Below are 229,155 nucleotides of genomic sequence, written 5' to 3' on the forward strand. Positions count from 1 at the left end.
GGCCGCTGAGGGGGCGGCTCCGGCCAGACGGGCAAGTGATCTGAACGTCTTCGATGTGCCTGCCACCAGTTGCGGTTCTCCGAGGGACTTGAATTCGGCCGCGGCGTCCTTCATGGTTGCGCGGATGTAGCGGCGGAGGTTCTTCACGCTCTTGGCTGTCGGGGGGTCATCGTTGAGCCAGTCGCGGGTGAGCCGGCCAGCTCCCAGGGGCACGGAAATCGCCACCTCGGGCAGTTCGTCCTCGCCCATCGCCATCTCGAATGAGCCGCCGCCGATGTCCAGGTTGAGGATGGACCCGGGGCTCCAGCCATACCAGCGGCGAACCGCCTGAAAGGTCATTGCCGCTTCCTGATCGCCGGAGAGTTCCTGGAGTACCACAGCGGTTTCCGCTTTGACCCGCTGCAGCAGGGCCTCACCGTTTGCCGACTCGCGGATTGCTGAGGTGCAGAACGCGAGGAAGTCCTCAGCACCATGCCGGCTCGCGAACTTTCGTGCATCCTTGACGAAATTGATCAACTCACGCTGACCGCGATCGCTAATGGCGCCTTCGCTGTCGAGGTGAGCGACAAGCTGGAGCGGCCGCTTGTGGGACGCAAAAGGCACCGGGCGTGCCCCGGCGTGGGCATCCACCAGGAGCAGATGCACAGTATTTGATCCGATATCCAAGACGCCTAGACGCATGATTCCATTATTCTCGTCGATACTTTCGTTGACGACGCGCCCCACGGCGTCCTATTACTGGTGGCGGACCCCGAAGGGCCCGCCATCAGGTCCTACTTCCGTGCAGCGACCTTGCGTTTGGCGGGCGCGCGGCTGGCAGTCTTCTTCGGAGCCGGCCCCTTGGCCCGCTTGTCCGCCAACAGCTCGAGTGCCAGTTCGCGGGTCAGTTCCTCAATGGCCATTGACCGCGGAACGGTGATGTTCGTGACCCCGTCGGTGATGTACGGGCCGAACCGGCCGTCTTTGACCACTACCGGCTTCTCGGACACCGGATCATCGCCGAACTCGGCCAGCGGCGGCGCGGCCGTCCTCCCGCCGCGCTGCTTGGGCTGCGAGTAGATCTCCAGCGCCTGTTCCAGCGTGATGGTGAAAATCTCCTCCTCCGACCCGATGGATCGCGAATCGGTCCCCTTCTTCAGGTACGGACCGAACCGGCCGTTCTGCACGGTAATCTCCTTGCCCTCGGCGTCAACGCCAAGAACCCGCGGAAGATTCATGAGTTTCAGGGCGTCCTCGAGAGTCACCGTGTCCAGCGACATTGAAGCGAACAGGGACCCAGTGCGGGGTTTCTCTTTGGTCGGCTTTTTCGGCGGCTTCGGTTTCCCGTTCTTGTAATACTCGACCGGCTGCTTGGCGAGCTCCTCTTCGGTGACCTCCGGGATGAGCTCAATCACGTAGGGACCATACCGGCCGTCCCGTGCCGCGATGGAGCGCCCCGTGTCCGGATCCTCGCCGAGGATCCGTTCCTCAGTGCCGGAGGTGTTCATCAGCTCGATGGCCTTCTCGACAGTCAGCTCATCGGGGGCCAGGTCCTCAGGAACGTTGGCGCGCTGCGGTTCGGTTCCCTCTTCAGCATCAGCGGGGAGCGGCTTCTCCAGGTAGGGCCCGAACTTGCCGACGCGCAGTGTGATGCCTTCGGCGATCTCAATGGAGTTGATTTTGCGCGCGTCAATCTCGCCGAGGTCGTTCACGATGGTGTGGAGCCCGGTGACCTTGCGGTCCCCGTAATAGAAGTGGTTCAGCCAGTCGACCCGGCCAGCCTCACCGCGGGCGATGCGGTCCAGGTCCTCTTCCAGCTCCGCAGTGAAGTCGTAGTCGACGTAGTCGTGGAAGTGCTCTTCCAGAAGCCGGACCACCGAAAAAGCGATCCAGCTGGGGACCAGCGCCTGCCCGCGGGTCCGCACATACCCACGATCCATGATGGTGGAGATGGTTGCGGCGTAGGTTGAGGGCCGGCCAATACCCAGCTCCTCCAGGACTTTCACCAGCGAAGCTTCAGTGAAACGAGGCGGCGGTGAGGTTTCATGCCCGACGGCGTTGACCTCCTCCGCCCCCAACTTGTCACCCGCGGCGAGGTTGGGAAGCCTTGCTTCCTGCCCGCCATCGGCCGAGGCATCCTGCTCATTGCGCCCGGCATCCTTACCTTCCTCATAGGCAGCCATGAAGCCGCGGAAGGTGATGACGGTGCCGGAGGCCGAGAATTCAGCGTCACGCGTCTTTCCGTCCGGGCCGGCCGCGAGGGCTCCCAACCGGAGGGTCGCCGTCGAACCCTTTGCATCAGCCATCTGGGAAGCGACCGTGCGCTTCCAGATGAGTTCATACAGCCGGAATTCTTCGCCGCGAAGTTGTCCAGCGACCTGCGCTGGGGTGCGGAAGGAGTCACCGGCGGGGCGGATCGCTTCGTGGGCTTCCTGGGCGTTCTTGGACTTGCCCTTGTACACGCGGCGGGCGTCCGGGACATATTCAGCACCGTACAGTTCGGATGCCTGGCGGCGGGCAGCGTTGACGGCCTGGTCCGAGAGGGCTGGCGAGTCGGTTCGCATGTACGTGATGTAGCCGTTTTCGTACAGGCGCTGGGCAACCTGCATGGTGACCCGGGAGGAGAACCGCAGCTTGCGGGCTGCTTCCTGCTGCAGGGTCGAGGTGGTGAACGGCGCTGCCGGCCGGCGGGTGTAGGGCTTGGTGTCGACCGAGCGGACCGCAAACTCTGCGTCCTGCAGTTCGGCCGCCAACGATTCAGCGGTTTCGGCGTCGAGCCGCGCCACCGTCGATGACTTCAGCTCTCCGAGGTCGGTGAAATCCTTGCCTGTCGCCACCCGAGAACCGTCGAGGCTGACGAGTTTGGCCGCGAAGGACTGACGCTCGTCACCGCTCTGCGGTGAGAAGGTGCCGGTAAGGTCCCAGTAGGACGCTGCACGGAAGGCCATCCGTTCGCGCTCGCGTTCGACGACGAGCCGGGTGGCGACCGACTGTACCCGGCCGGCTGAGAGACCGCGAGCCACTTTGCGCCACAGTACTGGTGAGATTTCGTAGCCGTACAGCCGGTCCAGGATCCGCCGGGTCTCCTGGGCGTCGACCATCGGAATGTCGAGTTCGCGCATTTCCAGGAGCGCCCGCTGAATGGCTTCCTTGGTGATTTCGGGGAAGGTCAGCCGGTAGACCGGGACCTTGGGTTTGAGCACCTCAAGCAGGTGCCAGGCGATTGCCTCACCCTCGCGGTCACCGTCAGTTGCGAGGTAGAGGGCTTCGGCGCCCTTGAGCGCCGCCTTCAGCTCGGCGACTGTCTTCTTCTTGTTGGCCGAGACCACATAGTAGGGCTCGAAGTCATTGTCGAGGTCCACCGCGAACTTGCCGACACCGGTCTTTTTCAGCTCGGCGGGCAGGTCTGAGGGCTGGGGAAGATCCCGGATGTGCCCCATGGACGCCGTGACCTCGAAGCCCTCGCCGAGATAACCAGCAATGGTCTTGCTTTTTGCGGGTGACTCAACAATGACGAGCTTGCGGCCGGGCTTCTTGTCCGTTGCCTTAGTGGGCACTTCTCTCCTATATATAGGTCCGCTGAGCTGATGGCGTTTCAGCGGTCTTCGTAACGGGGCGGCTCAGGCTATGAGCCCCCATACCCTTCACAGTATGCGGCATGCCTTCCTGCAATAGGGTAACGGCTTCGGTGTACCGGTGGTCACAAAAGGGGGATAACTGTGCACAACCTCTCCTCGCCGGGGCTGCCCGGCACCCGGGCTGGCGGCCGGGATCGGTGGCCTTCCGGCGTTAGTTGGCTGCTGCCGGAATCAGGAATCCGTCCAGGACAAGCTCTCTCACGTCGGACAGCAGCGCGGCCCGGAAGGCGTCGTCGTCCTGGCCAAGGAGGGCGCTGAGAGCCATCACGATCTGACCGGCCGAGAGGTCACCGTCGCAGGCGGAAACGAAGCCCGCCAACTCGGTGCTCAGCAGGTTGGTGCGCCGGAAGCCAGCACCTTGCCGGAGCAGGATCACTCCGGGATGTTCGGCGCCCGGGCGCTGGTGGCGTTCCTCGGTGACGTCGTCGGCCACCAGCAAATGTTGCTCGGGTAGGTCACCGGCGTGCTCGACGGCCCAGTCGTACCTGCCCATGCCGGCGGCGAAGTGCGGGGCAATCGGTTGCTCCAGCGCGTGCGTGATTTCCTCGAACCGACGGAGCGGCACCTCCGGTGCTGAGGCAGCCTGGTGGATGGCGGGCTGGCCGGTGCGCGGCACTCCTTGCGTACGAAGCAGCACCGCGCCGAAGCCGACTGATTCAACGTTGCGGGACCGGAAGTCGTCGACGTAGGCCGCGTAGCGGTCAACGAACGCGTCCGGATCACGGGTTTCGGCGGCGTCCCGCAGCCAGGTCAGCGCGTAGCCCGACGGCGTCAGCTGTTCCCGCTGCAGAACCCAGCAGTCCACGCTGGCGGGAAGCCAGGACTCGATCCGATCGTGCCATCTCGCCCCGGAGGTAATTTCCCAGTTGCCCAACAGCTGGGCCGTGCCACCCGGGGTGAGGACGGAAGGTAGTTCCCTGAACAGTGTCGAGACAATATCGTCGCCGGGCAGCCCGCCATCACGGTAGGTGAACTGGCTATCAGCGGTTTCCCCCGGGCGACGGGGCGTGATGACGAACGGAGGGTTGGAAACTGCCAGGTCGAACGTTTCGCCGGTTACCGGATCGAGGAGGCTGCCTTGCCGGAGGGTGACCCGGTTTCCGAGGTCATCGGGGTCCAGCCCCAACGCTTCAGAATTCAGGAGCAGGTTGAAACGGGTAAACGCAAGCGCTCGAGCCGAAATATCGGTGGCAGTGACATGCCGAACATGGCCAAGGAGGTGGAAGGTCTGGATGCCGCACCCGGTGCCGAGATCCAGGGCACGGTCCACGACAGGCCGGACCGTCAGTTGGGCCAGGGTGCGAGAAGCCTGGCCGATACCGAGGACGTGATCGCGGCGGAGCACCCCGGGCCGCTGATGTTGGCCCAGGTCGCTGGCCACCCACAGATCGCCCCCGGCGTCGGAGGTGTAGGGGCGGAGGTCGACAACCGCCCGCCAGCCGTCCGCACCATCCCGTTCAGCCAGCCCCAGCTGGCCCAGCCCGACTGGTGTGGTTCGGGTAAAGGCTTCGCTGAGTTGGGCTTCGGGTACCGTTTCGCCGAGCAGCCACAGCAGCACCGCAGCAGTGGGTTCATCCCCGGCTGCGGTGTCCGCTTGCCGACAGACGAGGAGCGCGGGGATCAGCTGATCCTTCTCGAGCGACTCCCAGGCTTCGACTCCGATGAGCCCGGCGACGCCGTCGGGCGTGTAATTGAGTGACTGAAGGTCGGCGGTGAGGGCCGCCAGGAGCGCCTTGTCACTGCTGAGCGGTGCATCAGGGACATCGCTGGTGAACTCGGCATGCCTCACGCAGCACCCGCGGCGGTTGCCTCGGCCTCATCGGATTCGCAGCCCTGAGGGCAGCGCAGCGTCGATGGGGAAGCGGCGCAGTCCGCACAGTACAGGGTCAGATTGCGGCAGGCGAGGTTGGAACAGTTCTCGAACTTGTTCGTCGGTGTCTCACAGCGAACACACTTGCCGATGGTTTTTGCATCCTGTGAAAACTCGATGTGCATGCGCTTGTCGAAAACATACAGGGACCCCTCCCAGAGGCCCGAGTCACCGTACTCCTCCCCGTACCGCACGATTCCGCCATCCAACTGGTACACCTCGGTGAAGCCGCGATTGATCATCAGGCTGGACAGAACTTCGCAGCGGATCCCCCCAGTGCAGTAGGTGACCACCGGTTTGTCTTTCAGGTCGTCATACCGACCAGAGTCGAGTTCATTGACGAAGTCCTGGGTGGTCGCGACATTCGGGACGATCGCGTTTTTGAACCGGCCGATCTGCGCCTCCAGCGCGTTGCGACCGTCGAAAAAGACCACTTCCTCACCACTGGCCTTTTTGGCATCCACCAGGCGGTGCAGTTCCGCGGGTTTCAGGTGCGTGCCGCCACCCAGAACGCCGTCCTCGTTGACTTTGAGCTCCGCGGGGGCGCCGAAAGACACGATTTCGTCTCGTACCTTGACGCTGAGCCGGGGAAAGTCAGCTGCCCCGCCCTCGGACCACTTTATGTCCATCTTTTTGAAGGCCGGATACTCGCGGGTTGCCTTCACATACTGCTTCATGGCGTTCAATTCGCCGCCGACGGTTCCATTGATCCCGTCTTTCGATAGCAGGATTCGGCCCCGGAGCCCGAGCTTCTCGCAGAGTGCCCGCTGCCAGAGTCGGACGGCCTCCGGATCGGGTAGCGGGGTGAAAGCGTAATACAGCACAATGCGGTTCATGGACACGCAGTCAAGCATAACGGTCCGCCCTCGGTGAGGTCTCGAATCGACTACGGCTTCGGTGTCCTATGTTCAATACCAGCCACAAAGCCTAAGGTCATTTCATGAGTGCACATCTCTCCGAAAAATTGCTGAAGACGTGGATCTCCGGTTGGTCCTCCTGCCGGAGCTATCAGCCGCACGACGACGGCCGCACGGTGTCCGTATCCCTCACGGATCACGGCAATCAGCAGGAGCACTTCTTGTATGAACCCACCGACGAATTGGCACTCTCGCTCGCAGCTGAAACCAGAGCCGACCCGAATCGTCTCCTCACCGTGGTGACCACCCGGATGGACGAACTACTCGGCCTACTCAGCCCGTTGGGCCTGAGGGTGATTGACAACCATCAGGCACTGATGACCGTGAACATGGACGGTCAGGACGTCGAGGACCCTCGCCCGCCTGATGAGGTGTTCTCCATTACCCACCTTCGTGAGCCAACCTGTCGCCGGGTCATCGTGACCGCCGACGGTGAGGAGGCGGCCCGCGGATCAGTCGCAGTGGAACAGGGCTTCGCCGTCTATGACCGCATCCTGACGAGTGAACAGTTCCGTCGTCGCGGGCTCGGCAGCTACGTGATGCGTGCGCTTACCTCGGCGGTGCTGGAAGACGATGTGGAACACGGGCTGCTCATGGCGTCGGCTGACGGCCAGCAGTTGTATCAGTACCTGGGCTGGCAGCATCTCGCCGACGTCTTCGTGGTTCGCGCCTAACCTACCTTTTCTGGTTTTCCGCACCCGCCGGAGTGACACAATGGCAAGGTGGCCCTTCATGACTCCCTGATTCCCCTACTTGGTGGGGGCGCCGAACCGGAGCAGCTGGTTCACGTTCGGGAGATTCCCGCCCGGCAGGCCGTCACCGAGCCGTGGCCGGACTGGGCCCACCCCGATATTGTCGCTGCCTATGCGTCGTTGGGCGTGTCTACCCCCTGGCGGCATCAGGTGATCGCAGCAAACGCTGCGCATAGCGGTCGGCACACCATTGTGGCCACCGGCACGGCATCCGGGAAATCGCTTGCCTACCAGCTGCCGGTGCTCGACGAGATTCACCGGACCGCGTTAGGGGACCGGACCTCGCTGGAGCCCACCGGTTCGGTGGCTCTCTATCTCGCACCAACCAAGGCACTCGCCGCAGATCAGTTGGCGGCAGTGAAGGCCATGAACATTCCGACGGTCCGGGCGGAAACGTACGACGGCGACACCGATCCGACAGCCCGCCGGTGGATCCGAGACCACGCAAACCTGGTGCTGGCGAACCCAGACATGCTGCATTACGGGATCCTGCCCAACCATTCCTGGTGGGCCAGGTTTTTTCGTCGGCTGAAGTATGTGATCGTCGATGAAGCCCACAGCTACCGTGGGGTTTTCGGCTCCCACGTGGCGAATCTGCTGCGTCGTCTGCGGCGCGTCTGTGAGTACTACGGCGTCTCCCCCGTTTTCATTGGCGCTTCCGCCACGTCGGCCGATCCTGGTGCCTCCTTCGGGAAACTGATTGGCAGTGAGGCGACGCCGGTAGTGGAGGACAGTTCCCCACATGGGTCAACGACCGTAGCATTTTGGGAACCAGAACTCACTGATCTGCGGGGAGAGAACGGTGCCCCCAAACGCCGGACCGTCATCGCTGAGACGTCTGACCTGTTGACCAATTTGGTCTCCGCACAGGTCCGGACGATCGCATTCATCAAGTCGCGGCGGGGAGCGGAGAGCATCGCCGCGATGTCAAAGCGGCTGCTCCATGAGGTTCATCCCAGCCTGCCCGGCAGGGTTGCTGCGTACCGGTCGGGTTACCTTCCCGAGGAGCGCAGGGAACTGGAGTCAGCGCTGCGCAGCGGGCAGCTGCTCGGTATTGCCAGCACGCCCGCGCTTGAACTTGGTATCGATATCTCCGGGCTGGACGCCGTTCTGGTAGCAGGGTGGCCCGGCACCCGGGCCTCGCTCCTGCAGCAGATCGGCAGGGCCGGACGGTCGGGGCAGGACGCGCTCGCAGCCTTCATCGCGAGCGATGACCCACTCGACACGTATCTGGTGCATCATCCGGAGGCAGTGTTCGACGTCGGGGTGGAAGCTACCGTTTTTGACCCCACCAATCCCTATGTGCTCGGCCCACACCTTTGCGCAGCCGCCGCCGAGTTGCCGCTGACATCGGCTGATCTCGCGCTCTTCGGTTCCGGGGTTGAGGACCTGCTCGCGAAATTGGTCAGCCAGGGGTTCCTCCGCCAGCGGCCCGCCGGATGGTTTTGGACGCACCCGCAAAGCGCTGCCGGGATGGTCAGCCTGCGCGCCGACGGTGGCGGCCCGATCAGCATTGTCGAGACCGGGACCGGGACCATGCTCGGCACCATGGATTCGCCGCAGAGCCACTATCAGGCGCATGCCGGTGCGATCTATGTGCATCAAGGGCAGACCTACGTGGTCGACGAGCTCAACGAACAGGATCATTGCGCCATGGTGACCCGGTCCAACCCGGATTACTACACCCAGGCCAGGGATATCACCGAGATTGAAGTGATCAGCACCAGCCGGACACAGGACTGGGGCGGGTTACAGATCCGGTTCGGCGAGGTAATGGTGACCACGCAGGTGGTGTCGTTTCAACGGAAGGCCTTCGTCTCCAACGAAATCCTTGGTGAAGAGCCGCTCGAACTCGGGGCCCGGGATCTTCACACGAAGGGTGTCTGGTTCGAGTTCGACCAGAAGCTACTGGAAGGCAGCGGCCTGACCGCGGCCGATCTGCCGGGCGCCCTCCACGCCGCGGAACATGCCGCCATCGGTCTGCTACCCCTCGTGGCGTCCAGCGACAGATGGGATATTGGTGGAGTTTCAACCGCACTGCACGCCGACACGATGCTCCCTACCATCTTCGTTTATGACGGCCATCCCGGCGGGGCGGGGTTTGCCGAGCGGGGCTACGAAGCCGTCCGGATCTGGGTCAAGGCGACCCTCGACGCCATTGATGCGTGCGAGTGCGACACGGGCTGCCCCTCGTGCGTGCAGTCGCCCAAGTGCGGCAACCGCAACAACCCGCTGAGTAAGTCCGGCGCCGCAACACTATTGGCATTGATCCTGGCGCAGGACCCCAACCCGTCGCACCGCTAGGACCGCTGGCCAGGTGCGGCGACCGGCGCTTCCCTGTCCTTGTCCAGGTTCCTGTTTCCGTTCCGGATTCGGATTCGGATGCGGATTCGGATCTAGGGCGGCGGTCCGGCGCGTGCCCGACCCATTGCATCCGGCAGCAACGGGTACCCGGCAATCACCACCTTCACCGTGAACGAAGTGCGCACCTCCACGATGGTGCCCCCGGGACCCTCCCGGGCACAGGCCTGCACGGAGGCGCCATGGGCCGCAGCGGTTTCCATCGCGACAGTGCAGGGATCTCCCGCGGTCAATCCACGCGACGCGTCGGCGGCGGCCAGGGCCGCGAGATCAGCGGCGGTAGCTGCCCGTGCCGCTGCCGTACCGACCTGGGCCAACAAGATTACTGCCGTAATCAGGGTGAGAACCACCAGCGCGAACCCACAGATCAGTGCGGTCCCGGCCCCTGTTTCAGCGCCGGTTTGAGCGCCAGTTTCAGCGTGGGGACTCCTGGCGACGGTTTCAGCGTGCGCCCCGGCGCCGGTTTCAGCGTGGGGGCTCCTGGCGACGCACAGACTCCTCATGTCCTACCTGCCGTCGCTACGGGGCCTACCGGGCCTATCCGCGGCGCGTCTGGTCCGATCGGGGCCTCGGGTTGTAGGTGATAACGCCCGGCTGTCCCGGTCTGAGTGGGTGCGGACTCCTCGCTCTGCAGCTCGGAGCGCGCCGTTGCTGACGCTGACAGCTCCCACCCCAACTGGTCCAGCAACGGGACGGCCAGACGTGAGCTGACTGTCACCGTTGACCAGCCACCGTCGCTCACTAGATCAAGTTGCACATTCCCACCTGCAAGGCGCCGCACCGTCGTTTGCACCTGACCCGTTGACTCGCCGCGCACGACCTCCCGGGCACCTGCGCGGGCCGCCTCCTCCAACCGCAGCTGCGTCAGTCCCGCGGTTGCGGCACCCAGGAGGAGCGCGAGGAGCAAAACCAGCGACGGCAGCGCAATCGCGACTTCTGCCGTCACCGCACCGCGCTGCCGTATCACCACCGGCCTGATCCCTGGCATCAGCCAGCTACCCGAAACTCAGGGCCGAGCTGATGAGGGACATCAGCATTCCCCTGACCTCCCCACTCGACAGGACCGCCACGAGGAGGGCAGCAAATCCCACCGCGGCGAGCGTGGCAATCGCGTACTCGGCGGTGGCCATCCCGGCCTCCGAATTGGCTAGGCGGTGCCACCGGTCGGCAACCCGACGTCTCCATTGCGAACCTGACCCTCTTACTGACGACATATCTCTCTCCTTAGTATTCGTATGCTGCAGCACCGGCGAACTGCGCCGTCCTCTCCGACTGTGGGTATCTGGGAGGTTGTTGGTGGGCGCCAGGACGCCCTCTTCACACTCTGCCCGGCAGTGCCCGGCCGTTGGGCGCCGCAACCGGGTTATGTGGACAAGTCTCAGTAGATCGGTATTCACTGGCGTCACCACTCCGGAACCAGGGCGAAGACCACCGGAAGCACCCCGAAGCAGATGAACGCCGGGAGATAACAAAGACCCAGAGGCACCACGAGCCGGACGCCGAGCGTGGCCGCTCGTTGCTCTGCTTCGCTATTTCTGCGGCGCCGGAGCTGCGATGCATGGGTGTGGACAATTCCGGCTGACGAGGCACCGGTGAGTGCAGCGAACCGCAAAGCGCTGCTGAGCACCACGAGGATTTCCCCCGTCCGGACATCTGAGCGGGCGACGGCTGAGTTCCACGCCACGTCCCAATCAGCGCCTAGTGACAGGGCACTCGCCACGGCTCGCAGGCCACGTGCCAACGACGGTGGACAGGAGCCAGCGAGTGATGTGAGAGCAACTCCGATTGGCGCCCCGGCGGTCAGAATTGCGGCGAGAAGATCAATCATCAATGCGGTGTCGAGGACGTCTGCGTCCTGATTCTTCGCGTGCGGCGCACCGCCGCGGCGCCACCGCCACGGCGGTGCACCTGTCCGGTGCCCGGGAACCTCCCTGTCACCCCACCTCACACCAACCAGCCCCTGGGACGCTGTCAGCAGGAGGAAAGCCGCGCCCGTCAGGCTAAAGACCAGCAGCCCGGTCACCTCAGCCGTCCCGGGCCGCAGCGGCAACAAGCCGATTGGACCAGACTCGTCCGCCCACCATCAGAAGGCTCCCTGTACACAGCAACACCAGCCCGGGAAGCGACCCGAACAGGATAGCGAGGGGTTGAGCGCCGGTCAGGTAGCCCAGCCCAAGTCCGAAGATCGGGAGCCAGCCGAGGAGACGCGCGGTGGCGGCTGGCCCGGCCAGCGCCGTTGCCCGTGACGCAGCGGCGCTGAGTGATTGCTCCAACTGGGCGGCATACCGGCCCAGGACTTCGACCAGTGGCGCGCCGCTTCGCTCGGATACTTCCAGGCATACCGCCAGGTCCCGCCACATGCCTGAACAGTCCGCTGGTGGGGTCCTGACTCGGCTAAGGCGCCAGCGTTCGCGTCCGTGCGGATCAGCTGCTGCGCGCCGGAGGACCTCCGGGATCCCAGCCCCGATTGCTGCTGCCTGCTGGGCGGCGCGAACAACTGGCAGCGCAACCTGTTCGAACCCAGGACCGGAACCCGGGATCCGTTCCCTGCCGGCCGCCGAATACACCACGGTCATGTCCTGCCATAGCTGGTGCGGCGCCCTTCCCGCCTGCAGCAGCGCTGTCAGCTGGTACACGAACAGGGGCAGCTCCGACGGGGCTACTTGGGCGGGTCGGGTCAGGTTGCGCGTCGCTGCGATCCGGTTCCCGACCCCGGTTGGCTCCCCAGCGTTGTTCTGGCCCTCCCTCCGGACCTCCGTTACGGCGAGGATGAGAAAGGCCACAAGCATCAACCCGCCGACGGCGAATCCCGTCATGACTGTGGTCCAATCCTGAGCAGATCCTGCAACCGCGCCCAGCCCGGCGCCGCCTCACATCCACCGCCGCACCGGACAAGGGCGGGGCGAACTCTTAGCGCGCCGGCGTCGTCAAGTTCCACCAGGCCGATCACCGCAACCTGCCGTCCCCCCGGGCTGCGTACCAGGTGCACCACGACGTCCAGCGCACTGGCGGCTTGCAGGGTGATTGCTTCACGGTTCAGGCCGGCCAGGGATCCCAGGGCCATCAACCGTGCGGGGACGGTTTCAGCTGAGTTGGAGTGGATCGTGCCGCCGGCACCGGAGTGACCAGTGTTCATCGCCGCGAGGAGTTCCCGGACTTCCGCGCCACGGCACTCCCCGACGATCAGCCGGTCGGGACGCATCCGCATCGCTTGTCGGACCAGTTCCGCCAGGTCGATTGCACCGGAGCTCTCCGCATTATTGTGGCGGCATTGCAAAGATACTGCGTGGGGATGACGCGGGTTCAACTCAGCCGCATCCTCAACCGTCACCAGGCGCTCAGAGGAAGCGCTCAGGGCCAGCAGCGTCGACAGGAGCGTGGTCTTGCCGGTGCCAGTTGCACCGCTGACCAGGAAGTTCAGCCGCCGCACCACTACCGCGTGCAACACCTCGGCCATCAGCGGATCAAGGGTTCCCGACTGGATCAGCTCGTCCATGGTGAACTCACGATGGCGTTGAACGCGGATAGACAGCAGGGTGCCCCGGTTGGACACCGGTGGCAGGACAGCATGGACGCGAAATGCAGCCAGGCGGACGTCGACGCACGGGTTGCCGTCGTCGAGACGTCTACCAGCGGCTGAAATGAGCCGGGTTGCCAAGGTACGCACTTCAGCATCGGTACGGAAACGGAGGGAGGTTCGCCGCAGTCCGGCGCCCCCGTCGACCCACACCTCATCGGGCCCGTTGACCAGGATGTCTGTCACGGAGAGGTCCTCGAGAAGGTGTTGCAGCGGCCCCAACCCCTGCAGCTCCGCCTGCACCTGGTCAACGGTCCGGAGCATTCCGGTGGCCCCCAGCAGCTTGCCCGTCGATTGGACGGCGGCAGCCAGACGAGCCCCGGTGAGCGGTAGCTGGTCGGCAAGGACCGCCTGGCGCACTTCGCTCACCATCGCCGCGGCTGCACCACGGTTCCCATCATCACGGCCCGCGCTGTCAGGGCCCGCGCTGTCTCGGCGCGTATTGTCACGGTGCGTATTGTCACGGTGTCGGCTGCGTGTCAGATCGCTCACGGCCTGGCTCCCCTCGCATGGAAAGGCACCGTGGCCAACGCCTGCGCGGTGAGGGCCTGCACCCGGCGGTGCTTGCCAATTGTTAGGAGTCGTCCCTGCCGTTCAGCCGTGGGGACGCCGCGTAGCTGCGGAAGATGCCCAATTAGGGGCCCACCCGCCAGCTCGGCCACCCGGTGCGGATCCAGGCCCTGAGCGAATGGGCCGCGGGCCACGAGACCGACGGGGAGAAACTGGGTTTGTTGCACGATCGAATGAGCCACAGCGAGGGGGCGACGGCGCCCCGGGACGAGCAGCACCAGTTCGTCGCAGAAGGGAAGCAGCGGTCCGCCCCAGGGCCACCCGGACGGAAGGTCAGCGATCGTCAGGTCAAAACCGCTTCGAACCGCGTCCAGCACTGACTTAACAGCTGAAGAGCCGAGTATCCCTGCCTCAATCGCCGGCGAACCTCCCATGGCCAGGACTGATACACCCCTGACCACGGGGAGCGCATCCACTAGTTGATCTGGGTTGAGCGTGCCGCTGACCTCACCGAGATCTTCCCACCGGATACCGGAGAGCGATTCAGATACGGCGAGATCCAGTCCCCCGCCCGCACAATCACCGTCGAGGAGCAGACACGACCGACCGGACCGGGCCGCGGCGAGTGCGAGCCAGCAGCTCAGCGAACTGGCTCCGACTCCGCCCGTGCAGCCCATCACGCCGAGGACGTGACCGCGCGGGCCGCTTGCCCGAAGGCCAGCGAAGCGTTCCACCAGCCAGCCGGCAGCAGCGGGTAGCAGGGCAACCTGGGAGGCGTTGAGGCGGGTTGCTGTCTGCCACACTGCACCGTCTTCCCCAGATAGGCCCACCAGGATCAGCTCACCGTCAGTTGCTGATCCTGTTTCGGCGCTGTCGCTGCCCACGAGCAGCACGGCGGGGTGCAGTTGGCGGGCTTCGGGGAGCGTGGTCGTCACAGTCAGCTCCAGCCCTGCCGCGGCCGCGACCCTCGCGGTTTCATCCCGGATGCGTTGCGAGCTGGTCACCAACGCTACGCCTGCCCGCCCGGAAGCCGGGAGCCAGGGACGTCCTTCTGTCATGGGTCAAGCGTGGGGCCCCGGAGCTGATGCCCGGGCAGTCTAGCGGGCGTATGTGGACAGGCGTCCGACAATTGCTCCTGTGGAGGACGGGTGCCTCCACAGGAGCGGTTTGCGGGGTGTCGAGCCCGACCAGGATTGTCTGTGGGGCGGGAGACAATAGAGCCATGTATGTTGTCGTGTCCTCACCGCCCGCTCCAGGCAGCCCTGCCTGGCCGGCTGGGGGGTCGACAGACGACGCCGTCGCCGTGCTGCAGCCCGCGGATGCGTCGGGATCGGCCACTGGTGCGGCCGTCGTCGTCGGGCACGACGAACTTGCCGCGGCCGTCCGCCACTTTGAGGCGCAGAAGGTGCGCTGGGTGTGGGATGCCACCCGCAACTGGTACCCGCAGCTCCTGCACCAAAAGATCAGCGTCGAGCGGTGCCATGACCTGAGCCTGTGCCGGGACATCCTGCGGCACTCTCGCTTCGCAGCTGACCTGCCCTACATCACCAAGCTGCAGGACAGCGCCGACGCACAGGATCAGGCCCCCGCGCGGCAACTTCCCCCGGTTGCCGCATCGATAGGGCAGTTCAGCCTCTTCGAGACCCCCTCCGCCCCCGGCGGACCCGGGCCGGACGAGGTTCTCACCGAGTTCCGCGACCAGCAGCAGGCTGTTGCGGAAGGGCGGTTTCCCCAACGGCTGTCGCTGCTGCTAGCGGCTGAATCGGCTGGCGCCCTCCTGGCCGCCGAGATGGAGAACGCAGGAATACCGTGGCGTCGTGATCTCCATGAGGAGCTGCTGGAATCGCAGCTGGGTCCCCGCCCCCGTGAAGGCGTGCGGCCTGCTGAGCTGGAGCGGATAGCCGGTGAGCTACGGGTGCACCTGAACAACCCCGGTTTTAACCCTGACTCACCGCAGGAGCTGCTGCGAGCGCTCCACCGGGCAGGCATCGAGGTAACCAGCACGCGGTCCTGGGAGCTGGAACAGCACAAGCACCCGGGGATTGAACCCCTGCTGCGCTACAAGAAGCTCTCCCGGTTGCTGACCGCCAATGGGTGGACCTGGTTGGATGCCTGGGTGCAGGGCGGCCGCTTCAGACCCGAGTATGTGGTGGGTGGAGTGGTATCGGGGCGGTGGGCCTCGAGGGGTGGCGGCGCCCTCCAGATTCCTCGACAGATCCGTGACGCGGTGCGACCCGATCCGGGCTATCGGTTTGTGGTGGCTGACGCAGCGCAGCTGGAACCCCGGGTGCTGGCAGCGCTCGGCCGTGATTCGGCGCTGGCAACTGCGGCCCGGGGGAAAGACCTGTATCAGGGGATTGCCGAGCAGGGCTTTGGCGACCGGGCCAAGGCCAAACTTGCGATGTTGGGCGCGATGTACGGCGCCACTACCGGCGAATCTGGCCGGTTGATGCCCCAACTGGCCCGCACCTATCCGCAGGCTATCGGGGTCGTGGAGAGTGCTGCCCGCACGGGCGAGGCCGGTGGTGTGGTGAGCAGCTACCTGGGACGCGGTTGCCCCCCGGCAACTGACGCGTGGCTGGCGTCGCAGCAAAGCTCCACCGCTGATGAGCAGCGTCGTGCGGAAGGTCTTGCCCGATCGCGTGGCCGGTTCACCCGCAACTTTGTGGTCCAGTCGACCGCCGCCGAATGGGCGCTCTGCTGGCTCGCGGAACTGCGGCGTCAATTGCGCGCGAAGGCAGTTCCAGCCCCCGTTGACCTACTGGTGTTCTTTCTGCACGACGAGGTGATGCTGCATGTCCCCGAATCCCAGGTCGACGAGGTCTGCCGGGTGGTCACCGACGCGGCACAGTCGGCGACCCGGCTGATGTTCGGGGACATACCCATCGACTTTGCGGTCAATGTGGTGGTGGTGGATTCCTACGCGGACGCCAAATAGGGTGCCTTGGTCGGTCAGAGCGGTGGTGGGATCTGATCTGATTTGTCCCACGGCAGGGTCCACCCCAGGTCATCAAACAAGGCGTCCAGAAGTAGCGCAGTGAATCCCCACACCGTGACGTCCCTGACCAGGAAAGCCGGGGTGGTCCAGGTGACGCCGTTGCGGTGCCCAATCACGGAACGTCGGCCCGCCGGGTTGAGCAGGTCCGCCACGGGTACCCGGAAGACGTGTTCGGACTCCGCCTCGTCGACCACCGTGACCGGTGACTGGTCGGCCCACCAGGCGAGCACTGGTGTGACCAGGAAGTTACTGACCGGAAGCCCAGACTCGGGGAGCGGTCCCAGCACCTCGATCCCGGCGGTGTCGACGCCGGTTTCCTCCCACGCCTCCCGAAGCGCCGCCGCCACCGGGCCGTCGTCGCCGTCGTCGATCCGGCCCCCTGGGAACGCCACCTGACCTGGATGGTCCGTCAGCGACCCTGAACGTAGCACCAGCAGGACGTCCAGGTCATCGGGCACGGCGCCCGCATGGAACTCAGCTGGCCGGTCATCGAGGATACCGAAGAGGATCAGGACCGCTGCGTGGCGCGCCTCTGCCGGGTCGATGCCGCGCAGCGTCCCCGGCTGCGACACCGACCGCTTCGCCAGATCCAGCAACTGTTGACGGGCACTCATGCTCCGAGGCTGTATCCGGCGGCCTGCAGTTCGCGCCGTGTGGCGCCCCCGCGCATCAGCTGCAGCAACTCTTCCCGCCCCGGCGCCAACTCGTACTTCAGCAGCTTCGCGGCTTTGACCGGGTCCACCTCGCCGTCACCATAGGCGGGGCAGAGGGCGGCCAGGGGGCATGCGCCGCAGGCTGGTTTGCGTGCATGGCAGACCCGGCGACCGTGGAACACCACATGATGGGAGAGCATGGTCCAGTCCGGCGGGTCGAACAAGCGGGCGACGTCGGCCTCCACCTTGACCGCGTCGTCGGACTCGGTCCAACGGAAGCGCCGCGCGAGCCGGCCGAAGTGGGTGTCGACAGTGATCCCGGGGATGCCAAACGCATTACCGAGCACCACGTTGGCGGTTTTACGACCCACTCCGGGGAGGGTGACAAGGTCTTCCAGGCGTGGTGGGACCACCCCATCGAACTCATCGACGAGGCGGTTGGACAAGGCCAGCAGGCTCTTCGACTTGGCGCGGAAAAATCCGGTGGGCCGGATCAGATCCTGCAGGTCCATTTCGTCGGCTTCAGCAAGACGGCGGGCGTCTGGGTACCTGGCGAACAGGGCCGGGGTGGTGAGGTTGACCCGGACATCGGTGGTCTGGGCCGACAGGACTGTCGCTACGAGAAGCTCAAAGGGATTGGTGAAGTCGAGTTCAGCAACGGCGTAGGGGTATTCCTCGGCCAGCCTGCGATGAATCCTGCGGGCCCGCCGCTTGATGGCGAGCGGCGACGGATCATGGGAACCCGCGGAGACCGTACCGACCACTGTCGGTGCCTAGCCGTCGCTCGGTGCGCGCTCGATGTTGGTGAGATCCCGCATGACACCGATCCGGCCCGTGCGCTTGTCCTGCACCAGAAATTCCTCGCCACGGTCCTCGATGCCCACCTCCCAGTCACCTGGAAGCAGGACGAAGAGTTCGACACCCGAGGCCTCGTCGACCACCGGGCGGGGTGAACCGACGGCGAACCAGAAGGCTTCCACCACCGGGGCGTCGTCGTCCGCGTCCTTGGTCGCTGAGATAGAGTCCTGGGACTCGCTGGGCTGGCGTTCCACGACCGGCTGCGCAGTTGTCGCGGCGGCGGTTGCAGCAGTTGTTGCGGAGGATGTTTCGGGGGTAGCGGCTTTCCGGGTTGCAGTTGCCTGCTGGCCGGTATCCACCGGAGCCTGATCCGCGGTCGGTGAGCTGACACCAGCGTCGGAGTTGCCGTCGGGCGACTGGGCGGAGTCGGGCGACGGTGCCGCGTCAGGGGACTGAGCCGGGTCAGGGGACTGTGCAGAGTCTGGCGACTGTGCCGAGTCGGGGGACGTGCCATACGGGGCGAAATCCTCATCAGCGAACCGCGGGTAGCCGGATGAATCGGCGTCAGCCAGTTCCTTGTCCTGGACCCCCGCTGCTGCCCCCACCCCGCTGTTCAGATGCGCCTCGGGCCTGCTCGGGCCCTGGTCGCCCGAAGAGGACTTCGCTGCGGCGCCGAATCCGAACTTGCCGGCAATGCCTGGGCTCTTCTTCTGCGCGGCAGGTTGCGATGTGGTCCCGGCGTGACCTGCGCCGAAGCCCGCTGCTGCTGCGCTGGCACCTGCCGCCGCCGTCGAGCCTGGCTGGGGAGTGAACTCGGTAACCTGCTCGGCCGCAACTGGCTCGGAGGCTTTGGGCTTTTTCGGTGCGGCTGGCAGGATGCTACGGGCCATCAGGTGGGCGTTTGAGCTGGGACGGCCTGCAAAATCTCGGGCGAACATCGGCAGATGCGGGCCTCCGACGGTGGCGGCCAGCATGCCAATCCCGCCGATGAGGCAGATGAGCGGCCCAATGTGGAAGGAGGTGACCGTCTGCAGGAAGAAGAAGGTCGTCGCAAGCGCGGCCACCACCGACGCGAACTGGTCGACCGAAAGCGAACCGATCCGCAGGTCGGTCCCGAGCCGCCGGGCGGCAATCAAGCCCGCAGTTGCTACCGGGAGGATGATACCGATTCCGAGGAAGAAGAGGGAGGACGCGTTCCACAGGTTGCCGAACCAGTCATTGGCCTCGAAGAAGGGAAGCAGCGAGCCGATGAAGATCAGCAACACCGAACCGCCGATCACCGCCTCGCGGAGAGTGAATGGGCCCAGAACCGCCTCGCTGGCGCGGTGTGAACTGTCGCTGCTGCTGCCAGCGAACCGATCGGTGTGCGGATGTGTCATTTCGGGATTCCATTCGTCGCAGCGGCCGGGCGGGCCGCAGTGGCCAGCCTTGCTTCCTGTCACCAGAGTAGTCAACCCGCCCCTCCTCCACTAGCCATCCGGGTCCACTCGCGCCCTTCTCACCGCCGCTCACCGCAGAAATTCGACCATTCACATTTGCGGATGTGAGCGCGCCCACACAAAGTCGGTGCGCGCGGTTAGTCTGGTCAGCAGTATCGCGGTGCTGCGTGCCGGTTTCGAACCGGGTGGCTCGCCGCCTAACGCTATCCGGCACGATGAAGGGTTGAACATGACTGAGAACACCCAGACCACGCAAGGCGACGCATTTGAGAATCTGCTTCTGGAGGAGCGTAGCTTTCCTCCCACCGAGGAGTTCGCGGCGAATGCCGTAGCTCAGCCCTCCCTCTATGAGGAAGGCAAGGCCGGGCCGGAGTTCTGGGCCGCTCAGGCACGCGACCTGCTCACCTGGGACGAAGATTTCACCCAGGCTCTCGACTTCTCCGACGCTCCCTTCGCGAAATGGTTTGTCGGAGGCCGGGTGAACGCCGCCTACAACGCGCTTGACCGCCACGTTGAGGCCGGCCGAGGGGATCGTGTAGCCATCCATTTTGAAGGCGAGCCCGGCGACACCCGCTCCTACACCTATGCGGAACTCACGGAAGAGGTCAAGAAAGCATCAAACGCGTTCCTCTCGCTCGGAGTCGAGAAGGGTGACCGGGTGGCGGTATACCTGCCGATGATCCCCGAGGCAGTCATCACCATGCTCGCCTGTGCCCGGATTGGTGCTGTGCACTCGGTGGTCTTCGGCGGCTTCTCCGCCGAGGCTCTGCGCAACCGGATCGATGACGCTGAAGCCAAGCTCGTCGTCACGGCGGACGGCACCTACCGTCGCGGCAAGCCCAGCGCGTTGAAGCCAGCCGTCGACGGCGCCCTGGAACGCGAGGGGCACACCGTCACTAACGTCGTGGTGGTTAAGCGCAACGGCGAGCCGGTGGAGTGGACCGAAGGTCGGGACGTCTGGTGGAGTGACGCCGTCGGCGGTGCATCAGCCGATCACACCGCCGTCGGACACGACTCGGAGCACCCGCTGTTCATCCTGTACACCTCGGGCACCACCGGGAAGCCTAAGGGCATCCTCCACACCACCGGCGGGTATCTGACACAGACGGCCTTCACCCACAAGAACACGTTCGACCTGCGCCCGGAGACCGACGTGTTCTGGTGCACGGCCGACGTCGGCTGGGTCACCGGGCACAGCTACGTCGCCTATGCGCCGCTCGTCAACGGCGCCACCCAGCTCATGTACGAGGGCACCCCCGACACCCCGCATCAGGGCCGGTGGTGGGAACTGGTGGAAAAGTACAAGGTGTCCATCCTGTACACGGCTCCGACGGCGATCCGGACGTTCATGAAATGGGGCCGCGACATCCCCAAGAAATACGACCTCACCTCGATCCGCGTGCTGGGCTCCGTGGGTGAGCCCATCAACCCTGAGGCGTGGATGTGGTACCGGGAAATGATCGGTGGGGGCAGTGCACCGATCGTGGATACCTGGTGGCAGACCGAAACCGGTGCGCACATGATCGCCCCGATGCCGGGCGTCACGCACGCCAAGCCGGGCTCCGCGCAGGTGGCAGTGCCGGGGATCTCGGTGGATGTCGTGGATGAGATGGGCGAATCGGTGCCCAACGGTTCGGGCGGGTATCTGGTGGTCCGCGAACCGTGGCCGTCCATGCTCCGCGGCATCTGGGGCGACCCGCAGCGGTTCAAGGACACCTACTGGTCCCGCTTCGACAACATGTACTTTGCTGGGGACGGCGCCAAGCGCGATAAGGACGGCGACATCTGGCTGCTGGGCCGCGTGGACGACGTGATGAACATCTCCGGTCACCGGCTGTCGACCACCGAGATCGAGTCGGCGCTGGTCAGCCACCCGTCGGTGGCTGAGGCCGCCGTCGTCGGTGCCTCCGATGAGACGACAGGCGAGGCAGTGGTCGCGTTTGTGATCCTGCGTGGCTCGGCCGTCGACGACGACGACATCGTCACCACCCTGCGCAACCACGTGGGCAAGGAGATCGGGCCGATCGCCAAGCCGCGCAACATCCTGGTGGTGCCCGAGCTCCCGAAGACCCGCTCCGGCAAGATCATGCGCCGCCTACTCAAGGACGTTGCCGAGGGCCGGGAAGTCGGCGACTCGTCAACCCTGTCCGACCCGACGATCATGGCTCAGATCGCTCAGTCCCTGAGGAAGTAACTCCCCGCCTGGGTCCCGGAGGAACCATCCCGGGTCCCAGGCGGCCCCGGGATGGCTCCTCCGGGCGGTGTGATGTGCATCCCGGGGGGTTGTGATCTTGCCCGGCAGGGGTGGCGCCTCGGCCTGCGGCACGAGGACAATTTCGAAACGTGTCTACTACCACTGCCCCCGCGACCGCTGGCCCGTCCCCGGCCGCCAACCGCAAGATGGCCCGTAAGTCCGCGGCCGCCTCGTTTGTAGGCACCACCCTCGAGTCCTACGACTTTTACGTCTTCGGAACCGCTGCTGCGTTGGTCTTCAACCAGGTGTTCTTCGCCGCCCAGGATCCCCTCGCGGGCACCCTCTCGGCTTTCCTGATCTTCGCGATGGGCTTCGTCGCCCGCCCCCTGGGTGCCATCCTGTTTGGTCATCTCGGCGACCGGATCGGCCGCAAAAAGACCCTCATCTGGACCATCGTGCTGATGGGCCTGGCCACCGGGTCCGTCGGCCTGCTCCCGGACTACAGCGTGATCGGCGTCTGGGCGCCCATCCTGCTGACCGTGCTCCGTCTTCTCCAGGGGTTGTCCCTCGGTGGCGAGTGGGGCGGGTCCATCCTGATCGCCACCGAGCACGCCGAACCGCGTAAACGCGCGCTGTACGCCTCGATTCCCCAGCTCGGTTCCCCCGTCGGCACCATGCTCATCTCCCTGGTGTTCCTGATCCTCGCTGTCGTGGCGCCCGACGTCATGACCACCTGGGGATGGCGTATCCCCTTCCTGCTCGCGTTCCCGTTCCTGGGCATCGCCCTGTACCTGCGGCTCGCCATTGACGAGACGCCGGTGTTCAAAGAGACCGTGCAGACACAGTCGCGCGCCAGCATTCCGTTCTTCGAAGTCATCCGGCGGCAGCCTGCGGCAATCGCCGTCGCGGCCGCAGCGGCAGTGCTCGGTATCGGTTCCTACTTCCTCATGGTTTCCTACACTCAGGCCTACGGCACCCAACGGCTGGGACTCAGCCAGGAGACCGTGCTCAACGCGGCCCTGATCGGATCGCTCCTGCAACTGCTGACCATTCCCGCGTTCGGCTATCTGGCCATGAAGATCGGCTCGGCCAAGGTGGTCGCCGGCGGGGCTATCGGCACCGCCCTCATCGCTTTCCCGCTGTATTGGGTGATCAGCATCGCCGATGCGCCCACCTATGTGGCCGCCATCCTGTTGGGCGGCATCCTGCCGACCGCCAGCTGGGCCGCGCTTGGCGGATTGATGGCTGACATTTTCGAGCCCCGCACCGGGTTCACCGCTCTGTCCTTCGCCTATAGCCTGGCGGCGATTGTCGCCGGATTCGCTCCTTCCATTACCCAGGTCCTCGGTACAGCTACCGACGGCGCCTGGTGGCACCCCGGAATTGTTCTTGCGGTGATGAGCCTGGTGACCGTTGCTGGGGCGCTGGCCGCCGTCCGCCTCCGCCTCCGCCGGACAGCCAACCTCACCCGGCCAGCCGACGTCGCACCGATGTCAGCCTGAGCACCGCCACACATCGAGGTTCCTCTTGTGAGGGGCTTTTACCGCGCGCCAGCTTGTTGACGAATCGTTGAGTTGTCAATACGTTGGAACCATGGATGATGAACGAGGCACCGGCGTTCCCTCGGCTGTAACCAGGCCTGCCACCAGAAAACGCCATGTTTCCAGTGGGCCGGAGGCAGTGGTCCTCGCCGTGTGGGCGGTGTTCGGCGGGCTGTTTATGGCCATGTTTTTTCACACCGGCGCCGACCTGGTGAACGGGACAAGTGCCGTTGTGGTCTATGGCGGTTTGGTCCTGCTGGCCATTCTGTTTGTTTTCGTCCGCTCCCGGACCCGTACCGTTCGGCCCAGACATTTCACCTTGATCGAAGGACTCTCGGCCCTCTGGTTGGGAGTAGGCGGCGGAATCACCTATCAGGTTCTGAGCCCGGTCGGCTCCGAAACCGGCGGAGTACCCCTGAGTACGGCGGTCCTCGCGTCGATCGTGCTGGCACTTCCCCTACTTGGTTGCTCACTATGGTTGGCGGTACGCGGCAGGTGAGCCTTGGAGATGCCATGAACCGCCTCGACGAGGTCGTTCACTCACCGGTGAGATTCGCGATCATGGCAGCACTAGCCTCCGTGGACAACGCGACCTACCAGGCCCTGAAAGACGAACTCGGGACCAGCTACGCGCTGCTGTCCAAACACGCCACGATCCTCGAAGACAAGGGCTACCTGGAAATCAACAAGTCCTTCCTCGGCAAAAAACCCCACACCGTCTTCCGACTCACCAAAGCCGGCCGAAAAGCCTACCGCGATCACACCACCGCCCTAAAAGACCTACAACGCGGCCTCCGCTAACTGAGCAGCCTAGGGATTTCGGACAGTGGGACCTCTCAAACTGAGGTTTCTACTGAAAGTGAGATCTGCAGTATGTCTGCATCGCGTCGCCGGTTTAGCCAGAAGTTCAAGGACGAGCTGGCCCGGGAAGTTATCGATACATCCAAGCCCGTGGTGGATGTCAGCTAGTCCCAGACCAGCCGCTGCAAGACTCACAGCTGCTTTTTGGTGCGCCCGGGTGTGGGGCATAGTTAAGCCATGCCGAAGACCAACACGCTCCTGATCATCAACGGACCGAATCTCAACCTCCTGGGCACCCGCGAACCGGCCACCTACGGCACAGGAACCCTCGCCGACGTCGAGGCTCTCGCCGCAGACGCCGCGGGGCGTCACGGTTGGGCCGTCACGTGCCTGCAGTCCAACCATGAAGGCGAACTGGTCGACGCCATCCAGGCTGCGGCAGGGGCAGCCGACGGTATCGTCATCAACGCCGGCGCCTACACCCACACCTCCGTCGCCCTCCGCGACGCAATTGCCGCCGTCGGCCTTCCCACGGTAGAGGTGCATATCAGCAACGTGCACCGGCGGGAAGAATTCCGGCACCAGTCCTACCTGTCGGCTGTTGCGGAAGCCGTGATCGTGGGCGCCGGAATCAGTGGCTACCGGTACGCCGTCGATTTCCTGATCGAAAAACTCTCCTCCGGATCCGTGGGTTACGCCCCCTCATGAGGGACGATAGAGGCATGATCGACATCACACCCGTTGACGGTGTCCCCAGCGATGCCCCGCTCCTTGAGGTCAAGGACCTCGCCGTAACGTTCAGCACTTCGTACGGCGATGTGATCGCCGTCGAAAATGCGAGCTTTACCCTGCGACGCGGGAAAACCCTCGCGATTGTTGGCGAGTCCGGTTCGGGAAAGTCGACGACGGCGATGTCCTGCATCGGCCTGCTGCCGTCCAATGGCAGGATTACCAGCGGCAGCATCCTGTTCGAAGGCCAGGACCTCGCCACCATTTCTGAAACGAAGATGCGCGCCATCCGCGGGCGGGCCATCGGGCTGGTCCCGCAGGACCCGATGTCGAACCTCAATCCGGTTACCAAGATCGGCACCCAGGTGGCCGAAACCCTGCTGGTCCACGGGATGGCGACCAAGAAGAACGTCAAGGAACGCGTCATCGAGGTCCTCACCGCCGCTGGACTGCCCGACGCCGGTGAACGGGCCAAACAGTATCCTCACGAGTTTTCGGGTGGCATGCGGCAGCGTGCCCTGATCGCGATCGGGATGGCCTGCCAGCCGCGGCTGCTCATCGCTGACGAACCGACCAGCGCACTGGATGTGACGGTGCAGCGGACCATTCTGGACCAGATCGATCTGATGACCGAACAGCTCGGAACATCGGTGCTGCTGATCACACACGACCTGGGGCTGGCCGCCGAACGCGCTTCGGATCTCGTGGTGATGCACCGCGGCCGGGTAGTTGAGGCCGGGCCGGCGCAGCAGCTTCTCAATGACCCCCAGCACCCGTACACCCAATCCCTCGTCCGCGCTGCGCCCAGCGTGGCAGCAGTCCGCCTCCAGCCGGGGACGTACCACGCCGACGCGGGGAAGCGGGCCCAGGCAGCAGAAGCGGTCTTCCTGGAACACCAGGCCCACGCCCCAGCGGCGCCGGCTGCCACTGATCCGGGCAAGAACATTGTCGAGATCAGGGACCTGACCAAGATCTACAAGCGTCGGGGCAGCTCGGACGACTTCTACGCGGCGAAGAACGTGACCCTTGATGTGCCACGGGGACAGACCGTCGCCATTGTGGGTGAGTCCGGTTCAGGGAAGACCACCACCGCGCGGATGCTCCTGAAGCTCATTGAGCCGACGTCGGGCACGATGACTTTCGACGGCATGGATGTTGGAACACTGAACAAAGCACAGCTGGCTGACTTCCGGCAGCGGGTTCAACCTGTGTTCCAGGACCCGTACTCGTCGCTGAATCCCATGTTCACGATTGAACGGATCATTGAGGAACCACTCAACGCCTACAAGCGGGGCTCCAAGAGTGAACGGCGGGCCAGGGTTCGCGAGCTGATGGACCAGGTGTCCCTGCCGCAGACCGCCCTGCGCCGGTACCCGTCGGAGCTTTCGGGCGGGCAACGCCAGCGGGTGGCTATCGCCCGGGCTTTGGCGCTGAAGCCCGAACTGATCATCTGCGACGAGCCGGTGTCCGCGCTGGACGTTCTGGTTCAGGCCCAGATCCTGAAGCTGCTCGGGGACCTACAGTCGGAGCTCGGTCTGAGCTACCTGTTCATCTCCCATGATCTCGCCGTGGTCCGTCTCATTTCCGACTACGTCTGCGTGATGAAGGACGGTGAGCTGGTCGAAGCCGCTAGTTCCGAGGAAGTTTTCCAGAATCCGCGCCACCCCTACACCCGGCAATTGCTTTCGGCGATCCCTGGCAACGAATTGAACATCGCCTAGAACCGCAGGCAGACAAGAAGATCCCGGCACCATCGGTGCCGGGATCTTCTTTACTCCAGTCGAAGCTGGCTACTTCTTGCGGGTCTTGGGATCGAGCGACTCCCGCAACGACTCGCCCAGCAGGGTGAAGCCCAGCGCCGTCACAGCGATACAGATACCCGGCAGGAACGCCAGCTGCGGCGAGTTGGCGAGCTCGGCCTGCGCATAGGTGAGCATCCGCCCCCACTCCGCGGTCTGCGGGCGCCCACCGCCCAGTCCAAGGAAGGACAGAGCAGCCGCGTCAATGACTGCTGTGGCAAGGGTCAGGGTCGCCTGGACGATAACCGGCCCAACACTGTTGGGCAGCAGGTGGCTCATGGTGATGGTGGACCGACTCAGACCCAACGTCTGGGCGGCAAGAATGTAGTCCGAGCCGCGTTGGGACAACATCGATGCTCGCAATAGGCGGGCGAAAATCGGCACCTGCGAGACACCGATCGCGATCATGACCGCGTAGGGCCCCTGACCCAGGATCGCTGCAATACTGACTGCCAGCAACAGGTTCGGCACCGAAAGAAGAATGTCGACGAACCGCATGATGAGGCTGTCCACCCAGCCGCCCAGTCCACCGGCGAGCAGGCCGAGGATCATGCCGCCGACCAGCCCTAGGGTGGTGGACACGACGCCGATCAACAGGGACGCCTGAGCACCCCAGATGAGCTTACTCAGTAGGTCCCCACCGAATCGGTCGAGACCGAGTGGGTAAGCGTCCAACTCCCCCGGCCCCGGGATGTTGGTGGGCGTGATCTCGGTACGTCCCGGTAGTTCATCGCCGCCGTAGGGAGCAAGGACCGGCGCCAGAATGGCCACCAGCAGGAACAAGCCCACAATGACGGCTCCGGCGATGGCCTGCGGGTTCTTCTTGAGCCGTCGGAAGGCGTCTTTCCAGAGTCCGGTTCCGGCTCCGTCGGGGATGCTCGGTTCGGTGGGCGCCGGCTCGTCACCGGCAGTTGGCGGCAATGTCGTACTCAACTCACACGCACCCTTGGGTCGATGATGCTGTAGGAAATGTCAACGATCAGGTTGATCACTGCGTACAGGATGGCAATGATGATGATGAACCCCTGGAGGACGGGGTAGTCGAGTCCGAAGATCGCATCACGCAAAAATCTGCCGATCCCGTTGAAAGCGAAGACCGTTTCGGTCAACACTGCCCCGGAAATCAGCAAGCCCACCTGCAGACCGATGGTGGTCACAACGGGAAGCATCGCGTTGCGGAGGATGAAGCGGTTCCGGATGGTCTTCTCAAGTAGGCCCTTGGCTCGGGCGGTGCGGACGTAGTCGGCATTCTGGACCTCAAGAACCGAAGCCCTGGTGATCCGTACGATGATGGCCAAGGGGATGGTGCCGAGCGCAATACCCGGCAGGATCAGGTGCTGGAACGCGTCCCAGGCTGCGTCCCACTCACCGGTGAGCATTCCGTCCAACACGTAGAAGTCTGTCACGTGGGTGGCGTCCATTCGCGGATCCTGGCGACCGTCCGGAGGAAGAATGGGCCATTGGATGGCAAACAGATACTTGAGGATGAACGCCAGGAAGAAGACGGGCACCGTGATACCGAGCAGGCTCAGCACTACCGAACCGTGGTCCACAAACCGCCCGTAGTAGCGGGCGGCCAGATAACCGAGGGGAATGCCGATGCCGATGGCGAAGATCAGAGCGACGACAGTGAGTTCGACGGTGCCGGGGAACCGGGTGGCGAACTCCTCCAGCACCGGACGGCCGGTGTTGATCGAGGTGCCGAAGTCACCCTGCAGGAGCTTGCCCATATAGGTGAAGTATTGAGAGACAATCGGCTCGTTGAAGCCGTAGAGCTCGTTCACCCGTTCCACCGCTTCAGGGGTGGCCCGCTCGCCCAGCAGGGCAGTGGCAGGGCCGCCGGGTAGATTGCGCACCCACAGGAACAACAGGATCGACAAGCCGATCAACGTGGGTACCAGCAGCGCGAGGCGCTTACCAATGACGCGTAGCACGGGGTCCTTTCAGGAACGGATCAAACACACAGGAATCAAACACTGTCCAACGAACAACAGGAGAGCCGGGCCGCGCAGGCCAGGCTCTCCTGTCATCTGATGTTGTTACTCGTTGAGTTCGATCATGTTGAAGACCTCGTCATTGACGGGGCTTGCCGGGTAGGACGTGACACGCTCGGCGAAGGCCAGTGACGGCGCGGGGTGAGCCAACGGGATCGCCGGGTTGAACTCGGCGATCTGCTCGTTGATTTCCTCGTACGCCGCTGTCTGCTCTTCACGGTCGGTCATGCCACGGGCTTCGTCCAACGCCGCGAACAGTTCGGGGTTGTCGAAGCCGAATTCGAGCTTCTCCTGGCCGAAGAAAACACCGATGAAGTTGTCAGTGTCGTTGTAGTCACCGGTCCAGCCGAGCAGGTGGATGCCATGGTCAGTTGTTCCCTGGATCTTGTCCAGGTAGTCAGGCGTCCAGACGTCAGGCGCTGGCGTTGCGGTGATACCCACGGCGGCCAACTGGTCGGTCAGGTTGGTGAAGACCTGCTCGGGGGTTGGCATGTACGGCCGGGATACGTTCGTCGGATAGTTGAATTGGACCTCGAAGCCGTCAGGGTAACCGGCTTCTTCCAACAGTTCCATGGCCCGTTCAGGATCATAGTCATAGGTGGTGACGTCTTCGTTGTAACCGTCAACGACGTCGGGGATGAACTGGGTGGCCAGCTGCGTTCCTTCAGGAAGCGTCTGGTCGATCAGTGCCTGCTTGTCGATGGCGTGGTGGATTGCTTCGCGTACCAGTGGATCGCTGAGCTCCTCCACCTCGTGGTTCAGACCCAGGTAGAGGATCGTGAAGGGATCGCGAGGCACAATCATGAAGCCTTCGCCCTCGAGGGTGGGGATATCGGCGGGCGAGACCAGGTCAAACCCGTCGACCGTGCCGGCCTGCAGGGCCTGCGTGCGCGCCTGTGGGTCGTCGATGACGCGGAAGATGATGGTTTCCACATCGCCCTGCTCACCCCAATAGTCCTCGTAGGTGGACAGCTGCAACTGCTCGCCCACCGACCAGGAATCGAACTTGAACGGCCCGGTACCCACGGGGTTACCCTCGGCGTAAGCGCTCAACGCTGGCGCTTCAGCTGAACCGCCAATGTCATCGGCGGCGAACTCCTCGAGCGCCGTCGGGCTCTGCATGGCGAACGCCGGCAGCGACAGTGCGGGGACGAAACCGGCGAACGGCTGCGCGAGCGTCACGGTCGCCTCAAGGTCACCGTTCACCTCACAGGATTCGTAGACCGCTGCGTCGGGCGAGTCAGCGAAGCCGCGGAACAGGTTGTTGTAGTAGTAGGACACCGAAGGCGCCTGGGCGACACCGGTCCAGTTGTACCAGCGGTCGAAGTTGAAGCAGACGGCTTCCGCGTTGAACTCGGTGCCATCGTGGAACGTGACGCCCTCCTTCAGCGCGAAGGTGGTGGAAAGGCCGTCTTCGGAGGTTTCCCAGGATTCGGCGAGCAGCGGAGCTGGATCGGCCGTGCCGGCCTCTACCCCGACGAGACCCTCAAACAATTGACGGCTGACCCGGAAGGTCTCGCCGTCACTGGCAAAGGCGGGGTCAAGGGACGCAGGATCCGACGACGCAGCAAAGACGAACGTCGAGTCGACGGTCGCTTCACCACCGTCGGCAGTGCCTTCATCCCGCTGGCTTTCGACGCAACCGGAAAGCAACAGCGCACCGATTGCCAATCCGGCCGTCACCACAGCTGCCCGCTTCTTTGCGGGGCGTGAGCTGCGCGGCGGTGTGGCGCTTTCTTGCATGTTGTGCTCCTCATGTACGAGTGGGGAGGCAGCGCACGTAACGTGATGCCCTGACGGCTTCGCCGGAGCGGAGCAATCTGTGGAACGAGCCTAACCCCGGGGATGTCCTCAGATGGGATTTACCTCACAGATGTGGTCACGATTTGGTCACGCGTTGTCGACTGGCCGTCCCCCTAAGAGCACGCTAGGGTGACGGTTGACCCATTGGTGTGGAGGGATTGGCATGGCTGAGCAACTCGACACGGCCGCGTGGTACCGGCGGTTCGCGCTCGTCGAAACCCGCGGATATTCCCCCACCTATGATGAGTGGTGCCCGGCGCCCTGGTGATGGACTGCGCTACCACCGGCCACCCGCCGCTGCCGACGTCGTTACCTCTCATCAGCTTCCGCGCCGTACTCGACCTGAATCCGTTCGACGTCGCAAAGGACGACGACGTCGCCTGGCTGGAAGCACTGATCTGGCCGGAACATGTGCGACGGCGGGACCGGCTCCGCGCCGCCGTCGCAGTAGCCCGCCGAGATCCGAAGGGTACGGGGTGTTGCCAGGAGTGGAGGGTGCGATGGCTAAGGCCGAGGTGGAGGTGGACCGGCTGTTTGTCCTCGCCCACAATGGGAGCCCGGCAGCACGCACTGGCGGACACGGGCAGACGCTCGACTGGCTTGGCTAAGGCCTAGCGGTTGTTGCATTGACCGGCTGACACCGTGTCAGTGAAGACGCTGGCCTGCTCGGCAATGGGCTGCAATTCTGCCAGGGTCAGCGCGTATCCCACCGGCGCATCCTGAGTGGACTTTGCGAAGATCACGCCGGTCACCCGCCCTTGCATGTCCAGCAGCGGCCCGCCCGAGTTACCCTGCTGAACATTCGCTGCCAGGCTGTACACGTTGACTGACGCCGGATCCGCGCCGTAAATGTTGGCGACCAGGACATCGCTGCGATTCTGGATGCTGGCGGGCTGGATTTGGAAGGGGCCACCGGCGGGGTAGCCAGCGAAAGCCGCAGTGTCCCCCGTGGCGAGATCCTCACCGAGGGGCAGGGGCGCACGGTCCAGACCGTCGACGGCGAGGACCGCGATGTCCCGAACGGCGTCGAAGTGGACGATACGGCCGGGCAGCGCTCCCCCACCGGGAATCTCCACCACCGGTTCGTTGACCCCCGCAACCACGTGGGCGTTGGTCACCACCCGCCCTGGAGCAATAATGAAGCCCGACCCGGTTTGGTTTTGGCCGCACTGGAACGCGGTACCAGCAATACGCAACACCGATTGGGAAGCCGACGCGAGCTCGGGGGTGTCGACGGCCGCCTCGGGGACTGGCAGGGGGGCAGCCGGTGCAACGCTTTCCAGAATAGTGGGGATCCCGTCGTCGACGGCGATGGTGCGCAACTGCGCCATCCACGTGCGAACCGGCGACGGCGTAAGGTTGTCGATTCCCCTGATCACCTGTGACGAGGCAATGGATTGGGACAGGAAGGGCATGCCGAGCGTGCCAATACTGAAGGCCAGCATGGACATCACCAGTGCAGCAACCACCACATTCACGACGCCGCCGAGCAGCCGGTCGACCATCCGGATCGGACGGAAATCGAGGGCACGGCGAATGGCTCCACCGAGCCGGGAGCCGAGGGCCTGGCCAAGGACCACCAGGACGAATGCTGTGAGGATGATGGCGGGAAGGCGCCAGGCGTCGTCCGGCACCCATTCGCTGACGAGAGGAATAGCGAAAAACGCAGCTATCGCTCCGGCAACGAAGCCCGCGATCCCGCCGAGGGTCACCAGGAACCCGTTGCGGAGACCGGCAACGAGATACCCGACCAGTGCCAGCACCAGCAGGATGTCCAAGATGGTGAAGTCCGGCACGTGCGCTCTCCCTGATCATCGGGAGGCGCGACGCCTCCGTTACCCGACTGAGTCTATCCGGCGGTACTGACAATCTCCTGAGCGCATGTTGAACCCCTTTTTTCAGGCCGTTGGGCGGGAAATCTGGGCGTTTCCGCCCAAATGGGAGGCAAATAGGCTATTCCGACGGCGAACACGCGTGTAGCAGGTGTCACAAGTTCGTTATGTACGGCAAGATGGAATGAGCCGACAATTTATCAGGAGATTTCATGGACATCGAGGTACTGCGCCGCGCGCCACTCTTCGCTTCGTTGGGCGACGACGTTTTCGCCGCACTCACCGACGAGCTGACCGAAGTGGATCTCTCCCGCGGGGCATCTGTCTTCCGCGAAGGAGATCAGGGCGACCAGCTGTATTTCATTGTGTCCGGCAAGATCAAGCTCGGTCGCACCGCGCAGGACGGCCGCGAGAACCTGCTGGCAATTCTTGGCCCGGGCGAGCTGTTCGGTGAGATGGCATTGTTCGATCCCAGCCCTCGAACGGCCACGGCCACCGCCGTTTCCGAGACGCGCCTCGCCGGATTGAAGAATGAGAACCTGCGGACCCTCCTGGAAACGCGTCCCGAGGTTTCGGCCCAGCTGCTGCAGGCCTTGGCCCGCCGGCTGCGCCGTACCAACGAGTCGCTGGCTGACCTGGTGTTCTCCGATGTCCCGGGCCGCGTTGCGAAGGCCCTGCTGGATCTGGCGGACCGGTTTGGCCGTCCGGCCACCGACGGCATCCTCGTTGCGCACGAGCTGACTCAGGAAGAGCTTGCCCAATTGGTCGGCGCTTCCCGTGAAACCGTCAATAAGGCTCTCGCGGAGTTCGTGCAGCGCGGGTGGCTGCGCCTTGAGGCGCGCGCCGTCGTCATCCTCGACATCCAGCGGTTGCGTCAGCGCAGCCGCTAGCATCACACCCTCATAAGTCCACGAAAAGACCGGGAGCACCACGCTCCCGGTCTTTTCTGTGTGGCCTTTTATTAGGTCGCGATGTGGACGCTCCCTTTTGCTGGAACAAAAGCCTTGGCTAGGGTTTCTACACAGCGTAGAATTCTTTCACGCATCGTGCGGAACGGGATGAATTCCATCATCTGCCGCCATGCAGGGGTTCACCTTCTGTGCAAAGGAGCACAACCATGATTCCTGATGACCTGACCCAGAGCCAGTTCGACACTGTCTACAACTTGCTCTCGCTGGTTATTGCTTCACAGCTATTCACGGCCGTTTTCCTCATCCTCGTTCTTCCCCGCGTCCTTCCCCGGTACCGGCAGGCACTTGTCATCGCAGCAATAGTCTGCGGCATTGCTGCCTACCACTACTTCCGGATCTTTGACTCGTTCAAGGAGGCATTCGTCACGGATGCTGTCGGCGGACGCGGGACGTACGCGCAAGCTGAGGGCGCGTCGTTCAACGAGGGGTACCGGTATGTGGACTGGCTACTGACGGTGCCACTGCTGCTGGTGGAACTCATCGCAGTTCTGGCCCTCGCCCGAAAAGTGCAAACCAGCCTGCTATGGAAACTGGTACCCGCTGCGACCCTGATGATCGTGCTCGGATACCCCGGAGAGATCAGTAGCTCAGACAGCGTAAGAGTCCTGTGGGGGATCCTCTCCACAATTCCCTTTATCTTCATCCTGTACGTATTGTTCGTCGAACTGACGAAATCGCTTGATCGCCAGCCTCCGCAGGTCCGGAAGCTCATCAGTCGCCTTCGGATCCTGCTTCTCGCGAGTTGGATCGTCTACCCGCTCGCATATGCGCTGCCGCTACTTGGCATCTCAGGCGCCGACGCATGGGTCCTGAAGCAAGGCGGGTACTCCATCGCTGATATTGCGGCTAAAGCAGTCTACGCACTGATTATTTATCGCATCGCGAGACTGAAGTCCTATGCTGACGACCCCGCCTTCGCGCGGATCGAGGAAGGACATGAGCCCTTTGAGGAATCGAAGGTATCCCGGAAGCCGCGCTAGGGCAGTTCGGCCCTGAGCCGACCAGGGGAGGGCGGTGATGGCCACGCTAACGACCGCGTTGGCCGGATCCGCCCTCGGTGGCCACCGAACAAGCGACCTCAAGCATTGGATCCGCCTCCTCGGAGGGTGTCATCAGATGCGGGTAATAAACCTTCATGGGCCGTTTGTGACTCAAATAAGCCACGCAACCCTTCGAAGACCCAATCTTCTCCAGGATCAGACGGACCGCTGGTACGGTCAGCTCATCCAGCGCACGGCCCACCGTGTTGGGCTGGCCCACTTCATCGCCCAATGTGGTGGCTTCGGCCTTCGCGACTTCCCTGGATGCGCAGCGCCATTCACCCCACAAACCCTTACTCGCGAGCGCCGTAGCTTCCTGGCCAGTCGGCTGGGCCGCCGCAAAATAGTGGGTGTCGAACCGGCGGTGAGCGTAATCGGGGCTGAGCCAGTGCGCAAGCGGTTTCAGCAAGTCGGTGCGGAGCCCCAGTCCCCGGCGGGCCAGGATGTCCGAGAATGACCGTTCCTGGGTGGCAATGTCTTCACGGGCCTTCATCCACTCAGGGTTCCTACTGCCGTCGACGAGGGACACGGCATCCGGTCCAGCCAGCAGCACACCGGTCTCCTCGAACAGTTCGCGGATGGCTCCGACCACGTGGCGCCGCGCCACAAACAGGTCATCGATCCCCATCGCCTTTGCCCACTGGGCAGGGGTGGGCCCAAACCAGACGACGTCGTCGTCGTCGGACTCCTCGATGCTGCCGCCGGGAAACGCGACGATCCCCAGTGGGGATTCGCCACGCCGGTATGAAAGGTAAGTTTCAGTCCCCGGAGGGGCATCGCGGATCAAGACCACCGACGACGCCAGGCGGGGTTTGACCGGCGTCCGCTCGCCGTGTTCGACCCAGCTTCGCGCTGCGCCCAACTGGTCTTCGGGAACTGGAAAAAGGCGGTTACTAATGTGGCCCACAGGAATCAGACAAACTCCGCGATAATCTCGACTTCCACCGGCGCATCGCGGGGAAGCACTGCGACGCCGACGGCGGAGCGAGCATGAGCACCGGCGTCGCCGAGCACCTGCCCCAGCAGATCGGACGCACCGTTAATAACCTGAGGCTGGCCCGTGAAGCTGGGATCGGAGGCGACAAACCCGACCACCTTCACGATCCGGCTAATCCGGTCCAGATCCCCGATCTGGGACTTGATCGCGGCCAAGGCGTTCACCGCGCAGGTCGCTGCGTACTCTTTCGCAGCCTCCGGCGTCACCTCGGCACCAACCTTGCCCAAAGCTGGGAGTTCACCGTTAATAAGCGGTAGCTGCCCGGCGGTGAAAACATAGTTGCCCGTCACCACTGCCGGGACGTACGAAGCCAGTGGCTGCACGACGTCCGGGAGAGTGATTCCGAGATCCAGCAGCCGCTGTTCGACAGCTGATGTTGGGTTGTCGGTGCTGGTCACGACTGGTTCTTCTCTCGTTTCAGATAGGCGACGAGGCCTTTGCCGTCCGGTCCGGGAACTACCTGCACCAGTTCCCAGCCGTCCTCTCCCCACTGGTCCAGAATCTGCTTCGTGGCGTGGATGATGAGCGGAATTGTGGAGTACTCCCATTTGGTCATGGTTCACAGACTAGCGCGTGCTTGTAAACTGGAGTAATGGCTGCTCGTAAATCACCGATCTTTGACACAGCAACCACCCTGGGGAAGATGATTGCGTTTCTCGGAATCAGTGCTTTGAGCGGGGTGCTTGCTGCGGGTCTACTGGTCCCAGTTGCTGCGGCAGCGGGTACCGGTGCTTCCGCCTCGATTCAGTTCTTCGAAGAGCTGCCGGCGGAACTCGAGCGTGGGGCGCTGGCCCAGCCATCGAGGATTCTCGCTTCGGACGGGACGCTGATCGCCACCCTGTATGAGGAGAACCGGCAGCCAGTCACCCTCGACCAGGTTTCCCCCAACATGGTGAACGCCCTCCTCGCCATCGAAGACGCCCGGTTCTACGAGCACGGCGGCGTGGACCTGCAGGGCATCATGAGCGCCGTCGTGAGCAACGTCAGCAGCGACACCACCCGCGGCGCCTCCACCATCACCCAGCAGTACGTCAACAACGTCCTGATTGATGCCAGCCTGCAGAGCGGTGACGGATCGGTCACTTTCAGCGGCGGCAAGACTCTTGGCGACAAGCTCCGCGAAGCAAAACTGGCCATCGCCGTCGAAAAGGAGCTCAGCAAGGACGAAATCCTTGAGGGCTACATGAACATTGTGCCGTTCACCGGCACCACCTATGGCGTGCAGGCAGCATCGAGATACTTCTTCAACGTCGAGGCAGCTGATTTGAACATCCAGCAGGCGGCCCTCCTCGCAGGCGTGGTCAATGGACCCACCTTCTACAGTCCGGAACTCAACCCGGAGCGCTCCCTGGAGCGCCGCAACTTGGTGCTTGGCGCCATGCTGTCGAACAGCCACATCACCCAGGAAGAGTACGACGCCGCCGTCGCCACCGACCTCGGGTTGGACATCACCCCCACGCTGAGCGGCTGTGTCGGCGCGGAGCAGGCACCGTACTTCTGCGACTACGTCACGCATCTGATCCTGAACGATCCCGCCTACGGCGAATCCCTTGAAGCACGCCAGGACACCCTGTACCGCGCGGGGCTGACGATCACGACGACGCTCGATCCGGCGGCGCAGACTGCTGCCCAGACAGCCATCAATGAAACCGCTGGCCGCGAGACCACCGACCCCTCGGTAGGACACTCGATGGTCAGCATGGAACCCGGAACCGGCGACATCCTGGTGATGGCACAGAACACCAGGTACATGCCTGGCACCGAGCCGGGCGATTCGGTGCTGAACTTCAATGTTGATCAGTACAGCGGCGGAGACCCCAACCAGCCCTTGGGCGGTGTGGGAGGATTCCAGCCCGGATCGACCTTCAAGCCCTTCACTGTCGCTGCCTGGCTCGAAGACGGCCGGGCGTTGAACACCACCATCGACGGCCGCAAGAGGATCTACCCCCAGTTCGATGAGTGGGAGGCAAGCTGCTATCCCGACGGAAAGTACGTCCTGCCTGATGAGGACGGGTACGAACCGCAGAACTACGGGGACATCAACTACGGCAGCTACACCGTCCTTGAAGGACTGGCCCAGTCGTACAACACCATCACCATGGAGACGGCACGTCAGATCGATCTCTGCATGCCGTTCCAGATTGCCGCGGATCTAGGTATCCACGATGGAAAGAGCGCCGACGGGGATTACACACCGTTGACAGTGTCACCTTCAGCCCTTATTGGCGGCGGAACTGAGGTTTCACCGCTCTCGATGGCCACCGCGTACGCGGCATTGGGGGCCGAGGGGATGACCTGTGAGCCGCGGGCGCTCACTGAAGTGGTAGCCGTTGACGGCACCAGCTTCCCCGTTCCTGAAGCGGCCTGCGAACAGGCGATTCCCGAGGAATTGGCTCGCGGAGTGAACTACGCCACCGAGGCTGTCATGGAGCGAGGCTCGGGTCAGCTCCTGGAGTTCGGGGACATTCCCATGGCCGGCAAGACAGGAACCAACGATGCCCGGTCCCAGACCTGGTTCATGGGGTACAACTCGGGCATGGCAACTGCCACCTGGCTGGGTAACTGGAAGGCGAACAGCGTCAGCTTGGGCGAATTGCAGATCGGCGGCCAGATTTACCCCGAAATTGATGGTTCGTTCATTGCGGCTCCGTCCTGGGAGCGGTTTATGCAGCAGATACCTGGGCTGCACTCGGGAGAACCCTTCACCGACCCCCCGCAGCGGATGCTCAACGCGCAGCGTCCCACCATTCAGACCCAGCCAGGCAACGGCAACCAGACCGGGAGGCCCGGGGATAACCAGGGCAGTCCAGGGAACAGCGGCCCTCCTGCTGATCCCCCACCGGGAAACAGCCCAGAGGACCCAGACAACAACGAAGACGAAGGCTAACCCTTGGGTTCATCGAAGCTGCTCGACGCCACTACTATCGCGTTGGGAGGAACCGCAGCGGTCGCCGTAGCTGGCCTCGGGTACGCCTCCCTAGTGGAACGGAACCTGTTCCAGCTGCGGGAGGAGACCCTGCCGATCCTTCCGCCGGGCAGCCGCCCGCTGAGGGTCCTGCACCTTTCCGACATTCACATGGCGCCCCGGCAGGCCGCCAAGACCTGGTGGCTGCAGGGACTGGCCCGGCTGGAACCGGACCTGGTGGTGAACACCGGCGACAACCTCAGCCACCACAAGGGTGTCGAGCCGCTGCTTGAGGCGCTCGGCCCGCTAATGCAGTTTCCCGGCGTGTTTGTGCCCGGGTCCAACGACTATTTTGCGCCAGTGTTGAACAACCCGCTGCGGTATTTCTCTGGCCCGTCGAAGCACCGCACCGGGCGGGAGCCGAAGGCACTCCCCTGGGCGGAGCTGTTCAGGAGCTTCGGGAACGCAGGCTGGATCGACCTGTCCAACCGGTCGCAGTCGGTGGCCATGGGCAACCTCCGGCTCGACTTCACCGGGGTCGACGACCCACACATCGATCGCGACTCCTACGCCGGCTACCCGGCGGGCAGCAGCACTTCTTCCGACGCGCGGCACCTGAAGATCGCCGTCGCGCACGCCCCCTATCAGCGGGTGCTGGACTACTTCACCGACGGCGGCGCGCACCTGATTCTCGCCGGCCATACCCATGGCGGGCAGGTCTGCATTCCGGGCTACGGCGCCCTGATCACCAACTGCGACCTCCCCACCTGGCGAGCCCGCGGCCTGACTGACTGGGAGCACAAGGGACGCAGCATACCGCTGAACGTGTCAGCGGGAATCGGGACGTCGCGGTTCGCGCCGGTCCGCTTTGCCTGCCGACCCGAAGCAGTGCTGCTGACCCTCACCGAACGGTAGTTTGGGGCCGCTGACGCAGCGGCAAAGCTCTGACATAGGATAGTTGCTACGGGACACGAAATGTCCCTTCCGGGTAGATCCGCCTCTGAAATGTCAAAGACAGAAGTATGCCGACTCAAACCACCCTGTGGGAATCGCTCAGCCGACTCTACCCACACATCAAGCCCATCCTGCCGCGGCTGATCCTGGGCCTCGTCTGCGCGCTCGGCGCGAGTCTGATGGCCCTTGCCATCCCCCAGGTCTTCCGCGTGCTGATCAACGATGCCCTCGCCGTCGGAGGCGCGACGTCGACCGTCTGGATTGCCGCTGGCGTGGTCCTGCTACTGGGCATCCTCGAAGCAACCTTCGTTGCACTGCGGCGCCAGTTCGTCATCGCCCCGGCGACGACCGTTGAAACCAACATGCGGACGTCGTTCTATCGCCATTTGCAGGATCTCACCGTCGCCTTCCATGACCGTTGGGGTAGCGGCCAGCTCCTCTCACGCGCCATGACGGACCTGAACCTGATGCGCCGGTGGATGGCGTTCGGGCTGATCATGCTGGTGGTGACGTCGCTGACCGTGGTCATCGGCGTCGTCATCATGTTCCTCACCTCGTGGGTGCTGGCCCTGATCTTCCTGGCCGCGGCGCTGCCGATCATGATCTACGGCTTCCGGTTCCGCACCTCCTACAGCAAGGTTTCGCGGAAAAGCCAGGACCAGGCCGGCGACCTTGCCACCACCGTCGAGGAATCCGTCCACGGCATCCGGGTGCTGAAAGCCTTTGGCCGGAGCCGTGAGGCCCTCGAAGGATTCAACCTGCAGGCCGAGGAACTCCGGCAGACCGAGATCTACAAGGCACGCTCGCTGGCCAACTTTTCGTTGATCGTCACCCTGCTGCCCGAGCTGGCGTTGGGCGCCTCACTGGTGGTCGGCGTGCTGTTCGCCGCCAACGGTGACCTCTCGATCGGCGCCCTGGTGGCCTTCTTCGCGACGGCCGCCGTGGTCGCTACCCCGGTTGAGTTCATCGGCCCGCTGCTCGCCATGACCTTCACCGCCAAAACGGCCATCGACCGCCACTACGAGGTCATGGAGTCCGTCAACACCATCACCGATCCCACGGAGCCGGTCCGGCTGATCGATCCCCGCGGCGAAGTGACCTTCACCGATGTGCACTTCCGCTACCCCGACGCTGAGGAGGGCACCGCCGATGTGCTCAACGGCATCAACCTCACCATGCGTGCCGGGGAGACGATGGCGCTGGTAGGCGTAACCGGGTGCGGCAAGAGCACCCTGCTGCAGCTAGTCCCCCGCCTCTATGAGGTGACCGGTGGGTCCATCGCCATCGACGGCACTGACCTGCGGAGCATCTCCATCGCCGATCTGCGCACCCATGTGTCGGTCGCCTTCGAGGACACCACGCTGTTCTCCAACTCGGTCCGAGAGAACGTCCTGATGGGCGCGGAGCCGCGGGATGGAAAACACGCCGAGGAGATCCTGGCTGAGGCGCTCGAGGTCGCACAGGCGCACTTCGCATATTCGCTGCCCGACGGCGTCGACACCCTGATCGGGGAGGAGGGCTTGAGCCTTTCCGGCGGCCAGCGGCAGCGGATTGCCCTGGCCCGGTCCATTGCTTCGAAACCTCGGGTGCTGGTGCTCGACGACCCGCTCTCGGCCCTGGATGTCCGCACCGAGGAACTGGTGGAGGAAGGCCTGCGCAAGGTTCTCCTTCACACCACCACCCTGATTGTCGCCCACCGGCCGTCGACGGTTGCCCTCGCCGACCGGGTGGCCCTGCTCGAGGACGGCCGGGTGACCGACGTCGGCACCCACACCGAGCTGCTGGCACGCAACACGCATTACCGATACGTGATCGCGAGCCTCCCTGATGGCCCGACCGATCTGGACACGGAGCTTGAAGACTTCGAGAACGACGACGAGGGGGCGCTCACGTGAGCACATCACCACAGCCGAATAACGGATCGGCACCCACCGGGGGGACGTCGTCGGGCGTGACCAACGAGGACGACGTCCTCCTGTCCAAGGCCCAGAACAGGTCGGTCCGCTCGCGGTCCTTCCGCCTGCTGGGGTCTCTCATCAAACCCAACCGGCGCCAGTTCATCTGGACCATTTCCCTGGTGGTCGGGTCGCAGGCAGCCCGGGTCGCCGGCCCGGCAATCATCGCGTTCGGCATCGACAACGCCCTGCCATCGCTGCTCGACGGTGACCCGATCTACCTCTGGCTCGCCGGCCTTACCTACCTGATCGCGGCAGTCCTGACCGCCTTTTTGACGGCCGGGTATGTCCGGGCGACGGCGCTGCTCAGCCAGGCGATGCTGCTGGATTTGCGGTTGCGTGTCTTCAGGCACACCCAGCGGCTCAGCCTAGAATTCCACGAGAAGTACACCTCGGGTCGCATCATCTCCCGGCAAACCTCGGACCTTGAGGCGCTGCGCGAACTTCTCGACTCGGGCGTGAGCTCCCTCGCCTCCGGCGTCATGTACATGCTCTTCACCGCGATCACCATCTTCGTCCTGGACTGGCGGACGGGTCTGCTGATCCTCGTCGCCGCCGTGCCAATGTTCTTCCTGGCGCGCTGGTACCAGAAGCACTCCCAGATCGCGTTCCGTGCCTCCCGGGTGGTGTCTGCACGGCTGATCGTCCACTTCATCGAAACCATGACCGGGATCCGTGCCGTCAAGGCTTTCCGCCGTGAGGAAGTCAACGCCGCGAAGTACGACGAGCTGGCCGAGGACTACCGCAAGGTCACCGTCCGGTCCATCAACCTCAACGGCGTCTTCCAGCCGGGTCTGGTGCTGATCGGCAACGTCACCGTTGCGGTGGTCCTGCTGGTCGGCGGGTTCCGGGTCCTTGACGGCACTCTGGCGGTCGGCGCCCTGCTCGCCCTCCTGCTGTACAGCAAGCGGTTCTTCCAGCCCGTCGATCAGATGGCCATGTTCTACAACTCGTTCCAGTCCGCGTCGGCGGCGCTGGAGAAAGTGTCGGGGCTACTCGAGGAGGTGCCGACGGTGCGCCCACCGAAAAACCCGGTGCCGCTGAAAGACCCTCGGGGAGCAATTGAGTTCGACGGCGTGGAGTTCCGGTACGGCGACGGCCCGGTCATCCTGCCGACCATGGACCTGAAGATTCCGGCCGGGCAGACCATCGCTCTGGTGGGTCAGACCGGTGCCGGGAAGTCCACCCTGGCGAAAGTGATCGCCCGGTTCTACGACGTGTCCTCCGGCAGCATCGCTCTCGACGGCGTCGACATCAGGGAGGTCGATCCCCTTGACCTGCGGCGCGCCGTCGTCATGGTGACGCAGGAAGCGTTCCTGTTCAGCGGCAGCGTGGCGGACAACATCGCCCTGGGCAAGCCGGAGGCAAGCCGCGAGGAGATCGAGGAGGCTGCCCGCTCGGTGGGCGCCGACACGTTCATCAGGTCCCTGCCCGAGGGTTATGACACCGACGTCAACAAACGTGGCGGTCGGGTGTCCTCGGGGCAGCGGCAGCTGATCAGCTTCGCCCGCGCGTTCCTGGCGAACCCTGCAGTGCTGATCCTGGATGAGGCCACCTCGTCCCTGGATATTCCCAGTGAGCGGCTGGTGCAGGAGGGTCTGCAGAAGCTGCTGGGCAACCGCACCGCGTTGATCATTGCGCACCGACTGTCAACCGTGTCGATTGCCGACCGGGTGCTCGTGGTCCACGACGGCAAGGTGGTGGAGGATGGCACCCCTGCAGAGCTCATTGGCGGCGACGGGCGCTTCGCGACCCTGCATGCGGCCTGGCAGGAAACGCTCGTCTAGTTTTGCATCTTCGTGTGCTCGGGTACGCTTTAGAGGTTGCTCTGCTAGCCGTTTCTGACGTTCGCTGAGCAGCATCGGGGTGTGGCGCAGCTTGGTAGCGCGCGTCGTTCGGGACGACGAGGTCGCAGGTTCAATTCCTGTCACCCCGACCAGAGTCGCTTTATTCGAACCATGGTTCGAGTAAACCGACTTTAGTTTGAACAACAGAGATGGCGTCGAGAAATCGGCGCCATTTTTGGTATCCGGGAACTGCCCGGCAAGTCCGCCTGAAACGTCCAAAACCGGCCCGATTTGGGACGATTGGGTCGATCCTGGCACCGATACCGCCCGGAGAGATTTGACCGATCGGTAGGCCGTCTGGGCGGCGAAGATGTCGTCAAAGGGTTCGTTGAGATCCGCGCCAACCGCGCCGTCTTGATAGACAAAGAATCGCAAGAAGAAGGATTCGTTGAGGAGCCTCCGAACCTTGTCCGTCGCCTTCTCGTAGTACGCCTTCGGGTCCGCAATCTGATCGAGCGCCTTGGCAAGCAGCTGGCCACCTACGGCAATCTCTTCACCGATATTGGCGAGACTATCTTCAATACGGGAACGCTGCACACGCAGCTCGTGCATCTTCTCGCGAACCTTCGAAGCAGGCAGGATGCCGTCAGCGGCAACGTCGACGAGGCGACTCTCTTTGGCTTCGACTTCCTTCAGTTGATTGGTGTACCTCGCATACATCTCCTTGATGTCCTTCTGTTCACCCAGGAGGGCATCTTCTAGTCGCCTGCGCACATCCTGTTTGAAGTCCTCGTCGAGAACGAGTCGGCTGTAAGAGTCCGACACACTGTCCTCGACGAGATAGGCCGGCAGGTACGGAAGGTCGCACTTGCCCTCCTGACGAGCACGGCAAAAGAAGTATTCGTGAATGGTGCCGCCTCTCCCCTTCGCCTCTGTGTAGATGACGCGGCTCTGTCGGCCGAGCTTGAGACACTTGCCGCAGTAGAGCATGCCCTTGAGGAAGTGGGTGTGGATACGGTCACGCGAGCCCGCACCACTCCGGGAGCTCAAAATCTCTTGCACTTGATCGAATAGGTCTTGGCCGATGATCGGCTCATGCCGTCCTGGATACGCATCGCCCTTGTAGATCACATACCCGACGTAGTACGGGTCTTTCAGCATCTGGTGTAGCTTGCTGGCCGAGACGGGCCCCTCGGGGAATCGTGCGGTCCGGCGATTAGTCAGGCCGAGATCCTCCATCGTCGCTTCCAACTGTTCGATCGAATATCGCCCGGTGGCATACAGTTCAAAGGCTTTGAGGACGAGCGGGGCCCTGACCTCGTCGAGCCCAACACTGTTGATCATGCGCCCGTCGATGTCTTTGCGGATGTTGAGATACCCGAGCCGGGCCTTGCCCAACGTGCCGCCGTTGACGGCTTTGTTTCGCATCTTGATGCGAATGTCCTCACCGCTCAGTTGGTTCTGCACCTGGTTCATAATGTCGGTGACAGCCTCCATGGCTTCGGCGTAAGTACCTTCACCAAAGTCCTCGCGAGCAGACAGTAAGCGCACGCCGAGCTTATCGAGATGTCGCCGCGTGATAGCCGCATCCGTGAAGTTACGGAAGGCGCGCGAGCGGGCGTAGACGATCACGTAATCCACGTCGCGGTTGTCCTGGAGGAACTTGAGGAGGGCTTGAAACACCGGGCGCTTCTCGATTGTCTGAGCTGATACGCCGGGCTCCACAAACTCCTCGATAATGTCAGCATTGACGGCCTCAGCCTTCTGTTTACAGATGTCACGCTGTGTAGCGATGGAGTTGCCATCCTTATCGATGTCTATGGCAGTTTCAGTCTGCTTCTTACTTGAGACGCGCAGGTACAACACTGCTTTGCGCGGTTTCAGCGCTTCGACTTCTTCGATAGTCATCGTCAAACTCCTTGTATCTGGGTGCGGCGGCTCATGCGGTACTGCCACGAACGGGAGAAGGGAGTGCTCTGGGGTGTGCAGCGTGGGGCGGGCTCGGCGATGCCTGTTTGGCGCAGGCGCACGGTCATCGCCGCTTCGGAGACTTGGAAGTGCGCGGCGAGATCTGTTGTCTTCTGCATACCGCCGTAGTAGGCACGCTTGAGCAGCTTTTTGGGAACCAGCAGGCAACCGGCGAAGTAGTCGGCGGCTTGCTCTGCCTGCTCAGCAGGCGTTGCGTCGCGAGTTCCAACGTACAAGGTGTCGGCGCGGTTGTGGTCGATGATGTGCTTGTACTCATGCGCTAAAGTGAACCGCTGCCGGTAATAGTTTTCGTGCTTGTTCAGCTGAATAATCCAGCTGTTACCGTTCCAGAAGCTGGCGCCTGATACCGGCGCGTCGACCAGCTCGATTTCAATCTTGGGCAAATCGGCAATGAACTCAACCGGCACTGGACCGGTCTCGATCCCGTGGAGCTCCAAGAGGCGGGTGGCCTGGTGTTCGGCGACTTGCTTAGCCTCCGCCTGGGATCGGACTTCCCGGTTAGGAATGAGGCCTCGGAGAGTAGCCAGGACGCTCCGTTCAATATATCTGTGAATATGTTCGTTAGTCATGGCTTTCTCCTTTCTGAGAAGTCGTTTGGTTATTCGTCCTCACCAGGGGCTGGACCGTTATTTATTTCGATACCATGCCGGGCGGCGACATCGCGGAAGTGTTCTTCAATTTCGCGAACTGCGATGTCTGGCATGTCTTTGAACTTTGTCCGGAGGTACGGACTGAGGGTCGGTAGGTCGGAGCTCCGCAGCAGGCTCGACTCAGCTAGGATGTCGGTCAGTGGAAGCTGGAGAACGTCGGCAATGGCGCGCAGGTTATCCATACGAGGACTGGCAATCTGTCCCAGTTCCAGCCGCGTGATGGTCCCCTTCGCTACACCTGCTTGGCGAGCAACCTCACTGGCCGAAAGACCCAGCTTCTTACGCTGGTTCCTAATAGTTTCAGCCAAGCCTTGAATATCTTTTTCGTGCATTTCTTCTATCTCCAATTTCTGTTTATATTATGAATCGCCCGTTCAATTCCTTCAACGATTTAAGCGAATTCCACAACAGAAATTTCGTCAAGAAAGGAAGGACTTCCTTGCCCTTTCCAGGGTCATATTGTGTTGTCCGGCAGGGACAGCGGAGGCGCTCTTACGAGTGCTGCTCACGCTGCCCCTGCCGACGGTCCCGAACTACCGTCCGCGAGCCGGGCGAGTTTTGGTCGCCTCCGGATCGCTGCCAAACAACTGCGCAATCGCCTCACGACGGGCGGCAGCTTCGCGATCGATCTCCGCCAAGGCGGATTCCGCCTGCGAGCTGAGATCGGCGTTTCCCTTGATACCAGCAATGTGCGCCATCAAGGCCTTTCTGATCTCGTCAGTGATCGTGCTGTTCCGCAGCTGGGCAATCAGCGTCAGTTGGGTATGGACGTCCGGTTCGAGCCGGATGGCAAGAGTTTTGATTCCTGCCGGGTTCTGGCGATCCCCGCCAGCAATGGGTGTTGTCATGACAACTCCTCGGTGTGTGCGACTGGCGAGACTCCGGGTTGGAATCCTCGTCACCAGCCGCGGTGCACCGATGAGGTGTCGACCGAACTACACCCGAGGCGGTGATCGTGGGCGCGCTGCGGCAATGCGTGCCCGAGCTTCTTGGGCAAAGGTTGGGTTGAGCTCAATGCCCACCCAGTGCCGCCCCAAAGCTTCGGCGACGACCGCCGTCGAGCCACTCCCCATGAATGGGTCAAGGACGATGCCGGGCTCAGGATTGCCAGCATGCCCACATGTTGCCTGAAGAGCTAACCGTGTGGCTGTTGCACCGAGCCGCAGAATCGGACGCCGCCAGGGTGCGCGGCAGATTGCGCAGCGAGCCTCAGGAGTGCCGGCTCGGATGCACTGCTTAGCGAGTGACTCAGGAAACGCGGCGTGATGGCTTCCCCTGCCTGCGGACGTGGCGATTGTCCACACGTCGCCGGGATTCTTGCCGAGGGGATGCCCGACACTGCCTAGTGCCTTCATGGCTGCGAGGCCGGTTGTCGAGTCAGCATTCGGCCCGCGCCACCGCTCTCTACTCGGGCGACGAGTTGCAGGATGGGGTGGCTTACCGGGACGCGAACGGTGCGGTCTCCGAATGGCGTCCAGATCGAAGTGGTAGCGCCCCTGCTTGGCAAACAAGTAGATGACCTCATGAGTGGCGGTCAGCCGGTCCCCCACGCTGCTCGGCATCGGGTTGGGCTTGGCCCAGATGATCTTATTCCGCACTATCCAGCCGTCTTGCTGCAGGAGTTGGGCAACCCGTTCCGGCGCCAGCAGCAGACTTTTCGACGGCGCCCCCTGGCGCGGGTGATTGGCGTAGGTATCACCGAGGTTGAGCCAGAACGTGCCCGTCGGCACCAGCACACGGCGAATCTCACCAGCAATCACCCGGATGGTCGCGGCCCAGAAATCGACGCTGGCCTCCAGCCCAAGCTGCCCGTTTGCGCCATAATCACGCAGTCGAAAGTACGGCGGACTCGTCAGACACATATCCACCGAATCTGACGGAAGCTTGCGCAGTTCATCCAGGGCATCGCCGACATACAAAACATTGACCAACTCACCCATGGCGAACCTCCTGGACCAGCTGCGCCGCCACCTCCTCCGCTGCAGTCACGCGGTAGAGCTCCGGCGTTAGCCTGACGCCTCGCGCCAGTGCGGCCTGCAGGGTTTGCCGACGTCGCTCGGCGATGTCGGGACGATAGGCACCCATTACCCAGACCACGCGGGGAAACCCACCGAAATCACGCTGCTCGATACCGGCCTGGTAATAGGCCTCGTACTGCTGACACTTCCGCAGCACCGTCGGCAGGCTTTCATGACCGAGGTCGATTTCAACGAAGAAGGCTTGGACGTCCTCATCTCCAGGGCGGGCAGCGAGTTCAATGTACAGGTCAGGCCGCAGCACCTGAGTGCCGCCGAGACGATCTACGAATGGGCGGCGAGCCTCCTTCTCCGGCGCCACCTGCACTGCCTCCGCACCTAGCGCATCAGCCGCAGCTTTGATGCCGACAGCCACGTCAGCAATTGTCATCGTGTGATCCAAGAAGCGCGCGGATGGTTCTGGGAAGCGTCGGCCCCGGCGGCTGGAATCCCCTTGCCGCTGGATACGCTGCCCGGCTGTGTCGACGAAGTACACCAGTCCCTGGGAGCCAGCCCGAACCCCACCGACTCGACGATCGAGGACACCCAAAACATGTTCTCGTCGCAGTCGAACCAGGACGCGGCGACACGTTCGCCCACCTGATTCTGCCGACGCATGGTCGTTGAAGTGCAAAGCTTCAATGTGTTCGGCCGTCAGGAACCGGAAGCGCTCGACAGACGCCAGAACAGCAAGGTCGCGGTCACTGAGCCGAGCTTCGATGGCCCGCAGACGACGCTGCGTGACACGCGGGCCTGCGTGGGGCTTGGTGCTAGCGGAAGCACCATTATTCGGCGCCACTAACGGCAGCGATTCGCCGTCGACCTGCGACGATCCCTCTTCCGGATCTGACGCGAACGGGTAGCCGACCGGTAGTGCATCTTTTGACGTCATGCCTGACTCCTTCTGCGCCGCCCACCGGTCGCCTCGTTCTCCACTGATGAATCAAGGACACTACGTAGCCCCTGCTCGATAGCTTCTGTTGACCGACCGAACTGCTTGCGACTGCGCGCCCTGATCGTGCCGGGAGACGACGTTGGTTTCGGCACGTTGAGCGTGGCACCGGACGCCCAGTCAGTCACCGCGCCACCACGAACGAGCTGGGCGTAAATGTGACGTGCCGGCAGCGCCATGAAGTCTTCGGGTTCAAGTCCGGGAGCCATTGCAGCGGCAGCCTTGGCGTCACGTGCGGCAAGTTGGAAGAAAACGCGAGAGCGGCAATTGGCTTCAAATGCTGTGCGCATGCTTGACGGCAGCTGATCTAAATACTGGTGCGCCACGTGGAAGGCAGCGCCCAAGCCCCGCGAGGTGGCCAGCGCATCACCGATATCAGTCGGCAGACGCAGGTACTCCTGGACCTCATCGAGGTAGACCATGACCGGGCGGCGATCGTTCGTCGGAAGGCTGGCGCGTTCTTGTATGGCCTGCCACAGTTCAGCAACAACCATGGCACCCAGTAGCTGGGCAGCTTCGGGCCCCAGAACCCCCTTTTGAAGCGGTACGAGCAGAATCTTCCGTTCAGTCAGCACCTGACGGACGTTGAAGCGTGGCGTCGGCTGTGCGAGGACATGGCGTAGGTGCGGGTCTAACAGCGGACGCAGCTTGTTCATGAGCGGCGCACTGACTTGGCCAGTTGCCTCCGGGGACAGCTGCTCATACCAGTGCCAAAACGGCCCAGCCGAGAAAGGATCGCCGTCGGCGATGTGGTGAGTGACTGACTGCCGGAACTTCTTGTTATTGAGCAAAATCGGGAGCATAGCCAAGCTCGCGTCCTTGCGCTGAGCCAGTGCTAGGAGCGAGTGCCGCAGTATGTCAGAGCTGCGCGGACCGAGCTGGTCACCGTAGAGCGCATGAAAGGTGCCGAAGAGTTGATCGGCGACAAGTGCGGGGCTGCGCCCGTGACCATCAAGCGGGTTAATACCGGCTGGCTCGCTGTCGAGCGGATCGAGCACGACAACGTCGTCTTGACGCTCTCTGGGCACGCGCTTGAGGACGTCACGAATTAAGTCCTTAGGTTCGATCACGACGCAACTTCGCCCCGCCGCCATGTCATTGATGATCAGGGACAGGAGCATGGAGCTCTTGCCCACGCCGGTCGGCCCCATGGCCCAGACATGATGGCAGCTATCGGCTGGCGATAAACCTAACCGGACATCTTTTGCGCCGGGTGCCGTCGACAAGGCGACGATGCGATCCGTTGAGGCCGCCGCGAAGGAAGGTCGGATCTGCCTCGGATGTGCAGGTGGCTGGCCAGGATAGGCCACAGACCCCTTACCGATTGGCCATGCGCTGAGCATGCCGACTTCAACGGCAGAAAGGCGCTGCCCGAAGGCGAAGCGCGGCCACTCAGAACTTGGGTGGTTGAGCTTCTGGATGTGGTCAAAGTCCACCTGAAAACGGAGCCCAGGTGCCACCATGGAGCGAAAAGCGCTAACGACGCCAACAATAAGCGTTCGGCGACGGTCCTCCTCTTTGGCGCTCACGCCAATGCGGACATAGCTCGCAAAGCCGTGCTCACCTTGCTTGTTTTCAATGCCACTGGAAACACCACGGCGCTGCTCCGGCTGGATGCCATGAAGCACCATGGAAGCGATGCCCTGGTCGACCTGCGGGATAGTCCGAGGCGTTAGCTGCGGCGCATACCTCGGCCCGAGGATAATCTGGATCACCAACCTCTCGTCGCCTTGAATGGCCGCCAGACTCGCCAGGAGAGAGCGAGTCGAGCCCTCCGGAGATCGAGGTTCTAGTGATTGGGCAGGCGTTTTGACGCGCACTCGACGAACAGCTTGCGCCGGTAACCGTTCGCCGTCATCAGCAACCACGATTGTTCCGGCGACCAGACGTTCGATGTCGCGACGAATAGCCGAGGTATGTCGCCGCTGAGAACCAACAAGGTAATGGATGCCAAGGCGAGTAGCCCGGGCCTCCAAGATAATTTGCGGGGCGTGACTTTGCGCGCTCCATAAGCGCAGCAGGTTGATAGCTTGCTCATCATCAAGCGGACGCGGCCAGTGGATCTCCTGCCACACCAGCTGCCGAAGGACGGATTCAGGACTACTCATCGACGGTGTCCTCCGGGCGATGCTCGGCGCTTTTCTGCTTGTGCTGGATCTGAGCTTCCCGCTCAGCTTCGGCCTGAGTCATCGCAATGACAGCGCGGCTGAGTTTCCGGAGGTCAGGACGATCGCGCTGCACGCCTCGGACGACGATCTTGCCGTCACGGTGTGACGTAGTCGTGCGCCTCCGATTTGGCTTACTTTTCATGGACATAGTTGTTTCCCTCCTTCCTGCAGTGTTGTGGTTTGCCGCCACCGTTCAACAAATTGAACGATGTCTGAGGTCTAGTATGCGTTCAATAAGTTGAACGTTCAAGCATTTTAGCGCAAACCACAACACCGACTGGAAGAGCTCTTTTACTGTGTAGTGCCGATGGAATTAGTACCTGTTGCGCCGGTACTGGATGACTGCCCACACGGCCCAAATGATCGACGCCACACCCACGCAGACGATCAGGAACGGCAGAATCGACTGCAGTACCTGCGTTGCACAGTAAAGGGCAATCACGGCCAACAGCACGGACATACACGCTCCGATTGCTCGGTCAAACCATGACCGAGGGGTCGGATCAACGCTCACCGCTGCCGCTCCATTTCAAGGTAAATGCCAGTGTTCAGACCATGCCGTACACAGTCCAGCGCAAACTGCAGCTGGTCCCCCACGTACTGCTTGGTCACGGCGTAGAACACAACCTGGCCGACAGCATCCGCTTCAAAGAGATGCCATTCCAGATCATCGCGACTAAACCCGGCGCGCTCGAAGCGTCGCATTAGCCAACGGGCAAGCGTGAACTCATCCGGCGACGAGAAACTGAGTCCCTGTTCAACATGGGCGACGTCATGGACGTAGCGGTACGCCATGTTGACGTCCGGTGATCCAAACACGACGCTACTGCTGTTCTCATTGGAAACGGGCAGCGGACGGCCTTCCCGATGAGAAACGGCGAACGCCTCACACAGCTCCTTATACTTCTCGGGAGCGTCGCTGGCTGGCTCCCAGCCAAAGAATAGACGCCGTTCGATCTGATGAGCCTGATGAAGGACGTAGTCACTAAGGCGCCTCTGCGCATCGACGAGTTCTGTCGGAGTAAAGGTTTCGGGCATGACAAATAACCCCTTTCTGGAGGCATGTTTGAAATGGAGGTTAGGACGAGCCACTAACGTTAGTGGCGGCGCATATCCTTGAGCGCTTGGTGATACAGCGCTGCGAGTCGCCGGGTGACATCGTGGGCTTCCCTCGTGATGTCGGCAACGCGATCGCGCGAAGATGGAGACCGATCACGCCAGAAATCCACTGCGACGAGGTATGCCACAGCAATGGAGGCAGCGCACGTGATCAGGATGGCAATCCAAAGGATCGCAGTCATGGCCGCTCTGGTTCCTTGGGCCAGGTTTCGAGTGCTGTCAGTGCCATTGCCGAGATCTGCTGTGCTATCAGGCGAAGATGCCGGGCTGTTGCTGGTGAATCGACCACAATTACTTTCGCAGCGTTATCGAGTTCATCCACCAGTGCTGCCGCCCGCCCGATGAAGAGACGGACAGCAGCCTCATGCTGCAGCACCTGAGGCTCGGTGCGATGAGCAGGGCTCAGCAGGTTTGCAAATTCATGCTTCACGGTCCGCCTCCCTACCGCTGGAACCGGCGCACTTCCCACGCCGCATACTCAGCGAAGGAATCGGCAATGTAGTTGAGCCGCTCGGCCGCCCGCGGGTCGCCGTTCGCCTGGAACTCTGCCTCGCGGCTGAGCATGCTAGTCAGATGCATGCCTGTGGCGGCGACAAAGCCTGCGGCCTGGACACGCGCCGCTGTGACAAGCCCGTTAGCGACCTCGGTATTCTGACGGCGCTGCAGCGACTTGCCCTCCGAACGGGAGAATCCTTCGGGAGCGTTGAAGGGCGTGATTTTGCCACTTGGGCGAGGAATAAGTTCAGACATCGGTATACCTTCCTGCTTAGATATTCGGTTCGCCCTCTTGAGCGAAAGCCGTACCTCCAGCATGGCGGGGCATAGAGGCGGCGTCACTGACACTAAACTGACACCCTATTGGGGCTGTCCACAAACAGCCGGCAAAGACGACTGCAGGAAATGACTGATGCCAGATGACCCGATACGAGAGGATCTGCACAAGGAGCTGCGGACGTTTCGGCGCGGCCTCGGTCCGCTCACACGGCAGCGAGTGTCGGGACTTTATCAACTGACAGACTTCGTTGGGCACGGCAGCGAGGAGCAGGCGTTCGATGTTCTACTGCACCTTGCAGCCGTCCACGACGATGGCGAAGACGGTACGATCCGCGCGTTCTTCGAGACGAGTGGACTCAATACCGCAGGAGACAACCTTGACCAGCGACTTAAGGATTGCGCCCGCAAGCACTTCGTGAATGAGCGGACAATTCTTCGTCGCAGTGACAGAGGTGCCACTCAGCTCAGCGAAATCATTCGCGACGGGTATTTATATGACCGTCCGCTCGGTAACATATATGCAGCTCAAGTCCAGAACCAGAGCGAGAGCCTATTTTCGGTTAGCTTCAGCATCGATGTGCCGGAAGGCATGGCATATCGCCGGCCGAAGGTTTTTATCGACGGCGCAGAGCAGGATCTTCCTTTCACTCTCCATGATTCACATTTATCCAACATGGTGCGAGCGATAGAGTCGTTTAGCGTACCTCTCGATCTTTCCAAGCCGGAAGACGATGAGCCTGTCGCTACTATTGAGATTCATTGGATTATGCCCGTTTGGGTGAGCTGGATGCTAGGTGCTCACTTCATGAATCCTGGCCTATTTGCGACCATAAGTGTCGAGCGCAAGAGCTCGGCGCGAATAGAGGTTCGCCGCGTGGATCTACCGACGACTGACACCGACTGAGGGTCCGAAGGCTGAGCAGGACAGATGATCCAGCAGCCCACGCCGGACAACCTGCCGATGCAACTCTCGGACCAGAACATTGTGTCCAGCGCTGTGTGGCACCTTTATGAAACACCTTGCCTGTGTTATAAGTAGGAGCAGAATCCGCCTACAGATTGACCCGCGCAGCGGCTCTGGACGCGGATGTATTCATTATTTCGGCGGCTGGGGGCCGCGTCTCATGCATCAATCACCTGTTCATCTACGCTCATCAACTTCTTCGTCCGTCGACCCGGGTAGGGTCATTGATGGATACATTTCAGCTGCCTCACGACAGCTGAAAGAGATAGGAGCACGAGGAAGATTGAACACCATAATGACGGCTGACGCGCCAAGGAGCGGGAAATAATCATGGCCAAGCTCACCCTCCCGAAACTCGAACGACACCTGTTCGCCGCAGCAGACGTCCTGCGTGGATCTATGGAGGCCTCGGCCTACAAGGAATACATCTTCGGCATGCTGTTCCTGAAGTACGCTTCCGACCAGTTTGAAGCTGAGCGTGAGAAGGTCATCGGTGACCAGCTAAGCAAGGGGCGCGACCAGGACGAGGCGGAGAAGCGCGCCGAAAATTCCGCTTTCTATCAGACCTTTTATGTGCCAGAGCGCTCGCGATGGCCGTACTTGCGCGACCATGCCCACAAGCAGGTTGGTGACGAGCTCAACAAGGCCCTCCAAGCTTTGGAGGAACGCAACTCTGCTCTGGACGGGGTGCTGCAGCATATCGACTTCAACCGCAAGGTTGGCCAGTCGTCGATGTCGGACAAGAAGCTGCGCGAGCTAATCAATCACTTTAATAAGGTGCGCCTCCGTCAAAGCGACTTCGAGTTCCCGGATCTCCTGGGAGCGGCGTACGAGTATCTCATCAGTGACTTCGCCGATTCAGCCGGCAAAAAGGGCGGCGAGTTCTATACGCCCCGTTCAGTTGTGCGGCTCATGGTCCAGATCGCCAATCCCCGCGAAGGCATGAGTGTCTATGACCCGTGTACCGGCTCAGGCGGCATGTTGATCCTCTCCAAGGACTACGTTGAAGAAAATGGTGGAGACGGCCGGAACCTTGCCCTAGCGGGTCAGGAAAAGGACGGCAGTGTATGGGCGATCTCAAAGATGAACATGCTGCTGCACGGCATCCCAGATGCCGATCTCCGAAACAACGACGATGGAACACTTGAGGACCCTGCTCACATCCAGTCCGGCGAGCTGATGCGATTTGATCGCGTAATCACCAACCCGCCGTTTTCGCTCAACTACAACAAGGAAGCCATCCCGTTTCCTGAACGTTTCCCCTACGGCTACACGCCTGAGACTGGCAAGAAGGCCGACCTCATGTTTGTCCAGCACATGCTGGCGGTCACGCGCATCGATGGCATGGTTGCGACAGTCATGCCTCATGGCGTGCTATTCCGAGGCGGCGACGAAGGAAAAATCCGAACCGGACTGCTAAATGATGACATCATTGAGGCTGTCATTGGACTTGGCCCTCAGCTGTTCTATGGCACCGGCATCCCCGCGTGCATCCTCATCCTTCGCCATAAGGGTTCCAAGCCGGTAGAGCGTCAGGGCAAAGTGTTGTTTATCAACGCTGATCGCGACTACCGCGAAGGCCGCGCTCAAAATTATTTAGAGCCCGAACATATCGAAAAGATCGTCTCGGCCTACCGCGAATTTGGTGACATACCAGCGTTTGCAATGGTTGCTAGCCGTGAAGAATTGGCGGCTAACGACGACAACCTCAATATCCGCCGCTATGTGGATACAACACCTTCAGCCGAGCCTCAGGATGTTCGTGCCCACTTGCATGGCGGTATCCCTCAGGCTGAGGTGGATGCAAAGTCGCGTCTTTTTGCAAGTCACGGACTCGATGTCGCTGACTTCCTTGTTGAGCAAAGTGCTGCAGGCTACCTTCAGTTCGCCCCGAATATCCACTCCAAGGATCAGCTAAAAGGGCTCTTAGAGACAGCCCCGGGCGTTGTCCGGGCAGAATCAGATGTCACCGCGGCGATTGAGAGTTGGTGGCATACAGAGCAGGTTAGGTTTACACAGCTGCAGACCACTGCAGACCTCATCGACCTCCGCAAGCACCTGGTGACAACCTTTGGCACAGCATTGTCACCGGCTGGCATGCTTGACCGCTTCCAGATTAGCGGCATCATCGCGAGCTGGTGGGGTGATAATCAACCCGACCTCAAGACTTTGGCAAATCTGGGATTCACAGGTCTGGTGGATGCGTGGGTCAGTACGGTTACGGATGCACTGCAAGAAGAGAAGTCCAAGGTCAATCCTCTGGATCACAAGGTGGCCAGGGCTCTACTACCTGAATACCTCAGCGGACTTGCATCGCTTGAGGCTAAATCCGCCGATCTTGACTCCACTATCAAGTCGAGTACAAAGTCAGCCGATGACGAGGCTGATGGAGTGGAAGATCTGCTGACACCTATCGAACTCAAGAAATTGAAGTCGGAACTCAGCGCAACCAAGAAGCAACTCAAGGCGGACAAAGCAGCATTCTCCGAAAAACTGAACGCTGCGAGCCAATCCCTCGGTGATACGGCGGCGCGCGGCTTGGTGTTAGAACTGTTCCAAGCCGATCTCGTCAGCGTTGCCGACCAGCGCGTAGCGCGGCACCGGAGAGCCGTGCTGGATACGTTCGAAACTTGGTGGGACAAATACCGAGTGACCCTCGCTGACCTTGAAACTGAACGTGAGACGGCAAACCATCGACTTGCCTCTTTTCTCAAGGAGCTCGGCTATGAATGAAAGTTGGGTGACAACGCCGATTGCGCAGGTTGCTCGTATCGCAATTGGCGGTACTCCTTCGCGCGTAGTGCCGACATTTTGGTCCGATGCTGAATCAGGTTACCCCTGGGTCTCGATCGCCGATATTAAGACCGAATCTGTAACGGAGACGAAGGAATATATATCTCGACTTGGCATCGAATCGAGTAACGTCAAGCCTGTACCCAAAGGCACGCCCATTATGAGCTTTAAGCTGTCGATTGGTCGAACCTCTATTGCTGGACGTGACCTCTATACGAACGAAGCAATCGCGGCGTTCTATCCGAAAGAAGATCGGCTTGACGGACGATTCCTTTTTCATGTGCTTCCAAGCGCAGCTCAATCTGTAATTACAGACGTAGCGGTAAAAGGTGCCACTCTCAACAAGAAATCACTTGCAGGCATATCTCTCAACCTCCCACCGATTCACGAGCAGCGCCGAATAGCAGAGATCCTGGACGCTGCTAGTGATCAGATTCGCGTGGCCGAAAAAATCATTACAAAGCTCATTCTCGCAAAGCAGGGGTTAGTGAGTGACGTACTTCCTTTGAACGGCGACGTCGAAATGCGTCCACTCAAGGAGCTTGCAGATATTTCCGGCGGAGTGACACTAGGGTCGGAGCCGAGCGGCCCGGGCACAATTCGACGTCCTTACTTGCGCGTAGCTAACGTTCAAGATGGGCACCTAGATCTCAAGGACATCAAATTTCTTCGTATCCGATCGGCTGATCTCGACCGATTTTCGCTAGTGCGTGGTGATGTCCTAATGAACGAAGGTGGTGATGCGGACAAGTTGGGCCGAGGTTCTGTATGGGAAGAACAGATTGAAGGATGCCTTCACCAGAATCACGTCTTTCGCGTGCGAACGAATCGACGCATTCTCGACCCTTGGTTTCTTGCGCATATATCGGCATCTGCGTATGGAAAGAAATATTTTCTCGGAGCGTCGAAACAAACTACTAACCTGGCAACGATAAATTCGACCCAAATCGGTGCCTTTCCTATACCGTTGCCTGACTTGAGCGAACAACGTCGGATTGTAGACGTGATCTCTGCACATGACATCCTGTTGGCCCGCGAACAGTCGACGCTGGCAAAGCTCAAGAGCCTAAAGGCGGGACTTGCATCAGATCTACTCAGCGGGCGTGTTCGAACTGTCACGGGAGTTTCCCGATGAGTGCCGGAGCTGAATATCTGGAATCAGAGAAACCGATGTTGGACCAGCTAACTAATCTCGGTTGGTCGCACATCGAGGGTTCCAAGTTCGATCCGGCTCTTACAGAACGAGAATCGTTCCGCGAATCCATCTTGGAGCGGAGCTTGCGCAGGGCTCTTTACGAAATAAATCTCAATGAAGAGGGGCTTCCATGGCTTGATGAATCTCGAATTTCTGAGGCTGTATCGGCGTTAAACCGGACGGAACCTGGCAAGCTCATCGAAATCAGTGAGCGGATGACCGAGCGCGTTCTCGAAGGTGTCTCCGTTAGTGGCTTGCCAAATTGGGACCAGGGACGTACTCAGCGAATAAATTTCATCGATTTCGATCACCCTGAACGTAATGATTTCGTGGCGATCAGCCAATTTCGTGTGGATGAGCCTGGCGGACAATCCAAGAAATTTGTGGTCCCGGACGTCGTGCTTTTCGTCAATGGCATTCCGCTCGTTGTGATTGAGTGCAAGAGTCCCTACATCACTGACCCGATGGCCGAGGGAATCAACCAGTTGCGTCGCTACGCCAACCGACGGGATCTTGGCGCGCCTGAAGGCAACGAGCGCCTGTTCTGGACCAATCAGTTTGTTGTCTCAACCTACGGTGATCGTGCCCGAGTGGGGACCTTCACGTCAGAGGCTGAGCACTTTCTGGAATGGAAGGACGCCGCCCCGGCGTCTCGCGAAGACTTGGCCGAATCATTGGGGAAACCGGTGGCCGACCTAACCGGACAAGAGCTTCTTGTTGCCGGTATGCTGACGCCTGCCAATCTCCTGGACATCATTCGCCACTTCACGTTGTTCAACGAGGAGAACGGGAAACGGTTCAAGATCGTTGCTCGCTACCAGCAGTACCGGGCCGTCCATAAAGCCATGGCGCGGTTGCGCTCCGGGCAAACCCGGCTTGAGGACGGTGAGCATGATCGTCGTGGTGGCTTAATCTGGCACACGCAGGGCTCCGGCAAGAGCCTGACGATGGTCTTCTTAGTGCGTGCTATGCGGTCCGATCCGGAACTTCGCGCCTTCAAGATCGTCGTCGTCACTGATCGCACCGACCTAGAAAAGCAACTATCCGCAACCGCTAAGTTGTCCGGCGAGACAGTTGAGCGGGCGCGCAAGGCCAGCAAGCTGCGCGGGATGCTAGCAGTTCATGGCCCCGCGTTGCTGTTTGCAATGATTCACAAATACCGCGACACTGACAGCTCAGTGGCGAAGGTCGAGGGCCTCGTCGGCGATGAAAGTGTCGAGACCTTCGGCGTGATCAATGAAGACGACACGATTTTGATAATGGTTGACGAGGCCCACCGCTCGCAGACATCGTCGCTTCATGCCAATCTCATGGAAGCCTTGCCGAACGCGGCGAAGATCGGCTTCACCGGAACGCCAATCATGCGTGAAGGTAAGAAACGAACTGAATCTATATTTGGGACGTACATCGACAAGTACACAATCCGCGAAGCTGAAGCTGACGGCGCAACTGTGCCAATCCTTTATGAGGGGCGGACGGCAAAGGGAGCCGTCAAGGGTGCTAGCGACCTTGACGCACTATTTGAAGACATGTTCGACCTCACCGACGAGGAACGCGAGAAACTTAAGCAGCGTTACGCCACAACTAGTGACGTGCTGGAGGCGCCAGACCTCATCGCTGCCAAAGCGCGAAGCATGCTGCTTCACTACGTCTCGACGGTGATGCCTGGTGGATTCAAGGCTCAGGTGGCGGCCAGTAGCCGGCGTGCAACGATTCGCTACCGCAATGCTTTTCTGGTCGCGCGCGACGCCCTTGTCGCCGAGATCGAAGCTCTGCCAGATTCACTGCTCGATGGCGTCGCTGCGGGCACTATCGAAGTCGAGGGTCTAGGCCGGGCACAGCAGCTGCTCGTACGCGCCCATCAACGACTGGAATTGCTGCGAGTCATAGACTTCGTGCCGATAATTTCCGGAAATCATAACGATGATCCCACATGGGCTACTTGGACTGACAAAGCGCAGCAAGACACTGCTATCGAAGATTTCAAAAAGCCTCTGGGAACCGCCACCGCCAAGACCAGTCCTGTGGCCTTCCTGATCGTGAAGTCAATGCTTCTCACGGGCTTTGACGCGCCAATTGATCAAGTTCTGTATCTCGACAGGCTCATCCAAGACGCCGAGCTGCTCCAGGCTATCGCCCGAGTCAACCGCACGGCTAAGGGTAAGAACGTCGGTCTCCTCGTGGACTACTACGGCGTAGGCGCCCACCTGCAGAAGGCATTGGCTGCGTATGCACCTGAAGACGCTGCGGATGCAGTCGGCGCTTTGGCGAGCATCAAGGACGAGCTACCGAAACTCCGAGACCGGCACGCCCGCGTTGTGGCCATGTTCGCCCAAGCCGGGATTGATCGCTTTGGCGATGAACAGGATGTCGAAGCCTGCGTCCAGGTTCTATCCGATGAGGCCCTACGTGCACGGTTCGGCGCTGCGCTTAAACAGTTCTTGAGTACCCTCGATACGGTCATGCCACGGCCGGAGGGGCTACCGTTCGTTCGAGACGCCAAGCAATTTGGGCTGATCCAGATGAAGGCAAAGCGTCGCTACCGCGATGATGGTATGGGCGATTTCGATCCATCGTTGTATGGCGAAAAAGTCCGCGAGCTCATCGACGAGTACATAACTGCTCTGGATATTGCGACGAAAATTCCTCCCGTTTCTATTACAGCTCCAGACTTCTTGGCCAAGGTCAAATCTCTGTCGTCCGCTAAGGCGAAGGCCTCGGAAATGGAGCATGCGCTTCGCTTCCATATTCGGAAGAATTTTGATTCCGATCCAGCGCGGTATTCGAAACTATCCGAGCGACTCGATGAAATCCTGAAGAACTTGACCGGACAGTGGGAACAGCTGTCCCTTGCGATAGAGGGATTGATCGACGAGACCAACCAGGATCATAGCGACGACAGGCCTCACGCGGATGAACTCGTTAGCCGGTTCTATGGACTCTTGGAGTCGGAGTTTTCGACCGGAGCTAATCTGCCGGACGAAGTGCGGGCGGACTTGCTACATCTCTCTGAAGAAGTCGTCTACGAAGTCGCTAATCACGCCCACCGGGTGCGCTTCTGGCAGAACCCACACGCCCAAGAAGACTTGCGCAAACGGCTCATTTCGGTTCTTGACGACCGTGATCTCTTCCCGTTTGAGGAAGAAGTATCAATTGCTGATCGGCTGATGGAGCTTGCACGAGCCAATCAGACACTCTTGTCGCAGAGGCAGTCATGACCGTAATGATGCTGACATTGGACGGGATGCAGGTTCCCGTTGAACAGACAGCACCGGGCCGGAGGGCAAAGCTAACTATTGAGCGTGACGGCAGCCTGTGCCTCCAGGCGGCCGCAGATGTAGCTGTTGAGGAGCTGCAAAAATTCTTGGTGGAAAAAAGAGACTGGATTTACCGGAAGCTTGCGGAAAAGGAATTGCTGACACACGATCCGGTGAATAAAGAACTGGTAGACGGTGAGGGCTTCCTATACCTAGGTCGAAGCTATCGACTACAGATCCAAGACGATGCCACAGGCAAAGTGTCACTACAGAGAGGGCGGCTCGTATTACCGAGCAGACTCAAGTCGGGCGGCGAAGTTCAACTGATCAACTGGTACATCGAGCGTGGGACGCGATGGCTGAAGCCGCGCGCCAAGGAATGGGCCGAACGGCTCAGAGTTGACCCGTCCGCCATCGAAGTTGCCGATCTGGGATACAAGTGGGGAGCTGCCACTCCCGGTGGCCGCGTGCGAGTCCACTGGGCAACAATGCAGCTCCGTCCTGCACTCGTTGAGTATGTCCTGGCTCATGAGCTGGCACACCTACGTGAGCCTCACCATGGTCCAGCTTTTTGGGAACTGCTAACAAGAGTGATGCCCGATCAGGAGGCGCGCAGGAAAGAGCTAGCCGTGATTGGCGCTACGGCATGGCTGAACAACGTGTGCGATCGGAAGGATGCCGATGTACTGACCCAGGGCTCTCTCAAAGAGGAGAAATGGTAGTCATGGACGAATCGCAACTTGCAACTCCGGTAATCGAGACACCGGAATCGATACCCCTTCAGCTCAGCCTACGATCATCCGACATTGATCGCTTCACAAAGCTGTTTTACGAGCCGGAAGCTCTCAGCGTTGGCAAGAAGGCAGGTATTCAACTTCACGTCCTACGGATTGATAGCGGAGAGTTCGCGCTTGCCGAGCTCTACGAGTCATTGGCGGATGCATCGATTACCTACGCCCTGTCCAGGACCAACGCCGCCAAATATTTTGCCGATCCGCGAGTCACCATCGTCAACAAGGTAAAAGAAAAGTTCCGCCTTCCAGAGCTCAAGAGCGGCGAAGGCGGCGAAGTGCTGCTGTACACCTTTCTTGAAAGTCATCTTGACGCCCCTAAGCTGCTATCCAAACTGGAGCTCAAGACTGCCAATGATGATTATGTGAAAGGTGCCGACGGGATACACCTGCGTCAATCAAGCACAGAACTGGAACTCATTTTTGGTGAGTCGAAGATGCATTCGGACGGTAAGGACAAGCCGGGATCTAGCCTTCAGACCGCGATTGCGGACGCCTTCAAGTCTATGGCGACGCTTCGAGACGGCCAGTTCAGCACAGATAAGTGGCTTGTCGAAAATAACTTACTCAAGGAAGCGTTTGATGAGCAGACGGTAGATGCCCTGGCAGCGGTATTACTTCCAGACGCTTCATCGACCCTGAAGGCCAGGAAGTCCTTTGGCGTATTTCTAGGATACGAGATCGATATCTGCGAGTGGCCGCTGATCGATCTTGATCACGAGGAGATAGAAAGCCGGATTCGGACAAAGGCGCGAGAACTAGTCAGCGAGCGCATTGAGTATATCCGGCAGCAGATCACCAACAACGGTCTGGGCGGTTACGAATTCCACTTCTACATGGTGCCGTTCTTGAAGCAAAAGACGAAAGAGGGTGTACGCGGGATTAAGGATGTTAGGTTCACTCTCGCGAAGGAGCTTTCCGGGAAAGAGCCAAAGCCCCCAAAAAAGACACCCTCGACTAAGCCCGCTGAACACAAGGATGATGCCTGATGGCGAAGACAATTGGAACCGGCCTTAGCGAACGCATCGTCGCATCCGACAGTTTCGTTGGTAGTTTCCGTCAGCTTGAACGGCTTTGCGCAGAGACCTTTCTCCTCGGCTCCGGAGGCAACTCTTCAGTTGACGTATCCGAAGAACTCGACGTCCCACGGCTGCTGCGATTCGCCGACATCCTCTCCCACTCCGAACTTCCTCTACACAGGGAGCTCTCGTATACGGTCGTCGCTCTCCTGCACGAGCTCCTTGCTACTGACACTTTGGGCCCCGGCATGGAAGCGACAGTGAGCGGCTTTACAGAAGCCATCATGATTGAGCTTGGCAACTTTCCGGCGATAAAGACTCTCAGGCGGCGGAGCGAGCTCGAGTTAGTACCTCCACAATCCAAGGAGGTGACTAGAGCACTCAAGCATGCACTCCAAGAGACAAGTCAGGGTGACGCGGTATTTACAGACGCGCAAGCGACCATAGTTCGCAGCCTGGAAGGAGCCAGCTTCTTCAGCTTTTCCGGGCCAACGTCGCTTGGCAAATCCTTCATCATCAAGGACACACTGTATGGCCTCGTTCAAAAGCCCGAACTCGCAAATCGTTCCATCGTGGTGCTCGTACCGACAAAAGCGCTCATCACGCAAACGGTGGCTGACCTTCGGGATGTTCTGGCCGACCTACCGGACGTGCATGTCTCTCCCCACCCTCAATTGTCCTATTTCCTTAGGAAGCAGTTTTCCCGCACGGTCTTCGTCTTCACGCCGGAACGGCTGCTCAGCTATCTTCCTGAGGCCCCGAGAGAGATCGACTATCTGTTCGTTGACGAAGCCCAGAAGGTAATCTCAGAACACGACACGAGAAGTCCGCTCTACTATCACGCAATTAATGAAACGCTTCGAAAGTTCGCGACGAAGCTTATCTTCGCTTCCCCAAACATCGATAATCCTGAAATCTTCCTACAGTTGTTTCAGAAGTCCTCGGAGGGTTCTATAGCGGTCCCCGAACGCACTGTGAGCCAGAGGCGTTATCTTGTGGACTTTGTTGATCGGAAAGTGAGCCACTTCGAGCAGCACTTTGGTACCGCGGACAACGAGTACCCCGTTCCTCCTCAGTGGTCTAACAAGTTCGACGTGGTACGCGAGCTGTCTCGCTCCAATCAGAGCATCGTGTATATCAACAGTGCCCGAGGTACTGTTACGGGCGCTTGTGAGTTTGCCGAGAGTCTTCCGGACAAAACCGACCCGCGACTCGATGCTCTCGCTACCTTCGCTGCGGAAAATGTACATGAGGACTACTACCTCATCCGATGCTTGAAGAAGGGCGTGGCATTCCATCACGGCAGGATGCCCCAGGATTTGCGAGACAAAATTGAAGAACTGTTTTCTCTCGCCAACTCACCACTGAAGTTTGTGTTCTGCACGTCGACGCTACTGGAAGGGGTCAACCTCCCCGCGAAGAATATTTTCGTGCTGAGTGATCGACACGGCTTGAAGATGCTAACGCGGCTCGATTTCGAGAACCTGATTGGACGCGCAGGTCGGCTGACTTACGACTTCTCGGGCAACGTTATTTGCATACGCGATAAGGCATCGGCGTGGCATGGAACGACTCGGGAGCTAATCCGGGGGTCGGGAACCCATAGGGCTGAGAGTTTCCTAGTAAACCCACGTAAAGGTCGGAAGAAGGAGTTCACCGACATCGAGCGAGTCTTGACCGGCAAACCCTTACCCAAAGGACGGTCAGAGGAAGCCCGCAAGGCGACGCAACAGTACGCTTCTATCCTCACGTTGCACGAGCTCGACGGACAGTCCTCTCCACTGAAGGACTACTTCATCGATCGGATCCCCAACGCGAAAGACATCCTGAAGAAGGTGTCACTTTCGGTGGCAGTACCTCCGGACGTTCTTCGGAGTACGCCCGACATCCCGTCTGTTTCACAGGATGGTGTGTGGAATCGTATGAAGGCGGACCCAGCTTCCGCTCGGCTAGTACCTTCCGACGCAGACCTAACCCAAACCTCCACCTATCTCAGTGTTCTGTTGCGCCTCTATTCCGAGTATGACTGGAACGGGCAAGAGTCAGTTGGCTCAGACTCCCTGGTTCCTAAGTGGAAAACTTCACAGGATCCAATCACAGCCAGGTTGCGATACTGGGCCAACCTCACGCGGAACTGGACTAGCGGAAAGCCCCTCAATCAAATCATCAAGGGCTCAATCCGCTACTACGAGAGGAACGGCGAGATAACCTTCCGCGATTTCGAATCCGAGACGACCTATACGACTGAGACCTTCGTCAAGTCCGACCCTCGACACATCAACCTGGTGATCGAGGAGACTCTTCTCGACATCGAAGTCGGACTTCGCTTCAAAATCATGCGCTACCTACAGAATCACTATGAGTTAGCTCGGCTGGCGGTCGGCGAGGAAGATGCGGGCATCAACCTAGCTAGTCTCGTGGAGTATGGAACTTCCAATACCGTCGCCATCGCTTTGCAGGATGCTGGGCTGTCCCGAGCCGCTGCCCTCAAAGTCGCGACCGAGTTCGGAGGATTTGTTGATGTATCAGACGAGGGCGACCTGATTGATCTGAAGATAGACGAGCTCATCAATGCTGCCGCGTCCGAACCGGAAGTGCTGGATGAGTTGATCGAGCTTTTTCCTCGTCACCCCATGTCCGAAGAAGTGGCCGAGTAAGCCACCATGGGAAGAGACTTGAGGTTATACCCTAAGAATGCACGCAAAGCCGAATTAGTATCTTTCATTAAGTCCTTCGATAAGATACAAACCAGCAGTCATCTGTGGGACTGGCCAAAAGGCACAAAGCATTATTTCTGGTTTGACGATACCGACTACAGGTCCACTGCTGGCGTAGAGATAACAATCTACCCAGTTCGCGACAACGAAAGAAGCTTAAGCAGTAGCGATTGGGCAATACACGTACGGAACACGTACTCGGCCACTTGGCATGACGTGGAAATGTTGAACACGATTCTTCGCACTGGACGTAAGAAGTTTGGCGGCGACATATTCGGAGATTATGGCAAAAATAGATATGCGCCGCTTTGGGAGGATACTTCAACTCCAATAAGCAGAGGTTTTGCTTGGGTATATAGGATGACTCATGACAACATCGGTTCAGTTTCATATGCGCTACCTAAGGAGCTGGATCTTGGAAAAGGCGATACAGAACTGGGCAACGTACTTAGTTCCCTTGATCCGACTCGAGTTATCTACAATGCACTTGTGCCCTTCCTTATATCCATGCTCGAGTTCTATCTCAAAAATACATTTATCATTGCACTTAAGTACGATTCAACCGCACAGGACAAGGTGAGGAATTTTCGGCGAGAAGCAATCACTGTAGGCACATCAAGTGAGAACATCACCGAAGAATCAATTGCGGACAGCATTTCATTTCAGGATCTGCGCAATGTCAGAAAAGCCTTTAGGAAGTGGCTCGCGGTAGATATCAAACAACCACTGACCCTATCGCCAACCACACCCGAGGAGTCTTTATGGCGGCGTTTAGATGATCTCATTAAGTACCGTCACGATATTATTCACCGAATGGGCGTAGATAAAAACTTGAGCCGCAGCGACTTTCTAAGGCAGGCCCAACTCATAGAAGAGTCCCTCGACTTACTGCTAAAAACTTTTGCTGAAAAGTATCAGATCGATATTGAGCAGATCAAAGATTAGTGCGGATCGAAAAGAGCCGAGCCTTCACGGTTGAGAGCTGTTCGTCCGCTAGAGGTGCGGGCTCTTTTCCTGCCCACGTCGTCCAGGATGCCGATCCAGTCACTTCTTGTGGCTCAACAAGAAGATCCTTGCCGTGTCGTAGCTACAGCCGACTCGCTTGGCGATCTCACGAATAATCACGCCTTGTCTCCGGAGTCGGAGGATCTCTTTCTCCTTGGCCGGTGTCAGGCCGCGAGGTCTGGTGCCGACGCCATGCTCCGTGAGCAGTCGCAAGAAGGTCGACTTAGCAATACCCTGCTCTCGAGCCAGAGCCGCGCTCATCTCGCCAGCTTGGTAGCGAGCGACGAGCTGATTGAGTTCGTCAGGCGTGAAGCGATCGGTCAGGCGGTAACGCTGTGTGGGGCGAGGAGTCTTGGCAGGAGGACGGCGGAGCTTACCTGCATCGATCCGATCCAGGGCGTCGCGAATGACATCGAACCTGTCGATGGTCCATCTGGCCCGGTTCGAGTAACATCCTAGGACCTCGACCAGCAGAAAAGGCCTCGCGGCCGGTTGAAGACCAACCGCGGGGCCTTTTTTATGGCTGGTCCGGCACAGTCTCCCACCCACCACGCGCCGACCAGTGGAGATCAAGCGGCGGCCGGAGCCAGTCTGGTGAACAGTAGTGCAAAGGCTAGGCGAAGGTGAGGCCCGTCAGCCGCTCATAGGCCTCAATGTAACGGCCGCGGGTCTTCTCGATAATCTCGGCGGGGAGTTCCGGCGGGGTGGAGGACTTATCCCACCCGGATGCCTCCGAGGTGAGCCAATCCCTGACGAATTGCTTGTCGAAGGACGGCTGCGCCTGTCCGGGGGCATACAGGGCAGCATCCCAGAAACGTGACGAGTCGGGTGTCAGGACCTCATCGCCGAGGGTGATCTGCCCGTCGGTAGAGAGCCCGAACTCCACCTTCGTATCCGCCAGGATGATCCCCCGGGACCGGGCAATTTCCTCGGCCCGGCCGTAGATGGCCAGGGTCAGCCGACGCAGTTCCTCCGCCACGGGCGCGCCCACGGTGGCGACGACGTCGTCGTACGCAATGTTCTCGTCGTGATCCCCCACCGCGGCCTTCGCCGAGGGCGTGAACACCGCCGGCTCGAGCCGCGACCCATCCACCAGCCCGGACGGCAGCGGAAGCGAGCACACGGTGCCCGACGAGCGGTATTCCAGCAGCCCGGACCCGGTGAGATACCCGCGGGCGATGCACTCCACCGGGAACATCTCCAGCTTCCGGCAGATCATCGCCCGACCCGCAACCTCGGCCGGCACATCGGTCGACAGCACATGGTTGGGTACCTCGGCCAGCTGTTCAAACCACCACAGACTCAGCTGGGTCAGGACCCGGCCCTTGTCAGGGATCTCGGAGGACAGCACGAAGTCGTAGGCACTGATCCGGTCGCTCGCGACCACCAGCACCCGGTCATCGGGTCCGGTCAGGGGCGAGTACAGGTCACGCACTTTTCCCGAATAGATGTGCGTCCACCCGGGTACGTCAATGAACGACGGCGCGAACGTCACGCTCAGGCCCCCGCGGGCGTGGCCGCCGACGCGGCAGTGACAGGCGACAACGGGGAGGCCACAGCGGGCGCCACCACCTCACCCTGCGCGGCCTTCAACGCAATGTCCCGCCGGAACTGACCGCCCTTGAGGCTCAGCTCGGCGATCCCACGGTAGGCCCTGTCGCGGGCGGCCGTCAGGTCATCTCCGAGCCCGACGACGGCGAGTACCCGGCCACCGGCCGATACCACCTTGCCGTGCTTGAGGGCGGTTCCGGCGTGCAGCACCTGGACGCCGTCGATCGCCTCGGCCCGCTTCAGGCCGCGGACGCGGTCGCCCGTGCGGGGAGCGTCGGGGTAGTGCTCCGACGCGAGGACCACGGCCACTGCCGACTGGGGAGACCAGTTGAGACTTTCAACCTGGTCCAGCCCACCCTTGGCGGCAGCCATGAGCACTCCGCCTAGCGGAGTCTTCAGCCGGGCAAGGACGGCCTGCGTCTCGGGATCACCGAAGCGGGCGTTGAATTCGATGACACGAAGGCCGCGGGTGGTGAGGGCCAACCCAACGTAGAGGACTCCAACGAACGGTGTCCCGCGGTGGGCCATCTCGTCGATGGTGGGCTGGGCCACCCGGTCGATGACCTCGTCAACCAGCCTCGCTGGCGCCCAGTCCAGGGGAGAATAGGCTCCCATGCCGCCGGTGTTCGGCCCCTGATCGCCGTCGTAAATGCGTTTGAAATCCTGGGCCGGGGCGAGCGGAAGCACGTTGCGGCCGTCGGAGAGCACAAAGAGGGACACCTCGGGGCCGTCAAGGAACTCCTCGATGACCACCGTGCCGCCAGCGTCGAAGCAGGCCTGCGCGTGGTCCAGCGCCTCGGTCCGGTCAGTGGTGACGACGACGCCCTTGCCGGCGGCCAGACCGTCATCCTTGACCACGTAGGGTGCGCCGAAGATGTCCAGCGCCTCGGCTGCCTGCTCGGCGTTCGAAGCAACCCGGGCCATGCCGGTGGGGACGTTGGCTGCGGCCATGATCTGTTTGGCGAAGGCTTTGGACGCCTCAAGCTGGGCGGCCTCCCGGGACGGACCGAAGACGGGGATTCCCGCGTCCTGCAGTGCGTCAGCTACTCCAGCAGCGAGCGGCGCCTCCGGGCCGATCACCACGAGGTCCGAGTCCAGGGACTGGGCCAGGGCTGTCACAGCGGCCGGGTCAGCGGCGTCGACTTCGTGGGTGGGGACGATGCTGCCCATCCCCGCGTTGCCGGGGGCTGCATGCACCTCGTGGACGAACGGGTCGGATAGCAGTGCTCGGACAAGGGCGTGTTCGCGGCCGCCGGGGCCAATCACTAGAACCTTCACAGTAGTTCAGCGTACTGTCTCGGCTGGATCCTCGCGAAGCTGTGACGGGGTAATCGGCCCTGTGACAACCCATACGCACGGCGCACCACTCCGAATAAGGTGCATGAACGCTTTACGACGCCCCGGGCGCAAGGAATCCATGCTGGCAGCACTAGCTGGGATAGTCAGTGCCGGCCTGGTGCTGGGCGTGGCAGAACTGCTTGGCTCCTTCCTGACCGCCCGTGCCGCGCCCCTGATCGCCCTCGGCTCCACCTTCATCGACTTCACCCCGCCGTGGTTGAAGGACTTCGCGATCGCCACGTTCGGCACCAACGACAAGGTGGCACTTTTCGTTGGCATGGGCGTCACCATCGTCTTCCTCGCCGCCATCCTCGGTGTGGTCGCCTACCGGAAGTGGGTGCTCGGTGTAGCCGGCGTGGTCCTGATGGGCGCCGTCATTGTTGCGGCGGTGATTTCCCGGGCCGGCGCCACCGTGCTGGACGCTGTCCCCACGGTGATCGGGACCGCCGTCGGCCTCCTGGCCCTGCGCTACCTGATCCGTGCGCTGCATAAAACCCGCGACGACGCCGACGCCACCCAGGAAGCGACCAGCACCAACACCCCAGCCACCGGCACCAGCCGCCGCACCTTTTTTGCCGCCGCCGGCATCACCGCAGTCATCGCGGGTGCCGCGGCGGCCGGCGGCCGTGCCATTTCCAGCGCCCGGAATACCGTCAATATGGCCCGGGAGGCCCTCACGTTTCCCACCCCGGCCAGCGCCGCGCCGGCTATCCCTGCCGGTGTGGAGTCCGGCGTCGACGGCGTCGTCCCCTGGGTCACCCCGAACCCGGACTTCTACCGCATCGACACCGCGCTGAGCGTGCCGCAGATCGACCTGGAAACCTGGGAGCTGCGGGTGCACGGCATGGTCGAGGAAGAATTCACCATCACGTTCCGGGACCTGCTCGATGCCGACCTGATCGAACGCCACATCACCCTCACCTGTGTGTCCAACCCGGTCGGCGGAAATCTGGCGGGCAACGCCAAATGGCTCGGCTACCCGCTCCGCGACCTGCTGGCCCGCGCCAGGCCCACGGCCGGCGCCGACATGGTCCTTTCCACCAGCACCGACGGTTTCAGCGCCTCCACTCCCCTGCCGATCCTGCAGGATGACCGCGATGCGATGCTCGCCATTTCAATGAACGGCGAGCCCCTGCCGCTGGAGCATGGCTTCCCCGTCCGCATGGTGGTGCCCGGCCTGTACGGCTACGTGTCAGCCACCAAATGGGTGGTGGACCTTGAGGTCACCCGATTCGCCGACAAGACCGCCTACTGGACCGACCGCGGTTGGTCCGAGCAGGGGCCGATCAAGACCATGGCCCGCGTCGAGGTGCCCCGTTCCTTCGCCCAGGTGTCGGCCGGGACGTCGACCATCGGCGGCTCCGCCTGGGCCCAGCACCGCGGCATCACCAAGGTGGAGGTCCAGGTCGATGACGGCGACTGGGAGGAAGCCACTCTCGCCGCCGAAGCCTCGGTGGACACCTGGCGCCAGTGGTCCCATGAGATCAACGTCGAAGCGGGCTCCCACTCCGTCCGCGCCCGCGCCTACGACCCCGACGGCGTACAGACCGAGGAACGCGCGGACACGGTGCCCAACGGCGCCTCCGGCTGGCAGTCAGTGCAGTTCACCGCCGAATAGCACTCCCCAAACCTTGTACCCACCGGATGTCCGTTCCTCCGGTGGGTACAAGCTCCACCTCGACAGCCGATAAGCGATACTTGTCTCATGCCTCAGACTTTCTCCTCCGCCGACGCCGTCGAACTTGCCGTCCTGGAACGCAACGGCTTCATCGAATCGCGCCATCTGGGATCTGCAGTGATCCTCGCCGCCGATGGCACTGTGGTCACTGAACTCGGCGACATCCACGCCCCCATCTTTCCCCGCTCCACCCTGAAGCCCTTTCAGGCGCTCGCCGCGATGCAGTCTGGCGTGCCGTTGCGGGGGCCTCAGGTCGCTCTGGCCGCGGCCAGCCACGTGGGATCGCATGAGCACATGGACGTGGTGCGCACCATGCTCAGCGCGGCAGGAGTCTCGGAGGAGCACCTCCAATGCCCCGCCGACTGGCCCCAGGACGAGGAAGCCCGCAACTGGCTGATCCGCACGGAGAAGGGCAAGCAGCGCATCGCGTTCAACTGCTCCGGCAAACACGCCGCTTTCCTGTGGGCCTGCACCGAGAACAACTGGGACCACTCCACGTATCTTGACCCCTCCCACCCGTTGCAGGAGCGCATCGCCGCGGTCATTGAGGAGTACACCGAAGAGAAGATTTCCCACTGGGGTGTCGACGGCTGCGGGGCTCCCCTCGCCGCCGTCTCGCTGACGGGCCTCGCCCGCGGCATCGGCAAGTTCTCCAAGGCACCCTCGGACAAGAACGCTGACGCCCGCGCCGCGACCATTGCCACCGCGATGCTCGACTACCCCTGGGCCGTACACGGCCGGGGCCGCGAAAACTCGGTAGTGATGGAGGATCTGGGCATCATCTCCAAGAACGGCGCCGAAGGCGTCCTCGTCATGGGCACCGATACCGGAGTCTCCCTCGCCCTCAAAATCCTCGACGGCAACATCCGCGCCACCACGCTGGTGGGCCTGACCCTCCTGGCTGCCACCGGCGCCGTCGACGCCGACAAAGTGAGCGCAGTCCTCGCCAAGGTGGTCCCTCCGGTGATGGGCGGCAGCGCAGCGGTCGGCAAGCTTCGGCTCGCCGCACCGGTCATGGCTCTCCTGGACTAGGCCCCATGGCACGACGACGGATCCCCGCCCCGGCGGGCAAGCCAGCCATCGACGCTGTCCGGTCCGGCTCGGCCACCCGCCCCGAGACGGCCACCGCCGTGCGGTACGCACTCGAGGAATTGGCTGACCGGGCGCCGGGCAACAGCGTAGAGGTGCGGGTGCCGCCGTTTGGTGTGGCGCAGTGCATTGCCGGACCACGCCACACCCGGGGCACCCCGCCGAATGTGGTGGAGACCGACGCCGCCACCTGGCTGGCACTGGTGACTGGAAGTCTCGCCTGGGCCGACGCCGTCGGCGCCGGAAAGGTTGCCGCCTCGGGGCAACGAGCCGACCTGAGCGATTGGCTTCCCCTGTTCCCCACCGGCACTCCGCCGACACCGTGACAGCTCAACATTCACTTCGCCGAACCACCTTCATCACTGAAGGTGTGCGGTCGTCGGTGGCGGCCGTCCGGCGGCAGCCACCCGCCGCGGTGATCATCGCCCTGCTGATCACCGCCACTTACACGGTTTACTCAGTGGCGCAGTGGAACCGGCTCGCTACCCCGTCCTGGGACCTCGGCATCTTCACCCAGCTGGCCAAGGCCTACGCCGGCTTCGACGCGCCGATTGTGTCGATCAAGGGTGACGGCTTCAACCTCCTGGGTGACCACTTCCATCCGCTGCTGGTAATTCTTGGTCCCGCCTACGCGTTTTTCCCCTCCGGCCTGACCCTGCTGATTCTGCAAAACATTCTGATCGGACTGTCGGTCCTCGTGATCGCTCGGCTGGGCATCCGGCGGCTCAGCACGGTGGCCGGCAGCTGCCTCGGCGTAGCCTACGGATTGTCGTGGGGTCTTCAGACAGCGGTGGCCGCGCAGTTCCACGAGATCGCGCTCGCCATCCTGCTTCTTGCGCTCGCTCTTGAGTCGATGATCATCGGGCGGCTGCGCACCGCCGTCGTCTGGGCTGGACTGCTGGTTTTCGTGAAAGAGGACCTCGGCCTGACGGTTGCCGCGATCGGGTTGGTCATCGCGTGGCGGTATCGGGACCGGATCGGGCTGTGGCTGGCGGCGTGGGGCGTCGGCTGGCTGCTGCTCTCCGTGGCGGTGATCCTGCCGCTCCTGAACACTGGCGGCCAGTACGACTATTCAGACCGGATCGACGTTCGCGGGATGATCGCTGACCCGGTTGGCGCGCTGGTCACCATTTTCTCGGCCAGCGCGAAATACGAAACGGTGTGGCTGCTGCTGCTGGCGGGAGGCTTCCTGTTCCTGAGGTCACCGCTGGCGCTGATCATGGTGCCCACCCTGGCCTGGCGTTTCGTCTCGGGCAACGATGTGTACTGGGGCCCGGAGTGGCATTACAGCGCCGTCCTGATGCCAGTCCTGTTCGCCGCACTGATCGACGCAATCGATACCTCCCGCAGGTCGGGGCGGCGGTGGCTGCGCTCGGCTGACGCCGTCGTCGTCCCCGCGGTGACCGTCGCTGCCCTGTTGTTGCTGCCGAGCCAGCCCCTGGGCGAGCTGGCCGATCCGGCCACCTTCCGCCAGTCCGAACGGTGGGCGACAGCGCACCAGGTGATGGCTCAGATTCCCGCTGGTTCGACCGTGGAGACGGGGGTGGTGCTGATGCCGTACCTGGTCCCCGACACCGAGGTGTTCTGGCTGGGCAACGATAATCCGGCGCCGGAATACCTGATTGTCGACGACCAGGACTGGAGTTGGGGCCCCACCCACCCGGCCGACGGGGTGGCGCATGCCGAGGAAACCTACCCCGGGGAATCCTACGAACTCGTCTTCCAGGAGAACGGGTACCAATTGGTCAGACGGATCGGCTAAACGCCGGTAGCCTTAAAGCATGAGTTCAGAGCTACCCTCGCCTCGCGACGACAACGACCCTTCGGTTACTGCCCGCCCCGCGGCCGCAGGGCCCGGCGCGACCCCGGGGCAGGGACCAGCCCGTCGGGAAGTCACGGTGCGCCGTGCTCCGCGCTTTGCGCCCTTCATGGGCCTTGGCGTGCTGGTGGGTGTTGTTATCGCAGCGATCGTTGCCTACGCGGGCCCCGGCGACCCCACCCTGACCCGCGAATCCATCTTCGGATTCTTCATCATGGTGTTTGCGATCCCCGGCCTGCTGCTCGGCGCGCTGCTGGTGCTGGTGCTGGATCAGATCAGCGTCCGACGCTCCAAGCGGGCAGTCGCCCAGCGCACATACGACGACGACCAGTTCCCCGAGTAACCGGTGGAGCCGCAGACCCCAACGCGTGAGAGAATGATGCAATGGTTCGCGGTGACGGAAATCTTTCCCATGACCTTCTTCCAGGCGAGAAGGGGCCCCAGGATGCCTGCGGCGTATTCGGTGTCTGGGCTCCCGGCGAGGAGGTAGCCAAGCTCGCCTACTACGGTCTGTACGCCCTGCAGCACCGCGGCCAGGAGTCTGCGGGCATCGCCACCAGCAACGGTGAGCGGATCAGCGTCTACAAAGACATGGGCCTGGTCTCCCAGGTCTTCGACGAAACCACCCTCAACACCCTTGAAGGCCATATCGCTGTGGGCCACTGCCGGTATTCGACCACCGGCTCCTCCAACTGGGCCAACGCGCAGCCGACCCTCGGTGCCACCGCCGTCGGCACCGTCGCCCTCGCCCACAACGGCAACCTGACCAACTCGGCCGACCTCTACCAGATGGTCCTCGCCCGCCACGGCAAGCCCCGCAGCGGCGAAATGGCCCAGGGAAACACCTCGGACACCGCACTGGTGACCACCCTCCTGGCCGGCGACGACGGCCGCTCCCTCGAGGAAACAGCACTCGAACTACTCCCCAAAATCAGCGGCGCATTCTGCTTCGTCTTCATGGACGAAGGCACGCTCTACGCGGCCCGGGACCCCCACGGCGTCCGCCCCCTGGTCCTCGGTCGGCTGGAACGCGGCTGGGTGGTCGCCTCCGAGCAGGCCGCCCTCGCCACCGTGGGCGCCAGCTTCATCCGGGAAATCGAGCCCGGTGAATTCATTGCCATCGACGAGGACGGCGTCCGGACCCGCAAGTTCGCCACGCCCACCAAGGCCGGCTGCGTCTTCGAGTACGTTTACCTGGCCCGTCCCGACGCTGCGATCGCTGGCCGCTCGGTGTACGAGGCCCGCGTGGAAATGGGCCGGCAACTCGCCCGCGAGAACTCAGCCGACGCCGACGTCGTCATCCCCGTCCCCGAATCGGGCACCCCTGCCGCGGTGGGATTCGCCGAGCAGTCGGGTATTCCGTTCGCCCACGGGTTCGTGAAGAACTCCTACGTGGGCCGCACTTTCATCCAGCCCAGCCAGACCCTCCGCCAGCTCGGCATCCGCCTGAAGCTCAACGCGCTGGAGTCAGTCATCCGGGGCAAACGGATCATCGTGGTGGACGATTCAATTGTGCGCGGCAACACCCAGCGGGCAGTGGTGCGAATGCTCCGTGAAGCTGGCGCAGCGTCGGTGCACGTCAAGATTTCCTCCCCACCGGTCCGCTGGCCGTGCTTCTACGGCATCGACTTCGCGTCGCGGGCCGAGCTCATCGCCAACGGTGCGGCAGTGGAGCAGATCAGTAACTCGATCGGCGCTGACAGCCTGGCCTACATTTCCGAAGACGGAATGATCGCCGCCACCGAGCAGCCCCGCGAACGCCTGTGTACCGCCTGCTTCACCGGCGACTATCCAATCGCACTCCCGGCTGAGGAACGCCGCGGCAAGAATCTCCTGGAACGGGTTGATCCCGCCGACAATCCTGGCTCCAACGGCTGCGATCCCGGGCCTGACAGTGAGTTCGAGGCAGTGCTGACCGACGAAGACAAGAAAGAACGGGTATGACCTCCAACTCCCCCATCACCTATGCCAGCGCCGGAGTTGACGTCGAAGCCGGCGACCGCGCCGTTGAACTGATGAAGGACGCCGTCCGGGCTACCCACGGCCCCCAGGTCATTGGTGGGGTGGGCGGATTCGCCGGACTCTACGACGTGTCCCGGCTCCTGACCTACCGCAAGCCTCTGCTGGCGACGTCGACCGACGGCGTCGGCACCAAGGTGGCCATCGCGCAGGCCATGGATATCCACGACACCATCGGGTTTGACCTGGTGGGCATGGTGGTCGACGACATTGTGGTGGTTGGCGCCGAGCCGCTCTTCATGACCGACTACATCGCGTGCGGCAAGGTTGTCCCCGAACGCATCGCTGACATCGTGCGGGGCATCGCCGCCGCATGCTCGGTGGCTGGCACCGCCCTGGTGGGTGGCGAGACCGCTGAACATCCTGGGCTGCTTGGAGAACATGAATACGACGTCGCCGGCGCCGCGACCGGCGTGGTCGAAGCGGATTCACTGCTCGGTCCCAACCGGGTGCGTGCGGGCGATGTCGTCATCGGGATGGCGTCCTCCGGCCTGCACTCCAACGGCTACTCGCTGGTCCGCCGGATCATCAACCAGGCTGGCTGGGCGTTGGACCGCCAGGTCAGCGAGCTCGGGCGGACCCTCGGCGAGGAACTTCTTGAGCCCACCCGCGTCTACGCCGCGGACTGTCTGGATCTGGCCCGCTTCCTGCCCGTTGCCAACGACGCCGGTGTGCACGGCTTCAGCCACGTCACCGGTGGCGGTCTGGCCGCCAACCTGGCCCGGGTGCTGCCGCACGGCCTGGAAGCAACGGTGGACCGCTCCACCTGGGAACTGCCTGCCATCTTCAAGCTGGTCGCCGAACTCGGTGCCGTACCGCTGCCGGACCTCGAACGCACCCTGAACCTTGGTGTGGGAATGGTTGCGGTGGTGTCGGCGCCGGCAGCAGACGCCGCCATTGCCCGGTTGACCGAGCGTGGCGTCCCCGCCTGGGTAATGGGCCAGATTGCAGCAGCCTCAAACGAGTCAACTGACGGACCGGATTATGTGCAGGGCGCCAAGGGTGTCGACGGTGGATCGGTGCGCCTCGTGGGCCAGTACGCCTAAGCCCCGCCCGCTTTCGAGCACAAAAAAGTGGGGTACCCGCAGAATCGCCGTTGCGCAACGGCTATTTTGCGGGTACCCCACTTTTTTTGGTGCAGTGACTCAACCAGTGCAGTGACTCAACCAGTGCAGTGACTCAACCAGTGCGGCGTGATCCGCCGTCGTCCTCGTCGTCGTCCACATCTGCGTACTTGTCTTCGTAAGCCGAGTAGTCCGGTTCAACCGGCTCCATCGGATCCGTAGAACGTTTGGAGGCTCGCTCGCCCGGGCCTGTGAGCTCTCGCTGCAGTGCCGTGTAATCAGTCGCGGGGCTGAAGTACTTAATGTCCCGAGCCTGCTTGGTAGCTTTTGCCTTTTGACGGCCGCGCCCCATGGCGTGACCCCCTTTTGCGTCGATCCGGAGGTGGTCACTGGGGCCTTATCGGCCCAAGGCTGCAGCGAGGCCCCGGAGTATTTGGTCAGTTTGTCGTACCTATAGATTACATGCTTTCCCAGACTCCGCGTGCGCCCTCCCTGCCGCCCGAAAATCGCCGATCTTCGTCAGTACACTTGGTGCTACCGGCTCCCGCCTACTGCATCCGAAACTTGGCTAAAGTCGTAGCAGAGGAGCCTGCAGTGAGGGCGGACGCACAAGAACGTAGAAGGCAGGGCGGAACATCATGAGCGATCAGGAGCGCACCCCGCGGGACTCCGAATCCGATCCGGCACAGAGCGGCGCTGAAGAGCACCAATCCGAGACCATTCACGTCGCTGAACCGCAACTGGTTGACCCGGACACTGTGCAGCTCAGCGACGCCGAGGTATCCCCCGAGACGGTCGAGCCGGAATTGTCGGTCTCCGCCGACGACGTCCAGCTGGTTGAGCCTTCCCTCAACCCGGCACGGATCAGCGAGGACACCGCACGCGCTGCATCGCTTGAGGAAATCGCCGCCGAAGCCCGCCGTGTCGAGCAGGAGGCCCTGGATGCTGGTTTGCTCGTCGCCGGCGCGGTCCCGACGGCAGACCCGACAACGAAGGCCGCTCCCGCCGGGACAGCACCAGCCGGCGGAGCAGCGGGCGATACGACCGACGGGGACCCGGAGGCCGCAGCCGACAGCACTGATGGCAATCCTGACGCCGTCGACGAGCCACATGACGCGGAACCAGCCGACGCCCCCGGGGACGCCGGGGGCTCCGGGGACACAGCCATCCCAGACACCGAGGACGGCGGAGACACCGGCATCCCCGAAGACACCGGATACACCGACGCCCCTGACGCCCCCAAGGACACGAAAGACACCGCTTCCACAGACTCCACAGACTCCACAGGCGAAGCGGCCGCACTGGCCAGCACAGACACCACCCGCGCCCTCCCCAACTTCGCCGCCGACGGAGACGCCCCGGAGTGGACTCCCGCAGCCACTGATGAGCAGCGGTGGGACCGCCTCTTCGAAACCACGGGCCCCGCTTCTGATGCCAGTCCAGCAGTTGGGATTGATTCCGACACTGATCTGGAAGCGGACGCCGACATTCCCAGCCCGGTCCCAGCAGCGGCAACCGCCAGCACGGACCCGGCAGCCCTCCCCGCGGGAATGGGTGCGGCGCCGCCAACCAGCCCCGGCACACCAGCAGCTCAGACCGGCCCGCAGGGCAGCTACCCCGAGCAGCCGTCCGAGTCCCCTACCGAACCCACCGGAGGCCCCTACGGGCTACCCCCGGCCGGTACCCGGCGTCGCGACGGTCGTCAGGCGGCCAGCAACGGCAAAAACAAGCGGGGTCTCCTGATCGGCGGCGCACTCCTGGGGCTGCTGGCCCTGGGTCTCCTGATCTGGGGCCTGGTCGCCCTCATCACCGGCCTGACGGCGTCGCCGGAGCGGGAGCCCATTAGCAACGGCACGCCAGGCGCTGACGGGATCATCGCCGAGAACGTCCTGCCCCTGGACCTTGAAGAGGGCCAGTGCCTGCGGGACTTCGTGGACATCAACAGCACCTCAACGGTGGTGACCTGCTCAACACCCCACAACGCGCAGCTATTGGCCAGCGATTTCTACGCGGACGACGCCGAGTTCCCCGGTGACGACGCGCTGGCTCTCCGCGCGCAGCAGGTGTGCGACGGCGTCGACCTCGATGAAACCGCCGCAGCCCGCTACGAGAACCTCGAGCTCCTGCGCGTCACCCCACGCGAGGGCGCCTGGTCCGACGGCGACCGCCGGGTGGACTGCCTCGTGACCAGCGATGAGGGCAACGTCATCAGCGACACCCTGATCAACAACTAGCTCGTCTCGAGTACCTCGGCAGCAACGCTGAGGCCATCAGCATCAACCACCCGGTCCACCAGCACCGTATCCCCGTCGTTGATGGTTCCGGCCAGGATGCCCCGCGCCAGGCGGTCACCGATCTCACGCTGCACCAGCCGGCGGAGTGGCCGGGCGCCATACGCGGGGTCAAACCCGGTGAGGGCCAGCCATTCGCGGGCTGCGTCGGTGACGGTCAGGTTCAGCCGCCGCTCGTGAAGCCGGGAAGCGAGTGACTGCACCTGCAGGTCGACGATCCGGGACAGCTCCTCGAGAGTGAGTGCGTCGAAGAGAACCACATCGTCCAGCCGGTTCAGGAACTCCGGCTTGAAACTTGCGTTCACCACCGACATCACCGCGTCGCGCTTCGCGGAGTCCGTCATCGACGGGTCCACCAGAAACTGGGAGCCCAGATTGGACGTCAGCACCAGGATAACGTTGCGGAAATCGACGGTGCGGCCCTGCCCATCGGTGAGGCGGCCGTCGTCGAGCACCTGCAGCAGAATGTCGAAGACCTCGGGGTGCGCTTTTTCCACCTCGTCGAGCAGCAGCACGCTGTAGGGGCGACGGCGGACGGCTTCCGTGAGCTGACCGCCCTCCTCATAGCCGACATAGCCTGGAGGGGCGCCGACCAGACGGGAGACCGAGTGCTTCTCGGAGTACTCGGACATGTCGATCCGCACCATGGCGTGCTCGTCGTCGAACAGGAAGTCGGCGAGGGCTTTCGCCAGCTCGGTCTTCCCCACCCCGGTAGGCCCCAGGAAGAGGAAGGATCCGGTGGGCCGGTCGGGATCTGAAATCCCGGCGCGGGCGCGGCGGACCGCATCCGACACCGTCGTCACTGCCTTTGACTGCCCGATCAGCCGGGAGCCAATGACCTGCTCCATGTGCAGAAGTTTCTGGCTTTCGCCCTGGAGCATGCGCCCGGCGGGGATGCCTGTCCAGGCGGAAATCACCTCGGCGATGTCGGTGGCTGTGACGTCCTCCGCGACCATCGGCAGCGGAGTGTCCTCGGGTTCGGCGTCCTGCGCGGCGTCGAGCTCGCGCTGCAGGGTGGGAATTTCGCCGTACAGCAACCGGGAGGCCTGCTCAAGGTCGCCGTCGCGCTGGGCCCGCTCTGCCTGCGAGCGCAGGTCCTCGAGGGCAGCCTTCAGGTCACCCATCCGGTTGAGCCCCGCCTTTTCGGCTTCCCACCGAGCGTTGAGTGCTGCGAGCTTTTCCTTCTGATCGGCCATGTCGGCGCGTAGGGCGTGGAGCCGGTCCTGGGAGGCGTCGTCACTCTCGCCCGTCAGCGCCAGCTCCTCCATCGTCAGCCGGTCGACTGAGCGGCGCAGCTGATCGATTTCCTCGGGGGCCGAGTCAATTTCCATGCGCAGCCGTGACGCCGCCTCGTCCACCAGGTCGATCGCCTTGTCCGGGAGCCGTCGACCTGAGATGTAGCGGTTGGACAGGGTGGCAGCGGCCACGAGCGCCGAATCGGCGATGGTCACCTTGTGGTGCGCCTCGTAGCGTTCCTTGAGGCCGCGAAGAATACCGATAGTGTCCTCGACGCTTGGTTCACCCACATAGACCTGCTGGAACCGCCGTTCCAGGGCTGCATCCTTTTCGACGTTCTTGCGGTACTCATCGAGCGTGGTGGCACCGATGAGGCGCAGCTCCCCGCGAGCCAGCATCGGCTTCAGCATGTTCCCGGCATCCATTGACCCTTCGGAGGCCCCAGCACCGACCACCGTGTGAAGTTCATCGATGAACGTGACTACCTGGCCGTTGGCGGACTTGATTTCTTCGAGGACTGCTTTCAGCCGCTCCTCGAACTCGCCCCGGTATTTGGCCCCCGCGATCATCGAGCCAAGGTCGAGGCTGATCAGGGTCTTGTCTCGCAAGGATTCAGGGACGTCGCCGGCAACGATGCGCTGGGCGAGGCCTTCGACGACGGCCGTCTTCCCCACCCCCGGCTCACCGATCAGCACCGGGTTGTTCTTGGTGCGGCGGGACAGCACCTGGATGACGCGGCGGATTTCGCTATCCCGGCCGATCACCGGATCGAGTTTCCCCGACCGGGCGATCTCGGTCAGATCGACGCCGAATTTCTCCAGCGCCTGGAAGGTGTTCTCCGGCTCCGGCGTGGTCACCCGCCGGTCGCCGCGAATGCCCGGCAGGGCAGCCGCAAGGGCCGCGCGTGAAGCGCCGGCGTTGTTCAGGATGGCGGCGGTTGAGCCGACCCCGGATGCAATCCCCAGCAGCAGGTGTTCGGTGGAGATGAAGCTGTCGCCGAGCGTCTCGGCCTCCTGCTGGGCGGCCTTGATGGCTTGCAGGGTGTCGCGGGAGAACTGCGGCTGCGCCGTTGACGTGCCCGACGACGACGGGAGCGCCTTGATTGCGGAGCTCGCCCGGGTGCTCACGGCGTCGGGGTCGGACCCGGCGGCTTTGAGCAAAGCAACAGCGACGCCGTCACGCTGGTCCATCAACGCTTTCAGGAGGTGTGCGGGTTCGACCTGAGGATTACTTGCGGTCGAAGCATTCGTGGCTGCGGCGGACAGTGCTTCCTGGCTTTTGGTGGTGAACTTGGCGTCCATGTCTCAACCTTTCAAACAGCAATAACCTTAGAGTTGAGTGTACCCCGCTCAACTTGGCACAGGTGCGTGTCCGCTGCTGGTTCGCTGACAGCAGACAGGTCCTGCACTGGCCCCCAGTAGAGCACCGCCAGGCGTTGACTGGTAGGGCCCTAAGCCTCTCTTCCCTGAGAGACCCAGGACCGGTCGGCGCTGCGGTCACCCACCACCAGCGCAGCCGCGCCGTCCAGCACATCAAGGTGCGCGGCGGACAGCACCATGGCGGTGGCGCCGGCATTTTCCTCGACACGTTCCGGCTTCCGGGTGCCGGGGATAGGAACTACTGGCAGCCCGAACCGGCGGCCCTGAGCGGCAAGCCAGGCGAGGGCAACCTGTGCAGCAGTGGCACCCGTGTCCGCGGCAACCGCTTGGACCGCCTCCACCACGGCTGCATTGGCGGTCAGTGCGTCGGTAGCGAACCGTGGCACCCGATGGCGGAAGTCGCCGTCGCCAAGCGTTGCTGCCTGGACTGTGCCGGTCAAAAAGCCGCGCCCCAGCGGAGAGTAGGGGACAAATCCCACCCCCAGCTGCGCAGCCATCGGAACCACGAACGTCTCGACGTCGCGGCTCCAGATTGACCATTCGCTTTGGACTGCTGAAATAGGGTGAACGGCGTGGGCTGCCTGCAGTTCGTCTGCGGTGACCTCTGACAGGCCGAGGTGGCGCACTTTGCCAGCGGTGACCAGCTCGGCCATTGCACCCACCGTTTCCTCGATCGGGACGCGGGTGTCCCGCCGGTGCATGTAGTACAGATCAATGGCGTCGGTGCCGAGCCGACTCAGGCTCGCGTCCGCTGCGTCCCTCACATACCGGGCGTCACCACGAATCCCCGAGTACCCCTGTGAGGGGCTGCCGATCAGCCCGAACTTGGTAGCCACTTCGACCTCGTCGCGTCGATGGCGCAGCAACTGTGAGATCAGCGCCTCGTTGCTTCCTGCACCGTAGATATCCGCGGTGTCAATGAACGTGACCCCGATATCCACCGCATGATTCAACGTCGCCAATGCCTGACTCTCATCCAGGCCCCCGTAAACCTCGGTCAATGCCATGCCACCAAAACCCTGGGCACTGACAGTAAAACCGCTGGCAAGTTCAATCCGCGAAACTGTCATAGTCATAACCCTTAGCCCTATGCGCTCCTGAATCAAGAGTTCGGTTGCAGATCGGTCACGAACCACTGATTCGCTGGTAATTTTGATGCTACGACTTGGGGGGAGCAGACCAGGTTGGTAGCGTTGACAGGCCCGTCGCACCCTTACCCTCGCATAACCTGCACAGTTCAGTTGTAGTCCGACGCGGCGTCGATCAACGATTAGGCAGATGATGAGTCAAGAGATCAAAGCACGGCCGGACTCCCCCGGCGAGCCGAATTCAGAACCCAAAACCAGAGTCAACAAGACGGTCTTTATCGGCTCGGCCGTCGGCATTCTGGCAATCACCGTCTGGGCCATCGTCGCCCCGGTAAACGCCGCAGCAGTCATTGGCACCCTGGTCACCTGGGTGTCAGTCAACATGGGCTGGTATTACTTCCTGATCGTCACCCTCGTGGTCATTTTCGTCCTGGTCGCGGCGCTTTCCAGAGTCGGGAAGGTCAGGCTCGGGCCGGACCACTCCAAACCACAGTTCAGCATGTTCACCTGGGCTTCGATGCTGTTCGCCGCCGGCATTGGCATCGACCTGATGTTTTTCTCGGTGGCTGAGCCAATCACCCAGTACCTTGCACCGCCCCAGGGCTCGGGTGAAACAGTTGAAGCCGCGCGACAGGCTATGGTCTGGACCCTCTTCCACTACGGGATTACCGGCTGGGCACTGTATGCCCTGATGGGTCTGGCTCTTGGCTTTTTTGCCTACCGCCACAATCTGCCCCTCAGCATCCGTTCGGCGCTGTACCCCATCTTCGGGAAGAAGGTGGAAGGCCCAATCGGACACACCGTGGATATTGCAGCGCTGCTCGGCACCATTTTCGGCATCGCCACGTCCCTGGGCATCGGCGTCGTGCAGCTCAATTACGGGCTGACCCTCATGTTCGGGCTGCCGGAAAACCTCGCAGTCCAGATCGGTCTCATCGCCGTCGCCGTCGTGATGGCAGTGGTTTCAACGGTGTCGGGGGTCGAAAAGGGCATCAGACGCCTGTCCGAGCTGAACGTGCTGCTGGCCGCCGCCCTCATGCTGTTCATCCTCGTCGCCGGCAAGACCAGTTTCCTGCTGGACGGGATCATCCAGAACACCGGCGACGTCCTCAGCCAGTTCCCCGGCATGACCATGGATACGTTCGCCTATGACCGTCCCGACGAGTGGTTGAGCTGGTGGACGCTGTTCTTCTGGGCCTGGTGGATCGCCTGGGCACCCTTCGTCGGACTCTTCCTGGCACGCATTTCCCGAGGCCGCACCATCAGGCAGTTCGTCCTGGGCGTGATGATCGTGCCGTTCACGTTCATCCTGCTGTGGATCTCGATCTTCGGTAACAGCGCACTGGACATTGTGATGGGCGGCAACGCCGAGTTCGGCGAAGTGGGGATGAACAATCCGGAGCGGGCCTTCTACGGACTGCTGGAACAGTATCCAATGGCTCCGCTGATCATCGCGATTGCTACCTTCACGGGTCTGCTCTTCTACGTCACCAGCGCCGATTCCGGTGCGCTGGTGATGGCCAACTTCACCTCCCACCTCAAGGACGCCAACTCCGACGGCCCGAAGTGGCTCCGGGTGTTCTGGGCGCTGGTGACCGGTGCACTCACCCTCGCCATGCTGTCCGTCGGCGGGGTCCTGACCCTCCAAAACGCGACGGTGGTAATGGGGCTGCCGCTTTCCATCCTGCTGCTGTTCATCATGTACGGGCTTTACAAAGCTCTGAAAGTGGAAAGCTCACGGATGGATAGTTACCGGACTTCCCTACCGGGGATCATCTCCAGCAGATCCGGTAGCGAAGCCCGCGGTGGCCGCAGTTGGCGCCAACGACTCGCCCATGTCCTGACCTATCCGGGACGCAAACAGGCCCAACGGTTCATCGACGAGGTGGCCCTTCCCGCACTCCAGGAGGTTCACGATGAACTCGCCGCGCAGGGCGCCGACGTCACCCTGACCGCCGGCAACGCTGGTCCGGGTGGGGTTGGACAGGTAGACCTGTCGGTCAGCCTGGGCAGCGAACGGGCGTTCAAGTACCAGGTCTACCCCGTGCAGTACGACACTCCGTCCTATGCGCTGAGGAGCGCCTCGACGGCGGACAAGTACTACCGCATGGAAGTTTTCTCCCTCGAGGGAAGCAACGGGTACGACCTCCTGGGCTACACCAAGGAGCAGGTCATCACCGATGTACTGGATCACTACGAGACACATCTGGAATTCCTGCACAGCAACCGCGCCTCGCCCGGCAACACCGCAATCACCGAGGATCATTTGGCCTCGGACAACTGGGAATCCGATTTCACCAACCCCGAGGAGCGTTCATGAGTACCGCAACACTGTTTATTGATGGCACCTGGGTACCCGCTTCGGACGGTGGTACCCGGGAGATCCACTGCCCGGCTGACGGCGCACTGGTGGGCACGGTATCCGAAGGGACCGCCGACGACGCCGCTGCAGCCATCGCTGCCGCACGCTCGGCGTTCGACCGTGGCGAGTGGGCCGCCGTTCCCGCACCCGAGCGCGGTGACTTCCTGTTGAAGGTTGCTGCCCGCCTGCGGGAGCGCAAGGCCGAGTTTGCGCGCGCCGAAACCATGGATACGGGGAAGCGTCTGGTCGAGAGTGAGATCGACATGGATGACATCATTGGCTGCTTCACCTACTTCGGGAAGCTCGCCGGTCAGAACCAGGGCCGGCTGGTGGACCCCGGAAACGCCGCAGTGGTCAGCCGGATCGAGTACGAGCCGGTCGGCGTCTGCGCCCTGATCTCGCCCTGGAACTATCCGCTGCTGCAGTCCGCCTGGAAGATTGCCCCCGCGCTGGCGGCCGGCTGTACTTTCGTTCTCAAGCCCAGCGAGCTCACCCCCCACACCTGCATGCTCATGATGGACGTGCTGGACGAGCTCGGACTGCCCAAGGGGGTGGCAAACCTGGTGCTCGGCGCCGGGGCCACCGTCGGGGCGCCGCTCTCGGAGCACGCCGACGTCGACCTGGTCTCCTTCACCGGGGGGCTTGAAACCGGCAAACGGATTGCCGCAGCTGCATCGGCAACCGTCAAGAAGGTGGCACTGGAACTCGGGGGCAAGAATCCCAACATCATCTTCGCCGACGCCGACTTTGACGCTGCCCTGGACAACGCGCTGAACGCTGCGTTTGTGCACTCGGGACAGGTGTGCTCGGCCGGTGCCCGGCTGATCGTCGAAGAACCAATCGCTGAACGCTTCGTCGATGAACTGGTGCGGCGCGCACAGTTGATCAAGCTCGGCGGTCCCTTCGATGAGAACGCAGAAACCGGTCCGTTGATCTCCGCGGCTCACCGTGACAAGGTCACCAGCTACGTCGACAAGGGCGTCACTGAGGGGGCGCGGCTGCGCTGCGGCGGCACCTGGGGCACCGGGGACCTGGAAAAGGGCTTCTACTACACCCCGACGGTGCTCGACCAGGTCAAGCGGGGCATGTCGGTGGTAGTCGATGAGGCCTTCGGCCCGGTGGTGACTGTCGAGACGTTCAACGGTGAGGAGGAGGCCGTGGCGATCGGCAATGACACCCATTACGGTCTCGCCGGAGCGGTCTGGAGCCAGGACGCAGGGAAGTCCCAGCGGATCGCCAGGCGCCTGCGCCACGGCACCATTTGGATCAACGACTTCCACCCCTACCTGCCGCAGGCCGAGTGGGGCGGGTTCGGGCAGTCAGGTGTCGGACGTGAACTCGGGCCGACCGGCCTGTCCGAATACCAGGAGGCCAAGCACATTTACCACAACATCGATCCGCAGGTCACCGGCTGGTTTGCGGACCGTAAAGAGGAGCAGTAACCGTGTCTGATCAAATAGCAGCGACTGGCCACTTCGAGAAGACAGCATTCGATTACATCGTCGTGGGTGGCGGTTCGGCTGGCGCCGCCGTCGCGGCCCGCCTGAGCGAGGACCCGACCGTACAGGTAGCGCTGGTCGAGGCGGGCCCCGACGACCGGGGTGTTGACCAGATCCTCCGCCTTGACCGGTGGATGGAACTGCTGGAATCCGGATACGACTGGGACTACCCCATCGAGCCGCAGGAAAACGGCAACTCCTTCATGCGGCATGCCCGCGCCAAGGTGATGGGCGGCTGCTCCAGCCACAACTCCTGTATCGCCTTCTGGGCGCCCCGGGAGGACATCGATGAGTGGGAAACGAAGTTCGGGGCGGAGGGTTGGAACTCCGATACCGCCTATGCCCTCTACCAGCGGCTGGAAACCAACGAGGACGCCGGTCCGGACGCTCCGCACCACGGTGATGCGGGACCCGTGCACCTGATGAACATTCCGGCGTCGGACCCTTCGGGCAAGGCACTGCTTGACGCCTGTGAACAGGCTGGTATCCCACGGGTCCACTTCAACACGGGTGCGACGGTGATCAATGGTGCCAGTTTCTTCCAGATCAACCGGCAGGCCGACGGCACCCGCGCTTCGTCCTCGGTGTCGTATATCCACCCGATCATGGAACGGCCCAACTTCACCTTGCTTACCGGCCTGCGGGCGCGGGAACTGAGGTTCGACGCGGACAACCGGTGCACCGGCGTCGACGTCGTTGACTCCTCCTTCGGGCGGACCCACGCGCTCACCGCACGGTCAGAAGTGATCCTGTCGGCTGGAGCCATCGATTCTCCGAAAGTGCTCATGCTGTCGGGCATCGGCCCGGCGGAGCACCTCGCAGCGCACGGCATCGACGTCCGGGTGGACTCCCCCGGGGTGGGCGAACACCTCCAGGACCACCCTGAGGGTGTCATCCAGTGGGAAGCCAAGCAGCCGATGCCTGAAACGTCCACCCAGTGGTGGGAAATTGGTATCTTCACCACCACTGAAGACGGACTGGACCGGCCCGACCTGATGTTCCACTACGGTTCTGTACCCTTCGACATGCACACCCTGCGGCACGGGTACCCCACCACCGACAACGGGTTCTGCCTGACCCCGAATGTCACGCATGCCCGGTCACGCGGAACGGTCCGGTTGCGCAGCCGTGACTACCGGGACAAACCAATGGTGGATCCTCGCTATTTCACCGATCCCCACGACATGCGGGTGATGATCGCCGGTATCCGGAAGGCTCGGGACATTGTCGCCCAGCCGGCCATGGCGGAGTGGGCAGGACGTGAACTGTACCCGGGCGGGGACGTGCAGACTGATGACGAAATTGCCGACTATATCCGGAAAACCCACAACACTGTCTACCACCCCGCCGGTACGGTGCGGATGGGAGCCGTGGCCGATGAGCTGTCACCCCTTGACCCTCAGCTGCGGGTGAAAGGCGTGACCGGGCTGCGCGTCGCAGACGCATCGGTGATGCCGGAACTCACCACCGTGAACCCGAACATCACCACCATGATGATCGGCGAACGGTGCGCGGATCTGATCAGGCAGGCCCGGGCGGAGTAGGGCCACGCACGCTCCGGGCCGGGCTTCCCTCTAGCCGGTCCGGAGCGAGCTGGCGACCCGATTCCGGCCGGCCGCCTTCGCCGAGTACAGGGCGTCGTCGGCTTCCTTCAAAAGTTGTCCGCTGCTCACCGCATGGTCAGCGGTAAAGGTTGAGATCCCGGCGCTGATTGTCAGCACCCGCAACGGGTTGCCGGTATGCGCAATGGCCAGTGACTCAATCCCCGAGCGGATCCGCTCAACCGCAACCTCGGCATCGTGCGCGCCCTGATCGGGCAGGATCAGCAGGAATTCCTCGCCGCCGTACCGGTACACACCGTCGGTGTCCCGTGACAGCCGGGTGAGAGTCCTGGCTACCGCCTTCAGCGCTTCATCACCCGCCGGATGCCCCTGCAGATCATTGAAGCTCTTGAAGTAGTCGACGTCGCACAGCGCCAGGGAATACTGTCCGCCGTAGCGTTGGCTCCGGTTATGCAGGAGTTCGAGGTCTTCGGTGAGTTTCAACCGGTTGTCGACCCTGGTGAGCGGATCCGTTCTCGCCTGCCGGGTGAGTTCCTGCCGGTACTTTCCAAGCTGAGAATGCAGCGCGGTCACGCGGAGCGCCACCAGCAGTCGGGTGCGAAGCGTGAAGGAATCCAGCGGTTTGGTGACATAGTCGTCGGCGCCGGCTTCCATCCCCGCCAGCACGGCGTCCTGGGAGCCGAAAGACGTGAGCAAGACCAAGTAGGTGTAGGTGTCCTCCTCGGCGCTGCGAATTGCCTTACACAGTTCCAGCCCGTTCATGCCGGGCATCATCCAGTCGGTGACGACCACCTGGGGCTGATACCGCTGGAACAGGTCCCAGGCGGCGTCCCCGTTGGTTGCCGACAGGCACTCGTAGCCAGCCTGTTCCACCACGGCCTTGGCGACCATCAATGATCCCGGGTCGTCGTCGACCACCATCACCTTCACGGGGCTCCTCTCACGGAGTCGGCCAGGGCCAGGGAGACCAACTCCAGTTCTGCCGCCAGTTCTTCAATCCTTGCAGAGTGTGTCTCCGCGTCGGCAACCGCATCATTTTCGAGTTCGCCGCAGAGGGCCGCGACGCCGTCGGCGCCAATGTTGGCGGCAGCGCCCCTGAGCTTGTGCGCCGCGTCCCGCAGCCCTGTCCCCTGTTCGATTGCCCGTCTAAGCGCGGCCAGATCGGCTGGGACCCCTTCAAGGAAGGCGGCTGCTGCAGCGGGCAGCACTCCCCATCCGTCGGCTGCGCCGAGCCCGCGGAGTAGCTCCAGCCGGGCTGGATCCACCACCTGCCGCGGTGTGGCAGCGGGACCGGGTTCTGCTGCTGCTGCCGCGGGCGGCGACACTGGAAGGGTTGGCGCGCTGACCGCCGGCGCTGGCACGCCGGGGGTGTGCACCCAGCGCAGCAGAGTGGTCTGCAGCAGCGCCAGATCAACCGGTTTGGCGAGGTAGCCATCCATTCCCGCGGCGCGGCACCGTTCACGATCCTCGCTAAGCGCGCCAGCGGTCATGGCGATGATCGGCAGGTGCGCACCCTCACGGCTGCGGATGGCACGGGTAGCTTCGAACCCATCCATCACCGGCATGTGGCAGTCCATCAGGACCGCCGCGTAGGTTTCGTGGGAGGTAGCCTTCACCGCTTCGGCGCCGTCGCCCACCAGGTCCACCCGGTACCCCAGCTTCAGGAGCATCGATTCCGCGACCAGCTGGTTCACCGCATTGTCCTCAACCACCAGGATGCGTACATTCGGACCATCCTGGGCATCCTGTAGCTGGACGGTGCGGGAGTGGATGGCTTCCGCTACCGGTTCAGCGTCGGTGTGGGTCATCAAATGCATCAGCCGGTCGTAGAGCGCCGAGCTGCGAACCGGTTTAGTCAACCATTCAGACACTCCGGCAGCGGCGAGCCGGTCGCGGTCGATATGCCCGATGGAGGTGAGCAGGATCAACCGGGTGGCGGCCAGCTCGGGGTGGCTGCTGATTGCCTCAGCCAGGTCGATCCCGTTGATATCCGGCATACGCATGTCCAGCACCGCGATGTCGAAAGGCTCTCCGGCGTGGGCTGCTGCGGATAGCCGTTCCAGCGCCGCCTCACCGCTGTCGACGGCAGTTGCCTTCATCCGCCAGGACCCGAGCTGCGATTCGAGGACCAGCCGGTTGGTTGCGTTATCGTCGACCACCAGCACTTTCAGCTCGTCGAGCAGACTGGATTCGGGTGCTGCGGGGACCAGGGATCCTTCCAGCGGCAGCGTGAACCAGAAGGTGCTGCCAGCCCCCAGGGTGCTGTCGACCCCAATGGTCCCGCCCATCGCCTCAGTCAGCCGACGCGAAATGGCGAGGCCCAACCCCGCCCCCCCATACCTGCGGGTTGTTGAAGCATCGGCCTGCGCGAAGGATTCGAACAATCTCTCGTGGTCGGCGGCCTCCACCCCGATGCCCGTGTCCTGCACCTCAAACCGGATCCTTGGCCGTCCGTCACCGGATGCGTCGGCTGGGTCCTCGCGATACACCCGGATGGCGATCTCTCCGGCCGCGGTGAACTTCACCGCGTTCGAGAGCTGATTGAGCAACACCTGCCGGATCCGGCCGGCGTCGCCAATCAGCTGCGCTGGCACCTCGGGGAGGCAGTATGCAATCAGTTCCAGGTTCTTCTGCCGCGCACCCTCCGCGAGGAGGCCAGCGACCTCGTCGATGAGGGTGCGTGGGTCAAAGGATTCCATCTCCAGGTTGATCCGGCCGGCTTCGAGTTTCGAGAAGTCGAGGATGTCGTTGATCAGCAGCAGCAGGGACTCGCCGGCACCCTTGACACCCTGGGCATACTGCCGCTGGGTCGAATCCAGTGGCGTATCCAGCAACAACCCGGTCAGTCCGATCACCCCGTTCATGGGGGTCCGGATTTCGTGGCTCATGGTCGCCAGAAATTCGGATTTCAGCCGGGTCGCCTCGAGCGCGGCTTCCCGGGCATTGAGCAACTCGGTCTCCGCCGCGCGTCGTTCGCTGATGTCCTGAGCAATTGTCGCCAGCCCACGCATCACCCCATCCGTGAACACCGGGGATATGGTCATTGCGACCTGCACTACTGAGCCGTCGCTGCGTAAACGCTCCGTTTCGAAACTATGGCCCTCACCGCTGGCTGCCACGAGTGCCTGCGCGGCGTCATTCGCTGCATGTGCCGACGCCGGGACGAAGAAACCCTTGTCCCGGCCTATAGCGTCCGCCGCTGGATACCCGAAAACTCTTTCCGCACCGGGATTCCAGCTGACGATCTTGCCGTCGGGAGTGCAGCCGAAGATGGCGTCCGACGACGACGTCACGATCGCGCCGAGACCCTCCAGTTCCGCTGTGCGCGCGGCCACCTGATCCGCCAATCCGCGGGTCAGCGTGACGTTCTCAACGACGATCAGGACCTGGCGGATCACCAACAAGACAAGGGCGACGACGCCGATCCCCAGCTGGACCGGATACGTACCGTCGACTGCCGTATATCCGGCGACGACGATCGCAACCACCACTGGAGCGTAGGGGACCAGCTCCAGGGCGACGGCGTAGCGGTGCCGGTCGGCGCCAGTTCTTGGCCGGCGCGGCACCAGGGGTGCGACGGCGATCAGCGTGAAGGCCAGCATCCAGCCGATCGTGAGCGGCGATCCGGTGACGCCGGTGACGCCCTCGAACGTGAGCCGTACGTACACGCTGTCGGTGATGGCCAGCACCAGCAGGCCGCCGCCCATGCAGAACCACCGGAGCCGGTCGCCGACCGGCAGCCGAATCCCCAGCACGAGCACCAGGGAAATGATGATGACGTCCACCACCGGGTAGGAGGTAGCGGTGAGCTGGCCTTCGACCCCCTGGCTGGATGACCGGTGGGCGGGGCCGAGGACCGTCGCCCAGCTGATGAACAGGACGGTTGCTGCGATCACCCCACCGTCCAGCAGCGTATGGAGGCCGGACACCAGCGTTGCTGGCGGCCGGGGGAAGAAGAAGAGGGCGGCTGTTGCCGGTATGGCGTAGCCAATGAACCCAATGTCGGCTATCGAAGGAAAGGGATACAGGTGGTCGCGGGTCACCCCGAAATAGGTCCAGGCCGCCATGCCGCCGAACCAGACGAGCGTCGCCGTCGCCAGCAACCACCAGGCTTTGGCGGATTCCTTGTCGCGGCATGCGGCGACGGCGCAACTGACGGCGGCCGCCAGGCTGAAGAGGAGGAGGCTGATGTTCCCGACATGCTGGGCCAGATCTTCGCCGCTATTGGCGACCAGGTAGCTCCCAACGGCTGCTGCCACGGCCAGCCCAGCACCTGCCAGCCACCACAATCCCGCGCCCGCTTCCGTCGGCGAATACTGCTGGTCGTCAACGACGGAAGTGCCCACGGGGATCCTTTCAGAGCGGCTCGGCAGCTCCGTGCTTCGATAACTTCTAGTTACTCTAACCTCTGGTCGGGTGCTCCCCGGCACTTCGACCGCAGTGTCATTCGAATGTGACTGCCGGTGGGACCTCGACGACTCCGCGGGTACGTAATAATGACTCAATGGGGAACTTCACACGTCACACAGCTGTCCTGGCCGTTGCAGCGCTTGCCCTCGGTCTCACCGCCTGCACCGATGACCGTCCGACAGCGAACGACGCCGCCGCCGCCTTCGCCGAAGGCCTCAGCACCCTCGATGTCGCCGGCTCCGCGTTCACGACCGGGTCGGTGGAGACGGTCAATGCGGACCTTGCCGCCATCACCGCCGCCCTCGACCCGCTGACGCCGTCGGTCTCCGTCGGCGAGGTGGAGTCCGCTTCCGAAGACCAGGCCACCGCGCAGTTAAACCACGTGTGGGATGTGGATGAAAGCGATGAGGACTGGACCTACTCCACCACCGTCGAGCTGTCGCGAACCGACGACGTGTGGCAGGTGGTCTGGGATCCGGCTGTCGCAGTTGAGGGGTTGGCTGCCGGCGAAGTATTGGCGACCTCGTCGGTCCCGGCGGCCCGCGGTGACATCCTCGGCGCCGACGGTGAGGTGCTCGTGACTGACCGTCCGGTCCTCCGCATCGGTCTCGACAAAACCCAGCTCGAGGAAGAGCAGCTCGCAGGATCCGCGCAGGACCTCGCCGACCTTGTCGGAGTGGACCCATCGGCCTTCACCAGCCAGGTGGAGGGGGCGGGCCCGGAGGCTTTCGTGGAGGCGATTGTCCTGCGCGATGACGCCTCACGCACCATAACGGATGACGAGCTCGACGCCGTTCCCGGCGTCCTGGCCCTCCCTGACGAACTTGCCCTCGCCCCCACCCGTACCTTCGCCAGGGAGCTGCTGGGGTCGGTGGGCCAGGCCAGCGCGGAGCTGATTGAGCAGTCCGGCGCCGAGCTGGAAGCCGGGGACGTCACCGGGTTGTCCGGCCTGCAGCTGCAGCACAATGACCAGCTGGCCGGCACCCCCGGCCTGACCATCACGGCGACCCCCGCTGAGCCGGCCGACGGCGTCGAAGCCCGGCCCCTCTTCGAGAAGGATCCGGTGGCTGGTGAGCCCCTGAACATTACCGTTGATCAGTCGCTGCAGGCCCTTGCCGAAGAGGTGCTTGAGGAGGAACCGTCGGCGTCGGCAATCGTTGCAATGCGTCCCTCCACCGGTGAGATCCTCACGGTCGCCAATGGCCCCGGCAGTGCCGGTTTGCAGACCGCACTGTTGGGTCAGTACGCCCCCGGGTCGACGTTCAAGGTTGCCACCTCGCTGGCCTTGCTCCGCGAAGGGTTTACCCCGGAATCTTCCACCCAGTGCACCGAGGAACTGGTGGTCGATGGCCGGTCCTTCAACAACGCCAGCACTTACCCTGCAGCGTTCCTTGGCGATATCCCGCTGTTGCAGACCTTCGCCCAGTCCTGTAACACCGGTTTCATTGCCACCCGCGACGTTGTTTCGCAGGAAAAACTGGCGGCCGCCGCTGCAGATCTCGGCGTGGGGGTCGAAGCGTCGATCGGTATTCCAGCGTTCTTCGGTTCGGTGCCCGAAACTGCAGAAGGCACCGCCCACGCTGCGTCGATGATCGGCCAGGGGGAGGTCCTCGTTTCGCCCCTGGCCCTCGCCGTCATGACCGCGAGCGTGGGGGCAGGTGAGCGTGTTACCCCGACCCTGCTCGCCGCCGATCCGGCCGGGGATATCACCGGGGCCAACTCGTCGCCGTCGCCGGCGGGGACGCCCGGTGCACTCACCGTCGAGGAGGCGGGAACGCTGCAAACCCTGATGGCCGCCGTCGTGGCCGAAGGCGGCGCCACGGTGCTGGCCGATGTGCCGGGCGATCCGGTGCTCGCCAAGACCGGTACCGCCGAGTTTGGTAACGAGGACCCACCGCGGACCCACGCGTGGATCGTTGCGTTGCAGGGTGACCTCGCGGTCGCGGTGTTCGTGGAGGAAGGCGACCTGGGCTCTACATCCGGCGGGCCGCTGATGGCTGCTTTCCTGCGCGGCGCCGCGGAGTAGCTAGCGGAGCTGCGGGACCCTGGTACCGCGCGTCTCGACGATTTCCTTGCCAAGCGGTGTCAGCGAAACCGGGATCATCTTCAGGTTCGCGATGCCGAGCGGGATCCCAATGATGCTCATAAACATGGGAATGGCGGTCAGGACGTGCCCGATGGCCAGCCAGATGCCAGCGACAACAATCCAGATGACGTTGCCGAGCGTCGACAGGGTTGATGCTCGGCCGCCCCGGTCCACTATCGTGCGGCCGAAGGGCCAGATGGCGTAGGCGGCGATCCTGAAGGATGCAATGCCGAAGGGGATGGTCACGATCAGCAGGCAGCAAATCACACCGGCGAGGACGTATCCCAGGGCTAGCCAGATGCCGCCGAAAATCAGCCAGATGACGTTCAGTATTGCGTTCATGGTTTCAATCTTCCTTCATTGCGCACGTTGGGTCCATGGGCGGCCCTCCCGACAAACGAACAGTGCCCCTCCTGCATGGGGAAGGGCACTGTTTGTTTGTCGACGGTTCAGCGTCTACCAGCTAGGGCTGCCAGCTAGTTGCTGCGGCGATCGTTTGATGCAGGTGCAGTGGCACGGCGCGGCCCTGACGGGCGACGTCCGGCACCGGTCGACGGGGTGTGGTTGCGCTGGTTGCCTGGCTCCTGCTTGGCCCCTGATGTGCTGGAGCGGTGAGCGGACTTGCCCTGCGGAGCGACGTCGGCTGCCCGGGCGCCACTGGCGGGACGACGGGTGCGGTTACCGCCACCGTTGCCTGAACCGGCTGGACGGTCGTCGTCGCGACGGCGTGCGCCGCCGGTGGTTGCGCCAGCCGAAGCGCCGGTCTGGCCGCCGAAGCGGGCTCCGCGGGGCTGATCCTGCCGGCGGTCTGACCGGTTACCTGGCTCGGCTGCAACGCGTCCGCGTCCACCACGTCCACCGCGGCCACCCGTTGACGGTGCTGCCGTGCCGCGGCGCTTGCGCTGGGCATTGGCTCCAGTGGAGGCACCGCCCCCACGCTGTGCCTCGCGGGATGCGACCAACGACGCCCGGGTGCGGGGGTCAATCTTCTCCGCGACATCACCGATCAGCTTGCCGACCAGCGGTGAGGTGGCTTTCACGTTCTCGAAGGCGACGTCAACGCCTGCGGCGCGCATCAGCTTCTGCACCTCGGACTTCTGCTCCGGCAGGGTGATCGTGACGACGGTCCCTGACGAACCGGCGCGGGCGGTACGGCCCGAGCGGTGCAGGTATGCCTTGTGTTCGGTGGGTGGGTCCACGTGGACCACCAGTTCGACGTCGTCCACGTGCACACCGCGGGCGGCGACGTCGGTGGCGACCAGAACGCGCACGTCGCCGGAGGAGAACTCGGCGAGGTTCCGGTCACGGGCGTTCTGCGACAGGTTGCCGTGCAGATCGACGGCCGGGATGCCGGCATCGGTCAGGGTCTTGGCCAGTTTACGGGCGTGGTGCTTGGTACGCATGAAGAGCAGACGACGTCCGCTCCCTGAGGCGAGCTGAACGATCAGCTGCTTCTTCTGGGTCTGGTCGCCGACCAGCAGCACGTGGTGCTCCATGGTGGTCACCGAGGCCTGGGGGTCATCGACCGAGTGGGTCAAGGGGTTGGTCAGGTACCGCTGCACGAGCTTGTCCACGCCGTTGTCCAGGGTGGCCGAGAACAGCAGGCGCTGCCCTTCCTTGGGCGTGGTGTCCAGGAGCTTCTTCACGACGGGAAGGAAGCCCAGGTCAGCCATGTGGTCGGCCTCATCCAGGACGGTGATTTCCACGGCGTCGAGGGTGATGAGCTTCTGGCGCATCAGGTCCTCAAGACGGCCGGGGCAGGCGATGACGATGTCGACGCCGGCGCGGAGCGCCTTCTCCTGGCGGGCCTGGGAGACACCGCCGTAGATGACCGTGGTGTTCAGCCCGAGCACTGTGGCCAGCGGCTCAATGGTGGCGTTGATCTGGGTGGCGAGCTCGCGGGTCGGGGCGAGGACCAGGGCCAGGGGGCGACCGGGCTTCCGGCGGTAGGCGGCTTCCTGCTCGGCGAGCCGGGCCACCATGGGCAGCGCGAAGGCGAGGGTCTTACCGGAGCCGGTGCGGCCACGGCCAAGCACGTCGCGGCCAGCCAGGGTGTCCGGCAGGGTTTTGACCTGGATGGGGAACGGTTCGGTGATTCCCTGGGCAGTAAGGGTTTGGACCAGAGCCTTGGGCACACCGAGTGCAGCAAAAGTAGTCATGTAGGTACACGAACTTTCTTCTCATCTTCCCCACGAATCGGTTGACGCGAGGGGTTCGCCGAAGAAAAGTCAGACAGTGTCAACCGCGCTCACAATGTTGGGAGCTCAAATGCGGGACAAAAGAATGCGTTCATCGACGCAAGCTGCGATCGTTTTCCAGCACAGTTGAAGTGATCCCAACCGAGCCGACACGCAGACAAGTACCCCAACTCTATCAGCGAAAGCTGTCCTGAATTTGCCTTGGGGGCGGTTTGGCCGTGGACTGTGGGTGGAAGTGACTGACACCACAGCTATCGGGGGACCCATGACACACTCCGCTGAGACGGTACTCGCCGAAGCTCACGGCATCCAGGACGACCTGGTGCGCCTGCGCCACCGTCTGCACCAGGAGCCGGAGATCGGCCTGCAGCTGCCCCGCACCCAGGAGAAGGTGCTCGAGGCTCTTGACGGCCTGCCCTACGAAATCACCCTGGGCCGGGACACCACCTCGGTGACCGCTGTGCTCCGTGGCCAGGGCGCCTACTCGTCAGCCGACAAGCCGGTGGTCCTCCTGCGCGGAGACATGGATGCCCTGCCCGTCCAGGAGCAGACGGGAGTGGGGTACACCTCGACTATTGACGGGGCCATGCATGCGTGCGGCCACGACCTGCACACCTCGATGCTCGCCGGTGCCGCCACCCTCCTGGCCGAGCGTCGGGCTCAACTCGCCGGCGACGTCGTCCTCATGTTCCAGCCGGGAGAGGAAGGGTTCGACGGCGCAGGGGTGATGATCCGCGAGGGAGTGCTCGAGGTGGCCGGGCGGCTGCCCGACGCCGCATATGGGCTGCACGTCATGTCGGCGCTGGAATCCAATGGCCGGTTGGCGACGCGCCCCGGCACGCTGATGTCGGCGTCGGATGGGCTCTCGGTGACCGTGCATGGAGCCGGCGGGCACGGCTCCGCCCCGCATCTGGCGAAGGATCCCATCACCGCCGCAGCGGAGATGGTGACCGCCCTGCAGGTGATGATTACCCGGCAGTTCAACATGTTCGATCCGGTGGTGGTGACCGTTGGGGTGCTCAGGGCCGGCACCAAACGCAATGTGATCCCCGAGTCGGCCATGTTTGAGGCGACGGTCAGGACGTTCTCGGAGGCAAACCGGGAAAAGCTGCAGCACGTGATCCCGCGGCTTCTGGCGGGCATTGCCGCCGCCCACGGGGTTGAGGTGACCGTTGACTACTCGACCGAATATCCGTTGACCGTCACCGACGACGACGAGACGGTGCGGGCGGAATCGGTCGTCGCCGACCTGTTTGGCTCGGAACGGTACAGCAGAATGGCCCAGCCGCTGAGCGGATCGGAGGACTTCTCGCGGATCCTGGCAGCGGTACCGGGCAGTTTCGTCTTCCTGTCCGCGGCGACGCCCGGCTCCGATCCGCTGAAGAGTGCTTTCAACCATTCTCCGTATGCGACGTTCGACGACAATGTGCTGGGCGACGGTGCAGCCCTGTACACGCAGCTGGCGCTGGCGCGGATCGCCGAACTGGCCGCCGTCGTGAGCTGACTGAGGCCTCCGCTGCAGATACCGGCAGCCGCGCCCAATATGACTACCGCGGCTGCCGGAATCTGCGGCGCTGGCCGGTTCCTGCAGCGCTGGCCGGCCGGGTGCACCGCCCGGCGCGAGGTGCGCTGCCAGTGCTCCTCGCCTAGGGTGGAAATAACGACTAGAGGAGCACTCAATGAAAAAAGTCCTACTTGTACTGACCAGCGTTTCCGAACTCGGCGACACCGGCGAGAAGACCGGCTACAACGTGGCCGAGGCTGCTCACCCATGGAAGGTTTTCAAGGATTCGGGTCACTTCGTTGACTTCGCTTCCATCAAGGGTGGCGTCCCGCCCCGCGACGAGGTCGACACATCCGACCCGATCCAGGTGGCCTTCACCGAGGACGAGACCACCAAGGCCGGCCTGTACAACACGGCACGGGTCGACGTCGTTGATCCTTCGCAGTACGACGCCGTTTACCTGGTCGGCGGGCACGGCACCATGTGGGACTTCCCGGACAGCGAGGGTCTGCAGAAGCTTGTTGCCAGCGTGTACAACGCTGGCGGAGTGGTCGGAGCCGTTTGCCACGGCCCCGCCGGCCTGCTGAACGTAGAGCTGGAGAATGGCCTGCGCCTGATCGAAGGCAAGCGCGTTGCGGCGTTCACCAACGATGAGGAAGTCGCCGCCGACAAGGACAAGATCATTCCGTTCTTCCTTGCTGACCGCCTTGAGGAGCAGGGTGCCACCCATGTTTCGGCTGGTGTCTTCGAGGAGAAGGTCATTGTCGACGAGCGTCTGGTGACCGGCCAGAACCCGGCCTCCGCCGGTGGGGTTGCCAAGGAGATGGAGAAGCTCCTCGCGGAGGTCATCCACCAGGAGAAGGCCGAAGAGCAGGACGAGTCCGAGGCTCTGCGGGCCGAGAAGGACGCCGAGAAGGCGGCAGCGGCCGCGGCAGCCGAGTCGGACCACTAGGCTCCCTCATTTGGGGCCCCGCTTTCCTGGGGCCGCGTTTTCTAGGACGCGCCTGCTGAGAGTGTTGGATTGACCCGCTTGTGCGGGGTCGTTCTGACACTCACTGCGGGCGCGTTTCGTTCGCTTGGATACGCTTAGAACAATGAGCACTAACCCAGCAGCCCCCACTCCACCAGCCGAGCAGCACCTGTCCCAGCCGGTTTCCTTCGTCCGGAGGGGATCGCGCCTCCAAGGCCGGCGCCGCCAGGCGTGGGCGGAACTCGACGGCTTCGTGGTCGACGTCCCACGCAGCACCATGGCCGACACTTCAGTGGATCCCGAGTACCGGTTCGACGCCGCAGCCGAGTTCGACCGTGACGCACCCCTCGTCGTCGAAGTCGGTTCGGGCCTCGGCGAAGCGATCACCCACGCCGCCGAGCTGCAGCCGGACTTCAACTTCCTGGCGCTGGAAGTCTACAAACCGGGCCTCGCCCAGACCCTGCTGCGGATCGAGCAGAAGGGGCTCACCAACGTTCGGATCGCGCAGGCCAACGCTGCCGAGGCCCTCGCCACCATGCTGCCGGAAGGATCCGTCAGCGAACTCTGGGTATTCTTTCCCGACCCCTGGCACAAAACCCGCCACCGGAAGCGCCGCCTGGTCAAAGCGGACTTCGCCGACGTCGCGGCACGAGTGCTCGCACCGGGCGGCCTCTGGCGGCTGGCAACCGACTGGTCCGACTACGCCGTGCAGATGCGCGACGTCCTGGACGCGTCAGATGATTTCACCAACGCGCACGACGGCGAACGCACCGGCGCGGACAGCCCCCTCACCCAGGTGTGGGAAAGCGGGGTGGAACTGGTGGTCGGCGGAGCCCCGGTCAGGGAAGGGAAAGACCCCGTCAGCACCGGAAACACCGGAGTCAATGAGGGAATCGACACCCGCGGCGGGTGGGCCCCCCGCTTTGACGGCCGAATCCTCACCAGCTTCGAGAACAAGGCCCACGAGGCCGGCCGGATGATCTTTGACCTGACCTACCGTCGGGTTTAGGCGAGCGATGACCCCGCCCGCGACGTGGGACGGTCATGCAAAAGGGAGCCGAGCGTATAACCGGATGCTCTGGGCCCTGTTCTTCGCCGGAGTGGCTACCTTTTCCCAGCTGTACTCGGTGCAGAGCGTGCTCACGAGCATCGCCGACGGCTTCTCCATCTCGGCGGCGCAGGCAGCTCTCACCGTGTCTGCCGCCACCATCGGCCTCGCACTGGCGGTCATCCCCTGGTCCTGGGTAGCCGACCGGGCAGGCCGCAAACGCACCATGACCTGGGCCATCAGCGCCGCCGTCGCCTTCGGGCTGCTGGTTCCCCTGGCACCCACCTTTGAGCTGATGCTGGCGCTGCGGTTCCTGGAGGGCACAGCGCTCGGCGGCATCCCCGCCATCGCCCTGGTGTACCTCAACGAGGAGGTGCAGCGGTTACACGCCGCCGTCGCCGCGGGGACGTATGTTGCGGGGACCACCATCGGTGGGCTGTCCGGGCGGCTGGTGGCGGGCCCGGTGGCGGACCTGTTCGATTGGCGCGCCGGTGTACTGGCCGCAAGCCTCATGGCAGCGCTGGCGGCCGTGGCCTTCGTGTGGCTGGCCCCCGCGCCGCGGCGATTCACCCCCGTGGTCAGGGGGATCGGACCGAAGCTGTCTGAACGGATCGTCCACAACCTCAGGTCGCCGAGGCAGCTCGGCCTCTATGCCCAGGGATTTTTGCTGATGGGCGGGTTCGTCGCGGTGTACAACTACCTCGGCTTCCGGCTTGAGCTCCCGCCGTTCGGCCTCCCCGTCGCGGTGATCAGCCTGCTGTTCCTCGCCTACCTGGCCGGAACCGTCACCTCCCGGGTGGCCGGAACCCTGGCCGTCCGGTTTGGCCGGCTTCGGGTGATGCTGGCCGGGATCCCGGTGATAGTCATCGGCCTGCTGATCACGCTCACCGATTCGCTGCCCCTGATTGTCGTAGGTCTGGTGATTTTCACGGGCGGGTTCTTCACCGTTCACGCGGTGGCTGCCGGGTGGACGCCACGACTTGCTGCGCTGGGCAGCGCCCAGGCGTCGAGCCTCTACAACTTCTTCTACTACGCCGGTTCCAGCCTGATTGGCTGGATCGGGGGATTCTTCTTCGGCGGTTTTGGCTGGGCTGGCGTTGTTCTCTTTGCCAGCGCGCTGGCGGTCGTTGCCGGCCTGCTCGCGGCGTCGACCCTCCGCGGCGCGCCAAACCACTAGCCCACCAGATCATCCCGCCCCCCCTCTTGCGCACAGACTGGTTTGCGTGACAACCTAGTTTGCATAATCGGTTAGCGCGTAGTCCAGACCAAGGGGAACCAAATGATTACTCAAGCACCCGACGGCGATCAGCCGCTCGATCTCCACAACGCTCTTCGCGTGGTGAAGAGCGCCGAAGACACTGCTCGTCGTGAGCTCCGCGGCAATGAAGCCCTGCTGTATCTGGTCTGGGGGCTTTCCTGGCTGCTGGGTTTCGGCACCCTGCATGGCTCCCGCTTCGGCTGGCTACCGCTCAGTCATGAGCCCGCGCTAGCCATCTTCTGCGTCTTCCTGGCGGGCGCCGCGGTGGAAACTGTCCGCTGTCGTCAGCAAAGGCAGCAGACCCATGCCTGAGCTGGACCCCATCATCCATGCCGAGGCCCGCCTGCGAGCCATCACCACTCTCAACGAAGTCGGCGAGCGGGACCGCATTGCCTTCACCAAGCTGCGCAAGATCCTGGACATGACAGCGGGCAATCTGTCGACCCACCTGCGCAAGCTCGAGGAGGCGGGGTATGTGGAGATCACCAAGACCATTGAGGGGCGCACTCCCGCCACCTATGTCGCTATCACCGTCAAGGGTAAGGCGGCTTTTGCCGACTACCGGAAGGCCCTGCAGGACCTCCTCGCAGGACTCTCCTGATCATTCGACAGGAGTCACAGTGACCCGCTTTTCCTGACGCGCGGGTGGAATACCAGCGGCAATACCGGTTGGGAATTGCCGGCTGGCGTGTGGCACAGGTCTCACGGTAAACGTTTTGGTCTACAGTGATCTGTACGAAGCGCATTGAGGGGAGCAACCGTGGCGTCTAGTGATGCTTTCGTCAAGCCTGTCGGAATCGAGGATGTTGCTCGAGCGGCCTCCGTGTCGATCACGACCGTCTCTCACGCCTTGAGCGGCAGGGGCAAGGTTGCTGAATCCACCCGGAAGCGCGTGCTGGAGGTCTCCCGCGAACTGGGCTATGCCCCGAACCGGATGGCCAGCGGGTTGAGGAGCAGGCGTTCACAAATCGTCGGCCTGGTATCCGACGACATTGCTACTACACCGTTTGCCACCGGTGTTGTCCTTGGCGCCCAGGATGCCGCGTCAGAGCGCGGCCAGCTTCTGGTGGTCGTGAACTCAAATCGCGATAGTGACATTGAATCAAAACAACTTGCCGCGCTCCTGGCCGCCCAGATTGACGCTGTCGTCTATGCACGAATGTTCCATGAGGATTCCAGCGAATTACCTCCGGAGCTTGATCGAATCCCGTCGGTGCTGGTGGACACTACCGACAGCCGCGGGGAGCTTCGCTCAGTGGTTCCCGATGAGGAGCAGATCGGTCGGCTGGCTACCGAAACCCTCCTGTCCGCTGGCCACACTGCCATCGCTCACCTCACGGTCACCGGGGCCGGGCGCGGCAAAACCGGGCGGGCAACGGGGTACGAGGCGGCGATGCGCGACGCCGGCCTGCAGCCCAGGGTCTTTACCGGCCAGGATACCGGCACCTCGGAATCAGGCCGTGTCGCCTTCACGCACATGATCGAGTCGGCTTCCCAAGATGTCACCGCTGTGTTCTGTTTCAACGATCCGATGGCGATGGGCGTGTATCAGGCGGCCATGAGAATGGGTGTGAGTATCCCCGCGGATCTTTCCTTCATCTCCGTGGACAATTTCGAGCCGGTCGCCGCGGCGCTACAGCCGGGCCTGACAACTGTCGAGTTACCCCATTACGGCATGGGGAGGTGGGCAGTTGATGCGGCGCTGGCGGAGATGACATCGGAGCGACCCGCTGCCCCGTTGGAGACCCGGCTGCCGGGCAAGCTGGTGACCCGAGAGTCGATTTCAGCGCCTCGCGTCGGGGACCTATTCCCGCGCTAGCCGATACACCGTCACGTCTGCACCCACAATGGTCCATGACTTCTCCAGCGCCGCCATCGGTGCGGCGAACACGCCGGCCCGCGAACAAACTTCGACCACGGGCCCGTCGACGATGATGCGAATGTCGCCCGCCCACGGGAAGCTGTATTTCTCATTCTGCAAACAGACCGCGAGATGAGTTGAACCGCGCTCGAAGGAGAGCACCGCGGCATGGTCCTGCCTGATTTCGAAATGGTTCTCAGCCGATGCAGGCCAGAGGATGTCGTACGCCGAACCAGGTAATATCTCCGATCGACGTCTGTCGGGGATTTGATAGTTATCAAGATCGGGATGGGGTGTGAGCATCAACGAATCATCCTCGATCGAAATGCGATACGGAATCGAGTGAGCACCCATCCACTCCGTGCCGGCAATCTCACGGAGCCAGAACATCATGCAGGGCTTGCCCTCGGCGTCCTGGAACGTTGTTGCCGCGTACGGCGAGGGCCCGTAGCTGAGTCGCCGCCAGGTGCGCACGGTGAAGGCGCCGTCGGCGAAGTTACCGAGGGCGTAGACGACGTCGACGAGGACGTCGTCATCCCACACGGAGACGATGAGCGCATGCTGCCCATCAATTTCCACGATCTGGGGGCACTCCCACATGGCTCCGCTCCATAGCGGACGGTTTTCATTCGTCGAACGGCTGAGTACAGGGCCATCCTCGCGCCAGGTGACACCGTCAGTGGACGAATATCCCAGGGCGCCAGCCCGGCCATCCGCGAAGGCGGCACCAACAATCATGTGCCAGCCGTCAGCTGAGCGGATGAAGGACGGATCCCGGAAAGCACTCAGACTCTCCACCACCGGCGGGGACAGCACGATAGGACCCTTTTGCCACTCAATCCAGTCATCGTCAAGGGGGGTCGCCGTCCGCACCGCACCCAGCGCCGGATGGTCACTGGTCACTGACGTATAGAAAATTGTCGGGGTTCCTGCTGCGTCGATGATGAGCGAGCCGGACCAGACACCGTCGTCTCCTTCCCCGGGCACCAGGGCAGGCTTCAGTTCCTCGAGGGAGAACAGGTCCGGGCCGCTGGCGTGGCCCCAGGAACACCCCAGCCCCCAGGCCGTTTGCCCAGGAACATACTGGAAGAAATGGTGGTACCGGCCGTTGGCGAAGGTGATCGCATGGGGATCGTTGATCCACCCCTGCGAGGTGAAATGAAACTGTGGACGCGGCGGCGCAGGGGCAGGTTCCATGGTTCTCCAATCGTTATGTTCCTGAGACCTAAAACGTTTTGTCTTCCAGTGTGATTTTGGTTACAGTCGTTCAACACCAAACGTTTTGGTTATAGTACTCGTCATTGAAAGGACGAAGCGATGAAGCTTCCTAATAAGATCGCCGGCTCACTGACTGTCGCAATAGCGCTCGCCCTCACCGGTTGCTCCGGCGGCGGCGGCGAGGATGGCGGTGGCGACGCCAAAGAAATCACGATTCTGGGCGCGTTCACCGATGTGCAGGCCGCAGCGTTCCAGGCGGATCTCGACAAATGGTCGGAAACGTCTGGCGTCAAGGTCACCTACGACGGCAACACCGACTTCCAGACGGCCGTCGTCTCGCGTGCCAGTGCCGGAAACCCACCCGATATCGCGATCTACCCCCAGCCCGGCGTCCTCAAGAGCCAGACCAACACCCTGTACGCGCTTGAGGACCTTGGCATAGACGTCGCCGCGATTACGGCCGACCAGGCAAACGGACTGGGCACTATCGCCCAGGTTGACGGGAAGACCTACGCGCTGCCCTACTCCATCAACGTCAAGTCACTTGTCTGGTACAACCCGAGTGCCTTCGAAGCAGCAGGCCTCAGCATCCCCAGCACGGATGCGGAATTGACCGAACTGCAGTCCACCATCATCGATGAGGATCTCGGTTCGCCCTGGTGCGTGGGGATGGAATCGGGTGCTGCCACCGGCTGGGTTGCAACAGACTGGCTAGAAGAATACGTGCTGCGCTACGGCGGCCTCGAGCAGTACAACGCCTGGATTGCAGGCGACGTGACCTTCGACAGCGATCTCGTGAAGCAGGCCGGCGAAAAGGTGGCCAGCCAACTGCTGGAAGAGGGAAAGATCAACGGCGGCGGTCCCGCTGCTGCGACGACATCCTTCCAAACCGCCGGCAACCAGCTCTTCGCTGATGGCAAGGACAACGGCCAGTGCTTCATGATGCGTCAGGGTTCATTTATTTCTGACTTCTTCCCCGATGAAATCAAATCCCAGATCGAAGCGGGCGACCTGTCCAACATCGACTTCTTCCAGCTCCCCTCCCCCGAAGGCACCGATGCAGCGATGCTTGGTGGTGGAGACCTCGTCGGAGCGTTCACCGACTCAGATGAAACCAAGCAGGTCATCGAGTACCTCGTGGGCAAAGATTTCGGCACCAATGGATACGCCAGCCAGGCAATCTTCCTTTCCCCGCACAGTGACTTCGATGCCTCGAACTACACCTCGGAATTCCAGAAGAAGGCACAAGACCTCCTCGCCGAGTCGTCAGTCTTCGGCTTCGACGCCTCCGACCAGATGCCCGGAGAAGTTGGCGCAGGAACCGAATGGACCCAGCTGACCAACTGGTTCTCAGGCCAATCCTCCATGGAGGAAGCCTTCACCGCCATCGATGCCTCCTGGCCAGACCGATAACCACCTCCCAAGCGGCCGGGGGCCGATATCTGGTCCCCGGCCGCCTCGGCTCATCCTCGTAGAAACGTCAGGTGGTCCAAGCGATGCCCATCTTCAGCGCACTCATCTCCGTGGTCCTCGGACTCGGCATATCACTACTGATCTTCTGGAGCCTGAACTGGCTCGTCGAGCAGTCAAACAACAAGTGGAAGTCCCGGCTCCTGCCGTACGTCTTCCTAGCCCCGGTCTTCGTGCTGGTGGCAATATTTCTCCTCTACCCGGCTCTGCGCACCATCGTGCAGAGCTTCACCCAAACCAGCCTGAGGCGTGGTGAGGGCGACACTTTCGTAGGTTTCCAGAACTACCAGGAGCTGCTGACCGACCCAGGGTTTCTCGGTGTTCTGCTCAACAACCTGCTGTGGGTCCTCGTTGTCCCTGCAGCTACGGTTGTGATCGGTCTTGCCGTTGCGATCCTCACGGACAAGTTGGGGAAACGCCGGGAGACCACCTTCAAGGCAATGATCTTTGTGCCCATGGCCATCAGCGGCGTCGCAGCCGCGGTCACCTGGAGGTTCATCTACTTCTACGCCCCTCCCGGCAATCCGCAAATCTATCTGCTTAACTCGATCTGGACGGGCCTCACCAATCAGGATCCGGTGCCTTGGCTGACCCTGGACGCGGGTCGTCTCAACAGTTTCCTGATCATGTGCATCGCTATCTGGCTTTATGCCGGCTTTGCCATGGTGCTTCTCTCAGCTGCCATCAAGGCCGTTCCTGAAGAAACCATCGAAGCAGCCCGGTTGGACGGGGCCAGCGAACGACGCGCCTTTTTCCTCGTCATTGTCCCGCAGATTCGCGGCACGATCCTGGCGGTCTTCGTCACCGTTGTCATCTTCGTCATGAAGATCTTCGACATCATCTATGCAATGACCGGAGGCCAGTACAACACCAGCGTGCTTGCCGTGGACTTCTACTCGCAGCTCTTCAGCTTCCAGAATCCCGGCAAGGCTGCCGCTGTGGTCATCCTCCTGATGATCGCTGTGGTCCCCCTCATCGTTTATCAGATCCGCAGCTATAAGGCGCAGGAGGAACTCCGATGACTCTCATCCCTACCCCGGTCGTCGACGAAACCAAAGGCCGAACAACCGTCAATGTCCACCGGAAGAAGCGGCGCCTCAATGCAGCAGGCGAAGCGCAGAAGCCCCACATCATCACCACCCTGATCATGGGGGCCATCGCCCTGATCTGGCTTTTCCCCTTGCTCGGACTGCTCATCACGAGTTTCCGCACCAAAGCCGGGGTCGACGCGACCGGATGGTGGACTGTCTTCGTCGATCCTTTCGGCCAGGGGTGGACGGGACAGAACTTCGTTGATGCGTGGGCCGCTCTCGATGTTGGAACCACGTTCTGGAACTCAGTGGCCGTTACCGTTCCTGCCACCGTGCTACCGGTCATGATCGCGGCGATGGCGGCCTACGCCTTCACCTTCTTTCAGTTCCGCGGTAAGGAAATCTACTTCGGCATCGTGCTGGGGCTGATGGTCGTTCCGGTTCAGCTGGCCATCATCCCCGTCCTCCAGCTGTTCGTCCGGTTCGGCGAAATTACCGGGATCCAGATCATCGGTCAGTACCCGGCAGCGTGGATCGTGCACGCAACGTTCGCGATGCCGCTGGCGATCTACATGCTCCGAAACTACATGCAGACCCTGCCCAACTCACTCATCGAAGCAGCCAAAATCGATGGGGCCAGTCACTTCCAGATTTTTTGGAAACTGGTCGTCCCGATGTCCGTTCCAGCCCTGGCATCATTCGCAATCTTCCAGTTCCTCTGGGTGTGGAACGACTTCCTCGTCGCCTACATCTTCATCCAAAGCGGAGATAACGCCGTGATGACACAGGGGCTGTACACACTCCTGGGTCAATACGGGCAGGGCTGGCAGCGCGTCGCGGCAGGTTCCTTCATCACTCTCGTCGTGCCTCTGCTCATCTTCTTCGGACTGCAACGGTTCTTCGTCCGCGGACTGACGGCCGGGTCCGTGAAGTAAATCCTCGCGGGTGCAGCGCGTGGGCTAGGTTTGACCAGCCGCAGGCACTCAACGCAGCAACCGCAGCGCAGTTGACGCAGAAAAGTCTGGCCGCATCGAGGAGTGTGCGGCCAGACTTTCGTCATCCGATGACCTACCCCGGGCGAGTCGCTGTATTATTTTCTGGCCGCCTGTACATCCGCGCGCATCCTCATCAGGTGCCACCGAGTAATAAGGAGAACTGTGCCGACCACCGCTTCAGGGCTGCCTGATGACCATTTCCAAAAACAGTTGCTGTCCGCGCGGCGGCCTGCGACGTCGGATGCCGACTGGCAGTCCTTTGAGGCGCGGTTCGACCGGGAATTCTCCCGATTGCGATCGCTGTTTCACCGCATCTACGGGCCGGCGGCGGACGCCGAACTGCTGCAGGTGGTACTCGACGCCGCCGCGTCGTGGCAGGACCGCCCAGCGGATCTGAAGGGCATCGACGCCTCCCGCGCCATGACCCCGGACTGGTTCCAGTCCCACCGGATGCTCGGTGGTGTTTGTTACGTGGACCTCTACGCGGGGAACCTCGCCGGCCTGCGCGAGCGGATCCCCTACTTCCGCGAACTCGGCTTGACCTACCTGCACCTGATGCCACTGTTCGCGGCACCGGCAGAGAACTCCGACGGAGGATATGCGGTCTCCAGCTACCGCGACGTCGATCCGGCGCTGGGCACCATGGACGATCTGGCGGCCCTCGCCCGGGAACTGCGCGACAGCGGCATCGCCCTCGTGGTCGACTTCATCTTCAACCACACCTCGAGCGAGCACACCTGGGCCCGCAAAGCCATCGCCGGGGACCCGGAGTACAGAGACTTCTATCTGATCTACCCTGACCGGGAGATGCCCGACGCCTATGAGCGGACCGTCCGCGAGATCTTTCCCGATGACCACCCAGGGTCGTTCGTCCAACTCGAGGACGGACGATGGATTTGGGCTTCCTTTCACTCCTTCCAATGGGACCTCAACTACCGCAACCCACGCGTCTTCCGGGCGATGGCCGGGGAGATGCTGTACCTCGCCAATCAGGGCGTGGACATCATCCGGATGGACGCCGTTGCCTTCATCTGGAAGCAGCTTGGCACCACCTGCGAGAGCCTGCCCGAGGCGCACCTGCTGCTGCAGGCCTTCAACGCGGTTTGCCGACTCGGCGCGCCATCCCTCCTGTTCAAATCCGAGGCGATAGTGCACCCCGACGAGGTGGTGCAGTACATCGACCCGGGCGAGTGCCAGCTCAGCTATAACCCGTTGCAGATGGCCCTCATTTGGAACTCGCTCGCCACCCGGGAGGTCTCCCTGCTCGCCCAGGCCCTCGAACGCCGGCACAGCATCCCGGCGGGCACAGTGTGGGTCAACTATGTGCGCAGCCACGACGACATCGGCTGGACCTTCTCCGACGAAGAGGCCGCCGAGCTCGGCGTCAATGGGCATGACCACCGCCGGTTCCTCAACGCGTTCTACGTCAACCGGTTCCCCGATAGCTTCGCCCGCGGAGTCCCTTTCCAAGACAACCCGCGTACCGGGGACTGCCGCATCTCCGGCACCGCGGCATCCCTCGCCGGGTTGGAAGCAGACGACGACGCCGCCGCTGTTGCACGTATCCTGCTCATCCACTCGATCATCCTCAGCACCGGCGGTATCCCGCTGCTCTATCTGGGCGACGAAGTCGGTCAACTCAACGACTACTCCTACCTCGCGGATCCGGCCAAGGCCGGCGACAGCCGCTGGGTGGGCCGACCCGCCTACCCCGCAGACCGCTACGCGACCCGAACAGACCCCGGCACGGACGCCGGGGCGATTTACACGCGGCTGAGACACCTCATCAAGGTGCGGAAGCAGACACCAGAATTCGGCGGCGGACAACTCGTCCCGTTCAACACCAATAACCCGCATGTCCTCGGCTACCAGCGCCCCGGCCTGCTCGACGGTGAACCCTCGACCGTCGTCGTCTTCGGTAACTTCGCCGACACCCCGCAAAAGATCACCGCTGACACCCTCTCGGGTCTCCCCGACACCGCGCTGGAACTCATCACCGGCGAACGCTGCCGCTTGCACGCACCCCTGACCCTGGAACCCCACGACGTGCGCTGGTATCGAACCCCATGATCCCTTTTCTGAAAGAATGTGCAATGCCTATCCACTTATCAGCGGCGGACACCAGCGTAGTAATCGACGCCTCCGGACCCGGCGTCCCGACCATCCTGCACTGGGGGCCGTCCCTGGGAGCCTTGAACGAGCAGCGGCTCTCAGCACTTGCGGCATCTCTGGTGCCGCAACGCGTCTCCGGGGGCCTCGATGTCCCAGCCCAGCTGTCGATCATTCCGCAGGAAGCGTTTGGCTGGCAAGGCACGCCAGGTTTCACCGGCCACCGGCAGGGGGCGAATATCTTTCCCGCGTTCCGCCACGCTTCGCTCGAGCAGACAGAGGTTGCTGGCGGGCAGGAGGTGGTGTTCACCGCTGACGATGAGGTTGCCCGTCTTCGCGCTACCGGGTCGATCAGCCTCACCGCCGGCGGTGTTCTGCGTCAACAGCTGTCGGTGACGAACACTGGTGACTCCGACTACGAGGTACGGTCGCTGCTGGCATCCGTGCCGTTGCCCGATTCAGCGGTCGAGGTGCTGGATACGACGGGGCGGCATCTGCGCGAACGGAGCCCCCAGCGCCACCTGCTTACCCAGGGAAGCTATCGCAGGGAAAGCCGGCGCGGTCGACCCGGCGCTGACGCCAGCCTCGTGCTGGTCGCTGGCACCCAGTCCTTCGGATTCGAGACAGGTCTGGTGCACGCCATACATCTGGCCTGGAGCGGGAATCATCAACTCAGCGCCGAGAAGACTCCGACGGGCCAGGCATTCCTCAGCGCCGGGGAACTGCTGCTCCCGGAAGAGATCGTCCTCGCGCCAGGCGAGACGTACACAGCCCCGCTGATGATGGCGTCCTGGGGGCACGGCCTCAACCAACTGTCCGCCCGCTTCCATGACGAGGTCCGTTCCCGCCCCGCTCACCCCTCCTCCCGCCGCCCCGTCACGCTCAACACCTGGGAGGCCGTGTACTTCAACCACGACCTCAACCGCCTTACCCGCCTTGCCGACAAGGCAGCCGCCCTGGGCGTGGAACGGTTCGTCCTGGATGACGGCTGGTTCGATGGCCGCCGCGATGACACCTCCAGCCTGGGCGACTGGTTTGTTGACCCCGAGGTCTGGCCCGACGGTCTCACCCCGCTCATCGATCACGTCCGGGGCCTCGGCATGGAATTCGGGCTTTGGTTCGAACCAGAGATGATCAACCTCGACTCCAAGCTCGCTGTGAACCACCCCGACTGGATCATCCAGGCCGAGGGGAGGCTTCCGATCCCGGGCCGCCAGCAGCAGGTCCTGAACCTCGCGAACCCGGCCGCCTACGACTACATCCTGGAATGCATTGACGCGATCCTGAGTTCCCACGACATTTCCTACCTCAAGTGGGACCACAACCGGGACCTGCTCGACGCCGCAGATGCTTCCACCGGTCACGCGGTCGTCCATCAGAACGTCGCTGCCGTGTACCGGTTGATGCGCACGCTCAAGGACCGCCACCCTGGGCTGGAGATCGAGAGCTGTGCCTCCGGCGGAGCCCGCGTGGACCTCGGAGTTCTCGACCAAACCGACCGGATCTGGACCAGCGACTGCATCGATCCCCTTGAGCGGCTGACCATCCAGAAGTACACCGGACTTCTGGTACCTCCCGAACTCATGGGAATGCACATCAGCGGTCCGACCTCCCACTCCACCGGTCGAACCCATACCCTGCCCTTCCGGGCAGCGACAGCGATCTTCGGTCATTACGGCATCGAATGGGATATCTCCACACTCAGCGCGACGGAGACAGCACACCTCAAGGGGTGGATCGACCTCCACGTCCGGTGGCGGGACATCCTCCACACCGGCATCGTCGTTCACTCGGACCTGCCGGATCCGGCGATGGACCTGCGCGGAACGGTCGCCTCCGACCAGTCCGCGGCCCTGTTCGCCTACTCGCTCACCGCCTCCAGCGCGTCCTACCCGCCGGGGAAAATCACCTTCCCCGGCCTTGACCCGGACCGCTCCTACACGCTGCAGCTCGCCAGCCCTTACACGTCCCTTCCGGGCAACGGCCAGTCACCCCTGGCCTGGGCCGAAGCAGCTCTGACCGGCACGCCACTGGAGTTGACCGGGGCCAGCCTCGCCCATGTCGGTATCCAGGCACCCGTCCTGTTCCCCGAGCAGTCCATCCTGATCGAACTTCATGCGACCGGAAGCCTTGGCGCAGCTGACTGAACCAGGCGGGCGCTTCACCCCAGGCTTCACCCCAGGCTTCGCCCCAAGGAAAGCCTGGGGTGACAGTCAAGCGATGCGGGCGGCTCCTGCGCCGGGCAGGACGCTGAAGATGACCGGCGCCCGGAAACGGGCAGCGGAGAAGGCATCCTCGACGGCCGCCCGGATGGTGGGTACATCGTCGACGGCTACAAGCGCGATGGCCGCGCCGCCGAAGCCGCCGCCGGTCATGCGGGCGCCCAGTGCGCCGGCGTCGAGGGCCGCGTCAACGGCCGTGTCCAGTTCGGCACAGGAAATCTCGAAGTCGTCCCGCATCGATGCGTGACTGGCCACCAGCAGCGGGCCGAGCGCAGCGGGTCCCTCGCGGGTGAGGAGCCGGACGGCTTCCTGAACCCGCGCGTTTTCCGTCACGACGTGGCGCACCCGGCGGAACGTCTCCTCGTCGAGGACACCGGCAGCTTCGGCCAGGTCTTTGACTGATAGATCCCGGAGAGCGGGAACGCCCATCAGCTTGGCACCGAGTTCGCAGGAGCGGCGACGCGCCGCGTACCCGCCGGTGGAATGCGAGTGGCTGACGCGGGTGTCGATCACCAGCAGTTCCAGCCCGGCGGCCTCGAGGTCGAGGGGGACGAGCTGGGACTCGCCGGAGCGGCAATCAAGGAAGACGGCGTACCCGGCCTCGCCCAGCAGTGACGCCGACTGGTCCATGATGCCGGTCGGCGCTCCCACCATCCGGTTCTCCGCCAGTTGCCCAATAGCAGCAAGCTCCTGGTGGGATGCCCCCGCCTGAGCGAGCTCGTTTGCCGCGACGGCGACGGAACACTCCAGTGCGGCGGAGGAGGAGAGCCCGGCTCCCACGGGGACGGAGGAGTCGACCAGGAGGTCCATGCCGGGGCAGCGGTAGCCCGACTGTTCGAAGGCCCACAGGACACCGAGCGGATACGCAGCCCAGCCCTCGACACCGCCTTCGGCCAAGTCGTCGAGGTCGGCCGTGACGGCGTCGTCGTCGGGGGCGAAGGTGGACGCGACCCGCACCCACCGGTCCCCGCGGACAGCGGCCGCCACCGTCGTCGAGTGCCGGATGGCGAAGGGCAGGACGAAACCCTCGTTGTAGTCGGTGTGTTCACCGATGACGTTGACGCGTCCCGGCGCTGCCCACAGACCATCGGGTTCAGTGCCGAACCGGTCGGTAAAGGCCGCCGCGAGGTCGTGCGGGGTGGAGGTCATGCGTGGTCCTTCCGGGCTGAAACGGCAGCAGCGTTAGTGGCGGGCGTGGCGCGGCGGAGTGCCTCCGCGACGGTTTCCGGGGTGGTGTCATTGATGAAGGCGCCCATCGCGGCCTCGGAGCCAGCGAGGAACTTCAACTTGTCGGCGGCCCGCCGGGGCGAGGTCAGCTGGAGGTGCAGGTAGCTCGCGGGCCGTAGCCCGTCATCGATCGGTGCCTGCTGCCATGCCGCGATGTACGGCGTGGGGGTGGGGTAGAGGGCGTCGAGCCTGCCAAGGAGCTCCAGGTAGACGGTGGTGAGTTCGTTCCGCTCCTCATCGGTCAGTCCCGCCAGATCGGCGACCTGCCGGTGGGGTACCAGGTGTACCTCGAGGGGCCACCGTGCCGCGAAGGGTACGAAGGCGCTGAAGTGTTTTCCCTCGAGGACCATGCGGTCCCCGGCGCTCCGCTCGGCGGCCAGGGCATGGCCCATGAGGGTCTGCCGCCCGCCCGAGGCTTCGAAGAACGCCGCTGCCCGCGCCGCGAGGGTCGCGGCCCGGGGCGGAATGAACGGGTAGGCGTAGATCTGGCCGTGCGGATGCAACAGTGTCACGCCGATATCGGCGCCACGGTTCTCGAAGCAGAAGACCTGTTTGATTCCGGGCATCGCGGACAGCGCCTCGGTGCGGTGCGCCCAGGCGTCGATGACCGTCCTGGCGCGCTCGGGGCTGAGTGAGCCGAAGGATCCTTCGTGCGCGGAGTCAAACGCCACGACCTCGCACCGTCCTGACGCTGTCGCCGTCGTGCCCCAGCCCGGCGTCTCCGGAAGCCCGCCGAGATCGGGGCCAAACGAGGAAAAGCGGTTCTCGAACACGACGACCTCGTAATCAGAGGCTGGGATCTCCGAGCGGTTCGCCGGCGTCGTCGGGCACAGCGGGCACTGATCCGCGGGCGGCAGATGCGTGCGCGACTGGCGGTGGGCGGCGACGGCGACCCACTCGCCCGACAGTGCGTCGAAGCGCGCGGTACCGGCGGCTCCGCGGGGTGGCAGCCCACGCGTGTCGCGGGTAGCTGCTGCGTCACGGTGTCGCGCAGCGCTGTCCTCGTGCGCGTCGAAGTAGATCAGTTCGCGCCCGTCGGACAGGCGGGTAGGGGTGATGGAGGTCATGGGCGCTCTTCCAGATGAGGATCGAACAGGTGGGGGTCGGGAACGGGTTCGCGGAGGATGCGGGTGAGGGCCCCGTACTCGCTGTCGGGTTGCCGGTCCGTGACCAGGGCCGAAGCCGTGTCCAGCGGAGCGACTCCGGCGAGGCTCACGACGCCGATTTTCGTGGCGTCGGCGAGCACGACGAGTCTGCCGCAGGTGCGCGCGAACGCCTTGTTCGTGTCCGCCTCGGCGAGGTTCGGGGTGGTGATACCTGCGGCTGCGTCCACACCGTGCGCTCCCATGAAGCACAGGTCTGCGCGCAGGGAGGCGATCGTGTTCGTGGCGAGGGGTCCCACGAGCGCCTTCGACGGAGTGAGCTGACCCCCCGAAAGCAGGACCCGCGGTGCACCGTCGCCAGAGGTTGCGCCATGCAAGCGGTGCAGTTCGTCCGCCAGGGGAAGGGAGTTCGTGATGACGGTAAGTCCAGGCACGCGGAACAGGAGTGGGGCCAGAGCGAAGGTCGTGGTGCCGCCCGTGATGGAGACGGTCATGCCGGGTGCAAGGAGGGAAACCGCAATGGCCGCGATCTGCTGCTTCGCTTCCTTCCCACGCATCCTGTTGGCGTCGAACCCCGGCTCCACCGCACTGATCGTGCCGGGACGCACGGCACCGCCATGCACGCGCACGAGCGCCCCGCGCGTTTCGAGGACATCGATGTCCCGGCGGATTGTCATCTCCGAAACGCCGAGGGCCAGCGCGAGTTTGCTGACCCGCACCGCAGGCCGGCGGGTGAGCCTGTCGAGGATGGCGGCATGGCGCTCGGCTGCAAACATGATCCTCCTACCGGCTGTGTGGGCGCGTTGGCACTGCGTATCAGCGGATCACGACACTGCGAGAAGCGAACGGGTTCGCGCGGAAACGAACAAAATCTATCATGATGAACACGGGAAGGGAATAGGCGCTTCCCACTATCCGCTGGTGAGAGTCTCTGTGCCTCTCGGTCCCGACCTCGCTTGACCCCGGGATCGGCGGCGATGCCTTCCCGTGGAACGGTTAGCTGAAGGCGGCCGCTGGCAGGTCCTTCTCGCCGTTCACGATGGCCGACACGATCCGTTCCGCGACGGCTTCCGGGTCCTTCCCCTGCGGAAGGCGAGGCGCGGATCCTGCTATCGCGCGGTTCACCAAGCCCGTCTCGGTGTGCGGCGGCCGAACATCGATTACCCGGATGCCCTGCCGCCGGGTTTCCAGCGTCAACGCTTTACCGAACGCGCTGAGCGCAGCCTTGCTGGCTGAATAGGCTGCCATGCCGGCGGTGGGGCTCTCGGCCACGACGGCGCTGACCTGAATCACCACTGAGTCCTTGTGCAGCTGCGGCAACACCGCCCGGATGAGCCGGATGTACGCCATCAGGTTCACCAGAAGGAGCTCGTCCAGGGTTTCATCGTCGAGCTCCGCGGCTGGGCCGAAAGCCACCACACCGGCGGCGTAGACCAAACCGTCAAGATCCTCGCAAGCGTCCGCGATTTCAGCTGGCGCGCCGGGATGCGTGAGATCGGCTGGGATGGTTCCGGCTACCGAGGTCCCGAGTTCTTCGGCCAGGCTGTCGAGCTTCTCAGTGGACCGTCCGGAAAGGGTCACCCGCGCCCCGGCTGCTACGAGTTGCCGCGCCACGGCGGCGCCGAGCACCCCAGTTGCGCCGATGACCAGGAAATGGTTGCCACTGATTGTTGTCATGCCGCCGAGTCTACCCACGCCGCCCGGGTTGGGCCCTAGTCGCGGGGGTGGTGGTTCTTCAGACGGTCCAGTTCCCGTTCGGTGGCCGAGCTGCCTTCGAGTTCCTCGAAGGCTTCTTCCACCCGCCGCGAGTTGGGGTCCGTCCAGGACAGCTCGTCGTGGGCGGCGGCCCGCGCCTGGACGCGTCGCGCTTCCAGCTCGGCCTGTCGAGCTGCGGCTTCGGCTCCCGCCGCTGCCTGCCCGGACCCGGTAAGTGCGTCCTGCATGCCAAGTTCGGCCTGGGCGGCACCGTGGCGGGCCTTCAGCGTCTGGTAGCGGATGCCATTGTCTTCCACCCGGGTTTCGAGCCGCTGGAGGTTGGAGTCGAGCTGGCGCACCTGGGTGTCGAGATCATCCCGCTGACGGGTGAGGGTTTCGAGGCGCTTGGTGACGGCGAGACTTCGCCGCAGTGCCGCCCGGGCGGCGTCGTCGTCGCCCGCGTTGACCGCGCTGGACGCGCGGCGCTCAAGCTGGTCGAGCTCCGCCCGCGCTTCGCCCGCGAGCAGTTCAAGGCGGTGACGGTTGGCGGCCAGATCAGCAACACTGCGGCGGGCCTGATCCACCAGGTCGAGCTGCTGCCGGTGCGCTTGTTCAACGGTCTGGATGGGGTCTGCGGGCTTCTCCTTGGCAGCGGTCCGGTTGGCCCGGACGATGCGGGAAATGCGGCGGCCAATTGACATGGTGGTGGTTCCCTCAGCCTCTACTGGATTTGGTCGGGGGTGCCGTAGGACTTGCTCCACGCCTGCAGCACATTGATTTCGCGTGTGAGGTGGGTGCTGGCCCGCTGGATTTCGTTGGCACCGCTGGGCTGGCCCGCCTGCATCAACGACCGGCGGAGGTCAGCGGAGAGAGTGCCGTAGGACTGGACCTGCTCCCCAATCCGGCCGGCCAGATCCCGTTTGAGCTGCCGGTCGGGTTCGCGCTCGGCCATTCGCAGCTGGTTCTCGAGTGCCCGCTCCGCACGGAATAGGTCCTCGGCAACGATGGGAAGTTCACCGATCGGGCCGCCGCTCCCGGCTGCAGCATCGAGGGCCCGGCGGGTCGCCTGACCGGAGCGCCGCAGGTCCAGACGCAGCCGCGCGATGCGGCGGACGCCGTCGTCGACCGCGTAGGAACGGGCGGTGAGCACCCCGTTCGAGAAGCCGCGCTGCACCACACCGGAGCGACGGAGCCGCCGGACAATGATCCAGGTGGCGAGGGCCATGCCGAGGCCGATGACCAGCAGCGTCGCCCCACCGATCAGGAGCAGCTGCACGAGCGTTTCACCGAAGTCACCGGCGTCGGAGAACTGTTGAGGCATACCCCCAGTCTGCACCGTAACGGCAAGGGTTTCCAGCGGGGCGCCAGATGTACGGATGTTTATCACGGGCGCCACACGACCATCGCCTGACTCCGCGGCCGGGGGCGCTGACCACGGGAGAGGGTAACGACGTCGCCTGCGAGTCCGGCGGCAAACACCCTGCTTGAGTCAGGCTGACGACGGCGGGACGCCAGCTCGTCGGTCAGCTCCTGAACCCGGTATTGCAGGGCGGCGACCTGATTTTCGAGCTGCAGGATCCGTCGGATACCCTCCAGCGACACCCCCTCCTGGGAAAGCCGCTGTACCTCGCGGAGAGTGGTCACGTCCCGCTGCGAGTAGCGGCGGGCGCGGCCAGGAGCCCGGCTGGGTGTCACCAGCCCGAGCCGGTCATACTGCCGGAGGGTTTGCGGGTGCATGTCCGCCAGTTCGGCGGCGACGGAGATCACGTAGATGGGCAGGCTTGCGTCGATTGCCATCGTGACCTCCTTTCAATGCTGCGTGGGCTTTAGAGTTTCGCTTTGGCGGCGAGGCCCGCTCGCGGGTCGGCGTCGACGGTCGCGGCGGCAAACGCCTCGACAGCAGCCTCTGCGTCCTTGTTCAGTTTCTGCGGGACGACAACGTCGATGGTTACCAGCAAGTCACCGGTCGCCTTTGCTGTGGACACCCCACGCCCCTTTACGCGCAGGGTCCGTCCGGACGGGGTACCGGCGGGGACTTTGACCTTGACCGTGTCACCGGTCAGCGTGGGGACATCGATGTGCGCACCCATTGCAGCCTCCGGGAAGGACACCGGCACGTGGACGCGGATGTTGTCGCCGTCGCGCTGGAAGAATGGATGCGGTTTCACGCTTACGCTGACCATCAGGTCGCCATTACCTGCGGCGCCGGCCTGGCCCTTGCCCCGGACGCGGACCTTTTGTCCGTCCTTGATGCCGGCGGGCACCCGAACATCGATGACTTCACCGGAGGGCTCACGCAGTCCGATGGTGGTGCCGTTAATGGAACCGGCGAAAGAAATGCTGGTGGTCGCCGTACGGTCGGCGCCTTTACGCGGGGTCGGCTGGTAGCCTCCGGGGAACCCACCGCCGCCCTGGCCGAAGCCGCCTCCCCCGCCCTGGCCGAACAGGTCGGCGAACTCGGGTGGAAGGTTGCCGTAGCTGGCGCCTCCGCTACCGCCCGGGCGTTGGCGTCCGGGCCTGGGCTGTCCGGCACCCTGACCGAAGAGGTTGCCGAAGATATCTTCGAAGCCAGCGCCGCCGGCTCCCCCACCGGGACCACCGGCGGTAAAGCGTGCGCCGCCGCCCATGGCACGGATGGCGTCATACTGCTGACGATCCTCAGGATCGGACAACACCGAGTAGGCCTCGGAAATGTCCTTGAACATCTTGTCCGACCCGCCGGTTGCCTGATTCTGGTCCGGATGGTGCTTGCGCGCCAACTTCCGGTACGACTTCTTGATGTCGGCAGCTGTTGCATCTTTGGGGACACCGAGAATTTTATAGAAATCCTTGTCGACCCAATCCTGACTAGCCAATTGGCGTCCCCTTTCGTATATGAATTCAAAGCATAGGTGAGTAGCGGTGGAGCCGGAGCAGTGTCCGACCCGGCGGCTTTAATATTTCAAACGAGCTCTGCGAGCGAAGAAATTTCGTTGCCGCCGGTCGGGCACTGCTCCGGCTTCCCAGGCGCTACTCGGGCACTGCGACGATAACTTGGGCTGCCCGCAGGACGCGGTCGCCCTTCTTGTAACCGGCCCGCAGGATCTGGCTGACGCTGTCGAACTGTACATCGGCACTGGGCTGCTGGATCAGAGCCTCGTGGATGTTCGGGTCGAACTCCACTCCGGTCTCGTCGATCCGGCTTAGGCCGTAGGTCTTCAGCGCGTTTTCCAATTTGGTGGAGATCGCAGCGAAAGGTCCGTCGGCCAGGTCGCCGTGCTGGCGAGCGGCGTCGATGTCGTCCAGGACGGGCATCAGCGAGTTCAACACTCCGATGACTGCCATGTCCCGGGCCACATCCCGGTCGCGCTCGACGCGCTTCCGGTAGTTGACGTACTCGGCCGAGAGGCGTTGCAGGTCGGTACGCAGCTCGGCTTCCACAGCTGAGGCCGATCCGGCGGCGGGTTCGGTGAACCCCTCGCCGTCGATCCCGTTGAGGATTGCCTCGGCCTGGGCCAGCGCATCGCTACCATCGGCGGGCTGCTCCCCGGCGTCGGCTTCCTCAACGGGATCCTGAACGGAGTCCGGGGTCACAGGCTGGTCGGTGTGACCAGCCTGTGCGCCGTCGTCGTCCTGCTGCTGCCCACGGACCTTACCTGTCTCGGGGTCGATCTTCCGGTTATCGCGGAAGCTGACCGGTTCGGACTGGTGCTCTTCTTCGTTTCCGTGGTGCGGCATGACTACTTCTTTTCGGTGTTGTCGTCTTCGTCGACTACCTCGGCGTCGACGATGTCCTCGTCGTTCGAGGACGAGCCAGCGTCAGGCGCCGTTCCATCCTGAGGTGCGTCGGCGCCTGGCGCGGCGGCGTCCTGCTGTGCCGCTGCGTAGATTGCCTCGCCGAGCTTGGTCTGTGACGCCTGAAGCTTCTCAAACGCTGCCTTGACCGTGTCAGCCGATCCGGCTTCCTCAGGGTTGGCTTCGAGTGCCTTCTTCAGTTCGTCGACGTCGGCCTGAACCTCGGTCTTGACGTCCTCGGGCAGCTTGTCCGAGTTGTCGGCGATCAGCTTGTCGACCGAGTAGGCCAACTGCTCGGCACCGTTGCGGGTGTCGGCTGCTTCGCGGCGTTCCTTGTCCTCGGCTGCGTGCTCCTCGGCTTCGCGGACCATACGGTCGATGTCTTCCTTCGACAGCGCGGTGCCGCCGGTGATGGTCATCGACTGCTCGGCGCCGGTGCCCTTGTCCTTGGCGGACACGTGGACGATACCGTTGGCGTCGAGGTCGAAGGTGACCTCAACCTGTGGCACGCCGCGGGGGGCGGGAGCGATTCCGGTCAGTTCGAAGGTACCCAGTGGCTTGTTGTCCCGGGTGAACTCGCGCTCGCCCTGGAAGACCTGGATAGCAACCGATGGCTGGTTGTCGTCGGCGGTGGTGAAGGTTTCGCTGCGCTTGGTGGGGATGGCCGTGTTGCGCTCGATCAGCTTGGTCATCATGCCGCCCTTGGTCTCGATCCCGAGGGACAGAGGGGTGACGTCGATGAGCAGCACGTCCTTACGCTCACCCTTCAGCACGCCTGCCTGGAGTGCGGCGCCGACGGCGACGACCTCATCAGGGTTGACGCCCTTGTTGGGCTCCTTGCCACCGGCGAGTGACTTCACCAGTTCGACGACGGCTGGCATGCGGGTTGAGCCACCGACGAGCACGATGTGGTCGATGTCGGCAACCTTGATGCCTGCTTCAGCGATGACGTCGTTGAATGGCTTCTTGGTGCGATCCAGCAGGTCCTTGGTGAGGTCCTGGAACTTGGCACGGGAGAGGTGCTCGTCCAGGTGGACGGGGCCGTCTGGGGTGACCGAAAGGTACTGGAGGGAGATGTTGGTGGAGCTTGCCGAGGAGAGTTCCTTCTTGGCCTGCTCTGCCGCTTCCTTCAGGCGCTGCAAGGCGATTTTGTCCTTGGACAGGTCAACACCCTTGGCTTTGGCCTGCGACAGCAGGTAGTCAACCACGCGCTGATCCCAGTCGTCGCCGCCGAGGCGGTTGTCACCGGAGGTGGAGCGTACCTGAATGGTGGAGAAGTCGTCTTCATCCTTGCCGACCTCGAGCAGGGAGACGTCAAATGTGCCGCCACCCAGGTCGAAGACCAGGATGAGCTCGTCTTCCTTGCCCTTGTCCAGGCCGTACGCCAGTGCTGCAGCGGTTGGCTCGTTGACAATACGCAGGACGTTCAGGCCTGCGATTTCGCCTGCTTCCTTGGTGGCCTGGCGCTCGGCGTCGTTGAAGTAGGCGGGAACGGTGACGACAGCGTCGGTCACCTTTTCACCCAGGTAGCTTTCGGCGTCGGTCTTCAGCTTCTGAAGGATGCGCGCGGAAATTTCCTGAGCCGTGTAGTTCTTATCGTCGACCTTGACGTTCCAGTCGGTGCCCATGTGGCGCTTGACGGAAGCAATGGTGCGGTCGATGTTGTTGACGGCCTGGCGCTTGGCGATTTCGCCAACCAACACTTCCCCGCCCTTGGAGAACGCAACGATCGAGGGCGTAGTCCGTGCGCCTTCAGCGTTGGCGATAACGGTGGGCTCGCCACCTTCGAGTACGGAAACCACTGAGTTGGTGGTTCCGAGGTCAATACCTACTGCACGTGACATGCGTATTTCCTTTCAACAGCCCGTAATGAGGGGAATCGCTCAGCCCGTAGCCTGGCGAGTATTCGCCTGAAAGCCGGATCTTGAGCGTTCTTCACTCAACTGTACTCCGAGGCCGCAGAGAGTCAAATCTAAGTTGAGTGGGATAGGCTCAACCTTGCGTGCGGAGGCGCATTGAGTCGCCGAACTCCGCGGCGGTGGAGGGCATCAGTGGTTGTTCAGCCGTGAGAGAACGGGCCTTGGTCTGGTGCCGCGCCCCCAAACGGAGCCACCGTCTTTAGGGGCGTCGGGTGGCTCCGTTCAGGATGCCGTCACATGCCCGGCGTCCGAGGTGTGGGTGGCGGTCTCGGTACCATCGACTCCTCTTGAACGAGTTTCCACTCGGGGCCTTGGGAAATCCCTAGGTCAGAACGGAGGCGCCCCGCCGACCGCTTCCATCGCAGCGGCAAACACCGGAAGACTCCGCTGGAGCATGTCTTCATTGGCAGTCAGGGAAATCCTAAAGAAGCCGGGTGTCTCGAAATGCACGCCTGGCATCACAAAGACCCCCTGGGCCGCTAGGGTCGCCACGAATGCCTCGTCGTCGGGGTCCGGCGAGCGCACAAACAGGTAAAACGTTCCTTCCGGGCGGTTGACCCGATAACCCATCTCCTGCAACGCATCAACCATCCGGTCGCGTTTGCGTTGGAGTGCCGGGATATCGATCGAAAACTGTTCGAGTCTGGGCAATGCGTGCTGGAGCACGGCGTTTGGGTAAATCCATCCCATCGCCAGTTGCAGGGCGTCAAGTGCGCTGGCAACCACATCACGATCAGGCAGGTTCGGATGCAACGCCAGATAGCCGATCCGTTCACCCGGCGAAAGATGAGTCTTCCCGTACGAGTAGGCCAGCAGGGTATAGCGGTAAAACTCGATCGGACTATGGAATCGAGCACCGTCAAACACGATGCGGTTATAGGGCTCATCGGAAATGAGATAAATCCGGCGACCAATCGCGGCCGAGCCGCTCTCAAGCACTGCCGCGAGACGTTCGAGCACAGCTGGCGGATAAATCCGGCCGCTGGGGTTGTTGGGAGTGTTGACAATCACCGCACACGTGCGGCTGGTGATCGCCGCTGCAATCTGGTCCACGTCGAGGTCAAAGGTCTCCAAATCCACAGTGACCTTTACGGGGACGAGCCCGGCCTCGATGATGATCGGCTCGTAGAAGAACCACGGTGGAAGGCTGTAGATCACCTCGTCGCCGGGGTCTCCCACTGCCTTGAGCGCGAGGGCGATCGCCGTGAAACCGCCGGTAGTCAGGTGGATGTCCTCGGGACGAAATGGCACCCCAATGAGGCGCTGGAGGGAGGCCGCGGCCGCCTCCTGCGCCTCAGGGGTGTTTTGTTTGTAGGCAAACCATTGGTCGTGGCGTGGAATTGTGGCTTCCTGGAGCGCCGCAACATAGGCCTCTTGCGGCATCTCGTGTGGGTTACCGAAAGTCAGGTCGCAGATGCCTGGCTCGTTCCGGCGCGCAGCATACGTCGAGGACGTGAGGAAAGCATTGAGGAGCCGGTAAGGCTCGGCTGCTGCCACGTTCCCAGCCCGCTGCGATATCGGCGAACTGGCAAGCCCCGGTGTCATCGAACTGGAGCGGTCAGGATCAGGTATTCCCAGCTGCTGGCTGGTCTTTGGCGCCGGACCCTTAGCCAGTGCATCGTTGGCTGGTACGTCATGGTCGGGTGGGTTGGTTTGATCACTCATGATCGCTCCTCAGCTGTCGAATAATCAGCGCGCTGAATCAGTGGAGGCTGTGATGCGACCGATTATTGCCTCCACTGATTCAGCTGTAAAGAGCGCTTCCAGACCAGGCCTTCCCCTCCGCGGAACGGGTTGGAGGGGGCCGCGGACTGCTGCGGTGTTATCTACCCAGAGTGTTATCTACCCACGGTGAGCCGGTTCAGCGCGGTGGCCCTGCTCGTCCCGCCTGCCCGCCGAGCCTGGACCCGACAACCCGGATGACCCGCCGCGGTGCACCGGTCCGGATTCGCGTCCTAGCCGGGATGGCCACCAGATCCGCCGACCCAGGTCGTAGGACAGGGCCGGCACCAGCAGTGAGCGCACGATCAGCGTATCCAACAGCACACCGAAGGCCACGATGAACGCAATTTGGGCAAGGAACAGAATCGGGATGACCCCCAGGGCTGCGAAGGTGGCCGCCAGCACCACACCCGCAGAGGTGATGACTCCGCCGGTGACACCCAGACCCCTCAGAATTCCGGGGCGGGTTCCGATGCGTAGCGATTCCTCCCGGACTCGTGTCATCAGGAAAATGTTGTAATCCACCCCCAATGCCACGAGGAACACGAAGCCAAACAGCGGAACCGACGCATCTGCACCCTCAAAACCGAGCAGGTTGTTGAACACCAGGGCCGACACGCCCAGCGCCGTCGCGAAGGAGAGCACCACGCTGAGGATCAGTAGGACCGGCGCCACGATGGAACGGAGCAGGAGCATCAAGATCACCAGAATCACCGCCAACACGATCGGAATGATCTTCACCAGGTCAGCCTGGGCCGTGTCGTTGGTGTCAATCGCGATCGCGGTTACGCCACCAACCAGTGCCTCTGGGCTGGCGTCGTCCAGTGCGGTCCGCAACTCACGCACCACGTCTTCGGCCTCATCGGAGTCTGCCGGTGACTGCAGTGTGCCGGTAATCAGCACGTTGCCGCCACGGACGACGACGTCGCTGCCGGGTTCGGGAGACTCGGAACTGAGCGCGGCGTCAGTGATGCCGGCCTGGCTCTGCACCACTTCCAGGACAGCATCCTGATCCTGCTCTGGGGCGATCACCGAGACTGGGCTCCCCGAACCGGCGTCGAAGTGGCGCGCCAGGGCTTCCTGCCCGTCCACCGCATTCGATTCCGTGAGGATCAGTGCGGACTGTGGTACTCCGTTAGCCTGCAGTTGGAACAAGCCCAGGGAACCGGCGGCCAGGACGAGGAATGAAGCGATCCAGACGGGTCGGGCGTGCCGGGAGATCAGTGTCGCCACCTTCTTCCAGATGCCACGCAGTCCCTCCAGCCCGGTGGCGTTCACTCCTTCGGGCTGAACGTGGCTGGACCCCAGTTTGGGGCGCAGCGGCCAAAACGCCGACCTGCCGAAGAGCAGGAGAAGAGAGGGCAGCAGTGTCAGGGCAGCCGCCAAGGAGAAGAGGATTCCAATCGCCGCGATCGGACCGAGGCTCCGGTTGGAGTTGAGGTCGGAAAACAATAGACAGAGCAGCGCAACAATAACCGTGGCCCCGGAGGCAAGAATCGGTTCGAACGAGCCGCGGTACGCCACCCGCATCGCGTCCCATTTTGCGGCGTGTTCGCCAAGTGCTTCCCTGAACCGTGCAACAAGCAGCAGCGCGTAATCGGTCGCCGCGCCGATGACCAGGATAAACAGGATTCCCTGGCTCTGACCACTGAGCTGAATCCATCCCCAGTCGGCCAGGGCATAGACCAGAACGATCGATGTGGCCAGCGCAAACACTGAGGTCAGCAGCACCAGGAACGGAAGGATCACAGACCGGTAGACGGACAACAGGATCAGAAAGACCGCTCCCAGCGCCACACTGAGCAACAACCCATCAATGCCGCTGAAGGCGCTTGAGAGGTCGGTGGCAAAACCGGCCGGCCCCGTGACGTACCCGGTGGTACCGTCGGGGATCTCGGCGGTCAGCACCTCCCGAAGCGCCTCTACCACCTCCCCGATCTCGGCGTCGTCCGCTACAAACGCGATGTACTGAATAGCGAATGAATCTTCGGCTGGCACGGGCCCGATGACAGTTGGCGCTCCGGCTTCAGCAGGCTCCAGTCCCTCAACCGCCGCGAGGGAGGTAGCAAGCTCCTCGTACCCACCGAGGTCGGCTGGTGGAATCTCCGTCTCCGATTCGACGACGATCACCGCAGGCAGGGAGTCCGAATCAGTGAATTGGTTCTGCAGTTCACCTGCTTCGGTGGATTCGGCGTTGGCCGGGAGGAACGACGCCTGGTCATTGCTCGAGACTTCCTCCAACTTGCCGAAGGTGGGACCCCCGAACGCGGCGCCCACCAGCCAGATCAGGACGACGACGGCGGGCAACAGGACCCGTAACCACTTGCTGTGCATGATGAACGCCTCTCAACGAAATTATCTCTAAAACAAACTATATCCATCATGGAGATATAATTGGTAGACGGACTAGAGTTGTTTCTTGAGGTAACTGTTGAAACGACGAGGTGAGAGTGAGCATGGCAGAGAACCCCCGGCCCGAACTGATGGCGTTGCTCCAACAGTTCACCGTGGAAACGGATCGGTACGTGGATACTGTCAGCGCGCGGGATTCTCTCTACCGGACAGATCTGAATGCCCTCGGCGTCATGATGGGCGCCGCCCGGGCCGGTGCCGTCGTGACTCCCGGGATGCTGCGCTCCGAACTGCACCTGAGTTCCCCTGCGACTACCGCACTGGTGGACCGCCTGGATAATGCGGGCCATGTGAAACGCTCCAGGAGCGACGTCGACCGGCGGCAGGTCCACCTCGAAATGACCGAGAAGGCAATGGCCACCGGCGGCAAACTTTTCGCCCCACTGGCCCAGCACATCGGTGGCGCGCTGGCACAGTTCTCCACCGAGGAGCAGGAACTGCTGGCCGAGATGATGCGTCAGATCACGAGCGCAACCATCGCCGCGCGAGAGGAAGTAGCGCAGCAACCGGCCGGGTAGTGCTGGTTGCTAGGCTGAGCCAATGGATCGATCACGCGCCAGACAGGACCATTTCGACGCCGTAGTGGTGGGCGGAGGCCATAACGGGCTCGTTGCAGCCACGTACCTGGCCAAGGCGGGCCGGTCGGTGGTGGTCCTCGAGCGCCAGGACCAAGTGGGTGGCGCCGCCGTATCCGCAGAGGCCTTTCCCGGCACGGGAGCGCGACTGTCGCGGTATTCCTACCTGGTGAGCCTCCTCCCCCAGCAGATTATCGACGATTTGGGGTTGGATCTGGAGCTGGTCCGTCGACGATATTCCTCCTACACGCCGGTGGCCGGCGGCACTTCCGGCCTGCTGGTCGACAACGAGGACCGCAAAGCGACCCGAAAGAGTTTCCGCAGGATCGATGCGGGCGACGATGCTGGGGCCTTTGGCGAGTTCTACGGTCGCACCGCGACCCTCGCCGAGCGACTATGGCCCACGTTCACCAAGCCGCTGCTCAGGCGCGCTGAGGCGAGGGAACTGGTCGGCGACGACGAGATTTGGGCCGACTTCATTGAACAGCCGCTCGGTGGGGTAATCGAGCGCTCGGTGGAGTCAGATCTGGTACGTGGGGTACTCCTCACCGACGGCTTGATCAGCACTTTCGCGCGGGCCCACGACGAGGACCTGCAGCAAAACAAGTGCTTCCTCTATCACGTGGTTGGCGGGGGAACCGGGGACTGGGATGTCCCGGTCGGCGGCATGGGAGCAGTCAGCGGTGCCCTGGAACGGGCCGCGCTGGCCGCGGGAGTGGAGATCCGCACGGGGGCCGAGGTGACAGCGGTGGCGCCCAACGGCGTCGTCCATTACCAACCAGCGGAGGAGAACAGCCGCATGCGGAGCGTGACCGGCGAATACGTGCTGGCCAACGTCACGCCCGCTGTGCTGGGTCGGCTGATGGGCGGTCCGGGCGCCGACGGTTTCGCAACCTCCGCAGGTGCGGCCGAGGGCGCCCAGGTCAAAGTCAACCTGCTCCTCTCGCGGCTTCCGAAACTCAAGGACCCCGAGATCAGCCCCGAGCAGGCCTTCGGCGGAACCTTCCACATCAACGAGTTGTACTCGCAGTTGGACACCGCGTACACCGCCGCGGAGAACGGCAGGATCCCATCCCCCTTGCCGATCGAAATCTACTGCCATTCCCTGGCCGATCCGTCGATCCTGTCGGAGTCACTGCGGGAGTCCGGCGCCCACACCCTGACCGTTTTTTCGTTGCAGACCCCGCATCGATTAAGCCATGACGCCGATCACGACGTGCTGCGCGCAGAGCTGCAGGCTGCAGTGCTTGAATCGCTGAACAGCGTGCTGGCCGAGCCCATCGAGGATTGCATCCTGCGCGACGGCGACGGCAAGCCTTGCATTGAAACGAAAACCACCCTCGATCTGGAGGAGACGCTGGGCCTGACCGGCGGGAACATCTTCCACGGTCCGTTGTCGTGGCCGTTCGCCGAGGACGATGCACCCCTGGACACCCCCGCCCAGCGCTGGGGTGTCGCCACCGACCACCAGCGCGTGCTGCTCTGCGGGGCGGGATCCCAACGAGGCGGTGGCGTCAGCGGGCTGGGTGGCCACAGCGCCGCCATGGCCCTCCTCGAGGAGCATTAGAGGTTCAGAAGAAAACGCCGAGTGGAACGCTTAACCGGTCATGTGACTGGTCCCGCCAGTAGAGTGAAAGCCTATTGACCCTGGACCTACCGCGAGTGTCCGCACCGGTGCGGAGCATCGGACGGCCGCTCATCATACCTTGAGGCGAGTTTGAAAAAGACACCAACCGAGGGACCGCGGGCCCTCGTCATCAGTACCAGCCGGGACAGGGGTGCGCTTGCTGCCGTCCGCTCGCTGCGCCAGTCCGGCTGGGTGGTTGGTGTCGGAACTCCCGACGGCGGCGGGATGCTCGGCGCGTCAGTCGCCTGCTCTGCCCGGCATGTGGTGCCACGACCGCGGCTGGATGGCGCCGCATTCATCGAAGGAGTCCGCCGGGCAGTAGCCCTAGGATCCTACGACATCGTGTTCGGCGGCGGCGACGACTGGATGGCGGCACTCGCCACCTATCGGGACGACATTCCCACCCGGGTGGCCCACCCGCCAGCCGACGTCGTGAACGCTGCACTCAACAAGGTTGAACTTTCGGCGCTCGCCCATCAAATCGGCCTGTCGGCGCCCCGCACTGTCCAGGCATCCGATGAGGCGATCGAACAATGGCAAGGGCCGGTGGTAGTCAAGTGCCTGACGCACTGGGCGCACGGCCAGACCAGGCCACACCGGATCGAAGCGAAGCTCTTCCCCGACATCATTTCTGCCGGTCCACAGATCGAGCGGGTCAGGAAGGCCGGCGCCGAACCGATCCTTCAGGAACCGATCAAGGGGCACCTCGGTGCCCTCATCGGGATTTTCCACGACGGCCACCTGGATGGCCGGGTGCAACAAGTCACCTCACGCCTCTGGCCCACTCCAAACGGTGTGTCCACCCGTGCCGAGACGGTCCGGGTGGACGAGGATCTCGCAGCCAGGGTCGAAGCGCTGCTCCGCGAGCTCGGATGGTGGGGGTTGGTGGAGCTGCAGTTCCTGATTGACGACGACGGCGTCCATCACCTGATCGACCTCAACGGCCGCTTCTTCGGTTCGATGGCACTCACCAACGCCGCCCGGCCGGGTCTGACTGATCTGTGGGGGCGTCTGGTGCTCGGCGAGAAGATGCAGACATTGCCCGACGCCGCCCCTGGCATGCGCTACGCGTGGACGGCCGGGGATCTGCGACGGGCCAGCGTCGAACAGCGCGGCGGGCGGGTCGCCGACGTGGTGGATACCCTGCGGTGGGCTGGTCAGGCCCGCCACAGCGTGTGGGATCTGAAAGACCCGGGCCCCACCCTTCACCTTGCCTCGGCCCGGTTACGGCGGATCGATCGAAAGCCAAAATCAGTGGCAGCAGTCACCGGGTAGCTACTCGGCTAACCCCGCCCGCTCCTCCGCGCGACGCCCTTGACCATGTCGAGGGCCAGCAGTCGTTCTGGTGCCCGCAGCAGAATCAGCCCCAACAGGTACACGCCGAGGACCACCATGGCGACTGCCCCGCCGACCACAATGGCCGGCTGCCCAGCCACGATCACCAGGGCGCCGACGCCGGCCGCCCCGGCTACCGCGGCCAGCCCCAACGCGCGCGCTATCAACGCCACGGTGGGCCGCAGCTCCAACCCCCGGTGGCGTCGATGCAGCAGCCAACCGTTCGCCAGGGCCGCGAAGCCCAGTGACGCGGTGGTCGCCAGCGCAATGCCTGCTATCCCCATGATGGGAGCGAGCATGATGTCTCCAACCACATTGATCACCATCGCAATTACCGACACCACCACCGGGGCCCGCGCATCACCCAGCGCATAGGAAGTACTCACCACCACCTGGCGGCACCCGAGGGCCAGCAAGGCGGGCGCGTACCAGGCCAGGGCGGTAGCCGTTGAGGTGATGTCGTCGCCGGTGAAGGCGCCGCGACCAAAGGCCACCTCTGCCAGCGGTTCGGCTGCGATGATCATCACCACGCAGATCGGGGTCAGCACGCTGACCGCGACCGCCAGCCCGCGGCCCACCAGCCGGCGCACCTCGGCGATGTTCTTCGATGAAGCGCTCAACGCCGGGTAGAGAGGTACCAGCAGCGAAGCGATAATCAGGGTCTCCGGCAGGTTGACCAGCCGCCACCCATAGGACAGGGCTGTAATGGCCCCCTCCTCGAGGGTGGAGCCCACCGCACGGTCCACCAGGGTGTTGATATTGGCGATTGCACTGCCCACAAGCATCGGGGGCATCAGCCGCGCCATTTCACGGAATCCCGGGTCCCCAAGGTTCAACCGCGGGCGCACCCGCGTTCCCAACGAAAACAGCGGCGGCAGCTGCAACAGCAGGCGTGCGGCCGACCCGACGACGAACCCGACCGCGAGCGCGGCGATGCCATAGGTGGGCCCAAAGAGTCCGGCGGCGCCGATCATGATGATGTTGAACGGCACGCCCTGCAACGCTGACCAGACCACCCGACCATGTGACTGCGACAGTGAGGCCAATAGGTCCGTCCCAGCGATCAGCACCGTGGCGATCAGGACAATACGGGTCAGCGCCTCGGTTGTCTCGGCCTGTGCGCCATCAAAGCCCGGGGCGATCACCGCGGTGACTGGGCCGACGAAGATACTCATCACCACCCCGCCCACGCCGAGCACGATCATGGTGACGGTGAGCGCGGTGTCGAACCCCGGATGGCCCCGGCAACCGTCCTTCTCCTGGGCAGCCTCGCGGGAGGTGACGGGGATCGCCGACCGGGCCATGGCGTAGGCGATCAGGCCCAGCACAATGTTCATCAGCCCCTGCGCCACGAGGTAGGCGTCGAGCTCGGCACCGGCACCGAAGACGGCAGCAATCACGACGTCACGGACGAACCCGAACAGGGTGGACACGGCGGTTAGGCCGGTCACCAGTAGGGCTGCCCTCCGTATACCTGGCCTAGTCACCCTATGACGATACATTTTGTCGCCGGGATCGCCCGCACTGCGGCGTCAACGGCCCGTTAGGATTGGCTGGTGACTTTTTCTGTCTGGCTGGCTCTGCTCGGAGCGCAGGCCCTCATCAGCTTCAGCCCCGGAGCCGGGGCCGTCAACACCATGAGCAATTCGCTCACGGTGGGCTTCCGCCGGTCCATGTGGGGCATCCTCGGGCAGCAGGTGGCACTCCTCGTTCACATTGCGGTGGTTGCGGCGGGAGTTGGGCTCCTGGTGGCGAGCTCCCCGGTGGCGTTCAATGTCATCCGGTTCGGTGGCGCCGCCTACCTGGTCTATCTGGGTATCAGGAAACTCCTGCAGTCCCCCGATCTCGAGGAGCAGGCCGAGGTCCGCCGGGCCGAGGGCGCCTTTTCCCTGTTCCGCCGGGGCCTGTGGGTGAACCTCCTCAATCCCAAGGCAATCGTGTTCTTCCTTGCTTTCATTCCACAGTTCATCAGGCCGTCCGAGCCGCTGCTGGGTCAGTACGGCATCCTGGCCGGCACGGTCGTGGCGATCGATGTCCTGGTCATGTGGTTCTTCTACGCTGCAACCGCCAAATCGTTCAGACGGTTCACCCAGAATCCTCGTGGGCAGATCGTCCTCAACCGGATCTTTGGCCTACTGTTTGTAGCCGTGGGTATCCTGCTCGCCGTCGCCTAACATCACCCGAGGATCAACAGCCCATGGCACCAAAAGGCGGGACCACCGTCGCACCGTTGATCGTTGCTATCGACGGTCGCTCAGGGGCCGGCAAGACCACCCTCGCCGTCGAGTTGGCGGCACTGCTCCGCGAGCATCACACGGTCAGCCTGTTTCACCTCGAAGACATATACCCGGGCTGGGACGGGTTGGAAACGGGTATGAACCGCTATGTTTCGGCGGTGCTGGAACCCCTTGCCGCCGGGCACACCGCCGAGTGGCGGGCGTGGGACTGGGAGGCCAACGACGACGGGCCAGCACAGCACACGGAACCGGCCGACGTCGTCATCGTTGAGGGTGTTGGAGCGGCCTGCCGGGCCGCACTCGAATTTTTGGACGTCAGCATCTGGGTGGAAGCAACCGAGGATATCCGGCGCACCACGGCTCTGAGCCGTGACGGGGACGCCTACGCGCCGTTTTGGGAGCGGTGGGCAGCGCAGGAGCAAACGTGGCTCAGCCGGGATCAACCTCAGCTCACCGCCGACCTCAGCGTCACCGGGCATCAGGACGTCTCGGCGCCCGAACGGGTCAGGTTGGCCCTCACTGGCCTGCCTCAGTGCGGTTCGCTGCTCGCGGCTGAGCGCGCACAGCGCCGGGCCGTCACCCTGCAGGTGGAGCGTCACGACGGCTGCCCGGATGGCGCCGCCCTGTTCGCCACTCTCTACGGTTCCTCGGAACATGCCGTCTGGCTGGACAGTTCAGCCTCGGCTGCAGGGGTCGGAGGGCGCAGCCGGTTCAGCATCCTGGCCGACGACGGCGGCCAGTTCGGTCAGCTTGCCCGGCACTCCAGCGGGGCAACCGAGATCATTTCGGGGCAGGTCACGGCCCGCATCCCGGGCCCGTTCTTCCGTTGGCTCGATTCGGTCTGGGGCCGCAGGGCGGTGCCCACACCCAGCGACTATCGGTGCGGTTTCACACTGGGCTGGTTGGGTTATCTCGGGTATGAGCTCAAGCGGGAAACCGGTGGCAGTTCCGCGGCTCCTGGCACACTCCCGGACGCAGCCCTGATCTTCGCTGGCCGTGCGGTGGTCCTCGATCACGAGCAGCAGGCAACCTATCTCCTCACCCTGACCGCGCCCGGACATGACCAGGAGGTGCAGCACTGGCTGTCCGCAGCGCGGTTGGCCGTTCGGGAGGCGGACGCGCTCAAGCCGCCGGGCGCCACAGCTTCTCCGAGCGACACAGTTTTTCCAGGCGACACCGTTTCCCCGGGCGCAGACCCGCCGCCGGCCTTCACCTCCCGCGACACCCGCGCCAGCTACCTGGACAAGGTACGCCGCGCCCAGGCCGAGATTAGGGAAGGCAACACCTACGAGGTCTGTCTCACCACCTCTCTCCACGCGCACACGACAGGGTCCCTGAACCCGTTCGATGTGTACCGCGCCCTGCGCCGGGCCAGTCCTGCGCCCTTCGGCCATTTCCTCAGGTTCCCCGGCTTCGCCGTAGCCAGCACATCCCCGGAGCGGTTCCTGCAACTCAGCGCCGGCGGCGCCCTGCGCGCCGAACCGATCAAGGGCACCCGCCGTCGTTCGTCGGACCCGGCAGCGGACCTGGCCCTCCGAACGGACCTTCAGACCTCCCTGAAGGATCGCGCGGAAAACATCATGATCGTTGACCTGTTACGTAACGACCTCTCGCACGTTGCAGTCCCCGGCAGCGTGATCGTCAGCCGGTTGTGTGAGATTGAAAGCTACGCCACCGTGCACCAGATGGTCAGCACCATCGACGCCCAGTTGCGGCCGGGCGTCTCCCGGACCGAGGCCGTCTCCGCGGCGTTCCCGGCCGGCTCGATGACCGGGGCACCGAAAATCAGCACCATGGCCATCCTTGACCGGCTGGAGGCTGCCCCGCGCGGGGTGTATTCGGGCGCCGTCGGCTACTTCTCCCTGACCGGTGCAGCGGACCTCGCCGTCGTCATCCGCACCCTGGTGCTTGAGGACGACGGCGGCGGCACCCGGCTCAGCCTGGGCGTCGGAGGAGCGATCACTGCCGATTCGGATCCGGACGATGAGTGGGAAGAGGTGCGCACCAAAGCGTTCGGCGTGCTGTCAGGCCTCGGGTCCGCGTTCCCGGATAGCTAAGGCTGATGAATGGGGCCGCTGCGCGTCGTTTCACCGCAGGAACGGCCCCCAGGCCAAGGTCCGCCGCTTGCAACCGGCAAGGCTGGCACTGGGGGCCGTTTCTGGTGAGATCCGGCCCCCAGGCTACCCTAGCGGCGGACTTTGCGACGGCCGCTAACGCCCTCGGCGACGCCGATCAGCAGTACTGAGGCGATGACCGCTACGACGAATCCGAGAACATTCAGCTCGAAGATGTCCCCGGTGCCGAGAAGGTTCGCGATGACGCCGCCGATCACTGAACCGGCAAGTCCCAGCAGGAGCGTGGCCAGCAGCCCAAGGTTCTGCTTCCCGGGCTTGATCAGCCGTGCCAGCGCGCCGATGATGAGTCCTGCAACGATAAATCCGATCACAATAACTGTCCGTTCTTTGGGGTCTGCCCCGTTGCTACGAGGCCGCGTGCCATTGGTAACACTACTGATGAAATTCTATCCGGTGCCGGTTGGCACGGGAAAATACGACGGGTGCGGCACCGTCATCCGCGTCAGTGAGGCAACTAAGCTGATCGCATGACTGTTCTTGTGTTCCTGGATCCCGCCCACGACGACGGCCGCGTCGTCGACGCATCACTGCCACAGCTCATGGCGACCGACCTTGGCGCAACGCGCGGGGACGGCATATTCGAGTCCCTGCTGGCCCTCAACGGAGAAGCCCGGAAGGTGCAGGCGCACCTGGACCGGCTCGCCTCATCAGCCCGGGCCCTTGACCTTGATCTCCCGTCCGAGGATGCCTGGCGGCGGGCCATCACCACCGCACTCGACGAGTACGCCGCCGGGGCTCACGTCCAGGCGGATACTGAGCTTGCCGTGAAGCTCATGGTCACCCGTGGGGTTGAGGGAGCTGACGCCCCGACGGCGTGGGTTCAGGTGGCGCCGGTGCCGGCGAAGACCCAGCAGCAGCGCAGGGATGGGCTTGCGGTCCTGTTCCTGGAGCGCGGGTATGACAGCACGGTGGCGCAGCGGGCACCGTGGCTGCTCATGGGTGCCAAGACGCTGTCCTACGCGGTCAACATGGCGGCGGTCCGGTACGCGCGGGCGCACGACGCCGACGACGTCATCTTCACCTCATCGGACGGCAAGGTCCTTGAGGGTCCGACGTCGACAGTCCTCCTGGCACGGGTCCGGGACGGCGTCAAGACCCTGCTGACCCCGCAGCTGGAAAGTGGGATCCTCCCCGGCACATCGCAGAGTGCGTTGTTTACCGTAGCGAAGGCCGCCGGCTGGGAACTCGGGTACGGCCCGCTGGTGCCCGCTGACCTGTACGACGCCGACGGCGTGTGGCTGATTTCCAGCATCCGTCTCCTCGCACCGGTCAACTCCCTTGACGGTCAGCCGATCACCACCACCCCGGAGCTGACCAGGGAGCTGTCGGAGTTGGTGGCGAAAATTTCCTGAGGCCGGTTGTCGAACCCGGCCTACCCCAACCGTCAGGGGAAGGAGTCCGCCAGGCGCTGCACCGAGGGCCGACACTTTATAACGGGCGGCGCCGAACTGCAGCCGCCCACCACGGCACGGATCCTGCGCGGTGGGAGCGTTGGTATGACGACGGCCCGTACCCGGAGACCGCCGAACGGCTGGGCGGTTTCTCCCTGGTGGAAACCGCCGCCCCGGAGGCACTGGCGGAATTCGTCAATGAGTTGTTGGCTGATACCACCGGGCCTGCTGAAAGCCGGGCCATCATTCGACCACGCGAGGGCAGCTAAATGAAAATTGCAGTGTTTCTATACCAGGATGAGTCGATCTGGGCCAACGCCACCGAGGCCGAAGTGGAACAGTACATGGCCCAGCACGACGCCTTTTCCGAGGCGGCCCGCCAGCAGGGAAAGATCGTCGCGGGTGAGGCGCTCCCCAGCGTCTCGACCGCGACGACGGTGCGCCGCCGCGGTGACCAGGTGAGTCTCACCGACGGCCCGTTCGCCGAAACGGCCGAGCAGTTGGGTGGTTTTTACGTGTTGGACGTCCCCGATCTGGGTGTGGCGGTGGAACTGGTGAAGTTGCTGCCCGAATACACGGTTGAGTTGCGCCCCATCACCGACTACTGACCGGATTCCTGACGCTGCCAGGCCCGTCCGACGACGCGGCCGCTGCACTTCAGCGGGCCTGGCAGGGTCGCTGGGCTCGGCTGCTTGCGCTGCTCGTGGGCCACTTCGACCCGGCGCCCCTAGGAGGCGCCGATCAGGAAGTTCCACGTCCCCGCCCACACCGCCGCGGCCACCGCGGTCCCGGCGATCAGCACCCCGGCGAGGCAGACCCAGAGGTCCAGCCGGGTAAAAGTGCTTTCCCTCGCCCAGGTCCGGTCGCCGGCCCCGAATCCGCGCGCCTCCATTGCCATCGCGAGCCGGGTGGCCCGCCGGATCGCCTGCACAATCAGACCAAACCCCTGCCCCAGGAAATTCCTCAACCGGGCTACCGGATTGCCTTCAAACCCGACGCCGCGGGCGTGCCGGGCCAGCCCGAGGGTCCTCCATTCGTCCACCAGCAGCCCAACGAGGCGCAGCCCCGCAAGCGCGCCGAGCACAAACCGGTGCGGCATCCGCAGCTTTTGCGCCAGGGCATCGGCCAGGTCCGTCGGATCGGTAGTGGTGAGCAGGAAAATTCCGGGCAGGGCGATGGCCAACCCGCGCAGGCCAATCGCAATGCCCGAGTTCACCGAATCCTGGGTGAACAGAATCGGGCCGAACTCCAGCAGGACAGCGCCGGTCTTCTCGGCGAGCAGCGCCGTACCGTAGGCGGCAACCACTGCCGCCAGCACCAGAGGCCAGGTCCGCTTCAGCAGTTGCCAGGCGCTGATCCCCAGCAGCGGGAGCAGCAGCAACTCGCTCACGAGGACGACGGCGGCGCTGACCCAGTCGATGCTGAGCATCACCACCACGGTGACCAGCACGGCAGCGAACAGTTTGGATAGCGGGTTGGCCCGCGGCAGGAGCCGGCCCGTGAGGTGGGGGGTCAGAACGTCAACACTCACGGACGCACCTCCACGTCGGCTCTGCCGTCGGCGACCCGTAGCAGCCTGCTGCCCAGCGCGTCGGTGAACTCCTGGTCGTGGGTGACCGCCAGCAGGCTGCCGCCGTCCTGGATCAGTTCGGCAAGCAGCGCGACGAGTTCGGCCCAGGTGTTGGCATCCTGCCCGAAGGTCGGTTCGTCCAGGACCAGGATGTCCGGGTCTGTTGCCAGCATGGTCGCCACCGAAAGCCGCCGCTTTTCACCGCCGGACAGGGTGAAGGGGTTTGCCTGCAGCAGGGAGGTCAGTCTCAACCGCTCGGCGATGGGATCCACCCGCCGCCGGACCGCCGCCTCGTCAGTACCCCCTAGCCGCCGCGGACCAAATTCCAGCTCGTCGATTACCCGGTTGGTGAGGAACTGGTGCTCGGGTTCCTGGAACACCGTCCCAATCCTGGTCACCAGTTGCGCTGATTTCCAGGCGTGCGGGCTACTCCCGGCTCCGCGGGAGAGGGCCGGTGCGGCCTCCAACTGGCCGCGCCGCGCCGGCAACAACCCGGCCAGGGTCAGCGCAAGCGTCGATTTTCCGCCACCGTTGGGGCCCACGATGCCCAGGGATGAGCCGGCGGTGAGGGCGACGTCGACGCCGTCGAGCACCGCCGGTCCCCGTTTGGCCCGCGCCACTGATAGTCCCCTGGCAGTAAGCAGCTCCTCCCCCGGTGAGGATAGCTGCGTGGGAACCGACGGTTGATGACCGGGGAGCCACACCCCCGCCGCCGCCAGCCGGGCCCGGGTCGACGCGTCGGTCAGCACCGTGCCTGGGGGGCCGTCGGCGAGGATCCCGCCGTCGGCCGCCAGCACCACCACCCGATCCACCACATCGGCCCACACCGCCACCCGATGCTCTACCACCACAAGGGTGGCGCCGGTGCGGTCCAGGACCCGCCCGACGGCGTCCCTTACCTCCAGCACACCGGCCGGGTCGAGATTGGCGGTCGGTTCGTCAAGCAGCAGGAGCCCGGGTTGCATCGCCAGCACCGCCGCCAACGCCAGGCGTTGCTTCTGGCCGCCGGACAACGCACTGGTGGACCGATCCAACGGCACCTCAAGCCCCACGTCGTCGAGCGCCCGCCGAACCCGCTGCCAGATCTGGTCGCGCGGTACGGCCTGGTTCTCGGCGCCGAAGGCCACCTCGTCACCGACCCGGGCCAGCACAATCTGAGAGTCCGGGTCCTGAAGCACCAGCCCCGCGCGACCGCGCACCTCACCGGGAGGCCGCCCGTCGAGGGTGAGGGAACCGTGCTGTTCGCCCTGCCCCTCATCGCCGAGGACACCAGCCAACCCGTGCAGCAGGGTCGACTTCCCGGACCCTGACGCGCCGAGCAGCAGCACCCGTTCTCCGGGCGCTACTGTCAGGTCAACGTCCCGGACCGCCGGGGTTTTCCGGCCGGCGTGCCGCCAGCTCCAGCCTTGCGCGCTGATGCTGACGGCCGACGGCGTATTTCCGTGGTCAGCCATACCGGTTAGACGTCAGCCGTTCGTCCGGAGGCGAAAGCCGACAGCACCCCCGTCTTGGCCAGGGCACGGACCGCCAGCCACGACACCAGGCCAGCGATAATCACGCCCGAGATCGAGGCGAACACCACGTACATCAGTTGCCATTCGAAGGCCCAGAGGGCGTTGTACAGGATGTTCTCGCTGATCGAGAGGGCCAGGCCCGCGCCAAGCCCGGCGAGCAAAGCCACCCCGAGGTTCCACCTGCGGTACAGGAACAAGAGGAAGATGAGCTCGGCCCCGACGCCCTGAATGGCTCCGGAGAGCAACGTGGTCAACCCGAACTGGGTGCCCAGCAGCGCTGAAACCGCTGCAGCCAGCACTTCGCAGTAGATGGCTGCTCCGGGTTTCCTGATGATCAGACCGCCAAGTACCCCCGCGATCAGCCAGCCACCTGTGTAGAGACCGGCCAACGGCGGGAACGCTCCGGTCAAGGCAGCGATGCCCGTGTAGCCGGCCGACCATGCGAAGAACACCACCCCGACGGCGACCGCCACCACCGAGGCAACGACAATGTCGACCACCCGCCATTGATATCGGGCGCGCAGCGTCGACGTGTTTTGAGTTGGTGCAGTTGATGAAGCCATGTGAATTTACCTCCTGAGGTACAGGAGGGGAGGGTATCCGGGCCCATGGCGGGTGCCACCGGCCGGGCACCCTGAGATACTCGACTCCCTTCGCCGGTACTAGCCGGATCAGGTTCGAGGGTCTGCGGTAGGCCGCACTCTCAGCGCCCGTCCATCTGGATGGACGGCGCTCCCCTGTCGTATGTTTAGCAATTTCAACTCTACACCTGAGAGGTTCGTACCCACCACGGTGGCCGGCGGCGGGCTCCCGGCTGTGCTGGTGCGTCTCACCTCAACAGGAAAACGCTAGGCTTGAGAAAAGAGCCACCATCGAAGGAGACACCATGAATCAGCTTATGAAACTGCTGGGCGTAGCACTGAGCCTTGGCGCGGGCATCGCCGGAGCCAAGGTCGTGGATTTCATCTGGCACAAGACCACCGGCAAAGCCTCACCGAAGGACGAGGACGGGCTCGAAAACAGCCTCCGTTCCGCCCTCGCGTTCGCGCTGATCTCCGGTGCCGTGCGCGCCGTCCTGCAGGTCCTCACCAACCGCACCACGCAGCGGGCAGCCAACCGGTTCGCGAAGTCCCGCGACCTGACGTAGGTCCTATTTACGTCTCATCGGGGCGCTCGGTCGGATTCCGGCCGGGCGCCCTCTTGTTGGCGGCGTTCTCCACCACCTCGTCAAGTTCATCCATGCTGAGCAGGTCTCGCCGCAGGTGTTTGGTGCGGTATCCCGCCCGGCCCACCATGTGGGCTGAGACGGGGACGGTGAGGAGCATGAAAATCCAGCACACCAGCAGGACCGGGATCAACACCCAGCTGCGCATCTGTAAGCCCATGGCCAGAAGGAACAGCAGCAGTCCCAGCACCTGAGGTTTGGTTGCCGCGTGCATCCGGGTGAGGAGGTCAGGGAAACGGAGCAGGCCGACGCCGGCAGCAACCGACATCAGTGCCCCTCCGATCATGAGAACGGCTGTCACCACGTCAATGAGAGTCTCGCTCATGCCCTACTTCCTGTCCGTGACGAACCGGGCGACGGTCACGGATCCAATGAATCCGATCACCGAAATCCCGACCAGAAGCACAATATTGTCCAGGTGCCGGTTCACTGCCATGTCCACGGCCAGCGCTCCACCAATGATGGCGAGCAGCACATCGATCGCGAGCACCCGGTCCAGGATCGAGGGGCCTCGCGCAATCCGATACAAAGCGCACAGGGCGGCGAATCCGAGCAACAGTCCCACAATAATTACGGCGCTCGTCATTTCCGGATCCCCTCCTCACGCTCTTCGTTCTCCTGATCGAACCGGACCTCAGTCTGCAGCAGCGCCAGATCATCCCGGGTTCCCATAATCCTGATCAGCCAGGCTTCGGTGGCCCGCACATCGGACCTGATCTTCGCCGCACCCTCCGGCGTCTTCACATTCAGGCAGTGCAGGTACAGCGTGGAGGTAGAGCGGTCCACCTCCACCACCAGCGATCCGGGGATCAGGGAGAGCGCGTGCCCGGTGACGGTCACCAGAAGGTCGGACTGGCTCCGAAGCTGGACTGCCACCACCGCGTTGACAAGCCTCGGGCCCTGCGTGAGCGAGAGCCAAAACACTTCGAAACTCGCCACCACGAGCTTGTACAGGAATCGTCCGATGAACGGGACCGCGTACAACACGTTGAATCGGCCGCTGAGCTCCACCGGCGGCAGGTACAGCAGGTTGGCCACTGCGTAGGCGATCAGGCCGCCAAAAATGAGGTTCCCCGGACTGAAGTCCTGCCACAGTGCGCCCCAGACGATGACCAGCCAGATAATCAGGGGCAGTTCCGTGATGAAGGGGATCTTCTGTCGGCTCATGGCGCGCTCCCTTCGCCCAGGACCGCTTCAATGTAATCGGTCCGCTCCAGCATGTTCTGCGCAGCGTTGTCGCTGATTTCAAACAACGGACCCGCCAGGAGGGTAAGGGTGACTCCCAGACCGACCAGGCCCATGGTGGGACCGACCATGGTGCGGGGTAGCAGGTTCACCGCTTTGCGCCCGGAGAACCGCCCAGTGGTCTCGCTGTTGACGCGCTGCGAGGTGCGAACGGCTGATCCGTCTGCCTTGGTGGCGAGCAGGATGGGATCCGGGTGCAGTGCGTCTTCGGGGCGGCGCCAGAAGGCGCGGTTCCAGACGCGGGCAATCGCCAGCAGGGTCAGGAGGCTGGTGAGCACACTGGCGCCAACCGCCACATAGGCGATGGGTGTGCCCAGTTCGACGCCGGCCTGCAGGATACCCAGCTTGCCGAGGAACCCGGAGAAGGGCGGTATTCCGGCCAGATTCATTGCCGGGATGAAGAACAGTACGCCAAGTAGCGGCGATAGCTTGGCGAGCCCACCAAGGCGATCCATATTGGCGGTCCCACCACGGCGTTCAATCAACCCGGTCACCAGGAACAGGCTGGTCTGCACCGTGATGTGGTGCGCCACGTAGAAGATCGCGGCGCCCAATCCGACGACGGTTGAGATCGCCAGCCCGAAGATCATGAACCCGATGTGGCTGACCAGGGTGAAGGACAACATTCGTTTGATATCCGACTGCGCCAAGGCCCCGAGGATCCCCACCACCATGGTGAGGATTGCCACCACCATCAGCAGGGTGTTGATGCGGTCGCCCGGGAAGAGCAGCGTCTCGGTGCGCACCATTGCGTAGACGCCCACCTTGGTGAGCAGGCCAGCGAACACGGCAGTTACCGGTGCGGGCGCTGTCGGATAGGAGTCAGGCAGCCAGAAGGACAGGGGGAAAACGGCTGCCTTGATTCCGAACGCCACCAAGAGCATCAGGTGCAGCATCATCTGCGTGGCAGGGTCGATCTCCCCGAGCTTCACCGCAAGATCGGCCAGGTTGATGGTTCCCGTTGCGGCATAGATCATGCCGATCGCAATCAGGAAGAGCAGCGACGACACCACGCTGACCACCACGTAGGTCACTCCCGCGCGGATCCGCTGGGTGGTTCCGCCGAGGGTCATCAGCACATAGCTGGCCGTCAGCAGGATTTCAAAGCCCACATACAGGTTGAACAGGTCGCCGGACATGAACGCGTTGGAGACGCCGGCCACCAGGATCAGGTAGGTGGGGTGAAAGATCGAGATGGGGCCGTCTTCATCGCCGTCGGTCATGCCCTGCCCGGTGGCGTAAATCAGCACCGCGAGGCTGATCGCCGTCGAAATAACCAGCATGAGGGCGGAAAACTGGTCGACCACCAGGGTGATGCCGAACGGCGGCATCCACCCACCAATGAACACCGCGGTGGCTCCGTGCTCTGCGGCATTCTGCAGGAGGAACAGTTCGAGGATCAGTGTGATGCTCAGGGTCGAAATGCTGACCGCCCGCTGCGAGCGGGAATGCCGGATCAGGAGGAAGGCAACCGCTGCGCCAAGGAACGGGAGGACCACGGCCAGCGGTGCGAGGCTTGCAATGTTCACCGTGGCTCCTTCGGTTCGGAGGGAAGATCAAGGACGCCCGCGTTTTGAGAGCCGGGTGCTTCCTCGGCTTCCTCCAGCGGGGTGAACTCGGTGGTTTCTTCGGGGACATCGGCGTCGTCTTCAGCGTCGAAGCTGCCCTGACTGGCGACCCTGCGGTCCTCCATATCGTCCTGGACCTCGTCGCGGCGGCCCAGCACCCAGGACCGGTAGATGATGCCCAGCATGAAGGCGGTCACGGCGAAGGAAATCACAATGGCGGTCAGAATCAGGGCTTGGGGCAGCGGATCCGAGTAGGCGTCGGCGGCGATCTCCTCCGAGTACAGGGGGGCGACGCCGGCCCGACCGCCAGCGGAAAGCAACAGGATGTTGGCGCCGTTGGCCAGCAGGATCAGACCCAGCAGGACCCGGGTCAGGCTGCGTTCCAGCAGCAGGTAGATGCCCCCCGCGAAGAGGGCTGCCATGACCACCAGCAGGGTGATGTTGACGCTCATCGAGCTACTCCCTCGCCGGTTTCGGTATGTTCTTGCTGTTGTAGCTTCATCTCGCTCGGGTCGTTCTTCGCCGAGAGGCCCTCGCTGCGTTCATCGATCTCCGAGCCCAGGCTGCGCAGCACGTCGAGCACCAGCCCGACGACCACCAGGTACACACCAATGTCGAAAATGGTCGAGGTGACGAACTTGACGTCGCCGAAGACCGGCAACCAGAACTCCAGGATGGCCGTCTGGAGGATCTGGCCTCCCAGCAGCAGCGGGATCAGCGCGCTCAGGGAGGTGGTCGCCATACCCGCGCCGAGCAGGACCCCCGCGCTCACCGGGCTGGCTTCCGCCAGTTCAAATCGGCCACCCGCCAGATAGCGCACGGTCAGCGCCAGCCCCGCCAACAGTCCACCCGCGAATCCACCGCCCGGCAGGTTGTGACCGGCGAGGAGGAGGTAAATGGAGAAGATAATGATCGAGTGGAAGAGCAGCCGGGTGACGACTTCGAAGATGATCGATCGGCGTTCGGGCGCGAGGGTCCGGCCGGCGACCAGCCACGCGTCCCGGGAGACTGACGAGAACTTCTTCGCCAACTCCAGTGCTGCGGCTTCCCGACCGAACTCGGCAATGGGTTCCTGGCCGCGATCGACGGATCCGGATTTGACGGTCTCTGCCCGCTGGCGGGTATCGCCCCGGCCACGGATGAAGATCAGGCTGGCGATGCCGGTGGCTGCGATGGCCAGTACTGAAATTTCCCCGTACGTGTCCCAGGCCCTGATATCGACCAGGGTGACGTTGACGATGTTCTCTCCACCGCCGCCCTCGTAGGCCAGACCCGGGTACTCCAGTGACACCGGGCTGGCGACCCGTGATGCCATGGATGACATGGCGATTGCCACCATCACCAGGCCGAAGGAAATTCCCAGCACGGCGCGCAGCAACCGGTACCGTCCCGGCTCCCGCTGCCACAGCCGCGCGGGTAGCGAGCGCAGCGCGAGCACAAAAGCCACCAACACAATGGTTTCCACCAGCATCTGGGTCAACGCCAGGTCCGGCGCACCCTGCAGCGCGAAGATGAGGGCCATCCCGTACCCGGTCACCCCGACCATGAGCACTGCCATGAACCGCTTGGTAGCGCGGACCGCAGCCAGAATGCCGATAATGATGACGACGCCGGCCGCCACCTGCGCTGGTGAATCAGCGATATGCCACCGATCCGGGAGCGGTGCATCGTAGAACAGGATCGCCGCCAGGGGGGCGAGGATGGCCATGGTCAGAATGACGAAGAGGTAGAACGCCAGCGAACCGCGCTGGGTGCGGCCGGTGATCCAGACGGCGACGTCGTCGAGCGTGCCGATGGTGTACTTGTAGCCGCGTTCAGCGTCGACCACTGAGGGAACCCTGGACTGGGCTCGCTCGACGTGGGCCCGGAACCAGAACAGCAGAATACCGACGGCGATGGTCACTACGGAGAGCAGCAGCGCGGGAGTGAACCCGTGCCAGAGGGCGAGGTAACTTTCCTCGCCGTCGGCTTCGAAGAGGGTGACGTAGGGCTGGATGATGGAATCCACTGGTGCAGGCCAGAAGCCGAGGACCACGGTGAATACGGTGAGCAGCGCCGGCGCGAAGAGGAAGGATTTCTCCACCTGCGTGAACGGGGTGGCGGCTTTGCCCTTGCAGGCGAACCCGCCCCAGACGAATCGCGCACTGTAGGCGAAGGTCAGGGCAGAACCAACAACGATGCCGACAAGCAGGAGTGTGCCGACGGGGGTGGGATCGATCTCCGCCTGGTGAACGAAGGTCTCGAAGACGGATTCCTTGGCCACGAAGCCCAGCAGCGGTGGGAGTCCCGCCATCGACGCAGCGGCGATCGTGGCGATCACGGCCAGGGCGGGGGCGGTTTTCCTGATTCCCGCGAGTTTGCGGATGTCCCGGGTGCCAGCCTGATGGTCGATGATGCCTACCACCAGGAACAGGGTGGCCTTGAACAGACCGTGGGCCAGGAGGAGGCCCAAACCGGCCAGCGCCCCGCCGGGGCCGCCGAGGCCGACCACCATCGTGAGGAACCCGAGCTGACTCACCGTTCCATACGCGAGAATCAGTTTCAGGTCATGCTGGCGTAGCGCCCGCCAACCGCCCACGAGCATGGTGGCAAGGCCGATTATCAACACCATCGGCAGCCAGGAGGCAGCATCAGCGAACCCCGGCGCGAACCGGGCGACCAGGTAAATACCAGCCTTCACCATCGCCGCGGCGTGCAGGTAGGCGCTCACCGGGGTGGGCGCCGCCATCGCACCGGGTAGCCAGAAGTGGAACGGGACCAACGCGGATTTGGTGAGGGCACCAACGAGGATCAGCCCGATGGCGACGTCGATCACCAGTCCGTTGGACAACAGCGACTCGGACTGCGCCATAATGTCCGAGATCCGGTAAGTCCCGGCGGTCTGGCCCAGCATGATCATGCCGACCAGCATGGTCAGACCGCCGAAGGTGGTAACGATCAGGGCCTGAAGAGCCGCGCGGCGCGCCGCCAGACGATGCCGCGAGTAACCGATCAGCAGGTAGGACAGGACAGTGGTCAGTTCCCAGAAAATGAACAGCAGGATCATGTTGTCGGCGGTGACCAGGCCGAACATGGCCCCAGCGAACGCGAGCAGTTGGGCGCCGAACGGGCCGATGTTCGGTTCGTCCTGCTTGAAGTACCGTGCACAGTAGAACAGGACCAGGGCGCCGATACCCAGGATCAGGATCGACAGTATTGCCGCCAGGGCATCCATCCGGAAAGCCAGCTCAAGGTTGAGACCGGGAATCCACTGGAAGGCTATCGAGGGCGGGGCATTGGGCTGGCCCTCGAGGAGACTCTGCCCCTCGCCCGTGTACTGGTCGAAGGTGATGACCAACCAGACGAAGGCCGCTCCGGGAACCGCCCCGATCACGTAGAAGGCCGAGCGGCCGAGCCGGCGGAAGATCAACGGCGCGACAAAGGCTACCGCGAATAACGCGATGAGCACGATTAGCACGATGATCTCCTGATCTCTCAGATGAGACGGTCAGCTGATAGACAGCGCGGACGGTCAGGGGCTTCGACTTATTCTACCTGTGGAATACAGGCCGTCCCGACGTATTACGCCGTCGGCGACTGTTTCGGGGTTTCCGGAATACCGTGCCTGACCCGCGCGTTTGTGCGATCAACGGAAGATGCTCATGGGTTTGCGGGTATCCGCGGGATAGCATTCACCGTATGAGCGTGGATCCTCCCCAGCCGGTGCCGTCCCATCCAGTTCCAGCTGCCCGGCCGGAGGGTATGACATCGGGCACGACGGCGTCCGGTGCGGGCCGTCTGCTGTCCCGGCCGGTCCTCGCGTGGGCCTCCTGGGACTGGGGATCGGCCGCCTTCAACGCGGTCATGACCACCTTCGTGTTCACCGTGTATCTGACCAGCGACGCGTTTGGTGGGGAGGCCAGGGCCTCGGTGGTGCTGGGCTGGGGTCTCGCCGCTGCCGGGGTGCTCATCGCGCTACTGGCACCGGTGACGGGGCAGCGCTCCGACAGCGGCGGCCGGCGCAAGCTCTGGCTCGGCGTGAACAGCCTCCTCGTGGCAGTCCTGACCGGGCTGTGCTTTTTCGTCTTCCCCCAACCCGAGTTCCTGCTCCTCGGGGTCGCGCTGATTGCACTGGCCAACGTCTTCTTCGAGTTCGCCGGAGTCAACTACAACGCCATGCTGACGCAAATTTCCACCCCGAGCAGCATCGGCCGGATCAGCGGGTTCGGGTGGGCCATGGGCTACGTGGGCGGCATCGTCGCCCTGATCCTGGTGCTCGTGGCCTTCGTGGAGCCGGTGTTCGCCTGGTTCGGCTCCGATACCACCGACAGCCTGAACATCCGGCTGGTCGCAGTGTTCTCGGCGATCTGGTTCCTGGCCTTCGCCCTGCCCGTGATGTTCGTCGTCCCGGAGGTACCGCGCAAGGAGAAAGCAGCCCAACTGGGCTTCTTTGCCTCCTACGGTCTCCTCTTCCGGCGGGTCAAGGCAATCTACCGGACCAGCCCCCACACCATCTTCTTCCTGCTGGCCAGTGCCATTTTCCGTGACGGGCTGGCCGCCGTTTTCACCTTCGGCGGCATCATCGCCGCGGGTACGTTCGGCTTCACCCTGAGCGAGGTGATTGTCTTCGCCATCGCCGGCAACCTGATTGCGGCGGTCGGTGCCATCGGCGGCGGTTTCCTGGACGACAGGACTGGGCCCAAACGGGTCATCATCATCTCGTTGATCGGCCTGCTGGTAGCCGGGTCTGCCGTCCTGGTCCTTGGCCCGGGCACCCACGATGTGTTCGGCTACACCTGGACCGGAGATACGACGTTCTGGGTCTTCGGGCTGATGCTCACCCTTTTCGTCGGCCCGGCGCAGGCCTCATCGCGTGCATATCTTGCGCGTCTGGCTCCGGACGGAGAAGAGGGTGAACTGTTCGGCCTGTACGCCACCACGGGACGAGCCGTCAGCTTCCTCGCACCCGCTCTCTTCGCGGCGTCGATCACCATCTTCGGTGAACAGCGGTTTGGGATTATCGGCATCCTGGTGGTGCTGCTGGTCGGACTGCTGGTGTTGCTCCCGGTGAAGCCGCCCGCGAAGGTGGCTACCGCCGTCGTCCCGTCCTACTGAGGGCCGGCTGGGGCTGGCTGTCAGATGGCGGTGCGGTGGAAGTTCTGGTGGCTGCGAGACGCCGTCGGGCCGCGCTGTCCCTGGTACCGGTTGCCGTAGGGGCCGGAGCCGTACGGGTGTTCGGAGGGGGAGGTGAGCCGGAAGAAGCAGAGCTGGCCAATCTTGGAGCCGGGCCACAGTTTGATGGGCAGGGTGGCCATGTTGGAGAGCTCAAGAGTGACGTGTCCGGAGAACCCCGGGTCGATGAATCCCGCGGTGGAGTGCGTCAGGAGTCCGAGCCGCCCCAGTGAGGACTTGCCCTCCAGCCGTGCCGCGATGTCGTCCGGAAGGGTCACCGTCTCGTAGGTTGACCCAAGGACAAACTCACCCGGGTGCAGGATGAACGGCTCGTCCGGGTCCACCTCCACCAGCCTGGTCAGCTCGGGCTGGTCTTCAGCAGGGTCGATGTGCGCGTACTTGTGGTTGTCGAACAACCGGAAGTAGCGGTCAATCCGGACGTCGACGCTCGAGGGCTGGACCATCGCCTCGTCATAGGGATCCAGCACAATTCGCTGGCGGTCAATTTCGGTTCGAATGTCGCGGTCGGAGATCAGCACGGTTCAAAAATACCGCAGTCCCCGGGGTTAGTGGTTATCGGCCGATCTCGGTGCGCACGGCGTAGAGCTCTGGGAAGAAGGTCAGCTCGAGGGCCTTCTGGAGAAAACCTACGCCTGAGGACCCGCCCGTGCCGCGTTTAAACCCAATGGTTCGTTCGACAGTCTTCAAATGCCGGAACCGCCAGAGCTGGAAATTGTCTTCCAGGTCCACCAGTTCCTCGCAGGCCTCGTAAAGGTCCCAGTTGTCCTCGGCGTTCTCGTACACCGCCTTGTACACCTGGACGAGTTCCGGGTTGAATACGTGGGCGGTGCGGAGGTCCCGCTCCAACAGCTCAGCGGGGATGTTGTGTCCCCGGCGGGAAAGGAACCTGATGAACTCGTCGTAGATACTCGTCTGATCCAGCAGGGTGGCCAGCAGCTCCTGCGCCTCGGGGTCATTCGCGAAAACCTCAAGCATCCCGGCGTTCTTGTTGCCGAGCAGGAACTCGACGGCGCGGTACTGGTAGGACTGGAAGCCGCTGGAAGCACCGAGATCCCCGCGGAACTCGGCATATTCGGAGGGGGTGAGGGTGGCCAGTACCGACCACTGCTCGGTGAGGGAGCGCTGGATGTGCTTGATCCGGGCGATCCCCTTCATCGCCGATCGCAGGTCATCGACCTGCAACTTGGCACGCACCGCACGCAGTTCGTGAAGCACCAGCTTGAGCCAGAGCTCCGACGTCTGGTGCTGGATGATGAACAGCATCTCGTCGTGGTGCTCGGGGCGGCTGACCGGATGCTGCGCTGCGAGAAGCTCCCCCAGGGAAAGATAGGATCCGTAGCTCATCTTCGCGGTGAAATCCTTCTCGATGCCCGCTTCCAGGTCCCTGGTGTTCTTTTCGACGCTCATGGTCTTAGGGTACCTACCGCGGCGAGGCCCAGTGTCCGGCCCGGTGTTTTCGGGACGGTGAGGTTGAGGTAGGCTGAATCTCGTTGTTTTCGCAGGGATTCAGGCCACACTGTCGGCTGGTCTCCATGCGGGCGTAGCTCAATGGTAGAGCGCTAGCTTCCCAAGCTCGATACGCGGGTTCGATTCCCGTCGCCCGCTCCAGTTTTCGGCCCCACGGTGTCAGCCCACCGGCCGTGGAGCGAACATGATCACCGCCACCCCCACCAGGCAGAGCACCGATCCGCCGATATCCCAGCGGTCCGGACGGAATCCGTCAAACACTATGCCCCAGGCCAGGGATCCCGCGACGAATACCCCACCGTAGGCAGCGAGGATCCGGCCGAAGTTCGCGTCCGGCTGCAGGGTGGCGATAAACCCGTAGGCCGCGAGCGCCATCATGCCCAGCCCGGCCCACCACCACGGTTTACCTTCCCTGATGCTTTGCCACACCAGCCAGGCACCGCCGATCTCGGCAACCGCAGCAATGACAAAAAGGACCACAACGAGGACGACAGTCATACTGCATTATTGCCGAGTGGTGGGTGTGGCGGGTTCAGGGGACCCGACCGACCCCGTCACAGCCACCCGCTCGGCGGGCAGTTGGACGGGTGCGGGCTAGACGGCCGCGTGGCTCCTAGCATCGGGGGATTTCGGGACGATCGCCACCAGCCGCCGTCGTTGGCTGGGTGAAACTGTGTAGCGGAAGCGCAGGGTCAGCTGGCCCTTCTGAGCGAGAACGACGGCGAACACGCCGGCTGCCAGCAGCGGCACTCCGCCGGCGATCAACACCGTGGTGTGCGCCCCGATGTTTTCGGCCAACCAGCCGATCATGGGGCCGCCGATCGCCTGGCCGCCGATGAGGACCATCATGTACAACGCCATGACCCGCCCCCGGATGGCGAGGTTGGACGAAATTTGCACCAGCTGATTGGCGCCGGTGATGAACCACAGGCACCCGATCCCAGCGAAGAACATCAGGATCGCGAAGACCGCCTGGTTAGGTGCCACCGATCCAAGAGCCATGAAACCGCCAAACGCGGCCGCGCCGCCAAGCACCCCGCGCAGGCGGAGCGTCGTCCGCCGGGTGGACGCGAGCGCACCGACCAGCGACCCGGTGGCCAGTGCTGTGTTCAGGAAGCCATACCCCTGGGCGCCGGAGTCGAAGACGGTGTCGGCGAATGCAGCCATGAGTACGGGTGTGCTCATGGCAAACACCGAGACGAATGCGCCCATCAGCATGCACCAGAAGATGGCCGGTTTTTTCATCACGTAGCGGGCGCCCTCACGGAGCTGGCCTTTCGACCGGGGCGCCCTGGCCGCGACGCTCAGTTGGTCGGTCCGCAGCAGGGCGAGGGTGGTCACCGTGAAGAGGCAGGCGACGGCGTTCACCGCGAACGCCCACCCGCCGCCGATCGCGGTGATCAGCACACCGCTGACCGCGGGACCCACCATGGCCCCCACCTGGAAGATCGATGAGTTCAGGCTGATCGCGTTACGCAGGTGTACTGGCCCCACCAGGTCGTTGACGAACACCTGGCGTGCGGGGGCGTCCACCACGGTCACCAGCCCCAGGGTAAAGGCGATGACGTAGACATGCCACACTTCGACGACGCCGGTCAGGGCTAGCACCGCCATTGCCGCTGCCATCAGGGCGGCCATGCTTTGCGTGATGATCAACAGGATGCGTTTGGGATAGCGGTCCGCGATGATTCCGCCATACGGGCCGAGGAGGAGGAACGGCGCGAACTGCAGTGCAACGGTGATCCCGACGGCGGTGACCGATCCGGATAGCTCCAGGACCATCCAGTCCTGGGCGATGCGTTGCATCCAGACGGCGATCACTGCGACCAGGTGGGAGATCGCGAATCGGCGGAAGTTGGGGATGCGAAGTGAGATGAACGTGTCACGCCAGGCTGGACGCTGGTTGGTGATCGGCAGGGGCGCGGTCAGGGTGGGGTCTCCGGCCGGGCCGGCGGAGGGTGGTGGGGGTGCCAAGGTGTTTTCCTGTGCTGGAGGGGTGAGATCGCTTTCCACGCTACGCACCGCCTTTCCATGATGAAAGCGTATGGTGGTTATAACTCGTATTCGGAAACGTAATAGGCGGCATCATGTTTGACCCTGCCCAACTGAAAACCTTCCTTGCCGTCGCCGAGACCCTGAGCTTCACCGGCGCTGCGGGCCGGCTCAACCTCAGCCAGCCCACCGTGAGTCAACACATCCGGAAGCTGGAGGAGGCGGCCGGCCGGCTCCTGATCTCCCGGGACACCCGCGAAGTCAGCCTGACCGACAACGGCGACGCGATGGCCGGCTTCGCACGGACCATCCTCGCCGCCCAGGAACAGGCGATGGTCTACTTCTCCGGGTCGGCCATGCGCGGCCGGCTCCGGTTTGGGGTGGCCGACGACCTCGCCATCACCCAGCTGCCACGCATCCTCCGCCACTTCCGGCAGCTCTACCCGCAGATCAACCTTGAGCTCACCGTGACCCAGAGCCCGCTCCTGTTGCGCCGGCTGCGCGCGGGCCAGCTGGACCTCATCTTCATCAAATACATGAGTGGCACCGGCGAGGGCACGCTGGTGCAAAGTGACCAGCTGGTCTGGGCCGGGCACGGGAAAACCACCCTTGAGGACGGCGCTCCCGTGCCGTTGATCGTCTACCAGTCCCCCAGCCTCACCCGCCAGATGGCCATCGATGCGCTGGAGAAGGCTGGCCGAACCTGGCGCATCACCTGCAACACCCGTGAGATCAACGGCGTCCTGGCCGCTGCCCGTGCCGGTATTGGCCTAGCAGTGTTCCCGCAGTCCCTGATCCCGGAGGATCTGGTGCAGGTCAGCAACCGTTTCAACCTTCCACCGGTGGGCGCGGTCGACTTCACCCTGCTCAGCAACCCCCTCGCCAACCAGGAGCTCGTGGCGGCGTTGACCTCCGCGATCATGGGCCGTGCGCTGCGCAAAGCCCCGGACGCCTGAGCCGCCCGGCCTCCGGCGCCCGGCCCGCGAACCCGGCCGCACCTGCAGCGTGCCGAACACCACATAGCCGGGCACTTCGGAACGGCGGTAGTGTTAACGCTGATGAATCGCACAATGTTCAAGTCCAAAATCCACCGCGCCACGGTTACTCACGCTGATCTGCACTACGTGGGTTCCGTCACCGTGGACCTTGACCTCCTTGAGGCCGCCGACATCCTGCCCGGCGAGATGGTCTCCATTGTGGACGTGACCAACGGCGCCCGGCTGGAGACCTACACCATTGCTGGCGAGCGTGGATCGGGCGTGCTCGGTATCAACGGCCCGGCCGCGCACCTGGTCCATCAGGGAGACACGGTCATCCTGATCACCTACGCCCAGCTGACTGATGCGGAGGCACACAGTTACCTCCCCACAGTGGTGCACGTCAATGAGCAGAACCGCATCGTGGACCTGGGAAATGACCCGGCCGAGAGCGTCACCGAGGGGCTTGAACGGCCCCCTCACGCCCTGAACAACTCAGCGCTCCGGTAGCAAACGCTTACGTTCCCGCCCGTCTTTAGTCGTTAAACTTGACCGGATCGCAACCCTTCAATCTGGCGATTTCCGCACTCAGGGCATATGGTCTCAGAGACAAGGTTGCTTCGGTTCGCCTGCTGTACCTCGGGTGAACGGGCTGTCTACAACGATGTGGAGGCGCGGTGGGAATGCCGAACAGGCGAGGAAAAATTCATCCAGTCCGGAGCCGGCCGAAAGCGGCAGCTGTGGCGACACTGGCAATGGGAACGATGCTGCTGACGGGGTGTGGACCGGCGGAAAGCGTGACAACGCTTACCTGGTACATCAACCCCGACGCCGGCGGGCAGGCTGCCATAGCCGCCAGCTGCACCGAAGAGGCCGACGGCGCCTACCGGATTGAAACGTCCCTGTTGCCTACCGATGCAGCAGCCCAACGCGAGCAGTTGGCGCGGCGGCTCGCAGCCGGAGACACTTCAATGGACATCATGAGCATTGACCCGCCGTTCATCCCCGAGCTCGCGGAACCCGGCTTCCTGGCACCCATCCCCGAGGATTCGGTGGACGTCTTCTCCGAAAACGTCCTCGAAGGCGCCCTCACCGGCGCCACGTGGAAAGAAGAACTGGTATCGGTGCCCTTCTGGGCGAACACCCAAATTCTCTGGTACCGCGAATCGGTGGCCGAGGCCGCTGGTCTGGACATGTCCCAGCCGGTGACCTGGGACCAGCTGATCGACGCCGCGGCTGAGCAGGACAAGCTTCTCGGAGTCCAGGGTTCCCCCGCCGAGTCGATGACCGTGTGGATCAACGCGCTGGTGGAATCCGCCGGCGGCCAGATCCTCGAGAACCCCGAAGCTCCCGCCGATGAGCTGGAGCTGGGACTCACCACCGACGCAGGTCGTGAAGCGGCCCGGATCATCAGCGCCATCGGCGCCGAGGGTCTCGGCGGACCTGGCCTGCCTACCTCCACCGAAGGTACGTCGCTCACCCTGTTCCAGGGCGACGACGCGTCCTTCATGGTCAACTACCCGTTCGTCTGGCCAGCCACCCTGGCCGCCGTCGAGGCTGGGTCGGTCGATCAGTCGGTCGTCGACGACATTGGCTGGGCCCTGTACCCAGCCGTCACCGAGGGTGAGGACACCGCGCCGCCGCTGGGCGGGATCAACCTCGGAGTCGGCGCGGCCAGCGACAACCCGGACCTGGCCTACGAAGCGATCGAGTGCATCGTCCAACCGGAGAACCAGACCGAGTACTTCATCACCAACGGCAACCCGCCATCCAACTCTGAGGCGTACGATGATCCGGCGATCGAGGAAGACTTCCCGATGGCAACAACCATCAGGGATTCACTCCAACTCGCCGCTCCCCGCCCCCAGACACCGTTCTACAACGAAATCTCCACCGGACTGCAGCAGGAATGGTCGCCACCCAACGAAGTGGATCCTGACACAACCCCCGAACAGTCGCAGGAGTTCATCACCGCAGTGCTTAGAGGGGAGAGGCTACTGTGAGTAGCTCAACGATCAACAAGCCAGACGCCGGCAACAAGCTGAAGAAGCAGAAGATGCAGCACAGCGACCGGGTCAAAGCCGAGCGGCGGATGGGCTGGTACCTCGCGGGCCCCGCCTTCGTGATGATGCTATTGGTGACGCTTTACCCAATCCTGCAGGCCTTCTTCGAATCCCTGTTCGCCTTCCGACTCACCGCCCCGGACGAGCGTGAGTTCATCTGGTTTGCGAACTACATCACTGTCCTCGGGGACAGCGTCTGGTGGCAGGGCCTTCTGGTGACCGTCCTCATTACGGTGATTACCGTCGCCGTCGAACTGGTGCTCGGGTTCGCCCTGGCACTGGTGATGAGCAAGGCGCTGAAGTCGCTCAAGGGCATCCTCCGGACCGCGATCCTGGTGCCCTACGGCATCATCACCGTGGTGTCCGCCTATGCCTGGTTCTACGCCTTCGACATCAATTCGGGGTACGTGAACGCCTGGTTCAACTGGGTGCCCGGCATCGATTCGGACCTGAACTGGTTCGCCCAGACCGGCACCTCACTGTTCGTCATCATGGCATCCGAAATCTGGAAGACCACCCCGTTCATCTCCCTGCTGCTGCTGGCCGGACTGGCCCAGGTCCCCGATGAGCTCACCGAGGCTGCCAAGGTCGACGGCGCCACCTGGTGGGAGCAGATGCGCAAGGTGGTCATCCCCAACATGAAGGCGGCCATCATGGTCGCGGTCCTCTTCAGGGCCCTCGACGCCTTCCGCATATTCGACAACGTCTTCATCATGACCAACGGCGAGAACAACACGGAAGTGCTATCCCTGCTCGCCTACCGGACGTCGATCAGCCGCCTCGAAATCGGGCTAGGCTCGGCCGTTTCGGTGCTGTTGTTCCTTTGCGTCATATTGATCAGTTTCGCTGCCATCAAGATCTTCAAAGTGGATCTTGCCGGCTCGAGAGGAGAAAAGTAATGAAGAACTCTTCCCGGCGCGAAAAGATCTGGTGGGCCGTCATCTCGGTTCTGGTGCTGCTGTACGCGCTGTTCCCGGTGGCCTCCATCCTGGCAACCTCCTTCAAGTCCCCCAGCGACCTCACCAACGGAAGCTTCCTGCCGTCGCCGGGGGCCGCCACCACGTCGAACTACGAGCAGATCCTCGTCGGCGACGCGCAGGGGCTATTCCTGTCGTCCCTGCGGAACTCCATCGGCATCTCGCTCATCGCCACGGCAATCGCCGTCGTCCTGGCCACCCTGTGTGCCTACGCGATCGCCCGCCTGGATTTCCCCGGGAAAAAGCTCGTGCTCACCACCGCCCTGGCGGTCTCGATCTTCCCGGTGATCTCGATTGTCACCCCGCTGTTCAATCTCTGGCGCAACATCGGCCTGTATGACACCTGGCTCGGGTTGATCATCCCCTACCTGTCCCTGACCCTGCCGATCTCCATCTGGACGCTGGCAGCCTTCTTCCGCCAGATTCCCTGGGAGCTGGAGCAGGCGGCGCAGGTCGACGGCGCCACCACCTGGCAGGCCTTCCGCAAGGCCATCGTCCCGCTGGCGGCACCCGGGGTGTTCACAACGGCGATTATTGCGTTTTTCATCGCGTGGAACGACTTTGTGTACGGCATTTCGCTGACCTCCACCGAAGCAGCGCGGCCGGTTCCGGCGGCGCTGGCATTCTTCACCGGAGCCTCCCAGTTCGAGTCACCCACCGGCGCCATCTCGGCCGCTGCGATCATCGTCACCATCCCGATCGTCCTGCTGGTCCTGCTGTTCCAACGTCAAATCGTTTCCGGCCTGACCTCGGGCGCCGTCAAGGGCTAATGGCGCAGTCCCAGCCGCCTGCGCCAGTCACATAGAAAAGGATCACCAGAAAATGGCTTCAATTACCCTCAACAACCTGGTCAAGAAATACGGCGACGGATTCCCCGCCGTCAATGACATCAGCATCGACATCGCCGACGGCGAGTTCATCATCCTGGTGGGCCCCTCCGGCTGCGGCAAATCCACCCTGCTGCGCATGATCGTGGGCCTGGAGGACATCACCGACGGCGAGCTCCTGATCGACGGCGAGCGCGTCAACGATAAGGCACCCCGGGACCGCAACCTGGCCATGGTGTTCCAGAACTACGCCTTGTACCCGCACCTCACGGTGTATGAGAACATCGCCTTCCCGCTGCGGCTCGCGAAAGGCAAGCACAGCGAGGAACAGGTGAACAAGCTTGTCACCGAGGCGGCAGCCACCCTTGAACTGACCGACCACCTGCAGCGGAAGCCTGCCAACCTTTCCGGTGGCCAGCGCCAGCGGGTTGCCATGGGCCGGGCCATTGTGCGCCAGGCTGATGCGTTCCTCTTCGACGAGCCGCTGTCCAACCTGGACGCGAAACTGCGCGGCCAGATGCGCTCCGAGATCTCCCAGATGCAGCGCCGGCTCGGAGTGACCAGCGTGTACGTTACCCACGACCAGACCGAGGCTATGACCCTGGGCGACCGGGTGGCAGTCCTGAAGATGGGCGAACTGCAGCAGATCGCCTCCCCACGGGAACTCTACGAGCAGCCCCGGAACCTTTTCGTTGCAGGCTTCATCGGCTCTCCATCGATGAACTTCATCCCCGCGACCATTGAGAACGGCAAACTGCAAACCATCCTCGGCGACCTCGACGTCCCCGCCGAGAAGCTGGCCAAGGTTGAAGGCAAGAAGGTGGTGCTGGTGGGCGTCCGGCCGGAGTTCTTTGAGGACGCGAAACTGGTCGAGGAGTCCAAGCTGCCCCACGGCTCGATCTTCACCGCCACGCTCACCCATACCGAGTGGCTCGGCAACGAACAGTACGGTTACATCAACTTCAACCCGGACCCCGAAATGCGCGAGCTCCTGAACAATCTGGCCCGCGAAATGGATGCCGACGAACTCCGCCCGCAGATCGTTGTCACCCTCGACGCTGCCAGCCGGATCCGTGGCGGACGCGAAGCCGAAATCTGGCTGGACACCCGGAAGCTGCACCTGTTTGATCCTGAGTCCGGGGAGAACCTCACCCGCGACGCCGAGGCGGGCGCAGCGCTGACTGCTGAAGCCGGTCAGGAGCGTGCCGAGGAGATCGCCACGGCCAAGGAAGCGGACCGCGTCAACGGCCACGGAACCCCGGATTCGGGCAGCGGCACCACCGACAACGGTCAGGGTGGCGGCAAACACGCCGCGGCGAACTGACCATTGGTGGAGCGTGACGGTTCGGAGCTGATTGCCGGGATCTCCTCCGGATATACCTTCGAGGGGCCCTCGATCCATCTCGGTGCCGCAGTGCTGGATGGCAAGGTGTACCCCGAAGCGGCGGTGCGTCTTCCGCTGGCGATGATGAACCGTCACGGGCTCGTCGCAGGGGCAACCGGCACGGGAAAAACCATCACGCTGCAGGTCATGGCTGAGCAGCTCAGCGCCCAGGGTGTCCCGGTGTTCCTGGCGGACATCAAAGGGGACCTGACCGGTCTCTCCACCCCGGGACCCGGCGGTGAGAAGCTGCTGGCCCGCACCCTGAGCGTGGGCCAGCAGTGGTCCGCCAGGAGTTTCCCGGTCGAGTACTTCTCCCTGGGCGGACATGGTGCCGGTGTTCCCATTCGCGCAACCATCTCCGAGTTTGGGCCGCTGCTGCTCTCCCGGGTGATGGACTTGAATGAGACCCAGGAGTCCAGCCTCACCCTGATTTTCCACTACGCTGACCTGGCCGGGCTGGAACTATTGAACCTCGCCGATCTTCGGGCAGTGATTTCGTTCCTCACCTCCGACGAGGGCAAAACCGCTTTGAAGGACCTCGGTGGCTTGTCGAAGGCCACCGCGGGGGTGATCCTGCGGGAGCTGATCACCCTTGAAGCGCAGGACATGGCCAGATTCTTTGGGGAACCCGAATTCGACACCGCCGACCTGCTCCGACAGGCCCCGGACGGCAGGGGAATGATCAGCTGCCTCGAACTGCCCACCCTCCTGCAAACACCCCAACTCTTTTCCACCTTCCTGATGTGGCTGGTAGCCGATCTTTTCGCCGACCTGCCCGAGGTGGGAGATCAAGACAAACCCAAGCTGGTGTTTTTCCTCGACGAGGCGCATCTGCTCTTCGACGACGCGTCCAAGGAATTTCTGCGGTCCATCCAGACGTCAGTCCGCCTGATCCGGTCCAAGGGTGTCGGCATCTTCTTCGTCACCCAGACGCCCAGGGATGTTCCAGCGGACGTCCTCGGGCAATTGGCCAACCGTGTTCAGCACGCGTTGCGCGCCTTCACCCCCGAGGACGCCAAGGCTTTGAAAGCCACGGTGTCCACCTTCCCCACCAGTGACTACGATCTGGCTGAGGTTCTCACCTCAGCAGGGACGGGTGAGGCGGTGGTGACCGTCATGAACGATCGGGGCGCGCCCACCCCCGTCGCCTGGACCCGAATGACCTCCCCCGAATCGACGATGGGCCCCTCAGCGCCTGCTGTCGTGGAGGAGATCGTCCGGGCCTCACCGCTCCGCACCCACTACGAAACGGCGATCGACAGTCATTCGGCCTTCGAAAAGCTCACCACTCCCGCTCCGCCCAGCGCGACTCCGGCCCGGGCCGAACCAGCTGCTGATGACGAGGCCCGCCGGATTGAAGAGTCAATTACGGGGCACCGGGGCACCCCGCCACCGTCCTCCGGTCCGGCTGGGACACCCCCACCCCTCGGCGTTCCCACGCCGGCACCCCGGCAGCAAGACGGTGAACTGATGGAGTTCGCGGTCAAGGCGGCAGGCGCCATCGGGGCGGAGCTCGCCCGGGGTTTATTCGGCACACAGCGGAGGCGCAGTCGTCGTCGTTGGTAACCGGGCACCACTCAACGGGTAACGTAATAGCGTGCAAACGTCTTCTGTGATCAAAGTCCTAGCAGCCTGGCTGCTCGGTCTGATGGTCGTGGTTGCGGCCGCGATTGCCACAGTGGTGGTGGTCAATACGCACATTTTCAACCCCGAGGAACAGGTCCACGACTACCTCGAAGCACTCTCGGACGGCGACGGCGAACGCGCCCTGGGGCTCCTCAACGCGTCGGTGCCCGAGGCCAACGCGGCTATGCTCAACGGTGCTCCGCTGCAGCAGTCGATGGCAGCTGTTGAGGGCGTGGCGGTCGGTGAGGCGGTGGAGGTCGGTGACGGCCGGGTGGAGGTCACCATCACCTACACGGTCCGCGGTGCAGCACACTCGTCAACGTTTTCCCTGGAGCGCACCGGTACGGAGTGGCTGTTCTTCAACACCTGGGAGTTTGTTCCGTCGGTGCTGCCCACCCTCGAACTGTCGGTGATCAACCAGGTCGAGGCCACCCTCAATGGGACCAGGGTAGGCATGCCCGAGGGCAGAAACCAGTTCGCCGTGTTTTACCCCGGGGACTTTGAAGCCCACTACACGAGCGAGTACTTCGCTGCGCCGGCCCAAACCGTTGCCGTCACCGACCGCTCGGGCGGCCAACGAATAGCGCTCGCTACCGCGGCCACCGATGCGCTGGTGGAGGCGGTGGACGGCCAGATCCGGCGCTTCCTGGATGAATGCGCGGCGCAGACCGTGTTCCAGCCCGCCAATTGCCCCTTCAACTTCCAGACCGAGAACCGGGTAGCTGGGGACATCCGCTGGTCCATCACGGAATACCCGACGGTCTCCATCGAGCCGTTCAACGGCAGCTGGGTGATGGCGCCGCTCTCAGGCAACGCCGAACTGTCCACCTCGCTGCAGGACCTCTTCACCGGCTCGATCGAACCGGTGACGGTCCCCCGCGAGTTCGGCTTCACCGCCCGCCTGTCAGTGGGCGACGACGAAATCGCCGTCACCCCGGTGGTCCAGTACTAGTCGAGGCCCCGCAGGTCCAGGGTCAACCCGGTTTCGCCGTCGTCGCTGATCCGCACCGGGATACCCCAATCCTGCTGGTAGAGGTGGCATGCTGCATGATCGGGGATCTCGCCGCCCGGCTCCCCGTCACAGGCCGCCGCGCGGGCGGTGATGTGCAGGACGCCCTCGCTGACGGCGTCGGACAGCACCAGTTCGCGGGTCAGACCCACCGACGTTCCGCCACCGGACACCAGTAGTTCCTCGGGTGAGGAGGAGATCTTCAGCTGGGTGGGGTCACCCCACCGGTCGTCGAGTTTCTGTCCCTTGGGCGCGGAGAACCGGATCGTAAGCGCATGCGATCCGGCGACGACGGGGGTCTGCGGTCGTTGCGTCTGGGACGCGCCTTCATCGACGGCGAGCGCTTCCTTGGGGATCGGCACCCGGACCAGCTGGTGGCGGTTGGCTTCCACCACAATGAGGAGCGGCTCGCTGCCCGACGCGGTGGGGGTCAGGTCCACCAGAACGTCGCAGGGCTCCGAAAGACCGCGGGCCAGGGTTGAGACCTGCCCCGTGGCTGGATCGTACCGGCGCACCGCGCCGTTGTAGGTGTCGGCGATGGCCACCGACCCATCGGGAAGGGCGGTAATGCCCAGCGGGTGCTGCAGGCGTGCCTGGTCCGCGGCGCCGTCCCTGAAACCGAAATCAAACAACCCGGTCCCGATGGCGGTCCGCACCTGGGTGCGGCGGTGGCCGTTGAACTCGGGGAAGGAAAGGGTCCGTACTGCCGACGTTTCCGAGTCGGCGACCCAGAGGTTGCCGCTGGCATCCTCGGCCAGGCCCGAGGACTGGGCGAACCAGGCCTCGGATCCGTCCCCGTCGAGCAGGCCCTCCAGTCCGGTGCCCGCGAGGATGTCGACGGATCCGGTGACTGGATCGAACGTAAACAGCTGATGGGTGCCAGCCATGGCAATCACCACGCGTTCCAGCACGGTTGACCACAGCACGTCCCACGGCGAGGACAGCGAGACCTCCAGCGGCCGGGTGCCCAGGTGGGTGTCGGTCAGGCGAGGGGTGGCGTCCTCCGGGGATTCGACGTCGTACCCGCTCGGCTGGTCGAAGTTCTCCTGCAGCTCGGCGGGGCGTGCCTTCACGTGGTTGCCGGCGTCCAGCAGCCGCTGCACGCCGTTGCCCGCGATGGTGGTGACCGCGCCGTCGGCGAGGGCCACGCCACGGAGCAGGTGGTTCACGGAGTCGGCGACGACGACGTCGTACCCGACCTGCCGGGCAACCTGCTGGGGCAGGACCGCGAGGCCCTGCGGCTCGTTGAACTGGGCCCCGGCGGCGGTGCCGTCGGCAGCGCCCTTCTCCCCCGAGCCGATGGTGCGGCGGACGGTGACCAGGTCGGCGTCGAGCTCCACCAGCCGGTGGTGGCCGGTGTCGCCGATCAGGAGCGAACCGTTGGCGAGGGGGACGGCTTTGCCCGGGAACCGGAGGTCGCCGGCGGTGCTTTCAGCAGGAACGTAGGGTCCGTCGCCGCGGTGCAGCGTGCCCTTCGCGGAGTGTTCCTCCACCAGCTCCTGGACGAGGGACTCCAGCCCGGCAGCGTGACCCTCACCGGAGAGGTGCGCCACAATGTACCCCTCGGGGTCGACGACGACGAGGGTGGGCCAGGCACGGGCGGTGTAGGCCTGCCAGGTGGTCAGCTCCGGGTCGTCCAGCACCGGGTGCTGGATGTCGTAGCGTTCCACCGCGGCGGCCAGGGCGTCCGGGTCCGCTTCATGTTCGAACTTGGGTGAGTGGACTCCCACTGTGACAACCACGTCGCTGAACTTCTGCTCCAGGGGCCGTAGCTCGTCCAGGACGTGCAGGCAGTTGATGCAGCAGAAGGTCCAGAAGTCGAGGATGACGATCTTCCCGCGCAGATCTTCGAGGGTGAGCTGCCGCCCGCCGGTGTTGAGCCAGTTGCGGCCCACCAGTTCGGAGGCACGCACCCGGTAATCGGTGCGGATCGAGGTCTCAGTCATTCACGCTCTCCTGGTTGGTCAGGCTTCTGGGATGATGCTGGCTTTCCGGGTCCCGGTGTGCCTGGACCGCGGCGGTTGTCGCGTTCCGCCAGCGAAGCGAACATGTTGTTGTAAGCGGTGAGATCGGCGTCGTTATTCCTGTCCGCCGCACGATCGGTCCGTTTGGACTCCCGGGCGTCGTCGCGCGACCACATGATGGCGACGCCGATCGCCATCAGCAGGGTGGGAATCTCGCCGATCCCCCAGGTCAGGGCGCCGCCGAGTTGCTGGTCCTCCAGCGCCGAGGGGCCCCAGTCCCGGCCCATGTTGCCGAACCAGGAAGCCTGGAGCAGTGACGTCGACCCCATCAGCGCGACACCGAAGAAGGCGTGGAAGGCCATGGTGGCGAAGAGGAGCAGGATCCGCAGCGGATACGGTGCGCGGCGTGGCACCGGATCGGAGCCCAGCATCGAGAGGACGAAAATGTACCCGGTGATCAGGAAGTGCACGTACATCAGTTCGTGGCCCACATGTTCCCGCATCGCGAAGCCGAACAGCGGTGAATAGTAGAAGATCACGATGGATCCGGCGAAGTTGGCTGCGGCGAACAGCGGGTGGGTCACCAGCACGGAGAAGCGCGAGTGCACCAGCACCAGGATCCACTCGCGGATCCCCCGGGACCCGTCGCCGCGAGGGGTCAGCGCCTTGAGCGCCAGCGTTACCGGCGCGCCGAGGACCAGGAAGAGCGGAACCACCATGGTCAGGGCCATGTGGCCCACCATGTGTGTACTGAACAACACCATGCCGTAGACGGCTGGAGCGCCCGAGGTGATGTAGGTCAGCAGCGTCAGCCCGACCAGCCAGCAGGCAAGCCGCAGGAGCGGCCATTTGTCGCCGCGTTTGCGGACCTTCACCACGCCCCGCACGTAAGCCACCCCGACGACCGCCACGAAGGCCACCCAGAGCCAGTCGAAGCGCCATTCGGTGAACCAGCGTTCAAACGTCAGCTCGGGCGGCAGGTCATACCCGGAGAGGATCCGCGCCGGCGAGGCGTCGGGGGCGATCTCCTCGCTGACTGGCGGGGCCGTCCGGGACAGGGCAACAGCAACACCCGAGACTGCGCCCATGATCAGCAGTTCCACGGCGATCAGCTGCCACAGCACCCGCCGGGCGGAGAGCTGGCCGCCCGTGAGCGACCCGCTGCCCGTTCCGAGCTGGGGAATGATCCACTGCCGGTGCATGAGGCCGATCCCGCCGAGCAGCAGGGTGGCAACCGTCTTGAAGGTGACCAGCAGGCCCCACTCCGAGCCGAGCTGGCCCAGATCGTTGATGCGGAGGCTGGCGTTGATCACACCGGACAGCACCACCAGGATGAAGGCGAAACCTGCGAGGGAGGAAAAGCGGCGCAGCACGCTGGAGGTCAGGACGCCCAGCCGCCCGCTGATCACCGCCAGCACAATGATGCCGCCGATCCACAGGCAGACTCCCACCAGGTGCAGGGCGATCGAGTTGATGGCGGCGTAGTGGTCGTCGCCGCTGGCTGAGTGGCCGATCAGGGCCATCGGCATCAGGCCGAGGAGCGATAGGACACCGGTCAGTGCCAGCCAGCCGCTGGATCGGGCCCCGAAGGTCATGGTGGCGACGACGGCGGCGATCAGGACGGTGGACAGCCAGGCACGGCCGGTGTCGAAGTCGGTGAGGTAGGAGGCCAGCCCCTCCGTGTAGCCGGGGTCGCTGCTCAGCGGCAGGCCGGCGGCGTCGGAGTAGGTGAACAGCAGCACACCGACGGCGGCGAGGGTCCACGATACTGCGGCGACGGAGGCGAGGGTCATGACCGCGCTGAAGGCGGGGTGTTCGTCGCCCGGGGTGCCGGCGCTGCTGGTGCGCGCATTACTGGTGCGGCGGTGGGTCGATCCGACCCGGCGCGGGAGGATCATGACGGCGAAGACCAGCGAGCCGATGACGGCGGCAACCGAAATGTTGTTCAACGCCTTGGCGACCGGCAATCCCCAGCGGGTCAGGGCACCCGGGTCGCCCAGCTGACGCGGACCGGCAGCCCCCGAGAACAGCAGGGCGAGGATGAGTGCGACCACGACGGCGGCACCGCCGGCAATCAGCCAGCCAACCTTCACCCCTGGGGTCTGTATGCCCGGGCGGTCGGTCGGCCGGGGCGCCTTGGTTGTAGTAGCCACATCTACCATTGTCTACCCTGCGTAGAACGGGTAACAATTCGGTGACTCACGCCCGAAGTTGAAGTTCGACGTTAAAAGGAAAGGCCGCCACCGGAAAGGGTGGCGGCCTAGAGTCCTTAGCGGACCGGGTGACTGACTACTTGACAGCAGCCTTCAGCTTGGAGCCGGCGGTCAGCTTGACGCTGCTGCCTGCTGCAATCTGGATGGTCTCGCCGGTCTGAGGGTTGCGTCCGGTGCGGGCGGCACGCTCGGTGCGCTCGACAGCGAGCCAACCTGGGATGGTGACCTTGACGTTGTTGGCAGCTGAGGTTGCCAGTACATCGAACAGTGCGTCAAGAACGCCGTTAACGGCGGTCTGGCTGGTGTCAGCCTTCGCTGCTACTTCTGCTACCAGTTCGCTGCGGTTCTTGGTTTCTTTCGTTGCCAATTTACGTCCTCCTGGACTTGTCCGTTATTTGTAAAGCCTTCACGATTCTGAAAGCCTCTGTGCGAAAACTTACCAGCTTGAGCACCAAACTCCGGTCGTTTCCGGCGTTTTTGGGGGTTTTTAGATGCCAAAGGGCACTATTTCAGCTGCTGACTCGGGGAAATCCCTGTTTGGTGCCGGTGAAGACCACGACCAGCGCCCCGAGTGCCAGCCCCGCCGCAGCGAATCCGATTCCCGACGGGTCACCCACTGTCAGCATCTGCGCACCCACCAGCGCCCCGGCGCTGATCCCGATATTGAACGTCGAGTTATGAACGGCCGCCACGGTGTCCGGGTGGTCCCGGAACGCGCTCATCGCCGCGGTCTGCACATAGGCGGGAACCGGACCGTACAGCAGGCCCCACAGGATCACCACGGCCAGGGTCCAGCCCGGCGCCCCATCCAGCAGCGCGACCCCCAGGAAAGACACCGTCATCACCAGCAGGGAGAGCAGTAACGCGGGACGCAACGCCGAGTCGGTGAACCGGCTGCAGATCGCGAGTCCCAGAATCCCGGCTCCGCCGTAGGCGAGCAACGCGAATCCCACGTTCTCAGCGGTGAAGCCTGACTGGAGCAGCACCGGGGTGATGAAGGTGTAGAGGGCAAACTGGGCGGTCATCATCACCACCACCGCGACTATCACCCGCCGCAGTGCAGGTCCCGCCAACGCCTCACGCAGCTGTGCGCCGCCAGAAACCTTGGACCCGCTAATGCCCGGCATGACGACGGCGGCGCCCACCGACAGGAGCAGCGCGATGATGGCGGCGCAGCCGAACGACCAGCGCCACCCGACCGTCGCCCCCAGCCAGGTGCTCAGGGGCACCCCGAGAGCGATCGCGACGGCGTTGCCCGCGTTCACCAGCGCCATCGCCCCACCCAACCGGCCCGGCGGTGCCAACCGGCTCGCGTAGCCGAAGACCACCGCGAAGAACAGTGCGTGACACGCCCCGGCCAGGATTCGCCCGGTCAGCGCCACCGAATAATCCTGTGCCAGGCACAGCACGATGTTGCTGACGCCGTAACCGGCGAGCAGCCCCACCAGCAGCGGCTTTCGGGGCACAGCACTGGTCCACGCGTTCAACGGGATGGAGGCGAACACCACCACTGCTGCGTAGGCGGAGACCAGCAACCCGATGGCCGACTCGGTGACCCCCAGGTCCTCCGCCATCAGGGGCAGCAGACCAATGGGGAGCACCTCTGTGGCGACCGCAAGGAACCCACCCACGGACAGCAACAGCATCGGAGGTTCGAGCAGTTTCTGCTGCCGCACGGGCATTCCCTTCAGGATGGGTGCAGTCTGTCAGGACCGGCGCTTAACGCAAGAGGACGGCGACCCAGGGTCGCCGTCCTCTTGCAGACTGGTAGTTACCAGCCAGCCGGAGTTACCAGCTGGACTTGGTCACACCGGGCAGCTCGCCGCGGTGAGCCATGTCGCGGAAGCGAACACGGGAGATACCGAACTTCTGCAGCGTTCCGCGGGGGCGGCCATCGATCTGGTCGCGGTTGCGGAGGCGTACTGGCGACGCGTTGCGGGGCAGCTTCTGCAGGCCGAGGCGTGCAGCTTCGCGGGCTTCGTCAGTCGCGTTGGGGTCAACCAGCGTCTTCTTCAGCTCGAGGCGCTTCTCGGCGTAGCGCTCAACAATTACCTTGCGCTGTTCGTTGCGGGCAATTTTAGACTTCTTAGCCATGTGTTTAGCGCTCCTCTCGGAATTCGACGTGCTTGCGGATCTTGGGATCGTACTTCATCAGAACCATGCGGTCCGGGTCGTTACGGCGGTTCTTGCGGGTCACGTAGGTGTACCCCGTGCCGGCCGTCGACTTCAGCTTGATGATCGGGCGTACGTCTTTATCTTTTGCCATTAGAGCTTCACTCCCCGAGCCAGGATCGACGCGACGACGGCGTCAATTCCGCGCACATCGATGGTCTTGATGCCGCGGGCCGAAACCTGCAGCGTGACGTTGCGGCGCAGGGACGGAACCCAGTAGCGCTTCTTCTGGATGTTCGGGTCAAACCTGCGCTTGGTGCGGCGGTGTGAGTGGGAAATGCTGTGCCCAAAGCCCGGCTCGGCTCCAGTCACTTGGCAGTGAGCTGCCATGACGATCCTCCAAAGAGTTAATGAAAATACCTAGAACCAGCAGTCTTGTCTGCTGGGAATGCAATCAGAGGCGCCCCAAACGACAGCCGAAACTGTCCAGATGATTAGCGGTTTTCGCGCAACTTGAGCCCCTAACTACCGATTCCCCGGAAGATATGTTCCCAAGAATCGGAGCAATTGCGCACGCTCCGCCACCTGATGCCCTCCTATTCTAGGAGCTGCCGGGGGTTAAGACCAATCGCCGTTGCGGTCTACCACCGTCACGACGTCGTCGTCGCCCACCTGCGCTCCGGCGTCGAGCGTGGCACCGGAGTCAACTATGGACCGCACAATCCGGGCCCCGGAGGGAACGGTGACCCCGTTCAGCAGGATCGAATCGACGACGACGGCGCCCGCCTCCACCACCGTGTCCGGCCCAATCACGCTGTGGCTGACTTCGCCGAGGACGCGGCTGCCCGGCGCCAACAGCGAGTCGGCCACGACCGCACCTTTCCCGACAAACCCGGGCAGGCGCTGGGAGCTGCTGGTGAGGATGGGCCAGGCCGGGTGGTCGAAGGCCAGACCCTCGCCGTCAAGCAGTTCCATGTGCGCCCGGTGGTAGTTCTCCGGGGTACCAAGATCGAGCCAATACCCTTCAAGGCGGTGTTCCACCACGGTTGAATGCTGCACCAGGTGGGGCAGCAGCTGGTCGCCGTAGTCGTCGAGGCCGCCCTCTTCCTTCTCCAGCAGTTCCAGGGTGTCGAGCAGGTGCGCGGCATCGAATAGGAAGACTTCGGTGGCCACCAGGGTGGTCTTGGGCTGGTCGGGCTTGTACTCGAAGCCGGTGACGGCGCCGCCGGACACCTCGACCACACCGTGGTTGGAGGCGTCGCCGTCGAAGTGTGTGGTCACGATTGTCGCGGCGGCTTTGGCCTCCAGATGCGTTTGGACGACATCGCGGAAGTCCAGCTGGTACAGGTGATCGGCGCTCAGGAGGAGCACCAGGTCGGGGTCGAACTCGCGGATAAACGCTGCCTGCCGGAACAGGCTATCGGCGTTTCCGTCCGCGAAGCCCTCCCCTTCCCTGCCCTCAAACGGCGGCAGGACACGCAGCCCGCCGTTGGTGCGGTCCAGATCCCACGGCCGGCCATTGGCCAGATGGTCGTTGAGCGAGTTCGGCTGGTACTGCTGCACCATCCACACATCCGAGAAGCCGCTGTGGTGCAGGTTGGAGAGGGGGATGTCGATCAGGCGGTAGGAGCCGGCGACGGGCAGCGCCGGTTTGGCACGCTTATCCGTCAGCGGCCCCAACCGTCCACCCGAACCGCCTGCGAGAACGATCGCAAGGACGGACGGTCGGTTCATGGTTGCGCTCCAGGTGTGGGTTGATTCAGGATCCAGTGGGTACTGTCGAGGCGGGCCAGGATCTTCTTGCCAATCCGCTCCAGGTCGCGGACGTCGTCGTCGGTCAACGCGTCGAAGACCGACTCCCGTACATGGTCAACATGCTCGCGGGCCAGTAACTGCAGATTCGTCAGCCCGTCCTCGGTGATCCGGGCGGTGGTGACCCGACCATCGCTGGCGCTGGGGCACCGGGACACCCAGCCGCGCTGCTCAAGTTTCTTCACCACATGGCTCAGGCGGGACAGTGACGCATTCGACCGGGCAGCGAGTTCACTCATCGCGAGGGTGAGGTCATCAGTCTCGGAAAGCATCGCCAGGACGTGATAATCGAACAGCGTGATCTTGGCCTGCCGGAACAGGTGGGCGTCCAGCGTGCCAGGGAGCATGGTGGTGACGGCGTAGAGCGCAAGCCAGGCTTGCCGCTCCTCGGGATTCAGCCATCGGACACCACTCATCCCGCCATTCTGGCACAGACACCGTTTGCCACCGGGGCCCCGCCGGCCGGCTGGGACCCTAGGCCCACGCCGGGCGGGTGAGCTCCGGGTACTTGGCCGTCAGCACATCCCCCGAAGACACGCCGCGCAGGCGCCGCCCAACCCACGGCGACAGATAGTCGCGCGCCCACTGGGCGTCCGCTCGTAGCTGATCTATCCGCGACGACGCCGGCGCGGCCTCCAGCTCGGGCAGGTCGATCTCGTGGGAGGCCCGCAACACTTCGAGCACCCGCCTGGCCATGAGGGTGTGTCCGGCGGCGGACATGTGCATCCGGTCAGTGTCCCAATAGCCCCAATTCTGGAACTCCCTGAACCGCCAGTAGTCCACCACGTCGGCGTGGTGCCGGTCAGCAATTTCACGGACCAGTTCGTTATAGATGGCCGTCCGCCCGCGGGTCTTGCCGAACACCGCCGACCCCACCGAATCAAAACCGGTAAACAGCACCACGGCGGCGCCCGAGCTCGCAAGGCGGGCCACGCCGTCGTCGTAGGCGGCCATCAGCGCGTCAATGTCGATCCGCGGCCGCAGGATGTCGTTGCCACCCGCGTAGATGGTGATCAGCGTGGGCTGCAGGGCCAGGGCCCGGTCAACCTGTTCGTCGAGGACCTGGCGCACTTTCTTGCCGCGGACGGCGAGATTCGCGTATCCCCAGGAGCTGTCGGCAAGGATCAGTTGCTCGGCCACCCGGTCAGCCCACCCCCGCACCCCGTTGGGGCTGGCTTCATGCCAGTCGCCGACGCCTTCCGTAAACGAATCACCGAGGGCCACATATCGTTGAGAGAATTCCACTAGAAGAGGCTACCTGCTCCCGCCGCGCGATAAGGTGGCATTGCAAGCAGACTGATAACTTTTTGCAGTGCACCCTGCTCCCCTCCCCACAACCTGAGAAGGACATCATGACCCAGCCCTCCGACACTCGGACCAAGCGCGCCGCGTTGATCATCAACCCGGTCAAGAACACCGGGGCTGATATTCGTGCGATCGTTTCGGAGCTCTGCGCTGCCGAGGGGTGGGACGAGGTGCTGTACCTGGAGACATCGGTTGATGACCCCGGCCGTGGTCAGGCACAGGAAGCCGTCGATGCCGGCGTGGACGTGGTGATCGCCGCTGGCGGTGACGGAACGGTCCGCTGCGTGGCCGAGGTCGTCAACGGCACCGGCGTCGCACTGGGGCTGATCCCGCTCGGCACCGGCAACCTGCTGGCCCGGAACCTGGACATCGCCGTCGACGATCCGGAGGAGGCCGCCAAGGCAGCCCTGTTCGGCACCGAACGCAACGTTGACGTCGTCCATGTCACCGTTGACCGCGCCCAGGACTCGCACGTGTTCCTGGTGATGGCGGGGCTGGGGTTTGACGCGTCGATCATGGCTGACACCCGTGATGACCTCAAAGACAAGGTGGGCTGGCTGGCCTACGTCGACGCCGGCATCCGGAACCTGAGCGGCAAGCCTGCACGCACCCGGATCACACTGGACGGCGGCGATGTCATCGAGCGTCGGCTGCGCAGCGTGATGGGCGGCAACTGCGGCAAGATCATGGGCGGGCTGGAGATTTTCCCCGGCGCCAAGATTGACGACGGCCTACTGGACATCATGACCGTGGCGCCCACCGGCCGGCTCGGCTGGCTTGGCGTCGTGGGTAAGCTGTTTGCCCGCGGAAAGGGCAAGGACCCATCGCTCGAGTACTTCCAGTGCAAGGAAGCCGAGATCCAGCTCGACGAGCCGCAGGAAATCCAGCTCGACGGCGACCCCCTCGGCAAGGGCACCCACATGGTCCTGCGCGTGGACGCTAATTCGTTGCGCCTGCGGATGCCTTACGGCAAGAAGGATCCAGCAGTCGTCACCCACCCGGAGCCCTAAGCCGCGAGGGCCGGGCCCGGGCCGGGTTAGAGCCGGGTCTGGGGATCGACTTTTTCGCCGTCGACCAGGAGCTCGAAGTGGAGGTGGCATCCGGTGGAGTTGCCGGTGCTGCCGACGGCGCCCAGGCCCTCGGCTTTGCCCACTTTCTGCCCCACGGTCACGCCGAGCACACTGAGATGGTTGTACGAGGTTTGGAGGCCCCCGCCGTGGTCCACCACGATCCGCTGGCCACCACCATAGGCATGCCACCCGGATTCCACGACGGTGCCCGCGCGTGATGCGAGGACCGGCGTACCGCAAGCCCCTGAGTAGTCGGTCCCGGTGTGCAGCTCGTCGCCGTACCCGCCCATCGGGTTCACCCGGTAGCCGAACGACGAAGCAATTTCGGCACCCTTGATCGGGGTGGTGAACGCTGCCGCGTCGCTGGACAGGACAGTGGTTTTGGCCTTCGGGGTTGCGGCCGTCGCGAGCGGGGACTCCTTGCTGAAATCAATTTCTGCTTCAGCGTCAGCAGTAACCGGTGCGGCTACGGCGGGGCCGGTTCCGGCGGTAGGGGCTGCCGAGGGGGAAGCCTCTGGCGAGGGGAAGGCTGCGGTGAGAACGAGGCCCGCCGCTGCGGCGAGGACTCCCACGGCCAGCACAGCTGACCGGCGGTTGGATTTCAAGATGGACTTAGGCGGGGCGGACGCGCGGCGGCGCCCGGACGTGACCGGCTGGAGCAAAACAGGAGCCTCTCTGCAACGCCGGTGAAGTTAGCTGTCGGATTCGAGCAAGAGTTGACTCGGCCCACTGCTGCTCTTCCAGTGAGCGGAAGAGTGGTTTGCGAAGGGCTGCACCCCAAGGCAGAAAACTGCCGAAGATGGGTCCTCCACCCCTGCCACGGTGAATTGGGGGCCGGCTGCTGACAGGGTTAGGCGTGCAGTCCGGGAGCCACAATGATGCGGATGGCTCCCTATAAGAATAGAGTGCTTAGCCGAGAAGTTATAATTTCGTTACACAGATCACGGCGTGGCGACTAGCCAAGTTCAGATCGGCCCCTGCGCCAATACCCCATGAAGGCCACCTGCTTGCGGTCAATCCCGACGTCGCGCACCAGATAACGCCGCAGCCCACGGACCACCGCGGCCTCGCCCGCGATCCAGGCATAGAACGGGAGCGCACCGGAGGGCCGGTCCGGGTTCAGCGAGGAATTCAGCGTTGACGCGTTCAGCCGCTGCGGGGTTTCCCACAGGATCGTTTCGTCAATGTTCACTTCTTCCGGCTCGGGGCCTGCTGTGGCTGCGGCAGCGGCGGCGAGGGTCAGCCCGGCGCGGGAGCTGGCATCGACTCCGACGGCGAACGGCGCGGCCAGCGACACCCAGCCGGGCACCCGAACCGTATCCCGGACCGCCGCGTCCAGCAGTTCACCGTGGGGGCGTTCCCCCCGGGCGAGCCAGATGATTTCCACCGCTGAGGTGGTGGACACAGCCTGGAAGTCTGCGTGGTCCGGCACTTCAAGGAAGGCGTGCCCGCCGACGTCGGCGGGGAGGGACTCCAGAATGGCGCTGATGGCGGGGACAGCTGTCTCGTCGCCGGCGAGGAGGACCTGCTGGGCGAGCCCCGGACGCCACTCGATCCCGCCGTAGGAGCCGGCGGTGGTGCAGGTGGCGGCGTGGACGTTCGGGCCGATCAGCCAGATCCGATCGCCGGGGGTGGCGGCGGCGGCCCACAGCGACGCCGGCCCCCCGTTCCCCTCAGCATCGAAGTGCATCACGAAGTCGACGTCGATCTCTGGCTGGTCACCATCGCACCGGGCCGCCCTGACGGTGTAGGTGCGCATGGCGCCGCGCTCGGCGGGGTCCATCGCGAGCCACCGCTGATACCAACCCGAGCCCTCGGGCGGTGACTCGAGGAGCTCCCGCATGTTCACGCGGGGGGCATCGTCGTCGCGGGTGGCGGGGATCATGACTTTGATCCGCAGGTCGAGCGTTGGCCCCTGCACCCCGAAGTCCCTCAGGCAGGACCCGCCGAAGGTGATGCGTTGGAAGTTGTCGCTGAGGCGCTGCACCCGGGTGACGACGACGTCGAAGGCTGATACCGCCGAAACGGTTCCATCGGTGCGCTGGGATGCGCGCTCGCTCCGTCGGGCCGTGCGATTGCTGACTTCGGTCATGTTGCTGCCTCCAGGTGGTGCGCGGACAGCGTGTCCTGCGGATTAGGCAGGAACCCCTGCCCGGTGGACGTTTCGGGTGACGGCTGAGTAGCTCCGTCGCCTGAGTGGTGCCGGCCGACCGGCACCACCATGGGTGTGCCGGATACGGGGTCCGGGATGACGCGGCATTGCAGACCGAAAACCGAGGTGACGGTCTCCTCAGTCACCACCTCGGCGGGACTGCCCTGCGCGGCGATCTGGCCGTCCTTCATGGCGATGAGGTGATCGGCGTAGCGTGCGGCGAGGTTCAGGTCGTGGAGCACGATGGCCACCGTGGTGCCGTCGCGCCGGTTCAGGTCGGTGATCAGATCCAGTACTTCCACCTGGTGGGTGACGTCGAGGAAGGTGGTGGGTTCATCCAGCAGCAGGATGTCGGTTTGCTGGGCCAGGGCCATCGCGATCCAGACCCGCTGCCGCTGCCCACCGGACAGTTCATCGACAAAGCGGTCAGCGAGCTCAAGGGTGTCGGTGGCTTGGAGGGCGGAGGCGACGGCGACGTCGTCGTCGTTGGTCCACTGCCGGAACCAGCCCTGGTGCGGGTAGCGGCCGCGACCCACCAGGTCGGCGACGGTGATCCCATCCGGGGCTACCGGTGTTTGCGGAAGCAGCCCGAGGATCCGCGCGACGGTGCGGGTGGACAGCGAGTGGATGTCCTTGCCGTCGAGGTTGACGACGCCGGCCGACGGCTTCAGCAGGCGGGCCAGGCCGCGCAGCAGGGTGGACTTGCCGCAGGCGTTGGCACCGACGATCACCGTGACCTTGCCGGCCGGCAGCTCGACGGTGAGGTCCTGGACCACTTTGCGGTCGTCGTATGCGAGTGTCAGCTCGCTGGCTGTCAGAGCCATCTCAGCCTCCCTGTCCTGTCCTGTTGGCGGTCACGAGCAGCCACAGCAGGAACGGGGCGCCGAGGACGCCTGTTACTACGCCGACCGGAAGTGACACACCGGGAATCATGTTGGCTGCCACGAAGTCTGCGGCGAGAACTATCACCGCGCCCACCAGTCCGGCCGCGGTGAGAGACACGGCGCCCTTCACGAGGCGGCGCGCGATCGGGCCGGCGAGGAAGGCGACGAACGCCACCGGCCCGGCGGCGGCAGTGGCAACGGCAGCCAGGGCCACTCCGACGGTGATCAGAGCTAGCCGCGATGGTTCGACCCGGATGCCGAGACTGGCGGCGGTATCGTCGCCCAGTTCCAGTCCTTGCAGCCCCCGGGACAGGACGGCCGCCGCGGGGATCAGCAGCAGCAGGGCGAGGATGAGGATCGTGGCGCGGTCCCAGTTGCTAGAATTCAGGGAGCCGTTGAGCCAGACCAGGGTGTCCGATGCGGTGCGGATATCGGTGCGGGTGAGCAGGAAACTGACCACCGCGTGCAGCACCGCGGCGAAGCCAATTCCCACCAGGATCAGCCGGTACCCGGCCGCCGAGCCGCGGCGGGAGAGCAGGTAGATCGCTGCCGCGACGGCGAGTGCACCGATCAGGGCGGAAAGGGAGACCGCAACGCCCGCCGCCCCAAACAGCACTATTGCTGCCACGGCGGAGGCACTGGCTCCGTAGCTGATCCCAATGATGTCGGGGCTGGCCAGCGGGTTCCGGAGCATGGTCTGGAAAATGGTGCCCGCCAGGCCGAAGGCCACCCCGATAAGGACCGCGATCACCGCGCGGGGAAGCTTGTTTTCCATCACGATGAAGGTAGCGCCGGGGATATCGGCGCCGCCGAGGATCCTGAAGAAGTCCGGGATGGTCACGGTATAGGTGCCGAGCAGGACGGAGACCGCGAACAGGACGGCGGTGACCCCCGCGAGGATACCGATCACCAGGCGGCGCTGGGCTGCTTGCCGGCGTCGACCGCCGCTGACGGTAGCCGCCGACGGCGGTGTGGCAGCGCCATTCGGTGCGGCAGCGCCATCCGGTGTGGCAGCGCCATTCGGTGTGGCAGCGACGTCCGGGGCGGCGGGTGTGGCCGCGCCGGTCGGGGGCGCTGGGTGGAGGCTCATAGTTGGGCCAGCTTCCGGCGGCGGACCAGCCAGATGAACACCGGGGCGCCGATGACGGCGGTCATGATCCCCACCTGCACCTCGCCGGGTGGCAGGATGAGCCGGCCGACAATGTCGGCTCCGATGAGCAGCACCGGGGCAAGTGCCACCGAGAAGGGCAGGATCCAGCGGTAGTCGGGGCCGGTGAGCACCCGCACCATGTGAGGGATCACCAGGCCCACGAAGGCGATCGGTCCGGCGGCTGCGGTCGCAGCGCCACAGAGGATGACGACGCCCAGCGCCGCGACACCGCGGGCTATCGCCACGTTCTGGCCGAGCCCCTTCGCGATGTCGTCACCGAGGGACAGGCTGTTCAGTGCCTTACCGGTCAGGAGGGTCAACAGGATGCCGACCACGAGGAACGGCAGGACCGGCAGGAGGACATCCCAGCCACGGCCTGACACGGTGCCGACCTGCCAGAACCGGAACCGGTCGAGCGTCTCCTGGTTGGACACCAGGACGGCGTTCATCAGACTGCCCAGCCCCGCGGACAGGGCCGCCCCCGCGAGCGCCAGCTTGATGGGGGTGGCGCCTTCCCGGCCGAGGCTTGCGATGGCGTAGACCACGACGGCGGCGAAGGCTGCCCCGGCGAACGCGAACCAAATGTAGCCGGTCACCTCGGCGATCCCGAAGACGTAGATGCCGATGACGACGGCGAGCGCGGCTCCTGCGTTGACGCCGAGGATGCCTGGGTCAGCGAGCGGGTTCCGGGCCACTCCCTGCATGGCGGCACCGGCGAGGCCGAGTGCGGCGCCGACCATGAGGCCGGTGACGGTGCGGGGAATGCGGGAGTGGACGACGGCGTGGTCGCCGTTGGCCGGGTCGAAATCGGTTAGCGCAGCGACCAGGACGTCGAAGCTGATGGGCCGGGAGCCGAATGCGAGCGAGGCGGCGCAGACCAGGGCGAGGGCGACCAGCACTGCGCCCAGCTTCAGAACCCGGCGCTGTCCGCGGGGTCTGGCTGAGGCGATCGGAGCGCGGGCAAGAGGGGCTGGAGCAGTCTGCACTGCCATCGCATGCCTCCTCACCGTCTAACTCCGGACAGAAGTAAGGCTAGCCTACGGTTACCTCTATTAAGAAACGGTTATGTTCCCTAATTAGCCAGGGTGGGTCGTTCGGAGGGGCACCCGGCAGGTCGCTCCCTACCCGCCGAAACCCCACCCAGCAGCCGGGGAATCCGGTACGGGCGGGCTATCGGTTGACACGGTTTAGCTGGCTTTAGGCAGCGGTGGGCGGGGTTCCCTGCCCGAAGGGCTTGCCGCCGAGGCCTTCCCTGCCATGCTCGGTGTGCCAGTTGGCCAGATCCGGGCCTTTGGGCACAATCCCGGTCGGGTTAATGTCTTCGTGCACGATGTAGTAGTGATCCTTGATCTGGTCAAAGTCGATCGTGTCGCCGAAGCCGGGGGTCTGGAACAGGTCCCGGGCGTAGCCCCACAGGGCTGGCATTTCGGTGAGCTTGTTCCGGTTGCACTTGAAGTGTCCGTGGTAGACGGCGTCGAAGCGCACCAGGGTGGTGAACAGGCGGACGTCGACCTCGGTGATGGTCTCGCCTACCAGGAACCGCTGGTGGCTGAGGCGTTCCTCCAGCCAGTCCAGCGCGGTGAACAGGCGGTCGTAGGCGTCGTTGTACGCTTCCTGCGATCCGGCGAACCCGCACCGGTAGACGCCGTTGTTCACCTCGGTGAAGATCCGCTTGGCGACCTGATCGATCTCTTCACGCAGTTTCTCCGGGTACAGATCAGGGGCGCCGTCGCGGTGGAAATCTTTCCACTCAGTGGAGAAATCAAGGGTGATTTGCGGGAAGTTGTTGGTGACGACGGCACCTGAAGGCACGTCGACGATCGCCGGAACGGTGATACCGCGCGGATACTCGGGATCTCGCTTGAAGAACGCCTCCTGCAGTCGTTCGATGCCCAGGACCGGATCGCGTCCGTCAGGGTCAAGGTCGAAGGTCCAGGACCGCTTGTCGTGGGTCGGGCCCGGGGTCCCCAGCGAAATGGCGTCCTCGAGTCCGAGGAGCCGGCGCACGATGATGGCGCGGTTCGCCCAGGGACAGGCGCGGGCGGCGATCAGCCGGTACCGGCCGGCCTCCACGGGAAAGCCGTCCGACCCGTCCCGGGTGATCCGGGTTTCGATATAGGTGGTGTCGCGGCTGAATTCCTTGCCCGTGTTCACGTAGGCGCCACGAGTGCTGTGTTCGTTCTCGGTCATCTGTTCAGCCTAATCTTCTGTCGCTGGGCTGTTGGTTGGAACAGCCCGGCGACAGAGGTGGAATTGATCACTGGGTGATCGCCGGTTGGCGATCAGTTGTCCTGGCTCTGCCGGGCCGACTCGCGTTCGTACTTCCGGCGCAGCTCACGCCCGTTGTCGATGTCCTCGAGTTCCTTGTCGAGCTTCTTGCGGCTTGCGGTGGCGTCCCGTGGAGGGAGCTGGATGGTTTCCTCAGCTTCGATGCCGGCCTGGAGTTGCCGGCCGCGCTCCAGTTCGGCGTCGAACTCTGCACCGAAGAGCAGTGAGAGGTTAGCCAGCCAGAGCCACAGCAGCAGCACGATGACGCCGGCGATCGCCCCGTAGGTCTCGTCATAACTGCCGAAGTTGCCAACGTAGAAAGAGAATCCAGCAGTGGTGAGTCCGAGGACCAACAACGCAACAAACGATCCCATGCTCATCCAACGGAACTTGGGCTGCTTCACGTTGGGCGCCCCGTAGTACAGGATGGCGATCATCAGGATGGCAAAAACCACCATGACCGGCCACTTGGCGATGTTCCACACGAGGAGAGCCGTGTCGCCGAGACCGATCACATTCCCGACCGATTCGGCGATCGGTCCGGACAGGACCAGCAGGAGGGCCATCAGCACCACCAGCAGCAGGACTATAGCGGTGATGAGGAGCATTACCGGGCGCAGCTTCCAAAACGGACGCCCCTCCTCCACTTCGTACACCCGGTTCATTGCCCGGCTGAAGGCGTTGACATAGGCGGAGGCAGACCAGAGCGCACCGAGAACACCGATGATCAGCGTCAGACCAGCACCCTGTGAGGTAGCGAGACCTTCGATAGTGCTTTCGAGCGTCTCGTTCTCGGCTGCACCCGGTGCCACCCCTTCAAGGATGTCCAGCACGGTGTTGGTGGTGGTTTCCGCCTGACCGAAGACACCGAGCAGGGAGACCACCGCCAGCAGCGCCGGGAAAATCGCCAGCACCGCGAAGTAGGTCAGGGCAGCAGCCAGATCGGTGCACTGGTCTTTGCCGAATTCACGGAGGGTGCGCTTGAACACGTATCCCCAGGCTGGCTTCTTGATCTCGGTGGGGCTGTCGGGCTTCCGGTCGTCGTCAGGACTCGGCGCATTGCGTGCTTTGTCCTGGGTCTGCGCTTCGGGCGAATCCGCCGCTGTGCCGCCGCTGGGTGCCATTTGGTACCTCCACATAGTTCCTACAGGTCCAGCTGATTATTATAAGGACCCTTACTAGTGCATAAGCCTACCTAAGGATTACCGTTGGCACATGGCTTTCTCCCAGATTAGTCCAGCCGGCACCCTCCGAATTGCGGTTGTTGGCGCCACCGGTAACGTCGGAACCGCTCTGTTACGGCGCTTGCAACGGGCCGCGGCCGAGCATCCGGGCGGCGTGGAAATCGTCGGCTTCGCCCGCCGGCTTCCTGACACTGCCCGGGCCCCCTACGCCGGGTGCGAATGGCACGCCCTCGATATCGGGACCGACGAGGGACGCAGCACGCTCACCGCAGCACTCGCCGGCGTTGACGCCGTCGTGCATCTGGCCTGGGCCATCCAGCCGAACCGCAATGAACCGGCGATGCACCGCACCAACGTCACCGGTACCGCCAACGCGCTGCAGGCGACCGCCGACGCGGGAGTGCGCCACTTCGTCTGCGCGTCATCGGTGGGTGCCTATAGCCCGGCCTCGAAGGGCCAGCGGGTGGATGAAAGTTGGCCGCATGGGGGCATCAGCACCTCTCACTACAGTCGGCATAAGGCTGAGCAGGAAGCGCTCCTTGATGACTTCGACCGGAGGTACCCGGAGATCCCCGTCACCCGGATTCGCCCGGGGCTGATCTTTCAGCAGGATGCAGGGAGCGAGATCGGCCGCTACTTCCTGGGCCCGCTCGTCCCGAAGTTCCTGCTGGATCGGCTGCGGCTCCCGGTCATTCCCATCCCTGATCGGCTGATCTTTCAGGCGGTCCACGCCGACGACGTCGCAGACGCCTACTGGCGGGCCGTCGACCGGCGGGTGGGTGGTGCCTTTAACATCGCTGCCGAGCCGGTGCTCACGCCGGCCAAGGTCGCGGGGCAGTTGGGCGCCCGACGAGTGGTGAACCTCCCCGTGAAGGTGCTGCGCGCCGTCGTCGGCGTGACCTGGGCGCTGGGGCTGCAGCGTACCGATCCGGGGTGGATCGACATGGCTGCCCTGGCACCGGTCATGAACACCGACCGTGCACGCACACTGCTCGGGTGGGAGCCGGAGCATTCCTCACTCGACGCCATCCGCGCCGTGCTGACCGGGCTGAGCGCGGGCGACGGCGTGGACGGCTCCCCCAGCCTCAAACCCCGCACCTAGCCCTCCCCGCATTGGAGCGAGTCGACACAAATAGCAGGTTTCACGCCGGAACTTGGTTATTTGTGTTGACTCGATCCGAGGGCGGCGGGTTGGGGAGCTTCGAGGGCTTGGGGAGGGTGCACCGCCTCCCACCGCTGCCGGGGCAGCGCCTCGCGGTGGTGGGTCTGCAGGAACACGACCATTGATTCGCGGATCAGGCACTTCAGGTCCCAGAGGGCATCATTGTCGACGGCACTGACCAGCACCCGGGCCCGCACCATGCCGTCGGTGGCCTGGGTGATTTGCAGGGTGCTGGTGCGCCCGTCCCACAGGGTGGTCTCGGCGAGTATTGCGGTCAGGTGGGCCCGCATCGAGTCGATGGGAACCCGCCAGTCGAGGTCCAGGTCAACGGTGCCGAGCAGTTCGGAACGGCTCCGCGTCCAGTTCTCGAACGGCGTGGTGGTGAAGTAGGTCGAGGGCAGGATGACCCGGCGGTCGTCCCAGACCTTGACCACCACATAGGTCATGGTGATTTCCTCGACTGTGCCCAACTGTTCTTCAACGAACACGGTGTCGTCGATCCGCAGGGCGTCGGTGAAGGCCAATTGCACCCCGGCAAAAACGTTGGCCAGGGAACTCTGGACGGCGAGGCCAGCGACAATGGAGATTAGCCCGGCCGAGGCCAGGATGCCAGCGCCAAGGGCACGCACCTCGGGGATCGTCAGCAGCACGCTGGCCAGCGCGAAGGTGATCACCAGCGCCACTCCCACCCTGCGGGCCAGCATGATCTGCGTTTTCAGGCGCCGCATCCGCCCATGGTCAACGGTGTCCCTCCCGTATTTCCGCAACGCCACCGCCTCGAACACCAGCAGGAGCGAGGCGACCAGCCAGGCCACGGCCCCAATGAGAGCCAGCACCAGCGCGTAGTCCACCGGCCCAAACCAGTCGGTGTCGGCGGCAGTCACCGCAAGGGCTATCCGCGCGCCCACAATGGCGAGCACGAGCCGCACCGGGTTCAGCGCCCGACGGGATGCCCCCTGAATGGCGGGGACCTTCCGCAGGGCGCGCACAGCTATCCGGCGCAAAATGGCTGCGAGCAGCACGGCTGCGATCAAGGCCGCAGCGACCCCGACCACCGGGGCCAACGCGTTGACTAGTTCATCCATGGCTTCACCGTCTCAGATGACAGTGGGTAGCTGTCCAGCCGGAAGGGAAAACTGTGGGGAGACTCTCACCCCACGATCAGGTGGGGATCAGCAGGTGGCTAGTACAGGAAAATGTCGAACCATTCGCGGTTGTGCGCGTGAATCAGCACCAGAAACAACACAAAGTCGAACAGCAGGTGAACCGCCACAATGTAGCTCAATGATTTGGTCTTCTTGAAAATCCAGCCCTGCACCAGCGCAAAGGGGTAGATCAGCAAAGGCCCCCAGGCGTGGAAGCCCAGTTCCCAGAGGAACGAGGTGAACAGCACCGCCTGCAGCATGTTGGCCTGCCAGTCCGGCAGATGCCGCCGCAGCAGGGTGAAGGCCGTGCAGATGAAGAACAGCTCGTCCCAGATGCCCAGCACATTGGTGCCGAGGAACAGCCGCGCCACGGTGCTCGGATCCGAGGCTGCCGGCCAGTTCTCAAACACGCCGGTAGGAATCATGTAGACGGGCAGGAGAAAGTACCCCATCACGACGACGGCCACCAGGTACCAGCGCTCGGTCCGCGTCCACTTCTGGCCGGTGAGTACCGGAAACCGGATGGCGTGGTCCTTGAACACAAACCGTGAAATCGAATACGGCAGCCCCACCGCCAGGACCATTGCTGTCCCCATGGTGAACATGTGTTCGAAGCTGATGTCGGTGGTGATGGGCACCAGGCTCATGATGATCAGTCCGAGTGACAGCAGCGCCAGATCCTTGAACAGCTGACGCCCGATGAAGAACGACGACGCCAAGGCGGCCGCCAACAACAGGTAACCCAGCCACCGCTGATCCAGTCCGAACATCACAAACCCCGACCCGGCGATCAGCACCGCAGGGATCAGATTCGCGGCAGTCTTTCGCGTTTCCTTCAGGGTCTCCGGCTGCGTTGTCATACCACTGAGATTACCCGGGACGTCTGAAGTACGGGAGTTTCGGGGCATTTGCCGCTATACAGGAAGCAGCAGCCGATCGTGCCCAGACCACCCACAGGAGCAAATCCATGGAATACGACTTCGATGTTCTGATTGTGGGCGCTGGCCCTGCGGGGATGGCAGCCGCGGTGCGGGCCGCGGAACTCGGCGCCCGCGTGGCTGTAGTGGAACGGGCGAGGCTCGGCGGCACCTGCGTAAATTCCGGGTGCGTGCCGACCCGGGTCCTTGCGAAGACGGCCCGCCTGTACCGGGAGGTGCGCACCGCCTATGACTACGGGATCGTCGTCGCCGAACCGTCGGTTGACTGGCCCCAGATCGTCCGGCGCGTCAGGTCCACCGTGGACCGGGTGCTCGCGGCCAAAGGGTACGACGACGTCGTCGCCCGGTTGGGCATCACCCTGCTCACCGGCGAGGCTTCCTTCGCTGACTCACACACCCTGACGGTGGACGGCCGCGCAGTGACGGCCGGTTCGGTCATCCTCTGCGTTGGCGGCAACGCGCGCCGCCTACCCATCCCCGGCGCCGAGCATGCCGTCCTGCCGCCGGACATTCTCGACCTGCCGGATCTGCCGCGGGCCATCGCCGTGATCGGCGGCGGGCACACCGGCGCGCAGCTGGCCACCATCTTCCATGCACTCGGTTCCCGGGTGCTGCTGCTGGATCTGGCGCCGCGCATCCTCACCACCGAGGACGCCGCTGTCTCGGCGGCGGTCACCGATGGGTTCCGCGCCCGGGGGGTGAGGGTGGAGACGGGAATCGGCGGGATCAACCAGATCACCAGGGACGACGACGGCGGGCTACACCTGCACTGGACCAGCCCAACCGGAGAGCAGGTGGAGGCGGTCGACACGGTCGTGATGGCTGCCGGTTGGCCGGCGAACATTGAGTCTCTTGGCCTGGCCGCGGCCGGTGTCCAGGCCCAACGCAACGCGATACCGGTTGACGACTATCTGCGCTCGAACGTTCCCCACGTCTATGTGGCGGGGGACGCGAACGGCTCCAGCATGCTGGTGCAGGCCGCCGTGTTTGAGGGCGAAACCGCTGCCGAGAACGCGGTCCTCGGAGCGCATCGGACCACTCCACACCATTTGCTGCCCGCCGGTGGTTTCACTGACCCGGATTACGCCGGCGTCGGCCTCACCGAGGAAGCGGCACGGGCGCGTGACCGGGAGGCGACCGCCGTCGTCGTACCCTATGGCGAGGTGGAGCGCCCCATCATCGATGACCGGGAGCAGGGGTTCCTGAAACTGGTGCTGGACCGGCACCGGGAGCTGATCCTTGGAGCGCACGCAGTGGGAGAGAACGCGGTGGAGGTGATCCAGGCGGTCGCTCCGGCGATGGCGGCGGGCACCGACGTCGCAACCCTCGCGCGGGTAAAGTTCGCCTACCCCACCTACACGGCAATTATCGGCGAGGCGGCGCGATCAGCCAGGCAGTCGAGTCAACACAAATGACAGGTTTCGCCCCGGATATCGGTTATTTGTGTTGACTCGATCCCTGGGGAAAGACGTCTACCGGGCTGGTTCCTTTTTGCGGGTCGGAGCTGAACGCGCATCCGGTCAGCGTGATCACCGGTACTGCTAGGGTTGAATCATCCCAAAACTGCACAGGGGGCTTACCATTATTTACTGCCGGGCAGGAATCCGCCGCCAGATTAATTGCCCCACTGCAGAGACTTAAGGAGCACAATGGCAACTATGGACAGAAAGTTCTCTGTAACCGAAGAATCGTCAAGCAAGCATCCACATGACTGGGGCCGGGCCATGGCAGTGGCCATCAGCCGGCTGGTTGAGATGGCGCACGAGGCGGGTGACGTGGTCGAACACGAGAACCTTTATGGGGAAGACCTTCACCTGTTTGTGCGCGAGACCGAAGAGGGAGCCGACATCACCATGTCCTGGACCCCCCGTGACACGAAAGACCCATCACCCAAGAGGTCTGATTGGGAAATCTAGGAGGCACCGAATGACAGGACAGAACCCCGATCCACAGGGTGAGAAGATCACCGGGCTGGAGCCGGGCGGCGGAGTCCCCCCAGGCGAAACCCCACCGGGTGAGTCCTCGACCGTGGGACCGCAGGGCCACGACGAGGGCACTTCGAAGGCAAACCACCCGCTGCCGTGGCTCATTGGCATCGGAGTGGTTTTCGTAGCCTGCATCGTTCTGTTTATTGTCGGCCGTCTGGTCGACGTCTTCTAGCGATCACTGTTAACGCCGAACGCGCCCGCAGCTGCGGGCGCGTTCGGCGTTAAAGGGTCCCTGCTCTGGGGTCCGCTGGCGGACTAGTTGTTGTAGTAGTCCCGCAGGGTGGCCGTCTGCTCGTCGGTCAGCTCCGAGTCGGCAGTCAGGTCAGGCGCATCGGTGATTTTGTCTTTGGTGTAGGCGACGTGCAGGTCGCCGCCGTCGAGCCGGGCGCCGTCGAACGGGATGAAATGCTCGCGGGTGTTGAACAGGCCCAGGCCTACGGTGACAAAGGCCGGCTCGCCGGTCCGGGCATCGAGGTGCACCTGGGACACCTCGCCCAGCTTCTCGCCGTCGGCATCCCAGGCGGTGGCTTCCTGCAGGTCGTGAATGTCTGGCTGTGCCATGGTGCATCTCCATCCTTGGTGAAACTAAGTGTGCTGATCCCATTTCAACCCACCCCGGCCCATAGAGCAACCGGTGATGCGGCAAAGGCGCCCCGCTACGTGAACTCCTCACGCGGCGAAACGCCTTTGCCAAACTTCTGGAGCCGGTTTAGCCCTCGGCCTGCTGCGCCGCCTCGTCCAGCATGGGGAGGAAAGTATCCAGCGCCCAGGGGAGGCTCAACGGGGTGGCAGCCGAGATCGACAGGGTGAGGGTGTTGTCCGGGTCGGCAACCAGAGCGCCCGACTCGACGGCAGGGATCTGGCTCAGCAGCGGATCTTCGGCAATCGCCTCAGCTGTGGCTTCGTCGGGAACCCAGGTGACGAAGATGTCCGATTCGAGCTCGTTTGCGCGTTCGGCGGACCAGGGGATAAAGAATTCCTCTGAACCCTCGGTGCTCTCGGTGACGACGTCGGCCTGGACCATGCCGATCGACTCAAGGAACCGCGGTCGGTTGTCGTTTGCGGTGTAGATGCTGACGCCTTCAGCACTGGCTGGGTCGAGGTTTCCGTAGATGAAAGTTTTGTCCACAATTGCCGGATAGTCGGCAGCAGCGGTGGCCACTGTCTCTTCGGTTTCGGTGATGAGCTCTTCGGCTTCGTCAGCCAGACCGAGTGCGTCACCGATGATGCGAGTCGATTCCTGCCACGGGGTGCCATAGGCGACCTCGGGGTAGGCAACCACTGGAGCGATCTCGCTCAGGGTGTCGTAATCTTCCTGGGTCAGCCCCGAGTAGGCGGCCAGAATGACATCGGGGTTTGTGGCTGCGACCTCATCGAACGCGTAGCCATCAGCTTCCGAGTACTGCACCGGTGCGTTCTCCGTGCCGATCGCCGCGCCGAGCTCTTCCAGCTTGGCGTCCTTCCACGGGGTGGAGGCGTTGTCGTTTCCGCCATACTCGTCGCTCTGCATGCCGACGGGGACGACGCCGAGGGCCAGCACGACGTCCGCGTTGACCCAGTCAACCGTGGCCACCCGTTCGGGCAGCTCTTCGATGACCGTCTCGCCGAACGCGTGCTCGATGGTGACGGGGAACTGGTCGGCAGCACCGGCCGCGACGGGAGCATCGGAGCCCGAGCCGCCATCGGCGGGACCTGTACTGCAAGCGGATAGGGCAAGGATGGTGGCGGCGGCCGTAGCGGCGGCTGCGAAACCGCGCAGGCGGGTGGGGGCCATGGGGGCTCCTCGACTTTCGGGAAACTGTGATTCGCGGCCGTTCGGACGCAACAAAGTAAGGCTAGCCTATCCTTGGACCTATTACGAAATGTTTATGTTGCGTAATAGGCCGAGGCCTCCGCCCGCCCCGGTCTCAGCCGGGAATAACAGGATCGCTGGTGCAGGCCTCAGTAGCGCGGTAGATGAACCAGGCCACTGCCCCGAAGAGCGGGACGACGACAGCGAGTGCAATCCAAAGGGCCTTCGCCGTCGAGCTCAAACCAGCACTACGCGCCACCGAGATGATTGCCGCAATAGCGAGAATCATCACGCCAACCCACACCAAACCAACCCACACCATCAACGTTGATACACCGGTCATCGTCTAATCCCCCTTTGGAACTCACCGACGCCGAGCGTCAATGGAGCCGTCGTCCTCCTTGGTGTCCCCCACCCTATCGAAGCCTCCCCTAGACAGGCACGGCAATTCCGGCCAGGTATTCGACCAGGGCGTCCGGCGCAGAGCGGGGCGCCTGAGCCTCGACAACCGCGTTGTAGTTCGTGTTGGTGTTCACGTCGTAGGTCAGGATGCGGCCGTCAGCGGTCTCAATGAACTCGATTCCGCACACCTCGATGTTGTTCCTCCGGGTGAACTCGAGGTACTTCCCGATGATCGGGTGGTCGAAGCCCTCGCGGAGGCTGAACAGTTGCTGGCCTTCCTCAGGTGCGATGGTGGCGCCGGGCGGCATAATGGGCTTGCCGGTGACGGGGTCAATGGCGCAGGCGTCGGCCGGGCAGAGCTGGAAGCCACCTCGCGCGGTGTCTGCCTGGATGGCGTAGATGAATTCGCCGCCCACAATCTCAACCCGGGTGATGATGGGTTCGGCTGCCTGGATAAACTCCTGGATCAGTGTGATGCCGTCCTGTGGTTCTTCGAATTCGGGCGACTCCACGTATTCGGCCAGTTCCTCGTGGCTTTCGAACTTGCGGACACCCAGGCCTTTGCCACCCTGGTTGTGCTTGGTGATGAAGGGGGCGGGGAAGCCCGCCGCCGCGTCGAGGATCCGGTGCTTGCCGATGGCCGCCACCGTGCGTGGCGTGTCGATGCCAGCCGCCTTCAGGGCGGTCAATTGGTCGACCTTGCTCATCTCTAGCTCGAGGATTCGCCGACCGTTGACCGTGCGGCGCCCGTGGGCCTCCAGCCAGGAGAGCACCGCGCGGGCGTAGTCCTTGGACAGGTGGTGGTCACGGGTGTGCGAGGAGGCACTGATCCGCGACCAGAAGATACCCTCTGGTGGCTCCTGGTCGAGGTCGAGGACACCGTCGGTGAGGAGCCACTCCTCCACCTCGATGCCCCTGGCCTCGAAGGCCTTGGCGAACGGTGGAAACCAGTCAGGGTTCTCATGCAGGGCGAAGATCTTGGTCACGATGTACCTCCAGCTTGGGTTCGTTGGGGACAACGGCTCACCAGGTGGGCGTATTCCTGAGCCGGCGGGGCTGGGACGCCGGAGCCTGGCCGCTGACCAGCTTCGCTGCGGCCCGCACCCGGGACGATTCGCTGCCGGCCGCGCGTCAGCGGGCAGCCAAAACCCCGTGAGTCCGGGCAGTTCCTTGCTCTACTCGTTCTTCGCTGGAAATCAGCGCCCGCGGCGGCGATACCAGGAAACATCTGGTGAGACACCGCCGCCGCCGGTTGCTGTTGTCGGACCTAATCAGCGCTTAGATCAGAACTCAGTACTTGATGACGACGCGGCCGTCGATCTTGGCGTGCTTCATTTCGTCGAGGATAACGTTCACATCGGCGAGCTCCCGGGTGGAGACCGTGGGGTGGATCTTGCCCTCGGCGTAGAACTCCAGCGCCTCCTGCAGGTCCTGTCGTGTGCCCACGATGGAGCCGCGAACGGTCAGGCCCTTGAGCACAATCTCGAAGATCGGCGCCGGAAAGTCACCCGGCGGCAGTCCGTTGAACACAATCGTTCCGCCGCGGCGGGCCATCCCGATCGCCTGTCCGAAGGCTGACGGGTGCACCGCCGTGACCAGGACTCCATGGCAGCCTCCGGTTTCGCGCTGAATGACTTCGACGGGGTCTTCGTGCAGGGCGTTGACGGTCAATTCCGCACCGTGCTTCTTGGCCAGAGCGAGCTTGTCATCGGCGATGTCCACCGCGGCAACGCGCAGGCCCATGGCCACCGCGTACTGGACGGCGATGTGGCCGAGGCCGCCGATGCCCGAAATGGTGACCCACTGGCCGGGGCGCGCCTCGGTCATTTTGAGGCCCTTGTAAACGGTCACTCCGGCGCAGAGCATTGGTGCGACTTCCACCGGATCCGAGCCGGCCGGAATGCGGGCGGCGAAGCGCGTGTCCACCAGCATGTACTCGCCAAAGGAGCCGTCGACGCTGTAGCCGGCGTTCTGCTGCGCCTCGCACAGGGTTTCCCAGCCGGTGCGGCAGTACTGGCAATCGCCGCAGGCGGACCAGAGCCAGGCATTGCCGACCAGGTCTCCCACAGCCAGGTCGGTGACACCCTCACCCAGGGCTACGACTTCGCCGACGCCTTCGTGGCCGGGAATGAACGGCGGGTTAGGCTTCACGGGCCAGTCACCTTCCGCGGCGTGGAGGTCAGTGTGGCATACGCCGGTGGTGAGTACTTTGACCAGTGCCTGGCCGCGCTCCGGGACGGGAATGGGGAGGGTCTGGATCTGAAGATCCTTGCCGAATTCAGTTACTACAGCTGCTTGCATCGTCGTCATTGTCGATTTTCCTTCGTCGCGGTGAGGGGAACGGATTTGTCAGGGTGCGGATGACCCGTCAGCGTGCCAGTCAGTATCTTGTCGGGAACTGCCGGTCTGGACGTCGTGGTCTGACAGGTGAAACACGAGCATCGTTCACTTGTGGTGAGCTGAGGCGATGGCCGTCGTCCTCACCCTAGAGATGGGAGGGTTGCGACAGAGTTGCAGACCTGTGAGTGAACCCGCGGACGCTGGTGTAGTCAGGGGTTGTTGCTGCACGTCGTATTTTCCGGCCAGACCACGCTGCCGAGTCAGCTCCCCTGCCGGGTAAATCACCCCATCGCAGGATAAAGCCTCGATCACAACGAAACCCACGATGCAGTGAGTGCTTCTGTAGATGGAAACAAGAAGGCGCACCCCGGTCTCAAGATATTGAACCCTCACACCATTGGTAGTCCACCAACTGGGACTATTGGCCCTAGCGCACGATGGGTCGGTCCCGGTTTCATGGGTACTACGTGAAGATGCAGCATTAAGGTAGGACACCTGAATCGATGAAGACTCATACAATGTTGCCGGTGAGTGGTATCCCGGGCGCGGCCGAGGCGCCCGCCGGTGCATGGCATGAGACCCCGCGCGAACGCTCCATGGCCGCACACCCTTCCGCCGCTCACCTCAAACTCAAAATACTCGTGATCACGGACGCCCACCTTGATAGCGTACGAATCCGCGTGCACGGCTGCGTTTCGCCGGTCAACATGCATGGTCTCGACCTGCTGGTCAGACGGGCCAGCGCCCTCTCACCGACCGCGAACGTCGTTCTTGATCTGAGCGAAGCACAGGCGTGGGAGTCCCTGCGAACAGAGCTTCAAGGCCCCTCGATCCTCGCCCGGTTGGAGCCGACCCTGGCTGCTCCAGCCAGACTCCGGCTGCGCGTCATCCTCCCACCGGGTTAGCACCCGCCCGGCAGGCGTATTCCGTTTTCGGAAGGGTCCAGCCCGAGGTACGGGTCGAGGAAACCCAGCAGGACAGACAGCGGCACGCCCAGGTTCCAAAACGCGGGTCGCTTGCTTCGTGAATCTGCCCGTCAATCGAAGTAGGACGGGACGTCGATGGGCCCGCCCTGCTCCTCGAACTCCAGGCGCACCTGCCGCTGGAGCACTGGGTCCATCAGGTAATCCAGGGCTGTCAGCGCAAGACCCGCAGCGCCGTCGTACGCTCCCTGCACTGCAGCCTCGGACGCAGCAGCGGCAGCGAAGTCGGTGGTGTGCAGGGCGGTGCTCTGGTCGGCGATTTTGATGAGCGGGTGGATGCCCGGGATGCGGTAGCTGACGTTGCCGAAGTCGGTGGACGCCGCGAGGGTGTCGGAGACGACGCCAGCGGGGAGCGGGTTGCGTCCGCGCCGCTGCTGGGATTCCACCCAGCGCCCGGTGAGCGCATCGTTGCTCCGGATCGGGAGCGACGGCGGGTGCTGGTCCCAATCAAGTTCCACTGTGGTGCCGGTCATGAGCGCCGCGCCGCGGGCGATGTCCTCCAGACGTTTGCTGAGGTCCTTGAGCGTGTCCGGGTACCTGGAGCGGGCGTAGAGCTTCATGACCGCCCGATCCGGGATGATGTTGGGGCTGCGTCCACCCTCGGTGATGTTGCTGTGGACCCGGTCAGACGGCGGCAGCTGCTGACGGAGCAAGCCAATCCCCTGGTAGGTGAGGCTGGCGGCGTCGAGCGCGTTGCGGCCCATGAACGGCTGCGCGGAGGCGTGGGCCGCGATGCCGGTGAACGTGATGGTGAGCAGCCGGCGCCCCAGCCAGACCTGGTCCGCGAGGTCGTAGCCGTAGGGGTGCACCATGATGGCGGCGTCGACGCCGTCGAACGCCCCATTGCGGGCCAGGAGCTCCTTGCCGGAGTGCCCTTCCTCGGCGGGGGTGCCGAGGAAGACGACCGTGCCGTTGAGCCGGTCCTTGATCCCGGCGAGCGCAAGGAAGGCGCCCACTCCGGTCGCGGCGATGACGTTGTGGCCGCAGGCGTGGCCGATCCCCGGGAGCGCGTCATACTCACTGAGCACCGCAATGGTTGGCCCATCACCGGCGCCGCGGATTTCGGCCCTGACGGCGGTGTCCACGCCGTGGGCCCCCAGTTCGGCGGCGACCCCGTGTTCGGCGAGAATGTCGGCGATCAACCGGGCACTGGCATGTTCCTCAAAGGCGGTTTCCGGGTGAGCGTGGAGGGTGTGCACTATCCGCCGCAGGTCGTCGTGGAGGGCTTCGACATTACTGTCGACGGCGGCGCGGAGGTCCTCCGCTGCGCCGTCGAACTGTGACTCAGGCGGCACTGCGGTCAGCAGCCGGCGCTGGGTCTCGGAGTCGAGTTGATTGAGGTACGCCGGGTCAGGCGAAGCTGGTTCGGTCATCCTGGTAGCTTAGGCAACTCTTTGCCGGCATGGCAGCCCGGCAACGCGATTCCGGGTCATGAGGCGCGGCCTGGCGCGGCAGTACGGGTCAGGACGCAACAAATTCACCGGGCCGAAACACCCCCGCAACACCTTGGGCGAACAATAAAACCATCGGTCGGACCTGCCTGCCCCGGCCACAGAACCAAGGAGTCATTATGTCCCTGCTTACCGCCACCGCCATCACCCGAATCCATGACCTCGGTATGCTGCGCCGAGGGGACGAAATCGAGGCGCATCGCAACCGTGAGGTCCACTACAGCGGCTATGTGGAAGACACCGCGCCGGGCCTGGGCATCGTCTGGATCCGCGACGTGTCCGACGGCCGCCGCGCCATCCTGCATGCGGACGAATACGCCATCTGGCAGATCAGCGCAGACTAGCGAGTCTTTCCTGATCATTACGTCTCCAGATCCGGTCCGACGTCGGCTAGCCTGCCGGCGGGAGTCAGGGGTGCGTTAGCCATCGACTAACGGCGTCGCTAGGGTTGATGGCTGACCTAGCCCTGCCGGCCGCCCACCAGGCTGCTGAGCACGGCCCGCACCAGGGACGGAGCCACCAGTGACTGTCGAAAACCAACCACCCCATAGCGGGTTCGACGCTCCGGAGACTGATACTCCGGAAGGCAAGAAGACAATCCGCCGGGCCATTGGCGCATCGGCAGTAGGCAACGCCACCGAGTGGTACGACTACGGGGTGTACGCGGTGGTCCTGACCTACATCACCGCGAACTTTTTCCCCGGCGGCGCCGAATGGGCGCTCGCCACCTTCGCCATTTCCTTCCTGGCCCGTCCGTTCGGCGGCTTAATCTGGGGGCCTCTGGGCGACCGACTGGGACGCAAGGCCGTCCTGTCCCTCACCATCATCCTGATGGCGGGCGCGACCTTCTCCATTGGCCTGCTGCCCACGTTCGATCAGATCGGTTACTGGGCGCCGGCCCTCCTGGTGGCGCTGCGGATCCTGCAGGGCTTCTCGACCGGCGGTGAATACGGCGGAGCTGCGACCTTCATGGCAGAGTATTCGCCAGACAAGAAACGTGGCTTCCTGGGCAGTTTCCTCGAGTTCGGCACCATCTTCGGGTTTGCACTCGGCACCGCAATCACCCTGTTCCTGCAGATCCTCCTCGGCGCTGAAGCGATGACCGACTGGGGCTGGCGGATCCCCTTCCTCATCGCGGGGCCGATGGGCCTGGTCGGGTGGTACCTGCGGTCCAAACTTGAAGACACACCGGTTTTCCGTGAACTTGAAAACAACTCGGGCACCGAAGACAGCGGACCCACCACGTTGAAGCACCTTGCCAGCAAGTACTGGCGTCCAGTGCTCACGATGGCTGGCCTGGTGATCGCGCTCAACGTCGCCAACTACACCTTGCTCAGCTACATGCCCACCTACCTGCAGACGCAGATTGGCCTGTCCGACGACGGCTCCCTCACCCTGATCCTGATCGGCCAGGTGGTGATGATGATCCTGATCCCATTTGCCGGCGCACTCTCGGACCGGGTGGGTCGAAAACCGCTGTGGTGGGCCTCCCTGGTGGGACTCTTCGTCGCGGCCCTGCCGATGTACATGCTGATCGGCACCGGGTTCACCGGGGCATTGATCGGATTCGCCGTCCTGGGCATCCTCTACGTCCTGCAACTCGCAACCATCTCGGCGACCTTCCCGGCAATGTTCCCCGCCCATGTGCGGTTCGCCGGGTTTGCGGTGACGTACAACCTCGCGACGGCGCTGTTCGGCGGGACTGCGCCGCTGGCCAACGAAGCGCTGATCGGGGCGACCGGCAACCTGCTGGTTCCGGCCTTCTACTTGATGGGCGCGTGCCTGATCGGCATGATTGCCATGCCGTTTGTCAGGGAGACAGCCGGCGAATCCATCAGGGGCACCGATATGCCGGGTGACCCCACGGCTGCCGAACTGGCCACCACCCGCAGCTGACCCGACCGGGTAACCGCTGAGGGCGCCCGGACTAAGTATTAACTAGCCCCGTCCGACGCACGGAGGGCGGCACCGCGATCATCGCGATGCCGCCCTCCGTGCGTAGGGTCCGGGTGGTGTTGCCGGTCTAGCGAGTGGGTTCGCGGTCGACCGCTTCCCCGTGGGCCAAGTGGGCCCGGCGAATGAGGTCCATGAATTCGGTCTCATTCCGGATGAGGCGTTTGTACTTCTCGGGGAGCTGGCGGAGCATTTCTTCCTCTTCGACCATGCGGTTGAAGATCTTCTCACGCTCGTTGATGTCGGTCTCGTACTCCAGGTCCATGTACTCGGTAGCATGGCGCTTGGCGCCGGAGACAGCATTCTTCGCCTTGCCCTTGGGGCTGAAGACCGAAGCCAGCACGGTGACGATAAGCACTCCGAGAATGACTGACAGGGACAACCCGGTTGAGATCTCGACCACCGGGACGGGCTCGCCCTCGTTGATGAAGCCCAGGTTATTCTCATGCAGCGCATGGAGGATCAGCTTCACACCAATGAAGCCGAGGATGATCGCGAGGCCGTAGGACAGGTAGATGAGCCGGTCCAGCAGGCCATCGATCAGGAAGTACAGCTGACGCAGTCCCATCAGCGAGAACGCCGTGGCGGTGAAGACAATGAACACGTTCTGGGTCAGGCCGAAAATCGCGGGGATGGAGTCCAGCGCGAACAGGATGTCAGTGCCACCAATGGCTATCATCACCAGCAGCATCGGCGTGAGAACGCGTTTGCCATTCTCGATAGTGAACAGTTTGTCGCCGTCGTAGTGATCGGTGGCCGGCAGGAAACGCTTGGCCAGACGCACCACGATCATGTCGCCGTGATCTTCGCCGGACGTCGGCTTGAGCAGGTTGCCGGCGGTGAGGATCAGCACCAGTCCGAAGATGTAGAAGATCCAGGCGAACTGGTTGATCAGTGCGGCGCCCAGGAAGATGAACCCAGTGCGTGCGATCAACGCGAAGATGATGCCAAAGAGCAATACCTTCTGCTGGTCGGCGCGTGGCACCTTGAAGCTGGCCATGATGATGAGGAACACAAACAGGTTATCGACCGACAGTGCTTTTTCAGTGACATAGCCGGCGAAATACTCGGTCCCCATGGTGGCGCCCCCGAAGACCAGCACGGCGAGCCCGAAGAGGATTGCGAGCCCCACATAGATCGAGGACCAGACCGCAGCCTCCTTCAAGGTCGGGGTGTGCGCCTTACGGACGTGGAAGAAGAAGTCGAAGAGCAGTAGCCCCACAATTCCGGCGATCGTTAATGCCCAAACAATTGGGGATACTTCCATGCGGTTTGTTCTCCTCAGACGGGTGGCGTAGCACTCACGGTAGTTTGCGCAGGGAGTGGACGGCAAGACGGTCCCAGGCCGTACATTGAACTCATGAGTCCCTCCACGATGCGTAGCGCGGTGCTTCACAAGACCGGCGCGGCCCGCCCCTACGCCGACAGTGCTCCACTCCGGCTTGAAGAACTCGCCGTTCCCTCGCCCCGGCCGGGCGAGCTCCGCGTAAGGATCGAGCGGGTAAGCCTCTGCCATTCGGACCTCTCGGTGATCGACGGTTCACGGGTGCGTCCACTGCCGATGGCGCTGGGGCATGAGGCGACCGGCGTCGTCGACCTGGTCGGCCCGGATGTCACCGACATCACAGCGGGTGACCGGGTGGTTCTGGTGTTTGTACCCAGCTGCGGGTCCTGCCGCGCGTGCGACGCCGGCCGCCCCGCCCTCTGCCACCGTGCGGCTGAGGTCAACGGCAGTGGGGATCTACTGCACGGCCCGGCCCTGTTGCGCACCGCCGATGGCGACAGGATCAACCACCATCTGGGCGTCTCTGCGTTTTCCGGGTATGCGGTGGTGGCCCGCGAGTCGGTGGTGGTGATTGACGACGACGTCCCCTTCGATGTCGCTGCCATGTTCGGTTGCGCGGCGCTCACCGGGATCGGGGCGGTATTGAACACCGCGCAGGTCAGTGAGGGGCAGTCGGTCATTGTGTTCGGGCTCGGCGCGGTGGGCTTGATGGCGGTGATGGCAGCCGCTCAGGTCACGGGTACCACGGTGATTGCCATCGACCCCCTGCCAGCGAAACGTGACCTTGCACTACGATGCGGTGCGACGTCGGTTGGTGCCCCCGACGCAGCGGAATCCCTGGTGCAGGCACTGGGCAGTGACGGGGTGGATGTGGCGATTGAAGCGGTCGGCAGTGCACGCGTGATGGAGGCGTGCCTGGGGTTGCTGACCCGCGGCGGTGCGCTGGTTTCGGTGGGGCTGCCGCACCCTGATCAGACCCTCACCACGCAGGCGCTGCAGTTTGCCGGTGCGGGTAAACGCCTGCTCGGCTCCTACATGGGGGACTCGGTGCCCGCCCGTGACATCCCCGCATATCTGGCGCTCTGGCGTGAGGGGAAGCTGCCCGTTGAGCTGCTCCACACCGACACACGGGACCTCGGCGACCTCAACGAAAGCCTCGACGCCCTGGCCGAGGGCCGCGTTGTGCGGCGGATCTTCACGCTCCGCTAGCGGCGGTGTGGGCAGTTTTTCGCCGGACCGGTGCGGCTAACGCCGGTGCTTCAAAACCCGATCGACGCTGAACATCGTGGTGGTGCCGCTGACTTCGTTGCCGACAGCGAGCAGCGGCTTCCCGGTGGGTGAATCCTTCGCCGAGATGAAGACCAGGCCCTCGGGGCCCAGATCCCCGGCCGCGCCCAGCGTGGACGGATCATCTTCGACTGACGCTGAGAAGTCGCGGTTGTTCACGTAGGTGACGAACGTCGAGTGCACGGGCGAGGTGATGTCGTAGACCATGACGCCGCCCACCCGTTCGAGCCCCACGAAGGCATAAGTCCGCCCATCCACCTCGCCTAGGGTGACGCCCTCGGGCTCGGGGCCCTTGTCGTCACTGCGACCCTCGAAATTGCTTTCACTGTGGTTCGAGTTGAAGAATTCGGGGACGGCTTCGGCGGTGATCCGTTCGAAATCGGCCGCCGTGTCGAAGACCTTGGTCCCCTTGTCGGTCCAGATGGACATCGACCGGGTGCCGTAAGTGAATAGTTCTTCGTAGCAGGCTCCGTCAGCCGAGAGTCCGTCGGCAAGCGTGATTTTCAGGCGACCAAGATTCTCGTCCTGCTGCAGCTGCTCGACGGTCATTTTGCTGCCGTCAGCGTTGCGCTTCATCGTGTCGAAATCCTCACAGATCGGCGGGAGCCCGTCGCCCAGATCCTTGACCCTCGCTTCCTCGGAGTAGCCTTCCCAGTCGCGGGCGTCACCCTCATTGGCGGAGACGAGGTACGTTTTGCCCTTCGCTGTGTAGGAGGCGATGGCGTCCGGCTGGTGGAAGCCCTTCACCGGCCAGTTCGCAATATTGATGGCGTCGTCCCGGTCCGAGACATCCATCGGCGTCGTGAGGCGGTCGACTGTCCCAAGCGGAATTATCCTGGTGACCTTGGCCGACTTCAGGTTGACCTCGGCAACCGCGTTGGCCTCCTGCAGCGAGACGTACGCGGTCCTGCCGTCCTTCGCTACGGTCACGTACTCGGGTTCGAGATTCTCGGAGACCGGGTACCTCGGTTGCACTCCGGTGGCGTCTTCGCGCCCGCCGTTGATCCTGACGCCGTCGGGCAGGTTCTTCTCAAAGGACCGGAAGCCGGCGGTCTTGACATCCTGCTGTCGGGGAACCTCGATCCGGTTGTGCTTCAGCTTTACTATCGAAACCGACCCCTCGGGATCCACCGAGTAGTCCTCGGCCGGCTCGGCCTCATTGGCGACGACGGCCTGATCGCCCCGGGGAGTAAAGGTCACCATGTCGGGGAGGGCGCCAACGCGGACGGCGCCGAGGGTTTCGCCGTCGCCGTTCGCATCGAAGAAGACCAGCCAACCCTGATCGGTTTTGGTGGGTGCTTCCACGGCCAGCGCTCCGAGGCCATCCGCTCTGACGGCCACCGAGTTCACGACTGCGCCGGCAGGGATCCGCGACCCGTCGCCCGACCTGACGCCTTCAGTCACGAGGTTGAACAACTTGGTTGGCTGGTTCGGGTCCTTGACGTCGAGCACCTCGACCAGCGCCTCGGCGGCGTTCACCACGAGGAGACGCTGGGCGCCCGGGTAGTGGGTGACGATTTCGGCTGCGCTGGCGTCGAAAATCCCGGTCTCGTAGGTGCCGATCGGGTTCAGCGAGAGTGCAGCGCGATCGGCTGAGTACCTGACCGGGTCCGCTACCACGTTGGCGGTAGCCGGAGCGGCGATGCCGAGGGTGCAGACGATGGCTGTTGCGGCGATCAAAGTCCGCGGGCTGTGCTTTTTCACTTTGGACGTCTCTCGATAGATGCGGCGGGGCAGAGTCGGGACCGCTGGGCCACCTCAGGGGTCCGGTGCGATGGCCCGATGGCTGAACGCAAATTACTCTAGGTTGAACGCAAGTTACTCTAGGTGCCCCGACTCCCCCGGTTCGGAAACCGCAGGTTAACGGCTGAGGAACGTTTGGTTGGAGTGGATTTGTTGCGGCAGGAGGCACCTCTTTGAGTGACCGTGGCGCAGATACGGCCCTCAGGGTCGGGGCGGCGCGAAAAAGCGCACTCGCCAGCGCGGACGGGGGCACCCACCAGTAGGATGTGCACCATGACTGAACTGCCTGTTGCCCTGATCACCGGCGCCTCGCGCGGCATCGGCCTTGCCATCGCCCGCGAGCTCGCCCCCACCCACCACCTGCTCCTGGGTGGCCGTGACGCCGAGGCGTTGAAGGACCTCGCCAGCGAGTTCCCCTCCGCCGGGCCCTTCGCGGCCGAACTGACCGAGCTCACGCCCGACGTCGTGCACGGCATCTCCCGCCTCGACGTGCTGGTGCACTCGGCGGGAGTGCTGCAGATGGGCCAGGTGGCAGACCTTACCCCCGAACAATGGCGGAAAAGTTTCGAGGTCAACGTGTTCGCCGTAGCGAACCTGACCCGGCTGCTGCTGCCAGCGCTGCGAGCCGCCAAGGGCCAGGTCATTGCCATCAACTCGGGCTCAGGGTACGCCTCCGGCGACGGGTCTGCGCTTTACAGCGGCACGAAGTTCGCACTGCGGGCCTTCACCGATGCCCTGCGGCAGGAGGAACGCGCAAACGGCGTCCGGGTCAGCTCCATCCACCCAGGCCGGGTGGCCACCGACATGCAGCAGGAGTTGCACGACTTTGAGGGCAAGCCCTACCGGCCCGAGGAATGGATCCAGCCTGACCAGGTCGCCAAAGCGGTCCGCCTGGCAGTGGACGCTTCACGGGATTCGGTCATCGAGTCGCTGAACATCCGGCCATCCGGAATGGTCTGACCCGACACCTTCCAACGGTGCCTTCCTCGGGTTTGAGGCGGGTCAGCCTCGCCGGATCACCCGCGGCTTCCCGAACTGCGTCTGGACACCCGGCGAGTACAGCACCGATTCGGGTGGCCCCGTCACTTCGATTCCGGCGGCGCTGACCAACCCATCGTCGAGGTACTCGACTGTTGCGGGATGCAGCGGCCAGGGCGCGTGGGTGTTCGGGATGAACAGCGTGCGCCCGGCAAGTTCGGAGTGCAGGCCAAAGCGCGCGGTGAGGTTGATGGTCAACGGGTCGGTCGCGACCACCGAGCGGTTGGGCCGGACAGCGAACGACGACGTCGCCCCGCCCCTGAACCGCTGCACCGTATACCCTGCGAGACCCGGGTCGGGCACCGGCGCACACCGGGACCACACGTAGGGGATTCCTGCCGCCCGCGCCACGAGGACCACGGCCAACCGTGACGCATCAAGGGTTAGGAACACCACCCCGCGGGTTCCCTCCGAATCCCGCGAATACAGCCGGACATTGATCTCGCTGAAGGACCCGAAATAAGGGATGGGCATCCCCGAACCGATCCCGGCCCCGACCATCCGGAACCCGATCAACCCCACCCAGGCGTCGCCGTCGTACACATCCGGTTCAGTACCGGGCGGCATGAATTGCGCGGCCGTCGCCACCGGGATCCGCCAGTGCAGGAAGACCGCATCCATCCATGCCTGGTCCATGATCGGCAGGCTGAGGAGGGGCGGCGCTGCCGGCCAGACGACTGAGTCAGACATCGGTGGTCACCTGTGTTCTCGTTGGTTTCATTCGATTATCGATTTGCAGAACTGAAAAGCCAAAGCCCACGAACATCGCACCAATGAACACGCAGTTGATCAGGACCTCGAGCGGATCGATGAGCCTCAGATCCACAAACGGGTACGGGTACCAGGTAACCGCTGCGCCACGAATCAGCGTGTACACCAGCCATGTTGCCGGGAAGATCAGGGACAGCCACACCGTGTGGATGGTGAAACGCGGCCGGGGGCCAAACAGCAGCCACCCGAGCACCGTGAGAATCGGCACCACATAGTGCAGGAGCGTGTCCGACAGCCTGCCCAGACCCACCAGAGCCTGCACCTCGGGGAGGCTCCGCAGCAGTGTGAAGGCGATGAGCCCGGTCACCGAGATATTGACGACGGCGTTCAACCGCAGCACCCGCCACAGGGTGGACTGCCTGCCCTCCGGGTTGCGGGCGAGGTCCAGGTTGATCATCAGAACCAGGATGTTGCTGAGGATGGTGAAGTAGCTGAAGAAGTTCCACCACGACATCGCGGGACCCAGCAGGGAGTACTTTTCCCCATTGATCAGTGCGATGACCTGGGCTCCGAGGCCCACAATCCCAATCAGGGCGACGACTCCGTGCCAGCCTCTTGCAGCAATCCTCATAGTTTCCTCCTGCAGTGAATAACAATGCCCTCCTGATCGTATGCCTAGTAGGCTGTGCCCGTGAATGACGAGACCCTTTGGGCTACAGAAAACCGTGAACATCCGGGGCACTCCGCCCGCTACATCAAACGGTTCGAGGCGATGCGTGAAGAGGGCCGTGACCTGCACGGTGAGGCGCGGCTGCTGGACGCGATGGCCGGGCGAAGGAGCCAGATCCTCGACGCCGGCTGCGGCACCGGCCGGGTCGGCGGGGAACTGGCGCGGCTGGGTCACCATGTCATGGGTGTTGACGCGGACGCCGAGCTCATCGCCGCAGCACAGCACGACCATCCAACATCGCGGTGGCAGACCGGGGACCTGAGCACCCTGGAGCTGGCGCGAACCTTCGAACTGATCGTGTGTACCGGAAACGTGTTGCCGTTCCTGGCACCCGGAACAGCTCCCGAGGTGCTCCGGCGGCTGCACGCGCATCTGATGCCGGACGGCCGACTGGTGGTGGGCTTCGGCAGCGACCGCGGGTACGCCGTCGAAACCTTCTTCGCCGACGCCGACGCAGCCGGCCTCGAACGACAATCCCTGTTCTCCACCTGGGATCTCAGGCCGTGGGAGCCGACGTCGTCGTTCCTGGTCGCCGTCCTAGCCCGCAAACACGCCGTCTAAACGACAAACGGCACCCGGCGAGAGCCACGAAAGCTGCTCCCCGGGTGCCGTCAGGCGGTAATGGATCAACCCAGTACTTGATCGACCCAGTACTGGATCAACCCAGCACTTGATCAGGCGCGGCTGATCCCAGCGCGTGCCATCGCATCGGTGTAGGCGGCCTGCATTTCCTGGCGCCACACTTCCTGCTTCGCCGGGGATCCCGCAAACGCGCGGTCGCCGGTGGAGCGCACCTTGTACACCTTGAAACCGCGGCGCTGAATGGCCCGGTTCTCCAGCTGGGTGAGGCGGCGTGCCACCTTGTGCGCATCGGTGCCGTGAGCCACGAGGGCCGAGGCGCGAGAGACGCGCTGCAGGAAGGCCAACAATGGCTTGACGCCTTCATCGATCTGCTCTGGGGTGAGGGCCTTTTCCTTTACCTCTGTGACGTACCAGGGGTAAACGTTCCAGGGCATCACGAACTTGGGCTGCAGCCCAACGCTTTCGTAAATTTCAGCAGTGCGGATAGCACTCTGATCGTCGTTCTCCGCCGACACGAATCCTGAGGCGAGGCTTGCACCCGGGTTGGAGAACAGGCTCACAATCCGACACTCGTCGAGGTCATGTGCGGGGTCAATGTAGGGAAGTGAACGGTCCGGCTTCTGCTCGGCCAGAGTGTCACACATCCGGTTGATTTCTTCGATATTCGGGTCGTAACGTCGTTCCCACTGCTGTGCTCGGTAAGCCGGGTCCGCCATGCGTCGTGCCAATTTTGCCTCCTCGCGGACAATGCCTGAAGTGGCAATAATGTTGTCCGCAGTCTTCCAGCTTACGCGCCCAAGCTGAACGCGGGGTCACCCGGTCCTTGCTGGAGTGCATGGACTGCGTGCAGGATTCCCCAACTTCCGGGGCCGACGACGGCGTGTCCCGCCGAACACGCCGCGTTTCTGGCCGTTACCCCGGCGAAGGTGGGAGACCTGCACGCCCGACGGCGACCGATGACCAACCTAGGCATCGTCGCCGTAGATGAAACTTTTCGCGAAGGACACCGCCTTCTTGAACGCATCGTTGCGCAGGGAAACGTCGTCGACCGCATCACTGGATTCCAGGTATGCGGTGTGGCCGGGCCTGAGCACCCAGATGTCTCCCTGAGGGGGGAGATAGAACACGCCGAAAGACCGCTGCGACTGGTCATCACCCCAGATCGGGACGGCTGCGACAGCTGCGCCGGTATCCACATTGATCCATTGGGCGCGCGGCTGCGGCTCGCCACCCACCGCGGGGTCAAGGAACGGGGCGGCACCCTTTCCCCAGCGTTCCTCGAAACGCTCATAGAACGCGGGAACCAGCTGAGCGTCGTACCGCCGCCATCCGGACATCATGTACCCCTTAACTTCCTCAACCGTCGTCTACTGCGGAAGTGGGGCGGCCCCCGTTGCCCCCCGACAAGGGCCGCCCCTGCTCGTTGCGGGCCGCTCGTCAGGCGTTGATCTCCTGCCGGGACTGCCCATTGCTTTCAATTTCGATCCGCCGTGGCTTGGCCTTCTCAGCGATTGGGATGCGCAGGGTCAGCACGCCGCCGTCGTAATTTGCTTTCACTTTTTCGGTGTCCAGGGTGTCGCCGAGGATCAGTTGCCTGCTGAAGACGCCGCGGGGGCGCTCGGCGGCGATCAGCTCGGTTCCGTCTGGGGCGGAGGAGCTCCGTTCGGCACGGACGGTGAGCACGTTGCGCTCCACATCGAGGTCAATCGAGTTCGAGTCGACGCCTGGAAGATCGAAGGCCACCACAAAACTTTCGTTTTCCTGCCACGCGTCCATCGGCATCGCTGCCGGGCGGGCGGTCGTCCCGAGGACCTGCTGGGCCAGACGATCCAGCTCCCTGAATGGGTCGGTACGCATCAACATGGTTCCTTACTCCTTCAGCATCTTGAGTTGATGAATAGCCTGCCAATCATCTGTAGTGATTGACATAGATTTTTTATAGCACTGGTGAGAGACTGATGCAAGAGGGATTGTTCGATAAGTTCGGACCACGGCTGGAGGGTTGGAGATGACTGAGAAACAAGACCCCAGCGCCGGCCTGTACGCCATCTCGGTGGCGGCTGAGCTGGTCGGAATGGGACAGCAGAATCTGCGGCTCTATGAGCGGAAGGGCCTGCTCGACCCGGCCCGAACCCCCGGCGGGACCCGGAAGTACAGCGATCTTGATCTGGCGACACTGCGCCGCATCGAGCAACTACTCGGCGAGGGACTGAATCTTGCCGGCATCAGGATGGTCCTGGTACTGGAAGCCGCGAACGGCAGGCTGCGCGACGAGCTCGACGCCGCCGAGTAACCCGGCCAGCAGGCCAGGCGAGTAGCCGACTGAGTAACCCGGGCGGCCTAGGCCCGGCCCTTCAGGATCAGGTTCCAATACACCCGAGGCAGGATGCGCCGCTCCAGTACAAAGGTGGCACGGTGCTCCCGCATGATGCCTTTCCACGGGATGGACGGCTTCGCCCGGTACTGGTCATCAAATTCCGAGAACACCACCGTGGACCGCGACACCGTGAACGGGCAGGCCGAATAGTTGTTGTATTTCGCGTTGACGCTTTTGCCCTTCAGGACCGCCATCAGGTTCTTGGCAACCACCTGGGTCTGCTGCCGAAGGGCGGCGCCGGATTTGGAATTCAGGGTCGCCGCCGCGTCACCGAGGGACCAGACGGCCGGATACCTGATGGACCGCAGCGTCTCGGGGTCCACCTCGACAAATCCCGCAGGGTCCCCGGGCTTCGACAGATCGGTGGCCTTGAGCCAATCCGGCGCGGACTGCGGCGGGACGGCGTGGAGCACATCGTAGGTCAGGGTCTCGCTGCCACCGACACCGCTGCCAGCACCAAGGTCCTGCACCGTGACTGTGCGTTCGACGGCGTCGACGGCGGTGATCTCACTGTTGTGGCGCACCTCGATACCGTACTCGGCGATCTTGCGGTTGAGTTCCTCATTGGCCACCGCCTCGGCGAACACCGTCGGGGTGGGAACAATCAGCATCACCCGGATGTCCTCGAGAACGCCCTGCTGGGCCCAATAGTCACAGGCGAGGTACATCGGCTTCTGCGCCGCTCCCCCACAGGTGAGCGGCCCCGGTGGCAGGTTGAACACCACCGTCCCGCGCCGCAAGTTCCGCAGCAGCTCCCAGGCCTTGGGTGCCAGCTCGATCTCATAATTGGACGCCCCGTACTTCGATGCCATTGCGTCCGCCAGGCCCGGTACCGCGTCCCAGTCCTTCTGGATGCCGGGGCAAACCACCAGCTGGTCGTAGCGAATCTGGTCACCTGATGCCAGGTGGATGGTGTTCTGGCCTGCGTCGATGTCGACGACGGCGTCCCTGACCCAGGTCACGCCGCGGGGAATCACCGAGGCCTGAGGCCGGATGGCCTCCGACGCCTCGGCTGTTCCGCCGGCAATGTGGGAAAACAACGGCTGGTACAGGTGCCGGGAGCTGGGCTCCACCACTGCAATGCCTTTGGCGCCATACCTTCGGAGCCGTGCTGCGAGCGATATTCCTGCATTTCCGCCGCCAATAATGACTATTTGATGGCGGGTCGGCTGCGGATCGCTTGCGGCAGCGGCCACGGCCTAGGCTGACTTCTCGGTGAGGGCGCTGGCCTTATGGGCAGCCTTGGCGCCGGTCTTGTCCGACTCGACAACGTACTGTGGCTCGTCGTCGCTGGCACGGTGGGTGTTGCCATCCAGTTGGAAATCACTGATTTTCTTCTCCACAATTTTTCCGTGGGTAGTGCCCTGCGGGGTGTTCCACTCCACGCTCGTGCCCTTGGTCAGTGCCACAGTGACTCCTTCAATCGACAGTGTGCTTACCAGCCTACGGCCTATTCCGTGTAGGACTGCGGGATTGACCTATGAAAAGATGGAAGCCACCAGACGCACGCTGTCGTGCAGGCGGGGTATCACCCTGCACGACGACGGAGGACTTCATGAAAGACGGCGAAACTACAGCAGTGCACGGTCGCCATCTCCCTGATCACCCGACAGCCCCCGCCCCGGAACCCGGGGCGACGACGACGTCGTCGGCCTCGACGTCGACTTTGGCCGCGCCGGGGGCGACACGTAAGGGGTTCCGGCCCGAGGTCCAGGGTCTTCGGGCGCTCGCGGTCCTGATGGTGGTCACCTATCACATCTGGTTTGACCGGGTCTCCGGTGGCGTGGACATCTTCCTGCTCATTTCAGCGTTCCTGATGACCCTGACGTTCGTGCGGAAAGCCGACCGGGGAGCCCCCTTCGCCCTCCTGGCGCACTGGGTGCACCTGTTCAAACGCCTGCTGCCCGCCGTCGTCGTGGTCCTGATCGGAACCATCACCGCGTCGCTGCTGTTTCTGCCGAAGGCCCGCTGGAGTATGGTGCTCGAGCAGTCGTGGGCGTCGCTGTTCTACTTCCAGAATTGGCTGCTGGCGTCCGAATCCGTTGACTACTACGCCGACACGAGTGTGGCCAGTCCGCTTCAACACTTCTGGTCCCTCTCCATCCAGGGCCAGGTCTTCATCCTGTGGCCGCTGCTCTTCCTGGCAGCGAGCCTGGTGGCGAAAAGCATTCACCTCCGGTTCCAGACGGTCGCCGCGGTGATCTTCGGTGCGCTGTTCGTTGCGTCGCTCGCCTTTTCCATCTATCAAACCGATGCCAACCAGTCCTACGCGTATTTCGATACCCGAGCCCGGCTGTGGGAGTTCGCGCTGGGAACACTGCTGGCTTTGGCGCTGCCGTATGTGAAACTGCCGAAGGCCGCAGCGGTAGCGGCGGGCTGGATCGGGTTGGCGGGGATGCTGAGCGTCGGCTACCTGGTGGACGTCGAGGGCGAGTTTCCTGGTTTCGTTGCGCTCTGGCCGCTCGTCGCTGCGGCGCTGATCATCACCGCTGGGCAAACCGGAAGTCGCTTCGGCGCTGACCGGCTCCTCTCCTGGGGGCCGCTGGTAAAAATGGGTGACCTGTCCTACGCGCTCTATCTATGGCACTGGCCCGTGCTGGTCATTTACCTCGTGTATCGGGGACAGGACGCCGTCGGCCCCGTTGCGGGCCTGGCCATCATCGGCTTGTCGCTGATCCTCGCGTACTTCACCACCCGGTTTGTCGAACGCCCACTGCGGAGCCTTCCCCGGGTAGAGGCTAGCCGGGTGCGCAGCCTCGCAGTCATCGCCGTCTGCGTCACCCTCGTCTCCGTTTCGGTGGCCAGCGTGCAGTGGACCATGCGGGCACAGGCTCAAGCCCTGGCCAGCCAATCCGACACGCAAAATCCGGGCGCCTATTCGCTGCTGCCCGGCTTCGTCGACCGCTCCACGGGTGACTCACCGCCGCTACCGGATCTGGGCAGCCTCGACGCCGAGTGGGGCGTGCTCGGCGAGAAGTGCGTAGGAAAGCACATTCCGGTAGAAAACGACCGAGCTGTCCGCGGTTGTTCCTTCACCCCCGCGGAGGGAACACCGGCGAAAGAGATCCTGGTCATCGGCGACTCGCACACCGAGCAATGGCTGGAACCCATCGAACTTATGGCCCAGCGAAACAACTACCAGGTGACGGCCCTGCTGCTGGGTGGGTGCAGCTACGGCACTGAAAGCGACAACCGTTCCGAGGCCTGCAACACGTTCAACGACGCCGCGACGGACTACGCGCTAAGGATGAAGCCCGACGTCGTGTTCACCATGGCGACCATCTCCCACAAGGCAACCACTGCCGAACGTGAGGTCTCCGGTATCGCTGAGGCCAGCAAAATTCTCGGGGAAGCAGGCATCCCCGTGATCGGGATGCGGGATAACCCCAGATTCGAAATCAATATGATCAACTGCGTCGAGGAACACGGGCCGGACGCTGCCGAGTGCACCTTCCCGGTTAGCGAGAAACTTGCCGCGACCGCGCCGGTGCCCTCGGCGCAGGAAACGGGCGGCGCGCTCCGCTTCATGGACCTCACCGACCTGATCTGCCCCGCAGGGATCTGCAGCCCAGTGGTGGGCAACGTCTATGTCTACCTGGACGACAACCACCTCACCATTTCCTACACCGGAACAACCCTGCCGCAATTCGAGGAGCGCTTCCACGCCGCCTTGGGCTGACGCCAACCGGGACCAAGATGCCTCCAACCGGGCTTGAAGAGAGGGACAGGGCCGGTGGCCCCGTCCCTCTCTTTACCGGATGGTTTATCTGGTCCGGATCACGCTGTTTGTCCAGCGACCTGCCTAGCGGCGCTTGGTGAGTCCGCTCAACAGGTTCGCGGGTCGCTGCTGCTCGCCCTGCTGCGCACCGAGGACAATGACCACTCCGCTGACCAGGGGCAGTGCCCACTGGACGATCTTGAGCTGCTTCTGTGCTGCGGCCAGTTCTGGTGAGCTGGAGGCGCCTGGTTCGGTTGCCCCTTTCGCACCCTCATCGGCCAGTTCCCCGACCTTCTTGCCCAGGATCCCGGCGTACAGTGACAGGCCCATTCCGGCGACCGTCACGACTGACTTGACGACGGTGTTGGCCAGCGCGCCGTCCTGTCCTGCGACCCGGCCCTTGTTGCCGAGGATGAGGCCGACGCCGCCAATGGCGTGGGCGCCGAAGGCTGCGGTCTGGATGGGGGTCCATTTGGCCCAGCCCACCGTCGCCAGACGGGTGCGTTCCTTCGGATCCTTGGCCTCCGCGGCCGCGCCGTTGAGGCCGACGGCACCCATCAGGGATCCGCCAAACCAGGCAGCGGCACTCAAATCGTGAACGGATCGTGCCAGTAGATTTCCAGCCATAGTGATCACTCCTCCAATAGATTTCCGTTGAATAACGGCAAAACTTGTTCCCTAAGCATACTTACTATCGGGTGGTTACGCACACCAGGGTCACCCCGCGGCTGTCTGCGGGGCGCCTTGAGGCCTCCCGCTGGCACCGGCATCGCATAGGCTTCCCGCATGAGCCGCACACCAGCAGCGACTCCTGCCACCGTCGCCTTGAGCGCCGCCGGGGTCCACTTCTCAGTGCTGAACTACGCCCACAATCCTCGGTCGGGCAGCTACGGGGCGGAGGCAGCGGAAGCCCTCGGCGTCGACCCGGCACGCGTTTTCAAGACCCTCATGGTGGATGTGGACGGAACGCTCACGGTCGCCGTCGTCCCCGTTTCCAGCTCGCTCAATCTGAAGGCGCTCGCGGCCGCTTCCGGACGGAAGAAGGCGGTACTCGCCGACCCTGCGCTGGCCCGGCGGCGGACGGGTTACGTCCTGGGCGGCATCTCCCCGGTGGGACAACGGCAAACCAGCCCGGCAGTGGTCGATGAATCCGCCCTGAGCTTCGCCACCATCCTGGTGTCCGGCGGGCGGCGCGGGTTGGAGATTGAGTTGGCGCCGGCGGACCTGATCAGGGTGACCAGCGCGACAGTGGCATCCATTGCGCAACGATAAAGAACCTGAATCCGTTATCGTAAAAAAACTTTGTCCGTTTCCGTGACAATAGTTACCCCTGGAAAGTAATCTTCTGACACCCGCCCTCTAGGCGGGCCCTAGATGACAACGCAGTCAATGGAGGAATTCCGGCATGGGAAAATTCTTTAGATCGACCAGGCTTTGGGCTTTGGGCGCAGCCTCGGTGGTTGCATTACCCCTCCTCGGGAGCGGCCCCGCCCTGGCGGATGCCAACTTCCCCTCGACCGAGGGAAAGACCAGCACGGCAAGCATTCTGACCTACGAGGACATGGTCAAGGACCTGCTCAAGCTTGAACGAAACAGCCGCTACGACGTGGATGTCTTCACCCTGGAGGAGGCCGGCACCACGGTCAACAAGAGCGAACAGGGCCAGGATCTCTACGTCGCCACGGTAGGAAACGGACCCGAGGATGTTTGGGTACAGGGTCGCATCCATGGCAATGAACCGTATGGAACTGAATCCATTCTGAGTCTGCTCAAGAGCCTCGGCACCAACGGATCAAGCAATTACCAGGAAATCCGTGACGCCTTCACCATCCACTTCATCCCGATGTACAACCCGGATGGAAGTGAGATGAACATCCGGCAGACCGTCCTCTGGGACGACGCAGCGAACGCGCCGCTGTTGGACACTTCAGGAAATGAGCAGCGCGTCGACCTGAACCGGGATTGGGTCGCAGACCAATTCCGGGCCGACGAATCCCTTGCATTCTACGAATACTGGACCATGGTCAAGCCTGACTACGGCATCGACATTCACCACCAGGGCCTCAAGCAGGAGTATGGAACCGGCGACGACGTCACCCTGTCCCTGGGCATCTCCCTGGCACCGGGCGGGCCCACCCTTCCCGCCCTCGCTAACGGCGAGTACGACATCCTCACCCGGCAGATGCACGGCTACGTGTACGAGGAACTCAGCAAAACAGGCTTCATCAACATGGACCGCTACCAGGTAGGAGGCAGCCTCGAGATCGACATCAAGGGAGGCGTGGTGTCAGCGATGATGCTCGGACTGGACTACCAGGGCATGAACCCGACCGGGCACTCCACTCCAGTGGTATTTTTCGAAACCTCAGGCAACACCAGCGACGGCTCGCTGGGACAGAAGGCCAGGGGCAAGAGCATCCAGCAGAACATCCTCGCCATGGAGACGCTGCTGCTCGGACTGGCCACCGAGGAAGTACAGGCTGTCGATCCTGAAGTGTGGGAGGAAATTCCGCACGCACCGGTGACCGGCTACCTGACCGACTACGCGGGCGTCATACCAGTCACACCGTAGTACCAGTCCTGGTTGCGGGGATTGTGCGCCGGAAAGCTCATCGACGCAGAATCCCCGCGGCCAGCCCAAGATAGTCCCTGCAGGACGAGCTGTCCAGACCGGACCGCAGTTTCAAGCCGACTTTGTCAAAGATAGTTTTATTGCCTAGCGCAATCGGTTTTTTGCTATTACGCTCCGGTTACGGTCACTGCGTACGCTCGCCGGGACCGGAAGCATAAGATCCCAAGAGAGGTCCAGGTTTATGAAAAAATCGATCACTGCTGCCGCGTTGGCTGGAGCCCTGTTGTTCACTGCAACTCCCGCCGCCATTGCCGTAGGCGAAGGCCCCGGGTATGGCGGCAAGGAAACCATCAATACGTCGATCCTCCGCACCTACGACGAGATGGTGCAGTTTTTGCAGAACCAGGATGCAAAACAGCCGCACATGGAACTGGAAGTGATCGGCCAGTCCGTAAAGGGGCGTGACCTCTATCTGGCAAAGTACATCCAGAACCCAGACAACCCCACCATCCTCTTTCTGACCCAGCAGCATGGCAACGAGCAGTTGACCACCGAGGGAGCCCTTGAGTACATCAAGCATCTGGGCACGGGTAAAACCGGAGATGTTCTCGACGGCGTCAATGTACTGGTGGTTCCGATGCTCAACGCAGACGGCGCCATGGGCGACGTCGATTTTTCACTTGAGAACTACATCGCAAAGGGCGACCGGAACCTCACCCGGTTCAATGCACTGGGCGTAGACCTGAACCGCGACCACATCACCAAAATTCAGCCCGAAACACAAGCCCTCCACAACAACGTGCTGGCGAAGTACGACGTCGATTACATGATTGACCTCCACCACCAGGGCGCGAACAGCGAGCGGGATGGGCGCCTGGTCTCAGGCTCCATTTTGCACCCGACCACACCGAACGTGGACCCCGACGTCCTTGAGGGATCCAAACGGCTGGGAGCAGTTGTATTCGATGCCGTGGACTCCACCGGGTGGGGGCATCTTGGCAAGTACGCTGGTGGCTCTGCAGAAACCATCAGCCGGAATGGAATCGCTGTCGAGTACGGCATCTCTACGTTGCTTTTCGAGATGCGTGGCATGTCTGACCATTTCAACGAGGGAGCAATCCTCGGACAGAAGAGCAATGGGTACCTAATCAAGCAGACGATTACCACTCTGGATGCAACGGTTAGCGCGTTGTCGGACGGATCAATCGAAGACGCCGATACCTCGTTCTGGGACACGCTGGCAGTGCAGAACACCCGCACGGAATAAGGTCGCTGGACAGAGGGCTGCTCCCGCCGGTCTTCCGGTTCGGGGCAGCCCTTTGTGCTGCCCGGACGCTGCCGCGCTGGGGTGGTATCCCGGGGAATAGAACCGGAGTCACTCCAGTTGACGTAGTTACTACTGCAACGGCAGTGGGTCAGTGAAGGGAGTGCGCCGTGAGCGATCACGAAAGTCCGGCACCCGCGCATCAAGCCGAGGCCGACGGCGGGGCATGCCCCTCCTTCGTGGCCGCCATGGACGTCATCGGACGGCGCTGGAGCGGCATCATCATCGAGGCGATCGGTAAGGGCAACACCGGCTTCGCCGACGTCAGCCGATTTGTCCCCCACATCGGCGACACCATGCTCGCCAAGCGGCTCCGCGAACTTGAAACCGACGGGCTCATTCAGCGCGAAGTCATGGCTGGGCGTCCCATTCGCGTGCGCTACTCACTTACCGTCGCCGGGCTGGCCCTGCTGCCCATTCTGCGGGACATCACCGCGTGGGGACATGCCTATTCGGTGACCGAGCAAACCGCAGCTGCCGAACAGGCGCCCACAGACCACCACCTCAACAAGGGACGATAAAAACTATGGCTTTCGAACTTGGCATCCTCACCTTTGGCGAGCTGACCACCGATCTGACGACCGGACGCATGCCCTCCCCCGAGGAGCGGATGAAGCAGACCATCGAGCAGGCCCGCGTCGCCGACGAGGTGGGCCTCGACGTCTTCGGCGTCGGCGAACACCACCGCACCGACTTCGTCGCCTCAGCCCCGCACATGGTCCTCGCGGCCGCAGCCATGGCAACCAGGAACATTCAGCTCACCAGCGGCGTTACCGTGCTCAGCTCCGAGGACCCGGTCCGGGTGTTCCAGAACTTCGCCACCCTTGACCTCATCTCCGGCGGCCGGGCCGAGATCATCGCTGGCCGCGGGTCCTATACCGAGTCCTTCCCCCTGTTCGGGTACGACCTCGGCGACTATGCCGACCTCTTCCGGGAAAAGCTCGACTTATTGCTGGCCATCCGTGCCGAAAATCCGGTGTCCTGGCAGGGCCGCCTGCGCGCACCGCTGGTCAACGCCGACATCGCGCCCCGCCCGATCAGCGACCTGCCCATCTGGGTGGGCGTCGGCGGCACCCCCGCCTCGGCGGTCCGCACGGGACAGCTCGGCCTGCCCCTGGCGTTGGCCCTCCTGCTGGGGCCCATCACCCAGTTCGAGCGCCCCGTGGATCTCTACCGTCAGGCATCGGTTGCCGCCGGCCATGACCCCTCCAGCCAGCGGATCAGCATCAACGCCCACGGCATGGTCGGCAAGACCAGCCAGAGCGCCCGCGACGACTTCTTTCCGTACTTCTCCCGCGGTCTGGGCGAGAACAACCACCAGCGTGGAGCCAGTTTCAATCTGCCGCGGAACGCCTTCGAGGCCCAGGCCTCCCCCGCGGGCGGCCTCCTGGTGGGCAGCCCCCAGGAAATCATCGACAAGCTGCTCACCTATCACGACCTGTACGGCGTCTCCCGCGCCGTCTTCCAGATGGGCTTCGGCGGAGTGCCGCAGCAGACTCACCTGGAAGCCATCGAACGCTTGGGCACCGAGGTGGCGCCCGTCATCCGCGCCGAGATTGCCTCCCGCGAATCGGTGAACGCATGAGCCGGCCCCTGCGCGTCGTCGTCGTCAATGGCAGCCCCACCCAACGCTCAAAGACCATGGGCCTGGTCAAGCTCATTACCGAGTCACTGTCGCAGAAGCTTGCGATCGAGGTCCACCAGACCAACGTCTACCACCTGGGCCCTTCCTTCACCGGCGCCATCTCGCGGGCGGATCTGGACCCGGCGGTCGAGGCCGAGTACGCCGCCGTCGAGTCGGCTGACCTGCTCATCGCCGCGACCCCCGTCTACCGCGGCTCCTATGCGGGGATGTTCAAGCACTTCTTCGACCTGGTGGGGCAGTACTCGCTGACAAACACGCCGGTCATCCTCGTCGCCACCGGTGGCAGCGACCGGCATGCACTCGTCATCGAGCACGCCCTCCGGCCACTGTTCGGGTTCTTCCAGGCCGCGACCATTCCCGTGGGCTTCTACGCGAACTCCGGAGACTTCGACGGCGACCTGGTGCTCAACGCTGAGGTGTACAGCCGGATCGAGGTCGGGCTGGGCGATGTCATCGATAGCCTGCACCAAACCGTCAACCGGTGAGCAAAGTAGACATTCGATAAGGACATTTCCACCACCGGCGCCTACCTTGACCCACTCGGTCCGGATTGCTCACCGGACAGAGGGGGTCGCTGACCGCCGCATCGGTATTCGGCTAGAGTTATACAGGTGAGGAATGGCCTACGGAACCCCGGTGTAGCGTGATTGACGACGCCGAGACGGACTCCCGGCGCCCCACCACCGCCCCCGCCTTTGTCCTTGCACAACTGCGCCGTGCCATCATCGCTGGCGACCTACTCCCCGGGCAGGCCCTCCGGCAGGACGCCCTCGCCGAACGCTTCGGGGTCAGCCGCGTCCCCCTCCGTGAAGCCTTCAAGGTACTGGAAGGCGAAGGGCAGGTGGTGTACGCACCACACCGCGGCTACAAGGTGGCCACCCTTTCGCTCACCGACCTTCTCGAGGTGTACCGCATCCGCGAGATCCTCGAGGCTGAAGCCGTTCGAGTCGCGATCAGGCGGTCCGACGACGGCGTCGTCACCCTGCTGAGAGCGGCAGCCCAGGAAGTAGAGACGGCGAGCGCGGCCGGAGATCTGCTGACCATGACCGAGGCGAACCGGCGGTTCCATTTCCTGATGGTGACCTCAGCCCGGATGCCGCGCCTCGAAAAACTGATCCAGGTGTTGTGGGATGCCACAGAGACCTACCGGTTCGTGTACTACGGCGACGAGGCCAACCGCCACCGGGTCGAGAATGAACACCAATGCATCATCGAAGCTTTCGCCGATCGCGATGCCGACCGGGTCATCACCCTGCTCAACGAACACCGCAGCCATGCTGTCGACGCCCTGAGGACTTTCCTGAACGGGAAGTGACCCTCGTCACGAAATATTTGTGATCCCTGTTACATTCTGACCGGAAATTGGATACAGTATCCAAATGATCTGGTCACCGCCGCGCTCCTTGACGCTGCTCGCACCCTTGTTGCCCGGGGTACCGAAGTGCCAGCAGCCACGTTTCGGGAATCACTTCCATGAGTGACTGGCTCGGTCTGGGTGGCCAACGGGTCTTGGTCGCTGGTGCTGGCGGTATTGGCAGCGCCTTGGCTGGAGCTTTTGCCGACGCGGGAGCCCGCGTGGTGGTTGCCGACGTGAATCCGGCCGGCCTCGCCGCCCTGGATCCTCGGGTGCACCCCCTCGAAGTGGATCTCTCCACCACCGCCGGGTGCGACGACGCCGTCGCCCGCGCAGCCGCCGAACTCGGCGGACTCGACGTCCTGGTCCACGCGGTGGGCGTCAACAACCGGGTCCCACTGCTCGAAACCACCGACGATGACTGGGATCGCATGATCTCCATCAACCTCACCAGCGCCTTCCGCCTCGGCCGGGCCGCCGGCAAGCTCATGGTCGCCGCCGGCTACGGGCGCCAGGTCTACTGTTCCTCGGTGTCGAGCCTGCTCGCCCACCCGGACCACGGCCCCTACGCCGCCAGCAAGGGCGGCCTGAACCAGCTCCTCCGCGTGATGGCCCGCGAATGGGCCGCCGACGGCGTCACAGTCAACGCCATCGCCCCCGGCTACGTGGAAACCGAACTCACCCGCGGTCATCTGGACAAACCGGGCGTCCGCGAACACTACACCTCACTCGTCCCCGCCGGCCGACTGGGCACCACCGGCGATCTCACCGGCCCCGCCCTCTTCCTCGCCTCCCGCCAGGCCGCCTTTGTCACCGGCCATGTGCTCTACGTTGACGGCGGGCGGACCCTTGTCTGAGCAAGAGTGGGCTGAGCAGGAGTCAGCCGAGCGCCAGCCGACCGAGAAGGCCGACGGCGGCCGCTTCCCGTTGCTCGCGCCGGGGGTGCTCGACGACGAGCAGCTCGCCCTTTACAACACGATCGCCGGGCCACCCCGTGCGGGTGGCCCCTTCCTGGTGGTCGACGACGACGGCCATCTGGCCGGGCCGTTCAACGCACTGCTGTACGCCCCGCAGATCGGCCAGGCCGTGCAGGCGCTGGGCGCAGCGCTCCGGTTTGGCGGGAAACTGCCCGCCCGCACCCGCGAACTGGTGATCTGCGCCGTCGCCGCCGAACGCTGCTCAGCCTACGAATGGTATGCGCACAGCAGGGTAGCCCTCACCGTCGGCATCACCCCAACGGAACTGGAAAACCTCCGTGGGGGTTTCGTCCCGGCTGAGCTACCCGACGACGAACTCTCGGCCCTGACGTTCACCGCCGCCCTCCTCAACGGGCGGGCCGTCTCCGATGTCGACCATGCAGCCGCGCTCGAGCACCACGGCCACGAAGGCATCACCGAGCTGTCCATCCTGGTGGGCTACTACCGGGCCCTGTCCGGGCTGCTCGCCGCCGGCGACGTCGGCGCACCAGCGGCCAGGGCGCCAGCCACCCCCAATTCTCAACCTCCATCACACATCACCACCACCACTAAGGGAGAACGTCCATGACCACCTCACCACTGCACCGTCGCAGGGTCCGGCTTGCCGCCGCTGCACTCACCGTCCCCGCACTGTTCCTGTCTGCCTGCGGCAGCCCCGATACCAGCGGCGGAGACAGCGGCGGCGGAGACGCCAGCGCCGCAGCCGACGGCGGCACCCTGTCCATCGCCACCGGCGGTACCGGCGGCGTGTATTACCCCCTCGGCGGCGGCTTCGCCACGATGATCCGCGACAACGTCGAGGGCTACGACGCCACGGTCCAGGAGACCAACGCCTCCGTGGACAACATGCTCCTGATCGAGAACGGTTCAGCCCAGCTGGCCTTCGCCGTCGGCGACGTTGTCTCCGACGCCGTCGAGGGCGTCAACGACTTCGAGGGCAACCCCATCGAAATCTGCTCACTGGGCAACACCTACAACAACTTCATGCAGGCCGTCACCGTTGATGGCACCGGCATTGAGGGTGTCGCTGACATGGAAGGCAAGGTCGTCTCGGTCGGCGCTCCCGGCTCGGCCACCGAGGTCGCCGCCCTGCGTATCCTTGAGGCCGCCGGCATCGACCCCGAGTCAGGGGTGGAACGCCGTCAGCTCGGCGCCGCTGAAACCGTCGCAGCCCTGCGTGACGGCACCATCGACGCTGGTTTCTGGTCCGGCGGCCTGCCCACCGGCGCGCTGATCGACCTCGCCAGCGACGGGGACATGAACCTCCTCAACATCGGCGAGTACGCCGAACAGCTCTCCACCGAATACGGCGACTACTACGTCGAGGAAGACATCCCCGCCGACACCTACGAGGGCCAGACCGAGGCAGTCTCCGCGATCGCCTCACCGAACATCCTCGTAGCCAGCCCGGAAATGGACGAGCAGCTGCAGCAGGACATCACCGCGGCGATCTTCGACAACGTTGAAGCCCTCACCCAGGTGCACCCCGCCGCCGTCGAACTGGATGCCGCCACCGCAGGGGACATCGCCTACGTCGAAACCTGCCCCGGCGCCCAGGCGTACTTTGACGAAAACGCAGGCTAACCACTGATGCGCAAGCCCGCCGTCGTCGTCGCCGTTCTGGTGTGCCTTGGCACGCTGGGCGGTGGGGCGTTCGCGGTTGCTGCCCAGAGTGTCCCCGAACGGGACGCTCCCGGGCGCAGCATCGTGATCACCAACGACGACGGCGGGCTGGCCTCGGTTCCCCTTCCCGGGGATACTTTCGCGGTCAGCTACCGCAATTCGATTTACGGAACCATCGCCGAGGAACGTTACACGGTCCTCCCCGACGGCAGATTCCGGCTCCACCAGATCGCCGCCGACCAGCTCGCGGTGCTCGAAGAGTATTACGGTGTCCCCGGCGCCCCCACCCCCGCGGACCCCAACGACCGGCGGAACTTTGTGGTCGAGCCCGACCCAGCACACCCCGCCGTGTTCACGGACCTTTCTATTGCCGCCACCGATCTCGGTGAACGCACCCTCCACCTGCCCGGAACAGCGCCCGTTTCGCTGTGGGACATGGTCGACGACGATCAGCCCTTCATCCTGCTAGACATCAAGGAGACCCCATGACCGAGCGAATTGACGGCGACGGCGCCGTCAAGGCCGGCAAGCTGCACCGCCCCACCCCCGACGAGGCGATCGATCCGAGCCGCCGCGACGAAGCGCGAATACCCGACGACGCCGAGATCAACCCGATCGATCGCAGCGACGAGATCGATGAAGACGCGCTGATCGCCGAGTTCGAGGCGGAGAAACCCGCCCGGCAGCTGGCGGGTCTTCCTGCCCTGGTGGTCAAGGTCGTCGCCGGCGGCATGTCGGTCTTCGCCCTGTACTGGGTGTTCAACCCGATGGCGACGCAGTTCTATCTGCCAGCGTTCCTGATGGTCGGGCTGTCCCTGACCTTCCTGGTGTACCGCGGGTGGGGCCGGTCGGATAAGGCCAAGGAAACCGGAAAATCCGATAATCCACACATCCTGGACTGGGTATTTGCTGCCATCGCCGTGGTGCCCTTCGCCTACATCATTTCCGACTGGGACTCCTTCTTCCGCCGCGCCATCAATCCCACCTACCTCGACCTGGCCATGGGCATCATCGCCATCCTCGTGGTCCTGGAAGCCGCCCGGCGGACCGTCGGTATCCTGGTGCCGCTGGTGGTCGTGGGATTCTTCGCCTACGCCTACTGGGGCCCGTACATTCCGGCGCCGTTCAACACGTCGTCGTTCGACTGGATCCGGCTGGTGGGCCACAACGTGATGGGCACTCAGGGAATCTTCGGGGTGCCCACCGACGTCGCTGCAACGTACATCATCCTGTTCACCATCTACGGTGCCGTGCTCGGCGCCTCGGGTGCCACCAAGTTCTTTATCGACCTCTCCTTCTCGGCGTTCGGCCAGTCGAAGTCCGGCCCCGGCCGGACCGTCACCCTGGCGGGCTTCCTGCTGGGTACCGTGTCAGGTTCCGGCGTGGCCACCACCGTCACCCTCGGTGGCATCTCCTGGCCGCTGCTGCGCAAGGCCGGTTACCCGAAGGAACACGGTGGTGGCATCCTGGCCGCCGCGGGTATCGGCGCGATCATGTCGCCTCCAACCCTCGGCGCTGCGGCGTTCATCATCGCCGCCCTGCTGGGCGTGTCCTACCTTGAGGTCCTGATCTGGGCCACCATCCCCACCCTGCTCTACTACTTCGGCATCATCCTCGCCATTGAGATGGACGCCCGCCGGTTCAAGACCAAGGCAGTGGAGATGGACATCAAGCCCGTCGGCAAACTGCTGCTGCGCTTCGGCTACCACTTCAGCTCCCTGATCGCCATCGTCGCCTTCATGGCCATGGGCATGACCCCGTTCCGGGCCGTGGTCTTCGCCACGGTGCTCGCCTTTGTGCTGAGCTTCTTCGACCGCGAGTCCTGGATGACCCCCCGGCGGATCTGGGATGCCCTGGCCACCGGAGCCACCGGCGCCCTCTCCGTCATCCCCGTGATGGCGGCGGCGGGCCTGATCGTGGGCATCATGACCCTGACCGGTCTGGGCCTGAAGCTCGCCAGCATCATCGTCGACTTCGCTGGCGGCAGCCTCCTGCTCACCGCGATCTTCTCGGCTACCGCGGTCATCCTGCTGGGCCTGGCGGTGCCGGTCACGGCGAGCTTCATCATCTCCTGGGTGATCATCGGCCCCGCCCTGCAGGACGTGGGCGTGCCGGGCTTCGCCGCAGCGATGTTCATCTTCTACTACTCGGTCCTCAGCGAGGTATCGCCCCCGACGGCGCTCTCGCCGTTCGCCGCGTCGGCCATCACCGGCGGCAAACCGATCAAGACCATGTGGCTCACCTGGCGGTACACCCTGTCCGCCTTCCTGGTGCCGTTCATCTTCGTCCTCTCCGGCTCGGGTGTTGGGCTGCTGCTCCAGGGCGGCGTCGCTACCGTGGCACTGGCCTTCTCCGTGTCGATCCTCGCGGTCGCAGCGCTGGCCGTCTCCACCGGTGGCTGGCTCATCGGCCCGGCCCGCTGGCCGGAACGGGTCATCCTGGCCATCGGGTCCCTCCCGCTGCTCACCCTCGATCCGCTGAACATTGGGATCGGCATCGCGATCATCGCCGTCGGTGTGGTGGTGCACCTGATCGGCCGGAAACGGCACCCGTATGATCCGGACGCCGAGCCGGCGGAAGCAGACTCAGCCGATTCGGTTGATTCGGTTGATTCGGTTGATTCGGTTGATTCGGCAACGAGGACGACGGCGTCGGCCACCTCCTCGGGGGCCGGTGCGCACCGTGCGTCGTCCGCCGCGGCAGGCACCTCGTCGCCGAAGAGTGTTGCGTCGTCGAAACCCACCACGGGTCCCGCCGCTTCATGACCAAAGCACCGTCGACGCACGCAGCGGTCACCATGCTGCAGGCCGTCTCCGTCACCACCACAGGGGTGCTTCCTGCCTTCCTGCTGGGTGCGTTGGCGGTGCAGATCCGTGGGGACCTGGACATTGGTCCAGCGGAAATGGGGATGGCTGCGGCCACTCTCTTCACCGTGTCCGGTGTACTGGCCCGCCCGTTGGGCGGGCTGGTGCAGCGCATCGGCGCCGCGAAAGGCATGGTCGCCTCGTCGACGCTCGCCGCCGTCGCCCTCGCCGGTGCCGGTCTGGCGCCGACGTTCGCGCTGCTGATCGTGGCCCTGTTTGTCGGTGGGCTGGCCAACGCGATGGCCCAACCGTCGGCGAACCTGGGCATTTCCCGGGCGGTCAATCCGAACCGGCTGGGCCTGGCGTTCGGCGTCAAGCAGTCCTCCATCCCGGCGGCCTCAATGATCGCCGGGATCGCCGTCCCGGTGATTGCCCTCGCCGTCGGCTGGCGGTATGCGTTCCTGCTCGGCTCGCTGATGGCCATCGCGATTGCCGTGTGGGCGTTCTTCAGCGCACCCGGCACCCGCCCGACCCAGCCCGGAGAAACCCCCAAGGCCGACCGCGGCACCCCCAGGGGCGGGTTGGTGATGCTGAGCGTGGGCGCCGGGCTCGCCGCCGCGGCGGCCACCTCGCTGGGCGTGTTCCTGGTGGACTCGGCGGTGCAATCCGGGATGGCGCCCGGAACCGCCGGGCTGCTGTTCGCCGGCGCGGCGCTGCTGGGCCTGGTGATCCGCATCCTGCTGGGCCTCGCCATGGACAGGTACCCGCACCGCAGCCCGCTCGTACTGATCACCAATCTCCTCGCGACCGGGGTGATTGGGTATTTGCTGCTCGCCCTGGGCACCAGTTCGCTGCTTTTCGTGCTCGGTGCGCTGTTGGCCTACGGCGCCGGTTGGACCTGGCCAGGCCTGGTGCACTTCGCTGTGGTCCGCGACAACCGCGCCAACGCGGCCACCGCCACCGGCGTCATCCAGACCGGGCTGTCCCTGGGTGCCGCGGCCGGGCCGCTGCTGTTCGGGCTGCTGACCGCCGCCACCTCGTATGACACCGCCTGGCTGGCCGCCGCCGTCGTCGCCGCCCTGGCAGCCGTGACGTTCACGGTGGCTCGCCGCATGATCCGCCGGTCGCGGGCACTCACCGCCGCCGCGCCGCCGGCCACAGACCACACCTTGACCCCAATGGAGGAGAAGAGATGACACCCACGCGTTTCGCAGTGGTGGGAGGTGGCATCGTTGGTGCCGCCGTCGCCCGCCGGCTGCTGCAGGTCCAGCCCGACGCCCACGTCACCGTGCTGGAGAAGGAACCCATCCTTGCCGGACACCAGACCGGCCGGAACTCCGGCGTCGTCCACGCCGGGCTGTACTACACGCCCGGATCGTTGAAGGCGCGGCTCTGCCGGCAGGGCGTGGACATGCTCAAGGAGTACTGCGAGGAGAAGGGCCTGCCCTACGACGAGTGCGGCAAGGTCCTCGTGGCCCGCAACCCCGTCGAGGAAGGCCGGCTCGGGGACATCATGGACCGCGCGGTCGCCAACGGTGTGCCGGGCGTGCGCCTCATCAACAAGGACGAGCTGCTGGACCTCGAACCCCACGTCAAAGGCACCTCTGGCCTGCACTCCCCGCACACGGCGATCGTCGACTACGGCGCGATCACCCGCTCCCTCGCCAAGGACGTCGAGGCCGCCGGCGGCACCGTCCACACCAATTTCGAGGTCACCGCCCTGACCGAACGCGCCGGGCAGACGGTGGTCACCGGCAAGCACCACGGCACCGAAACGTCCGACGCCTATGACACGGTGATCGTCTGCGCCGGGCTGCAGGCCGACCGGGTGGCGAAGCTCGCCGGCGACGACGACGACCCCAAGATTGTGCCGTTCCGCGGCGAGTACTATCTGCTGCGCCCGGAACGCCGGCATCTGGTCCGCGGGCTGGTGTACCCGGTACCGGACCCCCGGTATCCCTTCCTTGGCGTGCATCTGACCCCGACCACCGACGGCGAGGTGATGGTGGGCCCCAATGCGGTGCTGGCCCTCGCCCGTGAAGGCTACAAGTGGTCCACTATCTCGCCCCGCGACCTCAAGGACGCGGTGATGTACTCGGGATTCCGGGCCTTCGCGAAGCAGCACTGGCGCACCGGTGCCGCCGAAATGCTCGGGTCGCTGAGCAAGCGCCGGTTCGTCGCCGAAGCGCGCAAGTACGTTCCCGAGATCACCGCCGACGACGTCGTCCCCGGCCCCCGCGGCATCCGCGCCCAGGCGCTGACCCGCGACGGTTCCCTGGTGGACGATTTCCGGATCACCCGGCAGGGCTCAGTGTTGTCCGTAAGGAACGCGCCATCGCCCGCCGCCACCTCCTCGCTCGCCATCGCCGAGCACATTGTCTCGCTGGCACTCGACCGCGACTCCGACCGAAAGGACACCTCATCCCTGTGACTACGCACCCTCTGACAACTTCCCCTGTTTCCCCGCTCGCCAAAGGCCTCTGGGGCGTGCTCGCCACGCCCTTCTCCGGCAACGACTTCGCCGTCGACACCGAGTCGCTCCGCAGCGAGGTCCGCCTCTATACCGGGCTGAACGCCACCGGCATGGTGGTGCTCGGAGTGTTTGGCGAGGGTGTGTCCCTGGACACCGCCGAGCAGACCCTGATCGTGACGACCGTCGCCGAGGAAGCCGGTGACACTCCGTTGGTGGTCGGCCTGTCGGCGCGGTCGACGGCGGTCGCAGTCGAGCAGGCGCGCACCGCGGTCGCCGCCGCGGGCAGCAACCTCGGTGCGCTGATGGTGCAGGCCAATAGCGCCAACCCCGAGCTGCTCGCCGCGCATCTGACGGCGATCAACGAGGTCATCCCAGCCGAGACCGGCGCCGGGATTGTGCTGCAGGACTATCCGGTGGCTTCGGGTGTGAAGATCAGCGCCGCACAGATTCTGAAAGTGCTGGAGCTCTGCCCGTTCATCAGCGCCGTGAAGTCCGAGGCGCCACCCACCGCCGTCCCCATCGCCGCGCTGACCGCTGCCACCACGGTGCCGGTCTTCGGCGGGCTGGGCGGGGTCGGGCTGCTCGATGAGCTGGCCGCCGGTGCGGCCGGCGCGATGACCGGGTTCTCCCACCCGGAGGGCCTGCAGGCGGCGTTGACCGCGTTCGCCGACGGCGGTTTCCCAGCCGCCCGCGCCGCGTTTGCCCCGTGGCTGCCGCTGGCGAACTTCGAGGGCCAACCCGGCATTGGACTCGCCCTCCGCAAGGAGATCCTGCGCCGCCGCGGCATCATCGCCGACGCCGCGGTACGCCCGCCGTCCCCCACGTTGCCGCCGGCACTCGCCGACATGATCGACGCCCACCTTGATGCTGTGAAGGAGATTGCCTGATGGATACCGGACTCAAGGGGAAGAACGTGCTGGTACCGGGCGCGAGCTCGGGCATTGGCCTGGCCATTGCCCAGGCACTCGCCGGCGAGGGCGCCAACGTGGTGCTCGCCGCCCGCCGCGAGGACGTGGTGCAGGCCGAAGCCGCCAAGCTGCCCTCCGCCGTCGGGATTGCGATGGACCTGACCGACGACGGCGCCCCCGCCGCCCTGGTCGAAGCCGCCGAGCAGGCCTTCGGCCCGATCGATGTGCTGATCCTCAACAGCGGCGGCCCACCCCCTGGCGGTGCGGCGGATGTCAGCGACGAGCAGGCCCTGGCCGCGGTACACCAATTGCTGCTGCAGCACATGAGGCTGACCAACCTGGTGCTGCCCGGGATGCGCGAACGCGGCTGGGGCCGGATTGTCGCCGTCGGGTCCAGCGGAGTGCAGCAGCCGCTGCCCAACCTGGCGCTCTCCAACATCGGCCGGGCCGGGCTGGCTGGCTACCTCAAGACCCTGGCTGCCGAGGTGGCGGCCGACGGCGTCACCGTGAACATGGTGCTGCCCGGCCGGATCGACACGGACCGGGTGGCGTCCCTCGATGCTGCGGCAGCCAAGCGGACCGGCAGCACCCCGGACGAGGCTCGCGCCGCGTCGGAAAAGACCATTCCCGCCGGCCGGTACGGTGCGCCCGAGGAGTTCGGCGCCGTCGTCGCCTTCCTCGCCAGCGTCCCCGCCGCGTACGTGACGGGCGAACAGGTCCGCTGCGACGGCGGCCTGGTCCGCGGCTACTAGCCCACCCGCAATTTCCTGACTCTCTCGTTCCCTATCCTTTAACCATTGACAGAAAGAAGCGCTGACCATGCATTTGGCCTCAGTACGCGAAGGCGGCGACGAACTCGCCGCGGTGATCCACCCCGAGCGCGGCGTCGCGCTGGTCCGTGACCTCATCCCGGGCTTCACCGGCGACCTGTTGGAGCTGCTGGCCACCGATTCGCTGGCAAAGCTGGAGTCGTTCGCCGACTCAGCGGACACCGACGTCTTCCGGGACCGTGACACGGTGACCTTCGGCGCCCCGTACCGGCATCCGCGGATGCTGTGGGGCATTGGCCTGAACTATGTGGAGCACGCCTCCGATCTGTCCGAGGGGGTCCCGGACGAGCCGGCGTCGTTCATCAAGGGCGATCACACCATCATCGGGCCAGGCGACAACATCACCATCCCGCGCCAGAGTGTGCGCACCACGGCCGAGGCGGAACTGGGGCTCGTGATCGGCAGCTACTGCCGCGACGTGGAGCCGGAGGACGCGCTATCCTATCTGGCCGGCGTCGTCACCCTGCTGGACCAGACCGCCGAGGACATCCTGGAGAAGAACCCCCGGTTCCTCACCCGGTCCAAGAACTTTCCCGGCTTCTTCTCCTTCGGGCCGGAGATCGTGCCGCTGTCGGAGGTGGCCGACGACGCCGGGTCGCTGGCCGCCGTCGAGGTGTCCACCGTGATCAACGGCAAGGTGCACCGCAGCAATGTGGTCGGCAACATGAGGTACTCCCCCGAGTACCTGGTCAGTTTCCACAGCAAGGTGATGCCGCTCTACCCGGGGGACATCATCTCCACCGGCACACCGGGCGCCGTGCACATCAGGGCGGGTGACGTGGCGGAATGCCGCATCCCCGGCGTCGGGGTGCTCAGCAACCCGGTGGTCGACCAGACAACCAGTGTTGGTCAAGAAGACAGTGCTCATCAGGAAGGCAGTGGCGTCAGTGAGTGACACCCCCGACGACGGATTACCGGCCGGCCCCCTGGACGGCATCAAGGTGGCCGACTTTTCCAGGGTGCTCGCGGGACCGTTTGCCTCGATGATGCTGGCCGATTTCGGGGCCGATGTGATCAAGGTGGAAAGCCCGTCCGGCGATGACACCCGCAGCTGGACGCCGCCGGTGGACGAGTACGGCGTGGGCACCTATTTTTCCAGCGTGAACCGCAACAAGCGTTCGGTGGTGTGCGACCTGACCACGCCCGAGGGGCAGGCGGCGGCGCTGGAGATCGCGTTGACGGCCGACGTCGTGATCGAGAACTTCCGTCCCGGCATCATGGAGCGGTTCGGGCTGGATTACGAGTCCCTCATGGACCGGCGGCCGGACCTGATCTACTGCTCCATCACCGGGTTCGGCAGCACCGCCGGTGCGCACCTGCCGGGCTATGACCTGCTGGTGCAGGCCGTCGGCGGACTGATGAGCGTCACCGGCGGGCTCGATTCCGAGCCCAGCAAGGTGGGCGTGGCCCTGGTGGATGTGGTGACCGGGCAGAACGCCGTCGTCGGGATCCTCGCCGCGCTGCGGTCGCTGGAGCAGACCGGGGTGGGACAGCGGGTGGATGTGAACCTGTTGTCGTCGCTGCTGTCGGGGCTGGTGAACCAGGCGTCGAGCACGCTGGCCACCGGTGAATCCCCGCAGCGGATGGGCAACGCGCACCCGAGCATCGCGCCGTACGAGACGTTGCGGACCGCCGATGGCCCGCTGGCCGTGGCCGTCGGGACCGACAAGCAGTTCGCCGGGCTGGTCCGGGTGCTCGGTGTGCCCGAGCTTTCCAGCGATGAACGGTTTGCGGGAAATTCGAACCGGGTGGCCAACCGGGTGGTGTTGAAGTCCCAGCTGGAAGAGCAGCTGGGCTCCAGGTCCGCCGCCGAGTGGTCGGAGCTGCTCAGCGTCGCCGGTGTGCCCGCGGGGAAGGTGAACTCGATTGTTGAGGCGCTGGAACTGGCGGACACGCTGGGTCTCGCCCCCGTCGTCGAGATCGCCAATGCTGACGGGTCGCGGACCAGCCAGCAGGTCGCCAACCCCATCCACCTCTCCGGGACCCCCGCCCGGTACCGGCGCCCGCCGCCCCTACTCGGCGAGCACAATGGTGCCGCCTTTGACCTCCCCGCCGTTCCAGCGTTGCAACACCTACAGTGAAAGCAGGATCCCCAGTGACTTCCTCAACCGTTGAAAGCAGCACCATGACTGACATGTCAGACCTGATCGGTATTGAAGGCCTCCTCTCCCCCGAGGAAATCAGCCTGCGGGACACCGTGCGGTCCTTCGTTGACAGCGAGATCAAGCCGAACATCGCCCAGTGGTACGACGACGCCGTCTTCCCGATGGAAATCGTGCCGCAGATGGCCGAGCTGGGCCTGCTCGGCATGCACATCAAGGGCTACGGCTGCCCTGGTAAGTCCTCGGTGGAGTATGGGTTGGCCGCGATGGAGTTGGAGGCCGGCGATTCGGGTCTGCGGACCTTCGTGTCGGTGCAGGGTTCGCTGGCTATGAGCGCCATCTACAAGCACGGCTCGGAGGAGCAGAAGACCGAGTGGCTGCCGCAGATGGCTGCCGGGACCGCGATCGGTGCGTTCGGGTTGACCGAGCCGACTGCCGGGTCCGACCCCGGCGCCATGCAGACCTTCGCGAAGCGCGACGGGTCGGACTGGATCCTCAACGGTGCCAAGCGCTGGATCGGCCTGGCCTCGGTGGCGAAGCTCGCCATCATCTGGGCGATGACCGACGACGGCGTCCGCGGCTTCGTGGTGCCCACCGACAGCCCGGGGTTCGTGGCAACCCCGATCAAGCAGAAACTCTCCATGCGGGCGTCCATCCAGTGCGACATCACCCTGACAGACATCCGGTTGCCGGAGAGCGCGATGCTCCCGAACGCCAAGGGGCTGCGTGGCCCGTTCGAGTGCCTGAACGAGGCGCGCTATGGCATCATCTGGGGCGCTATGGGTGCGGCCCGGGACAGCTACCTCACCGCTCTGGCCTACTCGCAGGAGCGTCTGCAGTTCGGGAAGCCACTGTCCGGTTACCAGCTGACGCAGGAGAAGCTGGTGAACATGGCGCTGGAGATCAACAAGGGCACGCTGCTCGCCCTGCAGCTCGGCCGGTTGAAGGACGCCGGGACCCTGCAGCCGTACCAGATCTCGGTGGGCAAGCTGAACAACTGTCGCGAGGCGATTGCGATCTGCCGTGAGGCGCGGGCGATGCTCGGCGGCAACGGTGTCACCCTGGATTACTCGCCGCTGCGGCACGCGAACAACCTGGAGAGCGTCAGGACCTATGAGGGTACCGACGAGGTCCACACCCTGATCCTGGGCAACCACATCACCGGCGTCCCCGCGTTCCGGTGAGCGAAGCCGCTGCCCGTGCTTCTTCAGCTTCCGGCGGTAGTTCCGCCACCGGCATCCGCAAGGGCCTGACCAACTACGGGGACGCCGAGTTCTCGTTGTTCCTGCGGAAGGCGTTCATCAAGGGTGCCGGGTATTCCGACGACGCCCTGGACCGGCCGGTGATCGGGATCATCAACACGGGCAGCGGGTTCAATCCGTGCCACGGCAACATGCCGGCGCTGCTGGAGGCGGTGAAGCGTGGGGTGATGCTCGCCGGTGGGTTGCCGGTGGACTTCCCCACCATCTCCATCCACGAGAGCTTTTCGCAGCCGACCAGCATGTTCCTGCGGAACCTGATGTCGATGGACACGGAGGAAATGATCCGCGCGCAGCCGATGGACGCCGTGGTGCTGATCGGCGGCTGCGACAAGACCGTGCCAGCCCAGCTGATGGGTGCTGCCTCGGCGGGGGTGCCAGCGATTTCGCTGGTGACCGGATCGATGCTGACCGGCGGCTACCGGGGCGAACGGGTGGGCGCGTGCACCGACTGTCGCGCGTTCTGGGGCAAGTTTCGTGGCGGAGAGATTTCCAAACCAGAGATCGACGACGTGAACTCGCGTCTGGTCGGCAGCGTTGGCACCTGCTCCGTGATGGGGACGGCAAGCACCATGGCCTGCCTGACGGAGGCGATGGGGATTGCGATGCCGGGTTCGGCGTCTGCTCCTGCGGTCACGGCCGACCGGGTGCGGATCGCCGAGGCAACCGGGACGCAGGCTGTTGCCCTGGCCGCGGCCGGGACGAAGATGGACACGATCCTGACCCAGGAGGCGTTCGAGAATGGGCTGCGGGTGCTGCTCGCCATCGGCGGCTCCACCAACGCGATCATTCACCTGACCGCGGTTGCCGGTCGGTTGGGGATCCGGTTGTCACTGGAACAGTTGGACCGGATGAGCACGGAGACCCCGGTACTGGTGGATCTGAAGCCGTCCGGGAAGTATTACATGGAAGACTTCCATCGTGCCGGTGGCGTTCCCGCCGTCTTGCGGGAACTGGGTTCACTGATCCACCGGGACGTTCCGACCGTAACCGGCCGGACGCTGGGTGAGGAGATTGACGACGCCGGTCCGGGTTTCCCGCAGGACATCATCCGGCCGCTCTCCAATCCCGTGTATCCGGAAGGAAGCCTTGCGTTCCTTCGCGGGAATCTGGCGCCGGGCGGGGCAATCATCAAGCAGGCAGCCGTGTCGCCTGCGCTGCTGGAGCACACCGGCCCCGCTGTGGTGTTTGAGAATACGGCAGACCTGGCGGCGCGGATCGACGATCCCGATCTCGACGTCACCGCCGATTCTGTGTTGGTGCTGAAGAACATCGGTCCGGTCGGCGCACCAGGGATGCCCGAGGCCGGATATCTACCGATCCCGAAGAAGCTTGCCTCGCAGGGCGTGCGCGACATGGTGAGAATCTCGGACGGCCGGATGTCCGGCACCGCCGCCGGCGCAGTGGTACTGCACGTGACCCCAGAGTCAGCGGTCGGCGGACCCCTGCGGCTGGTGCAGACAGGCGACACGATCACCTTGAGTGTGAGCCGTCGGCTGATCCAGTTGGAGGTGTCCGATGCGGAACTGGCGCAGCGTGAAGAAGTGATGGGACCGGCAGCACCGGTGGTTCCGGAACGTGGCTACCGGAAGCTGTTCGTCACCGAGGTCACCCAGGCGGACGAGGGCTGCGACTTCCGCTTCCTGCAGGGCTAGTTGGCCAGTGGCTGGCGACTTGTCCGGTTACAGAGAATCTCCAAGCCTTGTTGCCAGTCCACCGACGCCCTACCCTAATCTCAGGTCACAGATTCCTAGGAGCCCTCATGAACGACATCCTTCCCGGCAGCCCAACCCGAGTGTGGACGTTCGTCTCAGGAGACTCCGCCCGCCAGGTAATCACCTGTGGGGCTGCTGCGGCGCAGGTCCTCTTACCCACGTTGTACGGTCCGCGCTTCAGGGGTGAAAACGCTCCGCCCAACGTGATCCAGCCAGCGCCCTACACCTTCACCGTCTGGTTTCCTATCTTCGCCTCCTCCATCGCCTACGCGGCCCACCAGGCACGCGGCCCGGCCAGCACCCGGGACATCTGGCGGGCAGCCGGGTGGCCCCTCGCTGGCGCGTTCGCCGCCACCGGCATCTGGGCGCCGCTGGTGCGATCCGGCAAGTTCTGGACCGGCCAAGGAGCGTTGGTGGCGATCGCTGTGCTCGCAGAGACGGGACGTCGCCGAATCGCTCAGGCCGAACTTAGGGGCGAGTTGAGTGCGGCCGAGATCATGGCGGCCGCCCCGGCAGCGGGAATGCTTGCGGCCTGGGGGCAGGCAGCCTGTGGAGTGAACCTGGCCGCCATCCTCGTCAGCAACCGTATTGTTCCCGCCGGGCCAAAAGCCGCTACGGCGGGAGCCGCCCTTCTCGCAGGGCTCGGTGTACTTGGCACCAGGGCTGCCCTTGCACCGGAGCACACAAGCATCTCCTCCCGTTTTTACACCGGCACCCTTCTCTGGGCATTCGCAGGTGTGATCATTGGCCAACGTCGACGCTCCTGGTCCGCAGCCGCAACAGCGGCCGGCGCTGCCACCGCGATCCTCGCCGTCACGGCACGCAACCGTTCGGAACCCTCTTCGAGCTGACAGGTGGTCCCGGGGCTGTGCTCAAACGGCTCACCGCGGGGCAGTAGCCGATCCCCTACCTCAAGCAATGTTGCTTGAGTCTGTGGTTGTGCTCGTCAGCACGGCTGTTTGGCGTCCGGCCCGTCCAGTTCGTCGTCGTAACGGCGACGTGCCTGCTCGATGAGCGGCATCTGCTCGGCGACCCAGTCGAGCATTACCTCTACCGGTGGCCGGAGGGTCTTATCGAGCGGGGTGATGCTGTATTCAACCGCCACGGGACGTGTGGTGAGGAGGACGCGGCGGATGATCCCGTTACGTTCCAACCGCCTCAAAGTGGCGGTGAGTGACTTTTGCGTCACTGCCGGGATGCTGCGCCTCAATTCGCTGAAGCGCATCGGCCGCTCGCACAACAAGGAGCACTTCGATGGCCGTTCACCTTTCTTCCCCCAAGACACTCATGCAGCCCGTCCCTTACCACCACGTTGCTGTCGCCACAGGTACCCGACACGTGCACGTATCGGGCCAGATCGCGCGCCCGTCCAACGGCGAGCCTGTGGCCTATAGACGCTGTGACGGATGAAATCGGCTTGCCCCTCCCGATGCCGCCCGCATCCCTTATCGGCGTCGATTACCTCTTCGAACCCGACCTGCGTGTCGAAGTTGAAGCAACCGCCA

At 63.8% G+C, this 229,155-nt stretch carries 208 protein-coding genes, 2 tRNA genes, 2 pseudogenes and 2 riboswitches (1 of these 214 cut by a window edge); of the genes and pseudogenes, 104 read left to right on the top strand and 108 right to left on the bottom strand.

Features of this window, described 5'->3' with window-relative positions; translation table 11 throughout:
• The 4 genes from ACX80T_RS05680 to trhO form a co-directional block, all read right to left on the bottom strand.
• Positions 1 to 681, bottom strand: partial view of a Ppx/GppA phosphatase family protein gene (locus ACX80T_RS05680; RefSeq protein ID WP_116778727.1) — the 5' portion only. The gene continues 330 nt to the left of window position 1, outside the view; only the first 681 of its 1,011 coding nucleotides appear in the window; its start codon is at positions 679 to 681; its stop codon lies beyond the left edge, outside the window.
• Positions 682 to 773: 92 nt separating this feature from the next.
• On the bottom strand, positions 774 to 3,536 hold the full coding sequence (gene topA / locus ACX80T_RS05685) for a type I DNA topoisomerase (protein ID WP_019483173.1): 2,763 nt from the start codon (positions 3,534 to 3,536) through the stop codon (positions 774 to 776).
• Between the two features lie 232 nt (positions 3,537 to 3,768).
• Positions 3,769 to 5,406, bottom strand: coding sequence for a DUF7059 domain-containing protein (locus ACX80T_RS05690; RefSeq protein WP_459303938.1), 1,638 nt, complete (start codon positions 5,404 to 5,406; stop codon positions 3,769 to 3,771).
• Positions 5,403 to 6,329 (bottom strand): oxygen-dependent tRNA uridine(34) hydroxylase TrhO, encoded by a 927-nt coding sequence (gene trhO / locus ACX80T_RS05695; protein ID WP_024475524.1) that lies wholly within the window; start codon positions 6,327 to 6,329, stop codon positions 5,403 to 5,405. The genes ACX80T_RS05690 and trhO overlap by 4 nt, the downstream gene beginning before the upstream one ends.
• A gap of 98 nt (positions 6,330 to 6,427) precedes the next feature.
• Between trhO and ACX80T_RS05700 the strand changes: the two genes are divergently transcribed.
• Entirely contained in the window at positions 6,428 to 7,078 is a 651-nt protein-coding gene (locus ACX80T_RS05700) for a GNAT family N-acetyltransferase (RefSeq protein WP_024475523.1), read from the top strand.
• 48 nt (positions 7,079 to 7,126) lie between these two features.
• Complete coding sequence (locus ACX80T_RS05705; RefSeq protein WP_116778730.1) at positions 7,127 to 9,460, top strand: DEAD/DEAH box helicase; 2,334 nt, start codon at positions 7,127 to 7,129, stop codon at positions 9,458 to 9,460.
• A gap of 92 nt (positions 9,461 to 9,552) precedes the next feature.
• Here the strand turns inward: ACX80T_RS05705 and ACX80T_RS05710 are convergent, their stop codons facing one another.
• The 7 genes from ACX80T_RS05710 to ssd form a co-directional block, all read right to left on the bottom strand.
• On the bottom strand, positions 9,553 to 10,020 hold the full coding sequence (locus tag ACX80T_RS05710; protein ID WP_019483168.1) for an Rv3654c family TadE-like protein: 468 nt from the start codon (positions 10,018 to 10,020) through the stop codon (positions 9,553 to 9,555).
• On the bottom strand, positions 10,017 to 10,487 hold the full coding sequence (locus ACX80T_RS05715) for a TadE family type IV pilus minor pilin (protein WP_019483167.1): 471 nt from the start codon (positions 10,485 to 10,487) through the stop codon (positions 10,017 to 10,019). Before ACX80T_RS05715 ends, ACX80T_RS05710 begins: the two co-directional genes overlap by 4 nt.
• Positions 10,488 to 10,512: 25 nt before the next feature.
• Positions 10,513 to 10,731 (bottom strand): DUF4244 domain-containing protein, encoded by a 219-nt coding sequence (locus ACX80T_RS05720; protein ID WP_083850916.1) that lies wholly within the window; start codon positions 10,729 to 10,731, stop codon positions 10,513 to 10,515.
• 188 nt (positions 10,732 to 10,919) lie between these two features.
• On the bottom strand, positions 10,920 to 11,567 hold the full coding sequence (locus ACX80T_RS05725) for a type II secretion system F family protein (protein WP_237742060.1): 648 nt from the start codon (positions 11,565 to 11,567) through the stop codon (positions 10,920 to 10,922).
• Positions 11,542 to 12,333, bottom strand: coding sequence for a type II secretion system F family protein (locus tag ACX80T_RS05730; RefSeq protein WP_024475521.1), 792 nt, complete (start codon positions 12,331 to 12,333; stop codon positions 11,542 to 11,544). Before ACX80T_RS05730 ends, ACX80T_RS05725 begins: the two co-directional genes overlap by 26 nt.
• The gene (locus ACX80T_RS05735; RefSeq protein WP_443110893.1) at positions 12,330 to 13,586 is read right to left on the bottom strand and encodes a TadA family conjugal transfer-associated ATPase; all 1,257 of its coding nucleotides are present in this window, start codon (positions 13,584 to 13,586) and stop codon (positions 12,330 to 12,332) included. The genes ACX80T_RS05730 and ACX80T_RS05735 overlap by 4 nt, the downstream gene beginning before the upstream one ends.
• A complete protein-coding gene (ssd, locus tag ACX80T_RS05740; protein ID WP_459303939.1) occupies positions 13,583 to 14,662 on the bottom strand; it encodes a septum site-determining protein Ssd in 1,080 nt (359 codons plus the stop codon). Before ssd ends, ACX80T_RS05735 begins: the two co-directional genes overlap by 4 nt.
• Before the next feature lie 164 nt (positions 14,663 to 14,826).
• On the opposite strand from ssd, the gene ACX80T_RS05745 reads away from it, so the two are divergent.
• Positions 14,827 to 16,542 carry a bifunctional 3'-5' exonuclease/DNA polymerase gene (locus ACX80T_RS05745; RefSeq protein WP_024475518.1) on the top strand — a complete coding sequence of 572 codons (1,716 nt, stop codon included), beginning with the start codon at positions 14,827 to 14,829 and terminating at the stop codon, positions 16,540 to 16,542.
• Positions 16,543 to 16,556: 14 nt separating this feature from the next.
• Here the strand turns inward: ACX80T_RS05745 and ACX80T_RS05750 are convergent, their stop codons facing one another.
• Genes ACX80T_RS05750 through ACX80T_RS05760 form a run of 3 tightly spaced genes read right to left on the bottom strand, consistent with a single transcriptional unit; the run spans position 16,557 to position 19,432 of the window.
• Positions 16,557 to 17,216 (bottom strand): NUDIX hydrolase, encoded by a 660-nt coding sequence (locus ACX80T_RS05750; RefSeq protein ID WP_019483160.1) that lies wholly within the window; start codon positions 17,214 to 17,216, stop codon positions 16,557 to 16,559.
• Positions 17,213 to 18,019, bottom strand: coding sequence for an endonuclease III (gene nth, locus ACX80T_RS05755; RefSeq protein ID WP_024475517.1), 807 nt, complete (start codon positions 18,017 to 18,019; stop codon positions 17,213 to 17,215). Before nth ends, ACX80T_RS05750 begins: the two co-directional genes overlap by 4 nt.
• A gap of 9 nt (positions 18,020 to 18,028) precedes the next feature.
• Positions 18,029 to 19,432 carry a hypothetical protein gene (locus tag ACX80T_RS05760; protein ID WP_024475516.1) on the bottom strand — a complete coding sequence of 468 codons (1,404 nt, stop codon included), beginning with the start codon at positions 19,430 to 19,432 and terminating at the stop codon, positions 18,029 to 18,031.
• A 289-nt stretch (positions 19,433 to 19,721) separates the two neighbouring features.
• On the opposite strand from ACX80T_RS05760, the gene acs reads away from it, so the two are divergent.
• The 6 genes from acs to ACX80T_RS05790 all read left to right on the top strand — a co-directional run bounded on the left by acs (position 19,722) and on the right by ACX80T_RS05790 (position 26,478).
• Positions 19,722 to 21,686, top strand: coding sequence for an acetate--CoA ligase (gene acs, locus ACX80T_RS05765; protein WP_019483158.1), 1,965 nt, complete (start codon positions 19,722 to 19,724; stop codon positions 21,684 to 21,686).
• A 149-nt stretch (positions 21,687 to 21,835) separates the two neighbouring features.
• Positions 21,836 to 23,188 carry an MFS transporter gene (locus tag ACX80T_RS05770; protein WP_024477242.1) on the top strand — a complete coding sequence of 451 codons (1,353 nt, stop codon included), beginning with the start codon at positions 21,836 to 21,838 and terminating at the stop codon, positions 23,186 to 23,188.
• 91 nt (positions 23,189 to 23,279) lie between these two features.
• A complete protein-coding gene (locus tag ACX80T_RS05775; protein WP_156911344.1) occupies positions 23,280 to 23,726 on the top strand; it encodes a hypothetical protein in 447 nt (148 codons plus the stop codon).
• 14 nt (positions 23,727 to 23,740) lie between these two features.
• Positions 23,741 to 24,028 carry a winged helix-turn-helix domain-containing protein gene (locus ACX80T_RS05780; RefSeq protein WP_202805328.1) on the top strand — a complete coding sequence of 96 codons (288 nt, stop codon included), beginning with the start codon at positions 23,741 to 23,743 and terminating at the stop codon, positions 24,026 to 24,028.
• A 237-nt stretch (positions 24,029 to 24,265) separates the two neighbouring features.
• Positions 24,266 to 24,736, top strand: a complete 471-nt coding sequence (aroQ, locus tag ACX80T_RS05785; RefSeq protein WP_024477239.1) for a type II 3-dehydroquinate dehydratase — start codon at positions 24,266 to 24,268, stop codon at positions 24,734 to 24,736.
• Between the two features lie 14 nt (positions 24,737 to 24,750).
• Positions 24,751 to 26,478, top strand: a complete 1,728-nt coding sequence (locus tag ACX80T_RS05790) for a dipeptide ABC transporter ATP-binding protein (protein ID WP_459303940.1) — start codon at positions 24,751 to 24,753, stop codon at positions 26,476 to 26,478.
• A gap of 69 nt (positions 26,479 to 26,547) precedes the next feature.
• Here the strand turns inward: ACX80T_RS05790 and ACX80T_RS05795 are convergent, their stop codons facing one another.
• From ACX80T_RS05795 to ACX80T_RS05805, 3 genes are all read right to left on the bottom strand, one after another.
• Positions 26,548 to 27,489, bottom strand: a complete 942-nt coding sequence (locus ACX80T_RS05795) for an ABC transporter permease (RefSeq protein WP_051317708.1) — start codon at positions 27,487 to 27,489, stop codon at positions 26,548 to 26,550.
• Complete coding sequence (locus tag ACX80T_RS05800) at positions 27,486 to 28,490, bottom strand: ABC transporter permease (protein WP_024477236.1); 1,005 nt, start codon at positions 28,488 to 28,490, stop codon at positions 27,486 to 27,488. The genes ACX80T_RS05795 and ACX80T_RS05800 overlap by 4 nt, the downstream gene beginning before the upstream one ends.
• A gap of 105 nt (positions 28,491 to 28,595) precedes the next feature.
• Positions 28,596 to 30,293, bottom strand: a complete 1,698-nt coding sequence (locus ACX80T_RS05805) for an ABC transporter substrate-binding protein (RefSeq protein ID WP_459303941.1) — start codon at positions 30,291 to 30,293, stop codon at positions 28,596 to 28,598.
• A 327-nt stretch (positions 30,294 to 30,620) separates the two neighbouring features.
• Here ACX80T_RS05805 and ACX80T_RS05810 point away from each other — a divergent pair.
• A pseudogene (locus tag ACX80T_RS05810) lies at positions 30,621 to 30,758 on the top strand (DUF2332 family protein); the annotation flags it as partial.
• A gap of 206 nt (positions 30,759 to 30,964) precedes the next feature.
• Here ACX80T_RS05810 and ACX80T_RS05815 read toward each other — a convergent pair.
• Entirely contained in the window at positions 30,965 to 32,149 is a 1,185-nt protein-coding gene (locus tag ACX80T_RS05815) for a MarP family serine protease (RefSeq protein WP_019483149.1), read from the bottom strand.
• A 248-nt stretch (positions 32,150 to 32,397) separates the two neighbouring features.
• On the opposite strand from ACX80T_RS05815, the gene ACX80T_RS05820 reads away from it, so the two are divergent.
• Positions 32,398 to 33,075, top strand: a complete 678-nt coding sequence (locus tag ACX80T_RS05820) for a Crp/Fnr family transcriptional regulator (protein ID WP_019483148.1) — start codon at positions 32,398 to 32,400, stop codon at positions 33,073 to 33,075.
• A gap of 227 nt (positions 33,076 to 33,302) precedes the next feature.
• Positions 33,303 to 34,136 (top strand): bacteriorhodopsin-like, encoded by an 834-nt coding sequence (locus ACX80T_RS05825; RefSeq protein WP_019483147.1) that lies wholly within the window; start codon positions 33,303 to 33,305, stop codon positions 34,134 to 34,136.
• A 46-nt stretch (positions 34,137 to 34,182) separates the two neighbouring features.
• Here the strand turns inward: ACX80T_RS05825 and ACX80T_RS05830 are convergent, their stop codons facing one another.
• From ACX80T_RS05830 to ACX80T_RS05840, 3 genes are read right to left on the bottom strand one after another with little or no spacing between them, the layout of a single operon-like run.
• A complete protein-coding gene (locus ACX80T_RS05830) occupies positions 34,183 to 35,103 on the bottom strand; it encodes an NUDIX hydrolase (protein WP_019483146.1) in 921 nt (306 codons plus the stop codon).
• Between the two features lie 5 nt (positions 35,104 to 35,108).
• Complete coding sequence (locus ACX80T_RS05835) at positions 35,109 to 35,591, bottom strand: RidA family protein (protein ID WP_019483145.1); 483 nt, start codon at positions 35,589 to 35,591, stop codon at positions 35,109 to 35,111.
• Complete coding sequence (locus ACX80T_RS05840) at positions 35,588 to 35,749, bottom strand: DUF4177 domain-containing protein (protein ID WP_019483144.1); 162 nt, start codon at positions 35,747 to 35,749, stop codon at positions 35,588 to 35,590. Before ACX80T_RS05840 ends, ACX80T_RS05835 begins: the two co-directional genes overlap by 4 nt.
• Positions 35,750 to 35,785: 36 nt before the next feature.
• On the opposite strand from ACX80T_RS05840, the gene ACX80T_RS05845 reads away from it, so the two are divergent.
• The 6 genes from ACX80T_RS05845 to ACX80T_RS05870 all read left to right on the top strand — a co-directional run bounded on the left by ACX80T_RS05845 (position 35,786) and on the right by ACX80T_RS05870 (position 43,556).
• Entirely contained in the window at positions 35,786 to 38,080 is a 2,295-nt protein-coding gene (locus tag ACX80T_RS05845; RefSeq protein ID WP_019483143.1) for a transglycosylase domain-containing protein, read from the top strand.
• Positions 38,081 to 38,083: 3 nt separating this feature from the next.
• Positions 38,084 to 39,013, top strand: a complete 930-nt coding sequence (locus ACX80T_RS05850; protein WP_019483142.1) for a metallophosphoesterase — start codon at positions 38,084 to 38,086, stop codon at positions 39,011 to 39,013.
• A gap of 107 nt (positions 39,014 to 39,120) precedes the next feature.
• Entirely contained in the window at positions 39,121 to 40,947 is a 1,827-nt protein-coding gene (locus tag ACX80T_RS05855; protein ID WP_019483141.1) for an ABC transporter ATP-binding protein, read from the top strand.
• A complete protein-coding gene (locus ACX80T_RS05860) occupies positions 40,944 to 42,794 on the top strand; it encodes an ABC transporter ATP-binding protein (RefSeq protein ID WP_459303942.1) in 1,851 nt (616 codons plus the stop codon). Before ACX80T_RS05855 ends, ACX80T_RS05860 begins: the two co-directional genes overlap by 4 nt.
• Positions 42,795 to 42,869: 75 nt before the next feature.
• A tRNA-Pro gene (locus ACX80T_RS05865) sits at positions 42,870 to 42,946 on the top strand.
• 139 nt (positions 42,947 to 43,085) lie between these two features.
• The gene (locus ACX80T_RS05870) at positions 43,086 to 43,556 is read left to right on the top strand and encodes a hypothetical protein (RefSeq protein ID WP_459303943.1); all 471 of its coding nucleotides are present in this window, start codon (positions 43,086 to 43,088) and stop codon (positions 43,554 to 43,556) included.
• A 288-nt stretch (positions 43,557 to 43,844) separates the two neighbouring features.
• On the opposite strand, the pseudogene ACX80T_RS05875 reads toward ACX80T_RS05870, so the two are convergent.
• The 6 genes and pseudogenes from ACX80T_RS05875 to ACX80T_RS05900 form a co-directional block, all read right to left on the bottom strand.
• Positions 43,845 to 44,702: pseudogene (locus ACX80T_RS05875) on the bottom strand (recombinase family protein); the annotation flags it as partial.
• A 2-nt stretch (positions 44,703 to 44,704) separates the two neighbouring features.
• Complete coding sequence (locus tag ACX80T_RS05880; protein WP_459303944.1) at positions 44,705 to 45,352, bottom strand: ImmA/IrrE family metallo-endopeptidase; 648 nt, start codon at positions 45,350 to 45,352, stop codon at positions 44,705 to 44,707.
• A gap of 29 nt (positions 45,353 to 45,381) precedes the next feature.
• Positions 45,382 to 45,780 (bottom strand): helix-turn-helix domain-containing protein, encoded by a 399-nt coding sequence (locus ACX80T_RS05885; protein ID WP_459303945.1) that lies wholly within the window; start codon positions 45,778 to 45,780, stop codon positions 45,382 to 45,384.
• 186 nt (positions 45,781 to 45,966) lie between these two features.
• Positions 45,967 to 46,281, bottom strand: coding sequence for a hypothetical protein (locus tag ACX80T_RS05890; protein WP_459303946.1), 315 nt, complete (start codon positions 46,279 to 46,281; stop codon positions 45,967 to 45,969).
• Positions 46,282 to 46,368: 87 nt separating this feature from the next.
• Positions 46,369 to 47,373, bottom strand: coding sequence for a DNA-methyltransferase (locus ACX80T_RS05895; RefSeq protein ID WP_459303947.1), 1,005 nt, complete (start codon positions 47,371 to 47,373; stop codon positions 46,369 to 46,371).
• Positions 47,366 to 48,082, bottom strand: coding sequence for a replication-relaxation family protein (locus ACX80T_RS05900; RefSeq protein ID WP_459304036.1), 717 nt, complete (start codon positions 48,080 to 48,082; stop codon positions 47,366 to 47,368). Before ACX80T_RS05900 ends, ACX80T_RS05895 begins: the two co-directional genes overlap by 8 nt.
• Between ACX80T_RS05900 and ACX80T_RS05905 the strand changes: the two genes are divergently transcribed.
• The gene (locus tag ACX80T_RS05905) at positions 48,065 to 48,250 is read left to right on the top strand and encodes a hypothetical protein (protein WP_459304044.1); all 186 of its coding nucleotides are present in this window, start codon (positions 48,065 to 48,067) and stop codon (positions 48,248 to 48,250) included. The genes ACX80T_RS05900 and ACX80T_RS05905 overlap by 18 nt on opposite strands.
• Positions 48,251 to 48,336: 86 nt before the next feature.
• On the opposite strand, the gene ACX80T_RS05910 is transcribed toward ACX80T_RS05905, so the two are convergent.
• The 7 genes from ACX80T_RS05910 to ACX80T_RS05940 all read right to left on the bottom strand — a co-directional run bounded on the left by ACX80T_RS05910 (position 48,337) and on the right by ACX80T_RS05940 (position 52,437).
• Entirely contained in the window at positions 48,337 to 50,508 is a 2,172-nt protein-coding gene (locus ACX80T_RS05910) for a type IV secretory system conjugative DNA transfer family protein (RefSeq protein ID WP_459303948.1), read from the bottom strand.
• Complete coding sequence (locus ACX80T_RS05915; RefSeq protein WP_459303949.1) at positions 50,501 to 50,716, bottom strand: hypothetical protein; 216 nt, start codon at positions 50,714 to 50,716, stop codon at positions 50,501 to 50,503. The genes ACX80T_RS05910 and ACX80T_RS05915 overlap by 8 nt, the downstream gene beginning before the upstream one ends.
• 165 nt (positions 50,717 to 50,881) lie before the next feature.
• Complete coding sequence (locus ACX80T_RS05920; protein ID WP_459303950.1) at positions 50,882 to 51,028, bottom strand: hypothetical protein; 147 nt, start codon at positions 51,026 to 51,028, stop codon at positions 50,882 to 50,884.
• A gap of 50 nt (positions 51,029 to 51,078) precedes the next feature.
• A complete protein-coding gene (locus ACX80T_RS05925) occupies positions 51,079 to 51,606 on the bottom strand; it encodes a hypothetical protein (protein ID WP_459303951.1) in 528 nt (175 codons plus the stop codon).
• A gap of 59 nt (positions 51,607 to 51,665) precedes the next feature.
• Complete coding sequence (locus ACX80T_RS05930) at positions 51,666 to 51,869, bottom strand: hypothetical protein (RefSeq protein WP_459303952.1); 204 nt, start codon at positions 51,867 to 51,869, stop codon at positions 51,666 to 51,668.
• Complete coding sequence (locus tag ACX80T_RS05935) at positions 51,866 to 52,117, bottom strand: hypothetical protein (protein ID WP_459303953.1); 252 nt, start codon at positions 52,115 to 52,117, stop codon at positions 51,866 to 51,868. Before ACX80T_RS05935 ends, ACX80T_RS05930 begins: the two co-directional genes overlap by 4 nt.
• An 11-nt stretch (positions 52,118 to 52,128) precedes the next feature.
• Entirely contained in the window at positions 52,129 to 52,437 is a 309-nt protein-coding gene (locus ACX80T_RS05940) for a hypothetical protein (RefSeq protein WP_459303954.1), read from the bottom strand.
• A gap of 157 nt (positions 52,438 to 52,594) precedes the next feature.
• On the opposite strand from ACX80T_RS05940, the gene ACX80T_RS05945 reads away from it, so the two are divergent.
• The 8 genes from ACX80T_RS05945 (at position 52,595) to ACX80T_RS05980 (ending at position 66,142) form a co-directional block, all read left to right on the top strand.
• Positions 52,595 to 53,365: a hypothetical protein gene (locus ACX80T_RS05945; protein ID WP_459303955.1), complete on the top strand. Its 771-nt coding sequence runs from the start codon at positions 52,595 to 52,597 to the stop codon at positions 53,363 to 53,365.
• A gap of 390 nt (positions 53,366 to 53,755) precedes the next feature.
• Positions 53,756 to 56,158, top strand: a complete 2,403-nt coding sequence (locus tag ACX80T_RS05950) for a type I restriction-modification system subunit M (protein ID WP_459303956.1) — start codon at positions 53,756 to 53,758, stop codon at positions 56,156 to 56,158.
• On the top strand, positions 56,151 to 57,353 hold the full coding sequence (locus ACX80T_RS05955) for a restriction endonuclease subunit S (protein ID WP_459303957.1): 1,203 nt from the start codon (positions 56,151 to 56,153) through the stop codon (positions 57,351 to 57,353). Before ACX80T_RS05950 ends, ACX80T_RS05955 begins: the two co-directional genes overlap by 8 nt.
• The gene (locus ACX80T_RS05960; RefSeq protein ID WP_459303958.1) at positions 57,350 to 60,631 is read left to right on the top strand and encodes a type I restriction endonuclease subunit R; all 3,282 of its coding nucleotides are present in this window, start codon (positions 57,350 to 57,352) and stop codon (positions 60,629 to 60,631) included. The genes ACX80T_RS05955 and ACX80T_RS05960 overlap by 4 nt, the downstream gene beginning before the upstream one ends.
• Complete coding sequence (locus ACX80T_RS05965) at positions 60,628 to 61,392, top strand: M48 family metallopeptidase (protein ID WP_459303959.1); 765 nt, start codon at positions 60,628 to 60,630, stop codon at positions 61,390 to 61,392. The genes ACX80T_RS05960 and ACX80T_RS05965 overlap by 4 nt, the downstream gene beginning before the upstream one ends.
• A 2-nt stretch (positions 61,393 to 61,394) precedes the next feature.
• Positions 61,395 to 62,450: a HamA C-terminal domain-containing protein gene (locus ACX80T_RS05970; RefSeq protein ID WP_459303960.1), complete on the top strand. Its 1,056-nt coding sequence runs from the start codon at positions 61,395 to 61,397 to the stop codon at positions 62,448 to 62,450.
• Entirely contained in the window at positions 62,450 to 65,137 is a 2,688-nt protein-coding gene (locus ACX80T_RS05975) for a DEAD/DEAH box helicase (RefSeq protein WP_459303961.1), read from the top strand. The genes ACX80T_RS05970 and ACX80T_RS05975 overlap by 1 nt, the downstream gene beginning before the upstream one ends.
• Positions 65,138 to 65,419: 282 nt before the next feature.
• Complete coding sequence (locus tag ACX80T_RS05980; RefSeq protein ID WP_459303962.1) at positions 65,420 to 66,142, top strand: HEPN domain-containing protein; 723 nt, start codon at positions 65,420 to 65,422, stop codon at positions 66,140 to 66,142.
• Positions 66,143 to 66,241: 99 nt separating this feature from the next.
• Here the strand turns inward: ACX80T_RS05980 and ACX80T_RS05985 are convergent, their stop codons facing one another.
• The 3 genes from ACX80T_RS05985 to purD are packed head-to-tail and all read right to left on the bottom strand — an operon-like array spanning position 66,242 to position 69,031.
• The gene (locus ACX80T_RS05985) at positions 66,242 to 66,775 is read right to left on the bottom strand and encodes a hypothetical protein (protein ID WP_459303963.1); all 534 of its coding nucleotides are present in this window, start codon (positions 66,773 to 66,775) and stop codon (positions 66,242 to 66,244) included.
• 40 nt (positions 66,776 to 66,815) lie between these two features.
• Complete coding sequence (locus ACX80T_RS05990; RefSeq protein ID WP_459303964.1) at positions 66,816 to 67,697, bottom strand: phosphoribosylaminoimidazolesuccinocarboxamide synthase; 882 nt, start codon at positions 67,695 to 67,697, stop codon at positions 66,816 to 66,818.
• Between the two features lie 2 nt (positions 67,698 to 67,699).
• Positions 67,700 to 69,031, bottom strand: coding sequence for a phosphoribosylamine--glycine ligase (purD, locus tag ACX80T_RS05995; RefSeq protein WP_459303965.1), 1,332 nt, complete (start codon positions 69,029 to 69,031; stop codon positions 67,700 to 67,702).
• A gap of 103 nt (positions 69,032 to 69,134) precedes the next feature.
• On the opposite strand from purD, the gene ACX80T_RS06000 reads away from it, so the two are divergent.
• From ACX80T_RS06000 to purM, 7 genes are all read left to right on the top strand, one after another.
• On the top strand, positions 69,135 to 70,709 hold the full coding sequence (locus ACX80T_RS06000) for a molybdopterin-dependent oxidoreductase (protein ID WP_459303966.1): 1,575 nt from the start codon (positions 69,135 to 69,137) through the stop codon (positions 70,707 to 70,709).
• Positions 70,710 to 70,796: 87 nt separating this feature from the next.
• The gene (locus ACX80T_RS06005; RefSeq protein ID WP_459303967.1) at positions 70,797 to 71,801 is read left to right on the top strand and encodes an asparaginase; all 1,005 of its coding nucleotides are present in this window, start codon (positions 70,797 to 70,799) and stop codon (positions 71,799 to 71,801) included.
• A 5-nt stretch (positions 71,802 to 71,806) separates the two neighbouring features.
• A complete protein-coding gene (locus ACX80T_RS06010; protein WP_459303968.1) occupies positions 71,807 to 72,184 on the top strand; it encodes a sterol carrier family protein in 378 nt (125 codons plus the stop codon).
• Positions 72,181 to 73,620, top strand: coding sequence for a DUF2079 domain-containing protein (locus ACX80T_RS06015; protein WP_459303969.1), 1,440 nt, complete (start codon positions 72,181 to 72,183; stop codon positions 73,618 to 73,620). The genes ACX80T_RS06010 and ACX80T_RS06015 overlap by 4 nt, the downstream gene beginning before the upstream one ends.
• 19 nt (positions 73,621 to 73,639) lie before the next feature.
• Positions 73,640 to 74,020: a hypothetical protein gene (locus tag ACX80T_RS06020; RefSeq protein ID WP_459303970.1), complete on the top strand. Its 381-nt coding sequence runs from the start codon at positions 73,640 to 73,642 to the stop codon at positions 74,018 to 74,020.
• Positions 74,021 to 74,061: 41 nt separating this feature from the next.
• A complete protein-coding gene (gene purF / locus ACX80T_RS06025) occupies positions 74,062 to 75,621 on the top strand; it encodes an amidophosphoribosyltransferase (protein ID WP_459303972.1) in 1,560 nt (519 codons plus the stop codon).
• On the top strand, positions 75,618 to 76,742 hold the full coding sequence (purM, locus tag ACX80T_RS06030) for a phosphoribosylformylglycinamidine cyclo-ligase (RefSeq protein ID WP_459303973.1): 1,125 nt from the start codon (positions 75,618 to 75,620) through the stop codon (positions 76,740 to 76,742). The genes purF and purM overlap by 4 nt, the downstream gene beginning before the upstream one ends.
• Before the next feature lie 133 nt (positions 76,743 to 76,875).
• Here the strand turns inward: purM and ACX80T_RS06035 are convergent, their stop codons facing one another.
• Positions 76,876 to 77,112 carry a DUF3073 domain-containing protein gene (locus ACX80T_RS06035; RefSeq protein WP_019482180.1) on the bottom strand — a complete coding sequence of 79 codons (237 nt, stop codon included), beginning with the start codon at positions 77,110 to 77,112 and terminating at the stop codon, positions 76,876 to 76,878.
• Positions 77,113 to 77,398: 286 nt separating this feature from the next.
• Here ACX80T_RS06035 and ACX80T_RS06040 point away from each other — a divergent pair, with 286 nt between their 5' ends.
• Positions 77,399 to 78,994: a hypothetical protein gene (locus ACX80T_RS06040; protein ID WP_459303974.1), complete on the top strand. Its 1,596-nt coding sequence runs from the start codon at positions 77,399 to 77,401 to the stop codon at positions 78,992 to 78,994.
• Here the strand turns inward: ACX80T_RS06040 and clpB are convergent.
• Entirely contained in the window at positions 78,991 to 81,588 is a 2,598-nt protein-coding gene (gene clpB / locus ACX80T_RS06045) for an ATP-dependent chaperone ClpB (RefSeq protein ID WP_459303975.1), read from the bottom strand. The genes ACX80T_RS06040 and clpB overlap by 4 nt on opposite strands.
• Positions 81,589 to 81,737: 149 nt before the next feature.
• Positions 81,738 to 82,736, bottom strand: a complete 999-nt coding sequence (locus ACX80T_RS06050) for an aldo/keto reductase (RefSeq protein WP_459304037.1) — start codon at positions 82,734 to 82,736, stop codon at positions 81,738 to 81,740.
• Between the two features lie 208 nt (positions 82,737 to 82,944).
• On the opposite strand from ACX80T_RS06050, the gene betT reads away from it, so the two are divergent.
• Genes betT through ACX80T_RS06065 form a run of 3 tightly spaced genes read left to right on the top strand, consistent with a single transcriptional unit; the run spans position 82,945 to position 88,159 of the window.
• Positions 82,945 to 85,074: a choline BCCT transporter BetT gene (gene betT, locus ACX80T_RS06055; protein WP_116778400.1), complete on the top strand. Its 2,130-nt coding sequence runs from the start codon at positions 82,945 to 82,947 to the stop codon at positions 85,072 to 85,074.
• On the top strand, positions 85,071 to 86,558 hold the full coding sequence (locus tag ACX80T_RS06060) for an aldehyde dehydrogenase family protein (protein WP_459303976.1): 1,488 nt from the start codon (positions 85,071 to 85,073) through the stop codon (positions 86,556 to 86,558). Before betT ends, ACX80T_RS06060 begins: the two co-directional genes overlap by 4 nt.
• A gap of 2 nt (positions 86,559 to 86,560) precedes the next feature.
• On the top strand, positions 86,561 to 88,159 hold the full coding sequence (locus ACX80T_RS06065) for a GMC family oxidoreductase (RefSeq protein ID WP_019482185.1): 1,599 nt from the start codon (positions 86,561 to 86,563) through the stop codon (positions 88,157 to 88,159).
• A gap of 30 nt (positions 88,160 to 88,189) precedes the next feature.
• Here ACX80T_RS06065 and ACX80T_RS06070 read toward each other — a convergent pair whose 3' ends face one another.
• Entirely contained in the window at positions 88,190 to 89,098 is a 909-nt protein-coding gene (locus ACX80T_RS06070) for a GGDEF domain-containing response regulator (RefSeq protein ID WP_459304038.1), read from the bottom strand.
• A 5-nt stretch (positions 89,099 to 89,103) separates the two neighbouring features.
• A complete protein-coding gene (locus ACX80T_RS06075) occupies positions 89,104 to 92,523 on the bottom strand; it encodes a hybrid sensor histidine kinase/response regulator (protein WP_459303977.1) in 3,420 nt (1,139 codons plus the stop codon).
• Positions 92,524 to 92,681: 158 nt separating this feature from the next.
• Here ACX80T_RS06075 and ACX80T_RS06080 point away from each other — a divergent pair, with 158 nt between their 5' ends.
• On the top strand, positions 92,682 to 94,613 hold the full coding sequence (locus tag ACX80T_RS06080) for a penicillin-binding transpeptidase domain-containing protein (RefSeq protein ID WP_459303978.1): 1,932 nt from the start codon (positions 92,682 to 92,684) through the stop codon (positions 94,611 to 94,613).
• Here ACX80T_RS06080 and ACX80T_RS06085 read toward each other — a convergent pair whose 3' ends face one another.
• Together ACX80T_RS06085 and ACX80T_RS06090 are read right to left on the bottom strand one after the other, a co-directional pair.
• Positions 94,614 to 95,015 carry a YccF domain-containing protein gene (locus ACX80T_RS06085; RefSeq protein WP_019482188.1) on the bottom strand — a complete coding sequence of 134 codons (402 nt, stop codon included), beginning with the start codon at positions 95,013 to 95,015 and terminating at the stop codon, positions 94,614 to 94,616.
• 134 nt (positions 95,016 to 95,149) lie between these two features.
• Positions 95,150 to 96,832, bottom strand: coding sequence for a DEAD/DEAH box helicase (locus tag ACX80T_RS06090; protein ID WP_459303979.1), 1,683 nt, complete (start codon positions 96,830 to 96,832; stop codon positions 95,150 to 95,152).
• A gap of 304 nt (positions 96,833 to 97,136) precedes the next feature.
• Between ACX80T_RS06090 and ACX80T_RS06095 the strand changes: the two genes are divergently transcribed.
• The 7 genes from ACX80T_RS06095 (at position 97,137) to ACX80T_RS06125 (ending at position 103,470) form a co-directional block, all read left to right on the top strand.
• On the top strand, positions 97,137 to 98,375 hold the full coding sequence (locus tag ACX80T_RS06095) for a M20 metallopeptidase family protein (protein ID WP_459303980.1): 1,239 nt from the start codon (positions 97,137 to 97,139) through the stop codon (positions 98,373 to 98,375).
• A 175-nt stretch (positions 98,376 to 98,550) separates the two neighbouring features.
• The gene (locus ACX80T_RS06100; protein WP_459303981.1) at positions 98,551 to 99,327 is read left to right on the top strand and encodes a type 1 glutamine amidotransferase domain-containing protein; all 777 of its coding nucleotides are present in this window, start codon (positions 98,551 to 98,553) and stop codon (positions 99,325 to 99,327) included.
• A 142-nt stretch (positions 99,328 to 99,469) separates the two neighbouring features.
• Entirely contained in the window at positions 99,470 to 100,354 is an 885-nt protein-coding gene (trmB, locus tag ACX80T_RS06105; RefSeq protein WP_019482192.1) for a tRNA (guanosine(46)-N7)-methyltransferase TrmB, read from the top strand.
• A 64-nt stretch (positions 100,355 to 100,418) separates the two neighbouring features.
• Entirely contained in the window at positions 100,419 to 101,570 is a 1,152-nt protein-coding gene (locus ACX80T_RS06110; protein WP_459303982.1) for an MFS transporter, read from the top strand.
• A gap of 102 nt (positions 101,571 to 101,672) precedes the next feature.
• The gene (locus ACX80T_RS06115) at positions 101,673 to 101,963 is read left to right on the top strand and encodes a hypothetical protein (RefSeq protein WP_459303983.1); all 291 of its coding nucleotides are present in this window, start codon (positions 101,673 to 101,675) and stop codon (positions 101,961 to 101,963) included.
• Positions 101,956 to 102,252 (top strand): transcriptional regulator, encoded by a 297-nt coding sequence (locus ACX80T_RS06120; protein ID WP_019482195.1) that lies wholly within the window; start codon positions 101,956 to 101,958, stop codon positions 102,250 to 102,252. The genes ACX80T_RS06115 and ACX80T_RS06120 overlap by 8 nt, the downstream gene beginning before the upstream one ends.
• A gap of 159 nt (positions 102,253 to 102,411) precedes the next feature.
• Positions 102,412 to 103,470: a LacI family DNA-binding transcriptional regulator gene (locus ACX80T_RS06125; protein WP_459303984.1), complete on the top strand. Its 1,059-nt coding sequence runs from the start codon at positions 102,412 to 102,414 to the stop codon at positions 103,468 to 103,470.
• Here ACX80T_RS06125 and ACX80T_RS06130 read toward each other — a convergent pair.
• A complete protein-coding gene (locus ACX80T_RS06130; protein ID WP_459303985.1) occupies positions 103,456 to 104,709 on the bottom strand; it encodes a glycoside hydrolase family 32 protein in 1,254 nt (417 codons plus the stop codon). The two genes, ACX80T_RS06125 and ACX80T_RS06130, sit on opposite strands and share 15 nt — an antisense overlap.
• Positions 104,710 to 104,829: 120 nt before the next feature.
• On the opposite strand from ACX80T_RS06130, the gene ACX80T_RS06135 reads away from it, so the two are divergent.
• The 5 genes from ACX80T_RS06135 (at position 104,830) to ACX80T_RS06155 (ending at position 112,482) form a co-directional block, all read left to right on the top strand.
• A complete protein-coding gene (locus ACX80T_RS06135) occupies positions 104,830 to 106,143 on the top strand; it encodes an ABC transporter substrate-binding protein (RefSeq protein WP_459303986.1) in 1,314 nt (437 codons plus the stop codon).
• 83 nt (positions 106,144 to 106,226) lie between these two features.
• On the top strand, positions 106,227 to 107,222 hold the full coding sequence (locus tag ACX80T_RS06140; protein WP_156808985.1) for a carbohydrate ABC transporter permease: 996 nt from the start codon (positions 106,227 to 106,229) through the stop codon (positions 107,220 to 107,222).
• Positions 107,219 to 108,166, top strand: coding sequence for a carbohydrate ABC transporter permease (locus ACX80T_RS06145; protein WP_459303987.1), 948 nt, complete (start codon positions 107,219 to 107,221; stop codon positions 108,164 to 108,166). Before ACX80T_RS06140 ends, ACX80T_RS06145 begins: the two co-directional genes overlap by 4 nt.
• Before the next feature lie 222 nt (positions 108,167 to 108,388).
• Complete coding sequence (locus tag ACX80T_RS06150; RefSeq protein ID WP_459303988.1) at positions 108,389 to 110,296, top strand: alpha-amylase family protein; 1,908 nt, start codon at positions 108,389 to 108,391, stop codon at positions 110,294 to 110,296.
• Between the two features lie 23 nt (positions 110,297 to 110,319).
• The gene (locus tag ACX80T_RS06155) at positions 110,320 to 112,482 is read left to right on the top strand and encodes an alpha-galactosidase (RefSeq protein ID WP_459303989.1); all 2,163 of its coding nucleotides are present in this window, start codon (positions 110,320 to 110,322) and stop codon (positions 112,480 to 112,482) included.
• 66 nt (positions 112,483 to 112,548) lie between these two features.
• On the opposite strand, the gene galK is transcribed toward ACX80T_RS06155, so the two are convergent.
• The 12 genes from galK to ACX80T_RS06215 all read right to left on the bottom strand — a co-directional run bounded on the left by galK (position 112,549) and on the right by ACX80T_RS06215 (position 126,331).
• Positions 112,549 to 113,706, bottom strand: coding sequence for a galactokinase (galK, locus tag ACX80T_RS06160; RefSeq protein WP_459303991.1), 1,158 nt, complete (start codon positions 113,704 to 113,706; stop codon positions 112,549 to 112,551).
• On the bottom strand, positions 113,703 to 114,851 hold the full coding sequence (galT, locus tag ACX80T_RS06165) for a galactose-1-phosphate uridylyltransferase (protein WP_024477193.1): 1,149 nt from the start codon (positions 114,849 to 114,851) through the stop codon (positions 113,703 to 113,705). The genes galK and galT overlap by 4 nt, the downstream gene beginning before the upstream one ends.
• Positions 114,848 to 115,663, bottom strand: coding sequence for a DeoR/GlpR family DNA-binding transcription regulator (locus ACX80T_RS06170; RefSeq protein ID WP_019482204.1), 816 nt, complete (start codon positions 115,661 to 115,663; stop codon positions 114,848 to 114,850). The genes galT and ACX80T_RS06170 overlap by 4 nt, the downstream gene beginning before the upstream one ends.
• Before the next feature lie 220 nt (positions 115,664 to 115,883).
• Positions 115,884 to 116,564 carry an SDR family NAD(P)-dependent oxidoreductase gene (locus ACX80T_RS06175; RefSeq protein ID WP_459303993.1) on the bottom strand — a complete coding sequence of 227 codons (681 nt, stop codon included), beginning with the start codon at positions 116,562 to 116,564 and terminating at the stop codon, positions 115,884 to 115,886.
• A gap of 35 nt (positions 116,565 to 116,599) precedes the next feature.
• Positions 116,600 to 117,283, bottom strand: coding sequence for a PspA/IM30 family protein (locus ACX80T_RS06180; RefSeq protein WP_459303994.1), 684 nt, complete (start codon positions 117,281 to 117,283; stop codon positions 116,600 to 116,602).
• A gap of 20 nt (positions 117,284 to 117,303) precedes the next feature.
• A complete protein-coding gene (locus ACX80T_RS06185) occupies positions 117,304 to 117,903 on the bottom strand; it encodes a hypothetical protein (protein WP_019482208.1) in 600 nt (199 codons plus the stop codon).
• 62 nt (positions 117,904 to 117,965) lie between these two features.
• Positions 117,966 to 118,379 carry a heat shock protein transcriptional repressor HspR gene (locus ACX80T_RS06190; protein ID WP_019482215.1) on the bottom strand — a complete coding sequence of 138 codons (414 nt, stop codon included), beginning with the start codon at positions 118,377 to 118,379 and terminating at the stop codon, positions 117,966 to 117,968.
• A 29-nt stretch (positions 118,380 to 118,408) separates the two neighbouring features.
• Positions 118,409 to 119,437: a DnaJ C-terminal domain-containing protein gene (locus ACX80T_RS06195; RefSeq protein WP_459303995.1), complete on the bottom strand. Its 1,029-nt coding sequence runs from the start codon at positions 119,435 to 119,437 to the stop codon at positions 118,409 to 118,411.
• Positions 119,438 to 119,591: 154 nt separating this feature from the next.
• On the bottom strand, positions 119,592 to 120,299 hold the full coding sequence (locus ACX80T_RS06200) for a nucleotide exchange factor GrpE (RefSeq protein ID WP_459303996.1): 708 nt from the start codon (positions 120,297 to 120,299) through the stop codon (positions 119,592 to 119,594).
• A 2-nt stretch (positions 120,300 to 120,301) separates the two neighbouring features.
• Positions 120,302 to 122,200, bottom strand: a complete 1,899-nt coding sequence (dnaK, locus tag ACX80T_RS06205; protein WP_019482218.1) for a molecular chaperone DnaK — start codon at positions 122,198 to 122,200, stop codon at positions 120,302 to 120,304.
• A gap of 402 nt (positions 122,201 to 122,602) precedes the next feature.
• The gene (locus tag ACX80T_RS06210; RefSeq protein ID WP_459303997.1) at positions 122,603 to 123,940 is read right to left on the bottom strand and encodes an aminotransferase class I/II-fold pyridoxal phosphate-dependent enzyme; all 1,338 of its coding nucleotides are present in this window, start codon (positions 123,938 to 123,940) and stop codon (positions 122,603 to 122,605) included.
• 177 nt (positions 123,941 to 124,117) lie between these two features.
• A complete protein-coding gene (locus ACX80T_RS06215) occupies positions 124,118 to 126,331 on the bottom strand; it encodes an MMPL family transporter (RefSeq protein ID WP_019481104.1) in 2,214 nt (737 codons plus the stop codon).
• A gap of 122 nt (positions 126,332 to 126,453) precedes the next feature.
• Here ACX80T_RS06215 and ACX80T_RS06220 point away from each other — a divergent pair, with 122 nt between their 5' ends.
• The 3 genes from ACX80T_RS06220 (at position 126,454) to ACX80T_RS06230 (ending at position 129,886) form a co-directional block, all read left to right on the top strand.
• The gene (locus ACX80T_RS06220; RefSeq protein ID WP_019481105.1) at positions 126,454 to 126,927 is read left to right on the top strand and encodes a MarR family winged helix-turn-helix transcriptional regulator; all 474 of its coding nucleotides are present in this window, start codon (positions 126,454 to 126,456) and stop codon (positions 126,925 to 126,927) included.
• A gap of 22 nt (positions 126,928 to 126,949) precedes the next feature.
• Entirely contained in the window at positions 126,950 to 128,551 is a 1,602-nt protein-coding gene (locus tag ACX80T_RS06225) for a phytoene desaturase family protein (protein WP_116778425.1), read from the top strand.
• Between the two features lie 150 nt (positions 128,552 to 128,701).
• Positions 128,702 to 129,886, top strand: a complete 1,185-nt coding sequence (locus tag ACX80T_RS06230) for an ATP-grasp domain-containing protein (RefSeq protein ID WP_459303998.1) — start codon at positions 128,702 to 128,704, stop codon at positions 129,884 to 129,886.
• Between the two features lie 8 nt (positions 129,887 to 129,894).
• Here the strand turns inward: ACX80T_RS06230 and murJ are convergent, their stop codons facing one another.
• Complete coding sequence (gene murJ / locus ACX80T_RS06235; protein WP_116778427.1) at positions 129,895 to 131,397, bottom strand: murein biosynthesis integral membrane protein MurJ; 1,503 nt, start codon at positions 131,395 to 131,397, stop codon at positions 129,895 to 129,897.
• Between the two features lie 105 nt (positions 131,398 to 131,502).
• Between murJ and ACX80T_RS06240 the strand changes: the two genes are divergently transcribed.
• Positions 131,503 to 132,120 carry a LysE family transporter gene (locus ACX80T_RS06240; protein ID WP_019481109.1) on the top strand — a complete coding sequence of 206 codons (618 nt, stop codon included), beginning with the start codon at positions 131,503 to 131,505 and terminating at the stop codon, positions 132,118 to 132,120.
• Between the two features lie 23 nt (positions 132,121 to 132,143).
• A complete protein-coding gene (gene pabB, locus ACX80T_RS06245; RefSeq protein ID WP_116778428.1) occupies positions 132,144 to 134,240 on the top strand; it encodes an aminodeoxychorismate synthase component I in 2,097 nt (698 codons plus the stop codon).
• A 128-nt stretch (positions 134,241 to 134,368) separates the two neighbouring features.
• On the opposite strand, the gene ACX80T_RS06250 is transcribed toward pabB, so the two are convergent.
• Positions 134,369 to 134,629 (bottom strand): GlsB/YeaQ/YmgE family stress response membrane protein, encoded by a 261-nt coding sequence (locus ACX80T_RS06250; RefSeq protein WP_116778429.1) that lies wholly within the window; start codon positions 134,627 to 134,629, stop codon positions 134,369 to 134,371.
• A gap of 156 nt (positions 134,630 to 134,785) precedes the next feature.
• Here ACX80T_RS06250 and ACX80T_RS06255 point away from each other — a divergent pair, with 156 nt between their 5' ends.
• Complete coding sequence (locus tag ACX80T_RS06255) at positions 134,786 to 135,670, top strand: aminodeoxychorismate lyase (protein ID WP_019481111.1); 885 nt, start codon at positions 134,786 to 134,788, stop codon at positions 135,668 to 135,670.
• Between the two features lie 308 nt (positions 135,671 to 135,978).
• Positions 135,979 to 136,317, top strand: a complete 339-nt coding sequence (locus ACX80T_RS06260; RefSeq protein ID WP_116778431.1) for a YciI family protein — start codon at positions 135,979 to 135,981, stop codon at positions 136,315 to 136,317.
• A gap of 119 nt (positions 136,318 to 136,436) precedes the next feature.
• Here ACX80T_RS06260 and ACX80T_RS06265 read toward each other — a convergent pair whose 3' ends face one another.
• Genes ACX80T_RS06265 through ACX80T_RS06275 form a run of 3 tightly spaced genes read right to left on the bottom strand, consistent with a single transcriptional unit; the run spans position 136,437 to position 139,356 of the window.
• Positions 136,437 to 137,240: an energy-coupling factor transporter transmembrane component T family protein gene (locus ACX80T_RS06265; protein ID WP_116778432.1), complete on the bottom strand. Its 804-nt coding sequence runs from the start codon at positions 137,238 to 137,240 to the stop codon at positions 136,437 to 136,439.
• Complete coding sequence (locus ACX80T_RS06270; RefSeq protein ID WP_459303999.1) at positions 137,237 to 138,733, bottom strand: ABC transporter ATP-binding protein; 1,497 nt, start codon at positions 138,731 to 138,733, stop codon at positions 137,237 to 137,239. Before ACX80T_RS06270 ends, ACX80T_RS06265 begins: the two co-directional genes overlap by 4 nt.
• Positions 138,734 to 138,738: 5 nt before the next feature.
• Entirely contained in the window at positions 138,739 to 139,356 is a 618-nt protein-coding gene (locus ACX80T_RS06275) for an ECF transporter S component (RefSeq protein WP_024477112.1), read from the bottom strand.
• Between the two features lie 68 nt (positions 139,357 to 139,424).
• A riboswitch (TPP riboswitch) is annotated at positions 139,425 to 139,542 on the bottom strand.
• Between the two features lie 137 nt (positions 139,543 to 139,679).
• On the opposite strand from ACX80T_RS06275, the gene ACX80T_RS06280 reads away from it, so the two are divergent.
• A complete protein-coding gene (locus tag ACX80T_RS06280) occupies positions 139,680 to 139,940 on the top strand; it encodes a DUF4235 domain-containing protein (protein WP_024477113.1) in 261 nt (86 codons plus the stop codon).
• Positions 139,941 to 139,947: 7 nt separating this feature from the next.
• On the opposite strand, the gene mnhG is transcribed toward ACX80T_RS06280, so the two are convergent.
• From mnhG to ACX80T_RS06310, 6 genes are read right to left on the bottom strand one after another with little or no spacing between them, the layout of a single operon-like run.
• Positions 139,948 to 140,343, bottom strand: coding sequence for a monovalent cation/H(+) antiporter subunit G (gene mnhG / locus ACX80T_RS06285; RefSeq protein WP_024477114.1), 396 nt, complete (start codon positions 140,341 to 140,343; stop codon positions 139,948 to 139,950).
• A 3-nt stretch (positions 140,344 to 140,346) separates the two neighbouring features.
• Positions 140,347 to 140,604, bottom strand: a complete 258-nt coding sequence (locus ACX80T_RS06290) for a monovalent cation/H+ antiporter complex subunit F (protein ID WP_019481757.1) — start codon at positions 140,602 to 140,604, stop codon at positions 140,347 to 140,349.
• Positions 140,601 to 141,185 (bottom strand): Na+/H+ antiporter subunit E, encoded by a 585-nt coding sequence (locus tag ACX80T_RS06295; RefSeq protein ID WP_024477115.1) that lies wholly within the window; start codon positions 141,183 to 141,185, stop codon positions 140,601 to 140,603. Before ACX80T_RS06295 ends, ACX80T_RS06290 begins: the two co-directional genes overlap by 4 nt.
• Positions 141,182 to 142,792, bottom strand: a complete 1,611-nt coding sequence (locus ACX80T_RS06300) for a Na+/H+ antiporter subunit D (RefSeq protein WP_019481755.1) — start codon at positions 142,790 to 142,792, stop codon at positions 141,182 to 141,184. Before ACX80T_RS06300 ends, ACX80T_RS06295 begins: the two co-directional genes overlap by 4 nt.
• Positions 142,789 to 143,283, bottom strand: coding sequence for a Na(+)/H(+) antiporter subunit C (locus ACX80T_RS06305; protein ID WP_019481754.1), 495 nt, complete (start codon positions 143,281 to 143,283; stop codon positions 142,789 to 142,791). Before ACX80T_RS06305 ends, ACX80T_RS06300 begins: the two co-directional genes overlap by 4 nt.
• Positions 143,280 to 146,288 (bottom strand): Na+/H+ antiporter subunit A, encoded by a 3,009-nt coding sequence (locus ACX80T_RS06310; RefSeq protein ID WP_459304000.1) that lies wholly within the window; start codon positions 146,286 to 146,288, stop codon positions 143,280 to 143,282. Before ACX80T_RS06310 ends, ACX80T_RS06305 begins: the two co-directional genes overlap by 4 nt.
• A 221-nt stretch (positions 146,289 to 146,509) precedes the next feature.
• On the opposite strand from ACX80T_RS06310, the gene ACX80T_RS06315 reads away from it, so the two are divergent.
• On the top strand, positions 146,510 to 147,925 hold the full coding sequence (locus tag ACX80T_RS06315; RefSeq protein WP_459304001.1) for an MFS transporter: 1,416 nt from the start codon (positions 146,510 to 146,512) through the stop codon (positions 147,923 to 147,925).
• Positions 147,926 to 147,945: 20 nt separating this feature from the next.
• Here ACX80T_RS06315 and dcd read toward each other — a convergent pair whose 3' ends face one another.
• Together dcd and kynA are read right to left on the bottom strand one after the other, a co-directional pair.
• Complete coding sequence (dcd, locus tag ACX80T_RS06320; protein WP_019481751.1) at positions 147,946 to 148,521, bottom strand: dCTP deaminase; 576 nt, start codon at positions 148,519 to 148,521, stop codon at positions 147,946 to 147,948.
• A gap of 34 nt (positions 148,522 to 148,555) precedes the next feature.
• Complete coding sequence (kynA, locus tag ACX80T_RS06325) at positions 148,556 to 149,410, bottom strand: tryptophan 2,3-dioxygenase (protein ID WP_019481750.1); 855 nt, start codon at positions 149,408 to 149,410, stop codon at positions 148,556 to 148,558.
• A gap of 127 nt (positions 149,411 to 149,537) precedes the next feature.
• Here kynA and ACX80T_RS06330 point away from each other — a divergent pair.
• A tRNA-Gly gene (locus ACX80T_RS06330) sits at positions 149,538 to 149,611 on the top strand.
• Between the two features lie 18 nt (positions 149,612 to 149,629).
• Here the strand turns inward: ACX80T_RS06330 and ACX80T_RS06335 are convergent.
• Complete coding sequence (locus ACX80T_RS06335; RefSeq protein ID WP_019481749.1) at positions 149,630 to 149,968, bottom strand: YnfA family protein; 339 nt, start codon at positions 149,966 to 149,968, stop codon at positions 149,630 to 149,632.
• A gap of 96 nt (positions 149,969 to 150,064) precedes the next feature.
• Complete coding sequence (locus ACX80T_RS06340) at positions 150,065 to 151,444, bottom strand: MFS transporter (RefSeq protein WP_459304039.1); 1,380 nt, start codon at positions 151,442 to 151,444, stop codon at positions 150,065 to 150,067.
• A gap of 113 nt (positions 151,445 to 151,557) precedes the next feature.
• Between ACX80T_RS06340 and ACX80T_RS06345 the strand changes: the two genes are divergently transcribed.
• The 8 genes from ACX80T_RS06345 to ACX80T_RS06380 all read left to right on the top strand — a co-directional run bounded on the left by ACX80T_RS06345 (position 151,558) and on the right by ACX80T_RS06380 (position 160,268).
• A complete protein-coding gene (locus tag ACX80T_RS06345) occupies positions 151,558 to 152,418 on the top strand; it encodes a LysR substrate-binding domain-containing protein (protein ID WP_019481747.1) in 861 nt (286 codons plus the stop codon).
• Between the two features lie 102 nt (positions 152,419 to 152,520).
• Positions 152,521 to 152,949: an aspartate 1-decarboxylase gene (gene panD / locus ACX80T_RS06350; protein WP_459304002.1), complete on the top strand. Its 429-nt coding sequence runs from the start codon at positions 152,521 to 152,523 to the stop codon at positions 152,947 to 152,949.
• A 245-nt stretch (positions 152,950 to 153,194) separates the two neighbouring features.
• The gene (locus tag ACX80T_RS06355) at positions 153,195 to 154,442 is read left to right on the top strand and encodes an extracellular solute-binding protein (protein WP_459304040.1); all 1,248 of its coding nucleotides are present in this window, start codon (positions 153,195 to 153,197) and stop codon (positions 154,440 to 154,442) included.
• Positions 154,443 to 154,495: 53 nt separating this feature from the next.
• A complete protein-coding gene (locus ACX80T_RS06360) occupies positions 154,496 to 155,401 on the top strand; it encodes a carbohydrate ABC transporter permease (protein WP_459304041.1) in 906 nt (301 codons plus the stop codon).
• Positions 155,401 to 156,249, top strand: a complete 849-nt coding sequence (locus ACX80T_RS06365) for a carbohydrate ABC transporter permease (RefSeq protein WP_459304003.1) — start codon at positions 155,401 to 155,403, stop codon at positions 156,247 to 156,249. The genes ACX80T_RS06360 and ACX80T_RS06365 overlap by 1 nt, the downstream gene beginning before the upstream one ends.
• Positions 156,250 to 156,301: 52 nt before the next feature.
• Positions 156,302 to 157,630 (top strand): ABC transporter ATP-binding protein, encoded by a 1,329-nt coding sequence (locus ACX80T_RS06370; RefSeq protein ID WP_459304004.1) that lies wholly within the window; start codon positions 156,302 to 156,304, stop codon positions 157,628 to 157,630.
• 6 nt (positions 157,631 to 157,636) lie between these two features.
• Positions 157,637 to 159,256, top strand: a complete 1,620-nt coding sequence (locus tag ACX80T_RS06375) for a helicase HerA-like domain-containing protein (RefSeq protein ID WP_459304005.1) — start codon at positions 157,637 to 157,639, stop codon at positions 159,254 to 159,256.
• A gap of 31 nt (positions 159,257 to 159,287) precedes the next feature.
• Positions 159,288 to 160,268, top strand: coding sequence for a hypothetical protein (locus tag ACX80T_RS06380; protein WP_459304006.1), 981 nt, complete (start codon positions 159,288 to 159,290; stop codon positions 160,266 to 160,268).
• Here the strand turns inward: ACX80T_RS06380 and ACX80T_RS06385 are convergent.
• The 10 genes from ACX80T_RS06385 to ACX80T_RS06430 form a co-directional block, all read right to left on the bottom strand.
• Positions 160,265 to 162,271 (bottom strand): NHL domain-containing thioredoxin family protein, encoded by a 2,007-nt coding sequence (locus ACX80T_RS06385; RefSeq protein WP_116778438.1) that lies wholly within the window; start codon positions 162,269 to 162,271, stop codon positions 160,265 to 160,267. The two genes, ACX80T_RS06380 and ACX80T_RS06385, sit on opposite strands and share 4 nt — an antisense overlap.
• A complete protein-coding gene (locus ACX80T_RS06390; RefSeq protein ID WP_459304007.1) occupies positions 162,268 to 164,451 on the bottom strand; it encodes a cytochrome c oxidase assembly protein in 2,184 nt (727 codons plus the stop codon). Before ACX80T_RS06390 ends, ACX80T_RS06385 begins: the two co-directional genes overlap by 4 nt.
• A gap of 127 nt (positions 164,452 to 164,578) precedes the next feature.
• Entirely contained in the window at positions 164,579 to 164,869 is a 291-nt protein-coding gene (locus tag ACX80T_RS06395; protein WP_019481737.1) for an HU family DNA-binding protein, read from the bottom strand.
• 142 nt (positions 164,870 to 165,011) lie between these two features.
• Positions 165,012 to 166,178, bottom strand: a complete 1,167-nt coding sequence (locus ACX80T_RS06400) for an MFS transporter (RefSeq protein WP_459304008.1) — start codon at positions 166,176 to 166,178, stop codon at positions 165,012 to 165,014.
• Positions 166,179 to 166,290: 112 nt separating this feature from the next.
• On the bottom strand, positions 166,291 to 166,596 hold the full coding sequence (gene rpsN, locus ACX80T_RS06405) for a 30S ribosomal protein S14 (RefSeq protein WP_019481735.1): 306 nt from the start codon (positions 166,594 to 166,596) through the stop codon (positions 166,291 to 166,293).
• A 4-nt stretch (positions 166,597 to 166,600) separates the two neighbouring features.
• Complete coding sequence (gene rpmG / locus ACX80T_RS06410) at positions 166,601 to 166,768, bottom strand: 50S ribosomal protein L33 (protein WP_019481734.1); 168 nt, start codon at positions 166,766 to 166,768, stop codon at positions 166,601 to 166,603.
• Positions 166,768 to 167,004 carry a 50S ribosomal protein L28 gene (gene rpmB / locus ACX80T_RS06415; RefSeq protein ID WP_019481733.1) on the bottom strand — a complete coding sequence of 79 codons (237 nt, stop codon included), beginning with the start codon at positions 167,002 to 167,004 and terminating at the stop codon, positions 166,768 to 166,770. Before rpmB ends, rpmG begins: the two co-directional genes overlap by 1 nt.
• 228 nt (positions 167,005 to 167,232) lie before the next feature.
• Positions 167,233 to 168,348, bottom strand: a complete 1,116-nt coding sequence (locus ACX80T_RS06420; RefSeq protein WP_459304009.1) for a glucose-1-phosphate adenylyltransferase family protein — start codon at positions 168,346 to 168,348, stop codon at positions 167,233 to 167,235.
• On the bottom strand, positions 168,345 to 168,842 hold the full coding sequence (locus tag ACX80T_RS06425) for a MarR family winged helix-turn-helix transcriptional regulator (RefSeq protein ID WP_459304010.1): 498 nt from the start codon (positions 168,840 to 168,842) through the stop codon (positions 168,345 to 168,347). The genes ACX80T_RS06420 and ACX80T_RS06425 overlap by 4 nt, the downstream gene beginning before the upstream one ends.
• A gap of 58 nt (positions 168,843 to 168,900) precedes the next feature.
• Complete coding sequence (locus ACX80T_RS06430) at positions 168,901 to 169,671, bottom strand: SGNH/GDSL hydrolase family protein (RefSeq protein ID WP_026040936.1); 771 nt, start codon at positions 169,669 to 169,671, stop codon at positions 168,901 to 168,903.
• 107 nt (positions 169,672 to 169,778) lie between these two features.
• On the opposite strand from ACX80T_RS06430, the gene ACX80T_RS06435 reads away from it, so the two are divergent.
• Positions 169,779 to 170,741: a diacylglycerol/lipid kinase family protein gene (locus tag ACX80T_RS06435; protein WP_459304011.1), complete on the top strand. Its 963-nt coding sequence runs from the start codon at positions 169,779 to 169,781 to the stop codon at positions 170,739 to 170,741.
• A 26-nt stretch (positions 170,742 to 170,767) separates the two neighbouring features.
• On the opposite strand, the gene ACX80T_RS06440 is transcribed toward ACX80T_RS06435, so the two are convergent.
• From ACX80T_RS06440 to ACX80T_RS06470, 7 genes are all read right to left on the bottom strand, one after another.
• On the bottom strand, positions 170,768 to 171,406 hold the full coding sequence (locus ACX80T_RS06440) for a M23 family metallopeptidase (protein ID WP_459304012.1): 639 nt from the start codon (positions 171,404 to 171,406) through the stop codon (positions 170,768 to 170,770).
• Between the two features lie 61 nt (positions 171,407 to 171,467).
• Positions 171,468 to 171,651: riboswitch (cyclic di-AMP (ydaO/yuaA leader) on the bottom strand.
• A gap of 105 nt (positions 171,652 to 171,756) precedes the next feature.
• Positions 171,757 to 172,893: a siderophore-interacting protein gene (locus ACX80T_RS06445; protein WP_459304013.1), complete on the bottom strand. Its 1,137-nt coding sequence runs from the start codon at positions 172,891 to 172,893 to the stop codon at positions 171,757 to 171,759.
• Entirely contained in the window at positions 172,890 to 173,777 is an 888-nt protein-coding gene (locus ACX80T_RS06450; protein ID WP_116778444.1) for an ABC transporter ATP-binding protein, read from the bottom strand. Before ACX80T_RS06450 ends, ACX80T_RS06445 begins: the two co-directional genes overlap by 4 nt.
• Before the next feature lies 1 nt (position 173,778).
• The gene (locus tag ACX80T_RS06455; RefSeq protein WP_116778445.1) at positions 173,779 to 174,927 is read right to left on the bottom strand and encodes a FecCD family ABC transporter permease; all 1,149 of its coding nucleotides are present in this window, start codon (positions 174,925 to 174,927) and stop codon (positions 173,779 to 173,781) included.
• Positions 174,924 to 175,979 carry a FecCD family ABC transporter permease gene (locus ACX80T_RS06460; RefSeq protein WP_024476539.1) on the bottom strand — a complete coding sequence of 352 codons (1,056 nt, stop codon included), beginning with the start codon at positions 175,977 to 175,979 and terminating at the stop codon, positions 174,924 to 174,926. The genes ACX80T_RS06455 and ACX80T_RS06460 overlap by 4 nt, the downstream gene beginning before the upstream one ends.
• A gap of 205 nt (positions 175,980 to 176,184) precedes the next feature.
• Complete coding sequence (locus ACX80T_RS06465; protein WP_024476538.1) at positions 176,185 to 177,177, bottom strand: glutathione S-transferase family protein; 993 nt, start codon at positions 177,175 to 177,177, stop codon at positions 176,185 to 176,187.
• A gap of 92 nt (positions 177,178 to 177,269) precedes the next feature.
• Positions 177,270 to 178,379: a YihY/virulence factor BrkB family protein gene (locus ACX80T_RS06470; RefSeq protein WP_019481396.1), complete on the bottom strand. Its 1,110-nt coding sequence runs from the start codon at positions 178,377 to 178,379 to the stop codon at positions 177,270 to 177,272.
• A gap of 91 nt (positions 178,380 to 178,470) precedes the next feature.
• Here ACX80T_RS06470 and ACX80T_RS06475 point away from each other — a divergent pair, with 91 nt between their 5' ends.
• Positions 178,471 to 179,541, top strand: coding sequence for an NAD-dependent epimerase/dehydratase family protein (locus tag ACX80T_RS06475; RefSeq protein ID WP_116778446.1), 1,071 nt, complete (start codon positions 178,471 to 178,473; stop codon positions 179,539 to 179,541).
• A gap of 56 nt (positions 179,542 to 179,597) precedes the next feature.
• Here the strand turns inward: ACX80T_RS06475 and ACX80T_RS06480 are convergent, their stop codons facing one another.
• Complete coding sequence (locus tag ACX80T_RS06480) at positions 179,598 to 180,686, bottom strand: mechanosensitive ion channel family protein (RefSeq protein ID WP_024476537.1); 1,089 nt, start codon at positions 180,684 to 180,686, stop codon at positions 179,598 to 179,600.
• Positions 180,687 to 180,784: 98 nt separating this feature from the next.
• Positions 180,785 to 181,606 carry a CPBP family intramembrane glutamic endopeptidase gene (locus ACX80T_RS06485; RefSeq protein WP_019481393.1) on the bottom strand — a complete coding sequence of 274 codons (822 nt, stop codon included), beginning with the start codon at positions 181,604 to 181,606 and terminating at the stop codon, positions 180,785 to 180,787.
• Between the two features lie 107 nt (positions 181,607 to 181,713).
• Between ACX80T_RS06485 and ACX80T_RS06490 the strand changes: the two genes are divergently transcribed.
• From ACX80T_RS06490 to ACX80T_RS06500, 3 genes are all read left to right on the top strand, one after another.
• Entirely contained in the window at positions 181,714 to 183,099 is a 1,386-nt protein-coding gene (locus tag ACX80T_RS06490; protein WP_116778447.1) for a dihydrolipoyl dehydrogenase family protein, read from the top strand.
• 234 nt (positions 183,100 to 183,333) lie between these two features.
• Entirely contained in the window at positions 183,334 to 183,600 is a 267-nt protein-coding gene (locus tag ACX80T_RS06495) for a hypothetical protein (protein WP_133185464.1), read from the top strand.
• A 10-nt stretch (positions 183,601 to 183,610) separates the two neighbouring features.
• On the top strand, positions 183,611 to 183,844 hold the full coding sequence (locus ACX80T_RS06500; protein WP_019481390.1) for a DUF6480 family protein: 234 nt from the start codon (positions 183,611 to 183,613) through the stop codon (positions 183,842 to 183,844).
• An 83-nt stretch (positions 183,845 to 183,927) separates the two neighbouring features.
• On the opposite strand, the gene ACX80T_RS06505 is transcribed toward ACX80T_RS06500, so the two are convergent.
• The 4 genes from ACX80T_RS06505 to ACX80T_RS06520 form a co-directional block, all read right to left on the bottom strand.
• Complete coding sequence (locus ACX80T_RS06505; RefSeq protein WP_019484246.1) at positions 183,928 to 184,233, bottom strand: PRC-barrel domain-containing protein; 306 nt, start codon at positions 184,231 to 184,233, stop codon at positions 183,928 to 183,930.
• 148 nt (positions 184,234 to 184,381) lie between these two features.
• On the bottom strand, positions 184,382 to 185,446 hold the full coding sequence (locus tag ACX80T_RS06510) for an ABC transporter substrate-binding protein (protein ID WP_116778448.1): 1,065 nt from the start codon (positions 185,444 to 185,446) through the stop codon (positions 184,382 to 184,384).
• 133 nt (positions 185,447 to 185,579) lie between these two features.
• Positions 185,580 to 185,807 carry a PLDc N-terminal domain-containing protein gene (locus tag ACX80T_RS06515; protein WP_116778449.1) on the bottom strand — a complete coding sequence of 76 codons (228 nt, stop codon included), beginning with the start codon at positions 185,805 to 185,807 and terminating at the stop codon, positions 185,580 to 185,582.
• 88 nt (positions 185,808 to 185,895) lie between these two features.
• Complete coding sequence (locus ACX80T_RS06520) at positions 185,896 to 186,852, bottom strand: ATP-grasp domain-containing protein (RefSeq protein WP_116778450.1); 957 nt, start codon at positions 186,850 to 186,852, stop codon at positions 185,896 to 185,898.
• Positions 186,853 to 186,896: 44 nt separating this feature from the next.
• Here ACX80T_RS06520 and ACX80T_RS06525 point away from each other — a divergent pair, with 44 nt between their 5' ends.
• The gene (locus ACX80T_RS06525; RefSeq protein ID WP_019484242.1) at positions 186,897 to 187,022 is read left to right on the top strand and encodes a hypothetical protein; all 126 of its coding nucleotides are present in this window, start codon (positions 186,897 to 186,899) and stop codon (positions 187,020 to 187,022) included.
• Positions 187,023 to 187,156: 134 nt separating this feature from the next.
• On the opposite strand, the gene adhP is transcribed toward ACX80T_RS06525, so the two are convergent.
• Positions 187,157 to 188,167, bottom strand: coding sequence for an alcohol dehydrogenase AdhP (gene adhP / locus ACX80T_RS06530; protein WP_459304042.1), 1,011 nt, complete (start codon positions 188,165 to 188,167; stop codon positions 187,157 to 187,159).
• A 557-nt stretch (positions 188,168 to 188,724) separates the two neighbouring features.
• Here adhP and ACX80T_RS06535 point away from each other — a divergent pair.
• Positions 188,725 to 189,111: a hypothetical protein gene (locus tag ACX80T_RS06535; RefSeq protein WP_459304014.1), complete on the top strand. Its 387-nt coding sequence runs from the start codon at positions 188,725 to 188,727 to the stop codon at positions 189,109 to 189,111.
• Between the two features lie 131 nt (positions 189,112 to 189,242).
• Here ACX80T_RS06535 and ACX80T_RS06540 read toward each other — a convergent pair whose 3' ends face one another.
• Positions 189,243 to 190,562, bottom strand: coding sequence for a M20 family metallopeptidase (locus ACX80T_RS06540; RefSeq protein ID WP_459304015.1), 1,320 nt, complete (start codon positions 190,560 to 190,562; stop codon positions 189,243 to 189,245).
• Between the two features lie 197 nt (positions 190,563 to 190,759).
• Here ACX80T_RS06540 and ACX80T_RS06545 point away from each other — a divergent pair, with 197 nt between their 5' ends.
• Both ACX80T_RS06545 and ACX80T_RS06550 read left to right on the top strand, forming a co-directional pair.
• Complete coding sequence (locus tag ACX80T_RS06545; protein ID WP_019484238.1) at positions 190,760 to 190,984, top strand: hypothetical protein; 225 nt, start codon at positions 190,760 to 190,762, stop codon at positions 190,982 to 190,984.
• A 178-nt stretch (positions 190,985 to 191,162) separates the two neighbouring features.
• Positions 191,163 to 192,536 (top strand): MFS transporter, encoded by a 1,374-nt coding sequence (locus ACX80T_RS06550; RefSeq protein WP_019484237.1) that lies wholly within the window; start codon positions 191,163 to 191,165, stop codon positions 192,534 to 192,536.
• 127 nt (positions 192,537 to 192,663) lie between these two features.
• On the opposite strand, the gene ACX80T_RS06555 is transcribed toward ACX80T_RS06550, so the two are convergent.
• Positions 192,664 to 193,860 (bottom strand): TerC family protein, encoded by a 1,197-nt coding sequence (locus ACX80T_RS06555; protein ID WP_019484236.1) that lies wholly within the window; start codon positions 193,858 to 193,860, stop codon positions 192,664 to 192,666.
• A gap of 108 nt (positions 193,861 to 193,968) precedes the next feature.
• Between ACX80T_RS06555 and ACX80T_RS06560 the strand changes: the two genes are divergently transcribed.
• Positions 193,969 to 195,087, top strand: coding sequence for a zinc-binding dehydrogenase (locus tag ACX80T_RS06560; protein WP_459304043.1), 1,119 nt, complete (start codon positions 193,969 to 193,971; stop codon positions 195,085 to 195,087).
• Between the two features lie 36 nt (positions 195,088 to 195,123).
• On the opposite strand, the gene ACX80T_RS06565 is transcribed toward ACX80T_RS06560, so the two are convergent.
• Positions 195,124 to 196,869 carry a choice-of-anchor I family protein gene (locus ACX80T_RS06565; RefSeq protein WP_243400555.1) on the bottom strand — a complete coding sequence of 582 codons (1,746 nt, stop codon included), beginning with the start codon at positions 196,867 to 196,869 and terminating at the stop codon, positions 195,124 to 195,126.
• Positions 196,870 to 197,181: 312 nt separating this feature from the next.
• On the opposite strand from ACX80T_RS06565, the gene ACX80T_RS06570 reads away from it, so the two are divergent.
• Complete coding sequence (locus ACX80T_RS06570; protein ID WP_024476599.1) at positions 197,182 to 197,868, top strand: SDR family oxidoreductase; 687 nt, start codon at positions 197,182 to 197,184, stop codon at positions 197,866 to 197,868.
• A 42-nt stretch (positions 197,869 to 197,910) separates the two neighbouring features.
• Here ACX80T_RS06570 and ACX80T_RS06575 read toward each other — a convergent pair whose 3' ends face one another.
• Positions 197,911 to 198,636 carry a YqjF family protein gene (locus ACX80T_RS06575; RefSeq protein ID WP_024476600.1) on the bottom strand — a complete coding sequence of 242 codons (726 nt, stop codon included), beginning with the start codon at positions 198,634 to 198,636 and terminating at the stop codon, positions 197,911 to 197,913.
• Entirely contained in the window at positions 198,629 to 199,288 is a 660-nt protein-coding gene (locus ACX80T_RS06580) for a Pr6Pr family membrane protein (protein WP_459304017.1), read from the bottom strand. The genes ACX80T_RS06575 and ACX80T_RS06580 overlap by 8 nt, the downstream gene beginning before the upstream one ends.
• A gap of 54 nt (positions 199,289 to 199,342) precedes the next feature.
• Here ACX80T_RS06580 and ACX80T_RS06585 point away from each other — a divergent pair, with 54 nt between their 5' ends.
• Positions 199,343 to 199,948 carry a class I SAM-dependent methyltransferase gene (locus ACX80T_RS06585; RefSeq protein ID WP_459304018.1) on the top strand — a complete coding sequence of 202 codons (606 nt, stop codon included), beginning with the start codon at positions 199,343 to 199,345 and terminating at the stop codon, positions 199,946 to 199,948.
• A gap of 113 nt (positions 199,949 to 200,061) precedes the next feature.
• Here ACX80T_RS06585 and ACX80T_RS06590 read toward each other — a convergent pair whose 3' ends face one another.
• From ACX80T_RS06590 to ACX80T_RS06600, 3 genes are all read right to left on the bottom strand, one after another.
• A complete protein-coding gene (locus ACX80T_RS06590) occupies positions 200,062 to 200,697 on the bottom strand; it encodes a uracil-DNA glycosylase family protein (protein WP_237715347.1) in 636 nt (211 codons plus the stop codon).
• A 237-nt stretch (positions 200,698 to 200,934) separates the two neighbouring features.
• Complete coding sequence (locus ACX80T_RS06595) at positions 200,935 to 201,306, bottom strand: hypothetical protein (RefSeq protein WP_024476602.1); 372 nt, start codon at positions 201,304 to 201,306, stop codon at positions 200,935 to 200,937.
• Between the two features lie 100 nt (positions 201,307 to 201,406).
• Complete coding sequence (locus ACX80T_RS06600; RefSeq protein ID WP_019484227.1) at positions 201,407 to 201,832, bottom strand: Hsp20/alpha crystallin family protein; 426 nt, start codon at positions 201,830 to 201,832, stop codon at positions 201,407 to 201,409.
• A 145-nt stretch (positions 201,833 to 201,977) separates the two neighbouring features.
• On the opposite strand from ACX80T_RS06600, the gene ACX80T_RS06605 reads away from it, so the two are divergent.
• Positions 201,978 to 202,262 carry a MerR family transcriptional regulator gene (locus ACX80T_RS06605; RefSeq protein ID WP_024476603.1) on the top strand — a complete coding sequence of 95 codons (285 nt, stop codon included), beginning with the start codon at positions 201,978 to 201,980 and terminating at the stop codon, positions 202,260 to 202,262.
• 47 nt (positions 202,263 to 202,309) lie between these two features.
• On the opposite strand, the gene ACX80T_RS06610 is transcribed toward ACX80T_RS06605, so the two are convergent.
• A complete protein-coding gene (locus tag ACX80T_RS06610) occupies positions 202,310 to 203,542 on the bottom strand; it encodes an NAD(P)/FAD-dependent oxidoreductase (protein WP_459304019.1) in 1,233 nt (410 codons plus the stop codon).
• 3 nt (positions 203,543 to 203,545) lie between these two features.
• Positions 203,546 to 203,755, bottom strand: coding sequence for a hypervirulence associated TUDOR domain-containing protein (locus ACX80T_RS06615; RefSeq protein ID WP_459304020.1), 210 nt, complete (start codon positions 203,753 to 203,755; stop codon positions 203,546 to 203,548).
• A 146-nt stretch (positions 203,756 to 203,901) separates the two neighbouring features.
• Between ACX80T_RS06615 and ACX80T_RS06620 the strand changes: the two genes are divergently transcribed.
• Positions 203,902 to 206,025 carry an acyltransferase family protein gene (locus ACX80T_RS06620; protein ID WP_459304021.1) on the top strand — a complete coding sequence of 708 codons (2,124 nt, stop codon included), beginning with the start codon at positions 203,902 to 203,904 and terminating at the stop codon, positions 206,023 to 206,025.
• A 123-nt stretch (positions 206,026 to 206,148) separates the two neighbouring features.
• On the opposite strand, the gene ACX80T_RS06625 is transcribed toward ACX80T_RS06620, so the two are convergent.
• On the bottom strand, positions 206,149 to 206,691 hold the full coding sequence (locus ACX80T_RS06625; RefSeq protein WP_024476607.1) for a hypothetical protein: 543 nt from the start codon (positions 206,689 to 206,691) through the stop codon (positions 206,149 to 206,151).
• Between the two features lie 159 nt (positions 206,692 to 206,850).
• On the opposite strand from ACX80T_RS06625, the gene ybaK reads away from it, so the two are divergent.
• The 21 genes from ybaK (at position 206,851) to ACX80T_RS06730 (ending at position 228,501) form a co-directional block, all read left to right on the top strand.
• Entirely contained in the window at positions 206,851 to 207,336 is a 486-nt protein-coding gene (ybaK, locus tag ACX80T_RS06630) for a Cys-tRNA(Pro) deacylase (protein WP_459304022.1), read from the top strand.
• A gap of 133 nt (positions 207,337 to 207,469) precedes the next feature.
• Positions 207,470 to 208,636 (top strand): M14 family zinc carboxypeptidase, encoded by a 1,167-nt coding sequence (locus ACX80T_RS06635; protein WP_459304023.1) that lies wholly within the window; start codon positions 207,470 to 207,472, stop codon positions 208,634 to 208,636.
• 241 nt (positions 208,637 to 208,877) lie between these two features.
• Entirely contained in the window at positions 208,878 to 209,903 is a 1,026-nt protein-coding gene (locus tag ACX80T_RS06640) for a M14 family zinc carboxypeptidase (protein ID WP_459304024.1), read from the top strand.
• A 167-nt stretch (positions 209,904 to 210,070) separates the two neighbouring features.
• Positions 210,071 to 210,481, top strand: coding sequence for a winged helix-turn-helix transcriptional regulator (locus tag ACX80T_RS06645; protein WP_116778462.1), 411 nt, complete (start codon positions 210,071 to 210,073; stop codon positions 210,479 to 210,481).
• Positions 210,482 to 210,486: 5 nt separating this feature from the next.
• The gene (locus ACX80T_RS06650) at positions 210,487 to 211,545 is read left to right on the top strand and encodes an LLM class flavin-dependent oxidoreductase (RefSeq protein ID WP_459304025.1); all 1,059 of its coding nucleotides are present in this window, start codon (positions 210,487 to 210,489) and stop codon (positions 211,543 to 211,545) included.
• Positions 211,542 to 212,090: an NAD(P)H-dependent oxidoreductase gene (locus ACX80T_RS06655; protein WP_019484216.1), complete on the top strand. Its 549-nt coding sequence runs from the start codon at positions 211,542 to 211,544 to the stop codon at positions 212,088 to 212,090. The genes ACX80T_RS06650 and ACX80T_RS06655 overlap by 4 nt, the downstream gene beginning before the upstream one ends.
• A 158-nt stretch (positions 212,091 to 212,248) precedes the next feature.
• On the top strand, positions 212,249 to 212,920 hold the full coding sequence (locus ACX80T_RS06660; RefSeq protein ID WP_459304026.1) for a GntR family transcriptional regulator: 672 nt from the start codon (positions 212,249 to 212,251) through the stop codon (positions 212,918 to 212,920).
• A 158-nt stretch (positions 212,921 to 213,078) separates the two neighbouring features.
• Positions 213,079 to 213,816 (top strand): SDR family NAD(P)-dependent oxidoreductase, encoded by a 738-nt coding sequence (locus tag ACX80T_RS06665; RefSeq protein WP_459304027.1) that lies wholly within the window; start codon positions 213,079 to 213,081, stop codon positions 213,814 to 213,816.
• On the top strand, positions 213,809 to 214,504 hold the full coding sequence (locus ACX80T_RS06670) for a carboxymuconolactone decarboxylase family protein (protein ID WP_459304028.1): 696 nt from the start codon (positions 213,809 to 213,811) through the stop codon (positions 214,502 to 214,504). Before ACX80T_RS06665 ends, ACX80T_RS06670 begins: the two co-directional genes overlap by 8 nt.
• A complete protein-coding gene (locus tag ACX80T_RS06675; RefSeq protein WP_019484212.1) occupies positions 214,501 to 215,520 on the top strand; it encodes a TAXI family TRAP transporter solute-binding subunit in 1,020 nt (339 codons plus the stop codon). The genes ACX80T_RS06670 and ACX80T_RS06675 overlap by 4 nt, the downstream gene beginning before the upstream one ends.
• 6 nt (positions 215,521 to 215,526) lie before the next feature.
• The gene (locus ACX80T_RS06680; RefSeq protein WP_024476616.1) at positions 215,527 to 216,048 is read left to right on the top strand and encodes a hypothetical protein; all 522 of its coding nucleotides are present in this window, start codon (positions 215,527 to 215,529) and stop codon (positions 216,046 to 216,048) included.
• The gene (locus ACX80T_RS06685) at positions 216,045 to 218,324 is read left to right on the top strand and encodes a TRAP transporter permease (protein ID WP_459304029.1); all 2,280 of its coding nucleotides are present in this window, start codon (positions 216,045 to 216,047) and stop codon (positions 218,322 to 218,324) included. The genes ACX80T_RS06680 and ACX80T_RS06685 overlap by 4 nt, the downstream gene beginning before the upstream one ends.
• Positions 218,321 to 219,559 carry an MFS transporter gene (locus ACX80T_RS06690; RefSeq protein ID WP_459304030.1) on the top strand — a complete coding sequence of 413 codons (1,239 nt, stop codon included), beginning with the start codon at positions 218,321 to 218,323 and terminating at the stop codon, positions 219,557 to 219,559. The genes ACX80T_RS06685 and ACX80T_RS06690 overlap by 4 nt, the downstream gene beginning before the upstream one ends.
• A complete protein-coding gene (gene lhgO, locus ACX80T_RS06695) occupies positions 219,556 to 220,794 on the top strand; it encodes an L-2-hydroxyglutarate oxidase (RefSeq protein ID WP_459304031.1) in 1,239 nt (412 codons plus the stop codon). The genes ACX80T_RS06690 and lhgO overlap by 4 nt, the downstream gene beginning before the upstream one ends.
• On the top strand, positions 220,791 to 221,723 hold the full coding sequence (locus ACX80T_RS06700; protein ID WP_116778469.1) for a dihydrodipicolinate synthase family protein: 933 nt from the start codon (positions 220,791 to 220,793) through the stop codon (positions 221,721 to 221,723). Before lhgO ends, ACX80T_RS06700 begins: the two co-directional genes overlap by 4 nt.
• Positions 221,723 to 222,496 (top strand): SDR family oxidoreductase, encoded by a 774-nt coding sequence (locus ACX80T_RS06705; protein WP_116778470.1) that lies wholly within the window; start codon positions 221,723 to 221,725, stop codon positions 222,494 to 222,496. Before ACX80T_RS06700 ends, ACX80T_RS06705 begins: the two co-directional genes overlap by 1 nt.
• 67 nt (positions 222,497 to 222,563) lie before the next feature.
• Entirely contained in the window at positions 222,564 to 223,469 is a 906-nt protein-coding gene (locus ACX80T_RS06710; protein WP_459304032.1) for a fumarylacetoacetate hydrolase family protein, read from the top strand.
• Complete coding sequence (locus ACX80T_RS06715; RefSeq protein ID WP_459304033.1) at positions 223,462 to 224,655, top strand: CaiB/BaiF CoA transferase family protein; 1,194 nt, start codon at positions 223,462 to 223,464, stop codon at positions 224,653 to 224,655. The genes ACX80T_RS06710 and ACX80T_RS06715 overlap by 8 nt, the downstream gene beginning before the upstream one ends.
• Positions 224,656 to 224,699: 44 nt before the next feature.
• A complete protein-coding gene (locus tag ACX80T_RS06720; protein ID WP_024476624.1) occupies positions 224,700 to 225,860 on the top strand; it encodes an acyl-CoA dehydrogenase family protein in 1,161 nt (386 codons plus the stop codon).
• A complete protein-coding gene (locus ACX80T_RS06725) occupies positions 225,857 to 227,590 on the top strand; it encodes an IlvD/Edd family dehydratase (RefSeq protein WP_024476625.1) in 1,734 nt (577 codons plus the stop codon). The genes ACX80T_RS06720 and ACX80T_RS06725 overlap by 4 nt, the downstream gene beginning before the upstream one ends.
• A gap of 107 nt (positions 227,591 to 227,697) precedes the next feature.
• Positions 227,698 to 228,501, top strand: a complete 804-nt coding sequence (locus ACX80T_RS06730; RefSeq protein WP_116778471.1) for a hypothetical protein — start codon at positions 227,698 to 227,700, stop codon at positions 228,499 to 228,501.
• Positions 228,502 to 228,596: 95 nt separating this feature from the next.
• Here ACX80T_RS06730 and ACX80T_RS06735 read toward each other — a convergent pair whose 3' ends face one another.
• A complete protein-coding gene (locus ACX80T_RS06735; RefSeq protein WP_237742124.1) occupies positions 228,597 to 228,839 on the bottom strand; it encodes a winged helix-turn-helix transcriptional regulator in 243 nt (80 codons plus the stop codon).
• Positions 228,840 to 229,155 lie beyond the last annotated feature (316 nt).

It is taken from the genome of Arthrobacter sp. Sr33, from assembly GCF_054511195.1.

Bases quoted from the DNA above. Each gene is read 5' to 3' on its own strand.
- ACX80T_RS06620 (WP_459304021.1), top strand. From the start codon at position 203,902: ATGAAAGACGGCGAAACTACAGCAGTGCACGGTCGCCATCTCCCTGAT.
- ACX80T_RS06540 (WP_459304015.1), bottom strand. From the start codon at position 190,562: ATGACCGAACCAGCTTCGCCTGACCCGGCGTACCTCAATCAACTCGAC.
- ACX80T_RS06510 (WP_116778448.1), bottom strand. From the start codon at position 185,446: ATGGCCCCCACCCGCCTGCGCGGTTTCGCAGCCGCCGCTACGGCCGCC.
- ACX80T_RS06260 (WP_116778431.1), top strand. From the start codon at position 135,979: ATGAAAATTGCAGTGTTTCTATACCAGGATGAGTCGATCTGGGCCAAC.
- ACX80T_RS06685 (WP_459304029.1), top strand. From the start codon at position 216,045: ATGACCGAGCGAATTGACGGCGACGGCGCCGTCAAGGCCGGCAAGCTG.
- ACX80T_RS06555 (WP_019484236.1), bottom strand. From the start codon at position 193,860: ATGGAAGTATCCCCAATTGTTTGGGCATTAACGATCGCCGGAATTGTG.
- ACX80T_RS06020 (WP_459303970.1), top strand. From the start codon at position 73,640: ATGAGTTCAGAGCTACCCTCGCCTCGCGACGACAACGACCCTTCGGTT.
- ACX80T_RS05965 (WP_459303959.1), top strand. From the start codon at position 60,628: ATGACCGTAATGATGCTGACATTGGACGGGATGCAGGTTCCCGTTGAA.
- ACX80T_RS06130 (WP_459303985.1), bottom strand. From the start codon at position 104,709: ATGGAACCTGCCCCTGCGCCGCCGCGTCCACAGTTTCATTTCACCTCG.
- ACX80T_RS06010 (WP_459303968.1), top strand. From the start codon at position 71,807: ATGGCACGACGACGGATCCCCGCCCCGGCGGGCAAGCCAGCCATCGAC.
- mnhG (WP_024477114.1), bottom strand. From the start codon at position 140,343: ATGAGCGAGACTCTCATTGACGTGGTGACAGCCGTTCTCATGATCGGA.
- ACX80T_RS06605 (WP_024476603.1), top strand. From the start codon at position 201,978: ATGACTGAGAAACAAGACCCCAGCGCCGGCCTGTACGCCATCTCGGTG.
- lhgO (WP_459304031.1), top strand. From the start codon at position 219,556: ATGACACCCACGCGTTTCGCAGTGGTGGGAGGTGGCATCGTTGGTGCC.
- ACX80T_RS05955 (WP_459303957.1), top strand. From the start codon at position 56,151: ATGAATGAAAGTTGGGTGACAACGCCGATTGCGCAGGTTGCTCGTATC.
- ACX80T_RS06305 (WP_019481754.1), bottom strand. From the start codon at position 143,283: ATGAGCGTCAACATCACCCTGCTGGTGGTCATGGCAGCCCTCTTCGCG.
- ACX80T_RS05710 (WP_019483168.1), bottom strand. From the start codon at position 10,020: ATGAGGAGTCTGTGCGTCGCCAGGAGCCCCCACGCTGAAACCGGCGCC.
- ACX80T_RS05930 (WP_459303952.1), bottom strand. From the start codon at position 51,869: ATGACTGCGATCCTTTGGATTGCCATCCTGATCACGTGCGCTGCCTCC.
- ACX80T_RS05910 (WP_459303948.1), bottom strand. From the start codon at position 50,508: ATGAGTAGTCCTGAATCCGTCCTTCGGCAGCTGGTGTGGCAGGAGATC.
- rpsN (WP_019481735.1), bottom strand. From the start codon at position 166,596: ATGGCTAAGAAGTCTAAAATTGCCCGCAACGAACAGCGCAAGGTAATT.
- ACX80T_RS06100 (WP_459303981.1), top strand. From the start codon at position 98,551: ATGAAAAAAGTCCTACTTGTACTGACCAGCGTTTCCGAACTCGGCGAC.
- betT (WP_116778400.1), top strand. From the start codon at position 82,945: ATGATGAGTCAAGAGATCAAAGCACGGCCGGACTCCCCCGGCGAGCCG.
- ACX80T_RS06485 (WP_019481393.1), bottom strand. From the start codon at position 181,606: ATGACAACGCAGCCGGAGACCCTGAAGGAAACGCGAAAGACTGCCGCG.
- ACX80T_RS06140 (WP_156808985.1), top strand. From the start codon at position 106,227: ATGCCCATCTTCAGCGCACTCATCTCCGTGGTCCTCGGACTCGGCATA.
- ACX80T_RS06455 (WP_116778445.1), bottom strand. From the start codon at position 174,927: ATGAGCCTCCACCCAGCGCCCCCGACCGGCGCGGCCACACCCGCCGCC.
- ACX80T_RS06460 (WP_024476539.1), bottom strand. From the start codon at position 175,979: ATGGCAGTGCAGACTGCTCCAGCCCCTCTTGCCCGCGCTCCGATCGCC.
- purF (WP_459303972.1), top strand. From the start codon at position 74,062: ATGGTTCGCGGTGACGGAAATCTTTCCCATGACCTTCTTCCAGGCGAG.
- ACX80T_RS06040 (WP_459303974.1), top strand. From the start codon at position 77,399: ATGAGCGATCAGGAGCGCACCCCGCGGGACTCCGAATCCGATCCGGCA.
- ACX80T_RS06720 (WP_024476624.1), top strand. From the start codon at position 224,700: ATGACTGACATGTCAGACCTGATCGGTATTGAAGGCCTCCTCTCCCCC.
- ACX80T_RS06490 (WP_116778447.1), top strand. From the start codon at position 181,714: ATGGAATACGACTTCGATGTTCTGATTGTGGGCGCTGGCCCTGCGGGG.
- ACX80T_RS05925 (WP_459303951.1), bottom strand. From the start codon at position 51,606: ATGCCCGAAACCTTTACTCCGACAGAACTCGTCGATGCGCAGAGGCGC.
- ACX80T_RS05890 (WP_459303946.1), bottom strand. From the start codon at position 46,281: ATGACAACACCCATTGCTGGCGGGGATCGCCAGAACCCGGCAGGAATC.
- ACX80T_RS05700 (WP_024475523.1), top strand. From the start codon at position 6,428: ATGAGTGCACATCTCTCCGAAAAATTGCTGAAGACGTGGATCTCCGGT.
- ACX80T_RS06675 (WP_019484212.1), top strand. From the start codon at position 214,501: ATGACCACCTCACCACTGCACCGTCGCAGGGTCCGGCTTGCCGCCGCT.
- ACX80T_RS05745 (WP_024475518.1), top strand. From the start codon at position 14,827: ATGTATGTTGTCGTGTCCTCACCGCCCGCTCCAGGCAGCCCTGCCTGG.
- ACX80T_RS06640 (WP_459304024.1), top strand. From the start codon at position 208,878: ATGAAAAAATCGATCACTGCTGCCGCGTTGGCTGGAGCCCTGTTGTTC.
- ACX80T_RS05950 (WP_459303956.1), top strand. From the start codon at position 53,756: ATGGCCAAGCTCACCCTCCCGAAACTCGAACGACACCTGTTCGCCGCA.
- aroQ (WP_024477239.1), top strand. From the start codon at position 24,266: ATGCCGAAGACCAACACGCTCCTGATCATCAACGGACCGAATCTCAAC.
- ACX80T_RS06215 (WP_019481104.1), bottom strand. From the start codon at position 126,331: ATGCACAGCAAGTGGTTACGGGTCCTGTTGCCCGCCGTCGTCGTCCTG.
- ACX80T_RS06110 (WP_459303982.1), top strand. From the start codon at position 100,419: ATGCTCTGGGCCCTGTTCTTCGCCGGAGTGGCTACCTTTTCCCAGCTG.
- ACX80T_RS06295 (WP_024477115.1), bottom strand. From the start codon at position 141,185: ATGAGCCGACAGAAGATCCCCTTCATCACGGAACTGCCCCTGATTATC.
- ACX80T_RS06635 (WP_459304023.1), top strand. From the start codon at position 207,470: ATGGGAAAATTCTTTAGATCGACCAGGCTTTGGGCTTTGGGCGCAGCC.
- ACX80T_RS05895 (WP_459303947.1), bottom strand. From the start codon at position 47,373: ATGGGTGAGTTGGTCAATGTTTTGTATGTCGGCGATGCCCTGGATGAA.
- ACX80T_RS06135 (WP_459303986.1), top strand. From the start codon at position 104,830: ATGAAGCTTCCTAATAAGATCGCCGGCTCACTGACTGTCGCAATAGCG.
- acs (WP_019483158.1), top strand. From the start codon at position 19,722: ATGACTGAGAACACCCAGACCACGCAAGGCGACGCATTTGAGAATCTG.
- ACX80T_RS06420 (WP_459304009.1), bottom strand. From the start codon at position 168,348: ATGAACCGACCGTCCGTCCTTGCGATCGTTCTCGCAGGCGGTTCGGGT.
- ACX80T_RS06480 (WP_024476537.1), bottom strand. From the start codon at position 180,686: ATGGATGAACTAGTCAACGCGTTGGCCCCGGTGGTCGGGGTCGCTGCG.
- ACX80T_RS06270 (WP_459303999.1), bottom strand. From the start codon at position 138,733: ATGGCTGACCACGGAAATACGCCGTCGGCCGTCAGCATCAGCGCGCAA.
- ACX80T_RS06445 (WP_459304013.1), bottom strand. From the start codon at position 172,893: ATGACCGAAGTCAGCAATCGCACGGCCCGACGGAGCGAGCGCGCATCC.
- ACX80T_RS06450 (WP_116778444.1), bottom strand. From the start codon at position 173,777: ATGGCTCTGACAGCCAGCGAGCTGACACTCGCATACGACGACCGCAAA.
- ACX80T_RS06370 (WP_459304004.1), top strand. From the start codon at position 156,302: ATGGCTTCAATTACCCTCAACAACCTGGTCAAGAAATACGGCGACGGA.
- pabB (WP_116778428.1), top strand. From the start codon at position 132,144: ATGGCACCAAAAGGCGGGACCACCGTCGCACCGTTGATCGTTGCTATC.
- ACX80T_RS05805 (WP_459303941.1), bottom strand. From the start codon at position 30,293: ATGCAAGAAAGCGCCACACCGCCGCGCAGCTCACGCCCCGCAAAGAAG.
- ACX80T_RS06225 (WP_116778425.1), top strand. From the start codon at position 126,950: ATGGATCGATCACGCGCCAGACAGGACCATTTCGACGCCGTAGTGGTG.
- ACX80T_RS06115 (WP_459303983.1), top strand. From the start codon at position 101,673: ATGATTACTCAAGCACCCGACGGCGATCAGCCGCTCGATCTCCACAAC.
- ACX80T_RS06185 (WP_019482208.1), bottom strand. From the start codon at position 117,903: ATGCCTCAACAGTTCTCCGACGCCGGTGACTTCGGTGAAACGCTCGTG.
- ACX80T_RS06595 (WP_024476602.1), bottom strand. From the start codon at position 201,306: ATGTCCGGATGGCGGCGGTACGACGCTCAGCTGGTTCCCGCGTTCTAT.
- galT (WP_024477193.1), bottom strand. From the start codon at position 114,851: ATGACCTCCATCACCCCTACCCGCCTGTCCGACGGGCGCGAACTGATC.
- ACX80T_RS06275 (WP_024477112.1), bottom strand. From the start codon at position 139,356: ATGGCTTCATCAACTGCACCAACTCAAAACACGTCGACGCTGCGCGCC.
- ACX80T_RS06625 (WP_024476607.1), bottom strand. From the start codon at position 206,691: ATGGCTGGAAATCTACTGGCACGATCCGTTCACGATTTGAGTGCCGCT.
- ACX80T_RS05730 (WP_024475521.1), bottom strand. From the start codon at position 12,333: ATGACGGGATTCGCCGTCGGCGGGTTGATGCTTGTGGCCTTTCTCATC.
- ACX80T_RS06505 (WP_019484246.1), bottom strand. From the start codon at position 184,233: ATGGCACAGCCAGACATTCACGACCTGCAGGAAGCCACCGCCTGGGAT.
- ACX80T_RS05825 (WP_019483147.1), top strand. From the start codon at position 33,303: ATGATTCCTGATGACCTGACCCAGAGCCAGTTCGACACTGTCTACAAC.
- ACX80T_RS06060 (WP_459303976.1), top strand. From the start codon at position 85,071: ATGAGTACCGCAACACTGTTTATTGATGGCACCTGGGTACCCGCTTCG.
- ACX80T_RS05905 (WP_459304044.1), top strand. From the start codon at position 48,065: ATGGTCGTTGAAGTGCAAAGCTTCAATGTGTTCGGCCGTCAGGAACCG.
- ACX80T_RS06120 (WP_019482195.1), top strand. From the start codon at position 101,956: ATGCCTGAGCTGGACCCCATCATCCATGCCGAGGCCCGCCTGCGAGCC.
- ACX80T_RS06475 (WP_116778446.1), top strand. From the start codon at position 178,471: ATGGCTTTCTCCCAGATTAGTCCAGCCGGCACCCTCCGAATTGCGGTT.
- ACX80T_RS05845 (WP_019483143.1), top strand. From the start codon at position 35,786: ATGGCTGCTCGTAAATCACCGATCTTTGACACAGCAACCACCCTGGGG.
- ACX80T_RS06575 (WP_024476600.1), bottom strand. From the start codon at position 198,636: ATGTCTGACTCAGTCGTCTGGCCGGCAGCGCCGCCCCTCCTCAGCCTG.
- ACX80T_RS06655 (WP_019484216.1), top strand. From the start codon at position 211,542: ATGAGCCGGCCCCTGCGCGTCGTCGTCGTCAATGGCAGCCCCACCCAA.
- ACX80T_RS06035 (WP_019482180.1), bottom strand. From the start codon at position 77,112: ATGGGGCGCGGCCGTCAAAAGGCAAAAGCTACCAAGCAGGCTCGGGAC.
- ACX80T_RS05945 (WP_459303955.1), top strand. From the start codon at position 52,595: ATGCCAGATGACCCGATACGAGAGGATCTGCACAAGGAGCTGCGGACG.
- ACX80T_RS05970 (WP_459303960.1), top strand. From the start codon at position 61,395: ATGGACGAATCGCAACTTGCAACTCCGGTAATCGAGACACCGGAATCG.
- ACX80T_RS05920 (WP_459303950.1), bottom strand. From the start codon at position 51,028: ATGTCCGTGCTGTTGGCCGTGATTGCCCTTTACTGTGCAACGCAGGTA.
- ACX80T_RS06730 (WP_116778471.1), top strand. From the start codon at position 227,698: ATGAACGACATCCTTCCCGGCAGCCCAACCCGAGTGTGGACGTTCGTC.
- dnaK (WP_019482218.1), bottom strand. From the start codon at position 122,200: ATGTCACGTGCAGTAGGTATTGACCTCGGAACCACCAACTCAGTGGTT.
- ACX80T_RS05750 (WP_019483160.1), bottom strand. From the start codon at position 17,216: ATGAGTGCCCGTCAACAGTTGCTGGATCTGGCGAAGCGGTCGGTGTCG.
- ACX80T_RS06710 (WP_459304032.1), top strand. From the start codon at position 222,564: ATGCATTTGGCCTCAGTACGCGAAGGCGGCGACGAACTCGCCGCGGTG.
- ACX80T_RS06470 (WP_019481396.1), bottom strand. From the start codon at position 178,379: ATGGCACCCAGCGGCGGCACAGCGGCGGATTCGCCCGAAGCGCAGACC.
- ACX80T_RS06220 (WP_019481105.1), top strand. From the start codon at position 126,454: ATGGCAGAGAACCCCCGGCCCGAACTGATGGCGTTGCTCCAACAGTTC.
- ACX80T_RS05980 (WP_459303962.1), top strand. From the start codon at position 65,420: ATGTTGAACACGATTCTTCGCACTGGACGTAAGAAGTTTGGCGGCGAC.
- ACX80T_RS06155 (WP_459303989.1), top strand. From the start codon at position 110,320: ATGCCTATCCACTTATCAGCGGCGGACACCAGCGTAGTAATCGACGCC.
- ACX80T_RS06535 (WP_459304014.1), top strand. From the start codon at position 188,725: ATGTTGCCGGTGAGTGGTATCCCGGGCGCGGCCGAGGCGCCCGCCGGT.
- ssd (WP_459303939.1), bottom strand. From the start codon at position 14,662: ATGACAGAAGGACGTCCCTGGCTCCCGGCTTCCGGGCGGGCAGGCGTA.
- ACX80T_RS05775 (WP_156911344.1), top strand. From the start codon at position 23,280: ATGGATGATGAACGAGGCACCGGCGTTCCCTCGGCTGTAACCAGGCCT.
- ACX80T_RS05855 (WP_019483141.1), top strand. From the start codon at position 39,121: ATGCCGACTCAAACCACCCTGTGGGAATCGCTCAGCCGACTCTACCCA.
- ACX80T_RS05780 (WP_202805328.1), top strand. From the start codon at position 23,741: ATGAACCGCCTCGACGAGGTCGTTCACTCACCGGTGAGATTCGCGATC.
- ACX80T_RS06005 (WP_459303967.1), top strand. From the start codon at position 70,797: ATGCCTCAGACTTTCTCCTCCGCCGACGCCGTCGAACTTGCCGTCCTG.
- kynA (WP_019481750.1), bottom strand. From the start codon at position 149,410: ATGAGCGTCGAAAAGAACACCAGGGACCTGGAAGCGGGCATCGAGAAG.
- ACX80T_RS05940 (WP_459303954.1), bottom strand. From the start codon at position 52,437: ATGTCTGAACTTATTCCTCGCCCAAGTGGCAAAATCACGCCCTTCAAC.
- ACX80T_RS06050 (WP_459304037.1), bottom strand. From the start codon at position 82,736: ATGACAGTTTCGCGGATTGAACTTGCCAGCGGTTTTACTGTCAGTGCC.
- ACX80T_RS06000 (WP_459303966.1), top strand. From the start codon at position 69,135: ATGAACGCTTTACGACGCCCCGGGCGCAAGGAATCCATGCTGGCAGCA.
- ACX80T_RS06435 (WP_459304011.1), top strand. From the start codon at position 169,779: ATGACCCAGCCCTCCGACACTCGGACCAAGCGCGCCGCGTTGATCATC.
- ACX80T_RS05880 (WP_459303944.1), bottom strand. From the start codon at position 45,352: ATGACTAACGAACATATTCACAGATATATTGAACGGAGCGTCCTGGCT.
- ybaK (WP_459304022.1), top strand. From the start codon at position 206,851: ATGAGCCGCACACCAGCAGCGACTCCTGCCACCGTCGCCTTGAGCGCC.
- purM (WP_459303973.1), top strand. From the start codon at position 75,618: ATGACCTCCAACTCCCCCATCACCTATGCCAGCGCCGGAGTTGACGTC.
- rpmB (WP_019481733.1), bottom strand. From the start codon at position 167,004: ATGGCAGCTCACTGCCAAGTGACTGGAGCCGAGCCGGGCTTTGGGCAC.
- ACX80T_RS05720 (WP_083850916.1), bottom strand. From the start codon at position 10,731: ATGTCGTCAGTAAGAGGGTCAGGTTCGCAATGGAGACGTCGGGTTGCC.
- ACX80T_RS06495 (WP_133185464.1), top strand. From the start codon at position 183,334: ATGGCAACTATGGACAGAAAGTTCTCTGTAACCGAAGAATCGTCAAGC.
- ACX80T_RS06085 (WP_019482188.1), bottom strand. From the start codon at position 95,015: ATGAACGCAATACTGAACGTCATCTGGCTGATTTTCGGCGGCATCTGG.
- ACX80T_RS06570 (WP_024476599.1), top strand. From the start codon at position 197,182: ATGACTGAACTGCCTGTTGCCCTGATCACCGGCGCCTCGCGCGGCATC.
- ACX80T_RS06345 (WP_019481747.1), top strand. From the start codon at position 151,558: ATGTTTGACCCTGCCCAACTGAAAACCTTCCTTGCCGTCGCCGAGACC.
- ACX80T_RS06705 (WP_116778470.1), top strand. From the start codon at position 221,723: ATGGATACCGGACTCAAGGGGAAGAACGTGCTGGTACCGGGCGCGAGC.
- ACX80T_RS06335 (WP_019481749.1), bottom strand. From the start codon at position 149,968: ATGACTGTCGTCCTCGTTGTGGTCCTTTTTGTCATTGCTGCGGTTGCC.
- ACX80T_RS06680 (WP_024476616.1), top strand. From the start codon at position 215,527: ATGCGCAAGCCCGCCGTCGTCGTCGCCGTTCTGGTGTGCCTTGGCACG.
- ACX80T_RS06255 (WP_019481111.1), top strand. From the start codon at position 134,786: ATGACTGTTCTTGTGTTCCTGGATCCCGCCCACGACGACGGCCGCGTC.
- ACX80T_RS06315 (WP_459304001.1), top strand. From the start codon at position 146,510: ATGAGCGTGGATCCTCCCCAGCCGGTGCCGTCCCATCCAGTTCCAGCT.
- ACX80T_RS06390 (WP_459304007.1), bottom strand. From the start codon at position 164,451: ATGGTAGATGTGGCTACTACAACCAAGGCGCCCCGGCCGACCGACCGC.
- ACX80T_RS06385 (WP_116778438.1), bottom strand. From the start codon at position 162,271: ATGACTGAGACCTCGATCCGCACCGATTACCGGGTGCGTGCCTCCGAA.
- ACX80T_RS06290 (WP_019481757.1), bottom strand. From the start codon at position 140,604: ATGACGAGCGCCGTAATTATTGTGGGACTGTTGCTCGGATTCGCCGCC.
- ACX80T_RS05915 (WP_459303949.1), bottom strand. From the start codon at position 50,716: ATGTCCATGAAAAGTAAGCCAAATCGGAGGCGCACGACTACGTCACAC.
- clpB (WP_459303975.1), bottom strand. From the start codon at position 81,588: ATGGACGCCAAGTTCACCACCAAAAGCCAGGAAGCACTGTCCGCCGCA.
- ACX80T_RS06560 (WP_459304043.1), top strand. From the start codon at position 193,969: ATGCGTAGCGCGGTGCTTCACAAGACCGGCGCGGCCCGCCCCTACGCC.
- ACX80T_RS06600 (WP_019484227.1), bottom strand. From the start codon at position 201,832: ATGTTGATGCGTACCGACCCATTCAGGGAGCTGGATCGTCTGGCCCAG.
- adhP (WP_459304042.1), bottom strand. From the start codon at position 188,167: ATGCAAGCAGCTGTAGTAACTGAATTCGGCAAGGATCTTCAGATCCAG.
- ACX80T_RS06095 (WP_459303980.1), top strand. From the start codon at position 97,137: ATGACACACTCCGCTGAGACGGTACTCGCCGAAGCTCACGGCATCCAG.
- ACX80T_RS06580 (WP_459304017.1), bottom strand. From the start codon at position 199,288: ATGAGGATTGCTGCAAGAGGCTGGCACGGAGTCGTCGCCCTGATTGGG.
- ACX80T_RS06500 (WP_019481390.1), top strand. From the start codon at position 183,611: ATGACAGGACAGAACCCCGATCCACAGGGTGAGAAGATCACCGGGCTG.
- ACX80T_RS06090 (WP_459303979.1), bottom strand. From the start codon at position 96,832: ATGACTACTTTTGCTGCACTCGGTGTGCCCAAGGCTCTGGTCCAAACC.
- ACX80T_RS05840 (WP_019483144.1), bottom strand. From the start codon at position 35,749: ATGACCAAATGGGAGTACTCCACAATTCCGCTCATCATCCACGCCACG.
- ACX80T_RS05820 (WP_019483148.1), top strand. From the start codon at position 32,398: ATGGACATCGAGGTACTGCGCCGCGCGCCACTCTTCGCTTCGTTGGGC.
- ACX80T_RS06190 (WP_019482215.1), bottom strand. From the start codon at position 118,379: ATGGCAATCGACGCAAGCCTGCCCATCTACGTGATCTCCGTCGCCGCC.
- trmB (WP_019482192.1), top strand. From the start codon at position 99,470: ATGAGCACTAACCCAGCAGCCCCCACTCCACCAGCCGAGCAGCACCTG.
- ACX80T_RS06515 (WP_116778449.1), bottom strand. From the start codon at position 185,807: ATGACCGGTGTATCAACGTTGATGGTGTGGGTTGGTTTGGTGTGGGTT.
- ACX80T_RS05760 (WP_024475516.1), bottom strand. From the start codon at position 19,432: ATGACACATCCGCACACCGATCGGTTCGCTGGCAGCAGCAGCGACAGT.
- ACX80T_RS06650 (WP_459304025.1), top strand. From the start codon at position 210,487: ATGGCTTTCGAACTTGGCATCCTCACCTTTGGCGAGCTGACCACCGAT.
- ACX80T_RS06145 (WP_459303987.1), top strand. From the start codon at position 107,219: ATGACTCTCATCCCTACCCCGGTCGTCGACGAAACCAAAGGCCGAACA.
- ACX80T_RS06360 (WP_459304041.1), top strand. From the start codon at position 154,496: ATGCAGCACAGCGACCGGGTCAAAGCCGAGCGGCGGATGGGCTGGTAC.
- ACX80T_RS06355 (WP_459304040.1), top strand. From the start codon at position 153,195: ATGGGAACGATGCTGCTGACGGGGTGTGGACCGGCGGAAAGCGTGACA.
- ACX80T_RS06175 (WP_459303993.1), bottom strand. From the start codon at position 116,564: ATGACAACAATCAGTGGCAACCATTTCCTGGTCATCGGCGCAACTGGG.
- ACX80T_RS06080 (WP_459303978.1), top strand. From the start codon at position 92,682: ATGGGGAACTTCACACGTCACACAGCTGTCCTGGCCGTTGCAGCGCTT.
- ACX80T_RS06210 (WP_459303997.1), bottom strand. From the start codon at position 123,940: ATGAGTGATCAAACCAACCCACCCGACCATGACGTACCAGCCAACGAT.
- ACX80T_RS06170 (WP_019482204.1), bottom strand. From the start codon at position 115,663: ATGTTTGCAGCCGAGCGCCATGCCGCCATCCTCGACAGGCTCACCCGC.
- ACX80T_RS06425 (WP_459304010.1), bottom strand. From the start codon at position 168,842: ATGAGTGGTGTCCGATGGCTGAATCCCGAGGAGCGGCAAGCCTGGCTT.
- ACX80T_RS06070 (WP_459304038.1), bottom strand. From the start codon at position 89,098: ATGGTGGTCGACGACGACCCGGGATCATTGATGGTCGCCAAGGCCGTG.
- ACX80T_RS06545 (WP_019484238.1), top strand. From the start codon at position 190,760: ATGTCCCTGCTTACCGCCACCGCCATCACCCGAATCCATGACCTCGGT.
- galK (WP_459303991.1), bottom strand. From the start codon at position 113,706: ATGACCTCCACCCCGCACGACCTCGCGGCGGCCTTTACCGACCGGTTC.
- ACX80T_RS05960 (WP_459303958.1), top strand. From the start codon at position 57,350: ATGAGTGCCGGAGCTGAATATCTGGAATCAGAGAAACCGATGTTGGAC.
- ACX80T_RS06180 (WP_459303994.1), bottom strand. From the start codon at position 117,283: ATGTCAATTGGCCGCCGCATTTCCCGCATCGTCCGGGCCAACCGGACC.
- rpmG (WP_019481734.1), bottom strand. From the start codon at position 166,768: ATGGCAAAAGATAAAGACGTACGCCCGATCATCAAGCTGAAGTCGACG.
- ACX80T_RS06690 (WP_459304030.1), top strand. From the start codon at position 218,321: ATGACCAAAGCACCGTCGACGCACGCAGCGGTCACCATGCTGCAGGCC.
- panD (WP_459304002.1), top strand. From the start codon at position 152,521: ATGAATCGCACAATGTTCAAGTCCAAAATCCACCGCGCCACGGTTACT.
- ACX80T_RS06365 (WP_459304003.1), top strand. From the start codon at position 155,401: ATGAAGAACTCTTCCCGGCGCGAAAAGATCTGGTGGGCCGTCATCTCG.
- ACX80T_RS05790 (WP_459303940.1), top strand. From the start codon at position 24,751: ATGATCGACATCACACCCGTTGACGGTGTCCCCAGCGATGCCCCGCTC.
- ACX80T_RS05975 (WP_459303961.1), top strand. From the start codon at position 62,450: ATGGCGAAGACAATTGGAACCGGCCTTAGCGAACGCATCGTCGCATCC.
- ACX80T_RS06200 (WP_459303996.1), bottom strand. From the start codon at position 120,299: ATGCCGCACCACGGAAACGAAGAAGAGCACCAGTCCGAACCGGTCAGC.
- ACX80T_RS06280 (WP_024477113.1), top strand. From the start codon at position 139,680: ATGAATCAGCTTATGAAACTGCTGGGCGTAGCACTGAGCCTTGGCGCG.
- ACX80T_RS06665 (WP_459304027.1), top strand. From the start codon at position 213,079: ATGAGTGACTGGCTCGGTCTGGGTGGCCAACGGGTCTTGGTCGCTGGT.
- ACX80T_RS06465 (WP_024476538.1), bottom strand. From the start codon at position 177,177: ATGACCGAGAACGAACACAGCACTCGTGGCGCCTACGTGAACACGGGC.